218 protein-coding genes and 2 pseudogenes (2 of these 220 only partly in view) are annotated in these 230686 nt (G+C 56.5%); 110 read left to right on the plus strand and 110 right to left on the minus strand.

The annotated features are described in order from the left end of the window. Both AADJ11_RS00545 and lpxK read left to right on the plus strand, forming a co-directional pair. Window positions 1-486: the final stretch of a glycosyltransferase N-terminal domain-containing protein gene (locus AADJ11_RS00545; RefSeq protein WP_341232614.1), read on the plus strand. It extends 744 nt beyond the left edge of the window; the window shows 486 of its 1230 coding nt (coding positions 745-1230); the start codon falls outside the window, past its left edge; its stop codon occupies window positions 484-486. Then, window positions 483-1475, plus strand: a complete 993-nt coding sequence (lpxK, locus tag AADJ11_RS00550) for a tetraacyldisaccharide 4'-kinase (RefSeq protein ID WP_341232615.1) — start codon at window positions 483-485, stop codon at window positions 1473-1475. Before AADJ11_RS00545 ends, lpxK begins: the two co-directional genes overlap by 4 nt. Before the next feature lie 60 nt (window positions 1476-1535). Here the strand turns inward: lpxK and AADJ11_RS00555 are convergent, their stop codons facing one another. Genes AADJ11_RS00555 through AADJ11_RS00565 form a run of 3 tightly spaced genes read right to left on the minus strand, consistent with a single transcriptional unit; the run spans window position 1536 to window position 3860 of the window. Beyond that, entirely contained in the window at window positions 1536-2654 is a 1119-nt protein-coding gene (locus tag AADJ11_RS00555) for a CaiB/BaiF CoA-transferase family protein (protein ID WP_341232616.1), read from the minus strand. After that, on the minus strand, window positions 2654-3337 hold the full coding sequence (locus tag AADJ11_RS00560; RefSeq protein WP_341232617.1) for a DsbA family protein: 684 nt from the start codon (window positions 3335-3337) through the stop codon (window positions 2654-2656). Before AADJ11_RS00560 ends, AADJ11_RS00555 begins: the two co-directional genes overlap by 1 nt. Before the next feature lie 13 nt (window positions 3338-3350). Then, the gene (locus tag AADJ11_RS00565) at window positions 3351-3860 is read right to left on the minus strand and encodes a DciA family protein (protein ID WP_341232618.1); all 510 of its coding nucleotides are present in this window, start codon (window positions 3858-3860) and stop codon (window positions 3351-3353) included. Window positions 3861-3966: 106 nt separating this feature from the next. On the opposite strand from AADJ11_RS00565, the gene mutY reads away from it, so the two are divergent. The 3 genes from mutY to AADJ11_RS00580 all read left to right on the plus strand — a co-directional run bounded on the left by mutY (window position 3967) and on the right by AADJ11_RS00580 (window position 6753). Next, the gene (gene mutY, locus AADJ11_RS00570) at window positions 3967-5031 is read left to right on the plus strand and encodes an A/G-specific adenine glycosylase (RefSeq protein WP_341232619.1); all 1065 of its coding nucleotides are present in this window, start codon (window positions 3967-3969) and stop codon (window positions 5029-5031) included. A 73-nt stretch (window positions 5032-5104) separates the two neighbouring features. Continuing rightward, window positions 5105-6256 (plus strand): alkane 1-monooxygenase, encoded by a 1152-nt coding sequence (locus AADJ11_RS00575; RefSeq protein WP_341232620.1) that lies wholly within the window; start codon window positions 5105-5107, stop codon window positions 6254-6256. Between the two features lie 59 nt (window positions 6257-6315). After that, entirely contained in the window at window positions 6316-6753 is a 438-nt protein-coding gene (locus AADJ11_RS00580) for a response regulator (protein WP_341232621.1), read from the plus strand. 129 nt (window positions 6754-6882) lie between these two features. Here the strand turns inward: AADJ11_RS00580 and AADJ11_RS00585 are convergent, their stop codons facing one another. The 3 genes from AADJ11_RS00585 to AADJ11_RS00595 form a co-directional block, all read right to left on the minus strand. Continuing rightward, complete coding sequence (locus AADJ11_RS00585; RefSeq protein WP_341232622.1) at window positions 6883-7983, minus strand: site-specific DNA-methyltransferase; 1101 nt, start codon at window positions 7981-7983, stop codon at window positions 6883-6885. Between the two features lie 101 nt (window positions 7984-8084). Next, the gene (locus tag AADJ11_RS00590) at window positions 8085-8702 is read right to left on the minus strand and encodes a ribonuclease HII (RefSeq protein WP_341232623.1); all 618 of its coding nucleotides are present in this window, start codon (window positions 8700-8702) and stop codon (window positions 8085-8087) included. A gap of 179 nt (window positions 8703-8881) precedes the next feature. Then, a complete protein-coding gene (locus tag AADJ11_RS00595) occupies window positions 8882-9388 on the minus strand; it encodes a hypothetical protein (protein WP_341232624.1) in 507 nt (168 codons plus the stop codon). Between the two features lie 186 nt (window positions 9389-9574). On the opposite strand from AADJ11_RS00595, the gene AADJ11_RS00600 reads away from it, so the two are divergent. The 5 genes from AADJ11_RS00600 (at window position 9575) to AADJ11_RS00620 (ending at window position 13718) form a co-directional block, all read left to right on the plus strand. Further along, window positions 9575-9868, plus strand: coding sequence for a hypothetical protein (locus AADJ11_RS00600; RefSeq protein WP_341232625.1), 294 nt, complete (start codon window positions 9575-9577; stop codon window positions 9866-9868). Then, window positions 9840-10544 carry a hypothetical protein gene (locus tag AADJ11_RS00605; RefSeq protein ID WP_341232626.1) on the plus strand — a complete coding sequence of 235 codons (705 nt, stop codon included), beginning with the start codon at window positions 9840-9842 and terminating at the stop codon, window positions 10542-10544. The genes AADJ11_RS00600 and AADJ11_RS00605 overlap by 29 nt, the downstream gene beginning before the upstream one ends. A 126-nt stretch (window positions 10545-10670) precedes the next feature. Next, a complete protein-coding gene (locus tag AADJ11_RS00610; RefSeq protein WP_341232627.1) occupies window positions 10671-11447 on the plus strand; it encodes an HpcH/HpaI aldolase/citrate lyase family protein in 777 nt (258 codons plus the stop codon). After that, on the plus strand, window positions 11444-12619 hold the full coding sequence (locus AADJ11_RS00615; RefSeq protein ID WP_341232628.1) for an MFS transporter: 1176 nt from the start codon (window positions 11444-11446) through the stop codon (window positions 12617-12619). Before AADJ11_RS00610 ends, AADJ11_RS00615 begins: the two co-directional genes overlap by 4 nt. A 76-nt stretch (window positions 12620-12695) precedes the next feature. Further along, window positions 12696-13718 (plus strand): aspartate-semialdehyde dehydrogenase, encoded by a 1023-nt coding sequence (locus AADJ11_RS00620; protein ID WP_341232629.1) that lies wholly within the window; start codon window positions 12696-12698, stop codon window positions 13716-13718. A 72-nt stretch (window positions 13719-13790) separates the two neighbouring features. Here AADJ11_RS00620 and AADJ11_RS00625 read toward each other — a convergent pair whose 3' ends face one another. Together AADJ11_RS00625 and AADJ11_RS00630 are read right to left on the minus strand one after the other, a co-directional pair. After that, a complete protein-coding gene (locus tag AADJ11_RS00625; RefSeq protein WP_341232630.1) occupies window positions 13791-14339 on the minus strand; it encodes a hypothetical protein in 549 nt (182 codons plus the stop codon). 122 nt (window positions 14340-14461) lie between these two features. Continuing rightward, complete coding sequence (locus AADJ11_RS00630) at window positions 14462-15112, minus strand: carbonic anhydrase (RefSeq protein WP_341232631.1); 651 nt, start codon at window positions 15110-15112, stop codon at window positions 14462-14464. A 147-nt stretch (window positions 15113-15259) separates the two neighbouring features. On the opposite strand from AADJ11_RS00630, the gene AADJ11_RS00635 reads away from it, so the two are divergent. The 3 genes from AADJ11_RS00635 to AADJ11_RS00645 all read left to right on the plus strand — a co-directional run bounded on the left by AADJ11_RS00635 (window position 15260) and on the right by AADJ11_RS00645 (window position 17880). After that, window positions 15260-15637 (plus strand): hypothetical protein, encoded by a 378-nt coding sequence (locus AADJ11_RS00635; protein ID WP_341232632.1) that lies wholly within the window; start codon window positions 15260-15262, stop codon window positions 15635-15637. A gap of 66 nt (window positions 15638-15703) precedes the next feature. Then, window positions 15704-17086, plus strand: coding sequence for a leucyl aminopeptidase family protein (locus tag AADJ11_RS00640; RefSeq protein WP_341232633.1), 1383 nt, complete (start codon window positions 15704-15706; stop codon window positions 17084-17086). After that, the gene (locus AADJ11_RS00645) at window positions 17083-17880 is read left to right on the plus strand and encodes an NlpC/P60 family protein (protein WP_341232634.1); all 798 of its coding nucleotides are present in this window, start codon (window positions 17083-17085) and stop codon (window positions 17878-17880) included. The genes AADJ11_RS00640 and AADJ11_RS00645 overlap by 4 nt, the downstream gene beginning before the upstream one ends. Before the next feature lie 30 nt (window positions 17881-17910). Here AADJ11_RS00645 and AADJ11_RS00650 read toward each other — a convergent pair whose 3' ends face one another. Beyond that, window positions 17911-18261, minus strand: coding sequence for a DUF2794 domain-containing protein (locus AADJ11_RS00650; protein ID WP_341232635.1), 351 nt, complete (start codon window positions 18259-18261; stop codon window positions 17911-17913). A 117-nt stretch (window positions 18262-18378) separates the two neighbouring features. On the opposite strand from AADJ11_RS00650, the gene paaI reads away from it, so the two are divergent. From paaI to AADJ11_RS00690, 8 genes are all read left to right on the plus strand, one after another. Further along, window positions 18379-18816 carry a hydroxyphenylacetyl-CoA thioesterase PaaI gene (gene paaI, locus AADJ11_RS00655; RefSeq protein ID WP_341232636.1) on the plus strand — a complete coding sequence of 146 codons (438 nt, stop codon included), beginning with the start codon at window positions 18379-18381 and terminating at the stop codon, window positions 18814-18816. Next, window positions 18813-20123 carry a phenylacetate--CoA ligase PaaK gene (paaK, locus tag AADJ11_RS00660; protein WP_341232637.1) on the plus strand — a complete coding sequence of 437 codons (1311 nt, stop codon included), beginning with the start codon at window positions 18813-18815 and terminating at the stop codon, window positions 20121-20123. Before paaI ends, paaK begins: the two co-directional genes overlap by 4 nt. A 99-nt stretch (window positions 20124-20222) precedes the next feature. Further along, complete coding sequence (mbfA, locus tag AADJ11_RS00665) at window positions 20223-21197, plus strand: iron exporter MbfA (protein WP_341232638.1); 975 nt, start codon at window positions 20223-20225, stop codon at window positions 21195-21197. 48 nt (window positions 21198-21245) lie between these two features. After that, on the plus strand, window positions 21246-22175 hold the full coding sequence (locus AADJ11_RS00670; RefSeq protein ID WP_341232639.1) for an AEC family transporter: 930 nt from the start codon (window positions 21246-21248) through the stop codon (window positions 22173-22175). 102 nt (window positions 22176-22277) lie between these two features. Continuing rightward, entirely contained in the window at window positions 22278-23111 is an 834-nt protein-coding gene (gene fghA, locus AADJ11_RS00675) for an S-formylglutathione hydrolase (protein ID WP_341232640.1), read from the plus strand. Between the two features lie 8 nt (window positions 23112-23119). Continuing rightward, the gene (locus AADJ11_RS00680; RefSeq protein WP_341232641.1) at window positions 23120-23569 is read left to right on the plus strand and encodes a YaiI/YqxD family protein; all 450 of its coding nucleotides are present in this window, start codon (window positions 23120-23122) and stop codon (window positions 23567-23569) included. A 75-nt stretch (window positions 23570-23644) separates the two neighbouring features. Next, window positions 23645-24265 (plus strand): HAD family phosphatase, encoded by a 621-nt coding sequence (locus tag AADJ11_RS00685; RefSeq protein ID WP_341232642.1) that lies wholly within the window; start codon window positions 23645-23647, stop codon window positions 24263-24265. Further along, a complete protein-coding gene (locus tag AADJ11_RS00690) occupies window positions 24262-25182 on the plus strand; it encodes an ornithine cyclodeaminase (RefSeq protein ID WP_341232643.1) in 921 nt (306 codons plus the stop codon). Before AADJ11_RS00685 ends, AADJ11_RS00690 begins: the two co-directional genes overlap by 4 nt. Before the next feature lie 27 nt (window positions 25183-25209). On the opposite strand, the gene AADJ11_RS00695 is transcribed toward AADJ11_RS00690, so the two are convergent. Next, window positions 25210-26451, minus strand: a complete 1242-nt coding sequence (locus AADJ11_RS00695) for an MFS transporter (RefSeq protein WP_341232644.1) — start codon at window positions 26449-26451, stop codon at window positions 25210-25212. A 126-nt stretch (window positions 26452-26577) separates the two neighbouring features. Between AADJ11_RS00695 and zapE the strand changes: the two genes are divergently transcribed. Further along, window positions 26578-27636: a cell division protein ZapE gene (gene zapE / locus AADJ11_RS00700; RefSeq protein WP_341232645.1), complete on the plus strand. Its 1059-nt coding sequence runs from the start codon at window positions 26578-26580 to the stop codon at window positions 27634-27636. Here the strand turns inward: zapE and AADJ11_RS00705 are convergent. The 5 genes from AADJ11_RS00705 to AADJ11_RS00725 form a co-directional block, all read right to left on the minus strand. Further along, on the minus strand, window positions 27633-28196 hold the full coding sequence (locus AADJ11_RS00705; protein WP_341232646.1) for a hypothetical protein: 564 nt from the start codon (window positions 28194-28196) through the stop codon (window positions 27633-27635). The genes zapE and AADJ11_RS00705 overlap by 4 nt on opposite strands. Window positions 28197-28290: 94 nt before the next feature. Then, a complete protein-coding gene (locus AADJ11_RS00710) occupies window positions 28291-29565 on the minus strand; it encodes a folylpolyglutamate synthase/dihydrofolate synthase family protein (RefSeq protein ID WP_341232647.1) in 1275 nt (424 codons plus the stop codon). Continuing rightward, window positions 29562-30506, minus strand: coding sequence for an acetyl-CoA carboxylase, carboxyltransferase subunit beta (accD, locus tag AADJ11_RS00715; protein WP_341232648.1), 945 nt, complete (start codon window positions 30504-30506; stop codon window positions 29562-29564). The genes AADJ11_RS00710 and accD overlap by 4 nt, the downstream gene beginning before the upstream one ends. 57 nt (window positions 30507-30563) lie before the next feature. After that, a complete protein-coding gene (locus AADJ11_RS00720) occupies window positions 30564-31454 on the minus strand; it encodes a CPBP family intramembrane glutamic endopeptidase (RefSeq protein ID WP_341232649.1) in 891 nt (296 codons plus the stop codon). Next, window positions 31454-34552 carry an ABC transporter transmembrane domain-containing protein gene (locus tag AADJ11_RS00725; RefSeq protein WP_341232650.1) on the minus strand — a complete coding sequence of 1033 codons (3099 nt, stop codon included), beginning with the start codon at window positions 34550-34552 and terminating at the stop codon, window positions 31454-31456. Before AADJ11_RS00725 ends, AADJ11_RS00720 begins: the two co-directional genes overlap by 1 nt. 151 nt (window positions 34553-34703) lie before the next feature. Here AADJ11_RS00725 and ilvD point away from each other — a divergent pair, with 151 nt between their 5' ends. The 4 genes from ilvD (at window position 34704) to AADJ11_RS00745 (ending at window position 38303) form a co-directional block, all read left to right on the plus strand. Then, window positions 34704-36470 carry a dihydroxy-acid dehydratase gene (gene ilvD, locus AADJ11_RS00730; RefSeq protein WP_341232651.1) on the plus strand — a complete coding sequence of 589 codons (1767 nt, stop codon included), beginning with the start codon at window positions 34704-34706 and terminating at the stop codon, window positions 36468-36470. After that, entirely contained in the window at window positions 36451-37053 is a 603-nt protein-coding gene (locus tag AADJ11_RS00735; protein WP_341232652.1) for a hypothetical protein, read from the plus strand. Before ilvD ends, AADJ11_RS00735 begins: the two co-directional genes overlap by 20 nt. Before the next feature lie 94 nt (window positions 37054-37147). Next, window positions 37148-37921 (plus strand): DUF6478 family protein, encoded by a 774-nt coding sequence (locus AADJ11_RS00740; RefSeq protein ID WP_341232653.1) that lies wholly within the window; start codon window positions 37148-37150, stop codon window positions 37919-37921. A 10-nt stretch (window positions 37922-37931) separates the two neighbouring features. Beyond that, on the plus strand, window positions 37932-38303 hold the full coding sequence (locus AADJ11_RS00745) for a hypothetical protein (protein WP_341232654.1): 372 nt from the start codon (window positions 37932-37934) through the stop codon (window positions 38301-38303). 207 nt (window positions 38304-38510) lie between these two features. On the opposite strand, the gene AADJ11_RS00750 is transcribed toward AADJ11_RS00745, so the two are convergent. Genes AADJ11_RS00750 through gpmI form a run of 3 tightly spaced genes read right to left on the minus strand, consistent with a single transcriptional unit; the run spans window position 38511 to window position 42497 of the window. Beyond that, window positions 38511-39845 carry a S41 family peptidase gene (locus AADJ11_RS00750; RefSeq protein ID WP_341232655.1) on the minus strand — a complete coding sequence of 445 codons (1335 nt, stop codon included), beginning with the start codon at window positions 39843-39845 and terminating at the stop codon, window positions 38511-38513. A gap of 4 nt (window positions 39846-39849) precedes the next feature. Continuing rightward, window positions 39850-40980 carry a peptidoglycan DD-metalloendopeptidase family protein gene (locus tag AADJ11_RS00755; protein ID WP_341232656.1) on the minus strand — a complete coding sequence of 377 codons (1131 nt, stop codon included), beginning with the start codon at window positions 40978-40980 and terminating at the stop codon, window positions 39850-39852. Beyond that, complete coding sequence (gpmI, locus tag AADJ11_RS00760) at window positions 40977-42497, minus strand: 2,3-bisphosphoglycerate-independent phosphoglycerate mutase (RefSeq protein ID WP_341232657.1); 1521 nt, start codon at window positions 42495-42497, stop codon at window positions 40977-40979. The genes AADJ11_RS00755 and gpmI overlap by 4 nt, the downstream gene beginning before the upstream one ends. Before the next feature lie 183 nt (window positions 42498-42680). Between gpmI and AADJ11_RS00765 the strand changes: the two genes are divergently transcribed. The 4 genes from AADJ11_RS00765 (at window position 42681) to nhaC (ending at window position 48097) form a co-directional block, all read left to right on the plus strand. Then, complete coding sequence (locus AADJ11_RS00765) at window positions 42681-42860, plus strand: zinc-finger domain-containing protein (RefSeq protein ID WP_341232658.1); 180 nt, start codon at window positions 42681-42683, stop codon at window positions 42858-42860. Window positions 42861-42895: 35 nt separating this feature from the next. Beyond that, on the plus strand, window positions 42896-43531 hold the full coding sequence (locus AADJ11_RS00770; RefSeq protein WP_341232659.1) for a TIGR02117 family protein: 636 nt from the start codon (window positions 42896-42898) through the stop codon (window positions 43529-43531). Between the two features lie 126 nt (window positions 43532-43657). Beyond that, window positions 43658-46456, plus strand: coding sequence for a DNA polymerase I (polA, locus tag AADJ11_RS00775; protein WP_341232660.1), 2799 nt, complete (start codon window positions 43658-43660; stop codon window positions 46454-46456). Between the two features lie 144 nt (window positions 46457-46600). Then, entirely contained in the window at window positions 46601-48097 is a 1497-nt protein-coding gene (gene nhaC / locus AADJ11_RS00780; RefSeq protein ID WP_341232661.1) for a Na+/H+ antiporter NhaC, read from the plus strand. Window positions 48098-48157: 60 nt separating this feature from the next. Here the strand turns inward: nhaC and AADJ11_RS00785 are convergent, their stop codons facing one another. From AADJ11_RS00785 to AADJ11_RS00795, 3 genes are all read right to left on the minus strand, one after another. Then, the gene (locus AADJ11_RS00785; protein ID WP_341232662.1) at window positions 48158-48391 is read right to left on the minus strand and encodes a DUF2798 domain-containing protein; all 234 of its coding nucleotides are present in this window, start codon (window positions 48389-48391) and stop codon (window positions 48158-48160) included. Beyond that, entirely contained in the window at window positions 48388-49143 is a 756-nt protein-coding gene (locus tag AADJ11_RS00790) for a TIM barrel protein (RefSeq protein WP_341233636.1), read from the minus strand. Before AADJ11_RS00790 ends, AADJ11_RS00785 begins: the two co-directional genes overlap by 4 nt. A gap of 74 nt (window positions 49144-49217) precedes the next feature. Continuing rightward, window positions 49218-49796, minus strand: a complete 579-nt coding sequence (locus tag AADJ11_RS00795; RefSeq protein WP_341232663.1) for a DUF1285 domain-containing protein — start codon at window positions 49794-49796, stop codon at window positions 49218-49220. A 70-nt stretch (window positions 49797-49866) separates the two neighbouring features. On the opposite strand from AADJ11_RS00795, the gene AADJ11_RS00800 reads away from it, so the two are divergent. The 5 genes from AADJ11_RS00800 to AADJ11_RS00820 all read left to right on the plus strand — a co-directional run bounded on the left by AADJ11_RS00800 (window position 49867) and on the right by AADJ11_RS00820 (window position 58826). Then, window positions 49867-50874, plus strand: coding sequence for a MoxR family ATPase (locus AADJ11_RS00800; RefSeq protein ID WP_341232664.1), 1008 nt, complete (start codon window positions 49867-49869; stop codon window positions 50872-50874). Continuing rightward, window positions 50871-51755 (plus strand): DUF58 domain-containing protein, encoded by an 885-nt coding sequence (locus AADJ11_RS00805; protein ID WP_341232665.1) that lies wholly within the window; start codon window positions 50871-50873, stop codon window positions 51753-51755. The genes AADJ11_RS00800 and AADJ11_RS00805 overlap by 4 nt, the downstream gene beginning before the upstream one ends. Then, the gene (locus AADJ11_RS00810) at window positions 51752-54514 is read left to right on the plus strand and encodes a DUF4159 domain-containing protein (RefSeq protein ID WP_341232666.1); all 2763 of its coding nucleotides are present in this window, start codon (window positions 51752-51754) and stop codon (window positions 54512-54514) included. The genes AADJ11_RS00805 and AADJ11_RS00810 overlap by 4 nt, the downstream gene beginning before the upstream one ends. Then, on the plus strand, window positions 54511-56556 hold the full coding sequence (locus tag AADJ11_RS00815) for a hypothetical protein (protein WP_341232667.1): 2046 nt from the start codon (window positions 54511-54513) through the stop codon (window positions 56554-56556). Before AADJ11_RS00810 ends, AADJ11_RS00815 begins: the two co-directional genes overlap by 4 nt. Before the next feature lie 98 nt (window positions 56557-56654). Beyond that, window positions 56655-58826 (plus strand): response regulator, encoded by a 2172-nt coding sequence (locus AADJ11_RS00820; protein WP_341232668.1) that lies wholly within the window; start codon window positions 56655-56657, stop codon window positions 58824-58826. Here the strand turns inward: AADJ11_RS00820 and yaaA are convergent. The 4 genes from yaaA to AADJ11_RS00840 form a co-directional block, all read right to left on the minus strand. Further along, the gene (yaaA, locus tag AADJ11_RS00825; RefSeq protein WP_341232669.1) at window positions 58811-59590 is read right to left on the minus strand and encodes a peroxide stress protein YaaA; all 780 of its coding nucleotides are present in this window, start codon (window positions 59588-59590) and stop codon (window positions 58811-58813) included. The two genes, AADJ11_RS00820 and yaaA, sit on opposite strands and share 16 nt — an antisense overlap. A gap of 30 nt (window positions 59591-59620) precedes the next feature. Further along, entirely contained in the window at window positions 59621-61666 is a 2046-nt protein-coding gene (recQ, locus tag AADJ11_RS00830; protein ID WP_341232670.1) for a DNA helicase RecQ, read from the minus strand. A 108-nt stretch (window positions 61667-61774) separates the two neighbouring features. Continuing rightward, complete coding sequence (locus tag AADJ11_RS00835) at window positions 61775-62062, minus strand: YggT family protein (protein ID WP_341232671.1); 288 nt, start codon at window positions 62060-62062, stop codon at window positions 61775-61777. A 76-nt stretch (window positions 62063-62138) separates the two neighbouring features. Continuing rightward, window positions 62139-62459: a BLUF domain-containing protein gene (locus AADJ11_RS00840; protein ID WP_341232672.1), complete on the minus strand. Its 321-nt coding sequence runs from the start codon at window positions 62457-62459 to the stop codon at window positions 62139-62141. 188 nt (window positions 62460-62647) lie between these two features. Here AADJ11_RS00840 and AADJ11_RS00845 point away from each other — a divergent pair, with 188 nt between their 5' ends. From AADJ11_RS00845 to arfB, 5 genes are all read left to right on the plus strand, one after another. Continuing rightward, entirely contained in the window at window positions 62648-64039 is a 1392-nt protein-coding gene (locus AADJ11_RS00845; protein ID WP_341232673.1) for an MFS transporter, read from the plus strand. Next, window positions 64018-64953, plus strand: a complete 936-nt coding sequence (gene mepA / locus AADJ11_RS00850; RefSeq protein WP_341232674.1) for a penicillin-insensitive murein endopeptidase — start codon at window positions 64018-64020, stop codon at window positions 64951-64953. Before AADJ11_RS00845 ends, mepA begins: the two co-directional genes overlap by 22 nt. Window positions 64954-65018: 65 nt before the next feature. Continuing rightward, window positions 65019-65819 (plus strand): esterase-like activity of phytase family protein, encoded by an 801-nt coding sequence (locus AADJ11_RS00855; protein WP_341232675.1) that lies wholly within the window; start codon window positions 65019-65021, stop codon window positions 65817-65819. Between the two features lie 90 nt (window positions 65820-65909). Continuing rightward, entirely contained in the window at window positions 65910-66530 is a 621-nt protein-coding gene (locus AADJ11_RS00860) for a queuosine precursor transporter (protein ID WP_341232676.1), read from the plus strand. Window positions 66531-66909: 379 nt separating this feature from the next. Then, on the plus strand, window positions 66910-67332 hold the full coding sequence (arfB, locus tag AADJ11_RS00865) for an alternative ribosome rescue aminoacyl-tRNA hydrolase ArfB (protein ID WP_341232677.1): 423 nt from the start codon (window positions 66910-66912) through the stop codon (window positions 67330-67332). A gap of 15 nt (window positions 67333-67347) precedes the next feature. On the opposite strand, the gene AADJ11_RS00870 is transcribed toward arfB, so the two are convergent. Further along, window positions 67348-68640 (minus strand): nicotinate phosphoribosyltransferase, encoded by a 1293-nt coding sequence (locus AADJ11_RS00870; RefSeq protein WP_341232678.1) that lies wholly within the window; start codon window positions 68638-68640, stop codon window positions 67348-67350. Between the two features lie 124 nt (window positions 68641-68764). On the opposite strand from AADJ11_RS00870, the gene AADJ11_RS00875 reads away from it, so the two are divergent. Further along, entirely contained in the window at window positions 68765-69424 is a 660-nt protein-coding gene (locus tag AADJ11_RS00875) for a MarC family protein (protein ID WP_341232679.1), read from the plus strand. On the opposite strand, the gene pncA is transcribed toward AADJ11_RS00875, so the two are convergent. Continuing rightward, complete coding sequence (gene pncA, locus AADJ11_RS00880) at window positions 69405-70007, minus strand: bifunctional nicotinamidase/pyrazinamidase (RefSeq protein ID WP_341232680.1); 603 nt, start codon at window positions 70005-70007, stop codon at window positions 69405-69407. The genes AADJ11_RS00875 and pncA overlap by 20 nt on opposite strands. 105 nt (window positions 70008-70112) lie before the next feature. Here pncA and AADJ11_RS00885 point away from each other — a divergent pair, with 105 nt between their 5' ends. From AADJ11_RS00885 to AADJ11_RS00895, 3 genes are all read left to right on the plus strand, one after another. Then, window positions 70113-71012: a rhodanese-related sulfurtransferase gene (locus tag AADJ11_RS00885; protein ID WP_341232681.1), complete on the plus strand. Its 900-nt coding sequence runs from the start codon at window positions 70113-70115 to the stop codon at window positions 71010-71012. A 93-nt stretch (window positions 71013-71105) separates the two neighbouring features. Then, a complete protein-coding gene (locus tag AADJ11_RS00890; protein ID WP_341232682.1) occupies window positions 71106-71927 on the plus strand; it encodes a flagellar motor protein MotB in 822 nt (273 codons plus the stop codon). Between the two features lie 102 nt (window positions 71928-72029). Next, window positions 72030-73388 carry a flagellar hook-basal body complex protein gene (locus tag AADJ11_RS00895; RefSeq protein WP_341232683.1) on the plus strand — a complete coding sequence of 453 codons (1359 nt, stop codon included), beginning with the start codon at window positions 72030-72032 and terminating at the stop codon, window positions 73386-73388. On the opposite strand, the pseudogene AADJ11_RS00900 reads toward AADJ11_RS00895, so the two are convergent. From AADJ11_RS00900 to AADJ11_RS00910, 3 genes and pseudogenes are all read right to left on the minus strand, one after another. Beyond that, a pseudogene (locus tag AADJ11_RS00900) lies at window positions 73349-73435 on the minus strand (flagellin); the annotation flags it as partial. The gene AADJ11_RS00895 and the pseudogene AADJ11_RS00900 overlap by 40 nt on opposite strands. A gap of 199 nt (window positions 73436-73634) precedes the next feature. Next, window positions 73635-73991: a flagellar biosynthesis protein FlgN gene (locus tag AADJ11_RS00905; RefSeq protein ID WP_341232684.1), complete on the minus strand. Its 357-nt coding sequence runs from the start codon at window positions 73989-73991 to the stop codon at window positions 73635-73637. Then, window positions 73975-74259 (minus strand): rod-binding protein, encoded by a 285-nt coding sequence (locus AADJ11_RS00910; protein WP_341232685.1) that lies wholly within the window; start codon window positions 74257-74259, stop codon window positions 73975-73977. The genes AADJ11_RS00905 and AADJ11_RS00910 overlap by 17 nt, the downstream gene beginning before the upstream one ends. Window positions 74260-74376: 117 nt before the next feature. Between AADJ11_RS00910 and AADJ11_RS00915 the strand changes: the two genes are divergently transcribed. Both AADJ11_RS00915 and AADJ11_RS00920 read left to right on the plus strand, forming a co-directional pair. Continuing rightward, the gene (locus AADJ11_RS00915) at window positions 74377-76257 is read left to right on the plus strand and encodes a flagellar hook-length control protein FliK (RefSeq protein ID WP_341232686.1); all 1881 of its coding nucleotides are present in this window, start codon (window positions 74377-74379) and stop codon (window positions 76255-76257) included. 12 nt (window positions 76258-76269) lie between these two features. Further along, window positions 76270-76935 (plus strand): flagellar hook capping FlgD N-terminal domain-containing protein, encoded by a 666-nt coding sequence (locus AADJ11_RS00920; protein WP_341232687.1) that lies wholly within the window; start codon window positions 76270-76272, stop codon window positions 76933-76935. Here AADJ11_RS00920 and AADJ11_RS00925 read toward each other — a convergent pair. The 6 genes from AADJ11_RS00925 to AADJ11_RS00950 all read right to left on the minus strand — a co-directional run bounded on the left by AADJ11_RS00925 (window position 76932) and on the right by AADJ11_RS00950 (window position 83632). Beyond that, window positions 76932-78251, minus strand: a complete 1320-nt coding sequence (locus AADJ11_RS00925) for a UDP-glucose/GDP-mannose dehydrogenase family protein (protein ID WP_341232688.1) — start codon at window positions 78249-78251, stop codon at window positions 76932-76934. The genes AADJ11_RS00920 and AADJ11_RS00925 overlap by 4 nt on opposite strands. A gap of 61 nt (window positions 78252-78312) precedes the next feature. Beyond that, the gene (locus AADJ11_RS00930; protein WP_341232689.1) at window positions 78313-79641 is read right to left on the minus strand and encodes an FAD-binding oxidoreductase; all 1329 of its coding nucleotides are present in this window, start codon (window positions 79639-79641) and stop codon (window positions 78313-78315) included. Beyond that, window positions 79638-80459 carry an ABC transporter permease subunit gene (locus AADJ11_RS00935; RefSeq protein WP_341232690.1) on the minus strand — a complete coding sequence of 274 codons (822 nt, stop codon included), beginning with the start codon at window positions 80457-80459 and terminating at the stop codon, window positions 79638-79640. The genes AADJ11_RS00930 and AADJ11_RS00935 overlap by 4 nt, the downstream gene beginning before the upstream one ends. Further along, a complete protein-coding gene (locus AADJ11_RS00940; protein ID WP_341232691.1) occupies window positions 80456-81331 on the minus strand; it encodes an ABC transporter permease subunit in 876 nt (291 codons plus the stop codon). The genes AADJ11_RS00935 and AADJ11_RS00940 overlap by 4 nt, the downstream gene beginning before the upstream one ends. Before the next feature lie 2 nt (window positions 81332-81333). Then, a complete protein-coding gene (locus AADJ11_RS00945; RefSeq protein WP_341232692.1) occupies window positions 81334-82461 on the minus strand; it encodes an ABC transporter ATP-binding protein in 1128 nt (375 codons plus the stop codon). An 85-nt stretch (window positions 82462-82546) separates the two neighbouring features. Next, the gene (locus tag AADJ11_RS00950; protein WP_341232693.1) at window positions 82547-83632 is read right to left on the minus strand and encodes a polyamine ABC transporter substrate-binding protein; all 1086 of its coding nucleotides are present in this window, start codon (window positions 83630-83632) and stop codon (window positions 82547-82549) included. A gap of 146 nt (window positions 83633-83778) precedes the next feature. Between AADJ11_RS00950 and AADJ11_RS00955 the strand changes: the two genes are divergently transcribed. Beyond that, on the plus strand, window positions 83779-84459 hold the full coding sequence (locus AADJ11_RS00955) for a GntR family transcriptional regulator (RefSeq protein ID WP_341232694.1): 681 nt from the start codon (window positions 83779-83781) through the stop codon (window positions 84457-84459). Between the two features lie 92 nt (window positions 84460-84551). Further along, on the plus strand, window positions 84552-85982 hold the full coding sequence (locus AADJ11_RS00960; RefSeq protein WP_341232695.1) for an aspartate aminotransferase family protein: 1431 nt from the start codon (window positions 84552-84554) through the stop codon (window positions 85980-85982). 33 nt (window positions 85983-86015) lie between these two features. Here AADJ11_RS00960 and argE read toward each other — a convergent pair whose 3' ends face one another. Both argE and AADJ11_RS00970 read right to left on the minus strand, forming a co-directional pair. Next, entirely contained in the window at window positions 86016-87170 is a 1155-nt protein-coding gene (gene argE / locus AADJ11_RS00965) for an acetylornithine deacetylase (protein ID WP_341232696.1), read from the minus strand. Next, window positions 87167-88348 carry a M24 family metallopeptidase gene (locus AADJ11_RS00970; protein WP_341232697.1) on the minus strand — a complete coding sequence of 394 codons (1182 nt, stop codon included), beginning with the start codon at window positions 88346-88348 and terminating at the stop codon, window positions 87167-87169. Before AADJ11_RS00970 ends, argE begins: the two co-directional genes overlap by 4 nt. 253 nt (window positions 88349-88601) lie before the next feature. Between AADJ11_RS00970 and AADJ11_RS00975 the strand changes: the two genes are divergently transcribed. The 4 genes from AADJ11_RS00975 to AADJ11_RS00990 all read left to right on the plus strand — a co-directional run bounded on the left by AADJ11_RS00975 (window position 88602) and on the right by AADJ11_RS00990 (window position 93909). Continuing rightward, window positions 88602-89702, plus strand: coding sequence for an ABC transporter ATP-binding protein (locus tag AADJ11_RS00975; protein ID WP_219580187.1), 1101 nt, complete (start codon window positions 88602-88604; stop codon window positions 89700-89702). A 111-nt stretch (window positions 89703-89813) separates the two neighbouring features. After that, entirely contained in the window at window positions 89814-90929 is a 1116-nt protein-coding gene (locus AADJ11_RS00980; RefSeq protein WP_341232698.1) for an extracellular solute-binding protein, read from the plus strand. A 99-nt stretch (window positions 90930-91028) separates the two neighbouring features. Then, window positions 91029-92726 carry an ABC transporter permease gene (locus AADJ11_RS00985; protein WP_341232699.1) on the plus strand — a complete coding sequence of 566 codons (1698 nt, stop codon included), beginning with the start codon at window positions 91029-91031 and terminating at the stop codon, window positions 92724-92726. A gap of 4 nt (window positions 92727-92730) precedes the next feature. Further along, window positions 92731-93909, plus strand: a complete 1179-nt coding sequence (locus AADJ11_RS00990; RefSeq protein ID WP_341232700.1) for an ABC transporter permease — start codon at window positions 92731-92733, stop codon at window positions 93907-93909. A 72-nt stretch (window positions 93910-93981) separates the two neighbouring features. Here AADJ11_RS00990 and AADJ11_RS00995 read toward each other — a convergent pair whose 3' ends face one another. From AADJ11_RS00995 to dapE, 5 genes are all read right to left on the minus strand, one after another. Continuing rightward, window positions 93982-95211, minus strand: a complete 1230-nt coding sequence (locus AADJ11_RS00995) for a lytic murein transglycosylase (protein WP_341232701.1) — start codon at window positions 95209-95211, stop codon at window positions 93982-93984. A gap of 82 nt (window positions 95212-95293) precedes the next feature. Continuing rightward, window positions 95294-97561 (minus strand): ribonuclease R, encoded by a 2268-nt coding sequence (gene rnr, locus AADJ11_RS01000; protein WP_341232702.1) that lies wholly within the window; start codon window positions 97559-97561, stop codon window positions 95294-95296. A 3-nt stretch (window positions 97562-97564) separates the two neighbouring features. Next, entirely contained in the window at window positions 97565-98146 is a 582-nt protein-coding gene (locus tag AADJ11_RS01005; protein WP_341233637.1) for a TIGR04282 family arsenosugar biosynthesis glycosyltransferase, read from the minus strand. A 20-nt stretch (window positions 98147-98166) separates the two neighbouring features. Then, window positions 98167-98589 carry a GNAT family N-acetyltransferase gene (locus tag AADJ11_RS01010; RefSeq protein WP_341232703.1) on the minus strand — a complete coding sequence of 141 codons (423 nt, stop codon included), beginning with the start codon at window positions 98587-98589 and terminating at the stop codon, window positions 98167-98169. After that, window positions 98586-99731: a succinyl-diaminopimelate desuccinylase gene (gene dapE / locus AADJ11_RS01015; RefSeq protein WP_341232704.1), complete on the minus strand. Its 1146-nt coding sequence runs from the start codon at window positions 99729-99731 to the stop codon at window positions 98586-98588. The genes AADJ11_RS01010 and dapE overlap by 4 nt, the downstream gene beginning before the upstream one ends. Before the next feature lie 365 nt (window positions 99732-100096). Here dapE and AADJ11_RS01020 point away from each other — a divergent pair, with 365 nt between their 5' ends. Beyond that, window positions 100097-101191 carry a Hint domain-containing protein gene (locus AADJ11_RS01020; protein WP_341232705.1) on the plus strand — a complete coding sequence of 365 codons (1095 nt, stop codon included), beginning with the start codon at window positions 100097-100099 and terminating at the stop codon, window positions 101189-101191. On the opposite strand, the gene AADJ11_RS01025 is transcribed toward AADJ11_RS01020, so the two are convergent. The 3 genes from AADJ11_RS01025 to dapD form a co-directional block, all read right to left on the minus strand. Next, complete coding sequence (locus AADJ11_RS01025) at window positions 101192-101530, minus strand: hypothetical protein (protein ID WP_341232706.1); 339 nt, start codon at window positions 101528-101530, stop codon at window positions 101192-101194. 61 nt (window positions 101531-101591) lie between these two features. Then, on the minus strand, window positions 101592-101843 hold the full coding sequence (locus AADJ11_RS01030; protein WP_341232707.1) for a GlsB/YeaQ/YmgE family stress response membrane protein: 252 nt from the start codon (window positions 101841-101843) through the stop codon (window positions 101592-101594). A 64-nt stretch (window positions 101844-101907) separates the two neighbouring features. After that, window positions 101908-102735 (minus strand): 2,3,4,5-tetrahydropyridine-2,6-dicarboxylate N-succinyltransferase, encoded by an 828-nt coding sequence (dapD, locus tag AADJ11_RS01035; protein ID WP_341232708.1) that lies wholly within the window; start codon window positions 102733-102735, stop codon window positions 101908-101910. A gap of 140 nt (window positions 102736-102875) precedes the next feature. Here dapD and AADJ11_RS01040 point away from each other — a divergent pair, with 140 nt between their 5' ends. Then, window positions 102876-103718: an LOG family protein gene (locus AADJ11_RS01040; protein WP_341232709.1), complete on the plus strand. Its 843-nt coding sequence runs from the start codon at window positions 102876-102878 to the stop codon at window positions 103716-103718. 15 nt (window positions 103719-103733) lie between these two features. Here AADJ11_RS01040 and AADJ11_RS01045 read toward each other — a convergent pair whose 3' ends face one another. From AADJ11_RS01045 to AADJ11_RS01055, 3 genes are all read right to left on the minus strand, one after another. Beyond that, a complete protein-coding gene (locus tag AADJ11_RS01045) occupies window positions 103734-103946 on the minus strand; it encodes a hypothetical protein (RefSeq protein WP_341232710.1) in 213 nt (70 codons plus the stop codon). A 218-nt stretch (window positions 103947-104164) separates the two neighbouring features. Beyond that, window positions 104165-105340, minus strand: a complete 1176-nt coding sequence (rlmN, locus tag AADJ11_RS01050; protein WP_341232711.1) for a 23S rRNA (adenine(2503)-C(2))-methyltransferase RlmN — start codon at window positions 105338-105340, stop codon at window positions 104165-104167. A 169-nt stretch (window positions 105341-105509) separates the two neighbouring features. Further along, window positions 105510-106040: an invasion associated locus B family protein gene (locus tag AADJ11_RS01055; protein WP_341232712.1), complete on the minus strand. Its 531-nt coding sequence runs from the start codon at window positions 106038-106040 to the stop codon at window positions 105510-105512. A 174-nt stretch (window positions 106041-106214) separates the two neighbouring features. Here AADJ11_RS01055 and AADJ11_RS01060 point away from each other — a divergent pair, with 174 nt between their 5' ends. Further along, on the plus strand, window positions 106215-107195 hold the full coding sequence (locus tag AADJ11_RS01060) for an asparaginase (protein ID WP_341232713.1): 981 nt from the start codon (window positions 106215-106217) through the stop codon (window positions 107193-107195). A gap of 69 nt (window positions 107196-107264) precedes the next feature. Here AADJ11_RS01060 and serB read toward each other — a convergent pair whose 3' ends face one another. Then, on the minus strand, window positions 107265-108140 hold the full coding sequence (gene serB / locus AADJ11_RS01065; protein WP_341232714.1) for a phosphoserine phosphatase SerB: 876 nt from the start codon (window positions 108138-108140) through the stop codon (window positions 107265-107267). A gap of 156 nt (window positions 108141-108296) precedes the next feature. On the opposite strand from serB, the gene AADJ11_RS01070 reads away from it, so the two are divergent. The 3 genes from AADJ11_RS01070 to AADJ11_RS01080 all read left to right on the plus strand — a co-directional run bounded on the left by AADJ11_RS01070 (window position 108297) and on the right by AADJ11_RS01080 (window position 112066). Further along, window positions 108297-109436, plus strand: a complete 1140-nt coding sequence (locus tag AADJ11_RS01070) for a phosphoserine transaminase (RefSeq protein WP_341232715.1) — start codon at window positions 108297-108299, stop codon at window positions 109434-109436. Window positions 109437-109517: 81 nt separating this feature from the next. Further along, window positions 109518-111113: a phosphoglycerate dehydrogenase gene (gene serA, locus AADJ11_RS01075; RefSeq protein ID WP_341232716.1), complete on the plus strand. Its 1596-nt coding sequence runs from the start codon at window positions 109518-109520 to the stop codon at window positions 111111-111113. Between the two features lie 218 nt (window positions 111114-111331). Beyond that, entirely contained in the window at window positions 111332-112066 is a 735-nt protein-coding gene (locus AADJ11_RS01080; RefSeq protein WP_341232717.1) for a metallophosphoesterase family protein, read from the plus strand. A 59-nt stretch (window positions 112067-112125) separates the two neighbouring features. Here the strand turns inward: AADJ11_RS01080 and tdh are convergent, their stop codons facing one another. The 5 genes from tdh to ubiE form a co-directional block, all read right to left on the minus strand. Then, window positions 112126-113169, minus strand: a complete 1044-nt coding sequence (tdh, locus tag AADJ11_RS01085; protein ID WP_341232718.1) for an L-threonine 3-dehydrogenase — start codon at window positions 113167-113169, stop codon at window positions 112126-112128. After that, complete coding sequence (locus AADJ11_RS01090; RefSeq protein ID WP_341232719.1) at window positions 113166-114353, minus strand: glycine C-acetyltransferase; 1188 nt, start codon at window positions 114351-114353, stop codon at window positions 113166-113168. Before AADJ11_RS01090 ends, tdh begins: the two co-directional genes overlap by 4 nt. 94 nt (window positions 114354-114447) lie before the next feature. Then, window positions 114448-115014 carry an XRE family transcriptional regulator gene (locus AADJ11_RS01095; RefSeq protein WP_341232720.1) on the minus strand — a complete coding sequence of 189 codons (567 nt, stop codon included), beginning with the start codon at window positions 115012-115014 and terminating at the stop codon, window positions 114448-114450. Window positions 115015-115128: 114 nt separating this feature from the next. Further along, a complete protein-coding gene (ubiB, locus tag AADJ11_RS01100; protein ID WP_341232721.1) occupies window positions 115129-116661 on the minus strand; it encodes a 2-polyprenylphenol 6-hydroxylase in 1533 nt (510 codons plus the stop codon). Window position 116662: 1 nt separating this feature from the next. After that, on the minus strand, window positions 116663-117415 hold the full coding sequence (ubiE, locus tag AADJ11_RS01105; protein ID WP_341232722.1) for a bifunctional demethylmenaquinone methyltransferase/2-methoxy-6-polyprenyl-1,4-benzoquinol methylase UbiE: 753 nt from the start codon (window positions 117413-117415) through the stop codon (window positions 116663-116665). An 89-nt stretch (window positions 117416-117504) separates the two neighbouring features. Here ubiE and mutM point away from each other — a divergent pair, with 89 nt between their 5' ends. The 14 genes and pseudogenes from mutM to AADJ11_RS01175 all read left to right on the plus strand — a co-directional run bounded on the left by mutM (window position 117505) and on the right by AADJ11_RS01175 (window position 134799). Next, a complete protein-coding gene (mutM, locus tag AADJ11_RS01110) occupies window positions 117505-118356 on the plus strand; it encodes a bifunctional DNA-formamidopyrimidine glycosylase/DNA-(apurinic or apyrimidinic site) lyase (RefSeq protein ID WP_341232723.1) in 852 nt (283 codons plus the stop codon). Window positions 118357-118420: 64 nt separating this feature from the next. After that, complete coding sequence (locus AADJ11_RS01115; protein ID WP_341232724.1) at window positions 118421-119197, plus strand: enoyl-CoA hydratase; 777 nt, start codon at window positions 118421-118423, stop codon at window positions 119195-119197. Window positions 119198-119366: 169 nt separating this feature from the next. Further along, window positions 119367-119630, plus strand: coding sequence for a 30S ribosomal protein S20 (gene rpsT, locus AADJ11_RS01120; protein WP_093916616.1), 264 nt, complete (start codon window positions 119367-119369; stop codon window positions 119628-119630). Window positions 119631-120149: 519 nt separating this feature from the next. Beyond that, the gene (gene dnaA / locus AADJ11_RS01125) at window positions 120150-121508 is read left to right on the plus strand and encodes a chromosomal replication initiator protein DnaA (RefSeq protein ID WP_341232725.1); all 1359 of its coding nucleotides are present in this window, start codon (window positions 120150-120152) and stop codon (window positions 121506-121508) included. A 134-nt stretch (window positions 121509-121642) separates the two neighbouring features. Next, window positions 121643-122761 (plus strand): DNA polymerase III subunit beta, encoded by a 1119-nt coding sequence (dnaN, locus tag AADJ11_RS01130; protein ID WP_219580156.1) that lies wholly within the window; start codon window positions 121643-121645, stop codon window positions 122759-122761. Window positions 122762-122821: 60 nt separating this feature from the next. Next, complete coding sequence (gene recF / locus AADJ11_RS01135; RefSeq protein WP_341232726.1) at window positions 122822-123919, plus strand: DNA replication/repair protein RecF; 1098 nt, start codon at window positions 122822-122824, stop codon at window positions 123917-123919. Next, entirely contained in the window at window positions 123916-124536 is a 621-nt protein-coding gene (locus AADJ11_RS01140; protein ID WP_341232727.1) for a LysE family translocator, read from the plus strand. The genes recF and AADJ11_RS01140 overlap by 4 nt, the downstream gene beginning before the upstream one ends. Before the next feature lie 78 nt (window positions 124537-124614). Then, a complete protein-coding gene (gyrB, locus tag AADJ11_RS01145) occupies window positions 124615-127029 on the plus strand; it encodes a DNA topoisomerase (ATP-hydrolyzing) subunit B (RefSeq protein ID WP_341232728.1) in 2415 nt (804 codons plus the stop codon). Window positions 127030-127482: 453 nt separating this feature from the next. Further along, a pseudogene (locus tag AADJ11_RS01150) lies at window positions 127483-128909 on the plus strand (IS1182 family transposase). Window positions 128910-129102: 193 nt separating this feature from the next. Beyond that, on the plus strand, window positions 129103-129297 hold the full coding sequence (locus tag AADJ11_RS01155; protein ID WP_341232729.1) for a hypothetical protein: 195 nt from the start codon (window positions 129103-129105) through the stop codon (window positions 129295-129297). A 256-nt stretch (window positions 129298-129553) separates the two neighbouring features. Continuing rightward, on the plus strand, window positions 129554-131113 hold the full coding sequence (locus AADJ11_RS01160) for an ABC transporter substrate-binding protein (protein WP_341232730.1): 1560 nt from the start codon (window positions 129554-129556) through the stop codon (window positions 131111-131113). Window positions 131114-131165: 52 nt separating this feature from the next. Continuing rightward, window positions 131166-132134, plus strand: a complete 969-nt coding sequence (locus AADJ11_RS01165) for an ABC transporter permease (protein WP_093915459.1) — start codon at window positions 131166-131168, stop codon at window positions 132132-132134. A gap of 5 nt (window positions 132135-132139) precedes the next feature. Beyond that, on the plus strand, window positions 132140-133093 hold the full coding sequence (locus AADJ11_RS01170) for an ABC transporter permease (RefSeq protein ID WP_341232731.1): 954 nt from the start codon (window positions 132140-132142) through the stop codon (window positions 133091-133093). After that, complete coding sequence (locus AADJ11_RS01175; protein WP_341232732.1) at window positions 133090-134799, plus strand: ABC transporter ATP-binding protein; 1710 nt, start codon at window positions 133090-133092, stop codon at window positions 134797-134799. The genes AADJ11_RS01170 and AADJ11_RS01175 overlap by 4 nt, the downstream gene beginning before the upstream one ends. Before the next feature lie 151 nt (window positions 134800-134950). Here the strand turns inward: AADJ11_RS01175 and AADJ11_RS01180 are convergent, their stop codons facing one another. Next, window positions 134951-135595 (minus strand): acyltransferase, encoded by a 645-nt coding sequence (locus tag AADJ11_RS01180; RefSeq protein WP_341232733.1) that lies wholly within the window; start codon window positions 135593-135595, stop codon window positions 134951-134953. A gap of 134 nt (window positions 135596-135729) precedes the next feature. On the opposite strand from AADJ11_RS01180, the gene AADJ11_RS01185 reads away from it, so the two are divergent. The 3 genes from AADJ11_RS01185 to AADJ11_RS01195 are packed head-to-tail and all read left to right on the plus strand — an operon-like array spanning window position 135730 to window position 139720. Continuing rightward, window positions 135730-138228, plus strand: a complete 2499-nt coding sequence (locus AADJ11_RS01185) for a glycosyltransferase (protein WP_341232734.1) — start codon at window positions 135730-135732, stop codon at window positions 138226-138228. Continuing rightward, the gene (locus AADJ11_RS01190; protein WP_341232735.1) at window positions 138228-138962 is read left to right on the plus strand and encodes a CatB-related O-acetyltransferase; all 735 of its coding nucleotides are present in this window, start codon (window positions 138228-138230) and stop codon (window positions 138960-138962) included. The genes AADJ11_RS01185 and AADJ11_RS01190 overlap by 1 nt, the downstream gene beginning before the upstream one ends. Beyond that, entirely contained in the window at window positions 138959-139720 is a 762-nt protein-coding gene (locus AADJ11_RS01195) for a sulfotransferase family 2 domain-containing protein (protein ID WP_341232736.1), read from the plus strand. The genes AADJ11_RS01190 and AADJ11_RS01195 overlap by 4 nt, the downstream gene beginning before the upstream one ends. Window positions 139721-139728: 8 nt before the next feature. Here the strand turns inward: AADJ11_RS01195 and AADJ11_RS01200 are convergent, their stop codons facing one another. Further along, the gene (locus AADJ11_RS01200) at window positions 139729-140652 is read right to left on the minus strand and encodes a glycosyltransferase family 2 protein (RefSeq protein ID WP_341232737.1); all 924 of its coding nucleotides are present in this window, start codon (window positions 140650-140652) and stop codon (window positions 139729-139731) included. An 81-nt stretch (window positions 140653-140733) separates the two neighbouring features. Here AADJ11_RS01200 and AADJ11_RS01205 point away from each other — a divergent pair, with 81 nt between their 5' ends. From AADJ11_RS01205 to AADJ11_RS01220, 4 genes are read left to right on the plus strand one after another with little or no spacing between them, the layout of a single operon-like run. After that, window positions 140734-142083, plus strand: a complete 1350-nt coding sequence (locus AADJ11_RS01205; protein WP_341232738.1) for a capsule biosynthesis protein — start codon at window positions 140734-140736, stop codon at window positions 142081-142083. Window positions 142084-142093: 10 nt separating this feature from the next. Then, a complete protein-coding gene (locus tag AADJ11_RS01210; RefSeq protein WP_341232739.1) occupies window positions 142094-142750 on the plus strand; it encodes an ABC transporter ATP-binding protein in 657 nt (218 codons plus the stop codon). Window positions 142751-142778: 28 nt separating this feature from the next. Next, window positions 142779-143684 carry a sulfotransferase gene (locus AADJ11_RS01215; RefSeq protein ID WP_341232740.1) on the plus strand — a complete coding sequence of 302 codons (906 nt, stop codon included), beginning with the start codon at window positions 142779-142781 and terminating at the stop codon, window positions 143682-143684. A gap of 8 nt (window positions 143685-143692) precedes the next feature. Further along, window positions 143693-144505 carry an ABC transporter permease gene (locus tag AADJ11_RS01220; protein WP_341232741.1) on the plus strand — a complete coding sequence of 271 codons (813 nt, stop codon included), beginning with the start codon at window positions 143693-143695 and terminating at the stop codon, window positions 144503-144505. A gap of 16 nt (window positions 144506-144521) precedes the next feature. Here the strand turns inward: AADJ11_RS01220 and AADJ11_RS01225 are convergent, their stop codons facing one another. Together AADJ11_RS01225 and AADJ11_RS01230 are read right to left on the minus strand one after the other, a co-directional pair. Then, window positions 144522-147014, minus strand: a complete 2493-nt coding sequence (locus tag AADJ11_RS01225; protein ID WP_341232742.1) for a calcium-binding protein — start codon at window positions 147012-147014, stop codon at window positions 144522-144524. A gap of 123 nt (window positions 147015-147137) precedes the next feature. Further along, the gene (locus tag AADJ11_RS01230; RefSeq protein WP_341232743.1) at window positions 147138-148538 is read right to left on the minus strand and encodes a DUF2793 domain-containing protein; all 1401 of its coding nucleotides are present in this window, start codon (window positions 148536-148538) and stop codon (window positions 147138-147140) included. 142 nt (window positions 148539-148680) lie between these two features. Between AADJ11_RS01230 and AADJ11_RS01235 the strand changes: the two genes are divergently transcribed. The 4 genes from AADJ11_RS01235 (at window position 148681) to AADJ11_RS01250 (ending at window position 152489) form a co-directional block, all read left to right on the plus strand. Further along, window positions 148681-149454 carry an enoyl-CoA hydratase-related protein gene (locus AADJ11_RS01235; RefSeq protein WP_341232744.1) on the plus strand — a complete coding sequence of 258 codons (774 nt, stop codon included), beginning with the start codon at window positions 148681-148683 and terminating at the stop codon, window positions 149452-149454. Between the two features lie 10 nt (window positions 149455-149464). Further along, entirely contained in the window at window positions 149465-150610 is a 1146-nt protein-coding gene (locus AADJ11_RS01240) for a CaiB/BaiF CoA-transferase family protein (protein ID WP_341232745.1), read from the plus strand. Window positions 150611-150777: 167 nt separating this feature from the next. Next, window positions 150778-151296 carry an isopentenyl-diphosphate delta-isomerase gene (gene idi, locus AADJ11_RS01245; RefSeq protein WP_341232746.1) on the plus strand — a complete coding sequence of 173 codons (519 nt, stop codon included), beginning with the start codon at window positions 150778-150780 and terminating at the stop codon, window positions 151294-151296. A 269-nt stretch (window positions 151297-151565) separates the two neighbouring features. Next, complete coding sequence (locus AADJ11_RS01250; RefSeq protein WP_341232747.1) at window positions 151566-152489, plus strand: carbohydrate kinase; 924 nt, start codon at window positions 151566-151568, stop codon at window positions 152487-152489. Here the strand turns inward: AADJ11_RS01250 and AADJ11_RS01255 are convergent. From AADJ11_RS01255 to AADJ11_RS01285, 7 genes are all read right to left on the minus strand, one after another. After that, a complete protein-coding gene (locus AADJ11_RS01255; RefSeq protein ID WP_341232748.1) occupies window positions 152475-153863 on the minus strand; it encodes a hypothetical protein in 1389 nt (462 codons plus the stop codon). The two genes, AADJ11_RS01250 and AADJ11_RS01255, sit on opposite strands and share 15 nt — an antisense overlap. Window positions 153864-153904: 41 nt before the next feature. Beyond that, on the minus strand, window positions 153905-154672 hold the full coding sequence (locus AADJ11_RS01260) for a class I SAM-dependent methyltransferase (RefSeq protein ID WP_341232749.1): 768 nt from the start codon (window positions 154670-154672) through the stop codon (window positions 153905-153907). Beyond that, window positions 154669-155073 (minus strand): GtrA family protein, encoded by a 405-nt coding sequence (locus AADJ11_RS01265; RefSeq protein WP_341232750.1) that lies wholly within the window; start codon window positions 155071-155073, stop codon window positions 154669-154671. The genes AADJ11_RS01260 and AADJ11_RS01265 overlap by 4 nt, the downstream gene beginning before the upstream one ends. Next, window positions 155073-156023 (minus strand): glycosyltransferase family 2 protein, encoded by a 951-nt coding sequence (locus AADJ11_RS01270; protein ID WP_341232751.1) that lies wholly within the window; start codon window positions 156021-156023, stop codon window positions 155073-155075. The genes AADJ11_RS01265 and AADJ11_RS01270 overlap by 1 nt, the downstream gene beginning before the upstream one ends. A 184-nt stretch (window positions 156024-156207) precedes the next feature. Continuing rightward, window positions 156208-157548, minus strand: a complete 1341-nt coding sequence (locus AADJ11_RS01275; RefSeq protein WP_341233638.1) for a polysaccharide biosynthesis/export family protein — start codon at window positions 157546-157548, stop codon at window positions 156208-156210. A 78-nt stretch (window positions 157549-157626) separates the two neighbouring features. Further along, a complete protein-coding gene (locus AADJ11_RS01280; protein ID WP_341232752.1) occupies window positions 157627-158286 on the minus strand; it encodes a YjbF family lipoprotein in 660 nt (219 codons plus the stop codon). After that, a complete protein-coding gene (locus tag AADJ11_RS01285; RefSeq protein WP_341232753.1) occupies window positions 158283-160346 on the minus strand; it encodes a YjbH domain-containing protein in 2064 nt (687 codons plus the stop codon). Before AADJ11_RS01285 ends, AADJ11_RS01280 begins: the two co-directional genes overlap by 4 nt. A gap of 197 nt (window positions 160347-160543) precedes the next feature. Between AADJ11_RS01285 and AADJ11_RS01290 the strand changes: the two genes are divergently transcribed. Together AADJ11_RS01290 and AADJ11_RS01295 are read left to right on the plus strand one after the other, a co-directional pair. After that, window positions 160544-161269, plus strand: coding sequence for a metallophosphoesterase (locus AADJ11_RS01290; RefSeq protein ID WP_341232754.1), 726 nt, complete (start codon window positions 160544-160546; stop codon window positions 161267-161269). Between the two features lie 95 nt (window positions 161270-161364). After that, window positions 161365-162036: a sugar transferase gene (locus tag AADJ11_RS01295; protein ID WP_341232755.1), complete on the plus strand. Its 672-nt coding sequence runs from the start codon at window positions 161365-161367 to the stop codon at window positions 162034-162036. A gap of 33 nt (window positions 162037-162069) precedes the next feature. Here AADJ11_RS01295 and AADJ11_RS01300 read toward each other — a convergent pair whose 3' ends face one another. Both AADJ11_RS01300 and secA read right to left on the minus strand, forming a co-directional pair. Continuing rightward, complete coding sequence (locus AADJ11_RS01300; protein ID WP_341232756.1) at window positions 162070-162339, minus strand: hypothetical protein; 270 nt, start codon at window positions 162337-162339, stop codon at window positions 162070-162072. A 115-nt stretch (window positions 162340-162454) separates the two neighbouring features. Then, complete coding sequence (secA, locus tag AADJ11_RS01305; RefSeq protein WP_341232757.1) at window positions 162455-165133, minus strand: preprotein translocase subunit SecA; 2679 nt, start codon at window positions 165131-165133, stop codon at window positions 162455-162457. A gap of 175 nt (window positions 165134-165308) precedes the next feature. On the opposite strand from secA, the gene AADJ11_RS01310 reads away from it, so the two are divergent. From AADJ11_RS01310 to AADJ11_RS01335, 6 genes are all read left to right on the plus strand, one after another. Beyond that, entirely contained in the window at window positions 165309-166157 is an 849-nt protein-coding gene (locus tag AADJ11_RS01310) for a peptidylprolyl isomerase (RefSeq protein WP_341232758.1), read from the plus strand. 6 nt (window positions 166158-166163) lie between these two features. Beyond that, complete coding sequence (argJ, locus tag AADJ11_RS01315; RefSeq protein ID WP_341232759.1) at window positions 166164-167390, plus strand: bifunctional glutamate N-acetyltransferase/amino-acid acetyltransferase ArgJ; 1227 nt, start codon at window positions 166164-166166, stop codon at window positions 167388-167390. Beyond that, entirely contained in the window at window positions 167387-167785 is a 399-nt protein-coding gene (gene mutT / locus AADJ11_RS01320) for an 8-oxo-dGTP diphosphatase MutT (RefSeq protein WP_341232760.1), read from the plus strand. The genes argJ and mutT overlap by 4 nt, the downstream gene beginning before the upstream one ends. Window positions 167786-167900: 115 nt before the next feature. After that, the gene (locus tag AADJ11_RS01325; RefSeq protein WP_341232761.1) at window positions 167901-168035 is read left to right on the plus strand and encodes a hypothetical protein; all 135 of its coding nucleotides are present in this window, start codon (window positions 167901-167903) and stop codon (window positions 168033-168035) included. Window positions 168036-168106: 71 nt separating this feature from the next. Then, window positions 168107-169027: a diacylglycerol kinase family protein gene (locus AADJ11_RS01330; RefSeq protein ID WP_341232762.1), complete on the plus strand. Its 921-nt coding sequence runs from the start codon at window positions 168107-168109 to the stop codon at window positions 169025-169027. Further along, complete coding sequence (locus AADJ11_RS01335; protein WP_341232763.1) at window positions 169024-169815, plus strand: metallophosphoesterase; 792 nt, start codon at window positions 169024-169026, stop codon at window positions 169813-169815. Before AADJ11_RS01330 ends, AADJ11_RS01335 begins: the two co-directional genes overlap by 4 nt. A 12-nt stretch (window positions 169816-169827) precedes the next feature. Here AADJ11_RS01335 and infB read toward each other — a convergent pair whose 3' ends face one another. The 6 genes from infB to pip all read right to left on the minus strand — a co-directional run bounded on the left by infB (window position 169828) and on the right by pip (window position 177140). Further along, window positions 169828-172314 carry a translation initiation factor IF-2 gene (gene infB, locus AADJ11_RS01340; RefSeq protein ID WP_341232764.1) on the minus strand — a complete coding sequence of 829 codons (2487 nt, stop codon included), beginning with the start codon at window positions 172312-172314 and terminating at the stop codon, window positions 169828-169830. Window positions 172315-172323: 9 nt separating this feature from the next. After that, window positions 172324-172944 carry an RNA-binding protein gene (locus AADJ11_RS01345; RefSeq protein ID WP_341232765.1) on the minus strand — a complete coding sequence of 207 codons (621 nt, stop codon included), beginning with the start codon at window positions 172942-172944 and terminating at the stop codon, window positions 172324-172326. Window positions 172945-172966: 22 nt separating this feature from the next. Next, window positions 172967-174589, minus strand: a complete 1623-nt coding sequence (gene nusA, locus AADJ11_RS01350; protein ID WP_341232766.1) for a transcription termination factor NusA — start codon at window positions 174587-174589, stop codon at window positions 172967-172969. Beyond that, window positions 174590-175168: a ribosome maturation factor RimP gene (gene rimP / locus AADJ11_RS01355; RefSeq protein WP_341232767.1), complete on the minus strand. Its 579-nt coding sequence runs from the start codon at window positions 175166-175168 to the stop codon at window positions 174590-174592. A 149-nt stretch (window positions 175169-175317) separates the two neighbouring features. Next, window positions 175318-176172, minus strand: a complete 855-nt coding sequence (locus tag AADJ11_RS01360; RefSeq protein WP_341232768.1) for an ABC transporter substrate-binding protein — start codon at window positions 176170-176172, stop codon at window positions 175318-175320. Beyond that, window positions 176169-177140 carry a prolyl aminopeptidase gene (pip, locus tag AADJ11_RS01365; protein ID WP_341232769.1) on the minus strand — a complete coding sequence of 324 codons (972 nt, stop codon included), beginning with the start codon at window positions 177138-177140 and terminating at the stop codon, window positions 176169-176171. Before pip ends, AADJ11_RS01360 begins: the two co-directional genes overlap by 4 nt. Before the next feature lie 48 nt (window positions 177141-177188). Between pip and ubiG the strand changes: the two genes are divergently transcribed. Continuing rightward, window positions 177189-177935 carry a bifunctional 2-polyprenyl-6-hydroxyphenol methylase/3-demethylubiquinol 3-O-methyltransferase UbiG gene (ubiG, locus tag AADJ11_RS01370; RefSeq protein WP_341232770.1) on the plus strand — a complete coding sequence of 249 codons (747 nt, stop codon included), beginning with the start codon at window positions 177189-177191 and terminating at the stop codon, window positions 177933-177935. On the opposite strand, the gene AADJ11_RS01375 is transcribed toward ubiG, so the two are convergent. Genes AADJ11_RS01375 through AADJ11_RS01390 form a run of 4 tightly spaced genes read right to left on the minus strand, consistent with a single transcriptional unit; the run spans window position 177932 to window position 180230 of the window. Continuing rightward, complete coding sequence (locus tag AADJ11_RS01375) at window positions 177932-178369, minus strand: MarR family winged helix-turn-helix transcriptional regulator (RefSeq protein ID WP_093916315.1); 438 nt, start codon at window positions 178367-178369, stop codon at window positions 177932-177934. The two genes, ubiG and AADJ11_RS01375, sit on opposite strands and share 4 nt — an antisense overlap. Before the next feature lie 7 nt (window positions 178370-178376). Further along, on the minus strand, window positions 178377-179207 hold the full coding sequence (locus AADJ11_RS01380) for a carbon-nitrogen hydrolase family protein (protein WP_341232771.1): 831 nt from the start codon (window positions 179205-179207) through the stop codon (window positions 178377-178379). Then, the gene (gene grxC, locus AADJ11_RS01385; RefSeq protein WP_093916313.1) at window positions 179207-179464 is read right to left on the minus strand and encodes a glutaredoxin 3; all 258 of its coding nucleotides are present in this window, start codon (window positions 179462-179464) and stop codon (window positions 179207-179209) included. Before grxC ends, AADJ11_RS01380 begins: the two co-directional genes overlap by 1 nt. A gap of 37 nt (window positions 179465-179501) precedes the next feature. Continuing rightward, window positions 179502-180230, minus strand: coding sequence for a ComF family protein (locus AADJ11_RS01390; protein WP_341232772.1), 729 nt, complete (start codon window positions 180228-180230; stop codon window positions 179502-179504). Window positions 180231-180248: 18 nt separating this feature from the next. Between AADJ11_RS01390 and AADJ11_RS01395 the strand changes: the two genes are divergently transcribed. Together AADJ11_RS01395 and hemH are read left to right on the plus strand one after the other, a co-directional pair. Continuing rightward, complete coding sequence (locus AADJ11_RS01395) at window positions 180249-181067, plus strand: SAM-dependent methyltransferase (protein WP_341232773.1); 819 nt, start codon at window positions 180249-180251, stop codon at window positions 181065-181067. Between the two features lie 53 nt (window positions 181068-181120). After that, the gene (gene hemH, locus AADJ11_RS01400) at window positions 181121-182167 is read left to right on the plus strand and encodes a ferrochelatase (protein WP_341232774.1); all 1047 of its coding nucleotides are present in this window, start codon (window positions 181121-181123) and stop codon (window positions 182165-182167) included. Between the two features lie 137 nt (window positions 182168-182304). Here the strand turns inward: hemH and AADJ11_RS01405 are convergent, their stop codons facing one another. After that, complete coding sequence (locus tag AADJ11_RS01405; RefSeq protein WP_341232775.1) at window positions 182305-182484, minus strand: hypothetical protein; 180 nt, start codon at window positions 182482-182484, stop codon at window positions 182305-182307. Window positions 182485-182624: 140 nt separating this feature from the next. Next, on the minus strand, window positions 182625-183230 hold the full coding sequence (locus tag AADJ11_RS01410) for a L,D-transpeptidase (RefSeq protein WP_341232776.1): 606 nt from the start codon (window positions 183228-183230) through the stop codon (window positions 182625-182627). 171 nt (window positions 183231-183401) lie between these two features. On the opposite strand from AADJ11_RS01410, the gene AADJ11_RS01415 reads away from it, so the two are divergent. Continuing rightward, entirely contained in the window at window positions 183402-183914 is a 513-nt protein-coding gene (locus tag AADJ11_RS01415) for a CAP domain-containing protein (RefSeq protein WP_341232777.1), read from the plus strand. Window positions 183915-183953: 39 nt separating this feature from the next. On the opposite strand, the gene AADJ11_RS01420 is transcribed toward AADJ11_RS01415, so the two are convergent. From AADJ11_RS01420 to AADJ11_RS01455, 8 genes are all read right to left on the minus strand, one after another. Next, complete coding sequence (locus AADJ11_RS01420; RefSeq protein WP_341232778.1) at window positions 183954-184454, minus strand: L,D-transpeptidase family protein; 501 nt, start codon at window positions 184452-184454, stop codon at window positions 183954-183956. A gap of 85 nt (window positions 184455-184539) precedes the next feature. Then, window positions 184540-185313, minus strand: a complete 774-nt coding sequence (locus AADJ11_RS01425; RefSeq protein WP_341232779.1) for an ion transporter — start codon at window positions 185311-185313, stop codon at window positions 184540-184542. Between the two features lie 12 nt (window positions 185314-185325). Beyond that, entirely contained in the window at window positions 185326-186564 is a 1239-nt protein-coding gene (locus AADJ11_RS01430; protein WP_341232780.1) for a class I SAM-dependent RNA methyltransferase, read from the minus strand. Between the two features lie 39 nt (window positions 186565-186603). Continuing rightward, the gene (locus AADJ11_RS01435; protein ID WP_341233639.1) at window positions 186604-188433 is read right to left on the minus strand and encodes an ABC transporter ATP-binding protein; all 1830 of its coding nucleotides are present in this window, start codon (window positions 188431-188433) and stop codon (window positions 186604-186606) included. Window positions 188434-188435: 2 nt separating this feature from the next. Continuing rightward, the gene (locus tag AADJ11_RS01440; RefSeq protein WP_341232781.1) at window positions 188436-190271 is read right to left on the minus strand and encodes an ABC transporter ATP-binding protein; all 1836 of its coding nucleotides are present in this window, start codon (window positions 190269-190271) and stop codon (window positions 188436-188438) included. Window positions 190272-190336: 65 nt separating this feature from the next. Then, window positions 190337-191521, minus strand: coding sequence for a CCA tRNA nucleotidyltransferase (locus tag AADJ11_RS01445; protein ID WP_341232782.1), 1185 nt, complete (start codon window positions 191519-191521; stop codon window positions 190337-190339). Further along, window positions 191500-192042, minus strand: coding sequence for a CoA pyrophosphatase (locus tag AADJ11_RS01450; protein ID WP_341233640.1), 543 nt, complete (start codon window positions 192040-192042; stop codon window positions 191500-191502). Before AADJ11_RS01450 ends, AADJ11_RS01445 begins: the two co-directional genes overlap by 22 nt. Before the next feature lie 43 nt (window positions 192043-192085). Then, on the minus strand, window positions 192086-193072 hold the full coding sequence (locus tag AADJ11_RS01455) for an Hsp33 family molecular chaperone HslO (RefSeq protein ID WP_341232783.1): 987 nt from the start codon (window positions 193070-193072) through the stop codon (window positions 192086-192088). Window positions 193073-193149: 77 nt separating this feature from the next. On the opposite strand from AADJ11_RS01455, the gene AADJ11_RS01460 reads away from it, so the two are divergent. Beyond that, entirely contained in the window at window positions 193150-193596 is a 447-nt protein-coding gene (locus AADJ11_RS01460; RefSeq protein ID WP_341232784.1) for an NUDIX hydrolase, read from the plus strand. Here the strand turns inward: AADJ11_RS01460 and AADJ11_RS01465 are convergent. Beyond that, entirely contained in the window at window positions 193583-194797 is a 1215-nt protein-coding gene (locus AADJ11_RS01465; protein ID WP_341232785.1) for a fused response regulator/phosphatase, read from the minus strand. The genes AADJ11_RS01460 and AADJ11_RS01465 overlap by 14 nt on opposite strands. Window positions 194798-194995: 198 nt before the next feature. Here AADJ11_RS01465 and AADJ11_RS01470 point away from each other — a divergent pair, with 198 nt between their 5' ends. Next, window positions 194996-195328 (plus strand): Hpt domain-containing protein, encoded by a 333-nt coding sequence (locus AADJ11_RS01470; RefSeq protein ID WP_341232786.1) that lies wholly within the window; start codon window positions 194996-194998, stop codon window positions 195326-195328. A 1-nt stretch (window position 195329) separates the two neighbouring features. On the opposite strand, the gene ilvA is transcribed toward AADJ11_RS01470, so the two are convergent. Next, the gene (ilvA, locus tag AADJ11_RS01475; protein WP_341232787.1) at window positions 195330-196562 is read right to left on the minus strand and encodes a threonine ammonia-lyase IlvA; all 1233 of its coding nucleotides are present in this window, start codon (window positions 196560-196562) and stop codon (window positions 195330-195332) included. Between the two features lie 124 nt (window positions 196563-196686). Between ilvA and AADJ11_RS01480 the strand changes: the two genes are divergently transcribed. Further along, window positions 196687-197907, plus strand: a complete 1221-nt coding sequence (locus AADJ11_RS01480) for an argininosuccinate synthase (RefSeq protein WP_341232788.1) — start codon at window positions 196687-196689, stop codon at window positions 197905-197907. A gap of 86 nt (window positions 197908-197993) precedes the next feature. Here AADJ11_RS01480 and AADJ11_RS01485 read toward each other — a convergent pair whose 3' ends face one another. Continuing rightward, on the minus strand, window positions 197994-198686 hold the full coding sequence (locus AADJ11_RS01485; RefSeq protein ID WP_341232789.1) for an HAD family hydrolase: 693 nt from the start codon (window positions 198684-198686) through the stop codon (window positions 197994-197996). Beyond that, window positions 198686-199594, minus strand: coding sequence for a D-amino acid aminotransferase (locus AADJ11_RS01490; RefSeq protein WP_341232790.1), 909 nt, complete (start codon window positions 199592-199594; stop codon window positions 198686-198688). Before AADJ11_RS01490 ends, AADJ11_RS01485 begins: the two co-directional genes overlap by 1 nt. 147 nt (window positions 199595-199741) lie before the next feature. Between AADJ11_RS01490 and msrA the strand changes: the two genes are divergently transcribed. After that, the gene (msrA, locus tag AADJ11_RS01495; protein ID WP_341232791.1) at window positions 199742-200407 is read left to right on the plus strand and encodes a peptide-methionine (S)-S-oxide reductase MsrA; all 666 of its coding nucleotides are present in this window, start codon (window positions 199742-199744) and stop codon (window positions 200405-200407) included. Here msrA and AADJ11_RS01500 read toward each other — a convergent pair. Continuing rightward, on the minus strand, window positions 200397-201284 hold the full coding sequence (locus AADJ11_RS01500; RefSeq protein WP_341232792.1) for a ribokinase: 888 nt from the start codon (window positions 201282-201284) through the stop codon (window positions 200397-200399). The two genes, msrA and AADJ11_RS01500, sit on opposite strands and share 11 nt — an antisense overlap. Beyond that, a complete protein-coding gene (locus AADJ11_RS01505) occupies window positions 201281-203539 on the minus strand; it encodes an NADP-dependent malic enzyme (protein WP_341232793.1) in 2259 nt (752 codons plus the stop codon). Before AADJ11_RS01505 ends, AADJ11_RS01500 begins: the two co-directional genes overlap by 4 nt. A gap of 252 nt (window positions 203540-203791) precedes the next feature. Between AADJ11_RS01505 and mutS the strand changes: the two genes are divergently transcribed. Further along, the gene (gene mutS / locus AADJ11_RS01510) at window positions 203792-206413 is read left to right on the plus strand and encodes a DNA mismatch repair protein MutS (RefSeq protein ID WP_341233641.1); all 2622 of its coding nucleotides are present in this window, start codon (window positions 203792-203794) and stop codon (window positions 206411-206413) included. Between the two features lie 67 nt (window positions 206414-206480). Here mutS and AADJ11_RS01515 read toward each other — a convergent pair whose 3' ends face one another. Next, window positions 206481-207044 (minus strand): nucleotide exchange factor GrpE, encoded by a 564-nt coding sequence (locus AADJ11_RS01515; RefSeq protein WP_341232794.1) that lies wholly within the window; start codon window positions 207042-207044, stop codon window positions 206481-206483. 9 nt (window positions 207045-207053) lie between these two features. Beyond that, entirely contained in the window at window positions 207054-208118 is a 1065-nt protein-coding gene (gene hrcA, locus AADJ11_RS01520; protein WP_341232795.1) for a heat-inducible transcriptional repressor HrcA, read from the minus strand. A gap of 99 nt (window positions 208119-208217) precedes the next feature. Here hrcA and rph point away from each other — a divergent pair, with 99 nt between their 5' ends. The 3 genes from rph to hemW are packed head-to-tail and all read left to right on the plus strand — an operon-like array spanning window position 208218 to window position 210689. Continuing rightward, the gene (rph, locus tag AADJ11_RS01525; protein WP_341232796.1) at window positions 208218-208931 is read left to right on the plus strand and encodes a ribonuclease PH; all 714 of its coding nucleotides are present in this window, start codon (window positions 208218-208220) and stop codon (window positions 208929-208931) included. Continuing rightward, window positions 208928-209539 carry an RdgB/HAM1 family non-canonical purine NTP pyrophosphatase gene (rdgB, locus tag AADJ11_RS01530; RefSeq protein ID WP_341232797.1) on the plus strand — a complete coding sequence of 204 codons (612 nt, stop codon included), beginning with the start codon at window positions 208928-208930 and terminating at the stop codon, window positions 209537-209539. The genes rph and rdgB overlap by 4 nt, the downstream gene beginning before the upstream one ends. Then, entirely contained in the window at window positions 209532-210689 is a 1158-nt protein-coding gene (hemW, locus tag AADJ11_RS01535; protein ID WP_341232798.1) for a radical SAM family heme chaperone HemW, read from the plus strand. Before rdgB ends, hemW begins: the two co-directional genes overlap by 8 nt. Here the strand turns inward: hemW and AADJ11_RS01540 are convergent. The 7 genes from AADJ11_RS01540 to AADJ11_RS01570 form a co-directional block, all read right to left on the minus strand. Next, window positions 210686-211573 (minus strand): ParB/RepB/Spo0J family partition protein, encoded by an 888-nt coding sequence (locus AADJ11_RS01540; RefSeq protein ID WP_341232799.1) that lies wholly within the window; start codon window positions 211571-211573, stop codon window positions 210686-210688. The genes hemW and AADJ11_RS01540 overlap by 4 nt on opposite strands. Window positions 211574-211583: 10 nt before the next feature. Then, window positions 211584-212384: a ParA family protein gene (locus tag AADJ11_RS01545; protein ID WP_341232800.1), complete on the minus strand. Its 801-nt coding sequence runs from the start codon at window positions 212382-212384 to the stop codon at window positions 211584-211586. After that, window positions 212377-212985, minus strand: coding sequence for a 16S rRNA (guanine(527)-N(7))-methyltransferase RsmG (rsmG, locus tag AADJ11_RS01550; protein WP_341232801.1), 609 nt, complete (start codon window positions 212983-212985; stop codon window positions 212377-212379). Before rsmG ends, AADJ11_RS01545 begins: the two co-directional genes overlap by 8 nt. Beyond that, a complete protein-coding gene (gene mnmG / locus AADJ11_RS01555; protein WP_341232802.1) occupies window positions 212982-214844 on the minus strand; it encodes a tRNA uridine-5-carboxymethylaminomethyl(34) synthesis enzyme MnmG in 1863 nt (620 codons plus the stop codon). Before mnmG ends, rsmG begins: the two co-directional genes overlap by 4 nt. A 15-nt stretch (window positions 214845-214859) precedes the next feature. Further along, the gene (mnmE, locus tag AADJ11_RS01560; RefSeq protein ID WP_341232803.1) at window positions 214860-216146 is read right to left on the minus strand and encodes a tRNA uridine-5-carboxymethylaminomethyl(34) synthesis GTPase MnmE; all 1287 of its coding nucleotides are present in this window, start codon (window positions 216144-216146) and stop codon (window positions 214860-214862) included. Window positions 216147-216176: 30 nt separating this feature from the next. Beyond that, on the minus strand, window positions 216177-217448 hold the full coding sequence (gene rho, locus AADJ11_RS01565; protein ID WP_341232804.1) for a transcription termination factor Rho: 1272 nt from the start codon (window positions 217446-217448) through the stop codon (window positions 216177-216179). A 125-nt stretch (window positions 217449-217573) separates the two neighbouring features. Next, window positions 217574-218023, minus strand: coding sequence for a CopD family protein (locus AADJ11_RS01570; protein WP_341232805.1), 450 nt, complete (start codon window positions 218021-218023; stop codon window positions 217574-217576). 402 nt (window positions 218024-218425) lie between these two features. Between AADJ11_RS01570 and AADJ11_RS01575 the strand changes: the two genes are divergently transcribed. From AADJ11_RS01575 to dnaQ, 4 genes are read left to right on the plus strand one after another with little or no spacing between them, the layout of a single operon-like run. Then, a complete protein-coding gene (locus AADJ11_RS01575; protein WP_341232806.1) occupies window positions 218426-219025 on the plus strand; it encodes a nucleoside triphosphate pyrophosphatase in 600 nt (199 codons plus the stop codon). Then, entirely contained in the window at window positions 219022-219855 is an 834-nt protein-coding gene (locus AADJ11_RS01580; RefSeq protein ID WP_341232807.1) for a shikimate dehydrogenase, read from the plus strand. Before AADJ11_RS01575 ends, AADJ11_RS01580 begins: the two co-directional genes overlap by 4 nt. Further along, on the plus strand, window positions 219855-220445 hold the full coding sequence (gene coaE, locus AADJ11_RS01585) for a dephospho-CoA kinase (RefSeq protein ID WP_341232808.1): 591 nt from the start codon (window positions 219855-219857) through the stop codon (window positions 220443-220445). The genes AADJ11_RS01580 and coaE overlap by 1 nt, the downstream gene beginning before the upstream one ends. Further along, on the plus strand, window positions 220438-221124 hold the full coding sequence (dnaQ, locus tag AADJ11_RS01590) for a DNA polymerase III subunit epsilon (protein WP_341232809.1): 687 nt from the start codon (window positions 220438-220440) through the stop codon (window positions 221122-221124). The genes coaE and dnaQ overlap by 8 nt, the downstream gene beginning before the upstream one ends. Here dnaQ and secB read toward each other — a convergent pair. Further along, a complete protein-coding gene (secB, locus tag AADJ11_RS01595; protein ID WP_341232810.1) occupies window positions 221121-221612 on the minus strand; it encodes a protein-export chaperone SecB in 492 nt (163 codons plus the stop codon). The genes dnaQ and secB overlap by 4 nt on opposite strands. Before the next feature lie 63 nt (window positions 221613-221675). Beyond that, a complete protein-coding gene (locus AADJ11_RS01600) occupies window positions 221676-222173 on the minus strand; it encodes an FxsA family protein (protein ID WP_341232811.1) in 498 nt (165 codons plus the stop codon). A 102-nt stretch (window positions 222174-222275) separates the two neighbouring features. Between AADJ11_RS01600 and AADJ11_RS01605 the strand changes: the two genes are divergently transcribed. The 3 genes from AADJ11_RS01605 (at window position 222276) to AADJ11_RS01615 (ending at window position 224544) form a co-directional block, all read left to right on the plus strand. Further along, window positions 222276-222935 (plus strand): Tim44/TimA family putative adaptor protein, encoded by a 660-nt coding sequence (locus AADJ11_RS01605; RefSeq protein WP_341232812.1) that lies wholly within the window; start codon window positions 222276-222278, stop codon window positions 222933-222935. Between the two features lie 77 nt (window positions 222936-223012). Beyond that, entirely contained in the window at window positions 223013-223966 is a 954-nt protein-coding gene (locus AADJ11_RS01610) for an MltA domain-containing protein (RefSeq protein ID WP_341233642.1), read from the plus strand. Further along, a complete protein-coding gene (locus tag AADJ11_RS01615; protein ID WP_341232813.1) occupies window positions 223963-224544 on the plus strand; it encodes a Smr/MutS family protein in 582 nt (193 codons plus the stop codon). The genes AADJ11_RS01610 and AADJ11_RS01615 overlap by 4 nt, the downstream gene beginning before the upstream one ends. Here AADJ11_RS01615 and AADJ11_RS01620 read toward each other — a convergent pair. From AADJ11_RS01620 to addA, 5 genes are all read right to left on the minus strand, one after another. Then, window positions 224535-225761, minus strand: coding sequence for an MFS transporter (locus AADJ11_RS01620; protein WP_341232814.1), 1227 nt, complete (start codon window positions 225759-225761; stop codon window positions 224535-224537). The two genes, AADJ11_RS01615 and AADJ11_RS01620, sit on opposite strands and share 10 nt — an antisense overlap. A 38-nt stretch (window positions 225762-225799) precedes the next feature. Beyond that, window positions 225800-227107: an ATP-dependent protease ATPase subunit HslU gene (gene hslU, locus AADJ11_RS01625; protein WP_341232815.1), complete on the minus strand. Its 1308-nt coding sequence runs from the start codon at window positions 227105-227107 to the stop codon at window positions 225800-225802. Next, window positions 227104-227661, minus strand: a complete 558-nt coding sequence (hslV, locus tag AADJ11_RS01630) for an ATP-dependent protease subunit HslV (RefSeq protein ID WP_341232816.1) — start codon at window positions 227659-227661, stop codon at window positions 227104-227106. The genes hslU and hslV overlap by 4 nt, the downstream gene beginning before the upstream one ends. Window positions 227662-227828: 167 nt before the next feature. Then, on the minus strand, window positions 227829-228149 hold the full coding sequence (trxA, locus tag AADJ11_RS01635; RefSeq protein WP_341232817.1) for a thioredoxin: 321 nt from the start codon (window positions 228147-228149) through the stop codon (window positions 227829-227831). A gap of 37 nt (window positions 228150-228186) precedes the next feature. Further along, a protein-coding gene (addA, locus tag AADJ11_RS01640) for a double-strand break repair helicase AddA (protein WP_341232818.1) crosses the window boundary here: on the minus strand, window positions 228187-230686 show its 3' portion. It continues 878 nt past the right edge of the window; the window shows 2500 of its 3378 coding nt (coding positions 879-3378); its start codon lies off the right edge, out of view — the gene reads right to left on this strand; the stop codon is at window positions 228187-228189.

Consider the following 230686-nt stretch of genomic DNA (forward strand, 5'->3'; position numbering starts at 1 on the left):
ATGCCCGCTGATCCTGCTCAGGCCGACAATTTTGCCAAGACCATGACCGAACAAGGGTTCCGGGTGTTCAGATGGGGGGATGCGGGGTATCCGGACAGCTCCACCCAAATCATGCTTGCAGATGATCCGTCTGAAATCGGGCTGTTCTATCGTTTGGCACCGGTGTCTTTTCTGGGCAGTTCCCTGCACAGCGGTCCCGGCGGCTGTGATCCGTTCGAGGCTGCAGCGCTTGGATCAGCGGTGCTTTACGGCCCGAAAGTACGGCGTTTCTTGCCGTCTTACACCCGCCTTGCAGCAGAAGGCGCAGCGCGGATCGTAAATGATGCAACGGCCCTTGCGACCGCCGTCAGCCGTTTGATCGCACCTGACCAGGCGGCGGTTATGGCGCATGCCGGGTGGGACGTGATCAGCCGGGGCGCGGCCCTGACCGACAAGGTGATCGACCTGGTCCAAGAAACCCTAGACCAGCAAGAGGCCCATAGATGAAACGCGCGCCGTCCTTTTGGCATCAGCCCAAACCCGACTGGCGTGCCCGCCTGTTGCAGCCCCTTGGTGCCTTATATGCCAAGGCCACTGCGCGACGTCTGGCGAACGGGTCGCCTGTGCAGCTGGATATTCCCGTGGTTTGCGTTGGTAACATCAACGCAGGTGGCACGGGCAAGACCCCGACCGTGATGGCCGTGGTCGAACATCTGCGCAATATCTACCACACCCCGCATGTTGTATCGCGCGGCTTTGGCGGCACTGAAAAAGGGCCGCTTTTGGTGGATCCGTCAAAACATACTGCGGCCCAAGTCGGGGATGAACCGCTGCTGCTGGCCGCCTTTGCCGATGTCTGGGTCGCCCGTGACCGCGCGGCGGGTGCACGTGCTGCCGCGGCGGCAGGGGCAAGCGTTATTGTGCTGGATGATGGGTTTCAGAACCCGGCGTTGAAACAAGACCTGAGCATCGTCGTGGTCGATGCCGCAAAGGGGTTTGGCAACGGTTTGTGCCTGCCAGCCGGCCCCCTGCGCGAACCTGTGCAAACGGGATTGGCACGGGCCGATGTGCTGCTTTCCATTGGCACGCCAGCGGATCAGGCATCGTTTGAAAACACGCCGCTGCCCGCTGATCTGCCGCATGTGCAGGCGGAACTGGCACCGTTGCAAACCGGCATGGATTGGTCGGATACCCGCGCGTTAGCCTTCGCCGGAATTGGCCACCCGGAAAAGTTCTTTGCCACCTTGCGCGCACTTGGTGCCGACATTGTCCACGCCGAGGCGCTGGATGATCATCAGCCATTAACGCGCGCGCTGATGACCCGGCTGGAAGCAGATGCCGCGGCAAGGGGCGCGCAATTGGTGACCACGGAAAAAGATGCCGTGCGCCTGCCTGCGGCCTTTAGGATGAAGGTGATCACCCTGCCGGTGCGTTTAAAAATGGACGACGACAACGCGATCATTCAGGCCTTAAACGCACTCCCCAAACCCGCGTAGGGAGTCGGAATTTTTCAAAAATTCCGACCCGTTTTCTTTTAAAGAAAACGCCGGCGCGGCCTAGCCAATATCATCTTCGCCTAGCTTGGGCGCCGCGCAATGCAGCGCCAGTTCGGCCCCTGAAAACACGAAGGGCGACCTGATACCGGGCACGCCGTCCAACTCGACCTTCATACCACGTGCGATGACCTGAGGATCGTTGAACATATCCTCCATGTCGTTGATCGGCCCCGCAGGCACGCCCTGATCCTCGCAGGCGGCCAGCAGATCGTCGCGGGTGCGCTGGCGGGTAGCGTCGTTCAAACGGCGGATCATCTCGGGCCGGTTGGCGACCCGGTCGGCATTCTTGGCGTAAGCCACAGAAACGGCCATGTCATCCAGCCCAAGCATCCGGCACAGACGTTGGAACTGACCATCATTCCCCGTCGCGATAATCAGATGACCATCGGAGGATTCGAACACTTCATACGGCGTCAGATTTGGGTGCGCGTTGCCCATGCGATGCGGGGCCTTACCCGTCGTCAGATAGTTCATCGCCTGATTGCCAGTGACGGCCACGGCGCAATCCAGCAATGCCATATCGATATGCTGCCCAACGCCGGTTTGACTGCGCTGATGCACCGCCGCAAGGATCGCGGTGGTCGCGTAGATACCCGTGAAGATATCGGTGATCGCCATGCCGTGTTTCTGGGGCTGGCGGTCTGCTTCGCCGGTGATCGACATCAGGCCGGACATCCCTTGGATGATAAAGTCATAGCCCGCACGATGCGCATAGGGGCCGTCTTGGCCAAAGCCTGTGATCGAACAATAAATAAGTTTGGGAAATTGTTCGGACAGACTGGCATAGTCCATGCCGTATTTTGCCAAGCCGCCGGTTTTGAAATTCTCGATCAGAATATCGGCATCAGCCAACAGCTCTTTCATCTTGGCCTGACCCGCGTCCGTGGTCAGATCAACGACGACCGAGGCCTTGCCCCGGTTCGCCGAATGGAAATAGGACGCCGATTTATCGTCGCCCCGTTCGATAAAGGGGGGACCCCACTGCCGGGTGTCATCACCCGCAGGGCTTTCTACCTTGATGACTTCGCAGCCCAGATCAGACAGGGTCTGACCGGCCCAAGGGCCCGCCAGAATCCGCGCCAGCTCAATCACCTTGAGCCCTTCGAGTGGGGCCGCCATCAGTCAGCCAAAGCCGCGTCGATGATGTCTTTCATCTCGGCGTAAGGCATATTCGAATATTTCTTACCGTTGATGATAAAGCTTGGCGTGCTGGAAATATCGTCGGCCTTTTGGTTTTCTTCCCACCAAGCGACCAGCGTTTGTGCTTTTTCGCCGTCCTGCAAGCAGGCCTCAAGCGTATCGTTTTCGATCCCTGCAAGGCGGCCAATTTTGCGCAGTTCTTCTACGATGGCAGCGGGTTCACCCGCGCGCACCCATTCGGACTGACCTTTGTAGATCAGGTCGGCAATGCCGTGGAATTTTTCCTCGCCACCGCAACGCGCGACCATGGATGCCCACAAGCCGTAGCGGTCAAAATAGACTTCGCGGTAGGTAAAGCCGATTTTATTGGTGTCGATGTAATCCGCCTTCAGCTGCTTGTACGGTCCTTGATCGAACGCGGCGCAGTGCGGACATGTGAACGACGCATATTCGATGATCTGCACGGCAGAGTCCGGGTTGCCCAGGCTCATTTCTTGAATTGTTGAGGTATCGACATCGGCTGCGTCTGCTGACTGTGCATTTGCGGCCCCTGCAATGGGATTAAGCTGGGTGCTGTTCGTTGCGTCTGTACCGCTAAATACAAACCAGCCGCCTACGGCAACAGCAGCCACAGCCGCAATAATTGGGAAAGTGCGTTTCATCTGATTTCCTTTGTCAGCGTTTTGTCTTGTTCAATATGTTCTCGCCCAGACGTGCAAGGGCATCGCGCAGGCTTTCGTCGCCCAATGCGCCAACCGCTTCGGTCGCGCGTTGGCGAATGACGGGGTCATCCATTTGGCCTGCGGTTCTTTTGGGTTTTGTCTCGAATGCGACTTGCCCCTCGGCAAAACCTGTCGCCGCCGTTTGCGTGACCCGCACACGGGCGATTGCATTATAGCCATACACCGCGTTGACCTTGGCGCGCAGTTGTTCCTTTTGCATTTCCAGCATCGGAGCGTTCGAGCCTGTCGTCAGCAAGGTCAACGTCGCGCCCATACCCCCACGCCCATAGCTGACCTCGACCGGCCTCGAGATAGACGAGACATCTTCGCCCACGATCTCGGCCCATTGGGTCAATAGCCGCGATTGCGCGAATCCACGGGTTTCGCTGGCCTGACGGATCTTGGCCGAAAGCAGACTATCTGTGCGTTTAAACCCTTTTGTACTGGAACGCCGCGGCGGCATGACTATCTTTCTTTCGTGAATAACGGCTAACACTATAGCGATGTGCCACAACATAACGATACTGCGCCACATCGCCAGCCCATCCCCACCGCAAAGGCCATAAAGATTGCGTGACACGAACGAAACAAGCGACCTGCCGCGCATCCTGCTGGAATGGTACGATGTTCATGCTCGCACAATGCCGTGGCGCGTCGCGCCGGCGGACCGAAAAGCAGGCCAGCGCCCCGATCCCTATCGCATATGGCTAAGCGAGGTGATGCTGCAGCAAACCACGGTGGCCACGGTACGGGATTATTTCCAGCGGTTTATCGCGCGGTGGCCTACTGTTGCTGATCTGGCTGCAGCACAAGACGCCGATGTGATGGGGGAATGGGCCGGGCTGGGCTATTATGCCCGCGCGCGAAACCTGCTGAAATGTGCACGCGCGGTAGTGGCTGATCATGGCGGACAGTTTCCTGCCGATCACGCTCAGCTTCTTAAGCTGCCGGGCATTGGCCCCTATACTGCCGCCGCCATTTCATCCATTGCGTTTGATCTGCCCCACGCCGTGCTTGATGGCAACGTAGAGCGTGTGTTGGCACGCATCTACGACGTTCACACGCCGCTGCCTGCGGCAAAGCCCGAGCTGATGGATCGCGCCATTGCGCTGACCCCAACAGACCGCCCCGGCGATTATGCCCAAGCGGTGATGGATTTGGGGGCCACCATATGCACCCCGAAATCCCCCGCCTGCGGCATATGCCCATGGCGCGCGCCTTGTATTGCGCGGCAACGTGGCACAGCGCCTGAGCTGCCTAAAAAGACGCCGAAAAAGCCCAAGCCCATCCGCCACGGCACCGTGTATCTAACCCAGCGTAATGATGGCGCGTGGTTGCTAGAAACCCGTCCCGATAAGGGGTTGCTTGGCGGGATGCTAGGGTGGCCGGGCTCTGACTGGATCGACGCAAGCGAGGCCCGTCCGCAAGGCACCCCGCCCGCCGCCGCAGATTGGCAGATCGTGCCCGGCGAGGTGCGCCACACCTTTACGCATTTCCATCTGATGCTGACCGTCATGTATGCCGCCAACCCGAACGACATCTTGCATCCCAATGCACAATTCATCGCCCCCGATCAATTCCGCCCCTCCGACCTGCCAACGGTTATGCGTAAGGCGTTTGATTTGGTCCGGTAGCGGCAGCAAGCCACAGTGACAGGGCGTGATCAAATACGTTAGGATAAGAGAGCGATTTTAAAGGCCCAGTAGCATGACCCCGACAATCCCCGACATCAGCCCCGCCCAGTTGGCCCAGATCAAACGCGCACTGCCCTTTGCGTTATCCTTTTTGCTGATACCTTTGGTATGGATCACTGCCTTTGTCGGCGGGTGGACTGTAATCCTGTTGCCGCTTGTCACGTGGTATCTGTTTTCGATCATCGACAGCCTCCTGGGGTTGAACCTGGATAACGCCGATCCTGACGCGACGGATGACGACCTTTTTTGGTACCGCATGATCACCCTGCTTTGGATGCCCGCGCAATTTCTGACGCTGTTCGGGCTGCTTTGGTACGTGCCGCAGGCTGACCATTTGGGCGGTTGGGAAAAGTTCTTTGTGTTCTTTGGCGTCGGTGTCATGACCGGAACCGTTGGCATAAACTATGCCCATGAATTGATGCATCAAAAGAACAAGATTGAACGTTTCTGGGCCGATGCGCTTTTGGCGATGGTTCTATATTCGCATTTCCGTTCCGAACATCTGCTGGTGCATCACCGCTATGTGGCCACGCCCCGCGATCCTGTAACGGCCCTTTATAACGAAGGGTTCCACCGTTTTTTCCCGCGCGTGCTACGGCAAAGCTTGCGGTCTTCATTCCGCGCCGAAAAGGCGTTGCTGGCGCGCAAAGACAGACCTTGGACAGATCGGCGTAACCCGTTTTTCAGATACTGGGCGTTGCAGGCCGCTTTCCTGTTCTTGGCAGTCATATTGGGCGGCTGGGTCGGTCTATTGCTGTTCTCGGTACAGGCTGGCACCGCCGTCTGGCAGCTTGAGCTGGTGAATTACGTTGAACATTACGGCCTGACCCGCAAACATCTGGGCGACGGGAAATATGAACACGTACACCCCCGTCATTCGTGGAATGCCGCCTATCGCGCATCTAACTGGCTGCTGATCAATTTGCAGCGCCATTCGGATCACCATTACAAACCCGACCGCCGCTTTCCCGTGCTGCAAAATTACGGTCAAGAGGCCGCACCGCAATTGCCCTATGGCTATCCGGTGATGACGGTCATGGCGATGATGCCACGGGTCTGGCGACGCGTGATGAACCCGCGCGTGCGAAGGTGGCGCGAGATGTATTACCCCGAAATAACCGACTGGACGGCCTATAACCAGGGCACGAACCCCTACCCGCGTTGACGTCATTTTAATCTGCCTCTGCCATAGCTGATGCCATTCCAGCCATGGTGAGGGGTCTCATGCCACGTCAGCAAAATGCGAATATTGCCGAAGCGAACAATACATCGCCTGCCTGCTTGATCGTCGAAGATAGTACATTTGATCAGGTCAAAATGACCCGCATCATCCATCGAAACATGTCGGACACACAGATTTATGTGGCCACAACGCTGCGCGAGGCCCGGCAAACTTTGGCCAAATATCCGGTGTCTGTGATCCTGCTCGACAATCACCTGCCCGATGGCTTGGGCGCGGATTTTGCCGTCGAATTGGCAGAGCTCAAGATTTTTTCACATATCGCGGTGGTCATGGTCAGCGATTGGCCGACCCCCTTTATGTGGGCCAAGGCGGCAACCGCAGGCGTGTTGCATGTGGTCAACAAGTCAGAGTTCGGCCAGCAATATGTGCTGGATGCCTTTAAACACGCGCGAAAAATGGGAAACCCGCGACTGCACTAAGGTGCCGCACCACGAAAAAGACCCCGCCAAACAGGCGGGGCCAAGGTGAGTGCTCCCTGAGGCGTGCATTCATGTAGAAAGACGCGGGGCACCGGCGGTGTTCATAAAACTTGTGTGAAAAGGCGTGGCCTAGTTGGCCATTTCCGCCCTGATTTGCTGGCGCAAAATATCGATCGGCACACGTTTGCCGTCTTTTTTGTAGCACCAGTATGTCCATCCATTACAGCTGGGTGCCTTCTCATAGGCGGCACCTACTTGGTGAATGGACCCTTTAACCTCGTTGCCGATCAGCGTGCCATCAGCACGCACCTTGGCCGAATAGCGACCATTCAACGAATAAAGCTCTTCTCCCGGGCGCAGCATACCGCGTTCGACCAATTGGCCAAACGGCACGCGCGGCTCAGACCGCTTGGATGTCGTGGTCTGCAACGCTTCTTTGTCGAACTTGCGCACAGATTTGATGCGTTTTTCGGCAACCTTGCGGTACGCTTCTTCACGTTCGATCCCGATGAAATCACGGCCCAGCATTTTGGCGACAGCACCGGTGGTACCCGTGCCAAAAAACGGATCGAGCACCACGTCACCCGGATTGGTCGAACCCACCAAAATACGGTGCAGCAGGCTTTCGGGTTTTTGTGTTGGATGCGCTTTATCGCCCGCGTCGTCTTTTAGACGCTCGTGGCCATTACAGATTGGCAAAACCCAATCGCTGCGCATCTGGATACCTTCGTTCAGCGCTTTCAACGCCTCATAGTTAAACGTGTATTTCGCGTTCTCGTCTTTGCCAGCCCAGATCATCGTTTCATGTGCATTGGTAAAGCGTTTGCCGCGAAAGTTCGGCATCGGGTTGGACTTGCGCCAAACCACGTCGTTCAAAATCCAGTAGCCTTGGTCTTGCAAGGCAGAACCAACGCGAAAAATATTATGGTAGCTGCCAATAACCCAGATCGCACCATTCGGCTTTAGCAACCGACGCGCGGCCTTAAGCCAGGCGCGGGTGAATTCGTCGTATACAGCAAAGCTCGAAAACTGGTCCCAAGCGTCATCGACGGCATCAACCTTCGAGTTATCCGGACGATGCAAATCACCCCGCAATTGCAGGTTATACGGCGGGTCTGCAAAGATCAGATCAACTGACCCTTCGGGCAGCGCATTCATCGCATCAATGCAGTCGCCCGCAATAATTGTATTCAAGGGAAGTGCGTCTGCACCCTTTGTCATCGTCTTCATAATATCTGCCTCTGCCCCGGCACATTGTGTGCTCTTGGTTGAGACTAAGATGCCCCGACAGATGATTCGCGGTCAATTTCTTTTTTGAATCAACTAGTTAGTTATTTTTCTTGATACAACATATTGTGTACGGGCTTGAACAAACGTCTATGGTGTGGGGTTACCCCAAGATTTCGAAGCGCCTCTATGTGTCTTTTTGACCCGTATCCCATGTTGGTTTCCCATCCATAGCCCGGGTGCTGTTGCGCCAATGACAACATGACATAATCTCGACATATTTTAGCCATGATTGATGCCGCCGAAATCGACTGAGACCGCGCATCCCCTTTGATGATCGTCTGCGCTTTGATGGTCAGGTCACGCGGCAACATATTGCCATCGACCAGCGCAAAATCGGCAGGCTCTTTCAACCCATCCAACGCACGCACCATCGCAAGATGGCTGGCCCGCAAAATATTCAGCTCTTCGATTTCCGCGACCGATGCGTGGGCAATGCTCACATCTGCGACTTGCATGATCTCCTCATACAATCGCTCCCGCGCCTTCTTGCTCAGCTTCTTTGAATCGTTCAAGCCATCGGGAATACGGGACGGGTCCAACACGACAGCTGCCGCCGTCACCGGCCCGGCCAATGGCCCGCGACCCACTTCGTCTACCCCTGCAACGCGCATATATCCGCGCGCATAGGCGTCATTCTCAAATTCAAAATCTGGTCCCATCCCGCCCTGAAACCCCAGACGTCACCGATTCACAACCCCTAGGGCTTCTCTGGCTCAACAATATCCTCGCCGAAGGCGCACATCCGCGCCACGCGGTAACATTAAAAAGGGAGAAGTGCCCGAACACCCCTCCCTTCAATCCGGATGAACGCAATGTCCCCCGGCTTTAGCGCGCGGATTTACCCCCGCGCCAAACTGTACCCTGCGCCGCGCAGGCAGCGGGCATCATAACCACTGCGGGTTCCTTGGAACGTCCGGATCGTCTGCGCACAATGCTGCGGCAAACGGTTTGCGTGGCGGAAATTCTTTTGCAGACAACGGCTGCCAAACATCACGACTTGTCCGCGGCGCGTGTCATAGCTGCGAAAACAATTCTGCGGCAAAAGCTTGCTATCTTGGCGGGGGCGATGCTTTTGCGTCCGGTATTTCTGGGGCAACGGTCGCGGCTGAACCCTCTCGCGCGTCACAACATGACCGCGATTTCCGTGGCCTTGGGTCACGTGGCGTTGCTCCAGGCGGTCCTTGTTATTGTCGTGAATAATCTTGCCGACAATCGCCACGCCCAACACACCAGCCGCAATCCGCGCCAGATCGCGGTTTCGATCCCCAGCGGCGGCAGAGGTCGCACTTAAACCGGTAATCGCGATTGAGAGCACGGCGATGGTTGCAATGAATTTCTGATACATGGTCTGATCCTTTCAAAACGGGCACGGGTCCAGACCCATGCAAAGCCAAAACTGTTTTCGGCCTCTGGGATCAAACTGGGCTTTCCCGCATCAGACAGGCAATAACGGCTCAGTGTTATCGGATATCAACGCGGCCAGCCCCAATCGATATTGAATACCCAACTATAAAAGCGCAGAGTTTCAGGCATGAAACACACGCTATATATGTTGGTGACAACCGCCGCGCTCAGTCTCGCCGCTTTGCCGGTACAGGCTGCCGGCTGCTATGCGGATTATAAGGCAAAACAGGAAAACCCGCTGCGCCTCCACTACGGCGTTGCGCAAATCTCGGGGGAATGCAGCATAAACTCTGCCCAAGCCCAACTGTCGCAACGCCTCGCGGCCAAGGGCTGGACATTGCTGAACATCGTCTCGGTTTTTGGTGATGATGGACTTACCCAAAGGAAAGACAGTGCCGGACCAAACTTCCTCCGCTTCTGAGATACGCCGCGCCGGTGGCCGGCTTGTCGGCGGTGGAATTGCCGCCGTTGCCCTGATTTTGCTAATCGGTGCGGGGTTGCTGCTCTGGGCGCTGCCCGATGCCAACGCGTTTAATGCCCAGGTCGAACGCATCTTTGTCGAAAACGACGACCTCACCACCCAGGCCGAAATCAAACTGCTCGAAATCCTCGCGCAATCCGGCACTGCCTTTTCGGAAACGCTGGCCAGCTACCGCATTGTCATCATCGTCTTGCTTGTGTTTGCCACAGCAATGCTGATCGCAGCACTTGTTTTTCTCATCATGCTTATCAGCTTCAACCGCCGCATGGCCCAGATTGAACGCGTCGGTATTCAGGTAAACTCCCTGCTTATCAGCCGCGAGGAAAACACCGTCTATCTCAATAACCTTGGCTTCAAACTGACGGCCGCCGCGATGGAGACCATGTCTGTGCTGGCCGAGGCGCGGATGGACGATGACGTTCTGTCAGGGTCGGAAATCGAAGGCGTCATATCGGGCCGCAACGCATCGGACTGCGACGAAGCGGCAGGTGCCACCCGGATAAAGCGGCTGCGCGACACACTCGGCAATCAGATCGTGTCCGAATTGCTCGTTAAAAACATCGCCCGCCGCGGCTATATGCTTGCGATCGACAAGGACGTGATCAAGGTTCTCTGACCTTTTCATTTTGCCAAATAAACTCCGGGGGAGCCGCCAAAAGGCGGCGGGGGCAGCGCCCCCACTGGACAGTGGTCAAGTCATCCCCCTAGGGTGCGTGTGAATAATTTGCCAAGGAACACGCCCATGCCCGCCCCCCACAATCCGTTCAAGCAAGCGCTCAAAGATGGCAAAACGGTTTTCGGCTGTTGGCTTGGCCTTGCCAATCCTTACAGTGCCGAAGTGATGGGGACGGCCGGCTTTGATTGGCTGGTGATCGACAGCGAACACTCGCCCAACGATCTGCGGACCATCCTCGCCCAGCTTCAGGTGCTCGAAGCGTCCCCCAGCAACCCTGTTGTGCGCGTGCCTATTGGCGAAACATACCTGATCAAGCAAATTCTGGATGCGGGGGCCCAGACAATCCTGGTCCCCATGGTTGATAACGCCGACCAAGCCCGACAGCTCGTGCGCGACACAACCTATCCGCCCCATGGTGACCGTGGTGTGGGCTATGCCCTGTCCCGCGCGTCGCGGTTTTCGCAAATCGCCGATTACGGGCTAACAGCGGACGACCAGATTTGCCTGTTGGTACAGGTCGAAAGCCGCAAAGGCCTTGAGAACCTTGACGATATCCTTGCGGTGGACGGCATTGACGGTGTGTTCGTCGGCCCTGCCGATCTGGCCGCTGATATGGGGCATATGGGCAATCCGGCGCATCCTGACGTGATGGCGGCGATCATGGGGGCCATTGCCAAGATTGACGCCTCTGGCAAAGCCGCTGGTATCCTGTCGATGAAAGATGACATGACAAACGCTGCGATCAAGGCAGGCGCGCGCTTTGTCGCTGTTGGGGCGGATGTCCTGATCCTTAGCCAAACGGCGCAAGCCTTGGCCGCCAAATGGAAAAACACCCTCAAATGACACGCGGCATCGTCGTGCTCGGCATCGGCTATATACTTAGCCAGTTTTTTCGCGCCTTTCTGGCCGTCCTGACCCCTGCGCTTAGATCCGACATCGGTGCCGGGCCAGAGGATCTCGCCTTTGCATCTGGGCTATGGTTCTTTGCTTTTGCGGCAATGCAACTACCCGTTGGTTGGGCGCTTGATACCGTCGGGCCACGCCGGACGGCGGCTGCCCTTTTGCTGGTGGGCGGCGGTGGCGGTGCTGCGGTATTTGCGCTGGCGACGGTGCCCCTGCATATCCATATTGCGATGGCGTTGATCGGCATCGGTTGTGCGCCGGTTCTTATGGCGTCTTACTATATCTTTGCGCGTGAATACCCACCCGCGCGTTTCGTGGTTCTCGCGTCTGTCATGGTCGGCATCGGGACCTTTGGTAATCTTGTCGCCTCATATCCGATGGCCATTGCAGCTGAAACAATCGGCTGGCGCGCGTCGCTTTGGGGGCTGTGCGCGATCACCAGCCTGACCGCGATTGGCATTTGGGCCGTGGTACGCGACCCCGCCACCCCCGAGGGCGAGGCGCGTGGCAGCCTTTTGGCGGTTTTCAAGATCAAAGCCTTGTGGTTCATTTTCCCGATCATGGCCGTCAGCTATGCCCAAGTCGGCGCGCTGCGCGGGCTTTGGATCGGCCCCTATTTCGAAGACGTCTTTGCCGCTGACGCACATCAAATTGGGTTGGCGACATTGCTTATGGGGGCAGCCATGGTTGCGGGCACCTTTGCCTATGGCCCGCTTGACCGGCTGATGGGCAGTACCAAATGGGTCGTGATCGGGGGGACCAGCCTGAACCTTTTGGCGCTCTGTGGTCTGATCTTTTACCCGGCCAGCGGGCTGGTTCTGGCGACATGTCTGATGGCCGCCATTGGCTTTTTCGGCGCGACATATGCTGTGATCATCGCACACGGGCGCAGCTTTCTGCCGCCCCAGTTGATCGGGCGTGGCATGACCCTGTTGAACCTGTGCAGCATTGGCGGCGTCGGTGTCGCGCAATTCCTGTCAGGGCGTGCCTTTGGTGCCAGCCAGCCAGCGGTCACGGCCCAAGCACCCTATGTCGTGATTTTCACCTTATTCGCGGGGATGATGGCCGCAGGATTGTTTGTCTATCTGTTTTCACGCGATACGGCCCATTAACGCGCACCCCCTTTCCCCGCAGCCCCAAGCGGTATAAGAGGCGCGCACCATCACATTTTAGTATTGGAGTTTTAAGATGGGTTATCGCGTCGTCATCGCGGGTGCCACTGGTAATGTGGGCCGTGAAATGCTGAACATTCTGGCCGAGCGCCACTTCCCTGTGGATGAGATCGTGGCACTTGCCTCGCGCAAATCTATGGGATCCGAAGTCAGCTTTGGCGATAAGACACTCAAGACGAAAGACTTGGATACGTTCGACTTTACGGGCTGGGATATGGCGTTGTTCGCCGTCGGCTCCGAAGCGACCAAGAAATACGCCCCCAAGGCCGCCAAGGCCGGATGCGTGGTTATCGATAACTCGTCGCTGTATCGCTACGACCCCGATATCCCGTTGATCGTGCCTGAGGTAAACCCACAGGCAATCCACGATTATTCCAAGAAAAACATCATCGCGAACCCGAACTGCTCGACCGCGCAGATGGTTGTGGCGCTTAAGCCGCTGCATGACCGCGCCACGATCAAACGCGTTGTCGTGTCGACCTATCAGTCGGTGTCAGGCGCGGGCAAAGACGGCATGGACGAGCTGTGGGATCAGACCAAATCGATCTACAACCCGACCGATGACAAGCCTGCGCGCAAGTTCACCAAGCAGATTGCATTCAACGTGATCCCGCATATCGACGTCTTTATGGACAGCGGCGACACGAAAGAAGAATGGAAGATGATGGTCGAGACCAAGAAAATCGTCGATCCGAAAATCAAGGTCACCGCCACATGCGTGCGCGTTCCTGTCTTTGTCGGCCACGCCGAATCGATCAACATCGAATTCGAAGACCATCTGGACGAAAACGAGGCCCGCGACATCTTGCGCGAATCCCCCGGCGTCATGGTGATCGACAAGCGTGAAGACGGTGGATACGTCACACCCGTTGAATGCGCTGGCGATTTCGCCACCTTCATCAGCCGCATCCGCCAAGACAGCACAATCGATAACGGCATCAACCTGTGGTGCGTTAGCGACAACCTGCGCAAGGGCGCTGCCCTGAACGCCGTGCAGATCGCTGAACTGCTGGGCCGCGAAGTGCTGAAAAAAGGCTAAACGCTTTGACTAACTAACGACCAAGGGCTCGCGTGATTCGCGGGCCCTTTTTGATATCAAAGGTGTCTAGACCTAAGCCGCCTGCAGTGTGGCGTCGTCCGCCGTGAAATCAAACCACAGCTGGCCCTTGCGGTATTCACCTTTAATCAGGTGACCCGGTTCGCGCACTTCTGGGAAATCCTTGGCCCAATCCCGAAACCGGTCATTCGTGATGATATAGGCCCCCAGATCTCGGGCGGCCGAAAGAATATAGGGGTCCGCAGGGTTGCCCTTGGGTACGACCATGACGTCTTCAACCGGCAGTCTCAGCAGTTCGCTTATCGTTCTGTCGTCGCAGTATTTACCCGAAAACAAATAGCCCGCGTTTGCGTCAAACATCACACCGGGTTTGAAACCCAGACCTGTCAAATGACCGACAACCTCTTTCACGCATTCGATACGCGGCGTGCCGTCTTGCCAATACATCACGTTGGACCCGTCAATCACGATTGATCTAGCCCGCGATGCTGCCCGCCGCGCGATCCATTTGCGCGTTTCGCTGCACAATATGACGACACTGGCCACCGCACAGGGCGCGGCAACCAGAATGGCATCCGACCAAACCGGGACGGACATCGACATCCAGATGCCACCCAAAGAGAAGAAAAGCAGAATTACAGATACAATCATAACGCGAGGAAATCACCCCGCGTGTATTTTGACAAGTGTAAAAAAATGTACCGTCAGTTTCTTGCCGACTGCCCTTATACGGGAAGGAAAATTTCCTTGTCAGCGCTATAACACTCCAGCCCACCTTCGCCGATATCTGTCCACAAACCATGCAAAGTCAGCTTACCGTCTTTGACCTTCTCCGCGATCCACGGAAAGGTCATCAGATTCTCAAGCGACGTCATAACGGCGTGTTTCTCAAGCTGGCGAACCTGTTCTTCGCGATCCTCAATGTCAGCGACGATCTCGTATTTCGGGCGCAGAATATCCATCCACCGGCCGACGAAACTGCTTTTCTCGTCCAGTTGCGGGGCTTTGCCCTGACACATATCGATGCAGCCCTGCACACCACCGCAGTTGGAATGCCCAAGCACAATCAAATGCGCGACCTTGAGCGACTGCACCGCATATTCAACGGCTGCAGACGTACCATGCTGCTGACCATCGGGGCTGAACGCTGGTACCAGATTCGCGATATTACGGTGGATAAAGAATTCGCCCTGATCCGCACCGAAAATGGACGTCACGTGAACGCGGCTGTCACAGCAGGAAATCACCATCGCACGCGGGTGTTGTCCGTCGCTGGCAAGACGCCGGTACCAAGCCTGATTTTCAGAATAAGTCGTTGCTTTCCAACCATGATATCGTTGCACAAGGTAAGATGGCAGTGGTTTCGCGTTATCCATAATACAGCTCAATCCTTTTTCGTTCCGCCGTAACTACACTGAATTTGCCTCGTATTCGAGCAAAAAGGTGCTTCGACCTCAACCATTTGAACACGACTTATCACATACAAAATGCCCGTCGTGGGGACATATTTACGGGGTGATGAAATGCAAGTTCTGCAAATGCGGCCAACCGAACGGGTCTGCGTCGATCAAGAACGGTTAGGTTCGCTTTACCAGCAATTGGGCGAATCGGATGCGGAGGACGTGGTTTGCCGCGCTATGGAAGAATTGGCGCTGCGTATCTCGCATTGTGACCGGCTGTATCGCACATCCGATTGGTTGGAGCTGCGCAAAAACAGCCGATCCTTGATCGCGATTGCAGAACAAGTGGGTTTGCAAAAACTCGCAGCCGTTGCCACTGATGTCATGCAATCGGTCGACCAGAATGACGAAGTGGCGATTGCCGCGACGCTAACCCGACTTGTCCGCGTGGGTGAACGTTCGCTGACTGCCATTTGGGATACGCAGGACATGTCAATCTGACGGCTTGCGGATGGCGCGGATACGACTAGGCTGCTGCGCAAGCCGCATGTCTCAGAAAGTACCCCAATGCCCGCAAGATTCGCCGACCCGAAATCTCATGCCATTCCACTGCACCTGATGCCCGAGGACCAGCTTGATACCTGGCTAGACGGCCAAGCTGAACCGGTGTCCAATTGGGTCGCGACAAACGGTTTCACCGCTGCGGTGGGCCAAGCATTGGTTATCCCCGCGGCGGATGGTTCCCCACAGATGGCCATTGCCGGATACGGCACTGAAACATCGCGCAAGCGGGGGCGCTTTCACCTTGCCGCTGCAGCCGCGAAACTGCCAAAAGCGGTGTACCGGCTGGAAGCTGATTTACCCCCCGAAACACTCGCAAACGAAACCTTGGGCTGGCTGCTGTCCTCCTATCGTTTTGACCGCTATACTAAATCTGCGCCCATGCAGGGCGAACTGATCGCGCCAGATGGCGTAAATGCTGACCTGTTGATTGCGATCGCTGACGGCGAAATGCTGACCCGCGATCTGATCAACACCCCCGCATCCGACATGGGCCCACCTGATCTGGAGAACGCTGCGCGTGATCTGGCAAAGACACATGGTGCCGATATCAGCGTCATCACCGGCGACGATTTGTTGACGCAAAACCTGCCCATGATCCACGCTGTTGGCCGTGCCGCCGACCGCGCGCCGCGTCTGATTGACATGCGTTGGGGGAAATCCGGTAAAAAAATCACCTTGGTTGGCAAGGGTGTTTGCTTTGACACTGGTGGCTTGAGCTTAAAACCGGCTGCCTCTATGGGGTTGATGAAGAAAGATATGGGCGGTGCCGCCGCCGTGCTGGGGCTGGCCCATATGATCATGACCACCGGCATGAACATCCAGCTGCGCGTGTTGATCCCTGCCGTCGAAAATTCGGTATCCTCCAATTCATTCCGTCCTCAGGATATCCTGACATCACGCAAAGGGCTGACGGTCGAGATTAACAATACAGATGCCGAAGGCCGCGTGGTTCTGGCGGATGCCCTTGCCCTCGCGGACGAGGATAAGCCCGATCAAATCATTTCGATGGCGACCCTGACGGGAGCTGCGCGTGTTGCTGTTGGCCCCGATCTTGCGCCCTATTTCAGCGACAGCGAAACCTTTGTTTCAGCCGTGGAAAACGCCGCAGAAACCCATGCGGACCCAGTTTGGCGGATGCCTTTTCACACCCCCTATGAGGCAATGATTGAACCGGGTGTCGCGGACCTAGACAATGCGCCAACGGGTGGTTTTGCTGGCTGTATCACTGCGGCCCTATTCCTGCGCCGCTTTGTGACCGACAGCCCCTATGCGCATTTTGACATCTATGGCTGGCAACCCACCGCAGCCCCGGCCCGCCCCAAAGGCGGGGTAGGCCAAGCCAACCGCGCATTATTCTCAGCCATTGAAACGCTTTTCGAAAAATGACCGACTTTCGCTTAACGCCTGATCCTGCCCTTGTCCGTCAAAACGAACCCGGCCAGATCATCGTACCGGTGACAGATCTATGCCGCAGGCCCGCCGGGCCGCGGGACCGGCAGGCGATTTTCGGGGATCACCTCACCATTTTGGCCAAGGTGGACGGGTGGTGTTATGTGCAACTTAGCAAAGACGGCTACTGCGGCTTCGTTGCCGAAACCGCCATCGGGGCGCAGACGCGGCCCACCCATACCGTAAGCGCCCCTGCCACCCATGCGTATCTTAAGCCTGATTTCAAATCGCCTGATCAAACATCCCTGACCTTTGGCAGCCAGATTACTGTTCTGGGGCAGGACAATGACTTTGCGCACACGACGTTGGGGTACATCCCGATGCAGCATCTCAGCCCAATCGGTACCGTTGCATCAGACCTAGGCGATATTGCCGAACTGTTTCTGGGCACGCCATATCTGTGGGGTGGCAACAGCCGCTGGGGGATTGATTGTTCTGGCCTCGTTCAGTCCGCTTGCCTTGCTTGCGGCATCCCCTGCCCCGGTGATAGCGACCAACAATTACAGATGCTCGGCGCACACCTTCCCGCTGATTCCGACTTCAAACGGGGTGATTTTCTCTTTTGGAAGGGACATATCGCGCTCGTGCTAAAGCCTAATCTGCTGATTCACGCGAACGCGCATAAGATGGCCGTAACGCTGGAACCAATCTCAGAAGCGGTTGACCGTATCGCCAAAACCGACGGTGCGATGACGGGCCACAAGCGCATCATGTCTTCCAAATGGTCTTAAATCCATAGTCGGTCTCGACCCGACGCAGCGCTAGCTGTCGATGGCGCGGATCAGCTTGCGCTCTAACACGCGCAAAACGGCGCTCAGGTCCTGACCGCGGCGCAGCACCTGCCCGTTCGGGCCCAGCACCGAATACATCCCCTGCTTCAGCCGCATCTTGGGCCGTTTTTCGATACGGTACAGCGGCATTTCAGCGGTCCTGCGAAATACCGAAAATATCGCGACATCCTGCAAGCAGGAAATGCCATAGTCACGCCATTCACCCGCCGCAACCATACGGCCATATAGGGATAATATCGGGGATAATTCGGTCCGGTGAAACGCGACCTGCTCGGGCGTGCGGTCGTTTTTGGTGTTTGAGTGGTGTAAGTGCAACGTCATACTTTGACAGTTGCGTCGATCACGGCTCAAATCAAGCTTTATGTCAGATGAATTATCTTGAAAGCGTTACAATATTAATGCAACGAATACTTTTGTGAAACACAAAGGCGACACACCATGACCCCGCAAACCCGTGCCGAAAAATCTGCTGCTGCCATGTGGGCAACCGATAAGGCCAGCCAAAACCTTGGTATGCGGATCGATCATATCGCGCCCGGCACGGCACATCTTTCGATGACGGTGGCGGATAACATGTTGAACGGTCATGGTATTTGTCATGGCGGCTATATCTTTACCCTTGCCGACAGTGCCTTTGCATTTGCCTGTAACAGCTACAACCAGCTAGTCGTCGCGCAGCAAAACCAGATCACATATCTTGCCCCGGGCAAATCGGGCGAACGTCTGATGGCAAAGGCAATCGAACAATCAAAGACCGGGCGATCCGGTGTCTATGACGTGACCGTCACGGGGGAGGATGGCCGCGTAATCGCGCTATTCCGTGGGTTGTCGCGCAGCATAAAAGGCCAGCATTTCGAGGAGGAAATGACCCCATGAAAGACCTCACCCCCGCCCGTGAAAGCCTTGATCCCATCGAGATCGCCAGCCGGGATGAGATCAGCGCCTTGCAGTTGGAGCGTCTGAAATGGTCCTTGCGGCATGCCTATGACAACGTAGCATTCTACCGCAAAAGCTTTGATGATGCGGGGGTGCATCCCGACGATTTGCACGACCTCAGCGATCTGGCCAAATTCCCCTTCACGGTCAAAACCGACCTGCGCGACAATTACCCCTTTGGCATGTTTGCCGTCCCGCGCGAACAGCTTGCCCGCATCCACGCGTCCTCTGGCACCACGGGTCAGCCGACGGTGGTTGGGTACACGAAAACCGACCTTGAAAACTGGGGCAGCGTGGTTGCACGATCCTTGCGCGCCGCCGGTTTGAAACCCGGCGACATGCTGCATAATGCGTACGGATATGGGCTTTTCACCGGCGGCTTGGGCATTCATCTGGGTGCGGATAAACTTGGCATCAGCACGGTGCCAATCTCGGGCGGAATGACCCCGCGCCAAGTCCGCCTGATCGAGGATTTCAAACCCAATGGCATCACGGTCACGCCGTCCTATGCCCTGTCGATTTTAGACGAATACGCCCGCCAGGGCATCGATCCGCGTCAATCCTCGCTGGACGTAGGGATATTCGGGGCCGAACCGTGGACCAACGCCATGCGGGTCGAGATCGAGCAAGCCTTTGATATGCATGCCGTTGATATATATGGGTTATCCGAAATTATGGGCCCCGGCGTTTCCTGCGAATGTGTCGAAGCCAAAGACGGCCTGCACATTTGGGAGGATCATTTTTACCCCGAGGTCATCAACCCTGAAACCGGCCAGCCCGTTGCAGACGGGGAAAAAGGCGAGCTGGTTTTCACGTCCCTCACCAAAGAGGCGTTTCCGATCATCCGCTACCGTACCCGCGATCTGACCCGCCTTTTGGCTGGCACCGCCCGCAGCATGCGCCGGATGGAAAAGGTCACGGGGCGCAGCGACGATATGATCATTCTGCGCGGGGTGAACGTTTTCCCCACTCAGATCGAAGAAGCATTAATGACCATCCCCAACCTTGCCCCGCATTTCCAAATCGAACTGTCCAAACCGGATCGGATGGACCAGATGCGCGTGCTATGTGAATGCGCCAATCTGGATATCAACGACGCCACCCGCAGCGCTGCCGCCGCCGCGCTCGCAGCGCAGATCAAGGAAACGATCGGCATCAGTGTCAAAATTGACGTCAGCGATGTGGGCGGCGTCCCCCGTTCCGAGGGGAAAGCCGTGAGGATTATCGACAAGCGGGAAAAACCTTAACGAACGGCGCTACCCGCAGACTGTTCCACGACGGAAGAGGCTCTTGAAATATACCGTTATCAAGTTTAGAATCATTCTAAACAAATTCATAGGTTCCACATGCTGTTCTCTCTCAATCGGAAACGTTTCAAAGATTTATCCGAACAGGAAATCATCGCCCTTGCGATCTCGTCCGAGGAAGACGACGCGCGGATCTATCGCGGTTACGCCGAAAACCTGCGTGAAGAATTCCCCGACAGCGCTGCAATTTTCGAAGGCATGGCAACCGAGGAAGACGGCCATCGGCAACGCCTGATCGATCTGCACACCAAACGTTTCGGCCCCACGATCCCGCTGATCCGTCGCGAACATGTGTCCGGGTATTATGCGCGCACGCCCGTCTGGCTGATCCAGAACCTTGGCCTCGACCGTATCCGCGCCGAAGCGGCTGCAATGGAAAAATCAGCCGAGAATTTCTATCTCCAGGCCGCGGCCCGCACCACCGACGCCTCCACCCGCAAACTGCTGGGCGATCTGGCCGCCGCCGAAGCAGGCCACCAGCAAACGGCGGATGACTTGGCCGCAGCCCACCTGGACGAGGATACCATCAGCAAGGAAGACAGCGAAGCACACCGCCAGTTTGTCCTGACCTGGGTGCAACCGGGGTTGGCCGGTTTGATGGATGGCTCCGTCTCAACCCTCGCGCCGATCTTTGCCACAGCATTCGCGACGCAAGACACATGGACGACTTTCCTCGTGGGATTTGCCGCATCGTTGGGGGCAGGCATCTCGATGGGCTTCACCGAAGCGGCCTCAGACGATGGTCAGATTTCCGGCCGCGGCTCGCCGCTTAAACGCGGGTTGTCTGCTGGCATCATGACAACGCTTGGCGGGCTAGGCCACGCGCTACCCTATCTGATCACTGATTTCTGGACGGCAACAATCATCGCCTTCGCCGTTGTTTTTGTAGAGCTGTGGGCCATTGCTTGGATCCAGAACCGCTATATGAACACGCCGTTTTTCCGGGCGGCCTTTCAGGTGGTTCTGGGTGGTGCATTGGTGTTCGCAGTCGGCGTCATCATCGGATCAGGTTAACCGCAACACATAGTTGCACCCACTCCCGTTGCCCGCTACGAATTTCATATGCTGGCGATCTTCCTCAAAACACTGCCGTTTTTCGCACTGATCGGCCTGGGCTACTGGGCCGGGCGCACCCGTTTCTTCACAGCCGAAGCAACGGCATATCTAACCAAGTTCGTGTTCTACTTCGCCCTCTCGGCAATGCTCTTTCATTTCTCGGCAAACCTGTCCTTGGCCGAGGTCTGGGACAGCCGCCTTGTCGCGGCTTATTTATGGGGCACGGCGTTTGTCTATGGCATCGCAACCATCGTCGGGTTTCTGCGCAATCTCGACGTCGCCAACACCGCGATGGAGGCCCAATGCGCCGTCATCGGCAACACCGGATTTCTGGGCGTGCCCATGCTCACCCTGCTTCTGGGCCCGCAGGCCATTGGCCCCGTCGTACTGGCCCTCGCCGTCGACCTGATCGTCTTTTCCAGCCTAATCGTCATTCTCATTACAGGCAGCCGCGATGGCCAGATGAGCCTGCGCATTCTACGCACCATCGGGATCGGCCTTTTAAAAAACCCGATGATTGTTGCGATATCCTTGGGCTTCATCTGGTCCGGCCTGCGCATCCCGATCCCCGCCCCCATGAACGACTTCCTTGTCATCCTGGGCGCTGCCGCAACCCCGGGCGCACTCTTCGCCATCGGTGCTTCGCTTGCCTCGAAATCAGCGGAAAAGCTGCAAGTGGCCGGATGGCTCAGTTTTTGCAAACTCGTGCTGCACCCCGCCTTTGTTGCCATGGCCGCCCTATGGTTCTTTAACGTCGATCCTTACAAAGCGGGCGTGATCATCGCGGCCGCGGCCCTACCGGTGGCAGGCAATGTCTATATGCTGGCCCAGCATTATAATGTCGCCCCGGCCCGCGTATCCGCCGCGATCTTGGTGTCGACCACCCTCAGCATCGCCACGGTCAGCGCGGTCATCGCTTGGGTGACGACCCTCTAACCTTCACCCTTTTTCAAATACTCATAGCGCAGCACCCGCCCCTTGCCGCAAAGGTCAATGCAAGTTAGCCATAAACCAACAGCGCAACTCAGGAGACGCCCGATGAAATCCATTTCAGAGAATGCCAGCTTCCACGGCACACAAGGCGTCTATTCCCACGCCTCCACCTCCTGCAACTGTGAGATGACCTTTGCGCTCTTCCTGCCAGAAGAAGCCAAGCAAGGGCCGGTGCCCCTGCTTTGGTTCCTTTCCGGGCTGACCTGCACCCATGAAAACGCAATGACCAAGGCCGGTGCACAGGCTTGGGCGGCAGAGCACGGCATCGCCGTTGTTTTCCCCGACACGTCCCCACGGGGCGATGACGTGGCAGATGACGAAGCCTATGATCTGGGCAAGGGTGCCGGGTTCTATGTGAATGCGACCGAAGATCCTTGGCAGCCCAATTTCCAGATGTGGAGCTATATCGCCGATGAATTGCCCGCCTTTCTGGCCGAAAATTTCTCGCTCGATATGGATCGGCAAGCCATTTGCGGACACTCCATGGGCGGGCATGGCGCGCTGACGCTCGCGATGAACTTAGACGGGCGTTTCAAATCCGTGTCGGCCTTTGCGCCCATTGCCAACCCTTCTGACAGCGACTGGGGCCGCAAACAGCTCACCGCGTATCTCGGCTCAGATACGGCAGCGTGGGCCAAACATGACGCAACGCTTTTGATGGTGGAGAAGGGCTTTGACGGGCCGGTTTTGATTGACCAAGGCACGGATGATCAATTCCTTGACCTGCTCAAACCCGAAGCCTTGGCCGCCGCGATTGCCAAGCGCCGTCAAAACGCGATCTTCCGGATGCAACCGGGCTATGATCACAGCTATTTCTTCATCTCCACCTTCATGGAAGACCACATCGCCTTTCATGCTGACGCGCTCTACGCGGATTGAATGCTTTCATGACCGCCATCTACATTGATGCAGACGCCTGCCCGGTAAAAGCCGAGGCCGAACGCGTGGCGACCCGCCACAAAATCCAGATGTTTATCGTCTCGAATGGCGGGTTACGCCCCTCGCAAAACCCCTTGGTGGAAAACGTCATTGTCCCCGATGGCCCTGACGTTGCTGATATCTGGATTGCGGATCGCTGCGGGGCGGGCGATGTGGTCGTTACAGGCGATATCCCCCTTGCCGCGCGCTGCGTCGAAGCGGGGGCACGCGTGTTGAAACATAACGGCGAGGCGCTGACGGCGGCGAATATCGGAAACGTCCTAGCAACCCGCGATTTGATGGCGGATTTGCGCGCCGCTGATCCGTTTCGCCAAGGCGGGGGTAAGGGCTTTACAAAAGCCGACCGCTCCCGTTTTCTGGAAGCCTTGGAACGTGAAATTCGAGCGGCTCAGCGGTAGCGCGGGCCGTTTTCTTTAAAAGAAAACGCACCGGAATTTTTGAAAAATTCCGCCTTCAACCCAAAGGGAAAGCGCATGCAGCCAACCGCAGTCGTGTTTGATATCGGAAATGTATTGATCGAGTGGCAACCAGAACGGTTTTTTGATTCCGTCATTGGCGAAACCCGCCGCAAAGAAATGTTTGCCGCCGTTGACCTGCACGCGATGAATGACCGCGTCGACAGTGGCGAACATTTCACCGAAACGATCTATGCCACCGCCGATGCGACCCCTGCTTGGCGCGATGAAATCCGGCTCTGGCATGACCGTTGGATCGAAATGGCCGCCCCCGTCATTCCCCATTCTCTGCGGCTGATGAAGGCCCTTCAAGCCAAGGATATTCCGGTATTCTCGCTGACCAATTTCGGCATCCAATCCTATGATCTGGCCGCCAATCACTATCCATTTCTACGCGAATTCGACCGCGACTTCATTTCGGGTCACATGGGCATCATCAAACCTGAACCGAACATCTATGCCATGCTGGAAGAACAAAGCGGACTGGCCCCTGAGAACCTGATCTTTACCGACGACCGGCCAGACAACATCACCGCGGCGGCGGCGCGTGGATGGCACACACATCTGTTCACCGATCCCGCAGGATGGGCCGAACGTCTGGTGTCCGAAGGGCTGCTAACCCAAGAAGAGGCCGCATGACACAAATCGACATCATCCCCTTTGCCGAAGGCGAGGCCACCCTAGACTGGATCGGGCTGACCGACGCGTTGGCAGCTGGTCACACCCTGCCCAAGGCAGAAATCGCCGATACTTTTCTGTATCGCGGGGATGATACACTTTTGAACCGTGCCGCCTGGATTGACGGCCTGGGCCTCGCCGTTAAATCCGCCACCATTTTTCCCGGCAACCCGGCAAAGGGTGATCCGATGGTGAATGGCGGCGTATCGCTCTACTCAGACAGCAACGGCATGCTCGAAGCCTTGGTTGATTTCCACCTTGTCACCAAATGGAAAACCGCTGGCGACAGCCTGCTTGCCGCGCGCAGGCTGGCCCGCCCTGACAGCCGCAACATCCTGATCCTGGGCGCTGGCACCCAAGGGCGTGGCCTGCATTCGGCATATTCCGCAGCCTTTCCAGATGCGGAATTTACCGTCTGGAACCGCACAGCTGACAACGCCAAAGCGATGGCCGCCGAGATACCAAACCTAAAGGTTGCCGATGATCTTGAACAGGCAGTACGCCGCGCTGACATCATCACCTCTGCCACGATGGCCACCAGCCCGTTCATCAAAGGGGAATGGCTGCAACCCGGCCAACATGTCGATTTGATCGGCGCATACCGGCCCGACATGCGCGAAGCGGACGATACCACACTGACCCGCACACGCATTTTTGTGGATAGCCTCGACACCACAGTCGATCATATCGGCGAGCTGAAAATCCCCATCGCCGAGGGCGTACTTTCCCGCGAAAGTATTGTCGCTGACTATTACGATCTGGATAACTTCACACGACGTTCCGACGACGAAATCACCCTGTTCAAGAACGGTGGCGGGGCGCATCTGGATTTGATGACCAGTCGCTATATTCTGGATCGTTGGCGCGCCAGTCGTTGATTTGGCGACTGCGCACCTGATGCAGGGCTAGGCCGTCACCAGCCCTTCAAGCCGTTTTTCCCGGATCGGCAAATGCACCAATGCGCTGAACGCGCCCACGGCGACGCCGATCCACCAAACCGTCGTGTACCCGCCATACGCGTCATAAAGCCGCCCGCCCAACCAAACGCCCATAAAGCTGCCCAATTGGTGGCTGAAAAACACGATACCATAGAGCGTCCCCATATAACGCAGGCCGTAAATATGGGCCACCAAACCGCTGGTCAGCGGCACCGTCGCCAGCCAAAGCGACCCCATCCCGATGGAGAACAAGATCACCGTCATTGGCGTTATCGGCATCAAGATAAAGGCGGCTGAAATCACGGTACGCGCGGTATAAATACCTGCCAAAAGGTATTTTTTCGAATACCGTTTGCCCGCCCAACCCGCCAACAACACCCCGACGATATTCGCCAACCCGATCAGCGAAATCGCGATGGCCCCAAGCGCCGACGTCGTCGTGATGCCAATGTTGTGCAAAATGCCGCCCACCATTATCGGGCCGCAAAGCTCCGTCACGAAGGCGGGAAAATGCGCGGTGATGAAAGCCAACTGATATCCGCAAGAAAAGAACCCGACGAAGATCAACGTGAAAGACGGGTCTTTAAGCGCCTTAACCAAAATCTGACCCAAGCTTTCCTCAAGCTCGGCCTTGCTGGCCATCGCCGGCGCACGCATCAGCGGTAGCGTCAGGATCAGCGCCAAAATAGCACCGGCAAACACCATAAACGTGGTTTGCCACGTCAAAAATCCAAGCATCCATTCAGCGACAGGGGCACCGAACACCTGCCCCGCACTGCCCGCAGCAGTTACAATTGCCAATGACATCGACCGGTTTTCAGCCGTGGACGCGCGCCCCACAACCGCGAGGATCACCCCAAAGCCTGTGCCCGCGATGCCGAACCCGACCAGCCATGCATAGGCCTGATGTTCGATCGGGGAGACGGAGTTGGCCGACAGCACCAAGCCAACCGCGTAAACAACCGCGCCAATAACAATCGCCCGGCGATCACCGATCTTTTCCGCCAAAGCGCCAAAAATGGGCTGCCCAAAGCCCCAAGCGAGATTCTGAATCGCAATCGCCAGTGAAAATTCACTGCGAAGCCAGCCGAACTCAGCCGCAATTGGAATTTGGAACACTCCAAAGGACGCCCGCACGGCAAAGCTGACCATGATGATCACGCACCCAACAATCAAAACCGGGGTAAATATCGATGGGTTCTTTGCCACGGGCTTGGTCCTTCTATCGCCAATGGTACCCTACCTTTGCGCGGGCGGGGGTCAATTCAAATTGGATGCAGGCCAGATTACATCCGCGTTCTTTTCAAACGCCTGGACAGCATGTAAGCCTCTGCCATGACAGATTTACGTGCTCTTTATGATCAACGTGTCGCCGATGGCACCCTGACCCCGGACCCCGCCCAAGAAGCGGTGTTGCCCGAGTTTGACCGCATCCGAAATGCCCTCCTGAACCCCGAGAAAAAGGGGCTCTTCAAGCGCGCGCCTGCACCACCAAAGGGCTTGTATCTGTGGGGCGGCGTTGGGCGCGGCAAATCGATGCTGATGGATATGTTTGCCAACAACATGGGCGATATACCTGCCCGGCGCGTCCATTTTCATGCGTTCATGCAGGAAATTCACAGCGCAATGCACGAGGCGCGAAAAACCGGCGTGGATGACGCGATTGCCCCCGTCGCTGCGGATGTGGCCGCATCGGTCAAAGTACTGGCTTTTGACGAGATGCAGATCACCGACATTACCGACGCCATGATCGTTGGGCGGCTGTTTCAGGCGCTGTTTGCGGCAGGTGTTGTTGTCGTGACCACGTCGAACCGCATTCCTGACGATCTGTACAAAGATGGGCTGAACCGCGATCTTTTCCTGCCGTTTATCGAGCTTATTAAGGAACAGATGGTGGTTTGGGAACTGACCAGCCCACGCGATTACCGCCAAGACAGGCTTGCTGGGTCTCAATCCTATTTCACGCCAGTTAACGCTGAAAGCCGTGCGGCGATGGATGCTGTTTGGGATGATCTGACAGGCGGCGACGGCGAAGAGCTAACGCTGCGCGTCAAAGGCCGCGATGTCGTTATCCCCCAGTTTCGCAATGGTATTGCGCGTGCAGGTTTCCATGCCCTATGCGGTCAACCGCTGGGGGCCGCCGATTATCTGGCGCTTGCCGAAGTATGCCGCGTTTTGCTGTTGGACAACATCCCGTCCCTGGGCCGTGCCAACTTTAACGAGGCCAAGCGTTTCGTCACCCTGATCGACGCCCTGTACGAAGCCAAAGTACGTTTGATCTGCTCTGCCGCCGCCAGCCCAGAAATGTTGTATCTCGAAGGTGAAGGCACGTTTGAATTTGAACGGACAGCATCGCGGCTGAGGGAAATGCAGGCCGAAGGCTGGGGAAGCTAAAAGCCCGGTATTTCAAGCATCTGACCGACCTGTGCTTCGGCTAGTCGGCTAAATGTTCCGCCTGCACCCTCGTGCCTTGCGGCAACCAAAACAGACCGAAGCAAGCTTGGCGTGTCCAGTCGTCCGGACAAGGTGGCGAGCGGTGCCGGAACTACGAAATGTCCCTTGGACGCGGCGCTGTTTAGCAGGGAATCGATATACTTATCGGACTTTCCCGTTTTAATGGCCCAAACCAAGTAGGATTCCAGCGCATAGCCTGATCGCGTATCATCAAATGACTGCGCAACCGTGCTGATTAGACCACCCACATCAATTTCTGTTTCAGCGTGTATTTTATGCAAAACGGCCGCGGGCTGTGAAACCGGCGCTGCATGTAGCGATGGAACGGTATCAGACAGCCCCGTTTCAATGACAGCTGCCGGCAGGGGGATTACGGCCAAGTTAACGAATGATCGACCACGATCCAACATCAAGACACCCCCGGCGATGATGACCATCAGACAGAAGGCCGCAGACAAAACCAGCCGGACACCATTTTGCGTATTATGAGAAATCACCATTGCATCGACCCCAAGGACAAAGAACACCGTCTTTGAACCCTAGGCCCTCAAGCGCAATAAACTGTAAACATCGTCAATTTTAGAAATGAAAATTCTAGCCGTTTTCACGCAATATATTGCCAGCTAGGTAAAGCGACCCGCAGATCAAAACCCGTGCAAAAGGGTCATCGGCAAGAATATCAACAAGGGCCTGATGTACCGAAGCAGCCTCCGCCGCGTGCATCCCGACGGCGCGGGCGGCTTGCGCAGTCTCACCGGCGGGCAACGTGGCAGCCTCCCCCGGGATCGACACAGCGACCAGTTTTTCGGCTTGCGTGGCAAGGGGGCGCAAATAGCCTGCGATATCCTTGGTATTCAGCATCCCGCAGATCAGATAGGTCGGACGTTTCGGCATTGATCGCAGCAGATCCGCAATCGCCTCACCAGCCGCAGGGTTGTGGCCGCCGTCCAGCCAAAGCTCTGCTTTTCCAGCGGCTTCGACCAAGGGACCAGTCTTAAGACGTTGCATCCGCGCGGGCCATTGCGCGCGGGTCACAGCCGCCTCGCAGTGGTCATCAGCGATGCCAAGCTGGCGCAAGGCGGCAAGGGCGGCACCGGCATTTTGCACCTGATGCGCACCCAGCAAGTTTGGCCTTGGCAGATCAAGCAGACCTTTTTCGTCCTGATAGACCATACGCCCTGCCTCGGGCCCGACATGCCACTGCTGGCCATAGGCCAATAACGGCGCGTGGTGGCGCGTTGCCTCGGCTTCGATCACATCCATCGCGTCGTCTTGTTGAGGGCCAACAATGCAAGGCACAAGACGTTTGATAATGCCCGCCTTTTCACCTGCAATTTGGCCCAAGGTATCACCAAGGTATTGCTGATGATCGATTGAAACTGGCGTGATCACCGTCAGGGCGGGCTTTTCTACAACGTTGGTGGCATCCAAACGGCCGCCCAGCCCGACCTCAAGCAAGGTGTAATCCGCAGGGGTGCGAGAAAACGCCAGCAGTGCCGCGCAAGTCGTGATCTCGAAATAGGTGATATTGCCGCCGCCATTCGCAGCATAGCATTCGTCAAGCACGTCGGTCAGGTCGGCCTCGGTAATCAGATCGCCCGCGACCCTGATACGTTCGTGAAACCGCGCCAGGTGCGGCGAGGTATAGGCATGCACCCGATGACCTGCGGCTTCGAGCCCGGCGCGGATCATCGCTTGGGTCGATCCCTTGCCATTGGTGCCAGCGATGTGAATCACCGGCGGCAAATTGTTTTGCGGATTGCCCAAGGCATCCAACAGTCGCCACATCCGATCAAGGGTCAAATCGATGATCTTGGGGTGCAGCGCCATCATGCGCGCCAGCACATCATCAGATGTCTGTTGCGTCATTTTTTAGACGTTTCTGCCTTGTCTTCCGACGTCAAAGCATGGGGCACATCGCCACCCTCGGCAGGCGCAGGCAGATCACCACGCACGGCAGGCGGCAAGCCCAGCAACATACGGGTGATATTGATCAGCTCGTCCCGCATCTGAGGGCGCGGCGTCACGCGATCCAACATGCCATGATCCAGCAGATATTCGGCGCGCTGGAACCCTTCGGGCAGCTTTTCACCAATGGTCTGTTCAATCACGCGCGCACCGGCAAAGCCGATCAATGCATTGGGTTCAGCGATCTGAACGTCGCCCAACATCGCATAGCTCGCCGTTACACCGCCCGTGGTCGGATGGGTCAGCACCACGATATAGGGCAAACCCGCCTCTTTCAGCATTTGTACAGCAATAGTGGTGCGCGGCATCTGCATCAGACCAAGAATGCCCTCTTGCATGCGCGCGCCGCCAGCGGCTGAAAACAAGATCAACGGGCGCTTGAGCTTCACCGCTTCTTCGGCAGCAGCGATGATCGCGTTGCCCACGTACATGCCCATGGATCCCGCCATAAAGGAAAAGTCCTGACCGGCGGCAACGATTGGCGTGCGGCCGATTTCACCTGTCACAACCAGCATGGCTTCGGCTTCGCCGGTCTGCTTTTGCGCGGCTTTCAAACGATCCGGGTATTTCTTTTGATCGCGGAAATGCAGCGGGTCGGTGACCGGTGCGGGTACTTTGACTTCGGTGAAAATGCCACCATCGAAAAGCGCCAGAAACCGTGCGCGCGGGGTAATCCCCATGTGGTGCCCGCAATTGGTGCAAACGTTCAGATTGTTCGACACCTCGCGGTGGAACAACATTGTCCCGCATTCATCGCATTTCGTCCAAAGATTATCCGGCGTCTCGCGGCGCGAGAAAATCGAATTGATGCGTGGGCGAACGTAGTTATTGATCCAGTTCATGGCGAACCTCTGCTCCAGTTTCGTCCCTGAGATATGCTGCTCAGGAGTAAATTGCAATCAACGGCGGATCGCCAGCCTTGCCGCCAGCCACGTGATGAACATCAGCGCAAAATCGACCGGAAGCCATGCGCGCACGGCTTCGGTATCTGCCATGCTGAAGGGGGTCAGATATAGCGCAAGCCCAGACAGATCATCAGGCATCGACATGATCACGATGGCGGCCACGTTATTGCAAAAATGCACGGCAATCGCGGGGCCAAGGCTCCCTGCACGCGCTGTGAGATCAGCCATCAGCATCCCAAAAACCCCGGCCCAAAGCGCAATAATCAAAGCATTTTCGCCAAGTTCGTTTGGCATATAGTGACCAAGCGCGAAAAGGAATGACGGCAGCACCATCCAGACAAGCGGCATCTTGAAGCGCGCGGCCAGTTGTTGCTGAACATACCCGCGAAATACGATTTCCTCGGCGCTCACCTGTACAAACACAGCCAGAAGCGAAAACGGCAACAGCAGCACCCATGTTCCAACCTCCAGATTGGGCACCAGCGGGTCCCCCAAATCCCACGGCGGCAGCAGAAAGATGACGACACTTACAACCACCAGCAGGCGGACAACCGCGGAGAATTGCGCAACTGCAAGGCCAAGCGGACCAATCAAACTGGCAAAAGACCGCTGATGAAGCACCCGCGCCACGATTGTGACGCCCAATGTCATTAAGGCAAAACTACCCAACAGCAGGAACATCGCGGCGGGCGTTTTCCCGGACAGCAAGTCGTCAAAGAAACTGCTATCTTGCGGGCCGGTCACGTTGAAAACCAACGTAAACAGCAAGTTGTTTAGCAGCAGGTATATGGCGGAGGCGGCCAAAAACCCAACGATCACGCGCCAAAGGGCAGCTGTCGGAACTGCAGGCGCAATGAAACTTTGGTGCGCTGAGTAGGGCGGCATTATTCGTTTTTCCATTTCGACGGTTCTGGCCCCTTATACTCTCGTGGGATATCGACAGCAGCCGCACGCAACAGATCAGCCGCGTTCGACAAATGTGAAGAAACCGTCCGCAGCAAGCTGAGCAGGATCACTTTGTCATTCTCGATAACCGACCTGAACTGATCACCCCCGATCCGCAGGAATTTGCTATTCTCAAGTGCGATAAAATCAAGCTGGCGCGGCTCGTTCATGATGACAGCAAGGTCACCGATCAGGCGGCCCTCTTCCACCGTTGATACATGGTGCCTTTCGCCTTTTTCATCCTTCCAGAACAGCTCGCTTTTGCCTGACAGACACAAGTAAACCGCGTCAGGCCGTTCCCCTTGGCTAAAGATTGTCTGCCCTTCTGCCACGGGAAACCATTGCGCCGCAAAAGCCAAAAGCCGTTGGTTGCGGGGCGTGAGATTTCTGAACAATTCATTATGCGAAACGATATCCAGCTTGCGACGCAGGTCACCCGATATGCTGTCGCCATGGTGCGGTGCATCGCTTTTCGCCACGCCGTCGATGCGCCCGCCCTTGATTTCGATGAACATGTCGAAATCTTCGGGCCGCTCAAAGGTCGCATCAAGGTAAATCTGGGTGGTATCGGGCAACAAGGTGCTTAGCTTGTCGCGCACGATGGCAAGGCGTTTCCAATCTTGTTCGGCGAGCGATTGATCCAGAACCAATATGTCTGGCCGCTTCATCGCTGCCCGACTAAACGCCGCGCGTTCCTGAAATTCGGTCGAGATATTCGAGCCAGCAATTTGGGTCGGAATATTGAATGCGTTGACTGTCACATCCTGTTTCAGATCGTGTTCCTTGAACACATCCGACACCACATCCATCACCAGATCGGCCCGCAGCCCGGCAACTTGCGATATCCGCCCGTAAAGCGCGTTTTCCAGAATCGTCAAACGAGGCAGATACGTTTCAGGCGCGATGGGTACGAACATATCTTTGGTCCGCTCGCGCATCTTCCATCCCTGCTGCTTGCGAATTTCAAGGATTTCACGCTTGAACGGTTCGGGGAACGCAGGGCCGATCTGTTCGGCGGTAAAGGCAAACGGTACAGTCAAAAGCAGTGCAAACTCGTCTTCGTTCAGCGCCTCATCCCCGTGGTTGCGGCGGCGCAACGCAATGTCGACCAATTTCTCATACAGCTCTTCGTCGATGCCAAGCGCTGTGAAAAGCGGGTGATCCGTACCATCGCGTCCAAAGGTTTGGTGCAGCGCCTCGACCACCGTTTGCGAGATTGCGATACCCTGTTCAGCAAGACCCAGATCAAAAATCATCGCCAGAAAACTGCGTTCAGATGCAAGCGCGGTCTGCGAAATACTGCGCATGGGGGCCGCGAACATCAGGTTACCACCCAAGGCCATCGACGGGTTGAACTCATCAGGATCGAACCGGTAAATGGCCGTATCAAGCCCTTGCTCTTTTAGTCTTTTGTAAACCTCTTCGCGGACGCCAACGATTCTCTCGGCCAGCTCCGGGCGGTCATCCGGGTCCATATAGTCCGTGACCATACGCCTGAACATGATCTCTTCTGTGCCGATGGCGTTGACCAGTTTGTACCACCAGTGATTGATATCCTCGCGGGAGTTCAGTTCAGCCAATCCAGGGTCCAGCCAATCTGCACGGGTGCTGTCGGTGCTGTTGCCAGCGCGCCTGGCTTCGATCTCGTCCCAGTCCTTTTTGTTGGGTTCCCAAGGCACGGTTTTCGGGCTGGTCCGCAAAGACATCAACAAATTGTCGCCGATTGTCCCTTGGAAAATATAGGGGTGCGCGTGGGCATACCCGATGCGCGCCGCCAGAACCGCCTGATGCAAATCACCCAGATCATGGCCTGCCATTTTGATCGATCCGCGGGTCGGGGTGATCTCTCGGGTTAGTAATTCAGCCAATGCCCTGCGTTCAGATTGATTGGGGATCTGGATGGCCACGCGCGCGCCCATGGGAATGTCGATGTTAATATCGTCCAGCAGCACATTCCCGTCTGTGTTGCGCACGGACACGTGATTTAGATTGATCGGCCCTTTTAAATGGGGGATTTCTTGGGGTTCGCCTTCGAACAAATGCTCAGGGATCATATTACTCGGGGCAAAGCGTTCGGTGACGATTTCCCAGCGAATGGCCATATCCTGCGTCTGGTTGTAGTAGGTCAGCAGCTCTTTCCACGGGCTTGATAGGTCTTTGTAGGCAGCAAGTGCTGCCACAAGCGCACCAACCGTAATATTCCCGGCAATGACCAAATAGCCGCCGACGGCATAGAAAAAGAACGGCGTCAGTTGGGTGATGAAGTTATTAAGAAACTTCATGAAAAACTTTTTCTGATAGATTTGGAAACGGATCTTGAACAGCGCCCCAAGCCGGTCAGTGAACTTGGCCAATCGGAACCGCCAGCCGCCATTGGTCCGCAGGTCAGTGATCCCTGCCGCCGTTTCCCCGATCTCGGATGACAGCGCGCGTACCTCTTTGATCCGCGCCTTGTTCAGCAGGTTGATCTGCCGTTGCAGCATCGGGATTAGATAGGCTTGCAAGGGGATCAGCGCGACGCCCGCCAAACCGAACCACGGCGATTGTATGAACAAAAACAGCAAGATGATCAGCATTTGCCCGGCTTGGAACACCGGTTGAGCAACCGCGTCGCCCATCAACCCGCCCATCGGTTCGGCCTCTGATGTGACCATCGATACCAATTCGCCCTGGCTGGTGTTGCTGTAATAGCTGCGCGGGAAACGCATCATGCGCGCGATCAGTTGATAGCGAAACCGCCGCAAAAGCCGTTCGGACAAAACACCCTTCATGGTGTTCAGCCGCATTTTCATCAGACCGTGCACAAGAACCGACGCCAGATAGGCAAAGCACAAGGCGAACAGGAACTGCACCTGCGACAACTCTACGCCAAAGACGTCGATCGCATTCGATTCAGCCCCGATGGCATCGTTGATAATGCGCTTGGGCAATTCAAGCGTGATGTAGAGAAAGGGAAAAGTGACAAGCGTCAGGATCAATAGAAGGATCTGATCTCGGCTGGAATATTTCCATATAAAGGAAAAAATCGATCGCTCCATCCGGGTCCACTTTCGCTGGGCAGGCGTCACGCCTGAGGGTCCAAATGAACCTAAGGCCACACAGCCCTCTATTCAACCGACCGCTTGAGCCTTGCAGCGAAACCGCTGGATGGCTATTCCGGAGTAAATATCCATTCAGGAAGGCGTGCAGATGTCCACCAACAACCGTTTTGATAAATCCAAATTGCCAAGCCGGCACGTAACCGAAGGGCCAGAGCGCGCACCGCACCGGTCCTATTACTATGCCATGGGTATGACGGAAGAGGAAATTCATCAGCCGCTTGTTGGCGTAGCCACCTGCTGGAACGAGGCTGCACCTTGTAACATTTCGCTGAACCGTCAGGCCCAAGCTGTCAAAATCGGCGTACGCGCCCAGCAAGGCACACCGCGGGAATTTACCACGATCACCGTAACCGACGGCATTGCGATGGGTCACGAAGGCATGCGGTCCTCGCTCGCCTCGCGCGAGGCGATTGCCGACACGGTCGAATTGACAATGCGCGGCCACTGCTATGATGCGATCGTGGGCCTTGCGGGCTGTGACAAATCCCTGCCCGGCATGATGATGGCAATGATCCGTCTGAACGTGCCGTCTGTCTTTCTTTATGGCGGATCGATCCTGCCGGGCAAAGCGCCTGCAGGTGCCGATGTGCCTGCTGACTTTGCAAGCCGTGACTTGACCGTACAAGACATGTTCGAGGCCGTTGGTAACTTCCAAAACGGCACCATGTCAGAAGCCGCGCTTGAGATTCTTGAACGCGTTGCCTGCCCAAGCGCGGGTGCCTGTGGTGGCCAGTTCACCGCCAACACAATGGCCTGCGTGTCCGAGGCCATCGGCCTTGCGTTGATGAACTCATCCGGCATGCCAGCCCCCTATGTTTCCCGCGATGCCTATGCCGAAGCATCCGGCGAAGCCGTGATGAACCTGATCGAAAAGAACATCCGCGCCCGTGATATCTGCACCCGCGAAGCGTTTGAAAACGCGGCGCGCATCGTGGCCTGTACTGGCGGTTCGACCAACGCCGGTCTGCACCTGCCAGCCATGGCGCACGAAGCGGGGATTGATTTCTTCTTGGATGACGTTTGCGAAATCTTCCGCGACACGCCGTACTTTGTCGATATGAAACCCGGCGGTGCCTATGTTGCGAAAGATCTGTATGACGCAGGCGGCGTGCCTGTCGTGATGAAAGAACTGCGCAAAGCGGGTCTGATCCACACCGATTGTATCACCGCGTCAGGCCGTTCCGTCGGCGAAGAGCTGGACCGGATTGACCGCGAGGCGGACGGCAAAGTCATCCACGCAATTTCCGATCCTATCAGCAAAACCGGTGGTGTTGTCGGCCTTAAGGGCAACCTTGCCCCCGAGGGTGCCATCGTGAAAATCGCCGGCATGTCCGAGGAAGACATCGTTTTCACCGGTCCCGCGCTGATCTTTGAATGTGAACAAGACGCCTTTGAAGCTGTCCAGAACCGCGCCTACAAAGAAGGCGACGTATTCGTGATCCGCAACGAAGGCCCCGCAGGCGGCCCGGGTATGCGCGAAATGCTGGCCACGACGGCTGCCCTGTCGGGCCAAGGCATGGGCAAAAAGGTCGCCCTGATCACCGACGGTCGTTTCTCGGGCGCGACACGCGGCTTTTGCGTGGGCCATGTCGGACCCGAAGCAGCACACGGCGGCCCAATTGCCCTGCTGCAAGAAGGCGACATGATCACCCTGAACGCCATCGAAGGGACAATCACCGTTGATATCAGCGACGAGGAAATGGCCAAGCGTAAGGCCGCATGGCCCGGTGCGCGCAAAACCAACTACCAAAGCGGTGCATTGTGGAAATATGCGCAGCTTGTGGGCCCAACCTATCTGGGTGCCGTGACGCATCCCGGTGCGAAGGCGGAAACCCATGACTACATGGACCTTTAAAGGTTCGTTAGCCGCGATTGGATTTATGACCCTGACAGCTTGCGAAGCTGGTCAGGGTCAATTCAGCCTAAATCCCTCCGGCACATCCACTATCCCTGTGACACGCGGCATGATGGCCGGAGGCGCGGTTTTGGTCGCGCCATCGGGCTTTTGTATCGATCAGGCCAGTCTGACCCCCGATTTTCTGGTGATGATGCGGTGCGACATCTTGGGCGCGCAAGACGCAGCCGGGTCCGCACCACGCGGGTTAATCACCATTAGCCTAGCAAGCAGCGAAACTGGTACGCTACCTTCTGCCGCACAAATCGCCACCGCCAGCGGGCTGCGAAACGTCACCGCTGTCCAAACGACCAAGGGCATCGTGACCTTTCGTGCGCTCGGCAAAATTCCTGTTGGCGGGCTTTCCCCGGTTCATTGGCGCGGTGCAGTCGTTATCGGCAACCAGATTGCTGGCGTCGCGGTTTACGGGCCAGAGAACGGCCTAATCACCACCAGTGTCGGGCGGGATATCCTGCTGACGCTGGCAGAGGAAAGTATCAAAGCGACACCCGAACCAGTGACAACCGCGCCCCTCAAAAACTGACCAAGCAAACACGCGGCAATTCATTTGAACCAATGTGCTTGAGACGATAGAGTTCCGCGACATAGACGACCGAAAAACGGGGCAGCAGGCACATATGGCCAAATTTGGCACTCAGCTTTTGAACGCCGCAGTATCTAGGTGGACCTCGCGCAGATGGGCTCGTAATGCCCGAAAAGCGAACGATGTTCCTTTGGAAACGCTGCGGTGGCAATCTCAGGAAGCTTGGGCGCTCAAGACCCGTTTGGACGGCTTCATTCAAGCTGCGCAAGAACGCATGGCCCTGCCAGTCGTGGGGTCCACAAAGTTCAGCAAACCACATAATGCAGACTGGTCGTGGCGCCCTGCCCTGTGGCGTGCCCCGCTGCCTGTGCCCGGTCTGTCCTCGGCCAAGACAAAGGCAAAGCTGGGCACCGAAGTCACCCTTTTCCACGATTGCGCACTGTCAGAGCTGGGCGTCCGGCAATTGCGCAACCTGCGCGAGGCTGATCTGGCCCCGTATGGTTTGCGCCTTGATGTGTTCCGATTTGACGGGTCGTTTCTGTCCCTTGTTCTGGACCTGCCAGAGGGCTTTGTAGACGGGCTGAAACGCACGCATCTTTTGCAGTTGCGCACCATCGTCGAGATGGAAAAACCAATCGAGATATTTGCGCGATTGAACATCCGCCACGGGCCGAACACCGAACAAATCGTGCGCGAGCTTCCGGTCGATCAACCCGACGTCATGGTCGAATTTGATCTCGCTTATTCCACCATAAACGAAAAACGTGTCGAAAAGGCGTGGATCGATTTAATTTTCGAGGGTCCGGAAATGAACGAGATCATTTTGCGTGACATGACATTCTCGCGCCGGCCGCGCGCACCGCTTTAGGAGTTTTTGGATGAGCACGTTAAAACTGACAAAAACCCGAATGCTTGAAGGGATGTGGCAGGGTATCATTACCGGGTCGGGCGATACCAAGCCAGACATCGCCGTCACCCACGGGAACACAGATGTACCCGATTTCAAATTGGCCAAAAGCGATACCGCCGATCATTGGTCTTTGACCATTCCAGTGCCTGCCAGCGCGATTGCGGATGGCATTCAAGTGATTGTGGTAACCGATAATGATGCGGGTCAGAAAATTGGCGACGTCGTTATTATTGGCGACGAGGTGACAAACATCGATCAGCGAGCCGAGCTGGAATTGCTGCGCGCGGAGCTTGATATGCTGAAGCGCGCGTTCAGACGGCATTGCGTCGAGACAAGCTAACGGCCACCCGGCCAAAGGCTCTTTTCAACCATTCCCCCCAGCCTATCAAAATGCCTTGTAAGGGTATGATTTGACTGCGCGAACCGCCGCTCAATCACTCAAAATGCTGCGCAGCATTTTTTCTACGCTGCGCAGCGAAAAGGCCGCCCTATTACGGGGCGGCCTTTCGTTTCAGTCAATCTGCGAGGGCTATACTGCCTATGCGGATCAGTCCTTTGGACCCAAGGCGGACAGACCTTTGAGAATATCAATCGCATAGGCCAACTGGTAATCTTCTTCACGAAGGGCCGCTGCCTCTTCGGCCTTTTCGCGGTCTGCCATGATCTGTTCGATCTCGTCTTCGGTCAGGCTGTCGTTGTTCAGGCTGCCGCGCAGATCAGCCTCGGATCGCAAGGGCCGGCTGTTTGCATCATCCTCTTCGCCAGCAGGCTTAAGCGGCGGCTGTGCAACCACGATGTCGGGCGATACGCCGACCGCCTGAATGGACCGACCCGACGGTGTATAATACCGCGCTGTGGTCAGGCGCATGGCGCTGTCGCCGCGCAGCGGCATGATGGTCTGGACCGACCCTTTGCCAAAGCTTTTCGTGCCCACAACGATCGCGCGACGGTGATCTTGCAAGGCACCGGCGACAATCTCGGACGCCGATGCAGACCCGCCGTTGATCAAGACAACGATAGGTTTGCCTTGCGCCAGATCGCCCGGTGTGGCGTTGGTGCGGTCACTGTCGGCTGAATCGCGGCCACGTGTGCTGACGATCTCGCCTTCTTCAAGGAACGCATCTGAAACTGCGATGGCTTGGTTCAGCAAGCCGCCGGGATTGTTACGCAGATCGATGACGATGCCGCTGACCTTGTCGATGCCACCGGCTGCTTCGATCTGTTCTTCCAGACCTTCCTTTAGCTTGGGATAGGTCTGTTCGTTAAAGGTGGTCACGCGCATCACCACAGCATTGCCAACAGTCCGGCTGCGTACCGCCGTCAGCTGGATCGTGTCGCGTACAAGGGATACATCGAACGGCTCGCTCTCGCCTTCGCGCACGACGGTGATGATGATTTCAGACCCAACCGGCCCGCGCATCAATTCAACCGCGTCATCCAGTGTCAGACCCAGCAGGCTTTCGCCATCGACATGGGTGATAAAATCACCGGCTTCGATCCCGGCCTCGGATGCTGGCGTTTCATCAATCGGCGAGACGACTTTGACAAAGCCTTCCTCTTGCGTGACCTCGATGCCCAAGCCGCCAAACTCACCACGGGTTTGGTCGCGCATCTTTAGCGCGTCTTTGGGCGACAGATAGCTTGAATGCGGATCAAGGGACGTCAGCATGCCGTTGATCGCCGCCTCGATCAGTTCTTCCGTATCGACTTCCTCGACATACTGGGCGCGGATGCGTTCGAATATATCACCAAACAAATCAAGCTGCTCATAGACATTGCTGGTCTTGGCCGCTTCTTGGGCCAGCAAAGGGCCCGCAATTTGCGTCGTTGCGATCACGCCTGCCAGCGTGCCACCAACGGCGGCCATCACAAATTTCTTCATATGCTCATCCATCCTTGTCGGTTAGGAACCATTCTGCCGGGTCCTGTGGGATATTATTCTCTCTTACTTCTATGTAGAGCGTTTCTGAACGCTCGACACCAGCCCCCTCACTATTAGGTGACAAGGCATTATCAGTGCTTAACGACGGGGCACCCATCAATCCAATCGGCGTGCCCGCTGCAATCACCTGACCCGCAGCACCATAAACCGTATCCAAGCCCGCCAATACAAATAAGGTATCCGCCCGGGGCTCAAGGATGATCACGTTGCCAAGATCCAAAAGCTGGCCGGTATAGCGGATTGTCGCCGCTGTCGGCGTGGTCACAATCGCCCGAGGCCGCGTTGCAAGGATCATACCTGGCCGAACCACACCGGCCGCGTCGGCCTCATTCGCACCGCGTAAAACCAGCCCCTGCACTGGCAAGGGCAGTTCCCCCACTTGACCGTCAATATGCAACGGGGCGGGTTCGATCTGTTCGGTCGTCATTTGCGACAGGCCACTGGCGAAACCCGAAAGCGTCTCCGACGTCGAGATCAAGATCGCTGTGCGCACGGGGTCTTCGGTGAACCGTTTGGGCAGTTCGGTGCGGTTCGCCATGGCTTTGTTCAGCTCGGTGCGGGCCCGCTGTATTTCGGTCAGCCCGTCCTGAAGGCGCTGCGCCGCATCGGTTTGCAAGGTCCGCAGGGTTTGCACGTCTTTCAAATCCTGCCGCAACTTGTCGGCGCGGGCATTCAATGTAGGCGTCAGTTCGGCCAGCAACATGCCTGCGCGGGCAGTCCCGATAGGGCCAGCGGGATGCAGAAAGAGCGTTGGCGATGGATTGCCACCGATGCTTTGCAAAACCCCCAGCAACTGCGCCACCTCGCCATCGCGGGCTTCTAGTTTTTTGCTGAGCTGTGCCTCGTTTATCGCCGCTTGCCGCAGCCCGTCACGCATCGCCCCCAATCCGACCTCAAACGCTTGGATCGTTTGGGTCAACGCCTGAACCCGGTCGCGGGCACCTTCAGCGGCGTCCAGTTTCGCCGATGCCCGTTCAAGATCGCCCATCGCGCGACGTGCCTGATCAGCGGCCTCGGTCTGTGCCAAAGCACCCAAGGGCCAGATCAGCAGAAGGAGGGCGAAAATCCGCATCATTCCAACAACGACTTTCCGGTCATCTCGGCGGGCTGTTCAAGCCCCATCAATTGCAAAACCGTCGGGGCCAGATCGGCCAACCGGCCCGTGCGCAGTTTGGCACCATCAGGGCCGCCAACAACGGCGACCGGCACGGGGTTCAATGTATGTGCCGTATGTGCGCCCCCGGTTTCGGGATCAATCATCGTTTCGCAATTGCCATGATCCGCGGTGATGATCATCGCACCGCCGACGGCATCCAGCGCCTTCAACACGCGGCCAAGCCCCTGATCCACAGCCTCGCAGGCGGTGATGGCAGCAGCCAGATCGCCGGTATGTCCGACCATGTCTGGGTTCGCGTAATTGACCACAATCAGATCGTAGCCGTCGTGGATCGCCCCAACAAAACTGTCGGTCACCTGCGCCGATGACATCTCGGGTTGCAGATCATAGGTCGCGACATCCGGCGACTTGGGCATAAAGCGGTCTTCACCGGCGGCGGGGGTTTCCTCCCCTCCGTTCAAAAAGAATGTCACGTGCGGGTATTTTTCCGTCTCGGCGAGCCGGAACTGACGCAACCCATGCTGCGCCACCCAAGACCCCAGCGTGTTCACGATCTGCGGCTTGGGGTACATCGTTGACGTATAAATGCTGTGCGCTTCTGAATATTCGGCCATCCCCATCAAGGCCGCCCAATTTGGTCTGACGCCTGTATCAAACGCATCAAAGTCAGGGGCACCGATGGCGGCCATAATCTCGCGGGCGCGGTCGGCACGGAAATTCAGACAGAACAAGCCGTCGCCATCTTTGGCACCCTCATAGCCCGCGATGACTGTTGGCTGAATGAATTCATCGTTTTCGCCGCGCTCGTAAGCGGCATTAACTGCCTCAAGCGCTGTTTCTGCAGTCGTTTCGCCCTGCGCTTGAACAATCGCACGATACGCTTTGGCAACGCGGTCCCAGCGGTTATCGCGGTCCATCGCGAAATAACGGCCCGTGACAGTCGCGATTTGCACGCCACTGGGTAGATTATCATTCAACGTCTCAAAGAACCCGAGCGCCGATCTTGGGGCCACATCGCGGCCATCGGTCAAGGCATGGATCACCACGGGAATACCTTGGTCGTGCAACGCGTTCACAGCGGCAATCATGTGGGACAGATGACCATGCACCCCGCCATCCGACACCAAACCCATCAAATGCGCCGTGCCGCCGGTCTTTTTCAGTTTGGCGATAAAATCCAGCAGCGGTGGGTTCTTGGCAAAGCTGCCCTGCTCAATCGCGAGGTCGATCTGGCCCAAATCCATCGCAACGACACGCCCTGCCCCAATGTTGGTGTGTCCGACCTCGGAATTGCCCATTTGCCCCTTGGGCAAGCCGACATCAGGCCCGAAAGTGGTCAGCGTGGCACTGGGGCAATTTTGCATGATCCAATCGAAATTCGGTGTTTTCGCCAGCAAAGGCGCATTGCCCTCAGCCTCGGCGCGCTGCCCCCATCCATCCAAGATGCACAATACGACGGGTTTGGGGTGTGCCATGGGATGATTGCTCCGAAAATTTAGATATTTTGCACCTTTTAACTGTAGATTGCCCTATGGTGAACCCAATTCATTCTAGATTACAAACTTGTACAGTTCCGCCACCCAAAACATGGCCCGCCCCTTGCCCTGACGGCTTGGTTTGGTCATAACGATAGCGCATCCAAAGCCAAGGACGACCACATGACATTGCAAGCCCCAGAAACCCGCATCGTGAACACATGGCGCGTCGCGTGCGACGGCGGCGAAGGCGCTTTGGGCCACCCCCGCGTCTGGCTGCAAATCCCGCACGACAAGGGCTGGGTTGAATGCGGCTATTGCGACTGCAAGTTCATCCATTCAGATTTTGAGGGTAAGGTCTGACGAAACCCGCAAGATGGCTGGGTGTTGCGGCACTGGTGCCCACCCTCTATCTGATGGCCGCCATTTATGGCGCGATTATCCCCGGAAGCGCGGTGCCTGACACCGCTGAAAAGACACGCAGTATTTTGCTGGTCAGTGGCTCGATCCATTATGATCTGGTGCTGCCGCTTGACGACATGACCCTTGAACGTTTCGCCCCGCTGGCCGCCAAGGGCATTTGGCTGGATCATCCTTCTGCGGAGTGGCTGGTAGTTGGCTGGGGAGCACAGCATTTTTACACGCAGACCCGCGCCTCGACCGATCTGGGCCTATATGCGCTGTGGCGCGGGGTTGTCGGGGACAGCTCTGTTTTGCGCTTTGATATCGCGGGCGCGCTACCTGATGATCTGGATGCAAGACGCCTTGCCCTCACCGACCGAGAATACGCAACCTTGCTGGATGAGGTTTGGGGCAGTTTGACGACCGGTGCCGATGGCTTGCCGATTGGTACCGACGTGGATGGTTTCAATCAAACCGATGGCTTTTTTGCGGCCAAGGGGCGGTTCAACATTCTGCGCACCTGCAATGTTTGGATCGGTGACAAGCTGCGTGCCGCAGGGCTGCGGTTCGGCATTTGGACGCCAATGCCCCTGTCGGTCAGCCTGTCCTTTGATCTGTACCAAGCGGAATGAGGCACGGGCTGGACGCTCCGCGGGGAGTTTATTTGGCAAAATGAAATAGGGGCCGGAGCAGAATGGCGGCTGGCAGCCGCGGATGCTTCGTGGCAAAAGGGGGCAATCACCAAGGGGAGCACTGATATGTCCGGCACATTTGGCAAGGGTCACCATCTGCATCTGATCGACGGATCGGCGTTTATTTTTCGCGCCTATCACGCGCTGCCCCCGCTGACCCGCAAATCGGACGGATTGCCCATTGGCGCGGTCGCCGGATTTTGCAACATGTTGCACCGCTATGTGGAAGGGAATACCGGACCGGATGCCCCGACCCATGCCGCCGTGATCTTTGACAAGGGCAGTCATACGTTTCGCAATGATATGTATGATCTGTACAAGGCCAACCGCGAGGCCATGCCCGAGGATTTGCGCCCCCAGATCCCCCTGACCCGCACCGCGACAGAGGCCTTTAATATCGCCTGCAAGGAAAAGGAAGGCTTTGAGGCCGATGATATCATCGCGACCTTGGCGGTGCAGGCGCGCGCTGCTGGCGGGCGCTGTACCATTATCAGTTCGGACAAGGATTTGATGCAACTGGTCGGCGATGGCGTGGAAATGCTGGACGCCATGAAAAACAGAACCATCGACCGCGAGGGTGTGTTTGAGAAGTTCGGCGTTTATCCTGAACGGGTCGTCGATGTGCAGGCATTGGCGGGCGATTCCGTCGATAACGTGCCCGGCGCGCCGGGTATCGGCATCAAAACGGCTGCATTGCTGATCAACGAATATGGCGATCTGGATGCTTTGCTCAAGCGCGCCGAAGAGATTAAACAGCCCAAGCGGCGCCAGACCTTGATTGACCACGCCGACCAAATCCGCCTGTCGCGTAAGCTGGTGTTGCTAGACGAGAACACGCCGTTGGACTTTACGTTGGATGATCTTGAGGTGCGGGAACCCGACGCAGACAAGCTGCTGGGCTTTTTGGCCGACATGGAATTCCGCACCCTGTCCAAGCGCGTGGCGGAGGTGTTGGGTAAAGAGGCCCCGGTAATTGAGGAACCGAAGGTCGTTGAAAACGGTGTCGAAGTGGCGGAAGTCCCCTTTGACAAGGCAAATTACGAACAGGTGAGCGACGCCAAGGCATTGCAAACCTGGATCGACCGGATTTACGAGTTCGGCTATGTCGCGGTGGATACCGAGACGACCGGCCTTGATGAAATGGTCGCGGATTTGGTGGGCATTTCGCTGTGCGTTGAACCGGGCAAAGCCTGTTATATCCCGCTGATCCACAAAACCCATTCCGCAGATGATTTGTTCGGCTCGGACGATCTGGCCGAGGGGCAGATGCAGACCGAGGAAGCCCTGCGGATGCTGACGCCGATGCTGACCGACCCGTCGATCATCAAAATCGGCCAGAATATGAAGTATGACAGCAAAATTTTCGCCCAAGTCGGCATTGCGGTCGCGCCGATTGATGACACGATGTTGATGTCCTATGCGATGCATGCCGGGCTTCATGGTCACGGGATGGATACGCTATCGGAACGCTATTTGGGCCACACGCCGATCCCGATTAAACCGCTGCTGGGGTCTGGCAAATCCGCGATCACCTTTGACAAGGTGCCGCTTGCCGATGCGGTGCCCTATGCCGCTGAAGACGCCGATATCACATTGCGACTGTGGCAGCTTTTCAAACCGCAATTGCACCGCGTGCAGGTGACCAAAGTTTATGAAACGCTTGAACGGCCCCTGGTGCCAGTTTTGGCCGCGATGGAACGGTCGGGCATCAAGGTGGACCGCGACACCCTAAGCCGGATGTCCAATGCCTTTGCCCAAAAGATGGCTGGCTTGGAAGACGAGATTTACGAGATGGTCGGGCGCAAGTTTAATGTCGGATCGCCAGCTCAGGTGGGCGAGGTTCTGTTTGACGACATGGGCCTTGAGGGCGGCAAAAAGGGTGCCAACGGGAAATATTCGACCGGTGCGGACATTTTGGAAGACCTTGCCACCGAACATGATTTCCCACGTCGCATTCTGGATTGGCGGCAACTGTCCAAGCTGAAATCGACCTATACCGACGCGCTGCAAGAGCATATCAACAAAGACACCGGCCGGGTTCATACATCCTATTCAATCGCCGGCGCATCGACTGGCCGATTGGCATCGACAGATCCCAACCTGCAAAACATCCCGATCCGGTCCGAGGAAGGCCGCCGCATCCGCGAGGCGTTCGTTGCCGAAGAAGGCAAGGTTTTGGTCGCACTCGATTATTCCCAGATCGAACTGCGCATTCTGGCCCATATTGCCAATATCCCTGCGCTAAAGCAGGCTTTCAAAGACGGTCTAGACATCCACGCCATGACCGCATCCGAGATGTTCGATGTACCGTTGGATGAAATGACGCCGGATGTGCGCCGTCAGGCCAAGGCGATCAACTTTGGTGTGATTTACGGCATTTCCGGCTTTGGTCTGGCGCGTAACCTGCGCATTCCACGCGCCGAAGCGCAGGGATTTATTGACCGCTATTTCGAACGTTTCCCCGGCATTCGGACCTATATGGACGACACCAAAGCATTCGCCAAAGAGCACGGGTATGTTCAGACCCTCTTTGGCCGCAAGATCAACACGCCCGAGATCGCTGCCAAAGGGCCGCGCGCTGGTTTTGCCCAGCGCGCCGCGATCAACGCCCCGATCCAAGGGACTGCCGCCGATGTCATTCGCCGCGCCATGATCCGCATGCCTGACGCGATCAAGGACATCCCCGCAACCATGCTGCTGCAGGTTCACGATGAACTGCTGTTCGAGGTGGAAAAGGGTGCCGAGGACGATTTGATCAAGGCGGCCCGCGATGTGATGGAGAATGCAGCCGACCCCGTGGTCAAGCTGGATGTGAAGCTGACCGTCGATGCCGGTGTGGGCGCGAATTGGGCCGAGGCGCATTAAATTGCGCCCGGTCATACGGAACTGAACCCGCCTTAGAACGTTCCTTTCAGAAGTTTTTTGGAACCTATGGGCGGGTTCGTTCATTTTTCCCGTAATTAGTGCGCCTTCCCTGTGAAGCGCCGCCAATAATAATACGAGGGAACAATGGACACAAAAAATCTACCATCACTGCCTTTGGCGCTGTTACCGGTTGTCTTAACCTTGGGCCTTTTGGCGCTTCAGCTTTTTTATTACGGTGACTTCACCCCCCACATCCCATTGATCATCGGCCTTGCCATTACGTCACTGCTGGGGGTCATGCGCGGGCAAAAATGGATGGACATACGCGAGGGCGTGTTTCACGTGATCCATGTTTCCTTGCCATCCTTGGCCGTCTTGATCGTTGTCGGCATGATCATCGGCGTTTGGATCGCATCAGGCACTGTTCCCACGCTTATCTACTATGGCCTTACATTGCTGAGCCCGTCGATATTTCTGGCAGCGGCGATGATCCTTTGCGCCGTTGTCTCGCTCTCATTGGGGACAAGCTGGGGCACGGTCGGGACCATCGGCTTGGCGCTGATGGGCATTGGCGCGGGTTTTGGTATTCCGGCCTATTGGACAGCCGGTGCCGTCGTCTCGGGCGCGTTCTTCGGCGATAAAATCTCGCCGCTGTCTGACACCACAAACTTGGCACCTGCGGTCACCGGCACGAATGTGTTCGACCACATTAAGAACATGTTACCCACCACGATCCCAGCCATGGTCATCGCGCTGGTGATCTATATCTCAGTCGGTTTTATGTTGATCGATGGCTCGGCTGGCGACGTTACCAGCATTCAGCAAATTACATCGGGGTTGGATGCACGGTTTAATCTGGGTGTCGTTCCCCTGATCCCCGCTTTGATTGTCATTGTCTTGGCCTTAATGAAACAGCCGCCCCTTCCGTCGTTGTTCGCCGGTGTTCTTGCCGGCGCTTTGATCGCGATTTTCTGGCAAGGCGCGGGCGTCCACGACGTATTTGCCTTTGCCCAATCAGGGTATTCGATTGATACCGGCATCGCTGACATCGATAGCCTGCTAAACGCGGGCGGCATTCAGTCGATGATGTGGACAATTTCACTGATGCTGATCGCGCTTGGTTTTGGCGGGGCGCTTGAACGCACCGGCTGCCTTGAGGCGATTATCATGGCAATTGTCAGCCGCGTGAAGACTTTCGGCGCGGTCCAAAGCTCTGCCATTGGGACGGCATTTGCGACCAATATGGTTGCGGGCGATCCCTATATCTCGATCGCGCTGCCCGGCCGCATGTATGCGCCGCTATACCGTGGGATGGGGTATTCGACCCTGAACCTTAGCCGCGCCGTAGAAGAAGGCGGCACGCTGATGAGCCCGCTTATCCCATGGAACGCTGGGGGTGCATTTGTGATCTCGGCACTTGGGCTTGGGGTGATGGATGGCAATCTGACCAACCTTCTGTACATCCCGCTTGCTTTTGCATGCTGGACTGCCCCGTTGATCGGCGTGTTTTACGCGCTGACGGGCCTGTTCTCGCCCCGTGCGACAGATGCAGACCGGGCAGAGTGGGACAGATCGGGCGAAGATGTCATGGACCTTGGCGATCACGAACTGGCCTATGAGGAAGAACCAGCACAAGCCTGATCCATCTGGGCACTTGTAGTAAGGGGCCGCAGCATTCTGGGAGCTGTGGCCTCTCGCATCTTAGGCAGGCCCGTCCTTGATCAATTTCGCGACGATGCGCCGCGTTATGGGGGCCACGACCAAAACAGTGGGGAAAGCCACCAGCCAGCTGGTGATCCACGCACCGATCCACAAGCCAAATGATCCCTCTGCCAGCCCCGCCGTGCGCATGATCGCGATCCCCGAGACGATAAGGGACATGAGCCCCGAAAGGATAAATCCGAAAACGACGGGTGCAAATCTTGCCGGTATCATAGCATTTTCATCCAGTTCAGGCTGTCTTCGGTCTTGGGGCCTGGGGTGTACTCCCCACTGATCCAGCCATCATAGCCCACGCCCGCCATCGCCGTAAACAGACCCGCAAAATCGATATCACCGCTTCCGGGCGTGCCCCGATCCGGGCTGTCACCGATCTGGACATGCACAATATCAGAGCGATAGGTTTCAAAGGTTTCAATCGCATCACCATGGATCATCTGCGCATGGTAGCTGTCATATTGCAGGCCGACATTCTTAGCCGAGACTTCATCAAGCACCCGTTTGGCCAACCCATAGTCGTTCAAAAAATAACCCGGCATCGCCACAGGATTTAACGGCTCGATTGTCAGCGTCAGGCCGTCGGGCGCGGATTTCGCTGCCCAGACCAGATTTCGGCAAAATGTTTCAAACGCCGCGTCCCCTTGGGCATTGCCAGCCATCACATGCACAAACCGCGCATCAAGCGCCTCGGCATAGCGAAAAGCGCGTACCATATCCTTGCGAAACGTCTGGACATACTCAGGCACTGCTGCGAACCCACGCGGCTGCCCGGCGGGGGCCAACGGCGGCGCATTGATCAAGATCAGCTCCAATCCATTGGCTGCACAGGCAGCTTTGGTATCGGCCACTGGCACGTCATAAGGAAAGAGCACCTCGACCGCCTTAAACCCCGCCTGCGCCGCAGCGTAGAACCGATCCAGATAAGGCAACTCTTGCCACAAAAGGCTTAAATTCGCGGCAGGTTTCATGCGTCTAAGGCTCGCTTTATGTTGCATCCGCCTTTGTTAGCAAAACCCCACGGAAAGGCAAACGCGACGTGCGGCTATTCAGGTAATTCGCTTGAGGGGATAAGCCCGAAAAACTGCCCGCTCGACCAAACGCCAAACCAGCCGTCGTGATGTTCACCCAGATCCACAAGCCGGTAAAAGCTTTTGCGATCTATCAGCGCCTCTAGATTGCGGCGCACACGGACATAGGGCGATGGCTCTCCGGTCTCGGAATCGCGCACAACACGGATCGGCAGAGCCTCACCAGCGGTCGCGATGTCATCAAGGTTGGTCTGAAAGGTAATCTTCTGTTCGCGTCCTTCGCCTTCAACCTCGAAATCAATGGCAACGAATGGCGCATCTTCGACGCGAATCCCAACCTTTTCCACGGGCGTAACCAGAAAGTATTTATCGCCCTCACGTATCAAAATTGACGCAAACAGCTTGACCAAACCGCGCCGTCCAATGGGCGTGCCCTCGTGAAACCACGTACCGTCGCGCTTGATCTCCATGTCGATGTCACCGCAAAACGGCGGGTTCCAGCTTTCTACCGGCGGCAATCCGCGTGTTTTTGCGGCAGAAACAGACGCAGCAAGGTCCGTCGCTGTTGGAGTCACGGTTTTTTGTCCACTCATTGCTTTTGCCATTTCCAGTTCACAAGATACACTTACATCTAACCTATATAAATCAGAGGACGCAAAAGTCATGACCGAAGCCAGCGATATGGTAGCAGATATTGAAGCACTCGGCGACAAGCTGGCACAGGCCAAAGCGTCGATTACTAATCGTTTTATCGGACAGGAACGCGTTGTCGACCTGACATTGGCAGCACTGCTGTGCGGCGGCCACGGTTTGCTGATCGGGTTGCCGGGTCTCGGCAAAACGCGTCTGGTCGAAACCCTAAGCACTGTGATGGGTCTGGATGGCAATCGCGTGCAGTTCACACCCGATCTGATGCCCGCAGATATTCTGGGGTCCGAGGTGTTGGATACCGCCGCCGACGGCAGCCGCGCGTTCCGTTTCATCGAGGGGCCGATATTCTGCCAATTGCTGATGGCCGACGAAATCAACCGCGCCTCGCCACGCACGCAATCGGCTTTGCTGCAAGCGATGCAGGAAAAAACCGTGACCGTCGCAGGCCAAGACCGCCCGCTTGGCGCGCCTTTTCATGTTTTGGCCACGCAAAACCCAATCGAGCAAGAAGGCACCTATCCCCTGCCCGAGGCACAGCTTGACCGTTTCCTTGTGCAGATCGACGTCGCCTATCCCGATCGCAAGACCGAGCGTGAAATTTTGCTGGCCACAACCGGCGAGGGCGATGCACAGGCGACTCAAGTGTTTACCGCAGAGGAGCTTTTGGCCGCGCAAGCGTTGCTACGCCGCATGCCTGTCGGTGACAGCGTGGTGGAATTGATCCTTGATCTGGTCCGCGCCTTCCGCCCGGACGAGGCCGACGCAAGCCCCCGTGTGCGCGAGACCGTCGCTTGGGGCCCCGGTCCCCGCGCGGCACAAGCGTTGATGCTGACGGTACGTGCCCGCGCCTTGTTGCAAGGGCGTTTGGCCCCCTCCGCCGAAGACGTAATTGATATGGCCCGCCCGGTCCTGAGCCACCGTATGGCGTTGAACTTTGCCGCGCGCGCACGTGGCGACAGCCTGAACGATCTGATCGACAGCACCGCGGCCAGCCTGACCGGTAAAAAGGCCGCAGCGTGATCACCCCTGTATCCCTTCGCGCAAAGGCCGAAGAACAGGCCGCGCGGTTTCCTGATCTCTTGGCGCGGGCGGAACACTTGGCCGGTGCTGTCTTGCTGGGGTCGCACGGACGACGGCGCGCGGGCGGTGGAGATGATTTTTGGCAATACCGTCCTGCGCAGACAGGCGACAGTCGCCGCCGCATTGATCACCGTCGTTCCGCACGGGGCGATCAGGAATTCGTGCGCGAACACGAATGGCAAATCGCGCAATCGGTCATGTTGTGGGTCGATCAAGGGGCATCGATGCGCTTTTCGTCGAACCCGAACCTGCCCCAAAAAGCGGACCGCGCACGGTTGCTGGGCCTCGCTATCGCGATCCTGTTGCAGCGCGGCGGTGAACGCGTCGGACTGACAGGAACCGCCTTGCCGCCACGCTCCGGCAGGCCGCAGTTGTTGCGGTTGGCCGAGATGCTGTCGCAAGACGATGCCGACGATTATGCCCCGCCCGAACACCGCGCAATGATCCCCCATGCGCGTGCCGTGTTTATCTCAGATTTCATGGGCGATCTTGACGGGATCACCCTTGCGCTAACCAAGGCCGCTGACCGGGGTGTTCGGGGGGTGTTATGCCACCTACTGGACCCGTCCGAGGAAGCATTCCCGTTTTCCGGCAGAACCATATTTGAAAGCGTTGGCGGCACGCTGCGTCACGAGACATTAAAAGCCAGCGATCTGAAATCCCGCTATCTTGAACGCCTTGCCGAACGCAAAGCCGAACTTCAGCGCCTGTGCGCGTTGACGGGTTGGCACTATGGCCTGCACCATACAAACGCCTCTGCCCAATCGGCCCTGTTATGGCTGTATTCGGCGCTGGATACGCGCGCGGGGGCGGCAGCATGACGGTTTTAGGCGGCATCGGGTTTTCGGCACCATGGCTTTTGCTGGGGCTCATTACGCTGCCCATTCTTTGGCTGATCCTGCGCGCTGTTCCCCCCGCACCGATCCGCCAACGTTTTCCCGGTGTTGCGTTGCTGTTGGGCCTGACCGACGACGAAAGCGTTTCTGACCGGACCCCGTGGTGGTTGCTGCTGTTACGCATGCTGGCCGTTGCCGCGATTATCATCGGGCTGGCTGGCCCCGTTTTGAACCCACAAGACCAACAGGCAGACGGCTCTGGCCCATTGCTGATTGTGCTGGATGGGTCATGGGCCGGGGCAACCCGTTGGCAGCAACAGTCGCAAGTCATCGACGCGCAACTGACCCGCGCCGCCCGCGCCAACCGGACAGTGGGTTTTCTGACCCTCACCCGCCCCGAGGAACCCGCATTCCAATCCGCAGATGTGTGGCGCACGCGACTTGCGGGTTTGCAGCCCGCCCCCTGGCAGCCATCAGACACTGATGTGATCCGCGCGATTGAGATTACCGAGACATTGGACGGCTTTGACACGCTTTGGTTCAGTGACGGTCTGGATTACACAAGCCGCCGCCCCATGCTGGACGCGCTTCAAAATCAAGGGTCGGTCGACGTCTATCAAACCGGTGCAAACGTGCTGGCGATGGCCCCCGCCAGCTATAAGGACGGTGCCATCACCCTGACCGTCAAACGTGCCATCGTGGGTCCCGCCCGCGAAGTTACGCTGAACGCCCAAGGCCGCGATCCGGCGGGGAACGCCCGCATCCTTGCCACTGTGCCCGCCCAGTTCGATGATGGTGCAACCGAAGCCTCTGCCGCGTTGTCCTTACCAGCCGAACTGCGCGCCCGGATCACGCGCTTTGATATCGCAGGGCAGCGGTCAGCCGGGGCGACGACGCTGGTAGACGACGGATTGCGCCGCCGCGAGGTCGCCCTGATTGCCGGCCGTGAAAACCGCGAGGGGCTAGAGCTGCTATCGCCCCTACACTACATCGAACGCGCCCTTGCTCCGACCGCAGATATTATTGACGGGTCCCTTGCCGATGTTCTGCCCGCCAACCCCGATGTGATCGTACTGGCCGACATCGCGACCCTGTCCGAGGCTGAACAAGCGCCCCTGCAAGAATGGATCGAGGCCGGGGGCATGTTGGTGCGTTTTGCGGGACCGCGCATTGCCGCCAGCGATATTTCCCGCGACACCGAAGACCCGCTAATGCCCGTGCGCCTGCGCGCCGGAGGCCGCAGCGTCGGCGGTGCCATGAGCTGGGGAGAGCCGAAATCGCTGGATAGCTTCCGCGAAACCTCGCCCTTCTTTGGGTTAGATATCCCCGACGATGTGGTCGTTTCTGCCCAAGTCGTCGCCCAGCCCGACCCGACCCTTGCCGACCGGGTCATTGCATCGCTTAGCGATGGGACACCGCTGGTGACACGCAAGGCACTGGGTCAGGGTCAAGTCGTCTTGTTCCACGTCACTGCAACCGCAGAATGGTCAACCTTGCCCCTGTCCGGCGTGTTCGTTCAGATGATGGAACGGCTGGCGATCTCCTCCTCTGCCGCGTCGGTTGAGGCACAGGATTTGCAGGGCACGACATGGACGCCGCTGCGCATCATGGATGGGTTTGGCCAGCTCAAAGACGCCGGCAACCTGCCCGGTGTTGATGGCGCTGATCTGGCATCAGCCGCCGCTGGCCCCGCGCTGCGGCCGGGCATCTATGCGTCAGGCGACCGCCGGATCGCCCGCAATGTGGTCACTGACGATATGCAGCTGACAGCGACCACTTGGCCCGCCGATGTGCCCGTGCATGGCCTGTACGTCGCGCCCGAAATGCCGCTGGCAGGTTGGCTGCTCAGCCTATCAATTTTGCTACTGCTGGCCGATGTGATCGCATCCTTGGCCCTGTCGGGACGCTTGTTGAAACGCAGCCATCTTGCGGCGATCCTCTTGGTTCCCATGATGCAATTCCCGGCCCCGGTTGATGCACAATCAGCAGATGACTTTGCCCTGAACGCCACGGCGGAAATGACGCTGGCCTATGTCATCACCGGAAACACGCCTGTTGATGAGCTGTCGGAGGCAGGATTGCGGGGGCTTTCCGATACCTTGTTTTTCCGCACATCGGTTGAACCCGCGAACCCCATCGGCGTGAACCTTGAGACTGACGAGCTGGCGTTTTTCCCGATGTTGTATTGGCCGATCACACCCGATCAACCCCGACCGTCAGGCGAGGCCTATGCGAAACTAAATGCCTATCTGCGGTCTGGCGGGCTGATCCTGTTCGATACCCGTGACGCTGATATTTCGGGCTACGGTGGGGCCAGCGCGAACGGTCGCAAGCTGCAAGACCTTGCGGCACCGCTGGATATTCCCCCGCTTGAACCGATGCCCACTGACCATGTGCTGACCCGCACCTTTTATCTGCTACAGGATTTTCCGGGCCGCTACGCAGGGCGCGATATCTGGGTCGAAGCGTCGCCACCCGATGCCGAACAGGTCGAAGGTATGCCCTTTCGCAACTTGAATGACGGCGTCACACCGGTTGTGATCGGCGGCAATGATTGGGCCGCAGCTTGGGCGGTTTCGTCCAACGGCGCGCCGATGGTGCCTGTGGGCCGTGGTTTTGGCGGCGAACGGCAGCGCGAACTGGCCTATCGCTTTGGCGTCAATCTGGTCATGCATGTGCTGACCGGCAATTATAAATCGGATCAGGTTCACGTGCCTGCGCTGTTGGATCGGCTGGGCCAATGACCTCAACCATCGTTTTTCACCCAATGATTTCGATGGCGTTGCTGGCCGTGGTTGGTGTGATCGCCCTTGCTGCGGTGATCTTGGCCGTGATGCGCGGGTTGCAGGGCTGGGTCTTGCGCGGGCTGGCCATGTTGGTCGTGCTTGCAGCGCTGTCTGGCCCGTCCTTCCAACAAGAAGACCGTGCGCCGCTGAGCGACATCGTGATCATGTTGGAAGACAACAGCGCCAGCCAAAAGCTAGGCGGGCGCGAAGAGCAAAGCACGCAGGCCGCCGACGCCTTGGCCGCGACGATCACAGCGCGTGACAACACCGAATTACGCCGCGTTCAGATCCCCGACGGCCCCAGCGATACTGGCACGCAGCTGATGACCGCGCTTGCGGACGCTTTGGCCGAAGAACCCCGCGCCCGGATCGCCGGCATTCTGGCGGTCAGCGATGGCCGCATTCACGATGCCGACCTGCCCGTTGATCTGCCGGCCCCGTTGCATCTGCTGATGACTGGCAAGGAAACCGACTGGGATCGCCGCCTGACCGTGCGCAACGCGCCTGCCTTTGCGATCATTGGCGAACCGGTCACCCTGACCTTGCGGATTGATGATCTGGGCGCGGCCCCCGATTTGGGCGGCCTTGCACAGCTGGACATATCCGTTGACGCCCAAGAGCCGCAGTCGTTTCGCGTACCCATTGGTCAAGACCTCGACCTGCCCGTCACGCTGCCCCATGGCGGGCGGAACGTGATCCGGTTTTCCCTGCCCGAAGCGGACGGGGAACTGACCGACCGCAATAACGCGGCGCTTATCCAGATGAACGGTGTCCGTGACCGCCTGCGTGTTCTGCTCGTCAGTGGCGAACCCCATCCCGGCGGGCGGACATGGCGCAACCTGTTGAAATCCGACAGCTCTGTCGATCTGGTGCATTTCACCATCCTGCGCCCCCCGGAAAAGCAAGACGGCGTGCCGGTTGATGAGCTGTCTTTGATCGCGTTCCCGACCCGCGAATTGTTCATGGAAAAGATCGATGATTTTGATCTGATCATCTTTGATCGCTACAAGCGGCGCGGCATCTTACCGGGGCTGTATCTGGAAAACGTAGCCAATTATGTGCGCCAAGGCGGTGCCGTTCTGGTGGCCGCAGGGCGTGACTTTGCAAGCGCCGACAGCCTGTTCCGGTCGCCCCTTGGCGCAGTTCTGCCCGCGACCCCGTCGGCCCGTGTGATCGAAGAACCGTTTCTGCCCCTCGTGTCCGATCTGGGTGATCGGCATCCCGTGACGGCCAACCTGCCTGGAAACGGCGATTGGGGCCGCTGGCTGCGCCAGATTGACGTCACCAACCCGAAAGGGTCGGTTGTAATGACCGGTCAAGATGACCGCCCCTTGCTGATTTTGGACCGGGTAGAAAAAGGCCGTGTGGCGCTGCTTGCCTCTGATCACGCGTGGCTTTGGAACCGTGGGTATGAGGGGGGCGGGCCGCAGCTAGAACTGCTGCGCCGTCTTGCCCATTGGATGATGAAAGAACCCGAACTTGAGGAAGAAGCGCTGACCGCCACTGCCGAGGGTCAAACCATGCGGATCATCCGCAGAACATTGGGCGACACCGTGCCCCCCGTGACAATCACTGCCCCTGATGGATCCACTGTCGAAATCCGGCTAACTGAAACTGCCCCCGGTGTATTCGAAGGGATGTTCGAGGGGCCAGAGATTGGGCTGTACCGCCTTGAGAACGGCGATCAGGTCAGCGTGATCGGCCTTGGCCCCGCCGCGCCACGTGAATTCGTTGATACGATTGCAAGCGGTGAAACCATGGCACCGGTACTGGCCGCAATGCGCGGCGGGGTGGCCCGCATCGAAGACGGCCTGCCCCGTATTCGCGAGGTAAGGGCCGGACGCCCCGCCGCGGGGCGCGGATGGATCGGCCTGACCCCGCGCGACGCGTATGAGACTCGTGATGTGCGGCAAACCCCGATCCTGCCCGCTTGGCTTGTCCTGTTGCTTAGCGCGGCACTGATCATCGCGGCGTGGCTGCGCGAAGGGCGGCGATCCTAACGCAAAACCGCACGCATCCGCGCAGGTCTTAAACAGTTGTTCACCTCGTTCGCTGAATGTCTGTCAGCAACCAGAACATCACGGATTCGGAGCGGGGCATGAACCTGGCAGACAAGCTGACGCAGGAACGGCGCGGACGTCTTGCAGCGGAGCGGATGCTTGAGCTGAAACAGGCCGAGCTATTTGCCGCCAATCGCAAGCTGGGTCTGCACGCGCAGAAACTGTCCGATGAAATTGTGGAAACCCGTGCCGAAGTTGAGAATATTCGCGGTGAAAACCAGCGGGTGAAATCCGATCTGAATGCTGCACGCGAAAAGATCGAACTGACGGAACGCAGGCTGTGGCAATCAATTGAAACGATCAAAGACGGTTTTGCATTATTTAGCGTAAACAACGAACTGATCATGGCCAACCGGTCTTATCTTGCGATCTTTGACGGGCTTGAACTGATCAGCCCTGGTGTCAATTACGTGACCATCCTGCAAGTGCTGACCGAAGAAGGGATCGTGAATACCGGCGATCTGTCGACCAAGAACTGGCGACGTCTGATGACAGAGCGGCTGCACGATTCCGACCCGGAACCCACGGTGATACAATTGTGGAATGGTCGGCACATCAAGCTTGTTGATCAGCGCGGGCCGAGCGGCGACATGGTTTCCCTCGGGCTCGATATTACCGCGACGGTGGAATACGAGCGACAACTGCAAGAGGCACGTGCGATTGCAGAAAGCGCCAGCCGCGCAAAATCGGCGTTCTTGGCCAATATGAGCCACGAAATCAGAACGCCCATGAACGGTGTGGTGGGCATGGCCGATGTTTTGCGCGACACCGAACTGACCGAAGACCAGCAATTGTACGTCGATACGATCAAAAACTCGGGCGAGGCGCTGCTCGTCATTATCAATGATGTTCTCGATTATTCGAAAATCGAGGCTAAAAAACTGGACCTTCATGTTGAGCCCTTTGATCTAGAGCGTGCGATCCAAGAAGTGATCATGCTTTTGCAACCGCTTGCCCGTGAAAAGGGGCTTGGGCTGGCGTTGGACTATGATCTGTTTATGCCCACGCATCTGATCGGCGACCCAGGACGTATCCGGCAGGTTTTGACCAATCTTATGGGGAACGCGGTAAAGTTCACCAGCGAAGGCCACGTTCTGGTGCGTGTCACGGGCGTACCGGACGCGGAAACCGGCAAGGTGATGGTCAAGATCGCGATTGAAGACACAGGCATTGGCATCGCACCCGCCATGATTGACCACATCTTTGGCGAATTTAATCAGGTCGAAAATGAACGCAATCGCAAGTTTGACGGCACCGGTTTGGGTCTGGCGATCTGTCAACGGCTGATCCAGATGATGGAAGGCGACATATGGGTCACCTCGCAAGAACAGGTTGGGTCCTGCTTCGGCTTTGAACTGCCGCTAAAGGCCGACGGCCAGATCAACACGGCGCACCCGCCCCTGCCGAGACATTTGCGCCATATCATGGTGGTCGAGCCTGAAACAATAAACCGCTCAATCCTGCTGAAACAGCTTGAGCAGCTGGGCCTCAAGGTCACGTGCTGCGACACGGCGGCAGCTGCACTGGAACAGGTCGGGCCCGACGTCGATCTTATCCTCGCCGATCACATCATGGCCGATATGGATGGTTTCGAACTTGCCGCCCAGCTGCGTGCGCGGAACCAGCAGTGCGATATTATCATCGTCAGTTCGAACTCCGCACTGGCAGATAATGATCCGGCCCGTAAACTGGTCACATCCGTTCTGAAAAAACCGATCCCGCGCAGTGACTTGCTGGCGCAATTGGCAACGGTCTGCACCCCGTTCAGCGCAACCGGCCAGAATGAACCACGAAGAATGCGTATCTTGGCCGCCGAAGATAACAAAACCAACCAGCTTGTTTTCTGCAAAATGATCCAACATCTGGATGTGGATCTAAAGCTGGCCAACAACGGCGAAGAAGCCGTTGCGCTGTTCGAGAGTTTTGAACCCGATATGATTTTTATGGATATCTCGATGCCAAAAATGGATGGCAAAGAGGCAACCAGCGCCATTCGCAAGCTTGAAGAGAAGACGAACCGCCGCTGCCCTATCGTAGCACTTACGGCACATGCCATGACCGGCGATGATACAGGCATCTTGGCCGCTGGACTAGATCACTACCTAACAAAGCCGCTGCGCAAACCTGACATTACCGCAAAAATTCAGGCGCATCAGCCGGAAAACACGGTGCCGCTACTTCTCGAAGACAGCCATCAGGAAGCGGGATAATCCCGCAAGAATACCGGCTTCTCAGCTGTCGACAGGTCTTTTTGCCATTCATACCCGCCGATATCGAAATCGCGCAGCGCTTCTGGATCTTTCAAGCGGTTCTGAATAACGAACCGCGCCATCGCTCCGCGGGCTTTCTTGGCGTAAAAGCTCACGATCTTGGGGCCTTTTCCGTCGCCTTTATCCTCCATGAACTGGGGGGTAATGACGTCCAGCTTTAACGCCTTCAGGTCGACCGCGCCGAAATACTCCTGGCTGGCACAGTTGATCAACGCGCGGCTGCCCGTCGTCTCAGCCTGCTCATTCAACGCCTGAGAAAGCTGTGCCCCCCAATATTCATACAGGTTTTTGCCCCGCTCTGTTTTCAGCCTGCTGCCCATTTCAAGGCGATAAGGCTGAATGCCATCCAAGGGGCGTAGAACACCGTAAAGCCCTGAAAGAATGCGCAAATGCTCTTGGGCATATGTTAGCTCGTCTGCTTCAAGGCTCGTCGCCTCAAGGCCTTGATAGGTGTCGCCTGCAAATGCAAATGCTGCCGGGCGCAGGGCATCCGCATCGGGGGCGTCTTGATAGCTTGCAAAACGATCACGGTTCAGCTTGGCCAGATTATCACTCAGATGCATCAGCGATTTCAGATCACCCACGCTTAGATCACGCGCAGAGCGCACCAAATTTGCCGCGTCATCCAGCATATCCGGCGTCGTCATGGGCACATCACGTGCGTCCCAGTTCATCTTTTTGGCAGGCGAAATTACAACGAGCATGGTGATCCTCTTTTTGGCACACCCCGTGACTTAGCCCGCCTCCCTCAGAACGTCCAGAAATGCGGTGCCAAACCTTTCGGCGCGCTTGTCACCCAGCAGACGCTCAAGGGCAGTATCGTCGGCATTTCGCAGCTGCGCGACCTTGGCCAACAGCGACGCAGAACAGCTTAGCGGTTTTTCCGTGCCAGCCGCGCCGCGTGTCAATTCGGCTTGCACCTCTAGCAAGCGGTCATAGACAGTGCCTGCCTCACGCCCGGCCAGTTTGCGGCGGGTCGGGTGCATCTCTTCGGACGTCCCGTTGATCACATCCAGAAAAGCGCGCCCGTAGCTTTCCAGTTTTTTGGCACCAACACCGCCCACACGGGCCATAGCATCCAAACTGTCGGGCCGCTTTTCCGCCATTTCGATCAAGGTGCGGTCGTTAAAGATAATATAGGCGGGCACCTTCGCAGCCTCAGCCAAGCCGCGCCTTTTGGCTTTTAGCGCTGACAGCAACGGCGCGTCTTCTTCGCTGACCAGCATTTTTACAGCAGGGCGGCGCGTGGCACCGGCCGCGCGTATACTATCGCGGCGCAAGGAAATCTGCGCTTCGCCCCGCAAGATCGGCAATGCCGCATCCGTCATGCGCAGCGCGCCATGGCGTTCGGCATCAGGGCGCACCAGATCATGCCCCATCATTTGCCGGAACACGGCCTGCCACTCTCGCTTGTCATATTCAGTGCCCACGCCATAGGTCGGCAGGCTGGTATGGCCCCGTTCGCGGATTTTGTCCGTCTCGTTGCCCAGCAGAATATCGATCAGATGACCGGACCCAAACCATTCATCCGTGCGCAGCATGGCGGATAGCGCTTTGCGCACCGCGGTGGTCCCATCAAAAACATCCGCAGGCGTATCGCATAGATCGCACCGCCCGCAGGTGATCTCGGTCTCGTCAAAATACCCCAGCAAGGTTTTACGCCGACATTCCAACGCCTCCGCCAATCCTAACAGCGCATTCAGACGTCCATGATCGGCCGCGCGCCGTTCCGGTGGCGCGATCCCTTCGTCAATCTGGCTGCGGCGCAATCGAATATCATCCGACCCGAACAGCGTCAGCGTCTCGGCGGGCGACCCGTCCCGGCCTGCGCGGCCGATTTCCTGATAATATGCCTCGATCGATTTCGGCAGGTCTGCATGCGCGACCCATCTGATATCAGGCTTGTCGATCCCCATGCCAAATGCAACCGTGGCAACGACAATCAGCCCGTCTTCTTGCTGGAAACGCCGCTCGGCAATCCGGCGGTCTTCGGCCTCCATACCGCCGTGATAATGCAAGGCGACATGCCCCTCATCGCGCAAGGCCTTGGCAAGCCCTTCGGTCTTGGCGCGCGTCCCGCAATAGACAATGCCCGATTGCCCCTTGCGCGCTGCCGCGAAGTTCAGAATTTGCGCACGGGGGGAGTTTTTAGCCGCAAAGGCCAGATGGATGTTAGGCCGGTCAAAGCCGCGCAAAAATGCACGCGGTGCCGCGCCGTCAAACAGCTTTTGAACAATCTCGACCTGGGTTTCAGCATCTGCCGTCGCCGTAAAGGCCGCCAATGGCACGTTCAGGGCCCTGCGCAATTCCCCGATGCGCAGATAGTCCGGGCGGAAATCATGGCCCCACTGGCTGACGCAATGGGCCTCATCCACGGCGATCAGCGACACACCAACCCGCTTGAGCATGCCAATCACAGATCCCGCCGCCAGCCGTTCAGGGGCCATATAAAGCAGCTTTAGCGTGCCCGCCTCCAGCCCCTCCCAAACCGCATCGGTTTCCTCTGGCGTATTGCCTGACGTCAGCGCCCCTGCGCCAACGCCCAACTCCTGCAAGGCCCTGACCTGATCGCGCATCAACGCAATCAGCGGCGAGATCACGACCGTCACGCCATCGCGCAGCAGCGCAGGCATCTGAAAGCAAAGAGATTTGCCGCCACCCGTGGGCATGATGGCCAGCACGTTTTCGCCTGCAGTTACCGCCTCGACGATCTCTTGCTGGCCGGGGCGGAACCCGTCGAAACCAAATACGTCACGTAAAAGCGTGGCAGCGCCTGACATGGAAAACCTAACTATAATCTGCTCGTTAGGGGCAGACTCCCACACTCAGAAACAAGGGACAATACCCATGCTTCTCTGGCTTTCCAAATATCCTCCCCGAAGGGCCGTTTAGTAAAACAATGCGGCGTTGTTTATCAAAAGGATACGCAAAATCGCGACCGAGATCAGAACGACCAACGGCGCAAGGTCAAGCCCGCCCATTGGCGGCAAAAAGCTGCGGACCCGGCTATAAACAGGCTCTAGGAGGCGGTTTAACCCCTCCCAAATCTGCGCGACCAGGGGCTGGCGCAGGTTTAATACCTGAAAGTTAATCAGCCAGCTCATAATCACGTGGGCGATGATGACAAACCACACGATATTCAAAAGCAGCATTAGGATTTGGAACAACGATGTCATGGCTCGACCTTTTTATGAACTGTAACGCAGTTAAGCAGCCCCCCGTGAAAGAGCAAGGGCAGCAACAGTTCTATCATTACATAGAGTTAATCACGACTGAAAAATCCAGCTCACTCACCAGCTCCATTGTCCAGTCCGGAAAATGACGTTCGGTGATTTGCTTTTCATCAAGAATTTTAAAGCCGCTATGGCGTTCGTCCGCGCAAATTTCTTCGATAAGGCCCCGCACTTCGGCTTCTCCGCCCTCTAGCGCCTGACAAAAATTGCGCCCGTTATAGGCCAACGCACCGGTGATCCCCAGTTGATGGTTTTTCACTTTGGCTTGTTCTGCAATCTGCTTGACTGTGTCTTTTGAAACGGACGGGCGGGCTGTGCTAAAGTATAAAATACGGATCATATGGTGCTCAAAATATTAAAGGTATGCTAACCAAAATATAGCCCCACCCCTAAAAAGAAAACCGCTTTTGCCGGGGTTTCTCTGCCCGCGCAGGTATTCAGTCACCTGCCGTTTTCCGCCGCGCAGAAAACGCGCCTTGCGTGGTGCCACCCCACTGCACTACCGTCCCCCAAAACCGGAGAGCACAAATGGCAACGATTTCATCGCGCAAGAAAATCTGGGGCTGGTATTTCTTTGATTGGGCGAGCCAGCCTTATAATACGTTGCTTTTGACCTTTATTTTCGGTCCCTATTTTGCACAGACGGCCACCGCTTCGCTGGTCGACGGCGGGATGCCCGTAGAGTTGGCCAAGGCGCAAGCGCAGGCATATTGGGGCTATGGGCTGGCCATTGCCGGTGTTTCCATTGCCATCCTTGCGCCCATTCTGGGGGCCGTGGCGGATTCAACTGGCAAGCGTATGCCGTGGATTTGGCTGTTCTCTGCCCTCTACGTTATCGGGTCTGCGGCCCTTTGGTGGACCGCGCCGCAGGATTTCTCGGTCACTTGGGCCCTCATCTTCTTTGGGATCGGCCTGATCGGGATGGAATTCGCGACAATTTTCACGAACTCCTATTTGCCTGAACTGTCCCCCGATCCAGCCGAGAGAGGGCGCGTTTCAGGATCAGGTTGGGGGTTCGGCTATGTCGGCGGCGTTGTCGCGTTGATCGTGATGATTTTCTTGTTTCAGGCCGGCGACACAGGAAAGACGATGCTGGGTCTCGACCCCGCATTTGGGCTTGATCCCGCCACCAGCGCCGACACAAGGATCGTTGGGCCGCTCACCGCGATCTGGTATGCTGTTTTCATGATCCCGTTCTTTTTATACGTCCGGGATACGCCAAAGCCGAATGCCAAGAAATACGTTGTAGGCAAGGCTTTGTCTGACTTGGGTCGCACCCTGAAAAAGCTGCCACAGCATCCGTCGCTGCTCGCCTATCTGGGATCGTCGATGTTTTACCGCGACGCGTTGAACGGTATGTACACATTTGGCGGCATTTACGCGCTTGGCGTGTTGAACTGGTCGATCATTGATATCGGTATTTTTGGCATCCTTGCAGCTGTGTCAGGGGCCATCTTTTGCTGGATCGGCGGGCGCGTTGACCGTGCCATTGGGCCGATGCCGGTCATCGTGGCCTGCTGTAGCGTTCTGATCGCGACCGCTTGTTTGATTATCTCGCTTACGCCGACCTCGGTGATGGGTTTCGTCCTTGCCGATGGGTCCGCGCTGCCCGACATTCTGTTCTATATTGCAGGTGCCTTGATCGGTGCCGCAGGCGGCGCGTTGCAGGCATCGTCCCGCAATATGCTGACCCGTCAGGGCAATCCGGAGCGTATGACCGAGGCCTTTGGTCTTTATGCGCTATCCGGCAAGGCAACCGCCTTTTTGGCTCCGGCCTTGATCGCGATTGCAAGCGATTTAACCGGAAGTCAAAGATTGGGCATTACACCTGTTGTTGGGCTCTTCATCCTTGGGCTGGTTCTGCTACTATGGGTTAAACCGAATGGAGATTTCGCAAAATGCCCTTTTCGCGCCTTTTGACCGGTATAACCCTCTTACTGGCGATGACCGCATGTAGCGGACCACCATCCAAACCGAACCCGCAAGCGTCACAAATTTTGCCCACAATCGGTTCGTCCGGCGGCGCGCTAAGCAACGTTCAGGCAAAGAAACTGTTCGGGGCGAAAAGTGGGGGATCACGGCAAAGCCCAGCTGCCTTTGGCAGCTATGCAAAGGGCTGCGTCGCAGGTGCGCAGCAATTGCCGGAAACGGGCCCGACTTGGCAGGCAATGCGATTGTCGCGAAACCGGAACTGGGCCCATCCAGAGATGATCGATTTTGTCAAAAACCTAAGCGTGAAAGCAGCACGGCAGCCCGGGTGGAACGGGATTTACGTCGGCGACATGAGCCAGCCGCGCGGTGGCCCAATGCTGTCCGGTCATGCCAGCCACCAGATGGGTCTGGACGCCGACATTTGGATGCTGCCCGCCCAATCGCTAACCCTAAGCCGCGCCGAGCGCGAGAAAATCTCTTCTATTTCCATGCGCCGGGCAAAGGGTGCTTACGTCAACAGCAGCTGGACACGTCAACATCATGAAGTGTTGAAAGCTGCAGCATCCGACCCCCGCGTCGCCCGTATTTTCGTCTTTCCCGGTGCTAAGGTGCAAATGTGTGCAGACGAAAAAGGAGACCGCAGCTGGCTGCGTAAAATTCGCCCGTGGTATGGGCATCATTATCATTTCCACGTGCGTCTAAGCTGCCCTCAAGGTGCACGTGGCTGTGTCGATCAAGCTCAGCCCCCTGCAGGCGATGGATGCGCTGACGCGCGGCAATGGCAGGCGAATATCCTGAACCCGCCACCGCCAAATCCGAACCCGCCAAAACGCAAACCGAAACGCGCGCTGATCTTGGCGGATCTGCCTGCGCAATGCCAATCGGTACTGGAAGCGAACTGAACCTCATCAGCTTCATACTTACGCTATTTTTAACTTCGGTCGCTTCGGCGGCCGTGGATAAACCTGTGTTGCATCTGGAAACTGAGTTCACGTGGCACAACAGCGCGTCTTGGTTCGGCGGTCTGTCGGGGATCGAGCTTTCGGCTGATGGCAAGCATATGACCGTCATAACGGATCGAGGCCGCGTTCTGCAGGCCACCTTACAGCGGGACGGACGTGTTGTCACCGCCGCCAAGATCACCCATTCCGTCGCCATGCGGGATGCTGCGGGAAAGATATTGCGCAAACCTTTCATCGATGCAGAAGGCTTGGCCATCGCACCCGATGGCCAACACTATGTCAGCTTTGAAGGGCAGCACCGGATCGTAACCGTAGACCTGCAAAATGGCGTCACCACGCCCTTCATCAACTTTTCCCCGTCAGATTTTCTGGGTGAAAACAGCGGTTTCGAAGCGCTTTCCATCGGTCCTGATGGTACGTTATTCGCGATCCCCGAACAGGCGAAAGGCGATTACTTCCCCCTGCTTGCCTTCAAAGACGGGCAACAAACCATTGCAGCGCAAATACCCCGAAACGGCCCCTTTCTGCCCGTTGGCGCGGATTTTGACGACAGTGGTCGGCTGTATTTGCTAGAGCGTACGGTGACCCCGCTGGGGTTTAGAACGCGGATCAGGCGGATCGATCTTGATGCAGCTACGCCCCACAGCGTTACCCTCATCCAGACCCTGCCGGCGCGGTTTGACAACCTCGAAGCTATCTCTGTGTGGGAGGATGCATCGGGCCGAACCCGGCTAACGCTTGTGTCTGACGACAATTTTATGCCGTTCCAAAACACCCAGATCATCGAATTTTCGGTAATCGATTAGCTTGCAAGACGCAGATCAACCGCTTAAGGCCAATTTGTCTGCGATTCCCGCAGGCCAAGTCGCCGCACCCTTGCAAAAAACGGTTAACACATGACACGCACATATCTTCCCGGCATTATTGCCATGGCCGCCATTGTTGTGGCCTCGAATATTCTCGTTCAATTCCTCTATGGGCAATGGCTCACTTGGGGCGCATTCACCTATCCTTTCGCTTTTCTGGTGACAGACATCATGAACCGCGTTTACGGCCAAACCGCCGCACGGCGCGTGGTTTTGGTGGGTTTTGTCGTTGGTTTGGTCTGCTCTTTGATCGGCACACAGATCATGGGCGAATTTGGTCCGCTGGTGACAATTCGCATCGCCATCGGGTCAGGCGCTGCCTTTTTGGTGGCTCAACTTCTTGATGTTGCGATCTTTTCGGCCCTTCGGGACGGCAAATGGTGGCGCGCGCCGCTTGCCAGCACATTGATCGGCAGCACTGTTGATACGGTATTGTTCTTCTCAATCGCGTTCTCTGGCGCGCTGTCGTTTATCAGCCCCCTGACAGACGTATCTTGGGCGACCGAAGCGCTGCCATTGCTTGGCAGCGGGCCTGTTGCACCGCTTTGGGTATCGCTTGCCGTAGCTGATTGGGCTGTAAAGCTTAGCCTTGCCTTGATCGCGCTGATCCCTTTCCGCATGATTACTGCGCGGCTACTGCCCGCACGTTAAGCAACGTTAAAATCTCCCCTGCGGGCGCAAAGCTATTGCCACGATTGGCAGCAGCTTCGCGCCCGCAGTCATTTGTGACGGCAAAAAAACGTTTTGCCTTTTGCTGATCCTGTGCAAAGCTTTGGGTGAGTTCAACAAATGTAAAGGAGGTGATCCAGTGTCAAGAACGGTATTGGAGAGAGGTGTCGGAACAGCTTGGGAGGACAACCGCTAGGGCAGCCCTTAGTGGTCAGAACCTTGGGTGGATCGCTGATCTAACCGATCCCACCTCCGTAAACCATTCGATTGGGCCGCTCTTTTCAGGGCGGCCCTTTTCGCATTTTCGGGGGTCTTTTACTTGGGCAGTTGCGATGCGATACTGCACTTAAGGAGACCACCCGTGCTGCACATCACCGACGACATTGCCATTCAAGACTGGGAGCTGACCGAAAGCTTTATGCGGGCGTCCGGCCCCGGTGGGCAAAACGTCAACAAGGTCTCAAGCGCGGTTGAATTGCGGTTCGAAGCCGCGACTTCTCCATCACTAACCACCCCCGTGAAAAACCGTCTGCGCAGGCTGGCAGGGCGCCGGTGGACCAACGAAGGGGCGTTGGTGATCCAATGCGACGAAACGCGCAGCCAAGCCCGCAACCGCGAAATCGCGCGTGACCGGTTGAAAGAACTGATCAAATCAGCGCTGACCCCACCCAAACGCCGCATCCCGACGCGACCAACGCTCGGGTCTAAAAAGCGACGCCTGAAGGAAAAGAAAGTCCGCGGAGAGGTAAAGGCCCTGCGTGGCAAGGTTGATCCGGCCAAGTGAGGCAAAGATCATCACCTAGACGATGACCTTTTGCGTGTCCTGTTCCCCAACCTGAAAAACCCGTTTGTAGCGGTCGATCTCGCTTTGCGGGCCCATCGCTTTATTGGGGTTGTCTGACAGTTTGACCGTCGGTTTGCCGTTGGCCGAAACCGCTTTGCAAACGAGGCTAAAGGGGGCCAGCGCATCGTCAGGCACCAGATTGCGGAAATCATTGGTTAGCAAGGTGCCCCAACCGAACGAAACCGTCGCCTTATCCGCAAATTGGGTGTGCAGCTCTTTGATTTTGGCCACGTCCAGACCGTCGCTGAATATGATCCGTTTGCGGCTTGGGTCCTCGCCCCGCGATTTCCACCAATCAATGGCGATTTGCGCAGCCGTGGCCGGATCGCCGCTGTCAACACGGATGCCCGTCCAACCCGCCAACCAATCAGGCGCGTTGTCCAAGAACCCCTTGGTCCCGTAGGTGTCCGGCAGGATAATCCGCAGATTGCCTTCGTGTTCTTCGTGCCAGTCTTGCAAAACATCATAGGGGGCCTGCGCGAGGGCGGCATCATCCTTGGCCAAGGCGGCATAAACCATCGGCAGCTCATGGGCGTTGGTGCCGATCGCCTCGACTTCGCGCGACATCGCGATTTTGCAGTTTGACGTCCCGGTAAAGGCATTTCCCAGCCCTTCTTGCATGGCTTGAACACACCAGTCCTGCCACAAGAAAGAATGACGGCGACGTGTGCCGAAATCCGCGATGGACAGGCCCGGAATTTTGCGAAGCTCTTCGATCTTTTCCCAAACGCGGGTCATGCCGCGCGCGTAAAGAATCTGCAGTTCGAATTTGCCCATTTTGCCCAGAACAGCCCGGCCGCGCAGTTCCATCAGAACCGCAAGGGCAGGGATTTCCCACAGCATCACCTCGGGCCATGTTCCCTCGAACGTCAGCTCGTATTGGTCGCCTTTGCGTTCCAGATGATAGGGCGGCAGGCGCAGCCCCTCGAACCACTCCATGAAATCGGGCCTGAACATCTGGCGTTTGCCGTAAAACGTGTTGCCCCGCAGCCAAGTGCTCTCGCCGCGGCTAAGCGATAAAGATCGGATATGATCCAACTGCTCGCGCAGTTCGCCTTCGTCGATCAGATCGGCAAGGGGAATATGCTTTGACCGGTTGATCAGGCTGAAGGTCACCTGGGTTTCAGGCTTGTTGCGAAACACCGATTGGCACATCAGCAATTTATAGAAATCCGTATCGATCAGCGACCGAACGATCGGGTCGATCTTCCACTTGTGATTCCAGACGCGGCTGGCGATATCGACCATGATCTTAGGCTCCGTTAGGCGGTGTGTTTGTGACGCATCCCGTTTAAGGGGGCAAGGGAATAGCCGCTGACATAGGCATAAACCTATGATATCGCAGAAAGCATCCCCCAAATAGGTCCGCGTTATGTTGGAATGGCCCAATCTTCTAAGAGAACTGATCACCTTGTTCGTTGTGATCGATCCAATCGGCAGTTTGCCGGTTTTTCTATACGCGACGGCTAATGTGCCCAAGAAACTGCACCGCAGTTTTGCGCTGCGTGCTGTGTTGGTGGCCGGGGCCGTGTTGCTGGCCTTCCTCATCGGGGGGCAGTTCTTGTTGGAATCTCTGGGCTTGCGGCTTGGGTCGTTTCAGGTGGCGGGTGGCATCGTGCTGTTTCTATTCGCGCTGAGCATGATCTTTGGCGAACCCAAACCATCACAAGAGATCGAAGCCGCCGAGCGCGATCATCTGGCGGGTGCGGTGTTCCCACTGGCAATGCCATCTATCGCGTCACCGGGTGCAATGCTGGCCATCGTCATTTTGACGGATAATCACAGCAACCCCGTGTCAGATCAGATCGTCACCGCGGCCCTGTTGGTGCTGATACTGGCAGTAACCTTGGTCCTGTTGCTGATGGCTGGAAAAATGGGGCGCTTGATGGGAACGACAGGTGCCAGCGTGATCAGCCGCGTTATGGGCATCATTCTCGCAACCGTTGCGGTCGACGCCACCTTGGGCGGCCTCGACGCGCTTGGCATTTTGAACCTATCGCCGGTTCAGCAACCTACGCTTGGGTCAGGGTAACACTGGCTGCCACCATCCCCTCAAGGGCGGCGGCAAGCGACCCGTCCAGATCAATGGCACGGCAAAGATCTTGCCTGACCTCGACATTGTAGCCCAATTTCGCAGCATCTACTGCTGAGAAGTTAACGCAGAAGTCCAAGGCCAAGCCGACCATAACCAAATCCGTAATGCCACGGCTGCGCAGATAGCCGTCAAGCCCGGTTGGCGTGATGTGGTCGTTTTCAAAAAACGCGGAATAGCTGTCGATATCAGAGTTGTACCCTTTTCGGATTATCAGATCGGCGGCTGTATCATTCAAATCAGCGTGAAATTGGCCACCCTTGGTGCCCTGAACGCAATGTTCCGGCCACAGAACCTGCGGGCCATAGGGCATCTCGATCACCTCATACGGCCCCTTATCCGCATGCGAAGAGGCAAAAGAAGAATGCCCCGCCGGATGCCAGTCTTGGGTTAGAATGACGGCGTCCACATCCGCCATAAGATCATTGATCTGTTCGATAATTTCATCCCCTTGGGGAACTTCCAGCGCCCCGCCGGGGCAAAAGTCGTTTTGGACGTCGATCACGATCAATGCTTTGGTCATCTTGTTTTCTCCTTATCACGACTCGCGATACCATATCTTCACGGTCAGGTCAGGGCGGAAAGCACCCTCTTGCCTGACGCGCGCAGGGGGCGTATCTGAGCGCCCATGTATATCATTGCCGCTCTTTATCACTTTACCCGTTTCAGCGATCCTGATGGCCTGCGCGCGCCGCTTAAGGCGCTGTGCGATGCGCAGGACGTTAAAGGCACGTTGCTGGTCGCTGGCGAAGGGATCAACGGCACCATCGCAGGCCCGCGTACCGGTATTGATGCGGTGCTTGCCCGTATCAAATCCTTGCCGGGCTGCGATGGGTTGGAGTGGAAGGAAAGCACCGCGAAAACCCCGCCTTTCGGCAAAATGAAGGTCCGCCTGAAGCGTGAAATCGTCACGATGGGGCAGCCTGATGTCGATCCTACCGACCGCGTCGGCCACTATGTCGAAGCCGCCGATTGGAACGATCTGATCGGCCGCGATGATGTCGCCGTGATCGATACCCGCAATGACTACGAGGTTTCGATCGGCACGTTCGATGGTGCCATTGACCCGCAAACTAAAAGCTTTGGTGAGTTCCCCGCATGGTGGCAGGAGAACAAGCACCGTTTTCACAACAAAAAGATCGCGATGTTCTGCACGGGTGGGATTCGCTGTGAAAAATCAACGAATTACCTTGTCGGTCAGGGTGTCGAAGATGTGTTTCACCTCAAGGGTGGCATTTTGAAATATCTCGAAAATGTCCCTCAGGAAGACAGCAGCTGGCAGGGCGAATGTTTCGTTTTTGACAACCGGGTCAGCGTTGGCCACGGGCTGAAAGAAGGCCCCCATATGCTGTGCCACGGCTGCCGCCGGCCGATCCTGCCGCAGGATACCGCCCGCGACGGCTACGAGGCCGGCGTAAGCTGCCATCAATGCGTTAATGAGACATCTGACGCCGACAAAGCCCGCTTTCGCGAACGCCAGCACCAGATCATGCTGGCCCGTAGCCGGGGTGAGGACCACCTGAGCTAATAGCCTGGTTAGAATACTGACAATTAAAGATGTTAAGCTGGCTGTAACTCCTCCTCGTTACACCTTCCCTTGGGTGAAAAAAGGGTAGTGAGAATGGCGGCGCAGGCAAATGCGGCACCAGTTATCATTAAACGTAAAAAAGTGATCAAAGGCGGCGGGCACCATGGTGGTGCTTGGAAAGTCGCTTACGCGGACTTTGTGACCGCGATGATGGCATTTTTTATGTTGATGTGGCTGCTGAACGCGACAACAGAACAACAACGTCAGGGGCTGGCTGATTACTTCTCCCCTTCGATCCCGATTATGCGGGTTTCGGGCGGTGGTGACGGTGCGCTGTCGGGCGACAGTATTTTTACAGAAATGACATTGCCCAATAGCGGGACAGGTGCATCAGCGCCCGATCAGTCAGGTCAAGGCCAAGACGCCAGCAGTGGCCCCGACGTCGAGGGCGAGAATGAACGCTTCAAAGCGGTGGATGAACTGCTCAGGGGGCGTGGCGGCGAATCCATGGTCATGGATGAATTGAAACGCCACGTGATCACTAAGGTCACCGACGAGGGAATGGTTATCGAACTATTCGATGTCGAAGGTACACCGCTGTTCAAAGAGGGTACTGATAAGGCATCGCCACTTCTTGAACAGCTGCTGTATGTGATTGCTGATGCAACCAAAGTTGTCGTGAATGACATTTCGGTGGCTGGGTACGTCCGTTCCAATCCAATTGTAGCTATTGAGAACCCTGTTTGGGATCTATCAGCGCAGCGCGCAACCGTGACCCGGCTGCTGCTTGAAAAATATCTGGATGACCCGAAAAGAATACAGAAAGTAACAGGTTACGCAGATCGGAAGCCTGAAACAGAAAACAAGATGGATGTCCGTAACAATCGGCTTCAGGTGATTTTGCTAAGGCAATGACGGCCCAGAACTATGGCGTATTTTATCTGTTAGTCAGGCGTTAAGTCACAAGCGCCTATGTGTTGGAACCAACGTCGATTGGAACAACAGAAAGGCTAGCGCATGACAATTTCATCTTCGCTCAACGCAGGGGTTGCAGGACTACAGGCCAACGCAACGCGTTTGGCCGCTGTTTCGGACAACATCGCGAACTCCTCCACCTATGGCTACAAACGCGTCGTCACTGATTTTAACTCATTGGTACTCAGCGACGGGATCAGCGGCTATACTGCGGGGGGGGTCCGCGCCTCTTCCAACCGGTTGGTCAGCGAAAGCGGGGCTGTCATCAGCACCTCGAACTCGACCGACCTTGCGGTGCGCGGTCGCGGCTTTTTGCCGGTCACCACAAAAAACGCATTTGAGGCGGACCCAAACGGCGATAGCAGCAGCGAAATGATGCTTGCCACGACCGGCTCCTTTCGGCTGGATTCAGATGGGCTGCTGACGACAGAAACCGGGTTGCTCTTGCTCGGATGGCCCGCGAACCAGGATGGCACTGTCGCGAACTATCCTCGGGATACGAATGACGGGCTAAGCCCGGTTCAGTTCGCCCTCAGCCTCAGCGGTGATCCCACCACCAAAGTTAATATGAGCCTGAACCTGCCGGCCACCTCGACAGAGGCGAGCGGGTCTGGTGAATCACAAGTGCTGTCGATCGAATATTTTGACAACCTTGGCACGTCGAAAAGTATCTCGATGGAGTTTACGCCGACCGTTCCAGCCACGGGCGCATCCAACGAATGGACGGCTGTCTTGACAGATTCGGCCCAAGGCGGCGCGGTGGTCGGCGAATACGTAATCACATTTGACGACAGCCGCACAGCGGGCGGCACAATCGGCTCTGTCACGACAGTGTCCGGTGGCGGTTATGACCCTGTTACGGGCGCGATGGTGATCAACGCCGCCAGCGGCCCGATCGAGTTCAATATCGGCGCGATCAACAGCGGAACGGGCCTTTCGCAACTGTCCGACAGTTTTGCCCCGATTGCGCTTACCAAAGACGGGTCGCCCGTCGGTAACATGGCATCTGTCGAGGTCGACGCGAATGGTTTTGTAAACGTGCTTTATGACAATGGATTGCGCAAAACGATCTATCAAATTCCATTGGTTGACCTGCCAAACGCCGAAGGGCTCGTTTCTCTCGACGCGCAAACCTACATGATTTCACCTGAAAGCGGTGCCTACTTCCTTTGGGACGCAGGTGACGGACCTACGGGCGATATCAAAAGCTATGCCCGCGAGGAATCCACAACCGATGTGGCGACCGAGCTGACCACAATGATCCGCACACAGCGCGCTTATTCATCGAACGCCAAAGTCATCCAGACAGTTGAGTTGTCTTTCGCTGTGTTGATGTCTTTACCTGTCGAAATAGCGCTTTGTGTCGCAGACAGGTCCTTGTTGATGGAACGAAGAGTTTGAAGCGCAACCATTGCGCCGTTGTTTGTGTTAATGCTCGACATGAACATGTTCCTTTAGTCAATGACGCTTTGCGTCCGTTTGCGGCCCTCCCCCCTGGGGCTGGACCAAAATGCCATTCTGACCTGTGCACACATTCAACTACAAAATGGTGCGCCATCCGACCTCGGATGCACGGCCACCATGTTCTTGTTTCGCTTAACAGCTCCCTAATATAGCCCGCCCCAATGACCGGCATTTGATTCAAAATCAGGCGCGACGCTCGACCGAGGATTTGGGCGCGACCTCTACAACACATTTGTCGCCATTTTTATCGTAGGTCTCGAGGGATGCCTGTACCCGCCGAAAGGCCGCCATCCGGCGCGTAACCTTGCGAATACCATCAAGCGCGTTATTCAAAAGCGCTTGGTTCCGTTTCACCTTTACATCCAACAGCTTAAGCGGCGCATCATCATCCACCTTTGCGCTGTTCAGGGCCTCAATCAACGCCTCTTTCTGGTCCGCCATGTTCGTGAGCAGCTCTAGCTTTCCCTTGATCAACGCAGACCGCTCGGCCTCTAAAACATCGTCAAGTGACTCAATTAATGTATCAATTTGTTTGGTCATCGGTTCTGTCTTTCAATGCTTGAAATAGGGTTTCCGTAAGGCCGATGCCGCCGGCCTTAACAATTTGCATCGCCTGCTGTTGCAGCAGAAATGACCCAAACTGCTCTTCTCCTGCACCCCCTCCAAAACTGTCTCGGGCTTCTCCGAGCCCTGCTGATTTTAGCATTTCAGCCAAAAACGTGGCTTCGAGTTCTTGCGCAGTTTCATAAAGACGCTTCTGCTGGCCACCCACGTGGCCCGAGCCTCCCCGTATCGCCGGGATATCCATGTCATTATTCCTTAAATTGCACGTACTTTGCTGATCATGCTCAGAAAGCGGTAAACAACCGGTAACTATCTCTCGTCATAGTCATCACGAACCGAAATACCCTTTTGGAGTAGATAGATGCAGTTGTCAGATACGCTCGGTCCAGTGATCGGAAATGGCGCAAAAGCAAATCACCGATCGACCGAATTGGGCAGCGACTCTCAGAATCAGTCGCAGGCGACAGGCACAAACAACACGACATTTTCGGCGATATTCTCGGGGCTATCTCAAACCGGCGAACCGCGCGAAAGTGACGATATCTCGGGCAGGCATCCAAGCGCAGCCGACAACGAAGCCGATGAAACGCATCCTCAAGCGGTTGCCGAATCCGATATCGATGCAGACCCTGACCAGCTGGAAAAGCCGGCTCGGGGCGCGCTTGAAAACGAAGAAATCACGATGGCTGAGGAGGCCCCTATCGAAGTGGCTCCTCAGCGCTTGAAGAAAGAGCAGGTCGGCGGAAAAGGCATAGCCGGGGACCGTTCGTTTCAAAGCCTTGCAGAGGTATCACTTTGGCCTAAAACTGGCCAAACTCAGAGGAATGTTGCCGCTGGGGCCAGCTCCAGCCACCGCTTGAGCGGAACAACTGCTGCGCAAATGCGCCCCGTGGTTTCCGCAACATCCACAACCGAAACCAGACCGCTACCCGCGCCGGAAATGACTGCTGTGCGGACGGGTTCGCCCATTGCGGCTTTGCGCCCGCAAGGGTCGCAAGAGCCGTCACAGGCTGACGGTCCTCAAACGGCTCCGGCACTCACATCAAAACGCCCTGAAAGCGTCCCAGCAATCAAACCAGCGGGCAGTAGTGAAGTGCTTCATCCCTCAGTTGCAGCACACACTCATAGCTCTGGATCCCCGCACCGGCCCTTAGGGGGACAACCTGCAGTGCCCACTGGGGGGCATCCCTTGAACCTCGCCAACGCCGGATCTGCCAAAGAAGTAGAGCTTTTCAGTAGCGACGCCTTAAGGCAGGAGTCAAAAACCTCTGGTGCCGCCGAGGGCCAAAAACTGGGGGCCTCACTGGACCCGTCTGGTGCAAGGAAACCGTCATCCACGGATTCTGTCCCCCCTCCTAGGGCCACGCTCACTCCGCCGAAAGAGCCGCCAAGCACAGCTAATCCGTCGCAGAATCGCAACCAAACGGCAGTTCAGCCTGAGCTTTCTCAATCTTCGCAGACCGGGCTTGCCGCAACACCGGCCGGTGCGGTCTATGGTTCACCGGCAGCACCACTCGGTACGTTAGTGCCGAACCAGTCAGCAGAGATGCCGAAACCAAGAACCGAACGCGAAGCACGAGATAACACACAAGCTACGAATGGCGCGGGTGCTGAAAACATCACTACGGATAAACCTCGAAACACATTGGCTGCGCTAACGCGTGCCGCGAATACGCAAAAATTAGCTGCGCAGCCGCCCCAACCAAGTGGTGCAGCAGATGATTTTCGCCTTGCCTTGGGCGTATCCGGTGAAGAACCAGAAGGTGAATTGATACAAACCCAACTGACCGAGCAGTCCCGCAGCGTATCTCAGGTACCGACGCAATTTTCGGCAAAGGCGGGCATCCCGCAACATATCCCCCGGCAATTGGCAGAGATCATCCACACAAGTGGCGGCAAATCTGTCGATGTCGCGCTCAGCCCAGAAGAGCTTGGCCGCGTCCGGCTGTCGATCAGCCAAGCCGAAGGGGGGCTGGTTGTGAGTGTTCAGGCCGAACGCCCCGAAACCCTCGATATGTTGCGGCGGAACATTGATCAGCTTGACCAAGAATTAAGGCTGCTCGGATATACGGACCCAGGTTTTTCTTTCAGTCATGAGGGCGGCGATACGGGCCAGCAGCCCGATACCCTAAGCCGCGAAAACGCGATTGCAGAGGATCAACCTGCCGTACCCGTCGCGGGCGCGGTGCCTGAAAGCCAGCCCACGTCGCTCGGCAACGCCGGTCTTGATATCCGTTTATAGGAAGAAATTTACATGACAGTCACCGAACCGAATTTTACCGCTGCGACAACACAGCCCCCCGCAACTGCCGTAAAACCCAAAAGCGTCATTTCATCTGATTTTGAAACATTTCTACAAATGCTGACCACGCAGGCGCGCTATCAAGATCCGCTAGAACCTATTGATAGCTCCGAATACTCTGCGCAGCTGGCGCAGTTTTCGATGGTTGAACAGCAAGTACTCTCCAATGACCTGCTTACCGCCTTGTCAGCGCAGCTTAGCGGCGGAGGCATCAGCCAAATCGCAAGTTGGGTCGGGATGGAGGCACGCACAACTGCGCCCGCCGATTTCAACGGCACCCCCATCACCGTGCTGCCTACCCCGGCAGCGGGGGCAGATCGTGCTGAACTGGTAACCTTCAACGCGCAAGGCGCAGAGGTGCAACGGGGCCTTATTCCCGTATCTGACGAGCCTGTACAATGGGCCGGCGTTTCGTCAACCGGCGCGGCCTTTCCAAGCGGGAATTACAGTTTCAAGGTAGAAAGCTTTAAGGCCGGGGAATTGATCAATGAGACAGAAGCCGCAACATATTCACGCATCACCGAAGCGAGGATCGAAGAAGGTGCCACACATCTGATCCTTGCGGGCGGGAGCAAGATTTCAACGACCGATGTCACCGCATTGCGAGAGGCCGATTAAATACCAAAACCTTGGCGACCGATGGAAACATAGGCACTAAACCCTGCATTTTCGGCATCTTTCGGGGTATAGATATTGCGTAAATCTGCCATGACGGGCGTCGACATGCGGTCTGCCATCCGCTTTAAATCCAGCGCCCTGAATTCGTTCCACTCGGTCAAAATCACCAGTGCATCTGCGTCTTGAGCAGCAAGATACGCATCGTCGATCCAGGAAACACCCGGCAATAGGGCCTCGCCCTCGTGCTTGCCTTGGGGGTCCACCACACGCACCTTTGCCCCGTTTCCGACAAGCGCGGGCACGATTGTAAGGCTGGGCGCATCACGCATATCGTCCGTATTGGGTTTAAAGGTAACGCCAAGAACGGCGATTGTTTTGCCATTCACCGATCCACCGCAGATATCGACCACCTTATCGACCATCCTGCGCTTCACCTCGTCGTTCACCTTGATAACCGTTTCAGTCAACTGCATCGGGACAGAGTGATCTTGGCCCATACGTGCAAGTGCCTGCGTATCTTTGGGAAAACAGCTGCCGCCATAACCGGGACCCGCATGCAAAAACTTTGAGCCGATCCGGTTATCAAGGCCCATCCCCTTGGACACCATTTTAACATCTGCGCCGGTACGCTCGCAAAGCGACGCGATCTCGTTGATGAATGTGATCTTCATCGCAAGAAATGCGTTGGCGGCATATTTGATGACTTCGGCGCTTTCCAAATCGGTAAACATGATTGGAAATTCACGCAGCGATAAGGGACGGTAAATCGAGCCCATCACTTCAGCGGCGCGCGCGTCTTCAACGCCAACAACAACGCGGTCCGGGCGCATGAAATCATCGATCGCGGCCCCTTCGCGCAGAAACTCCGGGTTTGACGCAATATCAAATTCGGCTTTGGGGTTCGCCTTGGAAATGACCTCTTGTACCTGCCGGTTCGTGCCGACGGGGACGGTCGATTTCGTTACAATCACCGCATAACCGGTCAAGGCATCCGCAATCTCGGTCGCGGCGGCCATGACATAGGTCAGATCAGCATGCCCGTCGCCACGACGGGTCGGCGTGCCAACCGCGATGAAAATGGCATCAGCCCCGTCCACCGCAGCTTGCAAATCTACGGAAAATGACAGACGGCCAGCGTTAACATTTTTCGCCATCAGATCATCAAGACCGGGCTCGTAAATCGGCACGATCCCTTTCTCAAGCTGGGCAATCTTGTTCGGGTCTTTGTCGACGCAAACAACGTCATGACCGAAATCAGAAAAACAGACACCGGAAACCAAACCGACGTAACCTGTGCCAATCATCGCAATCTTCATCGGTCCAGCCCCTCAAATTCTATTGATATCAGTTGATACGACGCATGTTTGGAAACATGCGCTATCGATCAGCGAGCCCATACCACAGATAGGCAAACGGCAACAACGCCCGCCGGAACCCGCCTAACTCAAATTGGGATAGGGGCGTTTTGACCGCCACCGGGAAGGGGAGCGTATCGGTTTCTTCCAATATGGCGCTGGCCGCGAGCGCGCCACAATAGGTCCCCATCGCGACGCCGTTTCCATGATAACAAAGGCTTGCATACATACCTTTGTTATCAGGGACTTCCCCCACGAATGGCATGTGGTCACGGGCCAGACAGACCATGCCGGACCAGCCATAGGGCGTCTCGACATGTCTCCAGGCTGGAAAGAACTGTTCGAACTCCCGCCGGACGTTAGCAATTGCGCGTGCTTCGGCCGCCGGGCCCGTTATTAACGCGCCACGCATCCCAAAAAGCATCCGGCGGTCAGGCATCAACCTGAAATAATGCAAAAGGTATCGGCTGTCATAGACCATTTGATTGCTAAACCAGCCGGCGGCCTTGATCTCTTCGTCGATCAGCGGACGGGTGACAATCACGCTGGATTGCGCAGGCATATATCGGCCCGCCAGCCAATCTGGCATATCTTCCGAGGAATATCCGTTCGTCGCAACAAGCAGGTTCTTCGCTTTGACAGATCCGATTTTTGTCTGAACTTGGTACCCACTGGATGTCTTGACGATGTTTTGCGCCGTTGTGTTGTGGTAAATGACTGCGCCTGCCTGTTCGGCCGCAGCGGCAAGACCCGTCACATACTTCCGGGGATTCAAAGCAAAACCGGCAGGGATGGTCAGCGCGCCATGGAAATCGCCGCTCAACCCGTGCGCTGCAAGCTCCCGCTTTTCTATCAGCGTCGCATCAAGGCCGTAGTTTTCCTTGATTTCCGGAACACGCGCACGCAAAGCCGCCATTTCCTTGGGGCGATGTGCCAGCTCGGTCTCGCCTTCGGAATGGCGATCAATCTCGATATTATGTTCCGTCGCTAGGGTTTCGACCATTTTGACCGCAGCCAATTCTGCTCGTCGAAAGGCAATCCGGCTGTCGCGGCCGAACTTACGATCAAGCGCCTGGTCGCTTAGGCGACCGCCACCCAGACAGCAAAACCCGCCGTTGCGGCCCGAAGCACCCCAGCCGACATAACGGTTTTCTAGGACGATGACCTTTACGCCCGCCTGCGCCAGACGCAGGGCCGCTGACAGCCCCGTGAAGCCGCCACCGATGATTACAACATCACAGGTTTCATCCCGGTCCAAAGACGGCCGGGCTACATCCTCGCAGGTTTCATCCCACCAGCAATAAGCCCGCGGTGTATCGCTGTAAGCGAAGTCATCAAAAATACGCTTCAAGTTGCCCCACGTTCCGCTGCTTGCATGTCCTGTTGTGCTTTGACCGCATTACGCTTGGAAATCAACGAAGCACTAATCACACCCACTGTAACGATACCGATCATGATCGTCGACAATGCGTTGATCTCGGGCGACACGCCCAAACGTACCGCGCTCCAGATCTTGATCGGGAGGGTGGTGGAAGACGGGCCAGTGGTAAACGATGCAATCACCAAGTCATCCAGCGACAAGGTGAACGCAAGCAACCAACCAGAAATCACAGCCGGTGCTATGATGGGCAATGTAACAAGGCGGAACGCGTCAAAGGGCGAGCACCCCAGATCAAGGGCGGCTTCCTCAAGCGAGCGGTCGAATGACACCAGCCGCGATGACACCACGACCGACACGTAACACATTGAAAAGGTGGTATGCGCCAAGACGATGGTAAGCACGCCACGGTCCAACCCTAATCCGATAAACAGCAGCAATAGCGACAGACCCGTGATCACTTCGGGCATGACGAGCGGCGCGTATATCATGCCCGAGAATAACGTACGCCCCAAGAACCGCCCGCCGCGCACCAGCACATAGGCTGCCATTGTGCCCAGTATCGTGGCCAAGGTTGATGACGCCACGGCGACCTTAAGCGTGACCAGCGCGGCATCCAAAAACGCCTCGTTCTGGACCAGCTCACCATACCATTTGGTCGAAAACCCTGCCCAGACTGTCACCAGTTTCGAGCTGTTGAAGCTATAGATAACCAGCAAAACCATCGGCAGGTACAAAAACGCAAACCCAAGGGTCAGCGATGTGACATTGAACCAGCTTGTACGCCTCATGTATCGGCCTCCGCTTGGCGCTGCTGGTTGCGCTGGAACAGAATGATCGGCACGATCAGGATCAGCAACAAGATCACGGCAACGGCACTGGCCACAGGCCAATCGCGGTTGTTAAAGAATTCCTCGAACAGAACCTTGCCGATCATCAATGTGCCGGAACCGCCCAAAAGCGATGGAATGACAAATTCACCTAGCGCGGGGATAAAGACCAGAAAACAACCCGCGATAATGCCGTTACGAGACAGCGGAATCGTCACCAGCCAAAATGCCTTGATGCGCGAACATCCCAAATCTTCGGCGGCTTCGATCAGTGATTCATCCAACCGATCCAGTGCCGCGTAAATCGGCAGGATCATGAAGGGGAGATACGTATAAACGATCCCGATATAGACCGCCGTTGTCGTATTCATAATGGTCAGCGGGGTGGAAATCAGACCCGTCCACAGCAAAAACTGGTTCAGGAACCCTTCATTGCTTAGGATACCGACCCACGCATAGACACGGATCAAAAAGCTGGTCCAAAACGGCAGGATCACCAGCATCATCAAGGTTGGCCGCCATTCCTCGGGGGCGCGGGCCATACCGTACGCCATTGGATACCCGACCAGCAGCGCCAGCACCGTCGAAATCAATGCAATCTTCAGACTGCTAAGATAGGCCTTCCAATAGAGATCATCTGTCGTCAGAAAAACGAAGTTCTCAAAATCAAAGGCTTTGATCATCTGCCCAAAGCCGTCTTTCATCGTCGGTGTATAGGGCGGAATCGACAGCGCCAAATCAGACAGAGATATCTTGAATACGATAAAGAACGGGATCAAGAACAGCGCCAATAGCCAGCCGTACGGCACCGCGATCAGGAAAAAGCGGCGCATATTCATTCCGCTAACAGCACGCCAGCGGTCGCGTTCCACGAGATCCAGACTTTATCCTCCCAAGTGATGCTACGCCGGGAGAGACGACGGGTGTTTGCCGTCTGCGCCTTGATAATTTGCCCGCCCGCCAGTTGAACATAATAGGTGCTGAGGTTGCCCAGATAGGCAATATCCAACACGCTGCCTTGCACGGCGTTCTTGGCTTCTTCGGGTTTTTCGGTCGTGATCGAGATTTTTTCCGGTCTAATGGCAAGATGCGCGTTTTGCCCGTCGCTGAACGGCACATCCGAGGTCGCCAAGAACGGCGGCTCATTCTCGGCCCAAGCGAGCGAGTACATACCATCCCCCGCAGGTTTGACCGTCCCTTCGATAATGTTCACGTCCCCGATAAAGTCGGCGACATAAACGGAATTGGGGGCTTCATAGATACCGTCGGGCGTTGCGACCTGAATAATACGCCCTTCGTCCATCACCGCGACCCGGCTCGCAACGGTCATCGCCTCTTCTTGGTCGTGGGTCACAATGACAAATGTCGTGCCCGTGCTCTCTTGGATATCCATCAACTCGAACTGCGTGTCTTGCCGCAACTTCTTGTCCAAAGCGCCAAGCGGTTCATCCAGCAGCAGCAACTTTGGTGCCTTGGCCAAGGACCGCGCAAGGGCGACCCGCTGACGCTGGCCGCCTGAAATCTGATGCGGTTTTCGGCCTGCAAACTTGCTCAGTCGCGTCAGCTTAAGCATCTCTTCCACACGGGTGGCAATGGCACGCTTATCCATGTCGCCGCGCTTAAGACCAAAGGCGATATTCTCCCAAACACTTAGATGAGGAAACAACGCATAGGACTGGAACATCATGTTCACAGCCCGCTTGTTGGGCGGAATACCCGCGATGTTCTTGCCCGCCAATTCCATCTTGCCCGAGGTCGGATTTTCAAAACCCGCCAGCATACGCATCATCGTGGTCTTGCCGCAGCCCGACGGCCCCAGCAGCGCAAAAAATTCTTTCTCGTAGATGTTCAGTGTCAGATCGTCGATCGCGGTGAAATCACCAAACTGCTTGGTGACATTCTCAAACCGGATCAGCGGCTTTTCATTCGGGTTATCCCAAGGGGCGAATATTTTCTGGCTCACTTAGGGGGCATTCCTTTGCACAGTCCGACAGGCGGCGGGGGCGAAAAGGGGCAAGGCCGTATGACCTTGCCCCGTCAGAACCAGCTTAGGTGCCGGATTTAACCTTGGTCCAAAGACGCGTCACAACACGTTGAACCTTGGGCGCATAAGGCGACGTTGTATAGAGGTTTTCCAGTGTCGCCGCGTCTGGGTAAATCGCGGTATCCCCGATCACGTCTTCGACCAGAAACTCCTGGCTCGCCTTGTTACCATTCGCATAATAAACATAGTTCGACGCTGCGGCCATGTTCTGCGCATCCATGATGAAGTTCAGGAATTTATGCGCGGCGTCCGGGTTGGGCGCGTCCACAGGGATCGCCATGTTGTCGAACCACATCAAAGCACCCTCTTTCGGTGCGTAATATTCGATCTCAACGCCGTTATCAGCCTCTGCCGCGCGGTCACGTGCCTGCAGGATATCGCCCGACCAGCCAAAGGCCACGCAGATATCGCCGTTGGCCAATGCGTTGATGTATTCAGAGCTGTGGAATTTCTGAACGAACGGCGCAATTGCCGCCAGCACGGGCTCAGCTTTGGCGATGATTTCAGGGTCTTGCGCATCAGGGTCTTCGCCCAGGAATTTCAGCGCAGCAGGGATCATCTCTGCCGGGGCATCCAGGAACTGAACACCACATTCAGCAAGTTTTTCCATATTCGCCGGGTCCAAAACCAATGCCAGCGAATCTATGGGCGCATCATCACCCAAGACTTCTTTGACCTTGTTGATGTTCACACCCAGACCGGTGGTGCCCCACATATAGTTGATCGCATATTCGTTGCCGGGGTCATATTTCGACACGCGGTCGTCAATGACGTCCCACATGTTATCGATATTCGTCAGCTTGGATTTATCCAGCTTTTGAAAGGCACCAGCCGAGATTTGGCGCTGCAAGAACGTGCCCGATGGCACAACGACATCATAGCCGGACCCGCCAGCCAACATTTTGGTTTCAAGCACTTCGTTGCTGTCAAAGACATCATAGATCAGATCAATGCCGGTTTCGGTTTCGAATTTCTCAAGCAAGGATTCGTCGATGTAGTCGGACCAGTTATAAACCCGGACTTCCTCGCCCAGCGCGCTTGTGGCGATCATTGCGGTGGCGGCAACGCCCCCTAGAATACGATATTTCATTCTTTGCTCCCGTTAGATAGGCTTGGTTGATCCAGACCTTTGGTCAATTTGATCAAGTTTTGCGTCTTACGACAAGATAATTTATGATTTCACGCAGGCGCCGATAGCGCAAGCAACACGAACTGAACAGTTTTTGGGCATATTGAATGATCCGTTCTGACGTACAAACATCCCCCGCGCCGATCCAAGCTGCGGGCGCACGAATTCCAGCACATCAGCACGTCTATCAGCAACTGCGCAGTCAGATACTGTTTGGCGATCTGGCACCCGGACAGCCGGTGACAATTCAAGGGTTAATCACGGCGCTGGGCGCAGGCATGACACCCGTCCGCGAAGCACTACGCCGCCTCATTGCCGAAGGCGCGTTGATCCATCAGGGGAACCGCCGCGTTTCAGTGCCGGTCCTGTCGCCAGAAGGCGTTGAAGAGCTTGGTTTTATGCGAAAAACGCTGGAGGCAGAGCTTGCGCGACGCGCGACGATGCGCATGACCAAGGACACATTGGAGACCCTTAAACAGGTTGACGACACGCTGAACGAGGCCATATTGCGCGGCGATATTGGCGAATACCTCACGCAAAACTATCTGTTCCATTCCAAGATTTACCGCTGTGCCGATGCGCCGATCATGGCCGAAACCGTTGACCGCTTGTGGCTCCGCTTTGGGCCATCGCTGCGGGTCGTATGCGGGCGCTTTGGCACATCGAATTTGCCCGACAAACACGCCGACCTATTAGACGCATTTCGCATGAACGACCCTGATGCAGCAGCCCAAGCGATGGCCGAGGATGTCAGCCAAGGCATCCGCCAGATTCAGGCCTCTGTCTAATCCAACGTGGATTTGATCTGATTCGATTGACTCCGCATAATTTGATCATATTCTGCGCGTAACCGTCTTCCACACTTCTGAGGTGCATAAACATGTCCTACATTACCAATCACTTGCCCACGGCTGAATTGCAGGCGCTGGACGCCGCGCATCACATGCACCCGTTTACCACAAATGATGAATTGGCCGCCAAAGGGGCGCGCATCATCACCAAGGCCAAAGGCGTGTACCTGACCGACAGCGAAGGCAATGAAATCCTTGATGGGATGGCGGGCCTTTGGTGCGTGAACATTGGCTATGGTCGTCAGGAAATGGCCGACGTTGCCGCGCGCCAGATGCTTGAACTGAACTATTACAACACGTTCTTCATGACGTCCCATGTACCGGCAATCGCCTTGGCGACAGAAATCGCAAAGCTCGCCCCCGGTGATCTGAACCACGTGTTCTTTGCCGGTTCCGGGTCCGAGGCGAACGATACCAACATCCGCATGGTGCGCACCTATTGGGCGATGAAGGACAAGCCAGAAAAATCCCACATTATCAGCCGCAAGAACGCCTATCACGGGTCTTCGATGGGGTCAGGGTCACTGGGCGGCATGACCTATATGCACGAACAAGGCGGCATGCCGATCCCGGGCATCCACCATATCAACCAACCCGATTGGTGGGCCGAAGGCGGCGATCAAACACCCGAGGCATTCGGCCTTGCCCGCGCCCAAGAGCTTGAGGCGAAAATCCTCGAGCTGGGTGCAGACAATGTCGCGGCCTTTATCGGTGAACCCGTCCAAGGCGCGGGCGGCGTTATCGTGCCCCCCAGCACCTACTGGCCGGAAATTCAGCGCATTTGCGATAAATATGATGTTCTGATCATCGCAGACGAGGTGATCTGCGGGTTTGGTCGCACCGGCAATTGGTTTGGTTCGCAAACCATGGGGATCAAACCGCACATCATGACGATCGCCAAAGGCCTCAGCTCTGGCTACCAGCCCATTGGTGGGTCCATTGTCTGTGACGAGATCGCCGAAGTGATCGGATCGGGCGAATTCAACCACGGCTATACTTACTCCGGTCATCCGGTCTGTTCCGCCGTGGCGTTGGAAAACCTGCGTATCATGCAAGATGAGAATATCTTGGACCACGTCAACAACGTGGCGGCACCTGCCCTTCAGGAAGGGTTGGATAAGCTGGCCGAACATCCGCTTGTGGGTGGCGTCAACGTATCCGGCCTGATGGCATCCCTGCCCCTAAGCCCGCGCAAAGAAACGCGGTCGAAATTCGCGGGGGCCACAGGTACCGTCGGCTATATGTGCCGCGAACGCTGTTTTGCAAACAATCTGGTCATGCGCCATGTCGGCGACCGGATGATCATTTCCCCGCCGCTTGTTATCACGCCCGAGGAAATCGACATCTTCATGACCCGCGCCACAAAAGCGCTGGACGAGACCTATACCGCGCTCAAGGACGACGATCTGCTGCACGCGGCCGAAGACCACATTCACGATGCCGACTCGCCTTTGGGCTAAACCGCTTTCGGGGCGCGAGCTATCCTTGCGCCCCTACACCAACCTCTGACCAAGACGTTCCAACATACCAAGACAGCTTTCGAGCTGATCAAGGCTGACGAATTCATCGGGCTTATGTGCCTGCGCGATTGACCCCGGCCCGCAAACGACCACATCCATGCCCATTTGCTGAAACAGGCCTGCTTCGGTTCCGAACGGAACAACGTCAGCACCGTTCGCGCCCACCAGCCCCGCCACAAGATCACGCGCTGCGTTTTCGCTCATCGGCTCTAGGCCCACGACCTCTCCCAATGTCTCGGTCGAGATATCAGCTTGGGGGTACACCGCGCGCATTTGCGGCAGCAAATCCTGTTCGACAAACGCCTCCATCGTTTCTTTGACAAAGCGCAAGTCACGCGTTTGCACAGGTCGGAACTCCCAATCGACCTCGGCCTTGCCGACAATCACGTTATGCGCGTGCCCGCCACGAATTCCGCCAATGTTGATTGTGGTATAGGGCGGTTCAAAGCGGCTGCCTTCGGGGACACGGGCGCGCAAATCCTCGCGCAGCGCCATCAACCGGGTGACATAGCGCACCGCATATTCGGCAGCATTCACACCCAGATCGGGGGAGGACCCGTGCCCCTCAAGCCCCTCAAACCGTGTGGTATATTCACAGCAGCCTTTATGGCCCTCAATCACGCGCATCTCGGTCGGTTCGCCAATGATGGCGATGTCAGGCTTGATACCGAGGCGGTTCAGCTCGGGGATCAACGCCTGCGCGCCCAGACATCCGGTTTCTTCGTCATAGGTAAAGGCAAAATGCACGGGACGTTTCAGCGGCAGCGTGGCATAGTGTTCAGCCATCACTACAGTTGCCGCAATAAATCCTTTCATATCGCAGGTGCCGCGCCCGTAAAGCCGCCCGTCGGCCTGACGCATCTGGAACGGGTCGCTTGACCAATCCTGATCGGTCACCGGCACCACATCGGAATGCCCAGACAGCAACACGCCGCCCGGCACATCCGGCCCCAATGACCCGAACAACGTGGCCTTTGACCCGGTTTCGTCGCCAAAGATATGCGTTCGCGCGCCCAACGATTGCAGCCTGCCGGACAGGTCGATGATCAGTTCAAGATTGCTATCGGTCGAAACGGTCGGATACGCGATCAGCCGGTCCAGCAGATCAACGGTGGCTTGCAGCGTCATTTTACAAACATCTGCCGGGGTCGGTTGCAGAACGTCTCGGCGGCACCATCTTCGCGGATGCGGATGCTTTCGGTGATCTCGATCCCCCAATCCTTCATCCACAAACCGGGCATAAAATGGAAGGTCATGTTCGGCTCAAGCACGGTTTCATCCTCGGCGCGCAGTGATATCGTGCGTTCGCCCCAATCCGGTGGATAGCTCAGGCCGATGGGATAACCGCAGCGCGCGCCGCGTTCGATCCCGGCCTTTTCCAGCGGTGCCGCCAGCGCATTTGCAACGTCGCAGGCGCGGTTGCCAGCGCGGGCTTTTTCCAAACCGGCCTCCAACCCTTCGACCAATGCCGCCTCGGCCCGTTTCAGGAAATCGGGCGGCGTCCCTAGGAACAGCGTCCGGCAGAAAGGCGCGTGATAGCGGCGATAGCACCCTGAGATTTCAAAGAATGTCGCCTCGCCCGTCGCAAAGGGTCTGCCATCCCATGTCAAATGCGGCGCGGCGGCGTCTGACCCTGACGGCAAAAGCGGGACAATCGCCGGGTAATCACCCCATGCCCCGTCAACGCCCCGAATTGCATCGCGATAAATCTCGGCGACGATTTCATTCTTCGGCACGCCCGGTTCTACCCGTTCCAGCAACCCATCAACGATCTTTTCCGAAATCAACGCCGCTTTGCGCATGAACGCCAGTTCCGGTTCGGATTTAACCGTCCGCTTCCAATTCACCAATGCGGTGGCATCAACGACTTGCGCCTTGGGCAGGCTTTCACACAGCGATGCATGCGCCTTGGCCGAATAATAGTAGTTGTCCATTTCGACGCCGATGCGCCCCGCCTCTACCCCTGCGGCGGCCAGATGAACCGCGAGGTCTTGCATCGGGTGTCGTTCGGCAGATTGCACAAAACCATCCGCGTAGCCCCGCACAGAATCGGCATCCATCCACACGGTTCGCAACGCGCCATTGGTGTCTTGGTTGCGGCCCCACCAGATCGGATCGGCGTCCGGCAAAACAATTACGCCTTGATGCACATAAAATGACCATCCGTCGTATCCTGTCAGCCACGCCTGGTTGCTGGGGTCCGTCACAAACAAGGCGTCCAAGCCCCGCGCCGCCATTTCGCTGCGCACCAGCTCAAGGCGACGGCTATATTCTATTGGGGAAAACGGAAGGTCGATGGCCGGCATTATTGATATCCTTAAACAACGTATCAAAGACCAGCTTGGGCCAGCTTTTCGACAGCAGCAATGAAATAACGAAACCAAACCTGCCTAATCTGCAGTCAGATCAACTGAATTTGCCAAATTTGCGGGAATTTGTCCTGCAATTGCACGGTTTTCCATCAAACCCGTGATAATTGGTTGCAAACTACAACCCGGACGGTTTTAACTTTCTGTCAACAAGGGCGCATGAACGTCAAAATAAACGGGGAGCCAGCTTTTGGCAGATACTTCAGCAACAAATGCGTTTGTCGAATTCGAACGCGTGCAGAAAAGCTATGACGGTGAAAATCTTGTCGTCAAAGACCTGAACCTATCGATGCCAAAGGGCGAATTTCTGACAATGCTAGGGCCATCGGGGTCGGGCAAGACGACTTGCCTCATGATGCTCGCAGGGTTTGAGACAGCCACCCACGGCGATATTCGCCTTGATGGGAAATCAATCAACAACATCCCACCACACAAGCGCGGCATTGGCATGGTCTTCCAAAACTATGCCTTGTTCCCGCATATGACGGTTGCCGAAAACCTGTCCTTCCCGTTGGAAGTCCGCAAGATGGGCAAGTCCGACCGTGAAGAAAAGGTAAAGATCGCGCTGGACCGTGTGCAGATGGGCGACTTTGGCGGTCGCCGTCCTGCGCAGCTTTCCGGTGGTCAACAGCAGCGTGTGGCCTTGGCCCGCGCCTTGGTGTTTGAACCCGAGCTGGTCCTGATGGATGAACCGCTTGGTGCCTTGGACAAACAACTGCGCGAAACCTTGCAGTTTGAAATCACGCATCTTGCCCACGAACTGGGCATCACCGTGGTGTACGTGACCCACGACCAAACCGAAGCGTTGACAATGTCAGACCGCGTTGCGGTATTTGAAAACGGTCGCATCCAGCAACTGGCCCCGCCAGATTTGCTGTATGAAGAGCCCGAAAACAGCTTCGTCGCGCAATTCATCGGCGAAAACAATACGCTGGAAGGCGTGGTAAAAGAGATTAAAGGCGGCACCTGTCTGGTGCAACTGGACGGTGGCGGCCTGATCGAGGCCAAACCGATCAACGTGACCCAAGCAGGCGAACGCACCCGCGTTTCGATCCGCCCGGAACGCGTTGAGTTTAACAAAGATCGCATGCCAGAAGGCGCACACACCCTGAAAGCCGAAGTGCTGGAATTCGTCTATATGGGCGACATTTTCCGCACCCGGCTGCGCGTCGCAGGCACCGACAACTTTATTATCAAAACCCGCAACGCACCCGATCAGGTGCGCTTGAAGCCGGGCCAACAAATCGAAATCGGTTGGCTGGCAGAGGATTGCCGTGCGCTTGACGCTTAACGTCAAGAGACGGACTGCGGCCCTGATTTAGGGTCGCACACCAAGAGGCTGTGGTTAAGCCCGTTATCACATCCTCAAGAACTAAACGGGCAATAGTTGGGAGACTATCTAATGAAATTTACAACAACGCTACTCGCTTCTTCTGCGATTGTTGGCGCTGGTACATTGGCCTTTGCCGATGCACACGGCAACATGGCCAAAGAGATGACACTTGTTTCCTGGGGTGGCGCATACCAAGCCAGCCAAGACAAAGCATATGTTCAGCCCTATCTGGAAATGCACCCCGACGTGACTGCCGTTTGGGACGAAAGCTCGGCTGAAGCCGTGGCCAAACTGCGCGCCATGAACGAAGCTGGCAACGTAACATGGGATCTGGTCGACGTCGTAGCGGCTGATGCCATTCGTCTGTGTGACGAAGGCCTTGCCATGGAAATCGATGCCGACGAAGTGCTGGCCGCAGCACCCGATGGCACGTCCGCATCCGACGACTTTGGCGATCTGCTGGTCAGCGACTGCTTTATCCCGCAAATCGTATACTCGACCACATTCGGTTACCGCACAGACATGGTAGGCGACACGCCTCCTTCGAAAATCTGTGACGTGTTCGATCTGGAAGCATACCCAGGCAAGCGTTCCTTGGAAAAGCGTCCAATCAACAACATGGAATGGGCTCTGCTGTGTGACGGCGTTGACAAGGCCGACGTATATGACGTTCTGGCCACACCAGAAGGTCAAGAAAAGGCGCTGGCCAAACTGGACACCATCAAAGACGACGTTATCTGGTGGTCCGCTGGCGCTGACACGCCTCAGCTGCTGGCCGATGGCGAAATCGTTATGGGTTCCACCTACAACGGCCGTCTGTTCAGCGTGATCGAAGAGCAAAAGCAACCCGTTGCAATGCTTTGGGACGCTCAGGTGTTTGACCTTGACGGTTGGATCATTCCAGCAGGCCTGCCAGATGACCGTCTGGCCCGCGTCATGGACTTTGTAAAATACGCGACAGACACACAGCGTCTGGCCGATCAGTCCAAATACATCAGCTACGGTCCTGCACGTTTGTCCTCCGCACCTTTGGTGGGTCAGCACGCAGACATGGGCATCGACATGGCACCACACATGCCAACCGATCCAGCGAATGCTCAAAACACGTTCTTGTATAACTACGAGTTCTGGGCCGACTACCGCGACGATATCGACGCGAAGTTCCAGGCATGGTTGGCGCAATAAGCGTCTAGACCTATCGGAGAGGGCCAGCTTGGCCCTCTCCACTCCAAAACGTTTATACCTTTTCCGATTTTCACGACGATCCAACCCCATGGGGCCGATATGAGCGATGTAAACAACGCGACCACAGCACCAAATTCTGCCCTCGAGGCAGAACGCGCCGAAGAAGAATACACCGGCCCAATGCTTGCCGCCGATGGCACACCGCTCAAGCGCAGCCTGAACCGCGCATTACGCCGCCAAAAGATCAGCGCACTTTTACTCATCGCGCCTTTGCTGATCTTTGTGTTGGTCACGTTCATTGCACCAATCGCAGATATGTTGTTTCGATCGGTCGAAAACCAGATCGTCCAAGAGACCCTTCCCCGCACCACAACCGAGTTGAAAAACTGGGACAGTGAAGGCGGTGAATTACCCGATCAAACCGTCTATAAATCGCTCTACCAGGACATCTATGTCGCCCAGGAACGCAAATTGCACACACGTTTGGGGTCTCGTCTTAACTACGAGCTGACCGGCGCGTCGTCCTTGTTCCGCAAATCTGGCCGCGGCGTTGATGACATCGGCGAAGTCTACCAAGACCAGTTTGAAGACCTGAACGCCTTTTGGAAAAAGGGCGAAAACTGGAACGATGTTCTAGCGTCTGACGCGTGGCTTGCCGCCATGAAAGACTGGAAGAAAGCCTCAGGCGACGCGCAGCCACCTTTTGAAATGCGCGACGGTATCGCCGATGTCTTGCCGGAAACAGCCAGCTACTATCTGCTCTTTGCCGATTTCGTCCAGAACGAGGACGAAGACAACCTGTACAAAGAAGACCCATGGCCGCTGATCTATTCCGCCTTCTATGATGATCTGAACGGGCCAACAGCAGCACAAATCGCCAGTTACGCGGGCCCCGGTGCCACCGAACTGGCCCAAGCCGCCGCAGCCGCGCCAAGCTTTGCCACAGTCGATTACATGCAAGCCTTTGCCGATATCGACAAAGACTGGGGCGAGTTGCCGATCTGGCAAACCATTTCGACCTACAGCCCGAAATTTACAAACGGGTATTTCCTGAACGCGGTGGACATGCAGAAAACCCCTGATGGCCCTGCACTGCGCCCCGAAGATGAACGCATCTACTGGACCCTGTTCAAGCGGACGCTGTTCATGTCGGTCTGCATTACACTTAGCTGTATTTTGCTGGGCTACCCTATCGGCTGGATTTTGGCCAACCTGCCCGCACGCACCGCGAACCTGCTGATGATCCTTGTACTCTTGCCATTCTGGACATCGCTCCTCGTGCGCACCTCCGCTTGGAAGGTCATGTTGCAACAACAAGGCGTCATAAACGACACGCTGGTCTGGCTGGGTGTTGTCGCCGATGACAGTCGTCTGGCGCTGATCAACAACCAGACCGGCACGATTATTGCGATGACGCATATCTTGCTGCCGTTTATGATCTTGCCTTTGTATTCGGTGATGAAAACCGTACCGCCCAGCTATTTGCGTGCTGCGAAATCTTTGGGGGCCACCAACTGGACAGCCTTCTGGCGGGTCTACTTCCCGCAGTCTGTACCGGGCATCGGTGCCGGGTCGATCCTCGTCTTCATCCTGTCGATTGGTTACTACATCACACCCGAGATCGTCGGCGGCAGAACCGGTACCTTTATCTCGAACCGCATCGCCTACCACATCTCCAGCTCTCTGAACTGGGGTCTCGCGGCGGCGTTGGGTGCCATCCTGCTCGCGGTCGTTCTGGGCCTCTACTATGCCTATGACAAAATCGTCGGCATCGATAACGTGAAACTGGGGGGCTAAGGACATGGTCGCACTCACACCAATCTCTCGCAAACCCGTTTCATTCTATGTGCCTGTGGTCGCCGCAGCAGGGGCCATCGCCGGTCTCTTTGTTGGCACTGCTAACGGCAGTGGTTTTCTGGGCGTTATCGTCGGGGCCATCCTCGCCGGCGCGCTTGCCTTTGTGCTCACGCAGATCGTTAAGAACGAAAAACTTGGTCGCTGGGCCACCGCGATTATCGTCGCAATTGTCGGCTATTTCATGGCCGGTATCCCTGGCCTCGTCATCGGCGCTGCCTTTGGGTGGTTCTTCGGCTGGTTCAGCTTCTGGCTATTCGAGGGACGCTACCGCGCCAAAGTTGCCCCCTATCTGACACCCGGTCAGGTGTTGTGGCACTTTGCGTTTCGGGTGATCTGCGGGGCGATCTTTATCTTCCTCATCACACCGATTCTGGTCGTGATGCCCCTCAGCTTCAACGCCGAGAATTTCTTTACCTTCACCCCGGAAATGCTCAGCTTTGATCCGGCTGGTTACTCGCTCAAGCATTATCGCGATTTCTTTAACAGCTCCGACTGGCAAGGTGCCGTGATGAACTCGATCAAGATCGCACCGGCAGCGACATTCCTCTCGGTCTCCTTCGGCACGCTTGCCGCAATCGGTCTTAGTCAGCCACACGTGCCGTTCCGCCGCGCGATCATGGCAATCCTGATCTCGCCAATGATTGTACCGCTGATCATTTCCGCCGCTGGCATGTACTTCTTCTACAGCCGCGTTGGCCTGCAAGGCACCTACCTCGGCGTGGTTCTGGCACACGCCGCGCTTGGCATCCCCTTTGTCATCATCACCGTCACGGCCACATTGGTGGGCTTTGATCGCTCGCTTACCCGCGCGGCGGCAAACATGGGCGCAAACCCGGTCACGACCTTCTTCCGCGTGCAAATGCCGCTGATCCTGCCGGGTGTAATCTCGGGCGGTCTCTTCGCCTTCATCACCTCATTCGATGAAGTCGTCGTGGTTCTCTTCGTCGGCTCCGCAGGCCAGAAAACCCTGCCATGGCAAATGTTCACGGGCCTGCGTGAACAGATCAGCCCGACCATCTTGGCCGTTGCAACCATTCTGGTGGGCATCTCGATCTGCTTGCTGACAGTGGTTGAATTGCTCCGCCGCCGTTCGGAACGTCTGCGCGGGATGTCACCCGCCTAAACTCTTCCAAATGGACTAAAACCCTCGCCGAAGGCATGCCCAAAACCCTCAGGGGTTTTGGGTTTTTCTTTTCTACCGTGCCGCCCGAACACGCTCCAACAGCCGCAGCGACGCATAGCCATCCGGCAAAAGCCCCTGTGCCGTTTGGAAATTCCGCACCGCATTGATCGTCAACGGACCAATTTTGGCGTCAATCTTTACCGTATCAAATCCAAGCGCGGTGAGCTGCGTTTGCAGCTCAATCCGTTCATCATAGGTCAGCGCCCGATCCTGCAGCGGCCAACTATGCGCAATCGGTGCACCCCCAGCGATCCTGTCGCTTAGATGGCCAACACCGATCACATAGGCATCCGCAGTATTATAACGCTCGATCACCTCGAAATTCGAAAAGATCATAAACGCAGCACCCTCAGCGCCCCCCGGCAGCAAAATGGACGCAGGCCCGTGATTGGGCACGGTGCCACCGCTCATATCCAACACACCAATCGCCGCCCATTCTGTTGGCGTTCTCAACACCTCGCGGTCTGCCAGTAGATAGTCGAATCCCTCAGGCAGCGTCACCTCAACACCCCAAGGTTGCCCAAAGGTCCAGCCAAAGTGCTTTAGATAGGCCGCCGTCGATGCCAGCGCATCACGGGGGTCATCGCCCCAAATGTCACGCTTGCCATCCTTGGTGAAATCCACGGCGTAACGCTGAAAGGAGGATGGCATAAACTGCGTATGCCCCATCGCGCCAGCCCAGCTTCCGGTCATCTTGGCAGGGCTGGTATCGCCCGCCTGCAATATCCTCAAAGCCTCCAAAAGCTCCGCTTCGAAGAACGCCTGCCGCCGCCCGTCATAGGCCAAAGACGCAAGCGACCCGATCACGCTGTCCCGGCCACGAAACGTCCCATAGGCGCTTTCCAGCCCCCAAATGGCGACAACCACTTCTTTCTCTACACCGTATTGCGCTTCGATTTCTGCAAGCGCAGCGCCCTGACGCGCAAGCGCCGCCTTGCCGTTCGCGATCCTTAAATCCGAGGTCGCGGTTTCCAGATAATCCCAAATGGTTTTGGTAAATTCGGATTGATTACGGTCACGGCGAATGACATTTTCATCATATGTGACGCCCTTGATCGCCGCATCGAACACCGCAGCATCAATCCCAGCTGCCAATGCACGTGGGCGAAAATCAACCAACCAGAGTTGGAGGCCAGTGTCATCCCCCGCCACACTCTGACCTGCAACAGTTTGCGCCGCAACAGGACCAACCCCCGCCCCTAGCGCAAACAACGCGGCCAACGCCCAAACCTGAACACTCATTATCAGTTTCCTACCCTGCTTCTGACCTCAAGCGTATCGGCAAACTGACGCCCCAGAAAGCCCCGCCAAGGTAATGCGCAGACTACCGCCGTGTTCGTTTCACCTTGCGTTTGACCTTGTCTGCCTTGCGCTTGGCTTTGACACCTTTGCGTTTCGGGTTTGTCCGCCCGGCTGGCCCGCGCCCACCACGCCCGCCTTGCGGCAGCGCCTTGCCGTCCAGTGTCAGCAGCTCAAGCGCGATACCGCCGGTGACAGGTACCGCTTCTGTCAAACGCACGGTCACACGTTGGCCAATGCCGATCAAAATCCCGGTGTCAGACCCCATCAGGGTGTTCGCCTCGGGGTCGAAATGGAAGTATTCCCGACCCAAGGACCGCATCGGCAGCAGACCATCCGCACCGGTTTCGTCCAGCTTCACAAAGGCCCCGAACCGCGCGATACCGCTGATCCGGCCCGAGAATTCGTTGCCCACACGTTCAGACAGATAGGCTGCAAGATAACGGTCGGTCGTGTCCCGCTCAGCCGTCATTGAACGACGTTCAGTGTCCGAGATATGCGCGCCGATTTGTTCAATTTCTTCAATGTCTTGGGGCGACAGACCATCCTTGCCCCAGCCATGCGCAGTGATCAGCGCCCGATGAACGATCAGATCGGAATAGCGCCGGATGGGCGAAGTGAAATGCGCATATGACCGCAGCGCCAAGCCGAAATGCCCGATATGTGCGGGGCCGTAATAGGCTTGTGTCATCGACCGCAGGGTCGACAGGTTAATCAACTCGGCATCATCCGAACCCGCTGCATCATTCAGCAGCTTGTTCAGATGGCGCGTGTGCAACACCTGGCCCTTGCCCAACGTGTACCCCGCCGCCTGCGCCGTTTCACGCAAGGCATCCAGCTTGGCCAATGTCGGTTCTTCGTGAATGCGGAACAGCAGCGGTGTTTTCTTTTCCACCAAGGTTTCGGCAGCGGCGACATTTGCCAACACCATGAATTCTTCGATCAGCCGATGTGCGTCCAAGCGATCCTTGAAATTCACCGACTTAACTGTCCCGTCCGGGTCCAGTTCAATCCGCCGCTCCGGCAGGTCCAGATCAAGGGGCTCACGCTCGGCTCTGGCGGTTTTCAGCACGGCATAGGCTGCATAAATCGGCTTTAAAACAGGCTCTAACAACGGCCCTGTGCGGTCGTTCGGGCGGCCCTCGATGGCCTCCTGAACTTCCTCGTAATGCAGCGACGCGGGGGATCGCATCAGCCCGCGATGAAAACTGTGCCTGATCTTTTGACCCTTGGCATCGAGCACCATGCGCACGGCGATACAGGCGCGCGGCACGCCCTCGTGCAGGGAACACAGATCGCCCGACAAGCGGTCTGGCAACATCGGCACAACGCGGTCGGGGAAATAGGTGGAATTGCCGCGTTTGCGCGCCTCGCGGTCCAGCGCCGATCCGGGTGTGACATAGGCCGACACATCCGCAATCGCGACCCATACCACATGGCCGCCCTCGTTCTTGGGGTCCTCATCCGCATGGGCATAGCACGCGTCATCATGGTCCCGCGCATCGGATGGATCGATCGTAATCAGCGGCATATCACGCAGGTCTTCGCGACCTTTCAACCCAATGGGCTTGGCGGCGTCAGCCTCGGCGATCACATCGTCCGGGAAGGCATCGGGAATACCGTGCTGATGGATCGCGATCAGCGATACGGCTTTGGGCGCAGACGGGTCGCCTAAACGGTCCACGATCCGCGCGCGTGGCAGGCCCATGCGACCCTTGGGACCAGCTTGTTCGGCCTCGACCAGCTCACCATCCTTGGCCCCATAGGTCGCATCCGATGCAACCGTCCATTCCTTGTCGCCACCTTTGTCGATAGGAACAATCCGACCGCCTTCGGTGGTCTTGCGAAAGATGCCCAGCACCTTTTGCGGGTTAGCCCCAATACGGCGGATCAACCGCGCCTCGTAATGGTAATCCTCGCCCGTGACCAAGGTCAGCCGCGCCAGAATGCGGTCGCCAGCCCCCAATGCAGGGTCGGATGCACGTGGAATGACCAGCACAACGGGTTCCACCCCTTCGCCTGCCCATTCCATCGGCTTGGCAAACAGATCGCCGTCATTATCCGGGCCAATGATCTGCAACACCGACACCGGCGGCAGGCGATCAGGGTCGCTATAGCTGCGTTTGCGCTTTTCCAGATGGCCGTCGGCTTCCAGCTCTTTTAGCACACGTTTAAGATCGATACGCGCAGCACCTTTGATCCCGAACGCCTTGGCGATGTCACGCTTGGCGGTCAGGGTTGGATTGGCGGCGATCCAATCAAGGATTTCGGGCTTGGATGGTATTTTGCTCATGCTTTAGCAGGTAGCACGCGTACCCCGGTTCGTCATGGGCAAATCGTCGATTGTATCTACGTCGTGCAAGGTCGTGATTTTTGCAATGCGGTGATCTGGCAAGGTCGCGATGGTATCGGCCAGCGCATGTTTCGACGACCAGCGCACGCCGTCAAACAAACCCGGCGGCACAGCGCGGGTGCGTTTCAGGCCGATCAGCCAATACCCGCCATCCGGCGCAGGCCCGAAAACGGCATCATGCGCGCCCAAGGCATGAAACGCCTTGGCAATTTCAGCGCGGGTAATGCCCGGGATATCCGCGCCGATCACACAGACAGGCCCCGCCGGTGCCCCCCGCAACATCCGCGCCATTCGGTCCCCCAGATTGCCGTGGCCCTGCGGTGCCCGCGCGATATGGTCTGGCCAAACGCGACTGGCAAGGCCCGCGCGATCAGGTGTCACAGCAAGCACCACGTTCCAGCGCGGGTCTTGGATGGTACGGAGCAGGCGGCGGGTTTGGTGGCGAAACCACCACGCGGCGGCGGTCATGCCCAGATCACGGCCAAGCCGGGTTTTCACCCGACCGGGGCGCGGTTCCTTGACCATGATAACCAGCGTGCCCTCTCTCAAAGCGACAGCACCATTTCGCGGTGGTCGATCCCCGCATCATCAAAGATTGGCCCCTGCGCGACAAAGCCCAGTTTTTCATAAAACCCCAAGGCATGAACCTGCGCGCCCAGCTTGACCGTGTTCACGCTTGAATGTTGGCGCGCCTCGTCAATTGCCGCGTGGATCAGGGCGGCCCCCAGCCCCGTTCCACGATGTGATTTCAAGACGCAAACGCGGCCGATTTTGGCGACATCACCCTTGATATGCAGGCGGGCCGTGCCAATCGGAATTGCGTTTTCCGTCGCCAAGATGTGAATACCGTCGGCATCAAGATCATCCATTTCCTCGGCTTCTGAAACGCCCTGTTCTTCGATGAACACGATCCGGCGCAGCAGATGACAACTGGCCAGATCATCGCTGACTGCAATCTCGATGCTCATGCGAAATAATCCGTCAGAATCCGTGTATAGATCGCCTTGAGCTGGTGAATTTGCGCGACCTCGACGTTTTCATCCACCGCATGCATGGATTGCCCGACAAGGCCAAATTCAACGACCGGACAGTGGTTTTTCACAAACCGCGCATCAGATGTACCACCGGTGGTCGACAGTTCGGGGGTTACGCCGGTTTCGGCAGCAACCGCCTTGGACACCAGATCAGACAAAGCGCCCGGCGGTGTGATAAAGCTTTCGCCGGAAATTTTCACTTTCAGTTCAATTACCACACCGAAAGCGTCGCGGATGGCGGCAACCTGATCTTCCAGCCACTTGGTCAGGCTTGCGCCGGAATGCGTATCGTTGAACCGGATATTGACGGTCGCGCGGCATTCGGCCGGGATCACATTGGTCGCCGGATTTCCGGTATCAACCGTGACCACCGCCAGGGTGGACGGGTCGAAATGATCGGTCCCCTCGTCAAGGGTGTGCGACGCAAGCTGATCCATCAAACGCATCATCGCAGGCAACGGGTTATTGGCGCGGTGCGGATAGGCGGAATGGCCTTGCTTGCCCACAATACGGAAATGCGCGTTCAGCGATCCACGGCGGCCGATCTTGATCATTTCGCCCATTTTATTGGGGCATGTGGGTTCGCCAACCAAACAGACATCCATCCGCTCGCCAGCCTGCGCCATATAATCCAGCAAGGCACTGGTGCCATCAATGCCTTCGGCTTCCTCGTCGCCGGTGATGGCCAGCACGATGGACCCGTCCGGCGGGGTGTCGCGCACGAAATCCACCGCAGCGGCGGCAAAGGCAGCAACACCGGATTTCATATCCGTGGTGCCGCGCCCGTACATAACCCCGTCTTTGATTTCTGCGCCAAAGGGTGGATAGGTCCAATCCGCCTCATTCCCGATGGGCACCACATCCGTATGCCCGTTGAACCCGAAACAGCGCGTGTTGCCCTTGTTGCCCCAGCGGGCGAACAGATTGCGAATACCGCCACGATCCGCCCACGTACATTCAAACCCAGCGTCGCTTAGTAAATCATACAGAATGTCCTGGGCCCCTGCATCCGCAGGCGTCACCGAAGGGCATTTCACCAGCTTTGCGGTAAGATCGACGGGGTCAATATGCGTCATGGTGGGATCCTTTAGGTATGATTTCTATTGGTTTCCCTACACTTGTGGCGAAAAAGGCGCGGTGCCAAGGGGGATGACACCGAAAATGATAACAGTCGGCCAATTTCCATGCTACCTTGGCCACAATAATATTACCCGAGGCAGGGCATCAGCAGGCGTGACACCGGAAAACCGGGTCATCCATCAAAACTAAATCTGACCATACGCGGGGGCAAACCCTGTGGGTCGTGCTGATATCTGTCGCCTCATCTACGCGTTAAGGTGGCAGGCATGATGGCAGCGTCAAAACATCCCAGAAAAGCGGTCCCACGGTATCGCATTGCCACAGCGCCAGTGTTTTGTTCGCTGACAAAGTGGTCTGACCGATGACGTGGATCGCACTGGCACATAACGAGGATCGACGGTTTTCACCCCTAGGTCTCGGCACCGACAAACGTGACGCCCCCGTCTGCGGCACGGGACAAGACGACATGATCACGCGCGGCAGCATCATGTTCGAGACGCGGCAATCCCCCGACGGCAAACCACGGCTGTTGCTTGGGTATAAATCAACCTTCCCTTGGCTGCGCAGTCTGGCATTTCAGGCCATTCCGGGGGGCGGTGTCGCCTTGGTTCAGGTGCAGGGCGCGGACATCACCCATGCCGCGATCCAACACAAAGACAGCGGCCGCAACGACGTCATGCGCATTACCTATTCGTGGGACAGCACCGCGAAATGGGGTCGCCTCGCGATGGAGGACCCCGAAAGCAGCCACATCGTAACGGTTCCCGTTGCCAACCCCAAACCGATCTTGGTCGATGACCTGCGCAATATGGTGTTGGGCCGTGGTGATCAGGCAATTTCATCCGACGTGATTTTTGCGGCTGTTTCCGACCAGATTGAACCCATTGGCCCCATGCCGTCGCTTTTGCCGTCGACCCCGCTTGCCACGCCGTGGGGGTTCAAGCCGCTGTCCACTTTCAAGCGCGGCGATACTGTCACCACACAGGATTCAGGCGTTGTACCTGTGTTGCAAACCGTCTTTAGAACCGTGCCTGCCTGCGGTAGCTTTGCCCCGATCCGGTTGCGCGCGCCCTATTTCGGGCTGCAACAAGATATTATCGTCGCCCCGGATCAACGGTTGGTCATCGATGGGCCCGAGGTCGAATATCTTTTCAGCAAAGAGGCGGTGCTGATCCCTGCGCGTCATCTGGTCAACGGATTTGCCGCCATGCAAGAAACCTGCGGACCGACGATCACCTATGCGCAAATTCTACTGCCGTCACACGAAACGATGATCGCAGCGGGCACGCCGGCAGAAAGCCTGTATATCGGTCGCATACGCCGCCAAGCTGATCAGATGGCCAGCAGCATTCTGGCCGGGTTCGACCGGAGCATGCTGCCCGAACATCATCAGCCTGCCCATACTGTGTTGAAACGGTTCGAGGCGATCACCCTGGCCAGTCGCCGCGCGGCCTGATCAGTCGAAAAACGGCGTGATATGCGCAACGATGACCGAATTTTCATCCAGCGCCCGCGCCATCAAAGCACGTTCATCTTCATCAATCTCGTGACCTTCGGCCTCGCGTTCAGCCAAGGTGCCGTATCCGGTCACATCCAGCGGGTTCGTATCCGCCTGCTTTAGGATCGCCACGGTTTCACGCACGGCCTCAGCCTCGTCTATGCCAGAGGCAAAGCACATCAACGCGGCACCTGTTGCCTTGTCCGGCAGCCCGTCACCGTCTTTGCGCCCGATCTCGACCAACAAAGTATAAACCTGCTGGCGTGATGGTTTCTTGGGTTTTTTCTGGTCAGACATAAAAAGGGCCACCGCATAAAGATACGGCAGCCCTAGCGTGTTCTGAAGCCTGTGAAAAGGGTCAGCTGCGCCCGCGCAGCGCGCGCCAGGCCCAAATCACCAGACATGCACCGACCAAACCAACGAAAAGCTGGGTCAGCCACGCATCCGCGGCATAGATATTCAGCAGGCCAAGAATGAAGTTCAGCACAACCGCGCCGATGATCCCCAAACCGATATTCGCCAGTATTCCGGTGTTCGCCTTCATGATCATGCTGGCGATCCAGCCCGCCATACCACCGACGAAGATCGAGCCAATAAAACCTAAACCCATAATCGCACTCCCTTTTCATATGCCCTTGGCGATTGACCCGCCAAAGGCATCGTTTCGTTCCACCTTAGTCGCGCAGCAGTTCGTTGATCGACGTTTTCGAACGGGTCTTTTCATCGACGCGCTTGACGATCACGGCGCAATACAAGTTCACACCGTTTTTCGAAGGCATCGAACCCGCGACGACAACAGAACCTGCTGGCACTTCACCATACATGACTTCGCCGGTGTCACGGTCAAGAATTTTGGTGGACTGGCCGATGAACACGCCCATGCCCAAAACGGACCCTTCGCGCACGATACAGCCCTCAACCACTTCGGAGCGCGCCCCGATAAAGCAGTTGTCTTCGATGATTGTCGGGCCAGCCTGCATGGGCTCCAACACGCCGCCGATGCCGACACCGCCGGACAAGTGTACATTTTTACCGATCTGGGCACAGGACCCAACGGTGGCCCATGTATCAACCATCGTGCCGCTGTCGACATACGCGCCAATGTTCACAAAGGATGGCATTAGCACAACGCCCGGCGCGATATAGGCCGATTTGCGCACAACGCAGTTGGGAACGGCACGGAAACCGGCGGTTTTCCATTCGTCATCGCCCCAGCCTTTGAACTTGCTATCAACCTTGTCCCACCAGCCTGCGCCTTGCGGGCCGCCGGTTTGATGTTCCATGTCTTTGATGCGGAAACCCAGCAAAACGGCCTTTTTCGCCCACTGGTTTACATGCCAATCACCATTTGCCTGCTTTTCAGCGACGCGCAGTTTGCCGCTATCCAGCGCGGCCAGTGTGGCTTCGATCGCGTCGCGCTGTTCGCCTGTGGTGGCAGACGTAATCGTGTCGCGGGCATCCCACGCAGCTTCGATTGCGGTTTCAAGTTGGGCGTTAGACATAAGGTTGGCTCCGGAATATGGGGTCAGGTGTTGCGCATGGCTATACCCCCGTCACGTTGTGCACGCAATCATAACGGCTGGCGTGGTCATTTACACCGAACGCAGGCATGCTATCTGCAACGATCAAACCGGAGAATTTGATGACCGACCACACACGCCACCCTTTGCGCGACGCCGTTGCAGACAGCGCCAAAGCAAAGGAAGTCCCCGACACGCCGCAAACCCGCGCGCCCGCGTATCGCCTTGCCTTTACCGATCAGGAATTCATGGGCCATGACGCGCTGCGCCCCGTCAGGTTGCAGCTAGAACTGCTGAAACCCGAGATGGGACTAGACGCCCATGGCGTCACGTCGACAATTGTATTATTTGGCGGCGCACGCATTCCCAGACCTGCCGAAAAAGACAAGGCGCGCACCAAAACGCTGGCCGATCTTTCGCATTTCTATGAGGAAGCGCGCGAATTTTCGCGGCTGATGACGCTAAAATCGATGGAAAGCGGAAACCAAGAGAACGTTATCGTGACAGGCGGCGGCCCTGGCGTGATGGAGGCAGGCAACCGCGGTGCATCAGAGGCAGGCGGGCAATCCATCGGATTGAACATCGTGCTGCCGTTCGAGCAGGCCCCGAATGCATATGTCACGCCAGAGCTGTGCTTTAACTTTCACTACTTTGCGATCCGCAAAATGCATTTCCTCATGCGGGCGCGGGCGATTTGCGTTTTTCCGGGGGGCTTTGGCACCATGGACGAAACATTCGAGGCGCTGACCCTTATTCAAACCGGCCGCATGTCGCGTGTGCCGTTTTTGCTATTTGGGCGCGCCTTCTGGGAAAAGATCATTAACTGGGAAGCACTGGCCGATGCCGGCACCATCTCGGCCGAGGATCTGGATCTGTTTAGGTTCGTTGAAACCGCAGATGAGGCGATGCACGTGATTGATAATTGGGAACCCGCACCCGCGCGGGATGCATTGCCCGGCAGGTAATGCGCGGCGCGTCGATCAGGCGCACAGCTCGGGTGGCAAGGTACATACCTTTACGTGATGCGGAAGGGTCTCAAGAATGTGACCGTTTTCCGTATCACGTACGTGGTACCCAAACCCTGCCAGCCGATGTTTCCATTCGCGAAAAGACAGTGCACGCTCGCGTTCACGCATGATCAACGCCATCACTTCAGCGGTGATGAAGGCGTCGTTTTGAATAATAATAGCCATTACTGATTGCTCCCGGTTGTGAGGTTGTTGGAAGCAATATCTTTGGGAGGACGTTTTAATGTCCCCTAAACGGCGGGGGCGCAATGTTGGGTTAAGGACATATGCACCGAAATTAATATCGCTGAATTTAGTAAACTTTCACCATGCAACTGCATTCGCTGCCCCTGCATGGCTGGCGAATAATGTCTCGGGATCAAAATTTAACGGGGTTTTCAGGCTTACAAACCTGCGTCTGCCTCGATCTGCTTGCGTGATTTGCGGGCGCGCTCGGTCGCTGATTTCAACTGCCCGCAGGCCGCCATAATATCCTCGCCCCGTGGTTTACGAACGGGGGACGCATAGCCTGCCTTATAAACGATCTCGGAAAACGCACGAATCCGGTTATTCGACGACCGCTTGTAAGGGGCACCGGGCCATTCGTTAAACGGGATCAGGTTGATTTTCGCAGGTATCCCACGGATCAATTCGATCAGACGATACGCATCCGCGTCGCTGTCATTCACCCCGTCCAACATCACATATTCAAAGGTGATCCGCTCAGAATTGCTGACCTTTGGGTACACCCGCAACGCCTCGATCAGTTCAGCGATATTCCAACGTTTGTTGATCGGCACCAATGTGTTGCGCACCTCGTCCGTGGTGGCGTGAAATGACACCGCCAACTGGCAACCGATTTCCTCAGCCGTGCGGGCAATTTCTGGCACCACACCAGACGTCGACAATGTAATCCGGCGGCGCGACAGCTGGATGCCTTCTGGGTCCATCGCGATCTTCATCGCGTCACGTACGTTCTCAAAATTATAAAGCGGCTCGCCCATGCCCATCAGAACGATATTCGACAACAAACGTGGCGTTTCGGTAATCGTACCGGGAACAGGCCATTCGCCCAGATCATCCCGCGCCACCATCACTTGGCCGATAATCTCGGCTGCGGTCAGATTGCGCACCAGCTTCTGCGTGCCCGTGTGACAGAACGAACAGGTCAACGTGCACCCGACCTGAGAGCTGACACACAACGTACCGCGCCCTTCCTCGGGGATATACACCACCTCGACCTCGTGCCCGCCTGCAATGCGGACCAGATATTTGCGTGTGCCATCTTCTGATACTTGCTTGGTCACAACCTCTGGCACCGCGATCACGAACTTCTCGGCCAGTTCAGCGCGAAAGGCCTTGGACAGGTTGGTCATGTCCGCAAAATCACGCGTACCCCATTGGTAAATCCACTGCCAAATCTGGCCGACCCGCATCTTGGCCTGCTTCTCTGGCGTACCATGGGCGATCAAAACCTCACGCATCGCGTCACGTGTCAAACCGACAAGGTTAATCGGCCCGTCCGGCAACTTGCGCGGAATGGTCATAACATCTTGGGTGATCGGCGCGGTCGCAGACATGGGGATTCTCCGGGATGGGTTTCAGCGCTCTATATAGGCATTCGCGCCCAGATCAAAAGGAAAGGCACCCTTCGGCGGCCCTTGGCCGAGCGTGAGCCGAGGATTCCGCCCTTAAAACGTGAAAAAGGCCCCGCTGGCTGCGAGGCCCCTTTAACAATCGCCTAAGGTCTTAGCCGCCGCAGCGCTTCGCCGCATCCTCGACAGCCGCCGTAAAGCCAAGCAGCGAAAATGTATCTTTGGTTTGCGTGCCACGACCGGAACGCGCGGTCATGATTGCAGTGGCCCCGCGCTTCATCGCTGTAATGATTTTTTGGTCATCATCCGCGCTCGCTGGCCACGCCCATTCACCTTCGGTGAACAGCTCGAATGTGGTGCCACTGATATCCATATTAACAGTTGAACCAGAGGCAAACGGATACCCGCCGGTAAACGCGACCTGCCCCTTGGCCCCTGCGCTTGGGCGGTAAAAGACCATCAACAACGTCTGCCCACGGTTCACAGCAACCACACGCCCATCGCGCGAATTCACCATTTCCTTGGGCGTTGAAACGCCCCAGCATTCGGTCGGATTATCTTCGACGAACACGCTCCAGTCGGTTTCCGCAGCAACACGGTTTGTGCTTTGCGACTGCGCCAATACGCCCGTTCCGGCGAGCCCTGCCAACGCCAAGGCAAAGCCAATCGTTCTCAATGTCATCATTTACCTAGGCCTCCAGCCGCCATAATCCTCAACATTTCACCAACTCCACCGGCAGCCCTTCAGAAGGCGCTCTTTAAAGGAACTGTATTTATCTCGACAACAAGCATAATAACGTCAAACAGGCGACCGGCGAAACCCTGATTGGCAGGAATTCGCCCAAGAAAAGGACGAAACATGACCCAACCAGCCCCCTTTGCCGAGATTTGGCGCGGTGCCTTCCTTGAAAGCGTGCATTCCGGCCATGCGGTCGTGTGTGATGACAGCGGTCAAATCGTCCACGCATGGGGCAACCCCGAGGCCGTTATTCTCCCGCGCTCCTCGGCCAAGATGATCCAGGCATTGCCACTTATCCGATCTGGTGCGGCAGATGCGATGGGGCTGGGCACGCAACATCTGGCCCTTGCCTGCGCGTCACATCAGGCGGCAGACCTCCACACTGGGATCATAGGCAAATGGCTGGATACAATGGGCCTTTCCGACAGCGATTTCCGCTGCGGTGCCGCGGTTCCCGGCGATATCGATGCGCGTGACGCCCTGATCCGCGCGTATGAACAACCCTGCCAAATCCACCACGAATGCTCCGGCAAACATGCGGGCTTTCTGACCGTGAACAAACACTTGGGTGGCGGTGCGGATTACGAAAAACCCGATCACCCCGTTCAACAGGCCTGCCTCGAAGCTTTCCAAGAGGTCACAGGCCGCAGCACATTCGGCTATGGTATCGACGGATGTTCCGTGCCTAATTTTTCAACAACTCTGCATGGTATGGCCCGTGCGATGGCCCATTTTGCCGCCGCCCCCGACGGCTCTGCCGAGGCACGCCTGCATCAAGCAATGCGCCTGCACCCCGAATTGGTGGCCGGCGAAACCCGTTCCTGCACGGACCTAATGCGCGCCATGGATGGAAAGGTCGCCATTAAAACCGGTGCCGAAGGGTTCTTTATCGCGATCCTGCCTGACCAAAAACTTGGCGTCGCGCTCAAAGCATCCTGTGGCACCCCGCGCGCCGCCGCTTGCGCCATAGCGTCTATTCTGGTGAAACTCGGGGCGCTTGACCCCAACCACCCCGAAGCGCTGAAATACCGCAACGCCCCCATCATAAACCGGCGCGGCATTGTCACAGGCAGCCTGAAACCAGCGCCCACATTCGCCTAAAGGCGCATTGCCCCATTCCAAATGGTCTAAAATCCCGGGGTATGGGGCAGCGCCCCATGCACCTGTCAGTTACGCAATAAATTCGTCTTTCGAATAACCTTGCACGTACAACAGCGCCGTCAGATCGCCAAAGTTAATCCGCACATCGCATTCCGCAGCCACGGCCGGTTTGGCATGCAACGCAACGCCCACCCCCGCACGGTGCAACATGCCCAGATCATTTGCGCCATCGCCAACGGCCAACACGTCGGCCTCAGCCAAACCCAGTTGCGCCGTGATCCCTTCCAGCGCATCCACCTTGGCCTGCTTGCCCAAGATCGGATCACGCACCTGCCCGGTCAGCTTACCACCCTCAACCAACAGCGTATTCGCCCGGTTTTCGTCAAAGCCGAGCGCCTGCGCGACTGAGGCTGTGAACGCCGTAAACCCGCCTGATACCAGCGCCGCATAGGCTCCGTTCGCCTTCATCGTCGCCAGCAGCGTTTTCCCCCCCGGCATATAGGTAATTCGCTGCTCCAGAACCTGCCCGATGACAGCTTCGTCCAAGCCCGCAAGCAGCCCAACGCGTTCCCGCAGCGCCCCTTCAAAATCCAACTCACCGTTCATGGCGCGCGCTGTGATGTCCTTGACCCGGTCGCCCACGCCTGCCTCATCGGCCAGCTCATCAATGCATTCTTGCTGGATCATCGTGCTGTCCATATCGGCCAGCAGCATTTTCTTGCGCCGCCCTTGGGCAGGCACAATGATCAAATCAACGCCCATCCCCTGACACTCGGCCCAGATATCCCAGCGGTTTGCGGGCATGCGCAACATGTCAAAACTCGCCGCCTCATCCGGGGCCAACCAAACCGCGTCACCACCCCCCCACGCATTACGCAAGCTATCGACCAACGCGGCATCCAGCCGTGGTTGATCAGGGGAGGTTAACAAAGTCACACTATGCATCGTCGAGTTTCCGATCCGCGTCAGAGCTGTCGTAAAAAGCCAATCAAGCGGCGTTCTAGCGGCATTTTCACGCTTGTGCCAGACCGCCCGCCCCTCTAGACGCAGCGGTGGGACACCCTTCCCCAACGAAGGGCGCTTATCTGAAAGGGTAGCTAAATGGCTATTAAGACACCGACCTCGCGGCCTATGAATCCGCGTTTTTCCTCTGGCCCGTGTGCCAAACCCCCCGCATATGATCTGACCAAGCTTGCAAGCGCGCCTTTGGGCCGCAGCCACCGCGCTGCACCGGGCAAAGCCAAATTGCTTGAGGCGATCGAAACCACCCGTGAAATTCTGGGCGTACCGGCTGATTATAAAATCGGCATCGTGCCCGCCTCCGATACCGGTGCCTACGAGATGGCCATGTGGACAATGCTGGGCGAACGCCCCGCTGAAATGGTTGCGTGGGAATCGTTCGGCGCGGGCTGGGTCACGGACGCAGTCAAACAGCTGAAAATCGAACATACCGTCCACACAGCTGACTACGGTCAGATTGTGGATATGGCGTCGCTCAACTATGACAACGACGTTTGCTTTACCTGGAACGGCACCACATCCGGCGTGCGCATGCCATCTGGTGACGTGATCCCGGCAGACCGCAAAGGCCTGACCCTGTGCGACGCAACATCCGCCGCCTTCGCGATGGACCTGCCGTGGGACAAGCTGGATGTAACCACCTTTAGCTGGCAGAAAGTGCTCGGTGGCGAAGCGGCCCATGGCATGCTGATCCTCAGCCCACGCGCAGTGGAACGCCTTGAAAACTATACCCCCGCATGGCCCCTGCCCAAGATTTTCCGCCTGACCAAAGGCGGCAAACTGATCGACGGCATCTTTAAGGGTGAAACGATCAACACGCCTTCCATGCTCTGCGTCGAGGACTACCTTTTGGCGCTGGACTGGGCAAAATCCGTCGGTGGCCTGCAAGGGTTGATCGGCCGCGCCGATGCCAACACCGCAGCGATCGCCAAATTCGTGGAAGACCACGATTGGATCGATTTCCTCGCCACCGATCCGGCGACGCGGTCCAACACATCTGTCTGCCTCAAGTTCACGGATGACCGCATTACAGACGGTGCCGCCTTCGCCAAAGCCGTTGCAAAACGCCTTGCCGACGAAGACGTGGCATTGGACGTTGGTGCCTACCGCGATGCCCCCCCGGGCCTGCGCATCTGGTGCGGCGGCACGGTTGAAACCTCGGATATCGAAGCGATGCTGCCGTGGCTTGCTTGGGCATTCGAGACCGAAATCAACGCATAATTCCGGGTTCCCCGCCCTGCGCCGCGCGTAGGGTGGGTGCCGACCCACACCCCCATTCTATCTTATAAAGGAGCGCCAAACATGGCCCCCAAAGTTCTCATTTCCGACAAGCTCTCGGACGCCGCCGTTCAAATCTTCAAAGACCGCGGCATTGAAGTCGATTTCCAGCCCGATCTGGGCAAGGACAAAGAAAAACTCGCCGCCGTCATCGGCAATTACGACGGTCTTGCCATCCGCTCGGCCACCAAAGTAACCGAAACGATCCTCGCGAACGCCACCAACCTCAAGGTTATCGCCCGCGCCGGTATCGGCACCGATAACATCGACAAAGACGCCGCATCGAAAAAAGGTGTGATCGTCATGAACACGCCTTTCGGCAACATGATCACGACCGCCGAGCACGCCATCGCGATGATGTTCGCCGTCGCGCGCCAGATCCCCGAAGCATCCGCATCGACCCACGCCGGCAAATGGGAAAAATCCAAGTTTATGGGTGTTGAGCTGACCGGCAAAACCCTTGGCGTCATCGGTGCCGGTAACATTGGTGGGATCGTTTGCGATCGTGCGCGCGGCCTGAAGATGAAAGTCGTCGCCTATGACCCCTTCCTAAGCGAAGAAAAGGCCCAGAAAATCGGCGTTGAAAAGGTCGAGCTTGACGAACTGCTGGCCCGCGCCGATTTCATCACGCTGCACGTGCCCTATACCGACCAAACGGCAAACATCCTGTCCAAAGAAGCCTTGGCCAAAACCAAGAAAGGCGTGCGGATCATCAACTGTGCCCGCGGTGGTCTGGTGGACGAGGAAGCCTTGGCCGAAGCGTTGAAATCCGGCCACGTTGCTGGCGCGGCATTCGATGTGTTCAAGGAAGAGCCTGCAACCGAAAACCCGTTGTTCGGCCTGCCAAACGTGGTCTGCACCCCGCACCTTGGGGCTGCCACGACCGAAGCACAAGAAAACGTGGCCCTGCAAGTCGCCGAACAAATGTCCGACTATTTGCTGACCGGCGCGGTTTCCAACGCGTTGAACATGCCATCGGTTACGGCTGAAGAAGCCAAAGTCATGGGCCCATGGATCACGTTGTCCGGCCACCTTGGTGCGTTCATCGGCCAGATGACGGACGAGCCGATCAAGGCGATCAACATCCTCTACGATGGCCAAGTGTCCGAAATGAACCTGAACGCGCTAAACTGCGCCGTGGTTGCCGGCATCATGAAACGCGCCAATCCTGACGTGAACATGGTCAGCGCGCCTGTGGTTGCTCGTGAAAAAGGCATCCAGATCAGCACCACCAACCAAGACAAATCCGGCGTGTTCGACGGCTATGTCAAGGTAACGGTGGTGACCGAAAAGCGTGAACGCTCAATCGCTGGCACGGTATTCTCGGATGGCAAACCCCGCTTCATCCAGATCAAAGGCATCAACATCGACGCTGAAATCGGTGCGCATATGCTCTACACCACCAACGAAGACGTCCCCGGTATCATCGGGACCTTGGGCCAGACGCTCGGCGCAAACGGTGTGAACATCGCGAACTTTACCTTGGGCCGCTCGGTCGCCAAAGGCGAAGCAATTGCCCTGCTCTATATCGACGATGTGGTTCCCCCAGCGACAATCAAAGCGTTGCAAGACACAGGGCTCTTTACCCAAGTCAAAGAGCTTGAATTCGACGTCGCCTAAACCTTGGCTGACGACTAAAAAATCAAAGCGCCCCCTTCAAGGGGCGCTTTTTTGTTTTCATCTATTGGCATCCAGATTGTCGCTCGGGCCAAGGCGTGCGTTCTACACTCCTGTAAACGCCTAAAGGTGCCCCGTTTCTTGGCTCAAAATCACCAGCTTGGCTTTCCCTTTCCAGGTGGATCGGGCATCATAGCCCCAAGCAAAAAGGAAACGCGTTCATGTCCACGCCCATCTACGCCATTGGCGATATCCACGGCCAACTCGACGATCTGCACCGCGTGTTGGAGCTGATCGAATCTGATGGCGGCAAAGACGCTGAAATCGTGTTTTTGGGGGACTACGTCGATCGCGGCCCAGACAGCAAAGGCGTCGTTGATCTGCTCATGAACGGCATAGCCAAGGGTCGTAACTGGACTGCGATCCGTGGCAATCATGATCGCTATTTCACCCGTTTTCTGGACGATCAAACGGTGTTTGATCCCGCCACACGGGCCGATCTGTTCTGGATGAACCCACGTTTGGGCGGCGACAAAACCCTGCTGTCCTACGGCGTCGAGGGCGAAGACTACGCACCTGTCGATCCCATCCACCAAGCCGCACTTGAGGCTGTTCCACAAGCACACCGCGACTTCTTAGACAATCTGCCGAACATCCACACGACCGAAAACCTGATTTTCGCCCACGCTGGCCTGCGCCACGGTGTCCCGATCGAGGATCAAGTCGAAGACGATCTGATCTGGATTCGCGGCGACTGGCTGACGGAATATCATGACTTCGGCCGCCCCGTGGTGCACGGACACACCGCTGTCGATTACCCCGAACACCATGGCTACCGCATCAACCTTGATGCTGGCGCGGGCTATTTCAAACCGCTTCAAGCCGCTGTCTTCGAAGGCGCAGACGTTCACGTCATATCCGACAAAGGCCGGGTTCCCCTTAACCCCAAAAGCTAATTCCAAATGGACCTAAATCCCGGGGGAGACCCGGCAGCGCCGGGGCGGGGGCTGGCCCCCTAAACCCCGGTCCAGTCCAGAACCACTTTCCCAGACAACCCAGATTTCATCGCCTCAAACCCGGCCTCAAAATCATCTGCACCAAAGCGATGTGTTATGATCTTTGATACGTCCAAGCCGTTTTCCAGCATGGCAATCATCTTATACCAGGTCTCGAAAATCTCGCGGCCATAGACGCCTTTGATGGTAATCGCCTTGAATACGATACGGCTCCAATCGACCGGCGATTTACCGGGTGGGATACCCAACATGGCGATGCGACCGCCCATGGTCATCGCCTCGACCATTTGGTCCAGCGCCATCTGGTTGCCTGACATCTCCATCCCGACGTCAAAGCCCTGCTTCATCTTCAGCTTGGCGATCACATCGCGCAGGTCTTCCTGCGCGACGTTCACCGGGGTCACATCTGCGACCTGTGCTGCCAGTTCCAGACGCGCTGGATTAACGTCGGTGATCGCAACATGCCGCGCACCAACGTGACGGGCGACGGCAGCGGCCATAATCCCGATGGGGCCAGCGCCCGTAATCAACACATCCTCGCCCACCAGATCAAAGCTCAGCGCGGTGTGAACGGCATTGCCAAGAGGATCAAGGATCGCCCCGATGTCATCCGAAATCTCGTCCGGCAGCGGCACCACGTTAAAGGCGGGCAAACGCAAATATTGCGCAAAGGCCCCTTGTTCATTCACACCAATGCCGCGCGTTGCTGGATCAAGATGAAACTTGCCCGACCGCGATTGACGTGATGTTTTGCCGATCAAATGCCCCTCGCCCGAACAGCGCTGACCGATGCTCAGATCGGTCACATTGCGCCCAAGCTCCACGATCTCTCCGGCGAATTCATGGCCGGTAATCAACGGCACGGGCACTGTGTCTTTGGCCCAATCATCCCAATTCCAGATGTGGATATCGGTCCCGCAGATGCCGGTTTTATTAATCTTGATCAGCACATCATCCGGCCCGATTTCAGGCACGGGCGCACGGGTCATCCACAACCCCTCGCGCGGCTCTGACTTGCACAGCGCTTTCATCTGATTGCTCATGTCAAAACACCGCAGGCTTTGCCCGCCACCTCGAATGCCACCAACGCACGGTCCAACTCATCCTTGGTCAATGCCGCATTCATTTGCGTCCTGATCCGGGCCTGCCCCCTTGGAACAACCGGGAAGAAAAAGCCGCTGACATAGACGCCTTCTTCGAACAATTTGGCCGCCATATCCTGCGCCAATTGGGCCTCGCCCAGCATCACGGGAATGATCGGATGCTCGCCGGGCAGCAGATCAAAACCCAATTCAGTCAAACCCTTACGCCAATAGGCCGCGTTCTCGAACAGCTGCGTGCGCAGGTCATCGCCTTGCTCGACCAGCTCCAACGCTTTGATACCGGCCATCACAATCGACGGTGGCAAAGAGTTCGAGAACAGATAGGGCCGCGCACGTTGACGCAGCAGATCAATCACGGGCTGCGGCCCCGCAATATAGCCGCCAATCGCACCGCCAAGCGCCTTGCCCAGCGTACCGGTCAGAATATCCACATCGACGCCGAAATGCGCCGGCGTGCCTGCCCCTTTCGGCCCCATGAACCCGGTCGAATGGCAATCATCGACCATCACCAGCGCTTCGTATTTCTCAGCCAGGCGGGTGATTTCGGGCAGATTGGCGAGATAGCCATCCATGCTGAACACGCCATCCGTCGCGATCATAATGAAACGTGCGCCTTCGTCGCGGGCCAGTTTCAACTGCCCCTCAAGGTCGTTCATGTCAGAGTTCGCATAGCGATACCGTTTGGCCTTGCACAGCCGAATGCCGTCGATAATGGACGCATGGTTCAGACTATCTGAAACGATTGCATCTTCCGGGCCAAAAAGCGGCTCGAATAGGCCGCCATTTGCATCGAAACAGGCCGCGAACAGAATAGAATCATCCTTGTTCAGAAATTTTGCCAGCTTCTGTTCAAGCTCGCGGTGGATGTCTTGGGTGCCGCAGATAAAGCGGACAGATGCCATGCCGAAACCTTTGGGTTCCATGGCATCTTGGGCGGCTTTGATCAGATCGGGATGGTCCGCCAAGCCCAGATAATTGTTGGCACAAAGGTTGATAACCTCATGACCCCCGACGGTGATATTACCCGACTGAGGGGAGGTGATGAGCCGCTCGCGCTTCATCATGCCATCGGCGTCGATCTGGGAAAGCGTAGTCGCAATGTGATCTAGATAGGCTTGGGTCATGGCAAAGCTCCTTTTTCAAAGCTTCTACCATAACGGAATATGATCCGGGAATAGGGAAAATCCTATATGGCGGAAAATTTCCTATATTATGGAATCAGGCATCCTGAACGACCAAGAATGCGCGAACCGGCCCATCAATCGCCTTGATCACATGCGGCACATCAGCGGGGTATCGTGCCGTGTCACCGGTATGGATGACGTTTTCGGCATCACCGCTTTGCACGCCAGCCGTGCCTTGGATAACCGTCAGATGTTCACGCGCGCCACGGGTATGGGGTTGGCTGTCCAGAACGCCGCCCTCGTCTATCAAAAGCTCGTAAACCTCATGTTTTCCGGCCTCTTCGGGCGGGGAAAGGATGCGGATGTGACAGCCTGACCCCAGATTATGGATCGTAGGCACCTCGGCCGCGCGCAGTACTTCGATCTGGGCCGGGCTTTGCGTGTTGTCCAAAAGGCCGGCAAAATCCACCTGCAAGGCGCGTGTCAGGTTCCACAGCGTGGCAATGGTCGGGCTGCTTTCGCCCCGCTCGATCTGGCTGACCATCGACCGGGACACGCCCGAAAGTTTGGCCACCGCATCAAGGCTGAGACCTTGACCGGTGCGGGCCGACTTAAGGCGTGCGGGCAGTTGAGTTAGAATGGCGTCAGATTTATCCGTCATAGTGGATAACTGCACATCAGGCATCACCCCTGTCAATGGGTATGTCTTTTGCAAAGCGCCGGGGGCTTTGCGCCCCCGGACCCCCGCAGGATATTTATAAGCCAGAGAAGAAGGTTAGAAGAACCAGTCAGCAAGTGCTGCGACAGCCAATGCGGCGGTGGCACCAAGGATGGCCGCAACCGCGATCCAGCGTTTAAAGCCATTTCTGGGCTGCTCTTCCTCTTTCTGTTGGCGGATCAAGGCGGTTTCGACCAGGCTGGGCAAGCGGGGGCCGAAACGCGCCAGAACCCGTGCGGTGTTGGCCAGATCACGGATAACGGCCTTGGGACCGATGGATTTGGAGATGTAATCGGACACAATCGGGCTTGAGACTTGCCAGATGTTGATATGCGGGTTGAGCGAGCGCGCCACCCCTTCGACGACGACCATCGTGCGTTGTAGCAGGATCAGTTCGGTACGGGTTTCCATGCCAAAACGTTCGGTGACTTCAAACAAATAGGTCAGCAATCGGGCCATCGATATGCGCGTCGCGTCCATGCCAAAAATCGGCTCACCCACGGCACGCAGGGCGCGGGCGAATTCATCGACGTCTTTGTCGGCGGGTACATAGCCTGCTTCGAAGTGAACCTCGGCCACGCGTTTGTAGTCGCGTCGGATGAAGCCGAACAGAATTTCAGCGTAAACACGGCGGGTGTATTCGTCGATATGGCCCATGATCCCGAAATCATAGGCAATGATATTGCCGTTTGGCGCGACCTTGAGGTTGCCCTGATGCATGTCCGCGTGGAAATACCCGTCGCGCAGCGCGTGATTCAGGAAGAGTTGCAACACACGATCGCCAAGGGCCACACGGTCATGGCCTGCCGCGTCAATCGCCGCATTGTCGCCCATCGGAACGCCGTCGGCCCATTCAAGGGTCATCACCCGGCGCGCAGAAAATTCCCAATTGATCGCAGGGAGTTGAAAGCCAGCGTCGTCTTTGGTGTTCGCTGCAAATTCAGACGCGGCGGAGGATTCGAGCCGCAGGTCAAGTTCGCCGCGCACAACGCCATCAAAATGTTCGATCACCTCAGTCGGGTGCAAACGGCGCGACCCGGGAGAGAAAATTTCGACCATGCGCGCGGCAAGGTAAAAGGCGTCGATGTCCCTGCGAAAGGCCTTTTCGATACCGGGGCGCAGAACCTTGACCGCGACGTCCTGTCCGGTTTCTGCCACTGTGGCACGATGGACCTGCGCGATTGAGGCGGCAGCGACGGGTTCGCTAAACTCGGAAAAAATCGCATCGACGGGCTGGCCCAGTTCTTTTTCGACCTCGGCCTTGGCCTTTTCAATCGAGAACGGCGGCAGCTTGTCTTGGAGCACGCGCAGTTGAACGGCCAGTTCATCACCCACAACATCAGGACGGGTCGACAGGACCTGACCGAATTTGATGTAGGCGGGCCCAAGCGCGGTAAGCGCACGGGTCGCGGGCGGCATCGACGGATCACCGGCATAGCCCAAAAACTTGAACGGTTTGCCAAGCGCCTTGGCGACGAAACGCAGCGCCGGGGTGGCATCAAACGCGTCCAACACGACGTTCATCGCGCCCGTGCGTTCCAGCGTGGCGCCCGTGCGGATCAGCCGCCAAATGTTGTGAGGTCCGCGCATGTTACAGTTTCCAGCCAGAGTGCAGCGCCGCAACGCCCAGTGTCAGATTACGGTATTTTGCCTGCTCGAACCCGGCTGCCTTAACCATGCTCAGGAACGTTTCCTGATCGGGGAAGTTTCGAATGGATTCAACAAGGTACTGATAGCTGTCGCGGTCATTTGCAATCAGCTGACCCATGCGGGGGATCACATTAAAGCTATAAAGATCATAGGCTTTTTGCATCATCGGGTTCGGCAATTGGCTGAACTCAAGCACCATCAGACGGCCACCGGGGCGCAGCACGCGGTAAGCTTCGTTCAGCGCCTCTTGGGGGCGGGTGACGTTGCGAATGCCAAAGCTGATTGTATAGACGTCAAAGGTGTTATCTTCGAACGGCAGCGCCATCGCGTCGCCGACGACCCAATCCAGGCTGTCGACCATGGCCGCTGCCTCGGCACGTTTGCGCCCCTCGACCAACATGGGTTCGGTCAGGTCGAGCACCGTTGCATGACCCGATCCGGCACGTTCCAGAAACTTGAACGACACATCGCCCGTACCACCCGCCACATCTAACAGCTTTTGCCCGGCACGCGGGGCCAGCCAATCCATCATCGCCTCTTTCCAGATACGGTGGATTCCAACGCTCATCACGTCGTTCATGATGTCATATTTGCTGGCGACAGAGTTAAAGACACCCTGCACACGCCCGGCTTTGTCGCCTTCGGCCACGGTTTCAAAGCCAAAATGGGTGGTTTTGTCGCTATCGTTTGTCATGGGGTCTTGTGGTCCTTTGATCTGCACCTTTGTTATAGGGCGTGCGGGGCCGTGTACAATGCGCCCCTTTTGTCACAGGGGAATGAACCATGCCTGAACTACCCGAGGTCGAAACCGTACGCCGCGGTCTGTCCCCCGTGATGGAGGGGCAGGTGATCGCGCGCGCCGACATCAATCGCCCCGATCTGCGATGGCCCTTTCCACCCGATATGGCCGCACGGTTGACCGGCTACAAGGTCGAGCGTTTGCGCAGGCGGTCGAAATACATCCTTGCCGATTTATCATCGGGGGAATCACTGCTTATTCATCTGGGCATGTCGGGGCGGATGCTGATTTCGGGCGATCCATTGGGGCAATTCGTGCATGACCACCCGTCACCCGAAAAGCATGATCACGTGGTTTTGCACATGGCGAACGGGGCGCGGGTGACGTTCAATGACCCGCGGCGTTTCGGCGCGATGGACCTGCTGGATACCCAGAACGCGGACGCCCATAAACTGCTGTCTTCAATCGGGCCCGAACCGTTGGGCAATGATTTTCACGATGCGCATTTGGTGGCCGCGTTGAACGGTCGGAACATGCCGATCAAATCCGCGCTTTTGGATCAACGCATCGTGGCCGGTTTGGGAAATATATATGTCTGTGAAACGCTTTACCGGGCGGGCATTCACCCTGCGCGCAAAGCGGGGCGTATATCGGCGGCACGTGTGGCAGGGTTAGTGCCCATCATCCGCCAAGTGCTAGAAGAAGCCATCGAGGCGGGGGGATCAACCTTGCGCGACTTTAAACAGGCGGATGGCGAATTGGGGTATTTCCAACACAGCTTTGATGTCTATGGCCGCGAGGGGCAGCCCTGCCGCAGCGAGGGGTGCAGCCACCAGATCAGCAGAATCGTTCAGTCGGGCAGATCGTCCTTCTACTGCGCGCAATGCCAAAGATAACTTGAAACGGGCAGCGCCCGTGATATTCACATGTTTCAAAGTGTAACAAGCGAAAGCATTCTTGATGGCTTATGAAACGATCACGGTCGATGTAGAAAATCACGTAGCATTGGTTACGTTGAACCGACCGGACGCAATGAATGCCTTGAACGACGTGCTCATGAAAGAGCTTGCTGATGCGCTGAAGGCCGCGCAGGACAACGAAAAAGTGCGCTGCATCGTCATCACCGGGTCCGAGAAAGCATTCGCCGCAGGGGCCGATATTGCGATGATGCGCGACAAAAGCTTTGTCGACGTGTTTACCGATGATCTTTTCACGCCGGAAACGGATCAGATCATGCGGGTTCGCAAACCGATTATTGCAGCCGTTTCGGGCTATGCCCTTGGCGGGGGCTGTGAATTGGCGATGATGTGCGACTTTATCATCTGTTCCGAGACCGCCAAATTCGGCCAGCCCGAGATTAACCTAGGCGTTGTTGCCGGTATCGGTGGCACCCAGCGTTTGACCCGCGCAATCGGCAAATCCAAAGCAATGGATATGAACCTGACCGGCCGCTTTATGGACGCCACCGAGGCAGAGCGCGCAGGACTGGTTTCGCGCGTCGTACCTGTGAAAAAACTGATGGAAGAGGCCATGGGTGCCGCCGCCAAGATCGCCGAGAAGTCGATGATCTCGACAATGGTGGTCAAAGAATCCGTGAACCGCGCATTCGAAGTACCGCTGCGCGAAGGCCTGCTGTTTGAACGCCGCGTTTTCCATTCGCTTTTCGCGACCGAAGATCAAAAAGAAGGCATGTCCGCATTCCTTGAAAAACGCGAGGCGCAATTCCGCGACAAGTAAAAACATCTTGCGGGTTTGCAAAGCCCGCGATGTTCGACTATAGGCCACCTTAATACATGCGCGTGCAGCCCGCTCTGGCTAGAATCACCTTATCGGATAATGGATCCGGTCGTTGGGTTTGTGTCGCGTATCCGCAATTTGAACAGACCTAAGATGAAGGATGATCCTCATGGCAAATACACCACAGGCAAAGAAACGCGCCCGTCAAAACGAAGCCCGTTTTCAAATCAACAAAGCACGTCGTTCGCGCATCCGCACATTCCTGCGCAAAGTTGAAGAAGCAATCGAATCCGGTGACAAGGAAGCTTCCGTAGCGGCACTTCGCGCTGCTCAGCCTGAATTGATGCGCGGTGTTACAAAAGGTGTGTTCCACAAGAACACAGCCTCGCGGAAAATGTCGCGTCTTGCGTCACGCGTCAAAGCACTGGGCTAAATCACAAAAATTTCAGCTAAGTTGTTGAAAGAATAAGGCATCGCTTTGCGGTGCCTTTTTTTGATTCTAGCGACACGCATTACGGGAAGGAGATTCTTTTCGACCAATCACTGAGTCAAGTTTGAAGATGTGTTGAACGAACGCCTTTTACATTGCTAGAAGTGTTGAGCGCGATTCACTTCGCATGGGGGGATAGGCCCGGACGGACCGTTGCATTTGCTAGGATGCAGTTGTTCAGACGGGGATAATTCGGAACGCCTTGCTAGGGGCACCCGAATATCTCGCAGATGTTGCTTACCGCACATTTGCCCTGTCTTTGATACTTCGAACGGTGCGTTCGACAGCAGTGCTGGTTTTTTAGGCCGGCAACCCTGTCGAAATGAACCTTGTAAAATTTGTCCGAAGGACGTTTGACCGGTTTTCTGATGGGACCGGAATGGTGGTCTTATGCCTTCTGATAAGAGTAACACGTGCGGTCAGCCTTTCCGGTTGTCGCTGACGATTGGGACAGTTGGGTAAATGACGCAAGAGCAGTGGGCAAAAATCAGAAATCGCCTATTAAAGACGGTTGGGCAAAACAACTTTACAACATGGATTGATCCCCTTTCGTTGGGCACCACAGAAGACGGCGTAAGCACGCTGTTCGTCCCGACAAATTTCTTCGGCAACTATGTTAGCCAGAATTTTGCCGACCTCATTTTGCATGAAATGCAAAACGAAGAAGACGGAATCACACGTCTGAAATTCGCTGTGGGCAATTGTGAAAAACCGGCTGCGGCCGAGGTTTCGCAACCCGCCATCAAACCTGCCCCTGTGCAGGCCGCCAATAATAATACCTTGAATACGGCCCCTTTGGACGCCCGATTTAGCTTTGATAACTTTGTCGTCGGCAAACCGAACGAATTGGCACATGCCGCGGCACGCCGTGTTGCCGAAGGTGGCCCTGTCACATTTAACCCGCTGTTTTTGTATGGTGGCGTCGGTCTGGGTAAAACCCACCTGATGCACGCGATTGCCCAAGAATTGCACATCCGAAAACCGGAATTGAACGTACTTTATCTATCCGCCGAACAGTTCATGTACCGCTTTGTCCAAGCCTTGCGGGACCGCAAGATGATGGATTTCAAGGAAATTTTCCGATCCGTCGACGTGTTGATGGTGGATGACGTTCAATTCATCGCGGGCAAAGACAGCACCCAAGAAGAATTCTTTCACACCTTCAACGCGCTGGTCGATCAGAACAAGCAGATCATCATTTCCGCTGATCGCGCCCCCGGCGAGATCAAGGATCTTGAGGACCGCGTGAAATCACGCCTGCAATGCGGCCTGGTCGTCGACCTGCACCCCACCGATTATGAGCTGCGTCTGGGCATTCTGCAAAGCAAGGTTGAAAACCAGCAAAAGAACTATCCCGGCCTAGAGGTCGAAGCCGGTGTTCTTGAATTCCTTGCCCACCGCATCACGACAAACGTTCGTGTCCTTGAGGGTGCATTGACCCGTCTGTTTGCGTTTGCGTCGCTTGTGGGCCGCGAAATCAATATGGACCTGACCCAAGACTGTCTGGCCGATGTTTTGCGCGCCTCTGAACGCAAAATCAGCATCGAAGAAATCCAGCGCAAGGTTTCCGATCACTACAATATCCGCCTTAGCGATATGGTTGGCCCAAAACGCCTGCGCAGCTATGCCCGCCCCCGTCAGGTGGCCATGTATCTGTCCAAAAAGCTGACCAGCCGGTCGCTGCCAGAAATCGGCCGTCGCTTTGGCGGTCGCGATCACACGACGGTCATGCATGGTGTAAAACGCATAGAAGAGCTCAAGCTAAGTGACGGCCAAATCGCCGAAGATCTGGAATTGCTGCGCCGCGCATTAGAGGCGTAAACCCTATATCCTTGGCAGAACAGGAGCGAAGGCCTTGACGGGCCTTTGTTTCGCGCTGAAAAGTCAATAAAACCCTTGTGAATACATTGGTATCGGGTAATTTGCCCTCCCGGACTGCCGGAATGGAGATGGATATGAAATTCAGCATCGAACGCGCCGCGCTGCTTAAAGCTGTGTCACAGGCTCAATCAGTGGTCGAGCGCCGGAATACCATTCCGATCCTCGCCAATGTATTGATCGAAGCGGAAGGCAGCGATGCCTCGTTCCGCGCCACCGATCTGGACATTGAAGTGGTCGATAAGGCCCCCGCTCAGGTCGAGCGTGCAGGTGCCACCACCGTTTCCGCCACAACCTTGCACGAGATTGTGCGCAAGCTGCCAGATGGTGCGCTGATCACGTTGACCTCCGACAGCGCCGCTGGCCGCCTGACGGTCGAAGCTGGCCGCTCGAACTTCTCGCTGGCGACATTGCCGCGCGAAGATTTCCCGGTGATGGCCACATCCGAATACCAATCGAACTTCAAGGCACCGGCACCCGTGCTGCGCCGCTTGTTCGACAAATCGAAATTCGCCATCTCGACCGAAGAAACACGGTACTACCTGAATGGCGTTTACATGCATATTTCGGAAAGCGAAGGCAGCAAGGTTTTGCGCTGCGTCGCCACAGACGGTCACCGTCTGGCCCGCATTGACGCGCCCATGCCTGATGGCGCGGCAGAAATGCCAGGCGTGATCGTCCCGCGCAAAACCGTCGGCGAATTGCGCAAGCTGTTGGACGATGACGAGATGGAAATCGCGGTATCGGTGTCCGAGACCAAGATCCGCTTTGCGACACCTGATATCACGCTGACCTCCAAGGTCATCGACGGCACCTTCCCAGATTACACGCGCGTTATCCCCCAAGGGAACACGCGCAAAATGGAAGTCGACGCCAGCGATTTCGCCCGCGCGGTTGACCGTGTTGCAACGGTGAGTTCTGAACGGTCCCGTGCCGTAAAACTGCAACTGGACGAAGACCGTCTGGTTCTGTCGGTAAACGCACCTGACAGCGGTGCCGCCGAAGAAGAACTGGTGGTTGCCTATGCAGACGAGCGGCTGGAGATCGGTTTCAACGCGAAATACCTGCTTGAGATCGCCAGCCAGGTAGACCGCGAAAACGCTGTGTTCCTGTTCAACTCGTCCGGTGATCCGACATTGATGCGCGAAGGCAATGATATGTCTGCCGTTTATGTCGTCATGCCGATGCGTGTGTAAGGCGGCGGAATTTTTCAAAAATTCCGGTCCGTTTTCTTTAAAAGAAAACGGCTCTGAACGATGACACAGCTTTTTATCTCAAATTTGACGCTGTCGCATTTCAGGTCCCATAAACGGGCTGTGATCGAAGCCGATGCGCGTCCTGTTGCGATACACGGGCCCAATGGCGCGGGCAAAACCAACATCCTTGAGGCCGTCTCACTCCTGTCCCCCGGGCGCGGCTTGCGTCGGTCCAGCGCCCTCGACATGACCCGGCGGCCAGAGGCGCTTGGCTGGAAACTCACAGCAGTGCTGCATTCCTTGGGTCAGGTTCACGAGATCGAGGTTTGGTCCGAAAACGGTGCCGCACGGCAAGTGCGCATCGATGGCAAAGCGACCCCACAAACCGGACTTGGTCGTATCGCGCGCGTGCTATGGCTGATCCCCTCAATGGACCGGCTCTGGATCGAAGGGGCCGACGGGCGGCGGCGCTTCCTTGACCGGATGACGCTCAGCTTTCTGCCCGATCATGCGGAACAGTCCCTTGCCTATGAAAAGGCCATGCGCGAACGCAATCGGTTGCTCAAGGACATGGTGCGCGAGCCGTCTTGGTACATCGCCCTTGAACAACAGCTTGCCGAAGCCGGGGCTGCCATCCACGCCAACAGGCTGGCAGCGCTCGAAGCTATTACCGAAGCCCAGAATCAGGCCGAGACCGCATTCCCAACAGCAACACTAACGCTGGTCTGCGATATGCCCACATCGGCGGCAGACCTGCGCACAGCACTTGCCGATAACCGGATGCGCGACCTTTCGGCGGGGCGTACATTGATTGGCCCGCACCGCGCCGATCTTGAGGGCATATATGCCGCCAAAGATGTGCCCGCACGTGACTGTTCCACCGGGGAGCAAAAAGCGCTGCTTGTGTCGCTGATCCTTGCGAATGCCCGCGCATTGGCGGCCGACTTTGGGGCCCCGCCGCTGCTTTTGCTGGATGAAGTCGCGGCGCATCTCGATGCAAACCGCCGCGCGGCCCTTTATGATGAAATCGCGGCTCTTGGCGCGCAGGCGTGGATGACGGGCACCGGGGCCGAGCTGTTTGACACGCTGGGCGACCGCGCGCAAACCCTTGAAGTGACTGAAACCGAAGGCATTTCTGACGTGAGGATGCATCCATGACAATCGCCTTGCCTGACCTGCTGCTTTACTGCGGTGCCTTGATTATCCTGTTCCTGACGCCCGGCCCCGTCTGGCTGGCGATCATGGCGCGCGCATTGTCCGGCGGGTTCAAATCAGCGTGGCCGCTTGCCTTGGGTGTATCGGTGGGCGACATGGTTTGGCCCTTGGTCGCGGTGCTGGGCATCAGCTGGATTCTGTCGGTCTTTGACATCTTCATGCTTGGCATGCGCTGGATCGCTTGCGGTGTTTTCATCATTATGGGCGGTCTGCTGATCCGCCATGCGGGTGACAAGATCGACCGCGACAGCCGCCTGACAAAGCCCGGTGCCTGGTCCGGATTTGCCGCCGGTTTGCTGGCGATTTTGGGCAACCCAAAGGCAGTTCTGTTCTACATGGGTGTCTTGCCCGGCTTTTTCGATCTGCGCGTGATCACATGGCCGGACGTCGCCGCGATTATCCTTGTCTCCGTCGCAATTCCGCTGATTGGCAACCTTGCCATTGCCGGTTTCGTCGGCAAAATGCGCACCCTCATGACCAATCCGGCGACGCTGAAACGTATCAATATCGTGGCTGGCACCCTGCTTATTCTGGTGGGCGTTTTGATCCCTTTCCTTTGACACAAAATCTTGTGGCTAGGACGTGACAGTAGTGGCAAAAACCACTATAAAATGGGCAACAAAAGAAGGTTTCCCAGAATGTCAGACGCAGATCAGATTCCAGAGGAATATGGTGCAGATTCTATCAAAGTTCTCAAAGGGTTAGAAGCTGTCCGCAAGCGTCCCGGTATGTATATCGGTGATACGGATGATGGCTCTGGTCTGCACCATATGGTGTATGAGGTGGTCGATAACGGCATCGACGAGGCATTGGCCGGTCACGCAGACGCTGTGAACGTGACAATCCACGAAGATAACTCCGTTTCAGTCAGCGACAACGGGCGCGGCATTCCTGTTGGCATCCACCAAGAAGAAGGCGTTTCGGCGGCCGAGGTTATCATGACCCAGCTGCACGCTGGCGGTAAGTTCGACAGCAATTCCTACAAGGTGTCCGGCGGTCTGCACGGCGTTGGCGTTTCGGTTGTGAACGCCCTGTCCGACTGGCTGGAACTGCGCATCTGGCGCGAAGGCAAGGAACACGTCGCCCGCTTTGAAGGGGGCTTCACCAAAGAGCACCTGTCCGTGGTCGGACCAACCGATCGCACCGGGACCGAAGTCCGCTTTATGGCGTCGACCGACACGTTTTCGAACCTCGAATACAGCTTTGAAACGTTGGAAAAACGCCTGCGCGAACTGGCGTTTCTGAACTCCGGCGTGCGGATCATCCTGACGGATGAGCGCTCCGCCGAACCGCTACGCACAGAGCTGTTTTACGAAGGCGGCGTTAAGGAATTTGTTAAATACCTCGACCGTTCGAAATCCGCCGTGATGCCGGAACCGATTTTCATCACCGGAGAGAAAGACGACATCGGCGTCGAAGTCGCCATGTGGTGGAACGACAGCTATCACGAGAACGTCCTGCCCTTTACCAACAACATCCCCCAACGCGACGGCGGCACGCATATGGCCGGTTTCCGCGGGGCGTTGACGCGCACAATCAACAACTACGCGCAATCGTCTGGCATCGCGAAAAAGGAAAAAGTCACCTTTACCGGCGACGATGCCCGCGAGGGGCTGACCTGCGTGTTGTCTGTCAAAGTACCGGACCCCAAGTTCAGCTCGCAAACCAAAGACAAGCTGGTCAGCTCGGAAGTGCGCCCCGCTGTTGAAGGTCTGGTAAACGAAAAGCTGGCCGAATGGTTTGAAGAAAACCCACAGGTCGCGAAAATGGTGGTCAGCAAGATTATCGAAGCCGCCCACGCCCGCGAAGCGGCCCGTAAGGCCCGCGATCTGACCCGTCGCAAAACCGCGATGGACGTGAATTTTCTGGCTGGCAAGCTCAAGGATTGCTCGGAAAAAGACCCGTCAAAGACCGAACTCTTCCTGGTGGAGGGTGATTCCGCCGGGGGATCAGCCCAAACCGGACGTGACCGCCAGACACAGGCAATTCTGCCCCTAAAGGGTAAAATCCTGAACGTCGAACGCGCGCGTTTTGACCGGATGCTTGGAAGCCAAGAAATCGGCAACCTTGTGATGGCTCTTGGCACCGGTATTGGCCGCGACGAATTCAACATTGATAAGCTGCGCTATCATAAGATCGTCATCATGACCGATGCTGACGTCGACGGTGCGCACATCCGTACCTTGTTGCTGACATTCTTCTATCGTCAAATGCCGCAACTTATTGAAAATGGTCACCTTTATATCGCCCAACCGCCACTTTACAAAGTGTCGCGCGGCAAGTCCGAAGTGTACCTGAAAGACCAGGCCGCCATGGAGGATTACCTGATCCAACAAGGCATTGATGGTGCGATGCTGCGGCAAGGCAATGGCGAGGAAATCACCGGTCAGGATCTGGCGCGCGTGGTCGATCTGGCCCGTCAAATGCGCCGGGTGCTTGAGGCATTTCCGACCCATTACCCCCGTCACATTCTGGAACAAGCTGCGATTGCGGGCGCTTTCGTACCCGGTGCGGTGGATGCCGATTTGCAGGGTGTCGCCGACAAGGTCGCTGAACGTTTGAACCTGATCGCGCTGGAATGGGAACGTGGCTGGCAAGGTCGCATTACCCAAGATCACGGCGTGCGTCTGGCCCGCATTCTGCGCGGCGTCGAAGAGGTGCGTACCCTTGATGGCAGATTGCTCCGCTCTGGGGAGGCAAAGCGATCGGGCGGCTTCACCCAGCACCTGCAAGACGTCTATAACCTGCCCGCAAAGCTGGTCCGCAAAGACCGCTCTCAAATGATCTACGGCCCGATGGACCTGCTCGAGGCGATCCTTGCGGAGGGCGAGAAAGGCCTGTCATTGCAGCGCTACAAAGGTTTGGGAGAGATGAACCCCGACCAGCTGTGGGAAACAACGCTGGACCCCGACGCGCGCACCTTGCTGCAAGTCCGCGTGGAAGACATGGCCGAAGCCGACGACCTGTTCACCAAACTGATGGGCGATGTCGTCGAACCCCGCCGCGAATTCATCCAGCAGAACGCCTTGAACGTCGAAAACCTAGATTTTTAGAGGTTTTGTAGGGAAGCGCATAAAATTGCGCGGCGCGCAAAAACTGCGCGTCGCGGATAACACCTCAATGCATGAAATATAATTTAATCAATATCTTACGCGATTTTCACTAAGGTATCGGTCTTAGGGGTTGGCAACAGGTTCGCCGCTTCCCTTTTCGAACCCGAGTGAACATTCAAATTTACTTTCAATCAAGCCATGGCCACTGTCCATGACAGCACACACGTGGTTTTCTACCCGCTCTTACAATTTAAGTTTCTGTATTCATTTCTATAATTTTACAATCGCAATCACTGATGGGGGTTTCAAATTGGGGACTGCGTCCTGCTGGGTTTAGTTTTCCATTTGCCGTAAGGGCGAGTTGCCACTAAGGGCGAATTCTGTTGAAAAGCTCTTATTGATTTGAAGGTCTTTGGCTGGTTCAATTTGCTTACGGCAGCGGAGGATTTGGCGATGATGGGACCAAAGCAGGAAGCGCAGGCGGCGTTGTTTTATGAGTTCTCGCTGGAAGACCACGTCCCGCAAGGCCATCTGCTGTGCGCAATTGATCGGTTTGTCGATCTGAGCGACATCCGCCAGTATCTGGCTGAGTTTTACAGCCACACGGGCCGCCCTTCGATTGACCCTGAACTGCTGATCCGAATGCTGTTGGTCAGCTATTGCTTCGGTATCAGATCAGAGCGGCGGTTGTGTAAGGAGGTGCATTTGAACCTGGCATATCGTTGGTTTTGTCGCCTCGATCTGTCTGATCCAATACCCAATCATTCGACCTTCTCAAAGAACCGGCCCTTTCGGCAGATTGCTTTGCAATCGCCTGCCGGGTGAGACACGGGCGTTTCCGTGAGAGCGCTTTGCTGCGGCATCTGTTTGAGAAGACCGTCGCGCGTTGCATTGCGGATGGTTTGGTGAGCGGCCAGCGGCTTGCGGCAGATGCCAGCTTAATCGAGGCTGATGCGAACAAACAGAACTCCGCGCCAAAAGAAGATTGGGATCACAGCGCCATTGATCCAAACCATCCGCCCCGTGCTGTGAAGGAATATTTAGATGTTTTAGACGATGCCGCTTTTGGTGCAGCATCGGAGGTAGAACCCAAGTTCACATCTCACTCTGCTCCCTCGAGCTAGTGGACCGCAGCACGTAAAGGGCCAGCCTTCTTTGCGTATTCAACCAATTATCTGATCGACACTGACCACAGTGTCATCGTTGACGTCGAAGGCACCAGATCAATCCGACAAGCCGAAGTTGGATCCGTGCGGACCATGTTGGACCGGATTAAAGAAAGGCATGACATCGACCCTGAGCGATTGATCGCAGACACGGCCTATGGATCTGGCTCAATGCTTGGGTGGCTCGTCTACCGCGACATCAATCTCCATATTCCAGTGCTGGATAAGGCGGGGCGAACCAATGGAACTTGGAGCCGGACTGACTTTGAATGGGACGCGGAGAATAACCAATACATCTGTCCAGAGGGAGAACCATTAAAGCAGTTCCGCCGCAACTATTCTGATCCACGCCGAGCGCCGACCGGCAAAGGCGTGGCCAAGTATCAAGCACTGAAACACACCTGTCAGGCCTGCCCATCCAAAGCGAAATGCTGCCCGAATGCCGACGCGCGCAAGATCACCCGCGAAGAACATGAAGACGCCCGCCAAGTTGCCCGTGACATCGCCAAAACCAAACAGTACGTCATTTCGATGCGGCTCCGAAAGAAAGTGGAAATGCTCTTCGCCCACCTCAAACGCATTCTCGGGCTCTGGCGGCTCCGACTACGTGGCCCATGTGGTGCAAATGACGAATTCCTCCTCGCCGCAGCCGCCCAAAACCTCCGCAAATTAGCCAAGATCTTTCCTGCACCGCAGCAATGGCGCAAAGCCTGACAAGAAAGGCGCTCGCGCTGTGTTCGAAGCAATATTTTCTGCGCCTGCAACACGGTGTTTTTCAACAGAATTAGCTCGAAGCCGACCTCCACCACCCGCACTCAATGCTGCGTTGCGGCCCGTTAAACCTGCCGTTCGCCGCGGTTGCACAATCTTTGTTTGGATGAGCTCACACAAAGCGGGACGAAGTGGCATGATGCTGATGCAGCGAAGTTTGCCTTCAAGCTTCGTCAGAATTGGTGAACAAGTCGCGGCGGCACAACGTGGTTTCCCCGAAACGGGCCTTCAAATTCGCGAAATTCGCCGAAACCCAATCCAGCCATTCGCCGTGCCGTCCAGTAACCGTGAAGATGCGGGACGAAGTGACCATTCGCTGCAGATTGTGTGAGTTACCGACCCTTTGGCCTCCTGCAACGCAAACGTATGCTGGTTTACGCCGTAAATCGAGGTTGTTTGTCCAAAACCGGATCGCCTCAAGCTTGCAGAACCGTTTTCGAACTGTCACCCGGTTCGAATTTTGTCTGACAGAAATGTTCGGGTAAAAAGGCGCGTCGCGCTCTTTACGACTCCCCTTTGTGTTGTATGGTCAAGACAAGAGCGCGATGTCGGTCACGGCCAGACGCTCACACAACAAGGAGAAAAATATGCAATTCACAAAATTGCTTGCCGTCTCGGTGACGGCTCTGACGGTTGCAAGCCCTGCACTGGCAGAAAACGTATTGCGCTGGACCAGCCAGGGTGACGCGCTGACCATGGACCCCCATTCGCAGAACGAGGGCCCGACCATTGCAATGAATGGCCAGATTTATGAATCCCTGGTTACCCGCGATGCGGATCTTGTTCTTCAGCCTGAACTGGCCGAAAGTTGGGAAGCCGGTTCCGACGGCTGGACATTCAAGTTGCGCCAAGGCGTGAAATTTCATGACGGGTCGGATTTTACGGCAGAAGACGTGGTGTTTTCGTTCATGCGCGCCAATCACGAGGCCTCGGACTATAAAGAACAGGCCAAAAGCGTTACCTCGGTCGAAGTCATCGACGATTACACCGTCAAACTGACGACCGACGGGCCAAACCCGATCTTGCCCAACCAGCTGACCTCAATCTACATGATGGACAAGGGCTGGGCTGAGGCGAACAACGTTGTTGCGCCACAAGATTTCAAGGCAAAGGAAGAAACTTTTGCCGTGCGCAACGCCAATGGCACCGGCCCGTTCACGTTGGTCAGCCGTGCGCCGGACGAATTGACCGTTCTAGCGGCCAACCCCGACTGGTGGGGCAAGGGCATGTTCCCCGGTAATATCGACAAGATCGAATACCGGCCGATCACCAATGCCGCCACACGCGTGGCCGCTCTGTTGTCGGGCGAAGTCGACTTTGTGCTTGATCCGCCATTGCAGGATGTCAAACGCATCGAAACCTCAGAAGGGCTTAGCGTGAAGACCGTAGCCCAGATCCGTTCGATCTTCTTCGGCATGGATCAAGGGGTCGACAAGCTGCGCACCTCGGATGCCGAAGGCAACCCGTTCAAGGATGCCAAGGTGCGCGAGGCGTTCAACCTTGCTATCGACAAAGATGCAATCCAGCGGGTCGTCATGGAAGGCCTTTCGTTTCCGACCGGCATGATCACCTCGCCCGGTGTGCTTGGCAATACGCCAGAAAACGATGCGTCCTATGGGTTTGATGCAGCCAAGGCCAAAATGCTTCTGGCTGACGCGGGTTATCCGGACGGGTTCTCAATCCAACTCGATTGCCCCAACAACCGCTACAACAATGACGAAAAGATCTGCCAGGCGGCCGTGGCGATGTTGGCCAAGATCGGCGTCAAGGTGAACCTTGATGCAATCCCCAAGGCGCAACACTTCCCCAAAATCCAAAAGCGTGAGTCTGATTTCTACATGCTGGGTTGGGGCGTTCCGACGCTGGATAGCCACTATGTGTTCTCGTATCTGCTCGACGGTGAAGGGTCGTGGAATGCCACCGGCTATAACAACGCCCGTGTGAACGAGATCACCAAGGCGATCACAACCGAGATCGACATCGAAAAGCGCACTGCGATGATCGATGAGGCCTGGTCGCTTGTCAAAAAAGACATGCCCTATGTGCCGATCCACCACCAGGTTCTGGCTTGGGGTCTTTCGGACGCGGTCGATATCCCGATTGCTGCGGATGACGCGTTCCGTCCGCGTTTTGCGGTGATGAAATAAGAAAACTGCCGGGGCGGGTTACGCCCTGCCCCGGCATTGAAAGCGCCCTCATATGTTTTTCTTCATCCTCAAGCGGCTGGCACAATCGGTGCTGGTGATGGCCATCGTTTCAGCCGTCAGCTTTTCGTTGTTCAACTTTGTCGGCGATCCAGTCAACAACATGGTCGGACAGGATGCCACGCGCGAGCAGCGCCTGGAAATCCGCGAACAGCTTGGTCTGGATGATCCTGTTCTGACCCAGTATTCGCGGTTTCTTGGCAATATGCTGCAAGGCGATTTTGGTCTCAGCTATCGTATCAAGCGACCGGTGGACCAGTTGATCTTCGAGCGTCTACCCGCCACGCTGGAACTGGTGTTTGTCAGCGCGATCATCGCGCTCGTGGTCGGCATCGGCTTGGGCGTTTACACTGGTATTAGACGCAAATCCTGGATCAGTCGGGGGATCCTGTCGGTGTCGCTGGTTGGGGTCAGCCTACCAACCTTCATCATCGGCATCGCCCTGATCTATATCTTTGCCGTTCACCTGCGCTGGTTGCCCTCTTCGGGGCGTAGTGGCACGGTCGATCTTGGCTGGTGGAAAACCTCATTACTGACTGTGGATGGCTGGCGCGCCATCATCCTTCCTGCAATCACCCTGTCGCTGTTCCAGCTGACGCTAATCCTGCGGCTGGTGCGGGCGGAGATGCTTGAGGTCATGCAAACCGACTTTATCAAATTTGCCCGGGCGCGCGGGTTGTCAGAGCGCGCGATCAACTTTCGCCATGCGCTGCGCAACACGCTGGTTCCGGTAATTACAATCATCGGCCTGAACATCGGCGGGCTAATCGCCTTTTCGGTCATCACCGAAACAGTCTTTCAGTGGCCCGGTACAGGTCTCATGTTCATTCAGGCTGTCGATTTTGTCGATGTGCCGATCATGGCTGCCTATCTGGTGTTCGTTGCGCTGCTGTTTGTTCTGATCAATCTGGTTGTCGACATTCTCTATTTTGTTGTCGACCCGCGCATTCGGCTAGGGAACTGAGGAACATGAGCCACGTACAGCCCCAAGAAAGGCCTCAGGATCGACCACTAACCCGCTGGCAGCGGTTCAAAGACAACGACATCGTCTGGTCATTCTTGCATTCGCCCGGCGCAATGATTGCTGCAGCAATCACGGTTTTCTCGATCCTGGCTTGCCTCTTTGCGCCGCTGATTGCCCCCTTCGATCCGTTCGACCCAAGCCAGATTTCACTCTGGGATGGCAAGCTACCACCGGCTTGGGTCGAGGGCGGCCAACCGCAATACCTTCTGGGCACCGACAATCAAGGCCGCGACATGCTGTCGACGATTCTTTATGGTGGGCGGTTGTCCATCCTTGTCGGGCTGGCGGCTGTGTGCCTTGGCATGGTGCTGGGTGTCACCCTGGGCGTGATCTCGGGCTACGTCGGTGGTGTCACCGATGCGGTGATCATGCGTATCGCCGATGTGCAGCTGACGATTCCGGGGATTTTGCTTGCCATCCTTATCAACGGGATCGGGCGGGCATTTCTGCCGCTGGAGCTGCGCCAGGAATTTGCAGTCTACGTCGTCATTATCGCCATTGGTCTGACCGACTGGCCGCAATTCGCGCGCGTGGCGCGCGGTGCCACCATGGTCGAGGCGAACAAGGAATATGTTCAGGCCGCGCGGATTATTGGTTTGCCCGCATGGCTGATCATGGTTCGGCATGTACTTCCCAACACGTTGCGACCGGTTCTGGTTATCGCCACGATCGGGCTGGCGCTGGCGATCATCGCCGAGGCAACCCTGTCCTTTCTGGGTCAGGGCATTCCGCCGACAACCCCGTCTCTGGGTACGTTGATCCGGGTTGGCAATGAATACCTGTTCTCTGGCCTGTGGTGGATCACCTTCTTCCCGGCCATCGCGCTGGTGGTGCTGGTCTTTGCTGTCAACCTTTTGGGGGATTGGATGCGTGACGCGCTCAATCCGAAACTGCGATGACCGAGCTTTTGAAAATCAGCGGCCTTGATGTCGATTTCCACACCCGCCGTGGCACGGTTCACGCCGCGCGAGGCGTCAGCCTGACCGTCCGTCCTGGCGAAGTCCTCGGGCTTGTGGGTGAATCCGGGGCTGGGAAATCGACCATCGGCAATGCCATCGTCGACCTTCTGGAATCGCCCGGCCGGGTCAGCGCCGGCTCGATCCTGTTCGAGGGCGAAGAGCTGCGCGGGCGCAGCGAAGCCGAGATGCGCCGGGTGCGCGGTGACCGGATCGGAATGATCTTTCAGGACCCGCAGACATCGCTGAACCCGCTGATGACGGTTGGTGCGCAACTGGTCGAGACCATCGAGAAGACCAACGGCAAAATTAGCGGGGCCGAAGCCGAAAACCGCGCCATTGAGCTATTGGAACAGGTTGGCATAACAGAGGCCAAGGCACGTCTTCTGGCCTATCCGCACCAATTCTCGGGCGGCATGCGCCAACGGGTGGTGATCGCCCTAGCGCTGGCGGGAGATCCTGATCTGATCATCGCGGACGAACCGACAACCGCGCTGGATGTGTCAATCCAGGCGCAGATCCTTGACCTGATCAAACAGCTTTGCCGCGAGCGCGCGCTGGGTGTGATCATCGTCACCCACGATATAGGCGTCATCGCCAATATCGCGGATCGGGTTGCGGTGATGTATCGCGGCGAAGTGGTTGAAACAGGCGACGTGGCCCAAATCCTTGGCGCGCCGACGCATGAATACACCAAGTCACTGATTGCCGCCGTGCCGCGTGCGGATCGCAAGCTGGACCGGTTTTCGTCGGTGGACTACATCGAAGGCGGCACAACCCCCTTCAAGCGCATTGATATTCAGACCCATTGGCTGGGCGAGTCGCAGCGCGAACGCGGGTCTGGCCCCGCAATTGAAATCGAGAACCTCGACCTGTCTTTCACCCTGCAAAAGGCGCTGCTCAAACGCAATCGCAAGATGTTGCAGGCGGTGGATGATGTCTCTTTCACCGTCAACGAAGGTGAAACCTTTGGCCTGGTTGGCGAATCCGGTTCCGGCAAATCCACCGTGGCACGGTTGATCGCCGGGCTTTATCGGCCCGATAGCGGCCAGATTAAGGTGATTGGCCAGGACGTTGTGTCCCACCCCAAAAGCGCCACCGCCCGCACCGCACGCCGGGCTTTGCAAATGATTTTTCAGGACCCCTATTCCTCGCTCAATGCGCGAATGCGGGTGCTTGATATCGTGGCCGAGCCGATCCGGTTCTATCGACTGACCGACAGGGAGTCCGAGACCCGCAAAATCGTTGGTGACCTTCTCGATCATGTCGGTCTAGGTGCCAGTGCCGCACTGCGCTATCCGCATGAGTTTTCCGGCGGGCAGCGCCAGCGTATCTCCATCGCCCGCGCATTGGCATCCCGCCCACGCATCCTGATCTGTGACGAACCGACATCGGCGCTGGACGTGTCCGTGCAGGCCACGATCCTCAATCTGTTGAAGGACCTGCAACAGGAACTTGGGCTGACCATGCTGTTCATCAGCCACGATCTACCGGTTGTGCGCCAGATGTGCGACAGGATCGCGGTCATGCGCAATGGCGGCATCTGCGAGGTCTCCGACACCGAAACCCTGTTCAGCGCCCCGACCCACGAATACTCGCGCCATCTGCTGGACTTGATGCCGCGCATGGACCTGTTGGGCGAAGCCTAAGGCGCGCCCAGGTGGCGCAATGTTATCTGCGCATTGCAATGGCCAAGTCATTGATTCATGGTACGCGAGGCGCAAAGATACGCGCTTCCCTACAGAGGTTTGTAGGATCGCGAATAAAATGGCGTGGCGCGCATAAATTTGCGCGTCGTGCCTATTCCCGTTCAGCGACCGCCCGTTTGGTCTCGGGCGACAGCGGCAAACGCCTGCGGTCCCACGTGACCCCGCTGCGCATCACGCGTGCGGGGGTGCCCACGGCAAGCGAGTTGGCCGGGATCGCACCGCACACCATTGCGCGGCTTCCGATAATGCTATCCTGACCGATCTGCGCACCCTTCATGACCCGCACCCCATGCGCCAGCCAAACGTGATCACCGATCAAGATATCACGTGGCGGGTTTAGCCGCCTGCCAGTTTCGACGTCCAAAATCGAATGCATGTCGCTGACATCCATGGTGATATCGCCCGACAACATGCAGTCATCACCAAGCGTGATATGACCCGCCTCGTGCAGCGATATATGCGCCATCATCATGGTCGTATTGCTGCCAATCCGGATATGACTTTGCCCAGCGCGGCACCGGATACTGCCGTTTAACAAGCAATTCTCACCAACCGTGATCGAGCAGGCGTTGTTTCGAAGCTCGATCATACCGCTGCCCAGAATCGTATGTGCCCCGATAACAAGGTGATTATCGCGGCCCTTGATGTGGATTTGAAACCCGTCGGCCCGCTTTACCGACACGTCGATATCAACCTGATTGTTCAGACCGCTGTCGATAATATTTGGGCCGCTCATGATCGCACAAGCGGCCCAAACGGTGCCCCTGCGCCTTGTGGAAATGCCGCTACTTGCACTTTTAACCTCACCTTAAGCACGCGCGTGCTGATCTGAAATTCAATCTAAAGAACTTAGAATCGAAAAGACTGATTTTGTATAAACAGCTCGCCGCTCTTTTTGCCCGCTATACCACTGCGCATCTTAAGGCGCGGGGAAAGCCGCACGCCTTTTACGCAGCCGATGGGCAAATCATTGGTGCCGTTGATCTGGTTTCACTGGCCGATGGGCATCTTCGGGTGGCGGGGTGGTCTTGCGCGACCGAGGTTGTTTTACACATGAACGGGATCACAGCCAGCGCTTGGCCCGTTCTGCGCAGGGACGATGTTGCAAAGGCATACGGGCTGGGTGCCAAGTTGGGTTTTGACATCACTGTGCCGCTTGGCCCGCTCAGGTTGGCAGAAATCGCCCGCTTTGGCATCGAGCTTCACGGCGCTGACCCCGCCCAACCCACGATTGGCCGGCCCCTGCCCTTGCACCGTATTCGTTGGGTCCAACTGCGCATCTTCGTTGGCTTTATATGGGCAATGCTTGGTCAACTGCCGTCGGCAATCGGCTGGATCGCCACCCGTGACCCGAAATACCGCGCCCGGATCAAGCAAAGCCTGCATCTTACCACGCTGCCGCAATCGGCCGAACTTGACCCCGCGCTGTTTAGCGATACGCGCAGCCCCTCGCCGTTCACACCAGACGACAGCATTACCATTATTATGCCTGTTTTCAACGCCTTCGACCTTCTGCAAGAGGCGCTGGCCAGGGTTAAGGAACATACCGATCTGCCGTGGCGTCTGATTCTGGTCGAAGATGCGTCGACAGACAGCCGCGTTCGTCCCTTTCTAAGGGAATGGAAAACCAAAAACCCAGATCAGGTTGTCCTGCTTGAGAACACGGAAAACCTAGGCTTTATCCGCAGTGTAAACCGTGCTTTCGAAGAGGCGCTTTTGTGGTCCGATCCAGTGGTTTTGCTGAACTCTGACGCGTTGGTCCCTGCCGGTTGGGCCTCCCGACTGATCGCCCCCATAAAGCTGCGCAGAAACGTCGCAACTGTCACCCCCATGTCCAACAACGCCGAGGTTTTTTCGGTCCCGTTGATCTGTCATCCCCAAGATTTAACCACCGGGCAAGCAGACATTATTGACCGAACGGCGGCCTCCCTAAACCAGTCTACCGGGCAGGCCGACATGCCCACGGGCGTCGGCTTTTGCATGGCGATCAACTTTGCATATCTTGTCAAAAACCCAAGCTTTGACACCGCATTTGGGCGTGGCTACGGCGAAGAAGTTGATTGGTGCCAGCGGGTTAGAGCAACGGGCGGCCAACATCTAAGCGCAGGCAACCTGTTCGTTGAACACCGCGGCGGTGAAAGCTTTGGTGGCAAGGAAAAACAGCAGCTTATTGCGGAGAACAACCAAAGGGTCCGGCAAAGGTTTCCGCATTTTGACAATGATGTTCAACGCTTTGTTCAGTCTGATCCGCTCCGTTCGACCCGACTGGCGCTTGGCCTCGCGTGGCTTGGGGCGCAGGATGTGTATCCGGTATCCATCTATCTTGCCCACAGTATGGGCGGCGGTGCCGATGCGTATCTTGCCAATCGGATTGCCACGAAACACCACGCCTTGGGGCGGTCAGCCGTGGTGCTGCGGGTCGGCGGGAAACAACGTTGGCAGCTGGAACTGGTCACACCCGATGGCACGATTTCCGGCCACACAAACAGCCTTGATTACGTGCTGCAAATGTTGGCCCCGATCGCGCGTCGGCGCATCATTTATTCCTGCGGCGTTGGTGACCATGATCCAGCCACCCTACCCGACGCGTTGTTCAAAATCAGCAATAATGGCCGCCACACGATCGAGGTTTTACTGCATGACTACTTCATCATATCCCCGTCCTATACGTTGTTGGATGACGCCGGGATTTATCACGGTGTTCCCACGCCTCAGCACGGCCAAGCCCTTTTAAATTCTCAGCAAATACCACTGCAAGACTGGCAAAATTCTTGGTCCACCCTGCTGGATCACGCGAAAGATATCGTTGCGTTCTCGTCCAGCAGCGCGGAGATTTTGACAACGGCCTATCCCGCGATTGCGGGCAAGGTTTCAATCAAGCCGCATCAGCTTTTGCACCCTGTTCCCCTGATCCCGCCTCGCCCTGCCGGGGCACGGCGTGTGATCGGCGTGCTTGGGGATATCGGCCTTCAGAAAGGCGCGGGGCTGATCCAGGACCTCGCGCTAAGCCTTGAGCAAAACGACATCGGCCTCGCCATTATTGGGAACTTCGACACGTCACATCCGATCCCGTCGCGTATCCCGGTACATGGGGGCTACCGGATCGAAAATCTTCACCATATTTGCGAACGTTACGGCATCACAGACTGGCTTGTCCCGTCGATCTGGCCGGAAACATTTTCGTTCACCACCCACGAGGCCTTGGCAACAGGCTTGCCGGTCCACGCCTTTAACGTCGGTGCGCAAGGCCAGGCCGTAACCGACGCTGACAACGGTTTCCCGATCCCTTTTAACAAAGGCGAATGGCAAGGCGCGAATCTCAGGGATCATTTTGCCAAAATACCCTATTCGATAGAAAGCGCCGCGTGATGGCACAGATATCCATACCCATCAAAAAGCTGCACGCGACCGGAATAGAGGTTTTGAACCGGGGCGGACCCAACGTTAGCCTCCCCGAGCACTCGATCATTGAAACGCCGGCCAGCTTGAAATGGACGCAATACGAGCATTCGCTCGAATTAGGGGCATTTTCCTATCAGGTTTCTGGATACTGTTTCGCGGCACGCATTGGGCGATATTCTTCATTTGGCGAAGGCGTTCAAATTGGCCGACAAAACCACCCGACCCACTGGGCATCGACCAGCCCCGCGTTCTATCTGGGTGACAAACTGTTTGATCTGGGCGACGGGTTTGAAGCCGCTGAACATTATCACAACTATAAATTTACCTTCAAAGGCCCGCCAACAAAGGTGAAAATCACGACAATCGGGAATGATGTCTGGATTGGCCATGGGGCCTATGTTGCCCCTGGGGTTTCAATTGGTGACGGTGCCATAATCGGTGCCCATGCGGTTGTAACGCGCGATGTTCCGGCCTTTGCGGTCGTCGCTGGAAATCCGGCAACCATCAAAAAGATGCGACTGCCCACCACGCTCATCACTCCAATGCTGCGCAGCCAATGGTGGCAGTTCGCCCCATGGCAAATGGACCATCTTGACCCGTCAGAACCAGCCGATTTTTGCAAAGGTATCCACCAGATGCAGGGGGATACTGCCCCCTACCAGCCAGAGAGAGTTGACCTGAGAAAAGGCATGCCAGCGTGAAGAGAATCATCTTTCTTCATATCCCCAAAACCGCCGGCCAAACCGTTCATTCAGAGCTGGCCCGCGTGATCGGAGAGGACTGCACATCGCCGATCAGAGTGCACACTCAAGCGCCTGCCAACGCGCAATTTCCGCCGGGCTATACGTTGTATTCTGGGCATCTAGATTGGATGGACTTGGGTCAATTCGGCACAGATCGCTTTGCCTTTACGATCCTGCGCGATCCGTTCGAAAGGATTGCGTCATTCTATTTCTATCTGCTTGAAAAATCGCAGGGTTTAGATGTCGATGCCCTGAATGCCCCTGCGAATGCTGGACTAAAAAAGATCAGGGAAAACACCGCCGACGACTACTTCTTTGGGGGGGATGCGGGTTGGCAACAGTTCATTCGCGATCACTATGACAACTTTTACTGCTCGTATTTCGTGACGCACAAGATTCGCGGTGCCGCGCAGATCGCGGATATCCCGACAAACACACTGATACCATTGGCGCAAAAGGGCGCGGCACAACTTGACTGCATCTATTCGATCGAAGGCCTCGCGGCCCTTGAACAGGATATTGCCAGGCTTACCGGCCAACAGATTTCAATCGTCGAAAAAAGGATAAATCCGGGGCCGAAACTTCAAGGTACCAAACGATGGCCCCAACTTTTGGAACGGATAGAAAGCGACGCGAACAAACAAAAGCTTGCAGATTTCTCCGCCCTTGATGTCAAACTGATGCAGCAGCTTCACATTCAAGGCGCGCTGTCATGAGCCGCGATTTACAGCTTGCCCAGACGTGCAAGAACCCGCAGGGCAAAATCTCCCCCCAGTGTTTGACGATAAACGCCAATCGATTGTGGGGCCGCCCGCCAATCCAACGCCGGTTGCGCGCGCCAGTCGATAAAGTCGAACAAAACCCGACGGCTTTGCCCGGTCAAAACTGGCGACAAATCCGACAGAACGCGCAGGTTTCGGTCAATCCAGCCTGCGAACACAGCGCGCAACAAAATCGCGGCACGATGCCCGGCGTGGGTACGGTTGGACCCCAGCAGATTATTGTCGTGCTGACGATACAAAACCCCGGGCTTGGCGTCATGGATGACATCGAACCCGGCACCGGTCACCGTTTGATACACCCACCAATCATGGAAAGGGATGCCAGCATCCAACGCGAAAGGCAGGGTATCGGCCAAAAATTCGGTCACATCAGGCGGCAACACAATCGTATTGCCACGCAGGATATTCTGCACCAATGCATTTCCAAACGCGAAGGGCCGCTGGTAATCCGGCGACATGCCAATCGGGTTCAGCGCCGCATCTGTATAGATGCTTCGGCTGGCGTAGATTTGCGCCCCTGTCCCGCGCCAGATCATATCGACAGCACGCGCCAATTTATGGGGCATCCACACGTCATCCTGATCGGCGAATGCAACCCACGCCCGAGTCAGTTCAGGCCGTGCCAGCAGCGTCATGAAATTTTGCGCACAGCCCTGACCCGGCCCCGTAACCAACCGAATATCACGATCCGGGTGCGCGACGATAAACCGGTTCACACAAGCCAAGGTATCGTCAGTCGACCCATCATCGCTGATCCAAAGGGTCCAGTCGCGATGGGTTTGGGCAAGAATGGATTGCAGCTGCGCCCGAATATAGGACCCGCCATTTTTGGTGCACAGCAAGATATGAATATGTGGCGAATGCAAAACCCCGAACCCCTTACCGCGACAAATAACGTGCCCCCAGAAAGCACAGATCGCTTAACAATCGGTGATCGGGTTTAGCGAATGACGCGCACGCATCCCCAAACCGCTGAACGGGCCCGAAACCTTCCTCATGATGTGCGCAAGGCGTTAAAAGTGCGCGAGCGTAAGGCAGCATTGGCCCGCATAGAGGAGCAGCGCGGTATCAAAAAGGCAGCGATTGCTGCGAAGGGGCAGCAGCTTAATGTCATAAGGCCCGACGGAAACCTACCCGCGGTCCCCCAGCAGCCGGTTTTGGTTGCGCCCCCGGTGCGCGCCGCCCGGATTAAACCGCGCCATCGGGTCATTTTTCTAAGCTTTGTGATCTGCGTGTTGGGCACGAACCTGATTGCCGCGTGGTACCTATGGGAACGCGCGGCGGATCGCTTCGTCTCTGTCGCGGGGTTTTCTGTCCGGACAGAGGATTCGAGTTCAGCGATCGAACTGCTTGGCGGCATGGCAGAGCTGTCCGGATCGGGGTCGCCGGACGAAGATATTCTATACGAATTTATTCAAAGTCAGGATTTGGTGAAAACCGTCGATGGCGCGCTTGACCTGCGCCAGCTCTGGTCAAAGGCAGACCCGAGAATCGACCCCGTGTTCAGCTATCATCCCCCGGGATCAATCGAAGATCTAACCGATTACTGGCTGCGCATGGTCAGCGTCTATCACGACAGCAGCACCGGGTTGATCGAGCTTGAGGTACAGGCATTCACGCCGCAAGACGCCCAAAACATCGCGCGCTTCATCTATGATGAGAGCAGCCGGATGATCAACCGATTGTCCGATATCGCCCGTGAAGACGCGACGCGCCTCGCCAGAGAAGAGCTTGAGACCGCCGTTCAGCGCCTCAAAATCGCCCGGTCCGAGATGAGCAAATTTCGCAACCTGAACCAAGTGGTATCCCCCGCATCGACGCTTTCGATCCAGACGGGGCTGCTGTCATCGCTTGAGATGCAATTGGCCGAAACCCTTATAAATCTGGACATGCTTGGCCAGATCAGCACCCCGACAGACCCACGTGTTAAACAGGCGATACGGCGTCAGGGCGTGATCGAACAGCGCCTGAAACAGGAACGCGCAAAGCTGGGAATTGGCAGTGAAAATGGAAAGGCGGACAATGCCTTGGTCGACCAAGTGGGCGAGTTTGAAAGCCTTATGGTGGATCGCGAATTCGCCGAGCAATCCTATGCCGCAGCCCTTGTCGCATATGATGTGGCAGTCGCGGAATCGCGCCGCCAAAGCCGGTATTTAGCTGCCCATATCAAACCAACCCTTGCGGAAACCTCGATTTACCCGGATCGGCTGCTGACCATGGCGCTTGTCGCGCTATTCAGCCTGTTGATCTGGGCAATTTTGGTGATGGTTGGCTATTCATTAAGGGATCGGCGCTAGAAAAAGGGCGATGATCCAGCTGCATAACCTATCGAAATCCTATCATCTGAACGGCAATCGAAAGGTGGTCGCGAATCGCATAAATGCGATTTTTCCCAGCCGGGTGTCCGTCGGGTTGCTGGGGCGGAACGGCGCGGGAAAATCAACCTTGTTGCGCATCATTGCGGGCACGGCCGACCCGACATCGGGCGAGGTGTTGAGCGATGGAAATGTGTCGTTCCCCGTTGGCTTTGCCGGGTCATTTCACCCCGATATGACTGGCGCGCAAAATACCCGTTTCGTCGCGCGTATCTATGGCGCGAACAGTGACGCGCTTATGGATTATGTCGCCGATTTCGCCGAGCTGGGGCATCAATTCCACGCGCCAATCAGGTCATATTCATCGGGCATGCGGTCACGTCTGGCCTTTGGTGTGTCGATGGGCCTGACCTTTGACACCTACCTGATTGACGAAATAACCGCCGTAGGCGACGCGGCGTTCAAGCGCAAAAGCAAAAGCGTCTTTGCCGACCGGATGTCGCGGGCCGGGTCTATTTTCGTCAGCCATTCCATGGGGTTAATGCGTGAAATGTGCGACGCAGGGGCCGTTCTTGAGAACGGTAAACTGATTTACTTTGACGATATTAACGAAGCGATAAAACTGCACATCTACAACATGAAACCCTGACCTCATGCTTTTGGACAAGGTGCCGTTTATGCCCAACCCTGCCTTTCCATCGACGGCCACAATGGTATTTTGCATTGGCGCGCAAAAGGCCGGGACGACGTGGCTTTATGATACGTTGCGACGCAGCGATCAGGTGCATTTTTCCCGCAACAAGGAACTGCATTATTTCGACGTCATTGCGGGCAAGGCGCAGCAGGTATTCGACATGCGCGTGCAGGCAACCTCGATCCTGGCCAAGCGATTGATCCCGCAACTTGGTAAACGCAATCGCGCAAATCTACGCCAATTGCGCGATCTTACCGACCTGTTGGAGATTTACACATCCGAGGCGGGCGATCATTCCGCCTATCTTAGCTATCTGCTTGAGGGTTACAAAAACCAGCCCGTGGTCTGCGACATCACACCCGCCTATGCGATCTTGGATCGCGAAACCTTTGCGCAAATGGGGCAAATCGGATCAGCCAAGTTCATTTTCATTCTGCGTGATCCAATTGATCGGATGTGGTCGCAAATCAGGATGGCGATTAAGGCCGCGCCCCCGCCTGACGTCTCGTTTCAAGAGGCATGTATCGCCCGTGCGCAACAGCTGATCGACACCGGCCGCTTGCCAAAAGTTGAGCGGGCCGATTACCGGGGTACAATGACCGAGCTTGAGGCCGCAGTACCCCCAGAGCGTATCAAATACCTATTTTATGAAGACATGTTTAACCCTGAAAGCATGAATGACCTTTGCGATTTTCTGGGGATTGAACAGATTGCCATAGATCCCAAAACCCACAGCAATCGGGGTGCCACGGCGACAATGCCCGCTGATATTCGCGCGGGTTTTTGCGATGCCTTTTCCCCGCAATATGCGTTCATCCACGAACGGTTTTGCGTGCAGGTTCCCGATGGCTGGGCCGCGGAATTCCAGCCAGATCATTACTTGAGCTGATCTGCCAAATGTCTGCCAAACCCACCACCACGCCATTACGCCGCATCAACCGCCCGCAACATTTCATGGCGGCGCGCACAATCAGCGCCCTGATACTGCGCGAAATGACAACCAGCTATGGCCGCTCCCCTGGGGGCTATCTTTGGGCATTGGCAGAACCCGCATTGGGGGTCGCGCTTTTGTCAGCGATCTTTTCAATCGGCTTTCGCAACCCGATGCTGGGCACAAATTTTGCGATGTTTTATGCAACCGGCCTGCTGCCATTTTTAATGTTTAACGATCTCAGTACAAAAACAGCACAGGCCATTAACTATTCAAAACAACTGCTCGCCTATCCGCGTGTGACGTTCATCGACGCCATCGCAGGGCGGTTCATTCTGAACCTTCTCACTCAAATCCTTGTCTGCTTTATCGTGTTTTCTGGCATCACACTGTGCTTTGAAACCCGCACCACGCTCGTATGGGAAACGCTCATGTCGGCGCTGGCGATGACGGCCTGCTTTGGTCTGGGAATCGGAACATTCAACTGCTTCCTCATGTCCATGTTTCCCATCTGGCAGCGCATCTACAGTATTCTCACCCGGCCATTGCTGTTGATTTCGGGTGTGATTTTCACGTTAGAGGCCGTGCCCCAGCCCTATCAAAACTGGCTTTGGTACAATCCGCTTGTCCATATTATCGGGACAGTGCGCGCCGGATTTTACAACAGCTATCACGCGACATATGCCAACCCGATCTATGTTTATGCGATTTCAATCCTGCTTGGGTTTTTTGGATTGGTTTTTCTGCGCCGCTATCACCGCGATATTATGGAGCTTTGAGGGGAGCTCTCCACGCTCACATGATCTCAAAATCGTTATCCAGAACATTGATCGAGGTCACATTCAGCAGCTCAAGCGTATTGCCATTCCCAAAGTCAAACGAAACAAATCCATCGTCATTCAAGCTGGCATATTCGGACAGTTGCGACAGGCTCCGCGCGCCGCCGCCCCACAACATTGCATCCAGAACCAGCGTATCAATTTCGTTTTGAAAATCGACGATCCGGTCTTCGCCGGACCCGAAATGAAACCGGTCAGCGCCGATCCCACCAGACAGGATATCATCGCCATAGCCCCCGTCCAAAGTGTCATGGCCTGCGTTTCCTTTTACCAGATCATTGCCTGCCCCACCGGCAAGCAAATCCGACCCGTTATCGCCTTGCAAACGGTCATTCCCATCGCCGCCATCAAGGGTATCGTTGTTGATACCGCCCGCCAGCAGGTCATCGCCGCTTTCGCCCTGTAATTTGTCAGCACCCGCGTTGCCGTACAGTTTATCCTTGCCATTGCCGCCGAAAAGCTCGTCAGACCCTGCGCTGCCCGACAAGGTGTCATTGTCATTTCCCCCCGACAGATAGTCCGAATTCAGCCCGCCGGTCAGTTTGTCATCGCCATCGTCACCAAACAGGCGATCAGCGCCATTATTTCCGGTGATGACATCGCTGCCATCCCCCCCGCCGATCACGTCATATCCGTCACCGCCATATATAAGATCGTCGCCGCCATCGCCGCGCATCGTATCCCAACCGATCCCGCCCCATATCTGGTCAACGCCGGTGCCTCCTTCGATCACGTCACTGCCGCCATTCCCGTACAGGTCGTCATTGCCAGCATCCCCCTTGATCGTATCATCGCCACCCATGCCATATATCGTATCGTTCGCCGCCAACCCTTGAATAAGGTCCGACGCGCTATCCCCCTCCAACCGGTCCGTTCCGGCGGTACCCACCAGGTTCAACGCCACGGGATTTGCAGGTGTAACGGGGCTGTCGGGTTCATCGGGCAGCACCATGTTTTGCGGGATGTATGACGTGCCCAACGTGATCTGAGGAAGCAAATCCTCGTATGTGATCGGCTTTCCATCCGCGCTTTTCAGGGTCAGGTTTTCATCCCCCAACGTCAGAACGGCGCCCGTGCTGGTCGACTGGAACGCGGATTCTGGAATGCTGCGCACAAGGGGCCAGCCCGACAGGTCAAGCATGTCCTGCTTTGTATCAAAATCGCTGATCGTATCGGCCGTGCCATCAGCCGTCATGATAAAACGATCCGCCCCGGCACCCCCTGTCAAAAGGTCAGCCCCGCTGCCATCCACTAGAAAATCGTCGCCCACACCGCCTGATATGGTGTCTTTCCCCGCCTTCCCCGTCAGAAAATCATCGCCTGCCGTACCGTTCAGCGATTCCGCAGAACTCGTGCCATAAACCGGCGCCGCCCGACCGGAAATATCTAGGGTAAAGGCGCTTAACCCCGCCTCGGCACCGGATGCCGTGACAAGGTGCAGCATATTGTTCTGGACGGAAAAGCTTAGCGCCGATGGAGCATCAAGGGCTGTATCAACCGCATCGACAACGGTGCTGAGATGCAAAAGCCGCCCGTCTGGCGAAAGCTCAAAAACCGACACGCCATCATCGGCCCCCGCTGCCGCGAGATAGGCCCGGTCGTTATGAACAACAGTTTCCAGATGCGTCACATCATCAAACCGCGTGTTCAAGCTATCAAGCAAATGATCCGTCAGCTGCATCGTTCCGTCAGCGCCCAACCGCACCACGGTCAGCGACCCACTGTCAGATGACCCCATCACGCCAAAGGACTGGTCGCCAATCGCAACAAACGAAACAACACTAGGCCCCGCAATACCAACGCCATCCTCGGCCGAGATACGCGCGACCTCGGTCGGCCGCCCGCCGCTGTCTAGCCTCATGCTGATCAATGCGTTTTCAGAGGCTGAAGCCACCAAAAGTTGCGGCGTGCCCCCGACATCCGCAATGCTAAGCCCGGTCAGGGCGGTCTGCGATGACGATCCTACGCCGCCGCTCTGTATCTCGGTGACCGACCCGTTATCATTGATCCGCCAGACCCCGACCGCATCAGAACCTCTGGTAACGCCGTATAAATACGGTTGCCCATCAACAATCGCGACCTCGGCCCCCAGCATTTGCTGCGGCAATGTCGCGCCGGTGACGGCAGCGACGGTGGAAAACTTACCATCCGCGGCCAGGTCGATTTTCGTGAGCGCCGCATTCTGCACGCCGGTCAGGTACAGGCTATCGCCAACCAGCGTCATCTTATTGACCGACCCCGATTGCGCGGCACCCGCAATGGCACGGCTGTCAAGCTGGGTCAGCCCGCTATCCGCACCGATACGATACGCCAGCAGATCACCGCCCCCGAACCGCGACGTGGTATACAGAATGGACCCAGAAGGCGTATCAAAAACCACCATGTCAGTGACGCCGGTCAGAAAGGAATCCGATCTGCCCGGCAAAGTTGCTTTATGTTCGAACGCCATTTGACCCATTCCCCAGATACTTGCCCGGGGATGATATTGGTCAAAATTCGTTAACCGCTGATATTAGCTCTGTGGCAACTTAGTGACGTTCTTAGCCAATTCTATCAATTCGGTCAGGCCGGTTTACAGATACACAGCGCCCGTTTGCGTTGCCCCTGCAACGTCGCCCGGCAGAATCACACCGCCGCTATCAATCACCGCATTTGCAGACACTTCATACCGTGTACCTGTGGCGCTGCCCGCAAAGCTTTGCCCGGCAAAGCGCGCGACGCTGGCATGTGTGCAAACGCAAAACGCATCTACGAAATCTGGGGTGCCGGTCAACGTCACGGTCTGCCCATTGCCGTCAAACTGCGCGCCGTCAGCCAGATGCAGGTGATACCCCGCATCGCCGTCAATCAGACAAGGGCCATCCAAAGTCATCCTTGCCCCGCGCAGATCGACATGCCCGCCTGCCTCGCCAAAGTTAACGCTATCCAGCCGCAAATGGCTGTTCCCGCTCGCTGACACCACGGCGGCCGAACTGCTGGTATTTTGCAGCTTAACCCCGCGCAAGGAGACCTCCCCCTGTGCGATGGCAAACGCCTGATCCACCGCATCCATCACGACCAAGTCGGGTGTTCCGGTATCACCCTCAACAATTAAACGCCCGCCACCGACCAGGGCCCAATCGACCTTAACCGGTTGTGCCAAGCCATAGGTGCCATGCGCCAGCTTCAGCGTTATGTCGTTTCCGCCCGTATCGACCCTCATCGCCGCCTCAACCGCCTTGGCAATCGATGCGAACGCGCCAGCCCCCGCAGTCAGCCCGTCATTGCCGTCATTTCCCAGCGTCTGATCGACAAAGTAACTGCGCGGCGCAATTAATATTTCACGCCAACCCGCCACGGCAGTTTGAATGCGTCCGGTCTGGGCATCCACGCGCAATGCTTCGATCCAGTTCGACCCATCCGCACTGACCTTGAGCGTGAAATCATCGCTTCCGGCAATGCCCATTTCGGCGCGCCCGCCCCACCCTGTCTGGAACAGCAGGCTGGCCGTATCCCCTTGGCCGGATTTGTTAATCTTGAGCTGATGCCCCCCACCCGCGTGGTTCAAAAGCACAGCATCCGATGACACGGCCAACTTGTTATAACCGTCAAAGCCGGTTCCGATCCCCAGCCCCGGCAGATTGTTCAATTCGGGCTGCTGCCCCACCCATGTGGTGCCGTCAAAAACGACCGCAGTGTTGGTGTCACGCACCTGCGCGCTCCACCCCTCCAGCGGCACAATGAATTGCCAGCTCGCGTCGACGAAAACAGCAATATTGCCGTCTTGCCCCGCCCAGTCTGCCTGACCGTTTGCGGCGACCAAATAGCGGTCCCCCTCGACGGCAGTACTGGGCGGCACGGATTGATCGGCCGAAAGAACAGCCAGTTGCACGATCGTATCCAGCAGTCTTAGCGCTTCGTTATGGGTCACATGCTTTTGCGCCTGTGCGGGCTGAATATAGGGCATCGAAAGGATCGGCGAAGTATCAGACATGTGCGGGCTCCGTGGGTTGGGCATCAGATCGCGGCCAAGCTGCGCCAAACCGGTTAACGCGCCGTAGGACCACCGAACGCTCAGCACCCGTTTGCCTATCCCCCCGATCAATGCTTTGCTGCGCCCAATGCAGGAGGAAACCATGACAGACGGCCTAAAGATCGAAACCTCGGGCGGCGTGACAACGATTGCGCTGAACGATCCCACCACCCTTAATGCGCTGACCCCAAATCTGGCGGTCTCGCTGACTGCGGCACTGGAAAGCGCCGCCAAGAACAGCCGCGCGATTATCCTGACAGGATCTTCCCGTGCGTTTTGTTCCGGTGCGAATTTGCAGACCCGCCCTGCGGCAAAGCCCGGTGAAATCAACGCCGGATCGGCGCTGGACGAAGCATATAACCCCCTGATGATGGCAATCCGCAATCTGGATGTGCCCCTGATCACCGCGATCAACGGACCGGCCGCTGGCATCGGTGCCTCCATCGCCATGGCGGGTGACATCATCGTCGCAGGCGAAAACAGTTATTTCCTCGAAGCGTTTTGCCATATCGGTCTGGTCCCGGATGGCGGTGCCACATGGATGTTGGTGCGCAACGTGGGGCGTGTCCGCGCGGCTGAGCTTGCCCTGCTGGGTGAAAAGCTCCCCGCGCAACAAGCCTTTGACTGGGGCATGGTCACTAAGGTCGTGGATGATGACGCCGTGATGCCCACCGCCCATGAATTCGCGACCCGCCTTGCGAACGGGCCGACCCACGCGCTTGGGCTCATGCGCAAACTGCTCTGGCAAGCGGGCGATGGCAGTTTCCAAGGCCAGCTGGCCGAGGAACGGGATGCCCAAGCCTCAGCCGGGAAACACCCGCATTTTGCCGAAGGCGTCGCCGCATTCTTGGAAAAGCGCAAAGCAAACTTCGAATAGGAGCAACCCCATGCCCGGACCCCTAAAAGGTTTGCGGATTATTGAATTTGCGGGCCTCGGCCCCGGCCCATTTGCCTGCATGATGCTTGCCGATCACGGGGCCGAGGTGATCCGAATAGAACGCCCTGGCGGCACCAAAGGCGGCCCAGAAAGCGACGCGCGCACCGATATCCTGCTGCGGTCCCGCAAGCGCATCGCCATTGATATGAAATCGGACAGTGGCAAAGCGGTGCTGCGCGATCTGATCGCCACCGCCGACGGCCTGATCGAAGGGTTCCGCCCCGGCGTGATGGAACGTCTGGGCCTTGGTCCCGACGACATGCTGCTGCTGAACCCCAAGCTGGTTTATGGCCGCATGACAGGGTGGGGCCAGACCGGCCCCTATGCCCGAATGGCCGGTCACGATATCAACTACATCGCGCTGTCCGGCGCCCTGCATGCCTTTGGCCGCAAAGGGGAAAAACCGACCCCGCCGATTAACATGATGGGTGATTTCGGCGGCGGCGCGATGATGCTGGCCTTTGGCATGGTGTCCGCCCTTTTACATGTGCAACGTGGTGGCAACGGCACCGTGATCGACGCCGCAATGACAGATGGGTCCGCCCTGTTGATGTCGATGATCTACAGTTTTCATGGCCAAGGCTGGTGGAAGGACGAACGCGGGGTCAACATGCTGGACACCGGCGCGCATTTCTATGACGTCTATGAAACCCGTGACGGCAAATTCATCTCGTTAGGGTCGATTGAACCGCAATTTTACGAACGCATGTTGGAATTAACCGGCCTTGATAATGATCCTGAAATGGCCCCCCAAACCGACTCGAACAAATGGGACCAGATGCGAGACAAATTAACCAAAGTGATCGCAGAAAAAACCCGTGATGAATGGGATGCGATCATGACCGGATCAGACGCATGCTATGCGCCGGTATTGTCGCTGACCGAAGCACCAGACCACCCCCACAACCAAGCCCGTACAACATTCACGACGGCAGGCGGCGTGCGCCAACCAACCCCTGCGCCGCGCTATTCATCAATCGCGACGGTGCCCCCGAAAATGCCCGACGGGCAAACACACACGCGGCAGATACTCGCGGATTTAGGCTATTCCGAGGACCAAATCGCGGAAACCCTCGCGCAGGGCGGGGTATCTTAGCGGTCTAAATGCTGGGCAATTCCGGGCCACACACCGTCAAACCCATGCGCGCCAGACGTTAAATGTACAAATCCCCGAAATACGAGCCTATATAGATTCCTGATGGGCACCGAATCTAGGATCAGAAAATTGGCATATTTAGGCCACCCAATCATACGGACACCACTATGCGCGCGATGATTCCGGCTTGGGTTAACGGGGCATTGATCCCTGTTGAAAAGCTCGAGGTGCACCAACGCGGGCTGCGCCACAAAGCCATTTCCGTTTTCATCATGCGCGGCAGTGAAACCTTGATCCAACGTCGTGCGCTGTCAAAATACCACACCCCTGGTCTGTGGGCGAACGCCTGTTGCACCCACCCGTTTTGGGACGAACCCGCATTGGCCTGTGCCAATCGGCGGCTGGATGAAGAGTTAGGCATCACCGGGCTGCGCCTGATGCACCGTGATCAGATCGAATATCGCGCGGACGTTGGCAATGACCTGATCGAACATGAACTTGTTGATATCTACACCGCCGACGCCATCGCCCTGACCAGCGTCACGCCAAACGCGGAAGAGGTCATGGACACCGCGTGGATCGACCTTGAAGAACTGGCCCGCCAAACCCGCGAAGAGCCGCAGAAATTCACCCCGTGGCTTCGCATCTATCTGGCCGAGCACCGAGACAGCATATTTCCTGCTTAACCTTGTCGAGCCAATCTAAAACAGGCTCTAATATGCGGTTTAGAGCCGAAACCTTACTGCATCTATGCAATACTGAGTTCACACTCCTCTCACGAAGGCTGATCAATCGCACCTGTCGTCAGAGACCACTCAAAAAGCCAAATTCGACCCTAAACTGCCATTTTGTCATGATTTACGAAACTTCTGGTCAACGATGGCACCGAACTTTTCTCTGGACCGTTAGCGCTCACACCCTTATCAAACTCCAAAGCCAAACGGTTGGAGGCACTATGATACTGTGTTGTGGAGAAGCATTGATCGACATGATCGAAGGGGATGGCGCGTTCACGCCCCATGTCGGTGGTGCCGTATTTAACACGGCCCGCGCCTTGGGGCGGCTCGAGCAAAAGGTCGGCTTCGTCTCTGGTCTGTCGACCGATATGTTCGGGACCAAGCTCCAAGACGCCCTGCACGCCAGCAACGTCGATACATCGCATGTGGTTTTTTCGGATCGCCCGACCACATTGGCCTTTGTCCAACTGTCGGGCGGGAATGCCACCTACACCTTCTATGATGAAAACACGGCGGGCCGCTCCCTTGATCCTGCCAATCTTCCGACGATCCCCGACACCGTCAGCACGCTGTACTTCGGTGGCATCAGCTTGATCGGAATGCCCGCCGCCGATTTCTATGCCGCGCTGGCCGTCAATCAGGCAGATGATCGCGTGATCATGATTGATCCCAACATTCGCCCGCAATTCATCACCGACCCCGCCGCATACCGCGCGCGCTTGGCCAAAATGATCGCCGTGACCGACATTCTTAAGGTCTCGGATGATGATCTGAACTGGATCATCGACGGCCCCGCCTCGCTGGACGACAAAGCAGCGGAAATTTTGGCGCAAGGTCCAAAGCTGGTGATCGTCACCAAAGGCAGCGACGGGGCCAAAGCATATCTTGCCAGCGGCGACAGCGCCGAAGCTGCCGCCCGCAAGGTCGATGTCGTTGATACCGTCGGTGCCGGCGATACCTTTAACGCCGGGGTGCTGGCGAAACTGTCGCAAATGGGCTGCCTCACCAAGCAAGGGATCGCGACCCTATCCGCCGATGATGCGCAAGCCGCGTTGCGTTTGGGCGCAGAAGTCGCCGCCGTCACGGTGTCACGCGCAGGCGCAAACCCGCCACTGCTGTCGGAACTATCATTCCCGATCTGATGTGGCTTCCTCAAGCGGGGTAAAGATCACGAACTGCCCCGCATCCGTGGCCCGCAGATGAATTTCGTCATGGTCAGTATCGCCCAAAGTCGGGGGCGCCGGGCAATCGTCCGGGGTCAGATCGCAGTTGATCACTTCGCGACCCGTAAGATGCCTTAACCGTAGCGAAAACGCTTCGCGTGCCTGAATGCTCGCCTTTTTTCCGGATGCAATGTCCATCGGGTTTCCGTAAACGAATATCGCCCCGTCAAGCGGCGCAATGTCTTGGGCAATCGCCTTGGTTTCGGCCTGCCAATCCCGGAACTGACCGTAAAACAAGAAAATCTGTATGAAATAGACGCCAATGATCAGCATAATGGCGTTCCGGCCCAGACGACTTGGCAAACCGCTTTGCGGGCTCAGCAGCCCCACCGCTCGGACAATCGCCAACACGGCAAATACCCACATAAAGACAAACGCACGTGGCGGCACGATAACGCCGATTTTGAGAACCTGCACAGTCACCAGCGCAATCCCCACAGCCAGCCCGCCCAGGATATAAAGCGCCTCCATCGGGCGACGCTTGATCAGTATCGCGAATGACACGACCGCAAGAGCGGGGAAAAACAGCATCAAAGGCAAAAAGCCAAACCCGTTGCGGTGAAAGATGATCTGAAACGATTCGCGCAGCTTGGGAAGGTTTTCCACCATCCCGGCCAGACCGCGCGCCGACGTCGCCTCGCGCCACTCGGCCATGGGCACACCGAACACGCCATGCACCTGCCAGTTCAGCGCATAAACGGTGACCACCGCCGCGGCGAAGCTAACGCAGAACAACAGCAGCAACCCGGCCAGATCGCGCAGGGAACGATCTTTGGTTTTGGCGATACAGATGGCCAACAAAAGCAGCGGATAGGTCGTGTAGGCCATAAAGCTGACGATCACGAACACTGGCAAAAGCAGACGTAACGTGCGGTTTGATACCTTGCAGGCCAGCAGCCCGAACAGCGCCACAACAGCAAGGCCGGGAATCAACGTGTTGAACCATGGCGAGATCAGCATTGCCGACGGCGATACCATCAGCATCAACGCCATCAGCACCGTGAACCGGTCGGCCCCTTTGCGTCCGCTTGCCACCACGGCGATGGATGCAACGCACAACGCCCACAGCCCTTGGTACAGGATAAAGTTCACCCAAGGCGGGGTAACGATGGGGCGCAGATGCCAGACATAGTTCAGCCAGCGCCCCTCGTGCAGGGTTTTGTTCCAAAACATCGGCGCATCAGCGAAAAGCGCAGGAAAATCATCATGGCGGATCATCGGGTCGGCCAAGTTCATCGCCGACATCAGCATCACCGCGATGAAAGCGACCAGAAAGGTCGGCCACAGGGTCAAGCTATTGCTGGTTGGGGGGCTCGCCATCGCTGCGGTACGACCTAGGCCGCGCGGGCAGTCTTGGCCCGGCGGGCGCGGATGGCCAAAACCAATGCCCGTGCCTGCGCGATAAATGTTACCGCTGGGCGTGGCAGCAGTTTGACCAGCGCCAGCCGCAAGCGCCACCCTAGATGACCCGTATTTCTAACCGGCTGACCGGCAGAAATTTCAGTGTCCAAAATATCCTGAGGCAACCCATCACGACCGGCCGCGTTCACATACAGGATCGTATTATAGCGATACCAAGGCGCGACATGCCTGTTGTTCTTCAGCTCGGGCCGCACGCAGTCAAACGCCACATATCCACGGGCGGCAAACAAGTTTTGCCAGAACGCTAAAGGTTGTTCGTTGATGTGGAATTCGCCACCCTGGCCCGTGACCGCAGCCGAAAACAGCACCCGGTCAGATGCACGTGTCAAACTGTTCACAAGCGTTTCAGACGCCTCTGTTGGCAAATGCTCACCAACTTCAAGGCTTTGCGCCAGATCGAAACGGCGACCGGTTTCCACGGGCTTAGTTAAATCAGCGGCCAAGAAATTTTCGGGCGCGACAGCCAACTGATCGCGGTTCACATAATCACCATCGACGGCCAGAACATCCACCGCACCGGCGCGTTGCCATTCATCCATCCAAACACCGCGGCCACTGCCCAGATCAATAACGCTTTGTGGCCGAAGTTTGGGAAACAGCAGGGCAATCAACGGCTTGGCGGACGCCCGGGCGCTTTGGTTGATATAATCAAAAAACGTATCGTTATAGATATGGCTCATGATGTGATTTCCGTTCTGGAAAAAGGCACTGCAAAGACCCACAGGGCCATGAATACAAAGTTCTGAACTGGCAGATATGTCGCCGCAATGGCAGCCGCCGCCCAATCAGGCAGGCCGGTCAGCGAGGGCACCACCGATGTGATCAGGGCAGAGCTGCCAAAGCCCAAAACGACCATCACCGCAAACCGCAGGATCTGGCCAAGGTCATTCAACTGGCGGCTAAAAGTGAACGCCGCCTGACCCGCGTATTGCAGCATCACGGCCAGCCCAAAGGCAAATCCGTTGGCAAAAACCTGAGGTACATCTTCTGCCAAAAACGCCAGATACAACAGCACATAGACCAAAGCCGTGCCGCCGCCGACGAGGCAGAACCTAACCAGTTTATGCTGAAAAATCCGCATCAAGCACGCAAACGTTGGGGTGTCTGTGCGACGTCGCGGGTGTCTTCGCTCACGAAATACATCGGGCGGTTCTTAGCCTCGACATACAGGCGGCCAATATATTCGCCCAATATCCCCAAGGTCAGCAATTGCACGCCCGAAAAGAAGCTGACGGCCAGCACCACGGATGCCCAACCGGGCGCTGTTTGATATACAACCAGCGAATAAATCACATAGACGGCCATCAAACCTGCCATCAACAGGCTGATAAACGACAAACGGGTGGCCAGTTTTAGCGGTTTGGTGGAAAATGCCGTCATCGCATCAATTGCGAACCGCATCATGGCACGCAGGGGATATTTTGTTTCACCCAGCTCGCGCGGCGACCGGATATATTCAATGCCGACCTGCTTGAAACCGGCCCAAGCAAACATCCCACGAATGAACCGCGCTTTTTCCGGCATCGCCAGAACAGCATCCAGCGACCGACGATTCACAAGACGGAAATCACCGGTATCCTGCGGGATCGGCACATCGGACATTGCATTCAAGAAGCGGTAGAACAGGTGCGCAGTGGCTTTTTTGAACATCGTCTCGCCACGGCGCTCGCTGCGGCGGCCATAAACCACGTCAAAGCCGCGATCCATCATGAACATCATATCTGTCAGCAGCTCTGGCGGATCTTGAAGATCGGCATCCAGCATAAAAATCCGCTCGCCCCGTGAGGCTTCCAAACCGGCGGTCAACGCGATTTGGTGCCCTCTGTTCGCGGAAAGCTTTATCCCGACAAGCTGTGGGCAGGTCAGCTTGGCCGCCTCAATCGCCTTCCAGGTTGCATCGGTTGACCCGTCATCGACCAATATAATCTCGGCCAGATCCTTCCAAGGTTTGATCGCCTGCGACAAACGCACCACAAGACCGGGGATAGACTCTTCCTCGTTCTTGCAAGGGACAACAACTGAAAGATACATTCCCACACTCCGTCAGGATCAACGACCTGCTCAGAAGTAATGTTAATATGTGTCCGAAATTGGGCGCGGAATAGTCTAAAATTTGTAACGGTATTCAATGTTACCGACACAGATTAAAAATCTGCGTCCCCAAAATGCGAACGGCCGGGCATGAACCCGGCCGTTCGATCTAATGCGCTAAGGGTTAGTCAGTCGCCAAGTTACCGACACTCAAGATTTGCGGCAGGATTTGCGACACAGCCCGGCTCCACTTGGTGACAGGCTGCTGGGCGATAAAGATGATGTCATCGGGGCGCAGTTCAAACCGTGGGGCCAAGGCAAAATTCGCGGCATTACGCGCATCCAGATGCCACGCCGTGATGGCCCCGAATTCACGTGGGTCAGACGACGACCGCAATACATAGATTTGCGACACATCACCGGTCGACGATGCAATACCATCAGAATCGTACATCGCGTCGGCAAGGCTCGCCTTGCGTTCAAATGGCAACGCAAACCGCGATTGCTTACCAACCTCACCCGCCAGATAGACGTACTGCCGGTTGTCGGCACCCAACTCGATCCGCGCTTGGTAGTTTTCACGCGCTTCACTAAGGTTGGCGCGGCGCAGGCCGACTTCGGCTTGGAGCTCGGCCAAAGCGGACGTCCGTGCAGACTGACGTGCTTGGATCAATGTGATTTGCTGGGCGAAATAATCCTGCGCCTGCGACAGCTCGTATTCTGTATCCACAAAAACGGAATCACCTGGCAGCAAGCGCGTCTTGGTCAAACTTGCATTTGAATAAAGCTGGGTTAACGGGATCTGATACAGCGTTCCATCACGGTACAAACGGATCGAGGCGTAATCTTGGTCTTTGACTGTAATACCACCCGCAGCGGCTAGCACCTCCTCCAGATAGACCGGGGTCAATGTCACAGGAACAACCGTCGGTGACGCAACCGCGCCCCCTATTGAGATTTTGCGCGAATTGAACTCAGAGATTTCCAGGCTGAATGTCGGGTCAATCTGGTTCTCGACAAGCCGCTGGAAAAGCGCGGCTTCAGCGTCTTCGATCGTCAGGCCAGCAATCCGCACACGACCAACGTCAGGGATGTTGATCGACCCATCATCCTGAACGGTATACCCTTGGCGAGAGTTCTGAGCAGCCAGCAATCCGGATAACTGCTCAACCGAGGAAGCGGCGCGTGGCGTCGCGAGCAGAACAACATCCCCAACACCAATTTCATAAGGACCGGGATTCACATCCGGTGGCAGCCGCATTTCAAGCGCAGTAGGGCGCGTTTCGCTTTGGGCTGGTGGCGTGGGCAGCGCACCCGCCCCCCTTAGGCCAGAACCTGCCCCTGCCGTCTGAGAGAAAAACGCAGGGAGCGTTTGTGGCGTATAAGGTGACCGGTTGGCTTGGATCACTGTTTCTGGGTTCAAATCAAGGACCCGAACATTTGCCCCGCCTGCCACACCTTCGACAACCTTAGGTGTGCGATAAACGGTACCGCAACTGGCAAGGCTAAGACCCAATACAACCATAAAAAGGTATTTCACGAAAACGTCACTCCTATCCAGCATTCTATGTCAGCGCTGCTGCGCGCCTGACTCAGCTATAATTTAACGGACACCGGCTTGGGTGATAATATACCCAAACTCATCCCCAGCCCATTGGCGCGACTGCACAATCTTACCAGTAGCCACGCTCACCCAATAGGTGTTTGTAAACGACTGGTCCACACTTTTACAATCTTCAGTCATAACCCGCGTGGATACGCGCCCCATCTCTAGGTTGATCACGTCCGACCCCTTGTTTTCCACCAAGCAGCGGTAGGTGCGCGTTTTGATCCGGTCATCGCCCGTAAGATTGCTGTGCAAACGGTCCGAATGGCCAGTGTCCCCGGATAAGATCAGGCGCATCGGTTCGGAAACATCCGCCGCGAATAATTCGGTTCCGACGCCGCGCGTCCCGCGAAGCATACCGTTTTGCATTATCAAAGCGCTCATATCCGCGCTTAACCAGGTGTCGACGCCGTTTACTGTGTCTTCTAACAGCAGACGACCGGATTGATTGCGGTTTTCAACGGTAACGACAAGCAATGGCACGGATGTGTCCGCCACCAGCGCCCCGAACCGCGGCGTGAATTGACCCGCGGGCACTTTCGCGCGTGCAGGGCCATCATCAACCATTTCAAGACCGCGATCTAACAAGCCTTGCGTGCCAGAACAGGCAGTTAACAGCAAAGCCGCAACAAGGGTCACCACAACATGTCGAATCATCGCAGATATCTCCCCCAACCGTCGCTCAGTTCTTTGCCGCGGTAATCCCTGACAAAATCATGCAAACGGTTTTGAACCCGCAACCGCGCACCGCCATCTCGGGTAATTGGTTGGATGGTCTGGGAAATGGACGTTCTCGAAGGTTGTCCGGTAATCCACGACAAAGGAATTTCGATCCGCAAACCTTTGTCAAAGGAACCTTCGCCAAAGGTATCGAATGGCACGTCAGTTAACGTGAAATAGCCGCCAACCTTGAATCCGTTATTGAATTCCCGATCGATTGAAATCGTCGCACCATAGTCGCCGGCCAAATAGCGGCCCACATCCAGCTGGCCGTAGAACCCGTTGCCAAAATCGTAATAGGCCGACGCGTGGCCCGTAAGAACCTCATAATCTTGAAAGCCGAAAAGCATGTCAAAATCGCGTTGCTTTACATAGTTAATCTCGGCACCCAACGCCAAACGGCTAGATACCGGATACCAAAGAAGCTCTGCCGATACCCCGCCGAACATGTTTTCCAGATAGCCTGCGGAAACACGGCCAAACAGATCCTGACCCGGACGGAACATATATTCAGCTGTTAACCTGTTAACTTCCAGCTCGGATTGCTGCGCGTAGCGCACCGCATTTGTACGAACCGGTTCGATCAACGAATTTGAGACCCGCGTAGAATCCTCGATATTGCCAATCAAGGGGTACCGAAGCTGCCCGGCAAACGTCAGCCCCGGCGCAGGGCGATATGCTGCCTTTAGCTGCAGGCCAAAATCTGCGCGGATCGGGCTATCAGGGTCAAAATACGATGTCGCAATATACGGCCTGAAAGAGGAATCAAAAACCGGAAAGGCATCTTCAACTGTGCCCAAACGGCTTTCGTCATGCGCATCTTCGATATCTGCACGTGCGAGGGTGCGCCAAGGCCCATCATAATCGAATTGCAGTTCCTCTAGGTCGGATCGCTGTGTCACAACCCGGCTGATCGGCACGCCGTTCTTCTGAAATACGACGGTAAACTCTTCGATCTCTGGGGGCAGGGTTGCCGCCATCGCCCGCGCTGTACGACCAGCGGCCTGCGCTTCCACGCCCCAACGCTTGTTGTCCACACGCACAGTCGCTTGACCGCCGTCCATCGTAAAGCCTTGAAGCTCAATCCCCTCTGCAGCCAAGCGCGATTCAAGAACACGTTGAACCGCGTCTTTCCCCCCGCCCATCTGGGTGTTGTTCCAGTCCGCAATCGCCAATCGATTACGCGCCCCGACCGCGCGCGGCGCATTCTCCATGCCACCCGGAATGCTTGGTTTGTGCGGATTCAAAACATAGCTCAGCTGAGCCCCAATTTCGTTGCCGCCAACAACAAACCCTTTCAGGTTCACACCATTTTTAAAACGGTACTCAAGCCCAAGGTTGAGCGGCGTAGAAATATCGATCCCGGTATTAGTGGATTCCCGACTGTACAGATCAGGTGAATACTCGGCAAAGAAGGTCGCCTGATCGTTAATCTTCCACTTCACCCCACCAAACAACGATGCAGGCCCGCGAAACCAGTTTCCGGTCTCAAGCTGGCCGCCAGTATTTGCGCCTTTTTTTCGAGTATCAAAACTATCGGAAAAAACGCTCAATGGGTTCGAGAACGAATTACGGCCCGCCAAACGACCCCACCCCATGCCGCCAGTAATCTCGATGTTCGGCCCCAGGCTTTTGGTGGCAACGACGTATTCGCTGCTGAAAATACCCGTTCCTAAAAAGTCACGCAGGCCGACTGCCATCGCGGGGCGGTACATTGCCTCGTCAAACATTTGAAAATGGATGTCGAAACTACGGTCAAAGGTATCCCCACCGTAAGCGGCAGTTGGTGGGTTGATATTGCTAATTTTCGAATACCGGAAACTGCCATAAACCCTTGGCAAAACCTGAAACGCTGCTGTGTAGCGATAATTGGGGCCAAATGCGCTTGCGGTAATGGCAAAATCGCCATCATTCATCACTTCCGCCGTCGGCATCTCAATCAGCCCAGGCGTACCGTATGTCGTCAATGACTGCGCCGAGAGCGCGGAAGCGCCCATACTAGCGATCAGAAAAACCCCCGTAGCATATAATCTTCTTATGGTCCGCTCTTGCATCTGCGGTCCTTCTTATTATTTATACACAATAGGCGGACGATACGTAGGTTTGCTGAGAAGTTCACCAGACGCCACTGAATGTATCAGCTTTTTGACGAGTGATGCGCCAGTTTTGCAACACAGATTATCGGGCTGAATAAATGCTGGGAAAATGGTTTAAACGATCCAAGAAACCTCAAGCACATTTTGACCCTATTTGCCCGGATGAACCCGTTATAGCGATCGGTGATATTCATGGCCGGTTTGATATTCTGGAACGATTTCAAATAGATAATCCAGATGCTCAGATTGTTTTTCTCGGCGATCTTGTTGATCGGGGTGAACAAAGCGCTGATGTTCTGAAAACACTGCACAAAGCATCCAACGCGGTTTGCCTTATGGGAAACCACGAGAGAATGATGCTGGACTTCATCGACCAACCTGCAGAGCGCGGAGGGCGCTGGCTAAGGTACGGCGGACTGCAAACGCTGGGCAGCTTTGGTGTCTCGGGAATCTCCGAAACCTCCTCCGGAGGTGACCTTGAGCGTGCGCGCGATGCGCTGGTCGATGCAATGGGTCAGGAGTTGTTGAACTGGGTGACCAACCTGCCCAATTGTTGGACGTCAGGGAACGTCGCATTGGTTCATGCTGGCGCAGATCCAGAGGTTCCGATTGATGCCCAAACCAGCACCACGCTGCTGTGGGGCCACCAGGATTTCGGCACTGTTGATCGGACGGACGGGATTTGGGTCGTTCATGGTCACACCATCGTCGACGCACCGGAAATGAAACCCGGGATCGTCTCTATCGATACGGGCGCTTATGCCACCGGAAACCTAACTGCCGCAACGATCGTACCCGGCGACGTTTCGTTTAAGTATATTTAACCCTGATACTCAGCCACGCTTAACCCGAATTTAGCATCCGCTTCGCATGATCCGCCAATCTTGTAACGATTGGAAAAGGGTCGCGCGGGCAGATTATGGCGTTTCTCGACCATACTTCACGGCACATAAAAATCCTGCGTACCGCCCCCCCGCAGGGGCTTTATGTTCGGGGCGGAAAACGCCTGTTTGATATTACGGTGTGTCTGGCTTTGTTGCCGGTCGTTGCTGTGACGATTCTGCTGCTGTGGCTGATCGCCAAAACCCGCGCACCCTCTGGTTTGTTTGCGCATCCACGCGTTGGCGAAAATGGTGTGGTGTTTCGCTGTTGGAAAATTCGGACGATGATCGAAAATGCCGATCAGGCGCTGCTGGAAATTCTGGAAAACCACCCCGACAGGAAGTCGGAGTGGGCCACTACGCGCAAGCTGTCCAACGACCCGCGCATTCTTCCTTTTGGCAGGCTGCTGCGCCGGACAGGCTTGGATGAGCTGCCGCAAATTTGGAATGTTTTACGAGGGGATATGTCACTTGTCGGCCCGCGCCCGGTTACACGGGCCGAGCTGTCATTATACGGCGATGGCAAAGCGGATTATCTGGCGATCAGGCCCGGCATCACCGGGTTGTGGCAGGTGACGGCGCGCCGTGCACCCTGCTATATCCGCCGGGTAAAGCTTGACCGCCGATATGCGCGCCATGTCACATTCACCGGAGATTTGCGCATTTTAGTATCGACGCTTCCAGTGCTTTTTCGCCCAACCGGCCAGTGACCCTCCACATCCTGCAACGCATCTGTGGATTGCCTAAACAAGCCCCATAACGCCTGACGCCGTTGTGCCGCTGTTCAGCACACGGGCAATTCTGAACGGATAAACCACGCCGGCCATCAGATTTGGCAACGTCACCGCATCGCCGCTTTTCAGCACCACCGAAAGATCGCCAGCGCCTGAAACCATGACAGCGCGAGTCACCTGCGCAATATCTGCGGCGTCATCGGGCGTGATTGGAAACCCACCACAAATTGGCCCCGTCAGACCGGCGCTATAATCATGAAAATTGTCAGTGGTCGGCATATTATTCTCCGTAATGAGGTTGGGCGACCATCCTTTACGAAGATTTAGCTATCCTTAACCAAACGCGCGCCCTGCAAAGCAAGACGCGCGTTTCATTCTAATCTCAGGCTAGGTGTCAGACGACACGGCCATGGCAATGCTTGAACTTTTTACCCGACCCACAGGGGCATGGATCATTGCGCGATGGATTACCCCAAGTCGTCGGATCATCCTCTTTGAAACCCTCTATAGCGGCTTCATTTTCAACAGCCGGTGCCGCAGCAGGGGCTTGGCTTGCCTGCATCTGGGCGACCATCTCGCGCTGTTCTTCTTCGGTCATTGGCCGTATCTGACCCAGCTTTTGGGTAACATCAGTCCGCAAACTGTCGAGCATTGATTCAAACAACTGAAAGGATTCGTTTTTATATTCATTCAACGGATCGCGTTGTGCATAGCCGCGGAAACCAACGACCGACCGCAAATGCTCTAGCGTCAGCAAATGGTCGCGCCATTTCGCATCGATCGCTTGCAAAAGAACCTGCTTTTCGATGTTGCGCATGTTCTCGGCACCGAACTGTTCGGCCTTTTTCGCCATCTGCTCTTCGCAGGCCTCAGTCAGGCGTTCGCGGATCACTTCGTCATCCACGCCCTCTTCCTCGCACCATGCGGCAACAGGCAGATCAATGTTCAGCTGTTCCAGAACGGCTTGTTGGAAACCCGCTGTATCCCATTGATCCGCATAGGTTTTCGGGGGCATGTACTGGTCAATTAGGTCGTCGATAACCTGTTCGCGCATGTCCGACGTAATCTCGGACAGGTCCGCCGCTTCCATAATGTCGCGACGCTGGCCAAACACAACTTTGCGCTGCTCGTTCATCACGTCATCGAACTTCAACAGCTGCTTGCGAATGTCAAAGTTACGGCCTTCGACCTTGGCCTGCGCGCGCTCAAGCGACTTGTTGACCCATGGGTGAATGATCGCCTCGCCCTCTTTGAGGCCCAAGGTTGTCAGCACTTTCTCAAGCCGTTCTGACCCGAAAATACGCATCAAATCGTCTTCTAGCGACAGATAGAAAGACGAACGCCCGGGGTCACCCTGACGGCCAGACCGACCGCGCAACTGGTTATCAATGCGGCGGCTTTCGTGGCGTTCGGACGCCAGAACATACAGACCGCCAGCCTCGATCACTTTTTGCTTTTCATCGGCGTGCTCTGCTTCGATCTTGGTACGAACGGCAACCGGATCGGCATCGGGGTCTGCATCAAGCGCTTCCAGCACTTTCAATTCGACGTTGCCGCCCAGCTGAATATCGGTCCCGCGACCGGCCATGTTGGTCGCGATGGTCACAGCACCAAACTTGCCCGCATCTGCAACAATCTGGGCCTCTTGCTCGTGCTGGCGTGCGTTCAGAACATTATGCGGAATGCCGGCTTCCGTCAGCATCTGGCTTAGCATCTCGGATTTCTCGATAGACGTCGTCCCGACCAAGCAAGGCTGGCCCTTGGCATGAGCGACCTTCACCTCTTCAATCATCGCCTGATATTTCTCAAGCGCGGAACGGTAAACTTGGTCGTCCTCGTCAATACGGGCGACGGGCACGTTCGTAGGAACGACAACAACACCCAGACCGTAGATTTCCATAAACTCTTCGGCTTCGGTTTCGGCAGTACCGGTCATCCCGGCCAGCTTGTCATACAAACGGAAGTAATTCTGGAATGTCACAGATGCCAGCGTCACGTTCTCTGGCTTGATATCAACGTTTTCCTTGGCTTCGATCGCTTGGTGCAGGCCGTCAGACAGACGGCGCCCAGACATCATGCGGCCAGTGAATTCGTCGATCAGCATGATTTCGCCATCACGCACGATATAATCTTTGTCCCGCTGGAATAGCTTATGCGCGCGCAAACCTTGGTTCACGTGGTGCACAATCGACGTGCTTTCGGGGTCATACATGGTCAGACCTTCCTCAAGCAGGCCGCGTTTATGCAGCTCGGCCTCAAGGAATTCGTTCCCCTCATCGGTAAAGGTCACGTTGCGGGTCTTTTCGTCCAGCTCGTAGTGGTCTTCTTGCAGCAGCGGGATCACGTCATCGACGATTTTATACATCTCGGAGCGGTCTTGCGACGGGCCAGAGATAATCAACGGTGTACGCGCTTCGTCGATCAGAATGCTGTCGACCTCATCCACAATCGCAAAGTTATGGTGACGTTGGAAAATCTGGCTCAGCTCAGATTTCATGTTGTCGCGAAGATAATCAAAGCCCAGCTCGTTATTCGTGGCATAGGTGACATCGCAGTTATAAGCAGCGCGCTTGTCTTCCTCGGTCATGTTCGACACGGCAGCACCGGTCGTCAGACCCAGCGATCCAAACACCTTGCCCATCCAGTCAGCATCGCGCTGCACCAGATATTCGTTCACCGTAACAATATGCACGCCCTTGCCGGTGAGCGCGTTCAAATAAGCGGCCAACGTCGCGGTCAGCGTTTTACCTTCACCGGTCTTCTGCTCAGAGATATTGCCCTGATGCAGGAAAATCGCCGACATCAACTGTGTATCGAACGCCCGCAAGCCCAAGGTGCGGCGCGCGCCCTCGCGACAGTTGGCAAAAGCTTCGGGCAGCAGGTCGTCCAGGCTTTCGCCATCCAACGCCCGCTTGCGCAGCTCTTCTGTTTTCTCTTTCAGACCTTCCTCGGTCAAAGCAAGAAATTGATCTTCCAGCGCGTTGATTTGCTCAACCAGCGGGCGGGTCGCCTTGATTTTGCGGTCGTTGGGTGTCCCAAAGACTTTTTTGGCGAGTGTTCCGATGCCCAGCATGTAATCTCCTGCCGAAGTTATGATCTATAGCGCTGATCTGCTTGCCGAGCCGCCGGACAACCCCTAGATACATGGCTGAACCAGCGCCAAAGCCGCGCCCATAGGGCGATGTAAGGGCCGTACCAAACCGTGTCAATGTGCAGCCCCCCGTGGCGGCCAAACCTAGGACAGATACATGCAGAAAACCCTCACTTTCTTGGCCCCTCTTTTCGTTGCCGCATCGCTTGCCCTGCCCGTCGCAGCACAAGACGAGGTCAAAGCCGATACAGTCGTCGCAACGGTCAATGGCACGGATATTACCCTTGGCCACATGATCATTGCCCGCGCCACCCTGCCCGAGCAGTATCAGCAGCTTCCACCCGAGGTGTTGTTTAAGGGTATTCTTGACCAGCTGGTGCAACAAACCGCGCTCGCCCAAAGCTTTGAGGGGCAACTACCCGCACGTGTGACCATGTCAATCGAAAACGAGCGCCGCCAACTGGTTGCCGGTGAAGTGATCGAAAAAAACATGGCCGCCGAAGTGACCGAAGAGGCCCTGAACGAGGCCTATGAAGAAACATACGGTTCTGCCGGACCTACGGATGAATTCAACGCTGCGCATATTCTGGTCGAAACCGAGGAAGAAGCCCAAGCCATTATCGCCGAAGTCGAAGCAGGTGCCGATTTTGCCGAGGTCGCAAAAGAGAAATCAACAGGCCCGTCCGGCCCCAATGGCGGCAGCTTGGGTTGGTTTGGCCCCGGCATGATGGTCCCGGAATTTGAAACGGCTGTGGTCGCGCTAGATGTCGGCGCAGTTTCCGAACCAGTTCAAACCCAGTTCGGCTGGCACGTTATCAAATTGACCGACAAACGCCTGAAAGACGCGCCTGCGCTGGAAACCGTAAAAGCCGAGCTTGAAACCCAAATCCGTCAGATCCGCGTGCAACAATCGATCGAAGAGATCACGGCCGCCGCTGATGTTGATCGCGCCGCCGCCGAAGGGATCGATCCCGCAATCCTGACCAACCTTGGCTTGCTGGAGTAACTCAAGATGGGCAAGGTCACTGCTGTTTCCCCCCTCGCACCTGCGCAATTCCCCGATCTTCCTGTCATTGACGGGGTGCGCTTTGCGACAATCGCCGCTGGTGTCCGGTATCAGGGGCGCACCGATGTGATGCTGGCCGAGCTGGCACCGGGGTCAACCATTGCCGGCACCTTTACCAAATCCGCAACACGCGCGGCACCGGTGTTGGATTGTCAGGCCAAGATCGGCGGCACCTCGGATGCCGGTGCTGCCATTTTGGTGAATTCGGGCAACGCCAATGCCTTTACCGGCAAAGGCGGGGTTACTGCTGTCGAAGCGATCACAAAAGCGGTCGCTGACGTATGTGACATCCCGCAATCGCGGGTGTTCACCTCCTCCACCGGCGTGATCGGTGAACCCCTGCCCCATGATCGGGTGACCGCCGTGCTATCCGACCTCAAGGCCAAGCTTGCCGACGATGGTATCGCCGATGCCGCCAAGGCGATCATGACCACCGATACCTTCCCAAAAGGGGCCAGTGCAAAGGTCACGATAGGGTCTAAGACAGTCTCTATTGCGGGGATTGCCAAGGGTTCTGGTATGATTGCGCCGGATATGGCCACCATGCTGGTTTATATCTTTACCGACGCGGTGGTCAGCCAACCCGCGCTTCAGGAAATGCTGTCCAAACACACCGATACAACGTTCAACTGCATCACCGTCGACAGCGATACGTCGACCTCTGACAGCCTGATCCTGGCCGCAACCGGTGCGTCCGGCGTTGATGCCAGCGACAGCAAAGCGTTTTCGGACGCCCTGCATGATCTGATGCTGAACCTTGCGCATCAGGTCGTTCAAGACGGTGAAGGTGCGACCAAGTTCGTCGAAATCGCGATCACCGGTGCGGCAACGGACGAAGACGCCAAAACCCACGCCATGGCGATTGCCAATTCCCCGCTGATCAAAACCGCAATTGCGGGTCAGGACCCGAACTGGGGCCGCGTTGTGATGGCCATTGGCAAATCCGGTGCCGCCGCCGACCGTGACCGCCTGTCGATCCGTTTCGGTGATATCGAAGTGGCCAAAGACGGCTGGCGCAGCCCAACCTATTCAGAAGAAGCCGCCGCCGCCCATATGAAGGGCCAGAACATCGTGATCGGCGTCGATTTGGGCCTAGGTGACGGTAAAGCAACGGTTTGGACCTGCGATCTGACCCACGGCTATATCGAGATTAACGCGGATTACCGTTCGTGAAGACGGTATTGGTTTCGGCTGTCGCCCTGATTGACGTGGATGGGCGCGTGCTGTTGGCGCAGCGCCCGGCCGGAAAATCTATGGCCGGTCTATGGGAATTCCCCGGCGGCAAGGTCGAAACAGGCGAAACCCCCGAGGTTGCCCTGATCCGTGAACTCCAAGAAGAGCTGGGAATTGACACATGGGCATCTTGCCTCGCCCCGTTAACCTTTGCCAGCCACAGCTATGACGATTTCCACCTGCTGATGCCTCTTTTCGCTTGCCGCAAGTGGGAAGGCACGCCCCAAGGCCGCGAGGGGCAAAGGTTAACGTGGGTCCGTGCAAATGCCCTCAAAGACTACCCAATGCCTGCGGCAGACGTACCCCTAATCCCCATTCTTCGCGACTGGCTTTGACCCTTAAAAAGTTGATCTTTTTGATCAACTTTCGCCCTAACTCGTGATTTTTTTCTAGACAGGTTAATCATTCCACTTATAAGTGAAAAGGTTAACACTTCTGGGGGGAATTGGAATGCTTCGCACAATTACAATCGGGTCGACTGTGTCAGTTCAAGGCATTTACGTCTGCGACATGCCTGATGGCCGTGTGTCGGTAAAAGTTGATAATGACGTTTACGTCGGCAAGCCGATCGCCGCTAAAAACTAAGCGGGTCCACGAAACTTTGAACTATTTGATGGCGCTGCGCGTTAAAGCCGAAGCACATCAACAGGTTCAAAATGAAACCCGACAACGTAACGATTATCCTAAACAGTGGGTCTGGCCGTAAAGACGGCCAAACCCTCAAGACATCGATTGAAGATCGGTTCAAGCACCACGGTATCAAAACCAAGTTTGTAGCCTTTGAACCGAACAGCGATCTGACAAAGGTCGCCAAAGATACAGCACAATCAGACCCTAACACGGCGATTATCGCCGCTGGTGGCGATGGCACCATCTGCGGTGTGGCGGCGGGCCTGCATGGTCTATCCAATCAGATGGGGATTATCCCCTCGGGCACTTTCAACTATTTCGCGCGGTCGCTGAACATCCCGGAAACGGTCGATGAGGCCGTAGATGTGATCGCCGCCGGTCTGACCCGTGACACGGACATCGCTATGATCAATGACAGGGTGTACCTGAACAACGCCAGCATCGGTGCCTATCCGGCGATCCTTCAAACCCGCGAGGGGGTGTATGAAAAATGGGGGCGCAGCAGAATTGCGGCCTATTGGTCCGTCGCCAAGGCATTGGCGCGCTTTCGGTCACCGCTAAAGCTGACCATCACCGTCGATGGCAAGTCCTTCAAACACCGCACGTCCCTTGTTTTCGCCATCACCAACGCGTTCCAGCTTAGGGAAATGGGGCTGAATGGCGAAGAATGTATCGAAAATGGCGGTATGGTGCTGCTAATCGCGCCGGACACAAACCGTTGGAAACTGTTCAAACACGCGGCATCATTGGCCCTGGGTATCGCAAAGCCTCAGACGGATTATGAAATGCACTGCGGAAACCAAATTGATCTCGACCTGCGCAACCGCGCGCGGCCCGTTGCCTGCGACGGTGAGCTGTCGCGCATGAAGGGGCCGTTCAAACTGCGCATGCAGCGCAATGCGCTGACGTTGATTGTGCCTGCCGGGTCAGAAACGGCGGTAAGATGAGCAGGGTAATCCACCTCTCTGACCTACACTTTGGTCGAGACCGTCCCGATCTCCTTGACCCGTTGCGCGACAGCGTGAACGGGCTAAAGGCTGATTTGGTGGTGATATCGGGTGATCTGACACAGCGCGCGCGCCACCATCAGTTTGAAGATGCGAAACAGTTCATAGGCAAGATTTCCGCACCCACATTAACCGTACCTGGCAATCATGATATCCCGCTGCACCGGCCCATCACCCGGTTTTTGGCACCATTTCGGCGCTATAAACGGTGGATCAATGCCGACCTGACTCCGCAATTTGAAACCGATGATGTGGTCGTCATCGGGATCAATTCCGTCGATCGCTTCGCATGGCAGGCGGGCCGCCTGTCAGCGCGGCGGCTAAGGCATGCTTGCGCTGCCATGGAACGCACACCCAAACACAAGGCGCGGATCATCGTCATGCATCATCCGCTTGAACATCCGGTACAGACCAAAAAGAAACCCGCGCGCGGGGCCAAGCAGGCGTTGGATCAACTGCTGTCTGGTGGTGCCGACATGATTTTATCCGGCCATCTGCACGCATGGCACGCCGAGAATTTCAAAGTGACGTCTGGCACACACAGCGCCGTGCAGCTGCACGCAGGCACAACCCTATCGACCCGCCTGCGCGGGGAGCCGAATGATTTCAACGTGATAGATATATCGCCCACGTCATTCGACATTCAACGGCTTAGCTTTGTTGAAGAAAACCAAAGGTTTGAAACGACAGAAGCCCGACATTTCAGCCGGGCTTCTCTCAATTCCTGATCTCGACGCGGATTAGTCGAGCGTACGCACAACTTCTTCACGGGTGAAGATTTCGATCACATCGCCTGCGCGGATGTCTTCGTAGTTCTCGAACGCCATACCACATTCCTGGCCGGACGGTACTTCGGCAACTTCGTCCTTGAAGCGCTTGAGCGTTTTCAACGTGCCCTCGTGGATCACAACGTCGTCGCGCAGCAAACGTACACCAGCGGCGCGGCTTGCCTTGCCTTCGGTAACCAAACAACCTGCAACCTTGCCAACACCGGTCACCTTGAACACCTCTTTGATCGACGCATAGCCGATAAAGTGTTCGCGGATTTCGTTGCTCAGCAGGCCACTGGCCGCGGCTTTTACGTCGTCAACCATGTCGTAGATGACCGAGTAATAGCGGATCTCGACGCCTTTTTGGTTTGCAGTCGCGCGGGCCGATGAATTGGCACGTACGTTGAAACCAATGATTGGCGCGTTCGATGCTTCGGCCAGACCAACATCAGTATCGGTGATCGCACCAACACCCGAATGCAGAACCCGTACGCGGACTTCGTCGTTGCCAATTTTTTCCATCGCCTGAAGGATCGCCTCGGCAGAACCTTGAACGTCGGCTTTGATCAGCAATGGCAGCTCGGACACATCTGCATCAGCTTTGGCATTCGCCATCAACTGTTCCAGCGTCGTTGCAGCACCCGCCGCAGCACGTTTGTCTTTGGCAGCTTTCTCGCGGTATTCAGCGATTTCGCGTGCCTGTGCTTCGGTGTCGGTCACGTTCAAAACGTCGCCCGCGCCAGGTGTACCGTTAAGGCCAAGAACCTCAACCGGGACAGATGGGCCGGCTTCTTTGACGCGTTCGCCCTGATCGTTGATCAGCGCACGAACCTTACCGTACTGCTCACCTACAACGAAAATGTCGCCTTGGCGCAGCGTGCCGTTCTGAATCAGAACAGTCGCCACAGGACCACGGCCCACATCAAGCTGCGCTTCGATCACGGCACCAACGGCGGCGCGATTTGGGTTCGCTTTCAGTTCCAGCAGTTCCGCTTGCAGCGAAATCGCCTCAAGCAGCTCATCAAGGCCCTGACCTGTTGTGGCGGAAACCTCGACGTCCTGAACTTCACCAGACATCTTTTCAACGATGACTTCGTGCTGCAGCAGATCGGTGCGCACTTTGTCAGGGTTGGCTTCGTATTTGTCGATCTTGTTGATCGCCACGATCATCGGCACTTTGGCCGCTTTGGCGTGGTTAATCGCTTCGATCGTTTGAGGCATCACAGCGTCATCCGCCGCAACAACCAGCACAACAATGTCCGTCACTTGCGCACCGCGCGACCGCATCGACGTAAACGCGGCGTGGCCGGGTGTGTCGAGGAAGGTAAGCGCCTGACCGTTGTCGGTTGTCACCTGATAGGCACCGATGTGCTGCGTGATACCGCCCGCTTCGCCGGACTGAACCTTGGCTTTGCGGATCGCATCCAGCAACGATGTCTTACCGTGGTCAACGTGACCCATGATCGTGATAACCGGAGGACGTGTGACCAGATCTTTCGGGTCATCCATCTCTTCTTTGATCACGTCTTCGACGTCAGCATCGGAAACGCGAACCACTTTGTGGCCGAATTCTTCGATGATCAGTTCCGCGGTATCGGCATCAATCGTTTCATTCTGTGTCACCATCATGCCGTTGTTCATCAGCGCCTTAACAACAGCACCAACACGTTCCGCCATGCGGTTTGCCAGCTCGGAGACAACAATCGCCGGGGGCAGGTTCACGTTGCGCACGACCTTTTCGCGCTCAACCGTGCCGCCCATCGCCTTTTGACGCTGACGTTCTTGCTTGCGCTTCATCTGCGCCATTGAACGCTGACGGCCGCCTTCGCCACCTGTCAACGCTTGGCTAACTGTCAGCTTACCAGAGCGACGATCGTCGTTGCCCTTGTTGCGCTTGTTGGTTTCCTCGCGGTCGCCTTCTTTTTTGCGAACCACGGGGGCTGGTGCGCCACCTTTGGTGTTCGGCATCTTGGCCGATGCAGGCTGTGCTGCGGGCGCAGGGGCTGCCGCTGCAACGGCTGCTGCTTCGGCTTCTTGCTTGCGGCGCGCATCCTCTTCGGCTTTCGCCTTCAGGCTTTCCTCGCGCTCGCGCTCTTCCGCCTCTTTGGCATCGATCTCGGCACGACGGCGCTCGCGGTCTTCGGCGCGCGCTTTTTCTTCAGATGCACGTGCTTCCGCTTCTTCCGTCTCGCGGGCGCGGGCAGCTTGAACAGCCTTCAGGCGGCGTTCCATTTCGGAATCTGTGATACCTGCCGGGCGTTTCTTGGGATCCCCAAGAGACGGGTTTGTCCCCGTGCCGGTTTTGGCACCCACAGGTTTTGGCACCACAACGCGCTTGCGCTTGGTCTCGACCACGACGTTTTTGGTACGCCCGTGGCTAAAGCTTTGCTTTACGTTACCCGGGCGCGCAGGCGCGCCACGCAGGCCCAATGTCTTTTTGCCGTCACTATCGCTCATCTAGCTCGTCTATCCTTTCGGGTGACCGTTGCCACCCTCGTTTATGCGTACGCCTCTTAGCCGTTGGGCCTCCTCTACAACACGAGAGGTGAGTCCACCAGAGGCGAGCGCCCCATGTATCACAGTTTGGCGACCGAATGCCAAACCCAATTCGTCTGCCGTCAGCCAACCAATGTAATGGCCAAAGTGCGGCGTGCTTAATTTCGACTTACCGCGACCGGATCCATCAACTGCTTGGATCAGAACTTCGGCTTCTTCCATCTGCAGCCAGCTTTTGACCTTTTCGTATCCCGCAACGGCTTTGCCAGCCTTGCGTTGCAGCGAAATCAGGTCGACCACTCGGCGGACAAGTTGCTTTTCAACCTCGTCTACCAATCCTTCATCAACCTTAACAGCCTGTTTAGCCGCGCGGGAAAACAGGCCTTTCTTTACGGCCAGCAACAAGGCGTCGCGATCTGCCGCCACATACATACCCCGACCGGGAAGTTTCCCCAGAATATCCGGGAAAACCTGCATGTCAGGGCCGACGACGAAACGGATCAGCCCGTTTTTAGGCTGCACTTCGCCCGTGGCGATGCATTTCCGCTCAGGACCGTCTTCTCGATCTTTAGAAACGCCACCACGCACCATATCGTTCTCCAAGGCCCTGCGATCAGGCCTCGGCCTCCTCGTCTTCTGCGCCGTCAATGTCTTCTTCGACTTCGGCTTCTTCCAGCTCGGCCGGGTCAACCCAACCCAACAATACGCGGGCTGTCATGATCAGGTGCTGCGCTTCTTCCAGCGACATGTCAAACGGTTCCAACGTGCCGTCGTCTTTGGTCCGCACGCCATCAACTGTGGTCCAGCCGCCGGCCAGCTCCCAGTCTGCGCATGTTGCAAAGTCTTCCAGCGTTTTCACATCGTCTTTTGCCAACGCCTCAATCATTTGGGGTGTCAGACCTTCGAATTCAATAAGCGTGTCGTCCACACCCAACGCACGGGCTGCATCCAGCGCCGCTTTGTTTTGCGCTTCCAGCACATCACGGGCACGGGCCTGCAATTCGCCAGCGGTTGCTTCGTCAACACCGTCGATCACGAGCAGTTCGTCAACTTCGACATAGGCGACTTCTTCAAGGTTGGTGAACCCTTCGGAAACCAGCAACTGAGCAAAGAATTCGTCCAGATCAAGGTTGTCCATGAACAGTTTGGTGCGCAGTTCAAACTCGGCCTGACGGCGCGCGCTTTCCTGCTCTTCTGTCATGATGTCGATATCCAGACCGGTCAGCTGCGAGGCCAGACGCACGTTTTGACCACGACGGCCAATCGCAAGGCTCAGCTGCTCTTCTGGCACGACAACTTCGATTTTGCCGGCTTCTTCGTCCAGAACAACCTTGGATACTTCAGCAGGCTGAAGCGCGTTCACCAAGAATGTTGGCTGGTCTTCGTTCCAAGGAATAATGTCGATTTTCTCGCCCTGAAGCTCGTTCACGACGGCCTGAACACGGCTGCCGCGCATACCAACACAAGCACCGACAGGATCGATGGAGTTGTCATAAGAGATCACGGCGATCTTGGCGCGCGAACCGGGGTCACGGGCAACGGCTTTGATCTCGATGATGCCATCATAGATTTCTGGCACTTCCATCTTGAACAACTCGGCCATGAATTCTGGCGCGGTACGGCTCAGGAAGATTTGCGGGCCACGCTGTTCGCGGCGCACATCCTTGATGTAAACGCGGATACGGTCGTTCGGGCGATAGGATTCGCGGCCGATTTTCTCGTTGCGACGCAGGATCGCTTCGCCAGCGCCCACATCGACGATAACGTTGCCGTATTCCTCGCGCTTGACCAGACCGTTGATGATTGTGCCTGCGCGGTCTTTGAATTCTTCGTACTGGCGGTCACGCTCGGCTTCGCGCACCTTTTGCAGGATCACTTGCTTGGCGGATTGTGCGGCAATGCGGCCCATTTCAACTGGCGGCACTTCTTCGCTGAATTCCTGACCCACTTCTGGGTTGTCCATGTACTGCTTGGCTTGCTCGACCGTGAACTCGGCCTGATAGTTCTCAAGCTCGTCATCGGCCACAACGGTGCGCACGCGGGTGAATGTTGCGCGACCTGTCTTGCGGTCAATCGCCACGCGAATGTCCATCTCAGCGCCGTAGCGGGATTTTGCCGCCCGGGCGAGCGATTCTTCCATCGCTTCAACCACCAGATTGGGGTCGATCATCTTTTCGCGGGCAACAGCCTCGGCGGTTTGCAGCAGTTCCAGCTGGTTGGCAGATGTAATGGCCATTTAGTCGTCTCCCTCGGTGGACCCTTCGGTCTCGATGTCATCGAATTTGGTTTCGTCAATTGCGCCCGACGCCTTGCGTTGGCGCAGCATTTCTTTGATCAGATCGTCGGTCAGGACCAGTTTCGCGTCCGTAAGCCAGTCGAATTTCAGGCCAATCGTGCCCTCTTCGACGTTGATCAGAACTTCGTCCCCGTCGATCCCGGCCAGCGCACCCTTAAAGCGGCGGCGGCCATCAATCAGATCACCGGTTTCAATCTTGGCCTCATAGCCTTCGAACATGTCGAAATCCTTGAGACGCGTCAGAGGCCGGTCAATACCGGGGCTGGAAACTTCCAGCGTGTATTCTTCGATGATCGGGTCTTCTACGTCCAGCACGGCGCTGACGGCCTGGCTTACCAAAGCCAGTTCATCAACTTCGATCCCGCCATCGGGGCGGTCGGCCATAATCTGCAACGTGGTCTGCTTTCCCGACATCAGGCGGACGCGTACCAGTTCAAACCCCATATCCTCGATCACCGGTGTGATGATCTCGGCCATGCGGCGGTCAATGGCGGCTTTGGCAATCAGGTCGTTGTTCATAGTCTCTCTTATCATCCTGCAATTTTCAGCAGGCATAAAAAAACGGGCGCGCGGCCCGTGTTCAAGATCGGTGGAGCATCTGGTGTGGACCCGAATGCGCCGCTGTTACGATGGGATATACGCCTTGATCCGCGAAACTGCAAGCCCCGTTAGGCGAACCACCAGCGTTCAGCCGCGCGTAGGTTGTCTAGGGGGCGGTGCTGGCCAGTTCTGACAGGCATCGCAACGCTGCGAGACACCGCATGGGTCACGCCACGCGCAAACGGCAGCGGGGCGATATCATCAAACCCGTGAAGCAAACCCGCATCCTCCAGATCCGCCGCGTCGACCAGATATTCGGCCAACGCCTGTGCGCGCACCGCATCAGACGGGATCGAAACCAGTTCAACCGCGTCGAACCACCCGGCGGTGTTGCCTTTGTAGTGATCTGTCACGCGTTCGGCCAAAAGCTGCTGGCCTGGCGTGAACCGCTTCAAACGATAAAGGCCCGTGCCAATCCCCAGATCAGCGTCATGCAGGGGCCGGATAACATAACCGGGCCCCGCAAGTGTAAAAGGTAAATCCATCGCAGGCTGATCAAGGGCGATACATAATTGATGGTCCGTCAGAACCTCGATCCGCCCGCCAACTTGCAAGGACGCGGCAACATCCCTTGCCGTCATGGGCTGCCCGTCATGAAAGGACACATCCTGACGCAGATCAAATATCCACATCCGGCCATCGTCTGATCCCTGCCAATCGGTCGCCAATTCGCCACGCAAGGTGCCGTCGGCCGCGACCTCGGTCAGGGTGTCATAAATCAACCCTTGGCGCGCGACCTTCATGAACAGGCCATCGCCATTCACCCAACTGTCACTGCGCAATGCACCCGACAGCGCCATGCGCAACCGCCCGCCCTGCTTTGGCAAGGCAGCGGCAGACACACCCGTTGCCGCCAGCAAAGCTGCGGCAGCACCCGTGGCAAACAGCGCACGGCGATCCATCAAGGAACGGGTTTTGGTCATAGGGTGGCAATCCTGTCCATTGTGCGCACCAGTTCTGCACTGATCCCCGGCTCTGACAAGGCATGACCGGCGTTGCGCACCATCTTTAGTTCGGCATTCGGCCAAGCCTGCGCAACTTGATAGGCGCTGGTCGGCGGGCAAATCATATCATAGCGCCCCTGAACGATCACACCGGGAATATGCGCAATCCGTGGCATATGCGCGATAATCTGCCCGTCAAACTCAAGAAAACCGGCATTGGTGAAATAGTGATTTTCCAGCCGCGAAAACGTGCGCGAATATTCCCCCGGCCCTTCGTGGCTGCCGCCCGACGAATGGATCGACGCCAGCGCATTTTCCCACGCAGCCCATGCCTTGCCGTATTTAATCTCGGTCGGCATATCGCCGCTGAACAGCCGCCGGTGATAGGCTGCGATCAGATCGTCGCGTTCATCCTGCGGGATCAGGTCGACAAAGCGCGCCCATAAATCCGGCCAGAATTTCCCCGCACCGCCGCCATAGAACCAATCCAGCTCGGCTTGGGTCATGGTGAAAACACCGCGCAACACGATATTGCGCACACGGTCAGGATGGGCCTGCGCATAAATCAACGCCAGCGTCGCGCCCCAGCTGCCGCCAAAGGCGATCCATTTGTCGATGCCCAGCGCCAAGCGGATACGTTCAATATCAGCGACCAGATCCCAAGTGGTATTATTTGTCACCGACGCAAACGGCTTGGACCGTCCGCAGCCGCGCTGATCAAATAGAATCACCCGATATTGCCGGGGGTTGAAATAGCGCCGCATCGACGGGCTGCATCCGCCACCAGGGCCACCATGCAGCACCACAACGGGGATACCATCGGGGTTCCCGCATTGCTCGAAATACACGGTATGACCATCGCCCACGTCCATCATCTGCTGATCAAACGGATCAACAGGCGGATAAAGATATTGAACTGCGCGCTTTTGGTCCGGGATTTTGTCCATTACAGGCCTATATAGTCTTTGGACCTAAAAGAGCACAGAGAGATCAGAATGCAAGCGCCACTAAGCACCGTTGACCCCGCCGAGATTGAAAAGTTTCAGGCCATGGCCGCCGAATGGTGGGACGAGAATGGCAAATTCAAACCCCTTCACATGCTGAACCCCTGCCGGTTGGATTATATCGCCAACCAGATTGCAGGTGAATTTGACCGCGATTTGAAAACGCCGCTGCCGTTCAAGGGGCTGCGTATTCTCGATATCGGCTGCGGGGGCGGGTTGCTGTCTGAACCCATGGCGCGGCTCGGGGCCGAAGTTGTCGGCGCTGATGCAGCCGCAGGGAACATTCCCGTGGCGCAGGTTCATGCCGAACAATCCGGCCTGACCATCGATTATCGCCACACCACAGCCGAAGCGATGGCCGAAGCGGGCGAACAGTTTGATGTGGTTTTGAATATGGAGGTGGTGGAACACGTTGCCTCCCCCATCGACTACCTGATCGCCTGTCGCCAATTGCTGAAACCCGGTGGTTTGCAAATTTGTTCGACCCTGAACCGCAATCCAAAGTCGTTTATGATGGCGATTGTCGGGGCGGAACATGTGATGCGTTGGCTGCCAAAGGGCACGCATGACTGGTCAAAATTCATCACCCCCGATGAATTGTTCGATCTACTGCGCAACGCGGGGCTGACACCAGTGGATCGCAAGGGCTTTGTGTTCAATCCGATCACATGGTCGTGGCGTCTGTCTGATCGCGACCTTAGCGTGAATTACGTCACCGCCAGCACAAAGCCTGCTTAATCCTCGGAATGTCTGCGCAAGGCGCGCAGCGTTTCAAGGGTGGCGCGCACCTGATCCTCGCCCAATTCATCCGCCACATCGTTGATCAGCGGCGTGATCGAGCGGATTGCATCATCACGGGCGTTCCGTCCAGCGGGGCTGATCGCCACCATCTTGCGGCGGGCATCATCCCAATCGGGCCTGATGTGAACATACCCCGCCCATAGCAGCTTGTTCAGCGTGTTGGTCATGGCACCGCGTGTGACATTGAACGTTTCGGCCAGTTGCGCCGGTGTTTTCTCACCATCGTGCCACGCAAGGTTATTCAGCACCGAAAAATGCGAGATTTCCATGCCCTTGGGCAGTACCCGCGTCAGGCGGTTGCGCATGCGTTGATCGGCGGACAACAGCTCGCTGATCAATGTAATCGCCAATGAATTTCGGTTTTCACTCATACGTTAACTAAGGTGCCTGAAATTCACGGCGGTTGGCAAGGCTTGGCACGCGGGCACGCGCATCGGCAAGGCGGGTCATGTCCAATTCAAACGGATAAATCCCCGGTGCTTCGCCAGCATCCAAGATCACCTCTCCCCAAGGGGCGACCGCCAGCGAATGGCCATAGGTAGACCGCGTTTTGTTGGTCTCGCTTAGATGTTCGCCCGTTTGCGCAGGGGCCAAGACAAAGCATCCAGTCTCAATCGCTCGTGCGCGCAGCAATGTATGCCAATGCGCGGCACCCGTGACGGGCGAAAACGCGGCTGGCATCGTCAGAATATCTGCGCCCGCATTGGCCAACGCCTGATAGAGCATCGGAAACCGCATGTCATAGCAGATGGTCATCCCGACGCGGGCAAAGTCGGTATCAGCCACAACCGCCCGATCCCCCGGACGGTACCCGGCTGATTCGCGGTAGCTTTCGCTGGCATCGATATCCACGTCGAACATATGGATTTTATCATAACGGGCCACAATCTGCCCCTTGGGGTCAATCATGAAAGACCGATTGGCAAAGCGGCCATCGGCATCATCCGTCTTAAGGCCCAGCGACCCGATCAACAGCCAAATACCCTTGTCCCGCGCCACATCGCGCAGCGCGGCTAGGGTTATATCATCTGCCTCATGCGTCAGCACGGCGCGTTGATGGTCGCGGCTGGTTGATACGCAATTGGTGACCTCGGGCGTCAGAACGAACTGCGCGCCCTGATCCGCTGCATCCCGCACCATTTCGACCGTGCCCGCCAGATTGCGGGCCGGATCATCCGTGACATTCAGCTGGATCAGGGCGGCTTTCATCAGGCGGCCAACAACGCGTCCAGCTTGCCCGCGCGTTCCAGCGCGTACAATTCGTCACATCCGCCAACATGGGTGTCGCCGATGAAAATCTGCGGCACGGTGCGCCCACCATTGGCACGCTGCATCATTTCGGCCTTACGCTCTGGCTGGGCCAGAACGTCCACCTCGGCAAAGCTGACACCTTTTTCATTCAGCAGCCGCTTGGCCGCGTGGCAAAATCCGCACAGCGGCGAGGTGTAAATCTCAACGGGTTTCATAGCTGTGTCCTTTTCAGCAAATCAGTTGAACACAGACTTAGGTGTCTTTGGCCACTCTTGCCAGTGTAACGACGCGTATCGGACCTGCGCCAGCGTCAATACAGGCCCGTGCCGCCGCAAATAACGTCGCGCCAGAGGTCATAACATCGTCGACAATCAACACGGGCCGCCCCCGCATCAGATGCCGCCGCTTTGGATGGGCGCAAATCGCGTTCTCTAGAATCTCGAACCTCTCATGGCGGGTTTTGCCTTCTAACGACTCGGTTCTACGCACCCGTTGCAGCAGATCGGGGCACCAATCCAACCCTGTTTCCAAGGCCAACGCCCGCCCCAGCAGGGCAGATTGATTATAACGTCGCTTAATCAACCGCTGCCAATGCAGGGGCACAGGCGCAATCAACGTATCAGCGGGTAATCTGCCCCCCAAAACGCGGGCCATCCAGACCGCGGCAGGTTTTGCGATTTCCTGTCGGTCGCCGTGTTTGAGCGCCAGAACCATCTTGCGGCCCATATTCGCGTATAGCAGCGCCGAACGGCCCTGTACCCAAGGCGGCGGATGGGCAAGGCAACTGTCGCAATGCGCCACCTCACCCGCGTTACCGCCGGGCAATGGGATACCGCAGCTGTCGCATATCACACCACCAACAAAGGCCGTATCGCGCCAACATGGGCCGCACAGGCCAGCATGCGCATCGACCGCCCCGCCGCAACACAGACAGGCAGGTGGATAAATCAGACCAACAGCGGTTTGTAACTGGGGCAGCATGACCTTATTATTCCTTGCATGAACGCACAAAACATCCTCACGGACATCTCCGCCCTATCCCGCAGTCGCAGTCGTGCCAGCGATGATGGATTATTCCTGCACCGCGCCGCCCTGGACGAGGTCGAGGATCGGCTAAGCTTGGTTAACAGGACGTTTAACAAACCGGCGATTGTCACCGGATTTCCGCAGGTCTGGGGCGATCTATACCCATCTGCGCCGGTCGTGGCGGACACGGACACCCTGCTGCTGGACCAAACTGCGCATGATCTGGTGGTGCACGGGCTGGGCCTGCACTGGGCAAATGACCCCGTTGGCCAGATCATCCAATCGCGTCGCGCGCTTGAGCCCGACGGGCTTTTTCTATCGGTCAGCTTTGGTGGTCAAACCCTGAATGAACTGCGCGCCTGTCTGGCGCAGGCCGAGGCACAGATAACCGGCGGATTATCCCCCCGCGTGGCACCCATGGCCGAACTGCGTGATATCGGGGGTCTGCTGCAACGCGCGGGCCTTGCCCTGCCTGTCGCTGATTCCGTCACGCTGAGGACCGAATATCGCGACATCTGGCACCTGATGCGCGACCTGCGTTCCATGGGCGAGGCAAACGCCATGCAATCGCGCCTGCGCAAGCCCACACGCCGTGCGGTGTTCAACGCCGCAGGGCAGCTTTACCAAGACAACTTTGCCACCGATACGGGCCGCATCACGGCAACCTTCGAAATGATCTTTCTGGCGGGGTGGGCACCGTCTGACAGCCAGCCCAAACCGCTGCGCCCCGGATCAGCGCAACAGCGACTTGCCGATGCGCTTGCCACTGCTGAAACGCCGCTGACCGATTGACCTATCAGACAAACCGTCTATCTCACGGCTAATCACCCGAAAAGGATACACCAATGACCAAGACCTGCCCAGTTCATGCCCAGCCGGATCACCCCAAGATCCCGACACCCAAAGTGGGCATTCTGTTGGCCAACCTTGGTACGCCAGATAATTACGATTACTGGTCAATGCGCCGTTATCTAGGGGAATTCCTGTCGGATCGCCGCGTCATCGATTACAGCCCGTGGCTGTGGCAACCGCTGTTGCAGCTGGTCATTTTGACCAAACGCCCCTTTACCAGCGGTGCTGCGTACAAGTCGATCTGGAACGAAAAAGACGGCGAAAGCCCGTTGATGACCATCACCAAAGCGCAAACAGCCAAGATCAAAGAGACGATGCAGGCGCGGTATGGTGACGCAGTTATGGTCGATTTCTGCATGCGTTATGGCAACCCGTCGACGGAATCCAAGGTCAAAGCGATGGTCGAAGCAGGCTGTCAGAAAATCCTGTTTTTTCCGCTGTACCCGCATTACGCTGGGGCCACATCTGCCACCGCAAATGATGCGTTCTTTGCCGCTTTGGCCAAGGAAAAATGGCAACCGGCCGCGCGCACCGTGCAACCCTATTTCGACCGCCCTGATTACATCGAAGCACTGGCCTCCTCGATCGAGCAGGCCTATGCGAAAATGGAGACCAAACCGGACAAGCTGCTGTGTTCCTATCACGGTGTGCCGCAACGCTATTTGATGGAGGGTGACCCCTATCACTGCCAGTGCCAGAAAACGACGCGCTTGCTAAAGGAACGGTTGGGCTGGGACGACACCCAGATCATGACGACCTTTCAGTCGAAGTTTGGCCCCGAGGAATGGTTGCAGCCCTATACCGTGGAAGAAGTCGCGCGTCAGGCCGAGGCTGGCAACAAAAAGATCGCCGTTTGCGCGCCTGCGTTTTCCGCCGATTGCATCGAAACGCTCGAAGAAATCAACGAAGAGATCAAAGAAAGCTTTGAGCACGCAGGCGGTGAGGAGTTTCACTATATCCCTTGCCTGAACGACGACGAACTGCACATCAAAGCGCTGTCGAACGTGATCGAGGAAAACCTGCAAGGCTGGATCGACTAGGCACAATTCGCCAGATCATTTCGCGTTATCCGCTCCCGCATAAGGACCGGATAGCGTGTGGTCTTTTTCCAGATTGAAGACACAAAAAAAGGCGGTGCAAAAGCACCGCCTTTAATTTGATTAGTCGCGTGACTTAATTAGTCAGCAACAGCAGCGGCTACGAGAACCAGCAGCATCAAAGGAATCAAAACACCGGAAGAAGAAGAGGTGGACTCTTCAACGATTACGGGTGCTTCGATGACGGGATCTGCCAGCGAGCCAGCAAATGCAGTCGATGCAGCAGCTGTCAACGCAGCGGCGAGAACGAGTTTCTTCATATCATAACCTCCAGAAAAGGCGTACCTCACAGTGTGATAGCACGCGCCCAAGACTTACCTCGTAAAACTTTCTAAACAGCATCTGCGCGCGATTGCAAACCCGGATTCAGAGTTTTATCCCCACAAACACGCAAATATCGTCAAATTAGCAACACTTGTGTGCCTACATTAGTCAGCTCGAAAAGCTCGGCGATATGTTCGTTGTACAAGCCGATGCATCCGTTCGACGAACGGCGGCCGATCTTGCGCGTGTCATGGGTGCCGTGGATGCGATAATACGTCCAGCTTAGATACAGCGCATGGGTGCCCAAGGGGTTGTCCGGGCCCGGTCCAATAACGGCTGGCCACTCTGGGTTGCGCTCGAGCATCGAAGGCGTCGGCCGCCATGTCGGGCCTGTCACCTTTTGAATGACGCTTGTCCGGCCACGGCGCGTCAGCTCGGCGGTCAGCGGCACACTGGACGGGTATAGCTTGTAAACCGACTGATCCTCAGACCAGAAATGCACAGCGCGGCTGTCGATATCAACCAGAACGGCACCCTTTTTGGTGTCGTTGAAATAGGGGCGCCAATCCAACGTGCGAAAGCTTGAAATATTCCGGCGGACGGTCTCGTTGATGTCCCGCTCGGTTTCTGTGGTTTCGGCACTGTTTACAGTGCTTTGGGCAAGCGCAGGGCTGGCCAGCATTGCGGCACTGCCTGCCAAAAATGCACGCCGCGACGAGAGATTAAACTTTTGGTCAGACATTCAATGTCTCCTGGGATTGGTAAAAGCCATTTATTTTTACACATATATGACCCGAAAGCCGCAGTATCAAATCAAACCAACGTCAACTGGCGCACTCACGCCGATGTGCGTTTGATCTGCAACGCAGGTCAGGGTAAGGCATCGGAAACCTCAAATGCGTGGAGCTGCGCCATGATCCGTTTATTTTCCGTCCTGATTGCCCTTTCCGTGGCCCTTGCGGCCTGTGCGCCCGCCCCGACAACAACGATAGGTTCGGATGGCAAACCCTTGCCAAAGCTTTACCGCATCAGCCGGAGCGATTCAGGAAAACTGCAATTCCGCATGCTTGATTCCGTCAACGCATTGCGCGGCGCGTCCGGTCTGGCCGAAGTGCAATTGGATGCGGCCCTAAACGCCGCTGCCGCGACCCATTCCCGCGATATGGCCAACCAAAACCGCCCGTGGCATTTTGGCTCTGACGGGTCATCCCCTGTCGATCGCATCCAACGCGTTGGATACACCGGCGAGTTGGTGGGCGAGGTGATCTCGGAAACCTATGAGACCGAGCTTGAGACCCTTGCCGCGTGGATGGAACAGCCAGACACCCGCCGGATCATTATGGAAGCCGACGCGCGGAACTTGGGCTTTTCCTGGTATCAGGAAAGCAACGGCAAAATCTGGTGGACAATGGTCTTGGGCAAATAACCGTCAAAGGTTACTTGCCGCTACATTATCCGTTCTAATTCAGGGATATAACGCGATTGGTGTGCCATCGCCCACCATCGCGTAAATCTCTTCAATGTCTTTGTTAGAGACCGAAAGACAGCCCCATGTCCAATCGTGGCGGTTCTTTTCACCTGGACGTTTCTGCCCGTGGATAAAGATATCTCCGCCCGGCTTTTTGTTTATCGCCGCGGCCATCGCGCGGTCAGTTTGATTTGGGTATGAAATACCCAAAGACAGATGGAATTTGCTGTTCGGATTGCGCCGGTCAATCAGGTACAAACCTTCGGGTGTTTTTCCGTCGCCTTCGAACCGTTTATGACCAACAGGCGCGAACCCCAGCTTAAAGTCATAGGTTTTCAGCACTTTGTCTTTGTGCATCAGGAACATACGGCGGTCGCCCTTGTTGGCGATCACATAGGTAACCTGCGGGCCGTTATACCGTTTGAACTTGCTCTCACCGCCACACGCACCAAGGGCCACCAACGCGGTGCCGCCCAGAATTAGATTTCTGCGTTTCATTCTCATGCCTCGTTTCGCCATGGCCTTTTCGACCTTTATCAGCTTCGCCTAGCATGTAGCAAAAATTTTGAACCTCAAAAAGCCGTTACTGGTGCTGCTTTTCTGCCAACTGCTTCTCAATCGCCACCAGCTTGCGCATGACTTCCTCGCGGTAGACGTCTGTGCGCTCTACCTCGTCGGCCTGATGGGCGTCTTGCATCGAGTTGACGATCAAACCCACCAAAAGGTTCACAACGGCGAAAGTCGTCACCAGAATGAACGGCACGAAAAACGCCCACGCATAGGGGTAAACCTCCATCACGGGGCGCACGATCCCCATGGACCAGCTTTCCAACGTCATGATCTGAAACAAGGAATACGCGCTGGCCGGCAGCGATCCGAACCATTCAGGGAACGCGTCAGCAAACAGTTTGGTCGCGATCACAGACCCGATGTAAAAGATGATCGTCATCAGCAAAAACACCGACCCCATACCCGGCAGGGCGGTGATGAACCCTTCGACAACGCGGCGCAAACGCGGTGCGACCGAGATCACCCGCAAGATACGCAAAATGCGCAGCGCCCGCAGCACCGACAGCCCCTGCACAGCCGGAACAAGCGCAATCCCCACGACCGCAAAGTCGAACAAATTCCAGCCGTTTCTGAAAAACCCCGTGCCGCGCGCAAAAATCTTGATCGCGATTTCGACGATAAAAATCGCAAGGCAGACGGAATCGAGGAACATAATCGCCGGGCCAAACGCATCCATCAACGCGGGCGCGGTTTCCATGCCCAGCAGCGCGGCATTAAAAATGATCACACCAATAATGAAATTGCTAACCATTGGGCTCTCGACCCAATTACCTAGACGTTCGCGCATGAAGATACTGCCCTAATTACGTTTGCGTTTAACCTCGGGGGCAGTGAACTGCGCCGCAAGCTCCACATGGGAAGACCAGCGGAATTGGTCAACAACCTGCACCCAATTCAATGCATATCCCGCAGCAATCAAAACGGCGGCATCCCGCGCAAAGGTCACGGGATTACATGACACATAGGCAACGACAGGCGGCATCGCTTTGGCGATCTCGGCCACCTGCGCCTCGGCTCCCGCGCGGGGCGGGTCCAGCACAACCGCATCGGTTTTGGCCAGCTCATCGGGCAGCAATGGACGACGGAACAGATCGCGTGCCTCAAACGTCACGGGTTTTAACCCCTGCGCCATCCGCCAGCCGTGATCCAGCGCCGCCGTCATCAGCGCATCGCCCTCAACGGCATGCACTTCGGCATTTTCGGCCAAGGGCAGGCTGAACGTGCCGCAACCAGCGAACAGATCGATAACGTGACGCGCAGGCCCAACCGCCTCACGCACAGCGGTTACCAATGCGGCCTCGCCTTGCGGGGTGGCCTGCAAAAACGCACCGGGGGGCGGCGTTACCTTGGCGACACCAAAACGTTGGACCGGCGGCGTGCGCATGGCAATCACGTCGCCATCCCACGTCAGACGGGCAAGGCCCAGACTGTCGCACAGATGCGCAAGTTCTTGGCGCAACGGGCCATCCAGCTCTTTGCCATTTTGCGCCGAAATATCCAGACCAGCGCGCGATGTTGTCACGGTCACCGCCAACGGTGCCTTGCGACTGGTGCCCACAACGGCCAATTGTTCAGCAATCGGTATCGCTGCCATAACCGCCGGATCCAGCAATTTGCAGTCAGGTATTTCGATCACCACATCCGACCCGCGGCCATGGAACCCCGCCATCGCGCCCTTTTTCGTGCGCTTGGCGGCAAAGGTCGCCCGGCGACGCGATTGCGCGGGCGAGGTTTGGATCGGCTTGAAAACAGTCTCTATCCCGTGGGCATCCAGCGATGCCTTAACCACACCCATCTTGAAATCCGCGACATAGTCATCCGACGCGTGCTGCAATTGGCAGCCACCGCAGGCTTTGAAATGGCGGCACGGGGCCGCAACACGGTTTTCCGAAGGCTTGACGATGCGGATGTCCGTCAGGGTTTGCCCAACAGGCACGCCTGTCACGACCTCCCCCGGCAAAGTCATGGGGGCAAAGAGCGGGCCAGCGGCAATGCCGTCGCCCAGGTGACCAAGTCGCTGAATTACATATTCTGTCATGCACCGCGCATAGCGCGAAGGACGCGCCAGCAAAAGCCCCTATTCAGCGGCCTTCACATCCAGAAACCCGCCCGACTGCCGCTGCCAGTACCGCGCATAAAGCCCGTCTTGCGCCAACAGCGCGTCATGTGTGCCCATTTCGACAATCCTGCCAGCGTCCATAACGGCGATCCTGTCCATCTCGGTCAGGGTCGACAGACGGTGCGCAATGGCCAGAACTGTCTTTCCCTCCATCACGCGGCTCAGGGCGGATTGAATGGCCGCTTCCACCTCGCTGTCCAGCGCGCTTGTCGCCTCGTCCAGGATCAAGATTGGCGCGTCTTTCAAAATCGCACGGGCCAAGGCGATGCGCTGGCGTTGCCCGCCAGACAGCTTAACGCCCCGTTCACCCAGATGCGCGGCATAGCCTTTGCGCCCGGTGTGGTCTTGCATGTCTTTGATAAACTCATGCGCCTCGGCCTTGGTCGCGGCGGCGATCACCTCGTCCTCGGTCGCGTCGGGTTTACCATACCGGATGTTATCAAAAGCCGACCGGTTGAACATGGCCGTTTCCTGCGTGACCATCCCGATCTGACGCCGCAGGCTTTCCTGCGTAACGTTTGCAATATTCTGACCGTCGATCAGAATGCGCCCTTCCTCGAGGTTATAAAGATGCAGCAACAGCGAAACGAGGCTGGATTTACCGGCACCAGACGCGCCAACAATGCCCAGCTTCTCGCCCGGCTTGATATCAAGCGTCAGCTGTTCAACGCCGCCGGTTTCGCGCCCATAGGTGAAGCGGATATCGTCAAAATTGATCGCTCCGTTGCTCACCACCAGATCCTGCGCGCCGTCTATATCACGCAACTGCTGGCGCGGGGTTAGCGTGCGCATGCCGTCCTCGACCTCACCCATATTCGCGTAAAGCGCCATCAACGTGAAACTGACCCAACCGGTCATCTGCGCCAACCGCAAAGACACAGCGCCCGTCGCCGCAATATCGCCCGCCGTCACCAGCCCCAGCGACCAATACCAAAGCGCGCCACCGACCAGCAGCACCGGCAAAAGCCCCGCAATCGTCATCAGCCAGAACCTGAAAGCGACACTAACCCGGCCAAAATCAAGGCTTGTACCCAGAAATTTGTTCATCGCGCCCAGCGCGGCGCGGTCCTCAAAATCGGCATGAGCGAACAATTTCACCGTCTTGATGTTGGTGATCGTATCAACCACCTGCCCCGTCACCATCGCCCGCGCACCGGCACGCGCCTGCGAAAACTTGCGAATGCGTGGCATGAAATGACGAATCAAAAAGACATAGCCGACCATCCACAGGACCAACCCTGCGGCGATCCGCCAATCCACCGTGCCCAGCAGCATCACAGCGCCAACAAAGGACGCCGCTGCGAAAATGATGGTGTGGATCATCTCGACCACAACATCGGTCAGGGCGCGGCTGGTCTGCATTTCCTTTTGGGAGATCCGGCCCGCGAAATCATTGTCAAAAAACGTGACCGCCTGACCCAAGGTGTACCGGTGCAACCGCGACAGCGAGATGTTGAGTATATTCGGCCCGATAACAATCGACTGCATATAGGATGCCATCCCAAAAAGCGCAGGCCGCAGGATCAGGAAGAACACCAAACAGCCAATCATCAAGCCGATCTGGTCGCTGAAAACCGCGCTTGGCGTCGATGACAGCGCCGCGTCAACGACCCACCCCAGCACAAGGGCGGCCAACACCTCGACCACACCGGCGATCATGGATAGGAAAGCGGCCAAAGCGAGTGCGATCCAGCACCCCTTTAGCGCCCAGCCAAAAAACGGCAGCAAACGTTGCGGCGGGTCACCATCGGCGGGCGCAAACGGGTCAATCAGATTGGTAATATTCATCTTCATTCGTCTTCCGTCTTGAGGAACCCGCCGGATTGCCGGCCCCAGAAATCAGCATATAGCCCGCCATTCGCCAAAAGCATGTCATGCGTGCCTTCTTCTACGATGCGTCCGTCATCCATCACCAAAATCCGGTCCATTTCGGCAATGGTGGACAGGCGGTGCGCGATGGCGATAACGGTTTTCCCCTCCATCATGCCATACAGCGTTTCCTGAATGGCGGCCTCGACCTCACTATCCAGCGCACTTGTCGCCTCGTCCAGCAGCAGGATCGGAGCGTTTTTGAGGATTACCCGAGCAAGTGCAATCCGTTGGCGTTGCCCGCCTGACAGTTTCACACCCCGTTCACCGACCTGCGCATCATAGCCCGACCGCCCGTCAGCATCCGCCAGATCATGAATAAAATCATGCGCTTGCGCTTGCTTGGCTGCCGCGATCACCTCGGCGTTCGTTGCGCTTGGTCGGCCATACAGGATGTTTTCGCGAATGGTGCGGTGCAGCAATGCGCTGTCTTGTTGCACCATCCCGATGTTTTGCCGCAGGCTGTCTTGCCCCACCTTGGTGATGTCCTGACCGTCGATCAAAATCTGGCCGGTTTCAGGATCATAGAACCGCAAAAGCAGCTTAACCAAGGTCGACTTTCCCGCGCCAGACCGCCCGATCAACCCGATCTTTTCGCCCGGTTTGACGACCAGATTAACGTTGTCCAAACCACCAGACCCGCGACCATAGTGATGCGACAATCCGATCATTTCGACCCGCCCGTCGGTCAGATCAAGCGGCTGCGCATCAGCGTCATCCACCAGCGTAATGGGTTGTGCGATCGTCTCCAACCCTTCGGCCACGACACCAAGCTGCTGAAAGAACGTGGAAAGCGCCCACATGATCCAGGCCGTCATGGAATTCAGCCGCAAGGTCAGCGCAGCGGCGGCAGTCACAGCCCCGACGGTGGCATGACCCGCAGACCACAAATAGAATGCCCACCCCACAACGCCAACGATCAAAAGACCGTTCAACATGACCAGACACACATCCATCACTGTGAAAATGCGCATCTCTTTCTGAAAGGTTTTGCGCGCGTTTTCGATGGCGGATTTGGCATAATTCACCTCGCGGTCATGATGGGCAAACATCTTGACCGAATGAATATTGGTATAACTGTCAACGACACGGCCTGTGACCTCGGACCGGGCATCGGATGCCGCTTTGGACGCGACGCTGACACGGGTTACCGTCCAACGGGTCAGCAACATATAAAGCGAGAACCAGATCACCAGCGGGATAAGCAGTTGCCAATCCGACGTGGTCAGCAAAATCGCGGCACCGATCAAATAGGCCAGCGAATACGAAATCGCATCGAAAACGTGGAATATCACCTCGCCTGCGGCGGGGGGCGTTTGCATGATTCGGTTGGCAATACGCCCGGCAAAGTCATCCTCGAACCAGCCGACGGATTGCCGCAACACCTGCCGATGCGACCGCCAGCGGAACAGCGCCCCGTAATTCGGCAAAATCGCATTGTTCAGCAACAACACGTCTAAGCCCTGCATCAGGGGCCGCAAAAGCAGAATGAAAAGCGCGACCAGAATGAATTCGGTCTTATAGGTTTGCCAAACCTCGGCAGGCGATCCGTCCAGCAGATCCACCAGACGACCCATATAATAGATCAGCCCGATCTCGATCCCGGCGACGATTATCGACATGAAACCTGTCAGCCAAAACAGCTTTTTGAACGGTTTGCTATAATCAAGAAAGAATGCCCACAGCCCGGTTGGGGGCGTGTCCTGTTCGGGATACTCGACATAAGGGTCGACAAGGTTTTCAAAGAAACGAAACATAACAAGACTTCCAAATATATGGGTCGAGATATTCAGACCGCGCGGCACAAGTCCACCTTTTGCGGTCAGGTATTTGGCGTATCCAACAAAGTGGCGCGATCGGCAGTAAATCCCGACGCGATCCAAACCGCCTCTAGCTGCTTGAGCCGTTTGCCCAGATCAGGGCCTGAATATTCCGGCATCAGGTCCGCCGACTTGATCGGGAAAACCGCTTGGCTCGCCTGCTGAATCGTCTCTAACACAGACAAATCCGGTGGTGTTTCGGCGATACAAGCGCGCAGCAACCAAGCGCCTTGCGCGATTTTCACGCCATGACGATAGGCCAGCTCGGCAATCGGCGCTCCCCCAAACGCGGCGTCCTTTAAACGATCCAGTTCACGCGTATCAGATTTGCTAAGCCTCAGACGATCCGCAACATCGTCGCCCCCCAATGCCGCCAGCCGCCACAACCACGTGACCGGCAAACCGGCGAGCTGTTCAAAATGCACCAACATCGCGATCCAGCGATCATCTGATCCGGGCAATATAGCGCCCAAAACCCCTGTCTGGCGCATCGCGGCCAATGCGGGGGCGGGATCGGGGGCGCGCAACATCTTTTGCATCTCGGTGCCGACACGCTCCGCCGAAAGTGTCCCTAACCCGTCGGTATTTGATGCAATCGCGGATAACGCATCGGCGTCAAACCCTTCTGCCGGGTTCGAATACCACGCGCAAAACCTGAAAAACCGCAACGTCCGCAGGTAATCCTCGCGAATGCGGGCATTGGCATCTTCGATAAACCGCACGCGTCGGGCACGCAGATCGGCCATCCCCTCAAGCGGATCGATAACGCGCCCTTCGGCATCGGCATAAAGCGCGTTCATCGTGAAATCACGGCGGCGCGCGTCATCATCAATATTGTCGGAAAAGGCGACGACCGCACGGCGACCATCGGTTTCGACATCCCGGCGAAAGGTCGTTACCTCGAACCCTTTGCCGCCACTGACGACCGTCACCGTTCCGTGTTCAACGCCTGTTGGAACGGCCTTTAGCCCGGCCCGACGCGCCAATGCAATTACCCGTTCAGGCAAGGCATCCGTCGACATGTCCACGTCACTATCCGGCAGACCCAACAGCGCGTTGCGCACGCATCCGCCGACAAAGTAGATACGGTGGCCGCCCGCCTCGATCGCGTGGGCAACCGCCTGCGCATCCGCATCGGCAAGCCAGCTGGTATCGGCAGGAAGGGTTATGTCATACGTTCGCACCATGCCCGCAGCATACGCGCGGTTGCACCCCAAATGTAATAGGGGCCGTAGGGAACAACGTAATAATGCCGTTGTTTTCCGCGCCAGCGACGCGATTGCACCAGATAATTATCGGCGTTCAACACATGGCTTAGCGGAACGGTGAACACTTCCTCGACCTCGCCGGGCTCGGGAATAATGTCAAAAACGTCTCTAACAAGGCCAACAACCGGGGTCACATGAAAATTGGTCACCGTTTCATGGGCTGGTAGCGTGCCCAACACATCGACCAGCTCGGTAGGCAGGCCAATCTCTTCACGCGCCTCGCGCAGGGCGGCCGCGATCACATCAACATCGCCATCGTCCTGCTTGCCGCCCGGAAACGCAATTTGCCCCGGATGATGCTTCAGCGCGGAGGACCGTTTGGTCAGGATAAGCTCGAACTGGCCGTTTTTCTCAACAATAGGGGCCAGCACACCTGCAGGTCGCAATATGCGATCTGCGGGCAGCAACACATCCTTGTTCAGATCAAAATCGGACGACATGACGCCAGTTTGCGCCAACGCCGTCCGAAAACTGTTTATCTGATCAATCAGCACGGGCGGATTCGGCGTCAAACCCGACTGTTTTCGGATCCAGATCGTAATGCGCGCTACAGAACTGGCAATCTGCGGTCACACGGCCGTCTTCCGTTGTCATCTTCTCGATGTCTTTGGCCGAATAGATCGACAGGCTTTGGCGCACGCGTTCTTCTGAACAGGAACACCCGAAACGTACCGCCTGCGCGTCGTAAACACGTGGCGATTCCTCGTGAAACAGGCGCAACAACAGATCCGTGGGCGGCAAGCTGGGGCCGATCAGCTCCAGCTCGTCCACCGTATCCAGCAGCACGTTGGCGCGACGCCAGTTTTCGCCCTCTTCGCCATCAACCAGATCATCAGGGGTCAAGATTTCACCTGTACCTTCAGATTTAGCGGCAAATGGCGACGCTTTGGGCATGTGCTGCAACATCACGCCGCCAGCGCGCCAATGTTCGGCCTCGCCCGGCATGGACGATTTGCCAAAGCTGAGCTGAAACCGCGTTGGCAGCTGTTCGGATTGCGCAAAATAGGATTCCGCACAGGCAGACAGCGACCCACCGGCAAGCGGGGTGATCCCTTGGTAGGGTGTCATGCCCTCGCCTTGGTCGATCATGACGGCAAAATATCCTTTGCCGACCTGATCAAACGCAGGCGCATCGGTAATCCGATCCGCGTCAAAGCTGGCATAGGCGCGAATGCGGGCCGGGGCACCTTCGTCAGTCGGGCCATAATAATCGACGGCAATCATGCGCACGGGGCCATCCGACTGAACCTGCAACTGCAATTTCCAACGCAGCTTGATCGTTTGGCCGATCAACGCGGCCAGCAACGCCATCTCGGCGACCAATGCTTCGACCTTTTCAGGATAGTCGTGCTGACGTAGAATCCCCTCGAGAACGCCATCCAAACGGGCGACGCGGCCGCGAATGTCGGACGCATCCAGTTGAAAGGGCAGAACGGTGTCGTCCCACGCGATTTTATTTCCTTGGTTCATCAGACTTTCCTTACAGGCGGGCAGTTGGCATACCGCGTCTATATAAGGGCAACAAGCCACACGAAAAGGGGTGTTATATGCTGCGAAGATTTGGCGAGCCGCCATTGGCTGGAAAAAACTATACCATTCGGCCCGGTGCCTATGCGATTTTGCCGCTGAAAAACCGGTTTTTAATGACCGCGCAGATGTCGCCCCAGGTGGATGTGCAATTGCCAGGTGGCGGTATTGATCCCGGCGAATCCCCCCTTCAAGCGCTGCACCGCGAGGTGATGGAGGAGATCGGTTGGAAGATCGGATACCCCCGGCGGTTGGGCGCGTTCCGGCGGTTTGTTTATATGCCCGAATATGATCTATGGGCGGAAAAACTGTGCCATGTCTATGTCGCGCACCCAATCCGCCAAATCGCCGATCCTATCGAACCGAATCACACAACCATTGTGCTGTCTGCCGATGAATCCCTGGCCGTTTTGGGCAATGATGGTGACCGGTCATTCCTGCAGGAATACTGCGCTAACAGCCTGTAAACTCGAATAATATCCCTGACACATCATCGGGGAACTCGGCGTGTCCGGAAAACTCGGACAGCTTCCACAAGATCGCCTCAAGCAGCGGCGGGCCTGACACATCGCGCAGCGCGAAAAGCATCTTGGCGAGGCCCTCTTCCTCCATCATCGCCCCGTCTGGATTGGGGCATTCCGTCACCCCGTCCGACAGGATCAACAGCCGGTCGCCGGGGGATAAATCTACGTCGAATTTTTCATATTCGACCTTGGCCATCAGCCCGACAGGGAAACCGCCGGGGCCGTTTTGTTCAATTTTGCCATCGCGGCGCTGCACCACGGGATGGGGGTGGCCTGCCTGACACATCGACACATGGCCCGATTTCAAATCAACCTCTGCCAAAAGCAGGGTAAAATAATGTTCGGTTTCCATCTCGCTTAGCACCAGATCGTTCAATTCGGAAACGACCTGCTCGGGCGGGCGCATCTTATATTCACCATCGTGATCGCGGGTTAGGGCGATATTCTGATCCGGCACGGCCGCCGAAAGATAGCCCGCCAACCGCGCCGTCATAAGGGCAGAGCTGATCCCGTGACCCGAAACATCAATTCCGAAAAGCCCAAGTTTCGTGTCGTTCACCGGAAAGAACCCAACCAGATCTCCGCCGACATGACCGCTGGATCGCAGCAACAGCGACAGCTTGCCCCCTTCAAAATCGCGGGTACGTTCGCGGACCAGTGATTGTTGGAGCTTCTTTGCCTCGATCAAATCCTTATCCAGCAAGTCATAAACACGCTGCAATTCGTCCAATGTGTGAGTGATAATCAGGTTTTTATCAATCAACTGGCGCTGCATTTCCAAGATACGTTCGCCCGCCGCAATCCGGGCGCGCAATTCATGCACATCAACCGGCTTGCTTAGAAAATCATCAGCGCCACTGTCCAAGCCCTTGGCGACCTCGGCCTTTTCGCTTTTTGACGTTAGTAAGATAAAATAGCCGTATTGCGTTTCGGATAACGCACGGAATTCGCGGCAGAATTCCAGACCAGACATCCCCGGCATCACCCAGTCGCTTAGCACCAAATCGGGCAATTGCGCCTTACATTTTTCAATCGCCTCGGGGCCCGATGCAGCCTCGACCACGGAAAACCCCCATTTCCTAAGCGACGCACCCAGAATGCGACGCTGCAGTTTGCTGTCATCCACAACCATGGCAAGCTGCATAACGCCATGGCGCCGCGGCTGTTCTGAAATTTGCGGATTGTGGTGCATCAACTAGACCATTCAGAAAGGTGAAAGCACCGCTCTATCGCACAGCTGTTTAACAGCCCATGAAACCTAAAACTTGAACAAACAATCGCGGGTGACCCACCTGCCGTTAATCAACTTGTTCTATCGTTTCCGGTGAAAGGAAGCTGCACCATGATTGACTGGGCACAGGTTAACACCCTGCGTGATGACGTTGGAAAAGAAGACTTTGCTGAAATTGTCGAAATTTTTATCGCCGAGGTTGAGAATGTTATCGAAAAGCTGCGCAACGTGCCCGACCTGAACACCCTTGGCGACGACTTGCATTTCCTTAAAGGCAGCGCGCTGAACCTTGGGTTTCTGGCCTTTTCGGAACAATGCCAACTGGGGGAAACGAATTCAGCCGCTGGCCACGCCGATCAGGTTGATATTTCCGCGATTGTTGCGGCTTATGATTCATCCAAAACGAAATTCATTGCCGAAATGCCCACGGCGCTGACCGCCTAAATCACAGCACGAACTGGGCCAGCGTTTCGTCATTCGTAATGTCGGTATAGGTAAACCCGGCGTCATTCAGTTGAGAGAGGAACGGGCCAAAACTGTCCGGGCTGCGGGTTTCGATCCCGATCAGAACCGACCCAAAGTTACGGGCGGATTTCTTGAGGTATTCAAACCGGCAGATGTCATCATCAGGGCCAAGCATAGCCAAAAAATCCTTTAGCGCGCCGGGGCGCTGCGGCATGCGCAGGATGAAATATTTCTTCACGCCAGAGTACCGCTGGGCGCGCTCCTTAACCTCGGGCAGGCGTTCAAAATCAAAATTACCGCCAGACGCGACACAAACGACGGTTTTGCCCTTAATCTGCTCCGCAACATCGCCCAGCGCCTCGATCGACAGGGCACCGGCTGGTTCCAGCACGATCCCCTCAACGTTCAGCATTTCGATGATGGTCACGCAGATGCGGTCTTCGGCCAGATTAATCACGCTCATTGGATCAACCCCCTTGAGGCGGTCAAAATTCCGCTGACCGATTTTGGCCACCGCGGCACCATCCACAAAGCTGTTGATCGGCGAAATATCCACCGGCACCCCATGGGCCAAGGCACCTGCCAAGCTTGGCGCGCCTTTGGGTTCGACAAAGGTATAATCGCAGGCATTCCCGAAATAACTGTAAACCCCAGATGACAGCCCACCCCCGCCAACGGGCAAGATAACGCGATCCGGAATGCGGCCCAACTGCTGCTCGATCTCGACCGCGACCGATGCCTGCCCCTCGATCACATCCTCATCATCAAAGGGCGACAAAAAATGCGCGCCTTCGCTGGCACAAAATTCCTGCGCGGCTGATAGAGTTTTATCGAAATAGTCGCCAACCAGCCGCACCTCAATCTGCGCGCCGCCAAACATCTTGGTTTTCTGGATTTTCTGCTGCGGCGTGGTTACCGGCATGAAAATCACGCCTTTCACCCCGAAATGGCTGCACATAAAGGCAACGCCCTGCGCATGATTGCCCGCGCTTGCGCACACAAACAGCGATTGTTCCGGGATCACCTTGCGCATCGCATTGAACGCACCGCGCAGCTTGTACGACCGAACCGGGCTTAGATCCTCGCGCTTGAGCCAAATATCCGCGTCAAACTTTTCTGACAGATGTTCATTGCGCATCAGGGGTGTCGCAGGGAACACATCGCGCATCGCTTTGGTCGCATTTTGCGCCAAGATCTGGAATTTATCGGTCATCAATGGCCTCATAAGGTGATTATCCTTCGATACGGCCCCTAACACGGGCGGTCAACGCAGCCTTCAATCTTGCTCACGCCTGTAAAACCCGATACCTCGCGATGCAAACCGCAAAGGAAACAACATGTCCGCGCCCAAAAAAGTTGTGCTCGCCTATTCCGGTGGGCTTGATACGTCGATCATCCTGAAATGGCTGCAAACCGAATACGGTTGCGAGGTGGTGACATTCACCGCCGATCTTGGCCAAGGCGAAGAGCTGGAGCCCGCCCGCGCCAAAGCCGAAATGATGGGTGCATCTGAGATTTATATCGAAGATGTCCGCGAAGAATTCGTACGCGATTTCGTTTTCCCGATGTTCCGCGCCAACGCCCTGTACGAAGGGCTGTACCTGCTGGGCACATCCATCGCGCGGCCGCTTATTTCCAAGCGTCTGGTTGAGATTGCTGCTGAAACCGGTGCCGACGCTGTCGCCCACGGCGCGACCGGCAAAGGCAACGATCAGGTGCGCTTTGAGCTGGCCGCCTATGCGCTGAACCCTGACATCAAAGTCATCGCACCTTGGCGCGAATGGGATCTGACCAGCCGAACCAAACTGCTTGAATTCGCTGAGAAAAACCAAATTCCCGTCGCCAAAGACAAACGTGGCGAGGCACCGTTCAGCGTGGATGCGAACCTGCTGCACACGTCCTCCGAAGGCAAAGTGCTGGAAGACCCCGCAGTAGACGCACCCGAATATGTCTATCAGCGCACCGTCGCCCCAGAAGATGCGCCAGACACGCCCGAATATGTCGAGATCGGTTTCGAAGCCGGCGATGCCGTCAGCATCAACGGCGAAGCAATGTCACCCGCCACGATCCTGACCAAGCTGAACGAATTGGGTGGCAAACACGGCTGTGGCCGTCTTGATCTGGTCGAAGGTCGCTTTGTCGGGATGAAATCGCGCGGGATTTACGAAACCCCCGGCGGTACATTGCTGCTTGAAGCCCACCGTGGCATCGAATCGATCACCCTCGACCGTGGCGCGATGCACCTGAAAGACGAACTGATGCCGCGCTATGCCGAACTGATCTATAACGGTTTCTGGTTCAGCCCCGAACGCACCATGTTGCAGGCCGCAATCGACGCGTCACAAACCCACGTGACCGGCACCGTGCGCCTGAAACTGTACAAAGGCCACGTGCGTACCGTCGGTCGTTGGTCTGATCATTCGCTCTATTCCGAAGCACACGTGACCTTCGAAGACGACGCTGGTGCCTATGATCAAAAAGACGCGGCCGGCTTTATCCAGCTGAACGCCCTGCGTCTGAAGCTGTTGGCAGCCCGTGACAAACGTCTGAAAAGCTAATCGGCAAAGATGATAGAAAGGCCCGGGCAGATTGGTTTCTGTCCGGGCCTTTTTTGTTGATACCTAGCATTTCGGTGGGCAGGTATTCACCTAATACGTTGATCATAAAGCGTATTATAATGGGGCAGCGCTTCCTCCAGAAGCCGTTCCTCATCCCCTGATAGCTTTGGCAACGGCCCCTCGGCCCCGGCGAACCCCGTGCTTTTATGCACGGCCCCATACCAATGCGACGCCCAAACACCATCCTCTGCCCTGGCACCTGCTGGCCACGACAACGTCGCAGGATCAAACGGCAGATCGATCGCCTTACACAGCTTGCGCAACATCCCCTCGGGGTCGGCGCGAATATCAGCGGAATCGATGACCAAGCCGCCGATCTGATCATAAAGCGCCGTCTGCTGACCAAATCCAATATCCGCAAAGCTGGGTGCCTCGCGTTTCGCGGCATAGCTGGCAATCACGCGGGCCGGGTGTCGGATCAGGTGAATGTTCGCACACCCCTTGGCCCATTCCATCGGAAAACCGTCTAGCATGTGATGCGGCATATGTTTCATATACATATGCGGCCTGCCCGGCTGCGCACAAAGCGCGGCGACCTGCGCAGGGTCGGTGTCTTGGGCGGCCAATATCTCGGCCCGCATCGGATGATCCACGCCCGTTGCCGCCAGATAGGCCGCATAGAACGGTTCATCCATCACCGCAAAATCAGCGCGGTTGCCAAAGCTGTACATCATCGCCGTGCTTAAATTGCGCGGGCCGGACCACATCGCGATCCGCATCAGGCGCATTCCTGCTTGATCAGATCCTTGTAGAGATCGCGCAACCGCAACGTCATTGGCCCCATTTCCCCAGTGCCAATCTGGCGACCGTCAATCGATGCAACGGGCGTCTGCGCGCCAAATGTCCCGGTCAAAAACGCCTCGTCTGCGCCATAGGTATCAACGAGTGAAAAATTACGCTCAAAAACCGAGATGTCATTAGCGCGGCACAGATCGATCACCTTTTGCCGCGTGATGCCGTTCATACAATAGTCACCCGTGCTGGTCCAAACCGCCCCCTTGCGCACGATGAAAAAGTTACAAGCGTTGGTCGTGTTCACAAAGCCATTGATATCCAGCATCAGCGCCTCGTCGGCACCGGCCTTTTCCGCAGCGATACAGGCCAGAATGCAGTTCAGCTTGGAATGGCTGTTCAATTTGGGGTCTTGGGTCATCGGCAACCCGCGCAAGTGGGGAACAGTCGCCAACCGGATCGGGCGCGGAATGCTGGGGCGTGAATGCTCCATAATAATGGTGATCGTCGGACCGGATTGCGACAGCGACGGGTGCTGAAACGGTCGGGTTTTGACGCCGCGCGTGATCATCAAACGCGCATGGGCATCGGTGGTCATATCATTGGCTTTTTGCGTCTCTAACAAGGCGGAAATCAATGTTTCGCGAGTCATTCCGACATCGATATCGATGGCTTTCGCAGCCTCGAACAGACGGTCAAAATGCTCATCCATGAAGGCCCAACAGCCATCATACAGGCGCAACCCTTCCCAGATGCCATCGCCCAACATGAACCCGCTGTCGTACACGCTGACCATCGCTTGGGCCTTGGGAACAATCTGGCCGTTCAGGTAAATCAGTATCTCGTTGTTGCGCGCGTCTTCTTCGGCCTGATGTGTGGTCACGTGATCTTGCATCGGTAATCCCCTTTTCACCGCGACGCTAAGAACTTCACCGCCCCGCGCCAAGCCTGAAATTGAATTCAACAGCGCGTGAGATGCCCAAGCTGTGCGTTGCGCCATGCCGCGAACCGCGTCACCGTCCCGTAACAGAGGAGACCCCCAATGCGCATCTTAACCAATATCAAGCTGATCGCCCTTTCCGTCACCATCGGTTTGGGCCTCATCGCGCAGGGCACCAGCGCCAAAGCCGCCGGGACAGAGACGCTTTTGGTGGCTGGCGGGTGCTTTTGGTGCGTCGAATCCGATTTCGAAGGCGTCAAAGGCGTAAAGGAGGTCATTTCCGGTTTTGCAGGCGGATCGATGAAAAACCCGACCTACAAACAAGTCGTCGCAGGTGGCACTGGGCATTACGAAGTCGCGCAAATCCAATTTGATCCTGCGGTGGTCAGCACCGATCAACTGCTGGCGATGTTTTTCCGGTCAGTCGACCCGACGGATGCCGGCGGTCAGTTTTGTGATCGCGGCGACAGCTATCGCACAGCGATCTTTGCCGACGGTCCCGCACAAAAGGCCGCCGCTGAAAAAGCCAAAGCAGATGCACAAGCCGCATTGGGCCAAACAGTGGTCACACCGATTTTAGGCAAAGCCGCGTTTTACCCCGCCGACGAGTATCACCAGAACTATTATAAAAGCAGCGACCGGCTGGCATTCAGCAGCGTCGGTCTGGGCGTCAAGAAATCCGATGCCTACAAACGCTATCGCGACAGATGCGGGCGGGATCAGCGCGTGAAACAATTATGGGGCGATGCCGCACCCTTTACGCATTAGGGTCACCGTCGAAATTATGATCCTGAATTTCCTTCAGGTCTGGAATCACATCTGCCGTGCCCTGCCGCGTCACCATCAAAGCGGCAGCTTGCATGGCCAGCGTAATTGCGTCCGACATCGGCAGCTTGCGATCAAGCGCGGCAACCAAATAACCGGTAAACGTGTCACCGGCACCCGTCGTATCAACAGGCTTGACGGGATAAGCCGCAAAAGATTGCTCGCTTTTCCCTTTGTTAGAGACCCATTTACAGCCGTTTTCACCCAAGGTGACAATGATGTCGTCAATGGGAAGCTGATCCAACGATTGGCCCAGCGCCTGAACCAGATCAGCTGCTTCACCCTCGTTCAGAACCAGCAGATCGACATCATCCATCACGTCGGCCACGACGTCTGCCTCGAACGGGGCGGCGGCATAAGCCACGCGCAGCCCGAGGGTTTTCGCAGTACGGGCGGCAAATTCCTGACCCAAAGTTTCGTTCTGCATCAACAGGAAATCACCGGGCGACGCCTCGGACAGGGCACCGCCGATGATCCTGTCGTCAACCTCGAAATTTGCCCCGCCAAATAGGACGATATTATTCTCGCCATCTTCGGCGACACAGATATTCGCGTGGCCCGTGGGCATGTTGATCATGTGGATATGCTGGGTCTCGACCCCGTATTCCAACAGACGTTCGACCGCCCATTTCCCATCAGGCCCAACGGCACCGATATGCATCACACGGGTACCCGCGCGGGCGGCGGCGACTGACATATTCGCGCCCTTGCCGCCCAAGCCTTGGTTAAAATCCTCGGCCGCGATGGTTTCGCCGGGTTTCGGCAAATGACGCAGGTAATAGAAATTATCCGCGTTGATTGAGCCGAGGTTCCAGATCATTCGCCGACCTTACATGCCGCCAGGATTGCCATGTTCAGGATGTCATTGGCCGTCGATGTGGTTGAACAGATCTGGATCGATTTATCCAAACCGGTCAAAATCGGGCCAATCACCGTGGCGCCCGCCATTTCCTGCATCAATTTAACCGAAATGCTGGCCGAATGCCGTGCCGGAACCACCAGAATATTCGCAGGTCCCGTCAACCGCGAGAACGGATAGTTCTTTTGGCTTTCCGCGTTCAGCGCGACATCAACGGTCATCTCGCCTTCGTATTCAAAGTTAACACCGCGGGTGTCCAGAACGTTTGGCGCGCGCTGCATTTTCTCGGCCCGTTCGGAAATCGGATAACCGAATGTCGAAAAGCTGACGAAGGCTACGCGGGGCTCAAGCCCCAGATGCCGCGCAACCTTGGCACCGCTTTCAGCGATGTTCGCCAGATCGTTTTCATCCGGCCATTCATGCACCAGCGTATCGCCGATAAACACGATCCGGCCTTTGTGCAGAACGGCGGTAATACCAACCGCGCCATGCTGCGCATCGGCGTTAAACACATGGTTAATCCGCTCGAGGACATGGGCGGATTTGCGTGTCGCACCGGTCACCAGACCATCGCCATGCCCATGCGCCAACATCAACGCCGCAAAAACATGGCGGTCGCGCGCGGCAAGACGGTGAATGTCTTTGCTGTCAAAGCCCCGACGTTTCAGACGCTCGTACAGAAACGTTTTATACGCATCCAAGTGGGTCGTATTGGCCGCATTCACGATCTCAAGCTCGCGATAGGCATCTTCCAAACCGGCGGCTGCCAGCTTGGCCTTTACGTCGTCAGACCGACCAACAACCAACGCTTTGCCCAGACCGGAACGTTGATACGTGACCGCAGCGCGCAACACCTTGGGGTCATCCCCTTCGGCAAAAATCATACGCGCCTGATTGGCACGGGCACGGGCGTTTATCCCGCGCAGAATATTCGCCGTCGGGTCCATACGCGATTTCAGGCTCAGCTCATACGCGTCCATGTCGATGATCGGGCGCCGCGCGACGCCAGTGTGCATCCCGGCGCGGGCCACGGCAGGTGGAATGCGGTGGATCAAACGCGGGTCAAACGGCGTGGGGATGATATAATCACGACCAAAGCTCAGGTTTTTACCATAGGCCAGCGCGACCTCGTCCGGCACGTCCTCGCGGGCAAGATTGGCCAAGGCATGGGCACAGGCGATCTTCATCTCGTCATTGATGGCGCGGGCGTGAATATCCAGCGCGCCACGGAACAGATAGGGAAAGCCCAACACGTTGTTCACTTGGTTCGGATAATCACTGCGGCCCGTGGCGACGATGGCGTCGGGGCGGACTTCATGCGCTTCTTCGGGTGTAATCTCGGGATCGGGGTTCGCCATGGCAAAGATCACCGGATTATCCGCCATGCTGGCAACCATCGCAGGGGTCACAGCACCCTTGACCGACACGCCCAAAAACACATCGGCGTCTTTCATCGCCTCTTCGAGGCTGCGCAGATCGGTCGATGCGGCGTGGGCCGATTTCCACTGGTTCATACCTTCGGTACGACCCTGATAAATAACGCCCTTTGTGTCACACATAATGCAGTTGTTGTGCTGTGCGCCCATCGCTTTCAGCAGCTCAAGACAGGCGATTCCGGCAGCCCCCGCACCGTTCAACACAATGCGCACGTCTTCGATTTTCTTGCCAGAAATATGCAGCGCGTTCAGCAGGCCGGCCGCACAGATCACCGCAGTCCCGTGTTGGTCGTCATGAAAGACGGGAATATCCATCTCTTCTTTCAGGCGCTGTTCAATGATGAAACATTCAGGTGCCTTGATATCCTCAAGGTTAATGCCGCCAAAGGTCGGGCCCATCAGTTTGACTGCGTTAATAAACGCTTCGGGGTCTTCGGTATCCAGCTCAATATCGATCGAATTCACATCGGCGAAGCGTTTGAACAGGACCGCCTTGCCTTCCATCACCGGCTTGGACGCCAACGCGCCCAGATTACCCAAGCCCAAGACAGCCGTGCCGTTTGAAATCACCGCAACCAGATTGCCCTTGTTGGTGTAATCATACGCCAGTTCAGGGTTTTCAGCGATCGATTCACACGGCACCGCAACACCGGGCGAATAGGCAAGGCTCAGATCGCGCTGCGTTGTCATGGGGACAGTCGCGGTAATCTCGAACTTGCCGGGCGTTGGCTCTAGGTGAAAGGCAAGCGCCTCTTCGGATGTGATGCGGTTCTTGGACACTGGCAAAGCTTCCCTATTGTTTCAGGGCTTAATATCGACGAACCGCCCTGCGTACAATCATGATGGCGCTCACAGGCCTGCGACGTAACGAAGCCAATCACGTTAACCGGTAAATTTGACATGCGGTTTTGGGAAATCTGACGGCAGGCGCGCCTTACCAATCAGGATCGCCCCTTTCATGCCCGCCCGTGTTTTTGTAGACAGGCATATGCCGAACAGGGGTTTGTAGTGAGCGACGAAAAAATCACGCCAATGATGGCGCAGTATCTTGAGTTGAAAGCGCAATATGCCGACGCCTTGCTGTTTTACCGCATGGGCGATTTTTACGAGATGTTTTTTGATGATGCCGTCGCCGCAGCCGAGGCGCTGGATATTGCGCTTACCAAACGCGGCAAACATGGCGGCGAAGACATCGCAATGTGCGGCGTTCCCGTGCATGCCGCCGAAGGGTATCTGCTGACCCTGATCCGCAAAGGGTTCCGCGTCGCCGTATGCGAACAAATGGAAAGCCCGGCAGAGGCGAAGAAGCGTGGATACAAGGCCATCGTCAAACGCGACGTGGTGCGTTTGGTGACCCCCGGCACATTGACCGAAGAATCCCTTCTCGACGCGCGGCGTCATAATTTCCTTGCCGCCTTTGCCGAGGTGCGCGGCCAACATGCGTTGTCTTGGGTGGATATTTCCACCGGCGCATTTCACGTGATGCCCCTCACTTTGGCGCGGCTCGGTCCGGAGCTGGCACGTTTATCCCCCTCGGAACTCATCGTATCAGAAGCAAAGGAAGACGAACTGCGCGACCTAGTGGCCGATTTCAATCTGTCGCTGACGCCCCTCGCCCGTTCCGCATTTGACAGCACCAGCGCCGAGAAAAGTGTTTGCGATCTGTTCGGGGTCAGTTCGCTTGATGCATTCGGCAGTTTTGAGCGCGCCGATATTTCGGCCATGGGTGCCGTCATCGAATATCTCGAGATCACTCAAAAGGGCAAACTCCCCCTGCTGCGCCCGCCGCAAAAGGAATCCGAGGCCCGCAGCGTCCAGATTGATACCGCAACGCGCCGCAACCTTGAACTGACCCACGCGCTATCTGGTGGCCGTGCTGGTACGTTGCTTTCTGTCATGGACAAGACAGTTACCGCCGGTGGCGGGCGCCTGTTGGAACGGCGCATTTCGTCACCATCCCGCGTGTTAGAGACGATTCATGCCCGCCTAGACGCCATTACCTTTGCCGTCGATAACAGCCGCTTGCGGCACGATCTTCGCGACCATCTGCGCAATGTTCCCGATCTGGAACGCGCATTGTCCCGCCTGTCACTTGATCGCGGCGGCCCACGCGATCTGGCCGCCATTCGCAATGGCCTGGCAGAGGCCAGCCTGCTTGCAGACAAGACCGACAGCAGCGACATGCCCGATCTTTTATCAAATGCTATCAAGGGGTTGCGAGGTCATGACACATTGGTTGATCTTCTCGATCAGGCCTTGGTCGCCGAACCACCGCTTTTGGCCCGCGATGGCGGCTTTATCGCCCCCGGTTACGACAGTGAGCTTGACGAGGTTCGCACCCTGCGTGACGAGGGCCGCAGCGTTATCGCGCAAATGCAGCAGGAATTCATATCAACGACCGGAATTTCCGCGCTAAAGATCAAACATAACAACGTCTTGGGCTATTTCATCGAGGTCACCTCGACCCACGCCGAAAAAATGCTATCGGCCCCGCTGTCCGAAACCTTCATCCACCGGCAAACCACCGCGAACCAGGTCCGCTTTACCACGGTCGAGCTGTCCGAGATGGAAACCAAGATCCTCAATGCGGGCAATCACGCGCTTGAGATCGAAAAACGGCTCTATGAAACGCTGAAAGCCGCAATTCTGGCCGAGGCAGGCCCCATCGGTATCGTCTCCGCAGGCCTCGCCGAAATCGACTTGGCCACCGCGCTGGCCGAACTGGCGCAGGCCGAAAACTGGGCCAAGCCGCGCGTCGATAATTCGCGGGCTTTCGATATCTCGGGCGGCCGTCACCCCGTCGTGGAACGCGCACTGGCCCAGCAATCCGGGGCCGCGTTCATCGCCAACGATTGCACATTATCCGCAACCGACGAACACGCGCAGATCTGGCTGCTGACCGGCCCGAACATGGCCGGTAAATCGACCTTTCTACGCCAAAACGCGTTGATCGCCCTGATGGCGCAGATGGGCAGCTACGTCCCCGCGACCACTGCACATATCGGTCTGGTCAGCCAGATCTTCAGCCGCGTGGGCGCATCCGACGATCTTGCCCGCGGGCGGTCGACCTTTATGGTCGAAATGGTCGAAACCGCGGCGATCCTTAATCAGGCAGACGACCGGGCGCTGGTCATCTTGGATGAAATCGGCCGCGGCACAGCGACCTATGATGGGCTTTCGATTGCATGGGCAACGCTGGAACATTTGCACGATGTAAACCGTTCGCGCGCGCTGTTCGCCACGCATTACCACGAAATGACCGCCCTTTCGAACAAATTGGACGGCGTCGAAAACGCGACCGTCACCGTGAAAGAATGGGAAGGCGAGGTTATCTTCCTCCACGAGGTCAAGAAGGGTGCCGCTGACAGATCATATGGTGTTCAAGTCGCACAGCTCGCCGGCCTGCCGCAATCGGTCATCGCCCGCGCCCGCGTCGTTCTCGAAGCGCTTGAAAAAGGCGAACGCGAAGGCGGTGCCACGCAGAAAACCTTGATCGACGATCTTCCGCTGTTCTCTGTCGCACCAACGCCGCCGCCCCAACCGACAAAGATCTCCAAGGTCGAAACGGCCCTCGCAGATATCTTGCCGGATGAACTCACCCCCCGCGAAGCTTTGGATGTGCTCTATCAACTAAAAGAGGCGGCCAAAGATTGACCGCCTCCCCTATATTCCAAATGGAAATAAATCCTCCCCGAAGGGTCCGCAGCTAAACCAAAGCGGCTTAGCTTGCGGGCATTGACGAAACGCCAACTTGCGCCGGGCGCAGCAGGCGGTCGTGCAGCATGAAACCCTCGGTCGCGACCTGAATGATCTCTCCGGCGGTGGTGCCAGGAACCGGCGCTTCAAACATCGCTTGATGCTGCTGCGGGTCAAACTTATCACCAACCTCGGGCGCGATCACTTCGATGCCGTGCTTTTTGAACACGTTCAAAAGCTCGCGCATTGTCAGTTCGATCCCTTCCAGCAACGGCCCGGAAATCGTGCGCTGTTCATCGGTAACGGCTTCCAGCGCGCGTTTCATGTTGTCGTAGACCGGCAGCATATCGCGGGCCAGCTTGGACCCACCATAGTTCTCTGCTTCACGACGGTCCTTGTCCGACCGCTTGCGCGCGTTTTCGGCATCGGCCAGCGCACGCATAAAGCGGTCCTTCAACAGATCACGCTCGGCACGCAACTGGTCTAGCTCCAGCGCTTCGTCGTCAATTTCTTCCATTTCATCAGCATAGGCTTCGGCCTCTGCATCATCAATGTCGTCCAAAAATTCATTCTCTCTCGGCTCTGCCATATTCCACCTCTAGCTGCGGTTCGAGATAAGTTTCCCAACCAGCTGCGCCGTGTAATTCACAATCGGCACGATACGTCCATAATTAAGGCGGGTGGGGCCAATCACGCCGACGGCACCAATCACCTTACGATCAGCGTTCATATAAGGGGAAACGACCAGAGAGGAACCCGAAAGTGAAAAAAGTTTGTTCTCAGAGCCAATAAAAATGCGCACACCGTCCCCACCATCGGCCAGTTCCAGAAATTCAGCGATATCCCGCTTACGTTCCAGATCATCGAACAGCTGCCGGATCAGCTCTACGTTTTCGGCCTCGCCTTCGGCGTTGATCAAATTCGAACGCCCGCGCACGATCAATCGCTCGGGGTGTTCCCCGTCATCCTGCCAGAGCGCCATCCCGCTTTCGACCAATTGCTGGGCCAGAATATCAATCTCTTGCCGACGTTCGTTGATCTGAAGCGTTATGGCGCGCTGCAGTTCGGATATTGTTTTCCCTTCAACCAACGCATTCAGGAAATTTGCAGCCTCGCGCATGCTGCTGGGGGTTTGGCCGGGTGGCGGGGTGAACAGCCGGTTTTCCACATGACCGTCCGAGAATACGAGCACAACCAAGGCTCTATCCTGCGAAAGAGAGACGAATTCGATATGTTTGATCGGTGCCTCGTGTTTCGGGGTGAGTACCAAGGATGCGCCTTGGGTGACGCCTGACAATGCAGATCCGACACGGTCCAGGATCCCGCTCACATCTGCGCCATTATCACCCATGGTCGCGTCGATTTTCTCGCGGTCGATATCCGTGGGGTCGCCGATTTCAATCATCCCGTCCACAAACATCCGCAGACCCATCTGGGTTGGAATACGGCCCGCGCTGACATGGGGGCTGCCAAGCAGGCCCATATACTCAAGGTCCTGCATCACGTTGCGGATCGTCGCGGCACTTACCTTTTCGCTGAAATCGCGGGTTAGCGTGCGCGATCCCACCGGATCACCGTTCGCCAGATATCCTTCGACAACGCGGCGAAAAACCTCGCGCGATCGATCATTCATTTCGTCTAGAACTGTAGGTATTTTTTCCATGCTGCCTTAATAGAAGGGCTATGGCCGCAAACGTCAATCGGGGTTGCATCAACACAGCGTGCGGCGTTATCCCCAATATAAATCAAAAAGGATAATCTTATGCGCCCCTCCGGTCGGAAACTTGACGAAATGCGTGCCGTGTCTGTTGAAACAGGCTTTACCAAACACGCCGAAGGCTCTGCCCTGATCAAGATGGGCGACACGCATGTCCTGTGCACCGCCACCATCGAAGATCGCGTGCCGCCGTTTATCAAAGGGTCCGGTCTGGGTTGGGTCACCGCCGAATACGGCATGTTGCCCCGCGCCACGAACACCCGGATGCGTCGGGAATCCGCGATGGGCAAGCAGGGCGGACGTACCGTTGAAATCCAGCGACTGATCGGCCGCGCCCTGCGCGCCGGTGTTGATCGCAGCGCCTTGGGCGAACGTCAGATCACCATCGATTGCGATGTATTGCAGGCCGATGGCGGCACGCGCTGTGCGTCCATCACGGGTGGTTGGATCGCGTTGAAACTGGCGGTGAACAAGCTGATGAAAGCCGGCGATGTGACCAGCGATCCGTTGGTTGATCCGGTCGCGGCGATCAGCTGCGGTATCTACGCCGGTCAGCCAGTGCTTGATCTCGACTACCCCGAGGATTCAGAGGCCGGCGTTGATGGCAACTTTATCATGACCAGCACCGGCCGTTTGATCGAAATTCAGATGAGCGCCGAGGGATCGACCTATTCCCGCGAACAGATGAACCAGTTGATGGACCTTGCTGAAAAAGGTGTGACGGAACTGGTTAACATTCAAAAAGAAGCCACCGCATGACACGCAAATTCACCGGCGATCAAATCCTGATCGCCACCCATAACGCAGGCAAGCTTGAGGAAATGGCCGAACTCTTCGCCCCTTTCGGTGTGCGCGTTGTGGGTGCCGCCGAGATGAACCTGGCCGAGCCGGAAGAAACTGAAGACAATTTTATCGGTAATGCCCGGATCAAGGCCGTTGCCGCGGTAAAGGCCACCGGCCTGCCCGCGTTGGCTGACGATTCAGGGATCGAGGTTGAGGCATTGGACGGTGCCCCCGGCGTTTATACCGCTGATTGGTCCGAAACCCCCAATGGCCGCGATTTCGTGATGGCGATGACGAAAACCCATAACCTGCTGGAAGAGAAAAACGCTCCTCACCCCCGCCGCGCCCGCTTTTGCGCGACGTTGGTGCTGGCATGGCCCGACGGTCACGAAGAGATATTCGAAGGTCGCGTCAACGGCACCTTGGTTTGGCCCATGCGTGGCAACATCGGCCACGGCTATGACCCTATGTTCCAGCCAGACGGCTATGTTCAGACATTCGCCGAAATGCCCCATGACGAGAAGAACAAGATCAGCCACCGTGCAGATGCGTTCACCAAACTGACCTCCGCCTGTTTTGACTGAAGACTGGCGTCAGGGCGGTTTCGGCCTCTACATACATTGGCCCTTTTGCGAGGCTAAATGCCCGTATTGTGACTTTAACAGCCATGTTAGTCGCACAATTGATCAACGCGCGTGGCGCGATGCCTATTTGCGAGAGCTTGAACGCGGCGCTGCCGAAACCAAGGGCCGCGTGCTGAATGCGGTGTTTTTTGGCGGTGGCACCCCCAGCCTGATGGACCCCGAAATCGTCGCGGATGTCATCGCAGCCATCTATCGGCTGTGGCCTGTCGCAAATGACATGGAAATCACCCTAGAAGCCAATCCGGGCTCGGTCGAAGCCGGACGTTTCAAGGGATTTCGTGACGCTGGCGTAAATCGCGTGTCGATGGGCATACAAGCGTTGAACGACACGGATCTAAAACGCCTTGGCCGTATTCATACAGCGACCGAGGCGATGACGGCATTCGATATCGCCCGCTCGACCTTTGACCGGGTCAGTTTCGATCTGATCTATGGCCGTCAAAACCAAACTCTTCCTGAGTGGCGGGCCGAGCTAAAACAGGCACTATCGCTGGCGATAGACCATATTTCTCTCTATCAGCTGACCATCGAACAAGGCACCGCTTTTGGCGATCGCTATGCAATTGGCAAGCTGCGCGGACTGCCTGACGATGATCTGGGCGCCGACATGTACAGCGCCACGCAAGAGATTTGCGATGAAATGGAAATGCCATCTTACGAGGTGTCAAATCACGCGCGTGACGGCGCGCAATCGCGGCACAACCTGATTTATTGGCGCTACGGCGATTACCTTGGCATCGGCCCCGGCGCCCATGGTCGGTTAACGCAGAACGGCACACGGTTTGCCACCGAATGCTTCAGCAACCCGCAGCGCTGGCTTGATGCATCTGCCACTGGCAGAACCGAAAAGCCACGCGAGCCCCTCGCCCCCGCAGATCAGGCCAGTGAATTTTTGATGATGGGCTTGCGCTTGAAAGAAGGCGTTGATCTGAAACGCTACACCACTCTGGCCGGTGCACCTCTCTCGAAGAAAAAGATCATCCGGATGCAAGACATCGGGATGATCAATTTGGTAGGCGACCAGTTAAGCGTTACAAACCAAGGATTTATGGTGCTCAACGCGATCTTGGCAGAGTTGCTGTCAGACTAGCTGCCCGAGATCAACCGGCACAGCTCGTCCAGCTCGTCCATTGTTTTATAGCTGAGTATCATTTGGCCAGATTCCTGACCCGGCTTGTGGTTCAGCGTCACTTTAATGCCCAGACTGGCCGTTAGATCACCCTCAAGCGCGCGTGTATCCGCGTCTTTCTCGGCAATCGATTTAGGGGCTTTCTTCTCGGCCGCGTCGGCGCCGCCAGCTTGATCTTTTTTAACCAAGGCCTCCGCCGCGCGAACAGACAGGCCACCGGCGATGATCTGCTTTGCCAGCTTTACGGGGTCATCAGCCGGCACCAGCGTTCTGGCGTGGCCCGCCGTCAGATCACCAACGCGCACCATCTCCAACACGCTTTCGGGCAGGTTCAAAAGACGCAGCAAGTTCGCGATATGGCTCCGGCTTTTACCAAGCGCTTCAGCCATTTTTTCTTGGGTGTGGCCGAACTTATCCATCAACTGACGATAGCCCGCCGCCTCCTCGATCGAGTTCAGATCGGCGCGTTGAATGTTCTCGATAATCGCGACCTCAAGGACCTCAACATCGGTAAATTCACGAACAATAACAGGGAGTTCATGCAGCTTGGCCATTTGCGACGCGCGCCAGCGACGCTCCCCCGCAACGATCTCGAACGTGCCGTCCGCGCGTTGGCGAACGATCAGGGGCTGGATAACGCCCTTCTCCTTGATCGAATTCGCCAGATCCTCCAAATCCTGAGGATCAAACCGTTTTCTCGGCTGCTCAGGGTTGGGGGAAATCTGCTCAATCGGAACAAAGCGTTCGGCCGCGCCTTCGGATGCGACTGTTTGGGTTTCCGCCACATCCGCCATCAAAGCCGAAAGGCCACGCCCCAGCCCGCGCCGTTTTTCTCTGTCTGCCATTGTTGTGCCCCTAGACTACGCCATTAACCAAAATTTCTTCCGCCAGATCGCGGTAGGCTTTCGCGCCTTTTGAACCGCTATCGTAGCTGAGCACCGGCATTGCAAAACTCGGTGCTTCGCTCACGCGGACATTTCGCGGGATCACTGTTTTGTACACCAGCTCCCCCAAATTCGCGCGCGCATCTTCCTCAACCTGCTGAGACAGATTGTTCCGCCGATCATACATTGTCAGAACAACCCCTTCAATCCGAAGGTCCTTGTTCCCGCTTTGCCGGACTTCTCTGATGGTTAACATCAGCTGGGAAAGCCCCTCCAACGCGAAAAACTCGCTTTGCAGCGGGACCAAGACCGAATGCGCGGCGATCATTGCGTTTACCGTCAAAAGGTTAAGCGACGGTGGACAATCGATCAGAATATAGTCGAACGCATAGCTGTCCATCTGTGTCTGCCGCAACGCATCGTGCAAAAGAAAGCTGCGCTTTTCGTTCGAGATCAGCTCCAGATCGGCAGAGCTGAGATCCACCGTCGCTGGCACGATGTGCAGGCCAGGTGTTTCCGTCTTCAATACCACCTTATCCAAGGCAATATCTTCGAGAAGAAGCTCATATGTTGTGTATTCACGATCTTCGACATCAATACCTAGTCCGGTAGACGCATTTCCTTGGGGGTCAAGATCAACCACCAAAACCCGCATATCCCGTTCAGCAAGGGCAGCAGCAAGGTTAATTGTCGTTGTCGTTTTACCCACGCCGCCCTTCTGATTTGCCACCGCAATAATCTTGGGGCCCACAGGGCGCGATGGATCAGACATGAGATATATCCTTAATTCTAAGTATCGCCGCAGCGGGGTTTGTTAAGCTCGGAATGGGCTCGCAAGTATAGTGCCATGAGGTCTTTGCGTCAGCATCTTCGGCTTTCCAGTTCTCGCCCTTTGGAAACAAAGCAATACCATCATTGCTTAGGTGCAGATCAGCGTATTCAAGGAGCTTAGACAAGTCCGAAAGCGCCCGGGCAGACAAAATATCTGCTTCAAGCCCCGGAATTTCCTCAATCCGCCTATTAAGAACTTCGCCTTTCAGTCCCAGCTCTCGGACAGCAGTGCGCAAGAAAACACACTTGCGCTGATCGCTTTCTACCATGGTGAATTTTGTATCGCGCCCATCCTGTTTGGACAGGATCGCAAGAACGATTGCGGGAAAACCACCGCCGCTTCCCAAATCAACCCAGTGATCTGCTTCCGGAGCATGACGATACAGCTGCACTGAGTCGTTGATGTGACGCTCCCAAATATGGGTAACGCTTGGCTTTGAAATCAGGTTGATCTTGGTGGTCCACCTCTCAACCAGCCCTGCGAACTGCGAAAGCTGCTCGAATGTTTCACGTGAAACATCTTCCCCTTCAAATGCGCTCACGCCGACTTCTTTCTGCTTCCACGCTTTAAGTGCGATAGTATCAAGGTCAACGCCGCCGGTGTCATACCATCAATCCGCGCTGCTTGTGCTAGGTTTGTAGGTGCTGTTTTTTCTAACTTTGATGTCAATTCATTCGAAAGCCCATCGATGACCCGATAGTCGAAATCTGATGGAATAACATGGGCTTCATCCTTTTGAAGCAGGTCGATATCCCGCTGTTGGCGCGCGATATAATTGGCATAAAGCGCATCACGTTCCACCTGCCTGCGGATATCATCCGCCACATCCGCAAGCGCTGGGTTCAACACAATCAGATCTTCAAAAACAACATCTGGGAACGCGAGCAACTGGAACCCGGTCCGCTTGGTACCGTCTTGGTTAATCTTAATCCCTGCCTCGGAAATCTCCTTGGGCGTCCATTCGGACCCAAGAAGCGTCCGCATAGCGTCGTCCATGCGACCCATCTTATCTGCAAAAATCTCTGCGCGCGCCGCCGAGACACAACCGAGGTGCATTGCAAGTGGCGTCAAGCGTTGATCGGCATTGTCGGCGCGCAGGGAAAGCCGGAACTCCGCCCGCGAGGTGAACATCCGATAGGGTTCTGTTACGCCCCGTGTCGTGAGGTCATCAATCATCACGCCTATATAGCTTTGCGCACGGCTAAAAATTACCGGGTCTTTGCCTTGGGCCTCAAGCGCGGCGTTGAGCCCGGCAACAAGTCCTTGGGCGGCTGCTTCTTCATACCCCGTCGTACCGTTAATTTGACCAGCAAGGTAAAGACCTGGAACGCTGCGCACCTTTAGCGTCAGGTCCAGCGCGCGCGGATCGACATAGTCATATTCAATCGCATAGCCCGGCTGAAGAATTTCGACATTCTCTAGGCCCGCCATAGACCGCACATACTCAAGCTGCACGTCTTCCGGCAAAGAGGTCGAGATTCCGTTTGGATAGATCGTGTGGTCATCAACGCCTTCAGGCTCAAGAAAAACCTGATGGGAGGTCTTGTCGGCGAAACGCACGACTTTATCCTCGATCGACGGGCAGTACCGCGGGCCGACGCCTTCGATATGGCCACCGTACATGGCAGATCGTTCAAGATTGCGCTTGATAATCTCGTGCGTTTTCTCGTTCGTATGTGTGATCCCGCAAGATATCTGCTTGGCTGATATACCCTTGGACATAAACGAGAAAACGACGGGCTCATCATCGCCGGGTTGCATTTCCAGATTGGTCCAGTCAATTGTGCGACCATCCAAACGCGGCGGCGTACCGGTCTTTAACCGACCCAATGGAAGGTTGAAGGAATCGATGCGGTTCGCCAAATCAACCGACGCTTTATCACCCATCCGCCCACCGGAGCGGGACACATCACCGATATGGATGACGCCACGCAAGAAAGTGCCCGTCGTTAGAATGACGGAGTTTGATCGGATCGACGTTCCATCGGCCAGAATAGCACCGCAAACCCTGCCCTCTTCGACGATGAAATCAACGACCTCGCCTTCGACAATCTCAAGGTTTTCGCGTTTCTCAGTCTCAGCCAGCATTTCAGTCCGGTAGATTCCCCGGTCGGCCTGGGCGCGCGGACCCTGGACTGCGGGCCCTTTACGTCGGTTAAGCAGCCGGAACTGTATTCCCGCCTTGTCAGCGACGCGCCCCATTACGCCGTCCATCGCATCGATTTCGCGTACAAGATGCCCTTTGCCCAAGCCACCAATTGCGGGATTACATGACATCACGCCGATGCCATCCCGTGACATCGTGATCAATGCGGTCGACGCACCCATGCGCGCCGACGCATGTGCTGCTTCGGCACCGGCATGCCCGCCGCCAATAACGATGACTTCAAAATGTTTCACGTGAAACACTCCAATCTATTTACCCAAGCAAAAGCTGGCGAATATGACGTCCAGCAGGTTTTCAACGTCGATACGGCCGACCAATGCTTCGAGCGCACGAATCGAATGCCGCAACTCTTCTGCCGCTATATCATATTGATCCGGCCCTTGATCCAGAACTGACATCGCGAATGCTAACCCATCAGCGGCTTTCTGCAAGGCCACTCGATGACGTTCATGAGTGGCAAGCCCAGCCGTCAAGCTGCGCGTAGTCAGAACCGATTGAACCTGCGCGATCAGATCGGAAACGCCCTGACCAGTTGCACCTGAGATAGAACCCGATGGGTCGCCGCGCAAGTCCGCCTTGGGTAAAAGGCGAATATCATCCGGCTTTGCCTCAACAGGAAGGTCTTCGCCCTCTTCTACCAGAAAAACACGCAGGTCTGCGGCCGCTGCGCGGGACAAAGCACGGTCAATCCCAATCGCCTCGACCTCATCAGCGCCTTCCCTCAGGCCAGCGGTATCCAGTAAAGTCACCGGAAGGCCGCCCATATCCATACGGACCTCGATCACGTCGCGGGTTGTGCCGGCGATTGAAGACGTAATTGCTGCGTCCCGACCCGCCAACGCATTCAAAAGCGTGGACTTTCCGGCGTTTGGTTTGCCGATAATAGCGACCTCAAACCCGGTGCGAATGCGTTCTGCCGTGTGGGTGCCTTGGATTTCTTTCAGCAGATCATCGTCGACCGACTTCAGCAGCTCGCGGACTTCGCCGGAAACATCTACCGGAACGTCTTCATCCGCAAAATCGATGGTGACTTCCAACAATGCCGCCGCGCGGATCAGCTTTTCGCGCCATTCGTCGACGCGCTGACCCAGATGGCCCGACAAAACGCGAAGCGCTTGTTTACGCTGAGCTTCGGTTTCGGCCTCGATCAGATCGCCAAGACCTTCGACTTGGGTCAGATCAAGCTTGCCGTTTTCCATCGCGCGCCGGGTAAATTCGCCAGGTTCGGCCAACCGCGTATCGGGGAAGGTTGAGAGAAGTTCGAGAACCGCCTTCACCACAGCGATGCTGCCGTGCAGATGCAGCTCGACCACGTCTTCGCCGGTAAAGCTGCTTGGCCCCTTGAACGCCAAGACCAAAGCACTGTCGATGGTTCCGCCGTTCAGATCAATAATTGGTCGCACCGCTGCGTGACGAATATCAGGCAGCGGGGCCGCTATTTTCGTTGCAATATCAAACGCTAGAGGACCAGAGATACGAATAACGCAAACCCCAGCACGCCCTTGCGCTGTAGCCTGAGCAAAAATCGTATCCATTGGTCTAACCCACTGTTATAATTTAATAACTTAGGTGTTCATCGAGTCGAAGAAGTCTGAATTCGTCTTGGTCTGCTTGAGCTTGCCAATCAGGAATTCAATCGCATCTGTTGTGCCCATTGGGTTCAGAATGCGGCGCAGGACAAAGGTTTTCTGCAGATCGATCTTATCAACCAACAGATCCTCTTTGCGCGTACCGGATTTGAGAATGTCGATCGCTGGGAACACACGTTTGTCGGCAATCTTGCGATCCAGAACGATTTCAGAGTTACCCGTACCTTTGAATTCTTCAAAGATAACCTCGTCCATGCGGCTGCCCGTATCGATCAGCGCGGTCGCGATGATGGTCAGCGATCCGCCCTCTTCGATGTTACGCGCGGCACCAAAGAAACGCTTGGGGCGCTGCAAAGCGTTGGCGTCAACACCACCGGTCAGAACCTTGCCCGACGATGGCACAACGGTGTTAAACGCGCGGCCCAGACGGGTGATCGAATCGAGCAGAATGACAACGTCACGCTTGTGTTCGACCAGACGCTTGGCCTTTTCGATAACCATTTCAGACACCGCAACGTGACGGGTAGCGGGTTCGTCGAAGGTCGACGAAACAACCTCGCCCTTAACCGAACGCTGCATGTCGGTAACTTCTTCGGGACGTTCATCGATCAGCAAGACGATCAAGTAACATTCCGGGTGGTTTTTTTCGATAGAATTGGCAATGTTCTGAAGAAGAACGGTTTTACCGGTGCGCGGCGGGGCAACGATCAGGCAACGCTGGCCTTTACCGATGGGCGAAACCAGATCGATAATGCGGGCTGAGCGGTCTTTGACGGTCGGATCTTCGACTTCCATCGTCAGACGCTCATCCGGATAAAGCGGCGTCAGGTTTTCAAATGCAACCTTGTGACGGGCCTTTTCAGGCTCTTCAAAGTTAATTTTGGTGACTTCGGTCAGGGCGAAATAACGCTCTGTATCGTCGGGCGCCTTGATCAACCCTTCGATTGTGTCACCGGTGCGCAGCGAATGCTGGCGGATCATTTCAGGTGAAACGTAAATATCATCTGGGCCCGGCAGATAGTTTGCCTCGGGCGAGCGCAAAAATCCAAAGCCGTCTTGCAGTACTTCCAACACACCGTCGCCCGAGATTTCCCAGCCTTCATCCGCGCGTTCGCGCAGGATCTGGAACATCATCTCGCCTTTGCGCATGGTCGACGCGTTTTCGATCTCAAGCTCTTCGGCCATCGCCAAGAGGTTCTTGGGGGTCTGCGCCTTAAGATCAGCGAGGTTCAGCGTTTCGGTTGTCATGGAAATATCCTGTACCGGCCCAATAAAATCAGGCGGGTCGTATCGTTAAATTTGGCAGACGGATGCGATCCCAGAACTGGGTGCGAGGCGATACATAGTCAGATACGGGGCTTTCGTCAATCCGCTTAGAATTTCACGACCACGGACAGGACGATGATGATCATTAAAACTGTCGGGACTTCGTTCATCATCCGGTATTGTTTGCCGGTTAGGGTGTTCTGACCGTCAGCGAACCCTTTGACCCGCGCGTACAGCCATTCATGGAAGCCTGTCATTGCGATCACGGCACCTGCCTTGGTCCAGGGCCATATCATCGACCAATCGACGATACCAGGCGTAAAAACCAGAGATAGGCCAAAGATCCACGTGGCAATCATTGCCGGGCGCATGATCACATTCGCCAGCTTAAACTCCATCATGGTGAAAAGCTCGTGCGTCTCTCCCGCCAGCCCAACGCGTTCGGTGTGATGCACCAACAAGCGCGGAAGATAGAACAGCGCAGCCATCCACGAGATGACCGCCATAATATGGATCGCCTTTGTCCAAGGGTACGCGAGGGCTAGAAGATCAAACATATCACACTCCGTTCATTACTCTCTTTCTAATATAAATAAGAAAAGAAGAAAGATGATGATGTAAGTAGGGAGCGTGATTTCTGTGGATTATCGAGATATACTAGGGTTTATCCACTTGTTAACTTTTCAATAAGGTTAGGGCTAACAAAAAGACATGAACAAATAAAACTTATTTTATACAATAGTTTAAAAGATTATTCTCTAGCAGAGACCCTGTACAAAACTGTGGATAATCCAACGGCAAAGTGAAACCACCCACTTGCCAAGTTATCCTTATCCCACCCCGCATAAAATTGAATAGACGGGTTGGAAATCTAAGATATCCGGCAGCGGTGTACTGTCTCTCGTATTCTCAGGGATAAGTCCCTAAAAACTCCTAAACATCGCACACAGGTTATCCACATGGTTCAAACACTCATCCTTGCCTCGGGGTCGTCGATCCGGGCGCAGTTGCTGACGCAGGCAAATATTCCACATCAGGTGAATGTTGCACGCATAGATGAAGAAATGATCAAGGCGGCCATGCTGTCCGAAGGGGCACCGCCCCGCGATATTGCCGATACCCTGGCCGAGATGAAAGCGCGCAGGGTCAGTGACAAAACCCCCGGCGCCTTGGTTTTGGGCTGCGATCAGGTTCTTGATCATCGTGGCACGTTGCTGTCGAAACCCAAAACCCCGCAAGATGCGATTGATCAACTGACCAGCCTGCGCGGGGATCGGCATAGTTTGCTGTCTGCTGCCGTTATTGTTGAGGACGGTAAACCGATTTGGCGCCATGTTGGTCAGGTGCGTTTGCGCATGCGCGATGTGTCAGACAGCTATCTTGCCGATTATGTTGATCGCAACTGGGATAGCATCCAGCACGCCGTTGGATCATACAAACTGGAAGAAGAAGGTGTTCGCTTGTTCAGCGGGATTGAAGGGGATTACTTTAATGTCCTAGGATTGCCGCTGATCGAGCTTATTAACTATTTAACGATCCGAGGGGACCTGCCCGTATGAGTTTGCCAAAAATACCGCTCGCTGCCGTGATAGGATCGCCAATCGCGCATTCAAAATCGCCCCAAATTCACGGGCATTGGCTGGAAACGATGGGCCTTCAGGGGGCCTATATCCCGATGGATGTCTTGCCAAAGGATCTGGAACAGGTGCTGCGGACCATGCCCAAGATGGGCTTTGTCGGCGCAAACATCACCGTCCCGCATAAAGAGGCGGTGATGAACATCGTCGATACCGTAACGGATCGCGCCGCATTGATCGGTGCGGTAAATATGCTGGTCTTTTGCGATGATGGTAAAATTCTAGGCGATAATACAGATGGTTACGGGTTTCTGGAAAACCTGAAAAACGGTGCGCCGAATTGGGTGCCCAGCGATGGCCCGGCCGCAATCTTTGGCGCGGGGGGGGCTGCACGCGCGGTTATTTCGTCGCTGCTGGATGCAGGTGTACCCGAGATTTTGCTATCCAACCGGACCCGTGTGCGGGCCGAGAACCTTCAATCCGTATTTGGCGCCCGCGTCACCGTTTATGACTGGACCCAAGCCGGCAATATGCTTGAGGATGCAGCGCTGTTGGTGAATACGACCTCGCTTGGGATGTTGGGCAAATCCGATCTGCGCGTGCCGCTGGATGGTTTGCGCGCGCGGACGGTTGTGACCGATCTGGTTTATAACCCGCTCAAGACCAAATTGCTGGAAACTGCCGAAGGGGTCGGCTGTGTCACCGTTGACGGGCTTGGTATGCTTTTACATCAGGCGGTTCCCGCATTTGAACGCTGGTTCGGCACCCGCCCTGTGGTGGATAACGCCACCCGTCTGGCGGCGCTGCGCTGATGTTCTTGCTGGGGCTGACAGGGTCAATTGGCATGGGCAAATCGACAACCGCTGCCATGTTCGCCGATGCCGGATGTGCGGTCTGGGATGCAGATGCCGCTGTTCACCGTCTTTATGCCAAGGGCGGTGCCGCCGTGCCCGCATTTATGGAGGTCTTTCCAGAAGCCGTGATTGATGGCGAAGTATCGCGTCCTGCGCTTAAGACAATTATCGCCAACGACCCAACAGCGCTGAAAAAGATCGAAGCAATCGTGCATCCGCTGGTTGGTCAGGACCGGGCCGCCTTTCTGAAGAACGCGAGCTCTGATATTGTCGTTCTCGATATTCCGCTGATCTTTGAAACCGGCGGTAATAAACGCATGGATGCGGTTGCTTGCGTCACCGTTTCCGCGGAAACACAGCAGGAACGCGTTATGGCACGGGGCACGATGACGTTAGAACAGTTCGAAAATATACGGTCCAAACAGATGCCAAATGATGAAAAATGTGCGCTGTCCGATTATGTGATCGAAACGGACACGTTGGAACACGCCCGCGCCCAAGTATTGGCCATCATTGACGATATCAAAGGAAAATTAACCCATGCGTGAGATCGTTCTTGATACGGAAACCACCGGTTTTGATCCCGAAAGCGGCGATCGCATTGTCGAGATCGGTGCGGTTGAGCTGATGGGCCACGTGGCGACTGGCGAAACCTATCACCAATACATCAACCCGGAACGCAGCATGCCGGACGAGGCATTTCAGGTGCACGGGCTTGGCGATGAATTTTTACGCGATAAGCCCAAGTTTGCGCATATCGGGCAGAAGTTCCTTGATTTCATCGGTGATTCCAAGCTGATCATCCACAACGCGGCATTCGACATCAAGTTTTTGAACGCTGAACTAAGATGGATGAACCTGCCGCAGATCCCTTGGGAACAAGCACTCGATACGCTGGCCATTGCCCGCAAACGGTTCCCCGGCTCGCCCGCATCGCTGGATGCGCTGTGCCGCCGCTTTGGGATCGACAACACCTCGCGCACGCTGCACGGCGCTTTGCTGGATAGTGAAATTCTGGCCGAAGTGTATCTGGAGCTCATCGGCGGGCGCCAACCTGACTTTGGTCTGTCCACCAAGCCAGAGCGTAAAGCCGGTGATGTTTCACAAGAATGGACGCCAAAGCCGCGGCCCAATCCCCTGCCCTCGCGGATATCGCAGGACGAGGCCGCCGCCCATGCTGAGTTTGTCAGCAAGCTGGGCGACGGCGCGCTTTGGAAGACGCTTTAGGCGTCGGCTTTTGGTGGGTTTTCTGCCTGACGGCGGGCGATTTCATTGCGGTAAAGTGCAACAAAATCAATGTTTTCCAGGTTCAGCGGTGGGAAGCCACCATCGCGTGTGACATCGCTGACAACGCGGCGCAGGAACGGGAAAATCATCCGCGGGCATTCGATCAACAAGAACGGGTGAATCTGGTCTTCTGGCACGTTTTCAATGTGGAAAATGCCGACATAATCGATTTCAAGCAAGAACAGCATCGCGTCGCCGTCTTTGGCTTTTGATGTCACTTTCAGCTTGATCGCGGATTCATATTGGTTGTCGGCGGCACGCTTTTTCGCATCCAGATTTACCTGAACCTGCACGTCGGGCTGCACATCGGTTGGTGCGCCTTTTTGGGCCATAATATTCTCGAACGACATGTCGCGAATAAACTGACCCAGAATGCGCATTTGCGGCTGGGCTGCTTGTGTTGGTTGTGGTGCTGCTTCTTCAGCCATGTTGCGGGCTCCTTGAGGGTAAAAAATGCGTTTGGCTGGCTTTATCAGACCTCGGGGCGGCCCTCAATGCTTTGTCCAGCCGGACGGGTGCTGGGTCTTTTTATCCTCGTCGGATAGCTCGTGATATTCGCCATCAATCACGTCACCTTGCATGGGGCGGTGTGGCTGTTTGGGGGCGTTCGTAAACCCGCCGCTGAAATTCACCGACCCGCTGACGTTAACCCGTGACCGCATCGCCTGAAATACCACCGTGCGGATGCCCGGCACCAACAGGGCAAAGCCAAGGGCGTCGGTGAAAAACCCCGGCGTCAGCAACAAAGCGCCCGCAAACAGGATCATCGCGCCATTAACCAACGGTTCGGTTGGATCGCGGACTTCGGACAGGGATGATTTGATCTGGCCTAGCGCCATGGCACCCTGTCTGCGCATCAAAGACGTGCCGATAAGTGCCGTCACCACGACAATGGCCAGCGTCCAGCCAAGGCCGATTGCCCCACCTATCTGGATAAACAACGCAATTTCGATCAATGGTACGGCAATAAATGCTAAAAACAGCCACATGGGGCGGGTCCTTTCATAAGGGCCAGAGTGGACTTGGCCCGGTTCACACCCTACATAAGGGCAACAGACCCACGTTTCCATGTTTCTCACCAAGAGGTCCCTATGAATTCGCCCCTAATACAGCTTCTGGTGCTTGCCGGCATTGCAGTATTCCTGATTTTGCGTTTGAAAAATGCATTGGGAACACGCGAGGGGTTTGAAAAAACGCCCGAGGTGGACAGCCCCGCCAAGAAATCCGCGGGCCCCGCGTTCGAAGTTATCGAAGGCGGCCCCGATCTGGACATCACCGATCATGCGCCCGAAGGGTCTGACATGGCGATTGCCCTGGCCGACATGAAACGGGTCGAACCCTCCTTTGGCGTCAATGATTTTCTGGGCGGCGCACGCGGTGCATATGAGATGATCGTGATGGGTTACGAGCATGGCAATCTGGACGAAATCAAACCGTTCCTGTCCGAAGACATCTATGAAAGCTTTGTGGACGGTGTTGCCGCCCGCGAAGATCAGGGCCTGACGGTTGAATCCCACTTCGTCGGTATCCGTGAAATGGAGCTGGACAACGCGACGATGGACAACGCCACCAACGAGGCAGAGCTGACCATCCGGTTTGTCGCTGAAATGACGTCGGTCGTGACAGACAAAGAAGGCAACGTTGTTGAGGGCAGCCCGACCGAAGTGATACGTCAAAAAGACACGTGGGTATTCTCGCGCGTCATGGGCTCGGATGATCCAAATTGGTTGCTCGTTTCTACAGACGGTTAATTCGTGCCTGTGCGGGTACACTCCTGTGGGCGGGCCTGACGGTGCCGCCCGCTTTTGCAGATGTGACCTATACCGTTATGGATTTCGGGCAGCTGGACGCGTGGGAAACCGATGACCACGCCGCCGCCCTTGCGACATTCCTGAACACCTGCCGCGATCTGGAAGACGTGGATTGGCGCAACCTGTGCAGTTTTGCCGAAGCCAACCCGGACCCGCGCCAGTTCTTTGAACTGTTCTTTCGCCCAGTCCTGATCGAAGACGGCCAAGACGCAATGTTTACCGGCTATTATGAACCCGAGTTGGATGGCGATCTGTACCCGTCCTCGCGGTTCAAATATCCGGTCTATTCCATGCCGAAAGAGGCGAAGTCGAGCAATCCATGGCTGTCGCGTCGGGAAATTCTGGACACTGACGTGATGAAGGGCCGCGGCCTTGAAATTGCCTATGTCGACGATCCGGTTGAATTGTTTTTCCTGCAAATTCAAGGGTCTGGACGTATCCGTCTGCCGAACGGGGAATTTATTCGCGTCGGATACCGTGGTGCAAACGGCCATCCCTATCGGTCTATCGGTGTCGAACTGGTGCGGCGCGGCGTTTATGACGCGCATCAGGTCAGCGCCGAGGTGATCAAGAATTGGGTACGCCGCAACCCCAACGACGGGCGCGATTTGCTGTATCACAACCCGTCCTATGTTTTCTTTCGCGAGGTCAACCAAGTGCCTGCTGATAAGGGGCCGCTTGGCGCGATGAACCGGTCCGTCACCGACATGCGCACGATCGCTGTTGATCCGAAATTTGTCCCCCTTGGCGCACCTGTCTGGGTTGAGAAAGACGGCGAAACACCGCTGCACCGCCTGATGATCGCCCAAGACACAGGCTCGGCGATCAAGGGTGCACAACGTGCCGATATCTTCTTTGGCACGGGCGAAGAAGCTGGGCGTGCGGCGGGCAAACTGCGCGACCCCGGCCGGATGATGGTGCTGATGCCGATCCAACGCGCCTATGCCCTGCTACCAGAGCCGTTGCTATGACACGCAAACGGTTGAACAAAGACGATCTTTCGCTATGGCAAAAGGTGACGGAGCGGACGGAAAAGCTGGACTTGAACCAGTTGTTTCGCGCTGAAATTGACGGCCCTGCCCCAAGCGCCCCGCAAATCCGTAAAACGACATCGGTGATAATGGGCAAACCCAACCCGAAACCGCGCCGTTCAACCCATGATCTGATGCCATCCCTGCCCGATCAAATTCGCAAATCGCCTGTCCAGATGGACAGCAAGGCGTTTACCAAGCTCAAGCGCGGCAAGCTAAGCCCCGAAGGCCGGATCGATCTGCATGGCATGACGCTGGATCGCGCCCACCCTGCCCTGACGCGGTTCATCTTGAACGCGCATAAAAGCGGCAAACGGTTGGTGCTGGTCATCACCGGCAAGGGTAAAATGCGCGACGAAGGCGGGCCCATTCCGGTGCGCCACGGTGTCTTGCGCCATCAAGTGCCGCAATGGTTGGCGATGCCACCACTGGCCAGCGCTGTTCTGCAGGTCAGTCAGGCCCATATCAGCCACGGCGGCGGCGGCGCCTATTACGTCTATCTGCGCCGTCAACGCTGAGCGCGGGCCAGCCTGCCCTGATATTTCAGGATGCCCGTCGTCGCCATGGCGGCGGCAATCACATAATAGATCGCAATCGGGATCATCTGTTCGGGGAAATCCACGCCCAGATCGATGAACAGGCCTGTGATCCCGGGGCCAATCGCCGATCCGAAAACCATCAAAGCGGCGGCAACAGCCTTGATCGACCCGATATAGCGCGTGCCGTAAAATTCGGCCCAGAACACGGATGTCGCGGTGGCTTGCATCCCCTGCCCGACGCCAAAGATCATCAGCCCAACCCCCGCCATCGCAATCGTGTCAGCAAAGGCAAGCACCGCAAAAGACACCGCAAAGGGCAACATTTGCACGGGCGTCACACGGTTCACCCCGAAACGGTCAACCGCCCACCCCGATACGAACGTCGAAATCACCGACGTGACGGTATAAAGCGGCATCAGCGCGACGAAACTGACCAGTGACCAACCTTTAACCTCGGTCAGGTGGACCTGTTGGAAAAACAGCGCCGTTCCCCATGCGGCCGGTCCGATAATCATCGGGATCATCAGCCAGAACAACCCGTGGCGCATCATCTGCATGCGGGTCCAATGCGCCCCGTCCATCCCTGCCATCTGCGTGGTTTCAGCCATGGATTGCGGGGTGCGTTCATGGCGCAACAACGCCAACATCACCGGCATGGTGAGCAGCACCAAAGCAGCGGCCAGCACCCACAGGCTGCGCCAATGGAAGCTGGCGAAAAGTGCCACAAAAACAATGGGTAAGATGGCTTGGCCCGCTGCAAATCCCATCGAAGATAGCGAAAGCGCCTTGCCGCGCGTCGCCTCGAACCAGCGGACCATCGCGACTGATCCCAGCTGCGACATCATCCCCTGGCCGGTCAATCGCAGCGCGTAAATAACAAAGATCAGCGCGATCCAGTTTGGCACAGCGGCCATCGCCAGACAGGCCGTGGCCAGCGCAATCATCACCCAGAATGACAAACGGCGGACGCGAAACCGATCGGTCAGAACACCCGCCCAAACCATCGTGATCGCCGAAAGCGTCGTGCCGATGGTATAGATGCCACCCCATTGGCCATCGCTTAGGCCGAAACTGCCCTTAATCTCGCCCGCGAAAAGCGAGATAAAGTAGGTTTGCCCATAGGATGACGTAAAGGTCAGCAGGAAACCTGCCAACAAAAACAGCCAATTGGCGCGAATGAATTGAAAATATGCCATGCGCCATCATTCTCAGGCGCATGGCAGAAAGAAAAGTCCTAAAGCACGTAGCGCGACAGGTCGGAGGAGCGGACAAGTTCGCCCAGGTTCTTTTCGACAAAATCGCCATCGACGGTGATCTTTTCGCCGCTACGGTCGGGCGCGGTGAACGATAGTTCCTCGAACACCCGCTCCATCACCGTGTACAGACGCCGCGCACCGATGTTTTCAATCGATTGGTTCACGTCGGCGGCGATCTTGGCCAGCGCCTTGATCCCGTCATCGGTGAATGTCACCTCGACCTCTTCGGTGCCCATCAGCGCGGTGTATTGCAGCGTCAGCGCATTGTCGGTTTCGGTCAGGATACGCACGAAATCGTCTTCGGTCAGGGCACGAAGTTCGACGCGGATCGGCAAACGGCCCTGCAATTCGGGCAAAAGGTCAGACGGTTTTGCAATGTGAAACGCGCCGGACGCGATGAACAGCACGTGGTCGGTTTTCACCGGGCCATATTTTGTGGAAACGGTGGTACCTTCGATCAGGGGCAGCAAATCGCGCTGGACCCCTTCGCGCGAGACGTCGCCGCCACGGGCATCAGACCGCGCGCAAACCTTGTCGATTTCATCCAGAAACACGATGCCGTTTTGTTCAACCGCATCAATGGCGGCACGGTTAACGGTCTCGTCATCCAGCAGTTTATCAGCCTCTTCGCCAATCAGTATTTCATAGCTTTCAGACACCGACAGCCGTTTCTTGGTTTTGCGACCGCCCATGGCTTTGCCAAACAGATCGCCAAGGTTCATCATTCCCATGCCACCGCCCGGCTGGCCGGGTATATCCATTGTCGGGAACGGGCTAGAGGTATCAGTTACCTCAAGATCGATCATCGTGGCGTCCAGTTCGCCCGATTTCAGCTTTTTGCGGAACATCTCGCGCGTGCCTTCGCGGGCGTCTTCACCGGCGATGGCGTCAATCACGCGCTCTTCGGCGGCCTTGTGTGCGCTGGCTTTGACGTCTTCGCGCATGTGTTCGCGGGTCATCAGAATGGCGCTGTCCACCAGATCGCGGATGATCTGTTCAACATCGCGCCCGACATAGCCGACTTCGGTGAATTTTGTGGCTTCGACCTTGAGGAACGGCGCGCGGGCCAGCTTGGCCAAGCGGCGGCTGATCTCGGTTTTGCCGACACCTGTGGGCCCGATCATCAGAATGTTCTTGGGATACACTTCGTCGCGCAGGTCATCGCCCAACTGTTTGCGACGCCACCGGTTGCGCAAGGCCACGGCAACAGCGCGTTTGGCGTCGTTCTGGCCGATGATAAACCGATCAAGCTCGGATACGATTTCGCGGGGGGTTAGATCGGTCATGGTTTGATTTTCTCCACCGTGAGGTTGCCATTGGTGTACACGCAGATGTCCGAGGCGATTTTCATCGCATCGCGGGCCACGGTTTCTGCGTCCCGGTCGCTGTCCATCATGCCGCGCGCCGCCGCCAGGGCATAGTTGCCCCCGGATCCGATGGCCGCGACGTTATGTTCCGGTTCCAGCACGTCACCGGCACCAGTGATAATCAGCAGCTCGGTGCCATCGGTGACGATCAGCATCGCCTCAAGCTTTTGCAGGTATTTATCCGTGCGCCAGTCCTTGGCCAATTCAACGCTTGCCCGCGCCAATTGCCCCGGTGTCGCCTCAAGTTTAACCTCAAGCCGTTCCAGCAAGGTAAAGGCGTCCGCCGTCGATCCGGCAAAGCCCGCAACCACGTCAAAACCACCGGGGCTAAGCCTGCGGACCTTGCGGGCGGTGCCCTTGATCACGGTTTGGCCCAGACTGACCTGACCGTCGCCTGCGATGACCACTTCACCGTCTTTTTTAACGCCGATAATCGTGGTTCCGTGCCATCCGGGGAATTCTTGGCTAGACATGCTCGGTCTCCTTCTTTGACTTCTATATGGTCCCCGAAAACGCGCGGGGCAAGGGTGCGGCCCTTGGCACCGGCAGGTGTTTGCGGGTTCGGGCGCGTCGTGGCCGGACCATACACAAAGGGCGCCCCGTTTCCGGTGCGCCCTTGGCTAAATTACATGAATTTGGTTCAGATCGACTCTTCGATCCAGCTTTGAATCTGGCCCTTTGGGCGTGCGCCGGACAGGTTGGAAACGACTTCCCCACCTTTGAAAATAAACAGGGCAGGGATGCCGCGAACACCCATTTGCGCCGGGCTATTGGGGTTTTCGTCAACGTTTACTTTGACGATTTTGACCTTGCCGCCCATTTCCTCGGAAAGCGCTTCGAGGGACGGTCCGATTTGCTTGCAGGGACCGCACCATTCTGCCCAGAAATCCACTACGACAGGGATATCGGAATTTTTAACTTCAGCGTCGAATGTTGCGTCTGTGACTGCGACCGTGGCCATGATGCTCTCCTGCACAAGGAATGATTAGAATGGGAACCTATGTAGCCACCGTGCCTTCGTCAAGATCGACAGCGCGGGACAGGGCATTTGTGATCGTGTCGTCGGGCAGTTCCATCAGGGTGGCGTCCCGGGTCCATAAAATTGCCGTGCGAATACGGTGGTTTGGAAAGACTTGCGCCAAGGCGGCGGCGTAGGCACCCATTTGGCGCAAAATCCCGTCGGGGCAGGCGGCAGGGGTGGCGGGGACAACGCGGTTGGTCTTGAAATCAATCGCCAAGACATCCGTGTCCGACACCAGCAACCGGTCAATCGACCCATGAATGCGCCATTTGTTGATCTGGGCGGTAATCGGGACCTCTAGCAATGCATCGGGGGCAAAGACGTGGGCAATCTCCGGCTTGGTCATGACGCCCACAGCCTCTTGCAGGGCGCGGTTGGCGATGGTTGGATCATACCCGTCGCTGATGCTGCGCAGCTGATCATCCCAGATGTCAGTGGGCAAGGCGGGCATCGTCTCAAGCAGTTTATGAACCAAGGTGCCATAGGCTTTGGCCTCATCCTCGGTCATGCCGTCCTCTCCGGGCAGTGCTTTGGCACCGCCAAGGTCCGAGGGGGATTTTGTCTCGAACCGGTGTGGCGTTTCGGTGATCTTGCTTGCAAATACAGGCTCTAACACTAGTGAAACGGTCGTATCGGCCTTGTGATCCCGAATGGGCAGCCCGTCCCAATCGCCAGACTGAAACCGCAGCTTACCGCTTTCGCCCACAGGGGTGGCACCGGCCTGACTCATGGCGGCACCGATCATTTGGTACCAACTGCTGTCATCCTTGGGCAGGTCACCGGCGGCGGCCACGATCAGCCATTTTTCCGCCCGCGTCATCGCCACATACAGCAGGCGCAGGCGTTCGTCGCGTTCGCGGTCTTTGCGCGCGTCCAATGCATCGCGCATGGCGCTTGGCATATCGGTATCGGACATTTTCCAAACCGGTGTGTCGCCCATTTTGATAATCTCGTCGCGGATCACCAGATTGCGTTTGCCGGTATCGGGCAGGATCACGATCGGCGCCTCAAGCCCCTTGGCACCGTGCACCGTCATCACCCTGATCTGGTCGGATGCATTGTCGATCTGGCGCTTGATCTCAAGGTCATCGGTCTGCATCCACACCAAAAACCCCGTCAGACTGGGGATCGCGCCGCGTTCATAAGACAGCGCTTGGGCAAGCATCGCGTTAATGCCGTCCTCCGCTTCGGGCCCCAACCGCGCCAGCAGCTTTCGACGCCCCTCATGGCGGGTCAAAATGCGTTCGATCAGGTCATAGGGCCGCAGAAAATCCACTTTATCGCGTAAATCACGCAAGATTTCGACGGTTTCGGGGTAATCAGGATTGTCGCGCAACGCCTGCCAAAGGTGATCTTCGGTCCTGTAATGCGACAGCTTGAACAGCATCTGTTCGGTCCACCCGAACAGGGGCGATTTCAGCGCCGTGGCCAGCGACAGGCTGTCTTCTGGCGTGGCAAGGAACGACAACAGTGCCGCCAGATCCTTGACCGCCAGTTCTGCACCAACCTTCAAACGGTCCGCACCCGCGATAGGCAAACCGGCGGTTTTGCAGGCGCGAATAATCTCGGAGAACAGGGCGCTGCGCCGCTGGACCAGGATCAGAAAATCACCTGCCCGAATGCGCCGCCGCTCAAACCCACCGGGCGTATCTGCATCAACGGGGATATAATGTTCGCCATCGGTCAACGTCTTGATCTGCGCGGCAATTTTATCGGCCAGAACCACGGTGTGATGGTGATCCGATTGCTGATCGACGGGGTCGGACCATTCGCGATCATCCGGTTCTTCTGATTTCTCGACCAAGGGCCACAGATCAACGCGACCGGGCAGCGCGGATTTGAACGCGATATGTTTGCTATCTGCGGCAAATCCAGCGCTGGCATGGGGGGTAAAGCTGGTATCGACCAGTTGCAAAATCGCGGAGGACGACCGGAACGAATAATCCAGACTGCGCCGTTGGAAAACCTGCCCGGCATCGGTGATCTTGCCCTCGAACAGGGTTTGTTTGTGGTCAAATTCGCGTGGATCGGCCCCTTGGAACGAATAAATCGACTGCTTTTTGTCACCCACCACGAACAGCGTGCGCGCGTCGCCCTCGTTGGCACCATCGCCGCTGTAAAATTCATCCGTGAGCCGTTCGATCACGTCCCATTGGCGCGGGCTGGTGTCTTGTGCCTCGTCCACCAAAATATGGTCAATTCCGCCATCAATCCGGTACAGAACCCACGCGGCAACGGCGGGGTTGGTCAGCAATGCACGTGCCTTGAGGATCAGATCGTCGAAATCCAGCCAGCCACGTTTTTGTTTTTCCAGCGCATAGCGTTTCAGGAACGCATGGGCGAATTGATGCAAAACGAATGTGCGTTGCGCCGATTTTAGCGAAAGTCGCGCATTGCGCGCGCTTTCCACCCGCGCCATCAGATCATCAACCTGCGCCATGATATGCGACAACGCTTTTTGCGAGGCCTTGGTGGGC

This window comes from uncultured Sulfitobacter sp., from assembly GCF_964021855.1.
Lineage (GTDB): Bacteria > Pseudomonadota > Alphaproteobacteria > Rhodobacterales > Rhodobacteraceae > Sulfitobacter.

Bases quoted from the DNA above. Each gene is read 5' to 3' on its own strand.
- lpxK (WP_341232615.1), top strand. From the start codon at position 483: ATGAAACGCGCGCCGTCCTTTTGGCATCAGCCCAAACCCGACTGGCGT.
- AADJ11_RS00555 (WP_341232616.1), bottom strand. From the start codon at position 2,654: ATGGCGGCCCCACTCGAAGGGCTCAAGGTGATTGAGCTGGCGCGGATT.
- AADJ11_RS00560 (WP_341232617.1), bottom strand. From the start codon at position 3,337: ATGAAACGCACTTTCCCAATTATTGCGGCTGTGGCTGCTGTTGCCGTA.
- AADJ11_RS00565 (WP_341232618.1), bottom strand. From the start codon at position 3,860: ATGCCGCCGCGGCGTTCCAGTACAAAAGGGTTTAAACGCACAGATAGT.
- AADJ11_RS00575 (WP_341232620.1), top strand. From the start codon at position 5,105: ATGACCCCGACAATCCCCGACATCAGCCCCGCCCAGTTGGCCCAGATC.
- AADJ11_RS00580 (WP_341232621.1), top strand. From the start codon at position 6,316: ATGCCACGTCAGCAAAATGCGAATATTGCCGAAGCGAACAATACATCG.
- AADJ11_RS00585 (WP_341232622.1), bottom strand. From the start codon at position 7,983: ATGAAGACGATGACAAAGGGTGCAGACGCACTTCCCTTGAATACAATT.
- AADJ11_RS00590 (WP_341232623.1), bottom strand. From the start codon at position 8,702: ATGGGACCAGATTTTGAATTTGAGAATGACGCCTATGCGCGCGGATAT.
- AADJ11_RS00595 (WP_341232624.1), bottom strand. From the start codon at position 9,388: ATGTATCAGAAATTCATTGCAACCATCGCCGTGCTCTCAATCGCGATT.
- AADJ11_RS00600 (WP_341232625.1), top strand. From the start codon at position 9,575: ATGAAACACACGCTATATATGTTGGTGACAACCGCCGCGCTCAGTCTC.
- AADJ11_RS00610 (WP_341232627.1), top strand. From the start codon at position 10,671: ATGCCCGCCCCCCACAATCCGTTCAAGCAAGCGCTCAAAGATGGCAAA.
- AADJ11_RS00615 (WP_341232628.1), top strand. From the start codon at position 11,444: ATGACACGCGGCATCGTCGTGCTCGGCATCGGCTATATACTTAGCCAG.
- AADJ11_RS00620 (WP_341232629.1), top strand. From the start codon at position 12,696: ATGGGTTATCGCGTCGTCATCGCGGGTGCCACTGGTAATGTGGGCCGT.
- AADJ11_RS00625 (WP_341232630.1), bottom strand. From the start codon at position 14,339: ATGTCGATGTCCGTCCCGGTTTGGTCGGATGCCATTCTGGTTGCCGCG.
- AADJ11_RS00630 (WP_341232631.1), bottom strand. From the start codon at position 15,112: ATGGATAACGCGAAACCACTGCCATCTTACCTTGTGCAACGATATCAT.
- AADJ11_RS00635 (WP_341232632.1), top strand. From the start codon at position 15,260: ATGCAAGTTCTGCAAATGCGGCCAACCGAACGGGTCTGCGTCGATCAA.
- AADJ11_RS00640 (WP_341232633.1), top strand. From the start codon at position 15,704: ATGCCCGCAAGATTCGCCGACCCGAAATCTCATGCCATTCCACTGCAC.
- AADJ11_RS00645 (WP_341232634.1), top strand. From the start codon at position 17,083: ATGACCGACTTTCGCTTAACGCCTGATCCTGCCCTTGTCCGTCAAAAC.
- AADJ11_RS00650 (WP_341232635.1), bottom strand. From the start codon at position 18,261: ATGACGTTGCACTTACACCACTCAAACACCAAAAACGACCGCACGCCC.
- paaI (WP_341232636.1), top strand. From the start codon at position 18,379: ATGACCCCGCAAACCCGTGCCGAAAAATCTGCTGCTGCCATGTGGGCA.
- paaK (WP_341232637.1), top strand. From the start codon at position 18,813: ATGAAAGACCTCACCCCCGCCCGTGAAAGCCTTGATCCCATCGAGATC.
- mbfA (WP_341232638.1), top strand. From the start codon at position 20,223: ATGCTGTTCTCTCTCAATCGGAAACGTTTCAAAGATTTATCCGAACAG.
- AADJ11_RS00670 (WP_341232639.1), top strand. From the start codon at position 21,246: ATGCTGGCGATCTTCCTCAAAACACTGCCGTTTTTCGCACTGATCGGC.
- fghA (WP_341232640.1), top strand. From the start codon at position 22,278: ATGAAATCCATTTCAGAGAATGCCAGCTTCCACGGCACACAAGGCGTC.
- AADJ11_RS00680 (WP_341232641.1), top strand. From the start codon at position 23,120: ATGACCGCCATCTACATTGATGCAGACGCCTGCCCGGTAAAAGCCGAG.
- AADJ11_RS00685 (WP_341232642.1), top strand. From the start codon at position 23,645: ATGCAGCCAACCGCAGTCGTGTTTGATATCGGAAATGTATTGATCGAG.
- AADJ11_RS00690 (WP_341232643.1), top strand. From the start codon at position 24,262: ATGACACAAATCGACATCATCCCCTTTGCCGAAGGCGAGGCCACCCTA.
- zapE (WP_341232645.1), top strand. From the start codon at position 26,578: ATGACAGATTTACGTGCTCTTTATGATCAACGTGTCGCCGATGGCACC.
- AADJ11_RS00705 (WP_341232646.1), bottom strand. From the start codon at position 28,196: ATGGTGATTTCTCATAATACGCAAAATGGTGTCCGGCTGGTTTTGTCT.
- AADJ11_RS00710 (WP_341232647.1), bottom strand. From the start codon at position 29,565: ATGACGCAACAGACATCTGATGATGTGCTGGCGCGCATGATGGCGCTG.
- accD (WP_341232648.1), bottom strand. From the start codon at position 30,506: ATGAACTGGATCAATAACTACGTTCGCCCACGCATCAATTCGATTTTC.
- AADJ11_RS00720 (WP_341232649.1), bottom strand. From the start codon at position 31,454: ATGCCGCCCTACTCAGCGCACCAAAGTTTCATTGCGCCTGCAGTTCCG.
- AADJ11_RS00725 (WP_341232650.1), bottom strand. From the start codon at position 34,552: ATGGAGCGATCGATTTTTTCCTTTATATGGAAATATTCCAGCCGAGAT.
- ilvD (WP_341232651.1), top strand. From the start codon at position 34,704: ATGTCCACCAACAACCGTTTTGATAAATCCAAATTGCCAAGCCGGCAC.
- AADJ11_RS00735 (WP_341232652.1), top strand. From the start codon at position 36,451: ATGACTACATGGACCTTTAAAGGTTCGTTAGCCGCGATTGGATTTATG.
- AADJ11_RS00740 (WP_341232653.1), top strand. From the start codon at position 37,148: ATGGCCAAATTTGGCACTCAGCTTTTGAACGCCGCAGTATCTAGGTGG.
- AADJ11_RS00745 (WP_341232654.1), top strand. From the start codon at position 37,932: ATGAGCACGTTAAAACTGACAAAAACCCGAATGCTTGAAGGGATGTGG.
- AADJ11_RS00750 (WP_341232655.1), bottom strand. From the start codon at position 39,845: ATGAAGAAATTTGTGATGGCCGCCGTTGGTGGCACGCTGGCAGGCGTG.
- AADJ11_RS00755 (WP_341232656.1), bottom strand. From the start codon at position 40,980: ATGATGCGGATTTTCGCCCTCCTTCTGCTGATCTGGCCCTTGGGTGCT.
- gpmI (WP_341232657.1), bottom strand. From the start codon at position 42,497: ATGGCACACCCCAAACCCGTCGTATTGTGCATCTTGGATGGATGGGGG.
- AADJ11_RS00765 (WP_341232658.1), top strand. From the start codon at position 42,681: ATGACATTGCAAGCCCCAGAAACCCGCATCGTGAACACATGGCGCGTC.
- polA (WP_341232660.1), top strand. From the start codon at position 43,658: ATGTCCGGCACATTTGGCAAGGGTCACCATCTGCATCTGATCGACGGA.
- nhaC (WP_341232661.1), top strand. From the start codon at position 46,601: ATGGACACAAAAAATCTACCATCACTGCCTTTGGCGCTGTTACCGGTT.
- AADJ11_RS00785 (WP_341232662.1), bottom strand. From the start codon at position 48,391: ATGATACCGGCAAGATTTGCACCCGTCGTTTTCGGATTTATCCTTTCG.
- AADJ11_RS00790 (WP_341233636.1), bottom strand. From the start codon at position 49,143: ATGAAACCTGCCGCGAATTTAAGCCTTTTGTGGCAAGAGTTGCCTTAT.
- AADJ11_RS00795 (WP_341232663.1), bottom strand. From the start codon at position 49,796: ATGAGTGGACAAAAAACCGTGACTCCAACAGCGACGGACCTTGCTGCG.
- AADJ11_RS00800 (WP_341232664.1), top strand. From the start codon at position 49,867: ATGACCGAAGCCAGCGATATGGTAGCAGATATTGAAGCACTCGGCGAC.
- AADJ11_RS00810 (WP_341232666.1), top strand. From the start codon at position 51,752: ATGACGGTTTTAGGCGGCATCGGGTTTTCGGCACCATGGCTTTTGCTG.
- AADJ11_RS00815 (WP_341232667.1), top strand. From the start codon at position 54,511: ATGACCTCAACCATCGTTTTTCACCCAATGATTTCGATGGCGTTGCTG.
- AADJ11_RS00820 (WP_341232668.1), top strand. From the start codon at position 56,655: ATGAACCTGGCAGACAAGCTGACGCAGGAACGGCGCGGACGTCTTGCA.
- yaaA (WP_341232669.1), bottom strand. From the start codon at position 59,590: ATGCTCGTTGTAATTTCGCCTGCCAAAAAGATGAACTGGGACGCACGT.
- recQ (WP_341232670.1), bottom strand. From the start codon at position 61,666: ATGTCAGGCGCTGCCACGCTTTTACGTGACGTATTTGGTTTCGACGGG.
- AADJ11_RS00835 (WP_341232671.1), bottom strand. From the start codon at position 62,062: ATGACATCGTTGTTCCAAATCCTAATGCTGCTTTTGAATATCGTGTGG.
- AADJ11_RS00840 (WP_341232672.1), bottom strand. From the start codon at position 62,459: ATGATCCGTATTTTATACTTTAGCACAGCCCGCCCGTCCGTTTCAAAA.
- AADJ11_RS00845 (WP_341232673.1), top strand. From the start codon at position 62,648: ATGGCAACGATTTCATCGCGCAAGAAAATCTGGGGCTGGTATTTCTTT.
- mepA (WP_341232674.1), top strand. From the start codon at position 64,018: ATGCCCTTTTCGCGCCTTTTGACCGGTATAACCCTCTTACTGGCGATG.
- AADJ11_RS00860 (WP_341232676.1), top strand. From the start codon at position 65,910: ATGACACGCACATATCTTCCCGGCATTATTGCCATGGCCGCCATTGTT.
- AADJ11_RS00870 (WP_341232678.1), bottom strand. From the start codon at position 68,640: ATGGTCGATATCGCCAGCCGCGTCTGGAATCACAAGTGGAAGATCGAC.
- AADJ11_RS00875 (WP_341232679.1), top strand. From the start codon at position 68,765: ATGTTGGAATGGCCCAATCTTCTAAGAGAACTGATCACCTTGTTCGTT.
- pncA (WP_341232680.1), bottom strand. From the start codon at position 70,007: ATGACCAAAGCATTGATCGTGATCGACGTCCAAAACGACTTTTGCCCC.
- AADJ11_RS00885 (WP_341232681.1), top strand. From the start codon at position 70,113: ATGTATATCATTGCCGCTCTTTATCACTTTACCCGTTTCAGCGATCCT.
- AADJ11_RS00890 (WP_341232682.1), top strand. From the start codon at position 71,106: ATGGCGGCGCAGGCAAATGCGGCACCAGTTATCATTAAACGTAAAAAA.
- AADJ11_RS00895 (WP_341232683.1), top strand. From the start codon at position 72,030: ATGACAATTTCATCTTCGCTCAACGCAGGGGTTGCAGGACTACAGGCC.
- AADJ11_RS00905 (WP_341232684.1), bottom strand. From the start codon at position 73,991: ATGACCAAACAAATTGATACATTAATTGAGTCACTTGACGATGTTTTA.
- AADJ11_RS00910 (WP_341232685.1), bottom strand. From the start codon at position 74,259: ATGGATATCCCGGCGATACGGGGAGGCTCGGGCCACGTGGGTGGCCAG.
- AADJ11_RS00915 (WP_341232686.1), top strand. From the start codon at position 74,377: ATGCAGTTGTCAGATACGCTCGGTCCAGTGATCGGAAATGGCGCAAAA.
- AADJ11_RS00920 (WP_341232687.1), top strand. From the start codon at position 76,270: ATGACAGTCACCGAACCGAATTTTACCGCTGCGACAACACAGCCCCCC.
- AADJ11_RS00925 (WP_341232688.1), bottom strand. From the start codon at position 78,251: ATGAAGATTGCGATGATTGGCACAGGTTACGTCGGTTTGGTTTCCGGT.
- AADJ11_RS00935 (WP_341232690.1), bottom strand. From the start codon at position 80,459: ATGAGGCGTACAAGCTGGTTCAATGTCACATCGCTGACCCTTGGGTTT.
- AADJ11_RS00940 (WP_341232691.1), bottom strand. From the start codon at position 81,331: ATGCGCCGCTTTTTCCTGATCGCGGTGCCGTACGGCTGGCTATTGGCG.
- AADJ11_RS00950 (WP_341232693.1), bottom strand. From the start codon at position 83,632: ATGAAATATCGTATTCTAGGGGGCGTTGCCGCCACCGCAATGATCGCC.
- AADJ11_RS00955 (WP_341232694.1), top strand. From the start codon at position 83,779: ATGATCCGTTCTGACGTACAAACATCCCCCGCGCCGATCCAAGCTGCG.
- AADJ11_RS00960 (WP_341232695.1), top strand. From the start codon at position 84,552: ATGTCCTACATTACCAATCACTTGCCCACGGCTGAATTGCAGGCGCTG.
- argE (WP_341232696.1), bottom strand. From the start codon at position 87,170: ATGACGCTGCAAGCCACCGTTGATCTGCTGGACCGGCTGATCGCGTAT.
- AADJ11_RS00970 (WP_341232697.1), bottom strand. From the start codon at position 88,348: ATGCCGGCCATCGACCTTCCGTTTTCCCCAATAGAATATAGCCGTCGC.
- AADJ11_RS00980 (WP_341232698.1), top strand. From the start codon at position 89,814: ATGAAATTTACAACAACGCTACTCGCTTCTTCTGCGATTGTTGGCGCT.
- AADJ11_RS00985 (WP_341232699.1), top strand. From the start codon at position 91,029: ATGAGCGATGTAAACAACGCGACCACAGCACCAAATTCTGCCCTCGAG.
- AADJ11_RS00990 (WP_341232700.1), top strand. From the start codon at position 92,731: ATGGTCGCACTCACACCAATCTCTCGCAAACCCGTTTCATTCTATGTG.
- AADJ11_RS00995 (WP_341232701.1), bottom strand. From the start codon at position 95,211: ATGAGTGTTCAGGTTTGGGCGTTGGCCGCGTTGTTTGCGCTAGGGGCG.
- rnr (WP_341232702.1), bottom strand. From the start codon at position 97,561: ATGAGCAAAATACCATCCAAGCCCGAAATCCTTGATTGGATCGCCGCC.
- AADJ11_RS01005 (WP_341233637.1), bottom strand. From the start codon at position 98,146: ATGGTCAAGGAACCGCGCCCCGGTCGGGTGAAAACCCGGCTTGGCCGT.
- AADJ11_RS01010 (WP_341232703.1), bottom strand. From the start codon at position 98,589: ATGAGCATCGAGATTGCAGTCAGCGATGATCTGGCCAGTTGTCATCTG.
- dapE (WP_341232704.1), bottom strand. From the start codon at position 99,731: ATGACGCATATTGACCCCGTCGATCTTACCGCAAAGCTGGTGAAATGC.
- AADJ11_RS01020 (WP_341232705.1), top strand. From the start codon at position 100,097: ATGACGTGGATCGCACTGGCACATAACGAGGATCGACGGTTTTCACCC.
- AADJ11_RS01025 (WP_341232706.1), bottom strand. From the start codon at position 101,530: ATGTCTGACCAGAAAAAACCCAAGAAACCATCACGCCAGCAGGTTTAT.
- AADJ11_RS01030 (WP_341232707.1), bottom strand. From the start codon at position 101,843: ATGGGTTTAGGTTTTATTGGCTCGATCTTCGTCGGTGGTATGGCGGGC.
- dapD (WP_341232708.1), bottom strand. From the start codon at position 102,735: ATGTCTAACGCCCAACTTGAAACCGCAATCGAAGCTGCGTGGGATGCC.
- AADJ11_RS01040 (WP_341232709.1), top strand. From the start codon at position 102,876: ATGACCGACCACACACGCCACCCTTTGCGCGACGCCGTTGCAGACAGC.
- AADJ11_RS01045 (WP_341232710.1), bottom strand. From the start codon at position 103,946: ATGGCTATTATTATTCAAAACGACGCCTTCATCACCGCTGAAGTGATG.
- rlmN (WP_341232711.1), bottom strand. From the start codon at position 105,340: ATGTCTGCGACCGCGCCGATCACCCAAGATGTTATGACCATTCCGCGC.
- AADJ11_RS01055 (WP_341232712.1), bottom strand. From the start codon at position 106,040: ATGATGACATTGAGAACGATTGGCTTTGCCTTGGCGTTGGCAGGGCTC.
- AADJ11_RS01060 (WP_341232713.1), top strand. From the start codon at position 106,215: ATGACCCAACCAGCCCCCTTTGCCGAGATTTGGCGCGGTGCCTTCCTT.
- serB (WP_341232714.1), bottom strand. From the start codon at position 108,140: ATGCATAGTGTGACTTTGTTAACCTCCCCTGATCAACCACGGCTGGAT.
- AADJ11_RS01070 (WP_341232715.1), top strand. From the start codon at position 108,297: ATGGCTATTAAGACACCGACCTCGCGGCCTATGAATCCGCGTTTTTCC.
- serA (WP_341232716.1), top strand. From the start codon at position 109,518: ATGGCCCCCAAAGTTCTCATTTCCGACAAGCTCTCGGACGCCGCCGTT.
- AADJ11_RS01080 (WP_341232717.1), top strand. From the start codon at position 111,332: ATGTCCACGCCCATCTACGCCATTGGCGATATCCACGGCCAACTCGAC.
- tdh (WP_341232718.1), bottom strand. From the start codon at position 113,169: ATGAGCAATCAGATGAAAGCGCTGTGCAAGTCAGAGCCGCGCGAGGGG.
- AADJ11_RS01090 (WP_341232719.1), bottom strand. From the start codon at position 114,353: ATGACCCAAGCCTATCTAGATCACATTGCGACTACGCTTTCCCAGATC.
- AADJ11_RS01095 (WP_341232720.1), bottom strand. From the start codon at position 115,014: ATGACGGATAAATCTGACGCCATTCTAACTCAACTGCCCGCACGCCTT.
- ubiB (WP_341232721.1), bottom strand. From the start codon at position 116,661: ATGCGCGGACCTCACAACATTTGGCGGCTGATCCGCACGGGCGCCACG.
- ubiE (WP_341232722.1), bottom strand. From the start codon at position 117,415: ATGACAAACGATAGCGACAAAACCACCCATTTTGGCTTTGAAACCGTG.
- mutM (WP_341232723.1), top strand. From the start codon at position 117,505: ATGCCTGAACTACCCGAGGTCGAAACCGTACGCCGCGGTCTGTCCCCC.
- AADJ11_RS01115 (WP_341232724.1), top strand. From the start codon at position 118,421: ATGGCTTATGAAACGATCACGGTCGATGTAGAAAATCACGTAGCATTG.
- rpsT (WP_093916616.1), top strand. From the start codon at position 119,367: ATGGCAAATACACCACAGGCAAAGAAACGCGCCCGTCAAAACGAAGCC.
- dnaA (WP_341232725.1), top strand. From the start codon at position 120,150: ATGACGCAAGAGCAGTGGGCAAAAATCAGAAATCGCCTATTAAAGACG.
- dnaN (WP_219580156.1), top strand. From the start codon at position 121,643: ATGAAATTCAGCATCGAACGCGCCGCGCTGCTTAAAGCTGTGTCACAG.
- recF (WP_341232726.1), top strand. From the start codon at position 122,822: ATGACACAGCTTTTTATCTCAAATTTGACGCTGTCGCATTTCAGGTCC.
- AADJ11_RS01140 (WP_341232727.1), top strand. From the start codon at position 123,916: ATGACAATCGCCTTGCCTGACCTGCTGCTTTACTGCGGTGCCTTGATT.
- gyrB (WP_341232728.1), top strand. From the start codon at position 124,615: ATGTCAGACGCAGATCAGATTCCAGAGGAATATGGTGCAGATTCTATC.
- AADJ11_RS01155 (WP_341232729.1), top strand. From the start codon at position 129,103: ATGATGCTGATGCAGCGAAGTTTGCCTTCAAGCTTCGTCAGAATTGGT.
- AADJ11_RS01160 (WP_341232730.1), top strand. From the start codon at position 129,554: ATGCAATTCACAAAATTGCTTGCCGTCTCGGTGACGGCTCTGACGGTT.
- AADJ11_RS01165 (WP_093915459.1), top strand. From the start codon at position 131,166: ATGTTTTTCTTCATCCTCAAGCGGCTGGCACAATCGGTGCTGGTGATG.
- AADJ11_RS01170 (WP_341232731.1), top strand. From the start codon at position 132,140: ATGAGCCACGTACAGCCCCAAGAAAGGCCTCAGGATCGACCACTAACC.
- AADJ11_RS01175 (WP_341232732.1), top strand. From the start codon at position 133,090: ATGACCGAGCTTTTGAAAATCAGCGGCCTTGATGTCGATTTCCACACC.
- AADJ11_RS01180 (WP_341232733.1), bottom strand. From the start codon at position 135,595: ATGAGCGGCCCAAATATTATCGACAGCGGTCTGAACAATCAGGTTGAT.
- AADJ11_RS01190 (WP_341232735.1), top strand. From the start codon at position 138,228: ATGGCACAGATATCCATACCCATCAAAAAGCTGCACGCGACCGGAATA.
- AADJ11_RS01205 (WP_341232738.1), top strand. From the start codon at position 140,734: ATGACGCGCACGCATCCCCAAACCGCTGAACGGGCCCGAAACCTTCCT.
- AADJ11_RS01210 (WP_341232739.1), top strand. From the start codon at position 142,094: ATGATCCAGCTGCATAACCTATCGAAATCCTATCATCTGAACGGCAAT.
- AADJ11_RS01215 (WP_341232740.1), top strand. From the start codon at position 142,779: ATGCCCAACCCTGCCTTTCCATCGACGGCCACAATGGTATTTTGCATT.
- AADJ11_RS01220 (WP_341232741.1), top strand. From the start codon at position 143,693: ATGTCTGCCAAACCCACCACCACGCCATTACGCCGCATCAACCGCCCG.
- AADJ11_RS01225 (WP_341232742.1), bottom strand. From the start codon at position 147,014: ATGGCGTTCGAACATAAAGCAACTTTGCCGGGCAGATCGGATTCCTTT.
- AADJ11_RS01230 (WP_341232743.1), bottom strand. From the start codon at position 148,538: ATGTCTGATACTTCGCCGATCCTTTCGATGCCCTATATTCAGCCCGCA.
- AADJ11_RS01235 (WP_341232744.1), top strand. From the start codon at position 148,681: ATGACAGACGGCCTAAAGATCGAAACCTCGGGCGGCGTGACAACGATT.
- AADJ11_RS01240 (WP_341232745.1), top strand. From the start codon at position 149,465: ATGCCCGGACCCCTAAAAGGTTTGCGGATTATTGAATTTGCGGGCCTC.
- idi (WP_341232746.1), top strand. From the start codon at position 150,778: ATGCGCGCGATGATTCCGGCTTGGGTTAACGGGGCATTGATCCCTGTT.
- AADJ11_RS01250 (WP_341232747.1), top strand. From the start codon at position 151,566: ATGATACTGTGTTGTGGAGAAGCATTGATCGACATGATCGAAGGGGAT.
- AADJ11_RS01260 (WP_341232749.1), bottom strand. From the start codon at position 154,672: ATGAGCCATATCTATAACGATACGTTTTTTGATTATATCAACCAAAGC.
- AADJ11_RS01265 (WP_341232750.1), bottom strand. From the start codon at position 155,073: ATGCGGATTTTTCAGCATAAACTGGTTAGGTTCTGCCTCGTCGGCGGC.
- AADJ11_RS01270 (WP_341232751.1), bottom strand. From the start codon at position 156,023: ATGTATCTTTCAGTTGTTGTCCCTTGCAAGAACGAGGAAGAGTCTATC.
- AADJ11_RS01275 (WP_341233638.1), bottom strand. From the start codon at position 157,548: ATGGTTGTATTGGGTCTTAGCCTTGCCAGTTGCGGTACCGTTTATCGC.
- AADJ11_RS01280 (WP_341232752.1), bottom strand. From the start codon at position 158,286: ATGATTCGACATGTTGTGGTGACCCTTGTTGCGGCTTTGCTGTTAACT.
- AADJ11_RS01285 (WP_341232753.1), bottom strand. From the start codon at position 160,346: ATGGGCGCTTCCGCGCTCTCGGCGCAGTCATTGACGACATACGGTACG.
- AADJ11_RS01290 (WP_341232754.1), top strand. From the start codon at position 160,544: ATGCTGGGAAAATGGTTTAAACGATCCAAGAAACCTCAAGCACATTTT.
- AADJ11_RS01295 (WP_341232755.1), top strand. From the start codon at position 161,365: ATGGCGTTTCTCGACCATACTTCACGGCACATAAAAATCCTGCGTACC.
- AADJ11_RS01300 (WP_341232756.1), bottom strand. From the start codon at position 162,339: ATGCCGACCACTGACAATTTTCATGATTATAGCGCCGGTCTGACGGGG.
- secA (WP_341232757.1), bottom strand. From the start codon at position 165,133: ATGCTGGGCATCGGAACACTCGCCAAAAAAGTCTTTGGGACACCCAAC.
- AADJ11_RS01310 (WP_341232758.1), top strand. From the start codon at position 165,309: ATGCAGAAAACCCTCACTTTCTTGGCCCCTCTTTTCGTTGCCGCATCG.
- argJ (WP_341232759.1), top strand. From the start codon at position 166,164: ATGGGCAAGGTCACTGCTGTTTCCCCCCTCGCACCTGCGCAATTCCCC.
- AADJ11_RS01325 (WP_341232761.1), top strand. From the start codon at position 167,901: ATGCTTCGCACAATTACAATCGGGTCGACTGTGTCAGTTCAAGGCATT.
- AADJ11_RS01330 (WP_341232762.1), top strand. From the start codon at position 168,107: ATGAAACCCGACAACGTAACGATTATCCTAAACAGTGGGTCTGGCCGT.
- AADJ11_RS01335 (WP_341232763.1), top strand. From the start codon at position 169,024: ATGAGCAGGGTAATCCACCTCTCTGACCTACACTTTGGTCGAGACCGT.
- infB (WP_341232764.1), bottom strand. From the start codon at position 172,314: ATGAGCGATAGTGACGGCAAAAAGACATTGGGCCTGCGTGGCGCGCCT.
- AADJ11_RS01345 (WP_341232765.1), bottom strand. From the start codon at position 172,944: ATGGTGCGTGGTGGCGTTTCTAAAGATCGAGAAGACGGTCCTGAGCGG.
- nusA (WP_341232766.1), bottom strand. From the start codon at position 174,589: ATGGCCATTACATCTGCCAACCAGCTGGAACTGCTGCAAACCGCCGAG.
- rimP (WP_341232767.1), bottom strand. From the start codon at position 175,168: ATGAACAACGACCTGATTGCCAAAGCCGCCATTGACCGCCGCATGGCC.
- AADJ11_RS01360 (WP_341232768.1), bottom strand. From the start codon at position 176,172: ATGACCAAAACCCGTTCCTTGATGGATCGCCGTGCGCTGTTTGCCACG.
- pip (WP_341232769.1), bottom strand. From the start codon at position 177,140: ATGGACAAAATCCCGGACCAAAAGCGCGCAGTTCAATATCTTTATCCG.
- ubiG (WP_341232770.1), top strand. From the start codon at position 177,189: ATGCAAGCGCCACTAAGCACCGTTGACCCCGCCGAGATTGAAAAGTTT.
- AADJ11_RS01375 (WP_093916315.1), bottom strand. From the start codon at position 178,369: ATGAGTGAAAACCGAAATTCATTGGCGATTACATTGATCAGCGAGCTG.
- AADJ11_RS01380 (WP_341232771.1), bottom strand. From the start codon at position 179,207: ATGAAAGCCGCCCTGATCCAGCTGAATGTCACGGATGATCCGGCCCGC.
- grxC (WP_093916313.1), bottom strand. From the start codon at position 179,464: ATGAAACCCGTTGAGATTTACACCTCGCCGCTGTGCGGATTTTGCCAC.
- AADJ11_RS01390 (WP_341232772.1), bottom strand. From the start codon at position 180,230: ATGCTGCCCCAGTTACAAACCGCTGTTGGTCTGATTTATCCACCTGCC.
- AADJ11_RS01395 (WP_341232773.1), top strand. From the start codon at position 180,249: ATGAACGCACAAAACATCCTCACGGACATCTCCGCCCTATCCCGCAGT.
- hemH (WP_341232774.1), top strand. From the start codon at position 181,121: ATGACCAAGACCTGCCCAGTTCATGCCCAGCCGGATCACCCCAAGATC.
- AADJ11_RS01405 (WP_341232775.1), bottom strand. From the start codon at position 182,484: ATGAAGAAACTCGTTCTCGCCGCTGCGTTGACAGCTGCTGCATCGACT.
- AADJ11_RS01410 (WP_341232776.1), bottom strand. From the start codon at position 183,230: ATGTCTGACCAAAAGTTTAATCTCTCGTCGCGGCGTGCATTTTTGGCA.
- AADJ11_RS01415 (WP_341232777.1), top strand. From the start codon at position 183,402: ATGATCCGTTTATTTTCCGTCCTGATTGCCCTTTCCGTGGCCCTTGCG.
- AADJ11_RS01420 (WP_341232778.1), bottom strand. From the start codon at position 184,454: ATGAAACGCAGAAATCTAATTCTGGGCGGCACCGCGTTGGTGGCCCTT.
- AADJ11_RS01425 (WP_341232779.1), bottom strand. From the start codon at position 185,313: ATGCGCGAACGTCTAGGTAATTGGGTCGAGAGCCCAATGGTTAGCAAT.
- AADJ11_RS01430 (WP_341232780.1), bottom strand. From the start codon at position 186,564: ATGACAGAATATGTAATTCAGCGACTTGGTCACCTGGGCGACGGCATT.
- AADJ11_RS01435 (WP_341233639.1), bottom strand. From the start codon at position 188,433: ATGAATATTACCAATCTGATTGACCCGTTTGCGCCCGCCGATGGTGAC.
- AADJ11_RS01440 (WP_341232781.1), bottom strand. From the start codon at position 190,271: ATGTTTCGTTTCTTTGAAAACCTTGTCGACCCTTATGTCGAGTATCCC.
- AADJ11_RS01445 (WP_341232782.1), bottom strand. From the start codon at position 191,521: ATGGTGCGAACGTATGACATAACCCTTCCTGCCGATACCAGCTGGCTT.
- AADJ11_RS01450 (WP_341233640.1), bottom strand. From the start codon at position 192,042: ATGTCGTCCGATTTTGATCTGAACAAGGATGTGTTGCTGCCCGCAGAT.
- AADJ11_RS01455 (WP_341232783.1), bottom strand. From the start codon at position 193,072: ATGAACCAAGGAAATAAAATCGCGTGGGACGACACCGTTCTGCCCTTT.
- AADJ11_RS01460 (WP_341232784.1), top strand. From the start codon at position 193,150: ATGCTGCGAAGATTTGGCGAGCCGCCATTGGCTGGAAAAAACTATACC.
- AADJ11_RS01465 (WP_341232785.1), bottom strand. From the start codon at position 194,797: ATGCAGCTTGCCATGGTTGTGGATGACAGCAAACTGCAGCGTCGCATT.
- AADJ11_RS01470 (WP_341232786.1), top strand. From the start codon at position 194,996: ATGATTGACTGGGCACAGGTTAACACCCTGCGTGATGACGTTGGAAAA.
- ilvA (WP_341232787.1), bottom strand. From the start codon at position 196,562: ATGACCGATAAATTCCAGATCTTGGCGCAAAATGCGACCAAAGCGATG.
- AADJ11_RS01480 (WP_341232788.1), top strand. From the start codon at position 196,687: ATGTCCGCGCCCAAAAAAGTTGTGCTCGCCTATTCCGGTGGGCTTGAT.
- AADJ11_RS01485 (WP_341232789.1), bottom strand. From the start codon at position 198,686: ATGCGGATCGCGATGTGGTCCGGCCCGCGCAATTTAAGCACGGCGATG.
- AADJ11_RS01490 (WP_341232790.1), bottom strand. From the start codon at position 199,594: ATGCAAGATCACGTGACCACACATCAGGCCGAAGAAGACGCGCGCAAC.
- msrA (WP_341232791.1), top strand. From the start codon at position 199,742: ATGCGCATCTTAACCAATATCAAGCTGATCGCCCTTTCCGTCACCATC.
- AADJ11_RS01500 (WP_341232792.1), bottom strand. From the start codon at position 201,284: ATGATCTGGAACCTCGGCTCAATCAACGCGGATAATTTCTATTACCTG.
- mutS (WP_341233641.1), top strand. From the start codon at position 203,792: ATGATGGCGCAGTATCTTGAGTTGAAAGCGCAATATGCCGACGCCTTG.
- AADJ11_RS01515 (WP_341232794.1), bottom strand. From the start codon at position 207,044: ATGGCAGAGCCGAGAGAGAATGAATTTTTGGACGACATTGATGATGCA.
- hrcA (WP_341232795.1), bottom strand. From the start codon at position 208,118: ATGGAAAAAATACCTACAGTTCTAGACGAAATGAATGATCGATCGCGC.
- rph (WP_341232796.1), top strand. From the start codon at position 208,218: ATGCGCCCCTCCGGTCGGAAACTTGACGAAATGCGTGCCGTGTCTGTT.
- rdgB (WP_341232797.1), top strand. From the start codon at position 208,928: ATGACACGCAAATTCACCGGCGATCAAATCCTGATCGCCACCCATAAC.
- AADJ11_RS01540 (WP_341232799.1), bottom strand. From the start codon at position 211,573: ATGGCAGACAGAGAAAAACGGCGCGGGCTGGGGCGTGGCCTTTCGGCT.
- AADJ11_RS01545 (WP_341232800.1), bottom strand. From the start codon at position 212,384: ATGTCTGATCCATCGCGCCCTGTGGGCCCCAAGATTATTGCGGTGGCA.
- mnmE (WP_341232803.1), bottom strand. From the start codon at position 216,146: ATGGATACGATTTTTGCTCAGGCTACAGCGCAAGGGCGTGCTGGGGTT.
- rho (WP_341232804.1), bottom strand. From the start codon at position 217,448: ATGACAACCGAAACGCTGAACCTCGCTGATCTTAAGGCGCAGACCCCC.
- AADJ11_RS01570 (WP_341232805.1), bottom strand. From the start codon at position 218,023: ATGTTTGATCTTCTAGCCCTCGCGTACCCTTGGACAAAGGCGATCCAT.
- AADJ11_RS01575 (WP_341232806.1), top strand. From the start codon at position 218,426: ATGGTTCAAACACTCATCCTTGCCTCGGGGTCGTCGATCCGGGCGCAG.
- AADJ11_RS01580 (WP_341232807.1), top strand. From the start codon at position 219,022: ATGAGTTTGCCAAAAATACCGCTCGCTGCCGTGATAGGATCGCCAATC.
- coaE (WP_341232808.1), top strand. From the start codon at position 219,855: ATGTTCTTGCTGGGGCTGACAGGGTCAATTGGCATGGGCAAATCGACA.
- dnaQ (WP_341232809.1), top strand. From the start codon at position 220,438: ATGCGTGAGATCGTTCTTGATACGGAAACCACCGGTTTTGATCCCGAA.
- secB (WP_341232810.1), bottom strand. From the start codon at position 221,612: ATGGCTGAAGAAGCAGCACCACAACCAACACAAGCAGCCCAGCCGCAA.
- AADJ11_RS01600 (WP_341232811.1), bottom strand. From the start codon at position 222,173: ATGTGGCTGTTTTTAGCATTTATTGCCGTACCATTGATCGAAATTGCG.
- AADJ11_RS01605 (WP_341232812.1), top strand. From the start codon at position 222,276: ATGAATTCGCCCCTAATACAGCTTCTGGTGCTTGCCGGCATTGCAGTA.
- AADJ11_RS01610 (WP_341233642.1), top strand. From the start codon at position 223,013: ATGGATTTCGGGCAGCTGGACGCGTGGGAAACCGATGACCACGCCGCC.
- AADJ11_RS01615 (WP_341232813.1), top strand. From the start codon at position 223,963: ATGACACGCAAACGGTTGAACAAAGACGATCTTTCGCTATGGCAAAAG.
- AADJ11_RS01620 (WP_341232814.1), bottom strand. From the start codon at position 225,761: ATGGCATATTTTCAATTCATTCGCGCCAATTGGCTGTTTTTGTTGGCA.
- hslU (WP_341232815.1), bottom strand. From the start codon at position 227,107: ATGACCGATCTAACCCCCCGCGAAATCGTATCCGAGCTTGATCGGTTT.
- hslV (WP_341232816.1), bottom strand. From the start codon at position 227,661: ATGTCTAGCCAAGAATTCCCCGGATGGCACGGAACCACGATTATCGGC.
- trxA (WP_341232817.1), bottom strand. From the start codon at position 228,149: ATGGCCACGGTCGCAGTCACAGACGCAACATTCGACGCTGAAGTTAAA.